Here is a 230,686-nt window from a genome sequence, read left to right as displayed (position 1 = left end):
GATCCGGTTCCTGCTTGGCGTACTGGGCTTACTGGGAATACTGAAAACTTTGCCAAATGATCGACTTCTACAGTGATGTGATTGCCGTCGATCTTGCCGCCGACGACTTCCACCCACTCCTGCTTCCCTTCGTCATAATAGAACACGGCTGCCGTTTGATTGCTCTTCAGGCTTGCCGGGTCGAAGGCCATGGAGAGTGTCACCGGTTTGCTGAAATTTTCCGGGAAATTCTTCGCAACCTCATATACCTGGCTTGCCGGAACGTCCGTCTTCGTTAGCAGCTTCTGCGTATCCGCTATTTTAGCTATCGTTATCCTTAGTTCTTTATCCGTTGCATCGGCCGGAATCGCAATCATGATGGCGTCTCCCAAACTAACCTTGCCCGCTTGACCCGGAGGAAGCGTTAATGCGCCATTGATGGCAGGAACGTTGTTATCGCTTGGAGGAATGAAACCACCGCCATTGTTGTTACTGCCCGCTCCGGCGCGGGTCACTGTAATCATGTAGGTCGTAGTCGTCGAGTCGTCCTCTGCCTTCACAACCACCGTGATCGTATTCGGCCCAACGCTAAGCGGTATCGCAGCGCTCGGCTTACCGTCGGTGATCGACGTGCCTGCTCCTCCATCCACTGCAACGGCCACGCTTGCCGTGTCGTCGGACGCCGTTGGCGTGACCGTGGTGCTCGTCACGCTATTCGCTGCAGAAGCCGTATACGATATGGTTCCGCTGTTAAAGGCTGGATCCAGCGTCACGTCACTTACCGTCAGCGAGCTCAGCGTCGCATTGCTGCTTGGCGCACGCGTGACGGTGATCGTGTACGTCTGCTGCTGCGTCCCGTCTTCCGCAGTCACGAGTACCGTAATCGTGTTCGCGTCCACGCTCAAATTCACAGCTCCGCTGGCCGAGCCGCTCGTTACGTCTGTACCGTTCACCTTCACCGTTGCGGTAGTGTCCGCCACCGTCGGCGTAACCGTCACATTCTCCACCGCGTACCCAACACTCGCCGTATAGCTGGTTACCTCGCTCGCGAACACCGGATCCAACGTCCCGCTCGACAACGTCAAATTGCTCAGGTCGGCATTACTGCTAAGGTCGATATTGCCGCTTGGCGCACGCGTGACGGTGATCGTGTACGTCTTCTTCGTCGCACCGTCTTCCGCAGTCACGAGTACCGTGATCACGTTCGCGCCCACGCTCAAGTTCACAGCTCCGCCGGGCAAGCCGCTCGCCACGTCTATGCCGTTCACCTTCACCGTTGCGGTAGTGTCCGCTACCGTCGGCGTAACCGTCACATTCTCCACCGCGTACCCAACACTCGCCGTATAGCTGGTTACCTCGCTCGCGAACACCGGATCCAACGTGCCGCTCGATAACGTCAAATTGCTCAGGTCGGCATTACTGCTAAGGTCGATATTGCTGCTTGGCTCACGCGTGACGGTGATCGTGTACGTCTTCTTCGTCGCACCGTCTTCCGCAGTCACGAGTACCGTAACCGTGTTCGCACCAACGTTCAAGTTCACAGTTCCGCTGGGTGAACTGCCCGTCATGTCTATGCCGTTCACCTTCACCGTCGCGGTAGTGTCCGCCACCGTCGGCGTAACCGTCACATTCTCCACCGCGTACCCAACACTCGCCGTATAGCTGGTTACCTCGCTCGCGAACACCGGATCCAACGTCCCGCTCGACAACGTCAAATTGCTTAAATCCGCATTCGTGCTCATCCACTTCGCATACAGCGTTACATCAGACGTCATCTGCGTCGTGAACAAGAACGCTTGCGTCAGCTCGCGGTCGCTGTACCAGCCCTCGAACTTGTAACCGTTCTTCGTCGGTATAGAGGGCGCAGCGGCCGTGCCATTATACTTGACCGTCTGGCTCGCGACCGCCGAGCCTCCGTTACTGTCGAAGCTCGCCGCCACGGAAATCATGGCTTGCAAATCCGGATATCCGTTGTTAAGCGATGGATCGATCACCCATACATTATTGAAATCCCACTGATGGTCAATATCTTCTTCGTATGTGCTTCTATCCTTCATCGCTGCAGTTAATTTGCCAGTACCGAAGGCCGATGCGGATTGTCCTGTCGATTCCATGTCGTAAAAGCTGTTGTCGTTCGATCCTCTCGTCCATCGGCCGCTCAAGCCGCCTACATACGAATTTCCGCCTACGCTTCCTGAAGCGTAGCTGTTGCCGATCGATCCTCCGTCTTGAATGCCAATCAGGCCGCCTACTTGAGAATTACCGCTCACGCTTCCTGAAGCATAGCTGTTGTTGATCGATCCGGAATATTGTTGTCCGGCCAAGCCGCCCGTAGCAATCGCACCTCCGCTCACACGCCCTGAGGCATAGCTGCCGTTAATCGTTCCCGAATTCACTCCCACCAAGCCGCCTGTATGATAATGGCTGCCGGTCACATTCACCGAAGCAGCGCTGTCGTTGATCGTGCCATCCAACCAGCCAGTCAAGCCGCCTATATCGTCCACTCCGGTCACATTCCCGGTAACGATGCAGTTGTTGACCGTTACGCTCGACAATTCGCCAGCCAGGCCGCCTACGTAATCGTTTCCGGTCACGTTGACATGATCCAGCCTGACATTCGTCATCGAACTGGGACTGTACGTAGAACCGCCGATAGTGCTGAATAGCCCCGCATGATCGCCACCGCTAATCGTAAGTCCCGTTATTCGGAATCCATTACCATCCAAATGCCCTTCAAATCTTCCCATCGGTATGTTTGTCGATCCGATCGGAGTCCAGTTTCCATGGCTGCTCAAATCAATATCGGCGATCTGCTTGAAATAATATCGCCTGTCTACATACCTGCTGCTGCCCAGCCTTGCTAGCTGATCCGCATTTCCCACGAGGTAAGGACTGTCGATCGTGCCGTTCCCTCCCGAGAAATCACTTTCCGCTGCAGCTGCTCTGCCACTCCCGATAACGTCTCCAGCTACGCCGAACATCGTCATGATGGATGAGACCAGCATCAGAAGCATGACTTTACGGCCTGATTTACGCATTCTTCCTTCTCCTTTCGATTGCTGAGCGTCAAGAACGGCATGACGGATACAAACAACAAGTCACGTATTATTCTAATGGACGATTCCGGCTCCTTCCGTCTCATTTTCATCTCGATTTTGTCTCATGCGACTTCTCCAATGGGTACGGGAGTAGAGGAGTTCAACAGCGGATTGTTGAATAGGTAGGAAGCATCATGACGTTCTGGGCGTAGGAATCGATATCGGAATCGAGGGATAACGTGATGGGAACACTCGGCGAGGCCCTTTCTGTTGAGCGAGCTCGTCTGTTCGTGGGAAGGGATGCAGAGCTCGGCTTGATGCACGAATGGTTAACATTGAAGGATCCCCCCACCGAGATCTATTTCCTTTCGGGCATGGGCGGCATCGGGAAATCCGCTCTGATGCTCCAATTTCTGAACATGGCGCAACAGGAGAAGGTGCGCTCGATTTGGCTGGACGGCCGGGTATGCACGGATACGCCTGGTGGATTTTTGGAATCGCTGCACGCCTTTCTCATCCATCATCCGCTTGTACAAGCCTCGCCGAACGAATCTATTTCGGCGATCATGGCCGAAATGACCCGGCAGAAAATGCTGCTGTGCATCGATAACTATGAATACATGCACCCAATAGAAGGCTGGTTCAGGGAAGTGTTCCTGCCCGAGTTGTCCGCGAACGGGCTGCTTGTCGTTCTGGCATCCAGACAAGACCTGTCCTTCAATTGGATGAAGGACATGGCATGGCAGAACAGAATCCGGCATATTCGGCTTGAACCGCTCGCGCGAAGAGAGGCAGAGCGCTATTTTACGCTAAGGGGATTGAGACAAGGAAGCGTGGTGGAGCGGCTTCTCGGCGATTCGCAAGGGCTGCCGCTGGCCATGGCGCTATTCGTTGAACGGCTGAATTTCCCGATACGGGATTCGGCAGCCCCTGCTTTGCCAGTCTCCATGCGGGTTAGCGCGGAGATGCTGCGTGAAGTCGCCACGTCCGAATTGAAAGAAGCCCTGGAACTGCTCTGTATTCTGCCGCATGCGGATTCGAAGTGGCTGGGGCGGCTTCTTGAAGCCCCCTTGACCGTGGTGGAGCTTGAACGGCTCACTCAATTCTCCTTTATTCGTCCCACGGCGGGAGGTCTTGCCCTTCATGACGTGGCGCGCAGCTTCCTGATCGAGGACTTTCTGCAGCGTGAACCTGAACGTTATCAGATCCGGAGAAGAAGCATGATGGAAGGATTGGCGAAAGAACTCAAGCAGGCGGCGGGGCAAGAACAAAAGCGGATTGCTTCGGTCATGCTGTCGGCGTGTCGGGATCTCTTCCTGCTGGATTCCGTCTCCATCTTCGCTGCCAATGTGGATTTCTTGCAGATGCAGCCTTATCGCGGCAGCGATCTGCCTCACTTGCATCGCATTATTGCGGAGGATATCGCACACTCCATCTCTGCCGAGCTGGATCATGCGCTGCTTGACGCGCTTGCGGAGCAGTTTCCGGAGAGCGTTCGCGTCTTTCGCTCCGCGGAAGGGATTCCGTTGTCATTTACTGCGGGGATCCTGCTATGTAAGGAGACCATTCTCTTCTTGGAGCGCTTCCTGCCAGGCGTGCTGGACGATGTTTTCCCCCAAGAGATCAAGCATCTGCGGCAATTGCCTCTCGAGCAATCCGATACCTATTACCAGCTGCTCACGGGCGTCTCTACCCGAGCAAGCGATCATTCCTTTCACGAATTGGTGGGAACGATCGTTTCGGACATGATCATTCATTGCACTGCAGCGCTTCGTTTCGTCATCGTAACTGCCTATGAGCAGACCAATGAGCTGCTTCGGAATCTCGGTTTTCGATCAAGACCGCTATCTAGCAGGACGGAGGAACAGCCCCTCTTCGACGCGCTCGTTCATGAGCGAGATTTGCGCGGGTCGGATGTCGGCGATTTGCTGCTCGGCCTGATTGCCAATCCTATTGACGGCGGCAAAGCGGATCCGTCCATTGCGCTTACGGAAAAAGAGATCTTGACCGCACTGACGCTGTCCGGCCATCCGGCTGCCTTGGAACAAACCGTTCTGGCACGCAAGCTATCATGCGGCGGACTCGATCTGCAGCAGAAGCTTCAACGTATTCTCTCCGCTCATCCCCCTTATCCGTTTACCGAGAGAGATCAAGCCATAGTGAAGGTTCTCGCTGAAGCTCCGCCCCTAACCGCGGAGATCGCAGCCGAGCAGCTGCACGTAAGCCGAGCCACGTATTATCGTTCTCGGAGAGAGGCGATTCAGAAGCTTAGGGAGTTTCTGGCGGGCGTGGTTTTATAGGCTGTATAGGCTGGGGGGGGGGCCTCCCCCCCACCCTGCTATTTAGCGGCTTTGCGTATTTTTCGGAAGTTTCGAATTTGCTTCAGGTTATATTTCAGAAAAATGCCGGGCACAAATTTGTACAGGAATGTGAGCGCACCGACATAGCCCGGGAAGGCGACAACCTTCTTTTTACGAGCCACCCCCTGCAAAATCTTGTCTGCCGCAGCCTTGACATCGACCATCTTGACGGGGATAAGCGAAGCCACATCCGCAGGGTCCGCGTTCGCCGTCTGCATCTCGGTGAGCATTCCGGTCTTGATATAGCCGGGGCAAATAACCGTTACATCGATGCCCAGATCCTTCGCTTCCGCGCGAAGCGTCTCCGACATGCCGACGATCCCGAACTTCGAAGTCACATAAGGCGCGTTGTTCGGTCCCGGGGCAAGTCCGAAGCCGGACGCCATGTTCACAATATGTCCGAAGCCCTGCTTGATCATGATCGGATACACATAATGAATCCCGTGAAGCTCCCCCAATAAATTGACGTCAATGACCCGCTTCCATTGTTCCAGGGACAAATCGCGGATTTCGCCGACAATGGCCAACCCCGCATTATTGAAAAGAACATCAATTCTCCCGTATTTCCCCACTGTATATTCCATAAGCTGCCGCACGGAAGAAGCATCGGTAACATCCACCCTGACGGGCTCCATATTGGCCCCTATCCCGGGATTCCCGGCTTTGGCCGCTTCCGCGCCGCCGATATCGATATCGGCAAGCACCACCTTCGCGCCAAGCTCTGCCAGCCGGCTGCACAAAGCATAGCCTACGCCCGCCGCGCCGCCGGTCACAACGCATATTTTTCCGTTGAAATTCTGCACGTCTCAACCTCCCGCATTCTCGATACAAAAAGAGCCTTCTCTTCCCTATACGCGGATGAAGATGAAGGCCTCAATATGGTATGTTGTATTCATCCAGAAACTTGTCCGCAAAGTCCAACTGGATCCGATCTGGCGATTTTATACATTTATTATAGAGAAACTTGCGCTCATTGTCATTAGTCTATTCAATATGTTGACCCTACACATTCAGCATGTACCGTAAACGAAAGCTCAGAAAAATAGCAAGCTCTCTTTGTTTAAGACTGCTTGTCCCTACGCTCAAAATGATAATGAAGCCGGTACTCCGCAATTTGCCTCGTCCATTCATGTACGAGGGCCTGATGCTCATTCTCTACGCGCAACTGGACCTCGAATTGCTCACCGTCAAACGCAATACGCCCCTTTGAGCTGCCGCTCCATTTCGTCATTGGCATTTTGGCGATGAGCTTGCTCACTTTCTCCGCATTGTAATTCCACAGTCCGCGAGTCTCCCCATCCGAGAAATCGATTCGTTTCCGATATTCCTTGCTGGTTAGATAGTCGTGGAAGAAGGCTGCCGTTTCCGAAGGACGAATGGGAGTTAACCATTCTTCAATGCCCCGATCCAGCATAGCCAAGAGCACTACCATCTTGTAGCTCTTCCGCATATCCGTACGCTCGGCTTCTTGGAGCCACCACTCGCAGCTTGTAAAAGCTTCCACCTCGAACTCATTCAGCTCTTCGGCCCAATGCAAAAAGCCGACGTAAGACAAGAATTCTTGCCGATAAGCTTTACTCTCTTCCCTGCCGTTCAAATGCAGCTCAAGATAGCTGGGCCTTCTGCCCAATTCCCGCTTCAAATCAAAATAGGCGCTTCGGAGCTTCTCACGGCGTGGCTGCCTCTTCCTCGCAAGCTCCTCGAGCAGATAAATAACGCCTACTTCCAATTCCAACAGGCATGTATCGGGTACGATTGGAAGAATCGGTTGTCTGCTACCCTTCTCCTCTTCATTGCGATCTTGAAAAAGACTCAGCTTCACGTCCGCATTACGATAGTTGCCGATCAGATCGATCACATGACAAGTCGATTTTGTATCATGCAGACGAAGCCCGCGGCCGACTTGCTGCGTAAACACCGTAAGCGATTCAGTTGGCCGAACGAACAGAAGCGTATCGACTGCAGGAATATCAACACCCTCGTTGAACAAATCCACCGTAAAAATAACTTGTAACGAGCCGTCCGCCAGACGCTGAATAGCTTCGTCTCTTGTCAGCTCTTTGGTCCGAGAATGCAAGCTAACAGCTGCAATACGTTGTCGTTTAAAGTAGTCCGCCAGAAAGTCAGCCTGCGTGATGGAAGAACAAAACGCGATCGTTCGTGTCTGACGATGCTTGTCCCAGGCGGCGTAGATCTTAGCCGCAGTAGACTCCTGCAACTGGACGGCCAGCAATTCTTCTTCATCATACCTATTCCCCAACCATGTAATTTGACCATAGTCAGTATCATCGTAGATGCCGTAGTACTGGAACGGACTTAACCATCCTCGTTTGATTGCCTCCAGAAAATTCACTTGGTAAGCAACGTTGCCATCGCAGATCGCATAGACATCCTTACCATCCATCCGATCTGGCGTTGCCGTAATGCCCAGCAGGAATCGTGGACGAAAACAGTTTAATATCGCCTGATAGGATTGTGCTGCAGCATGATGGAATTCGTCGATAACGATTAAGTCGAAGGCATCCGCCGCGAATCTTTCGCGATGCTTTTTCATGCCGAGCGTATAAATAGACGCGAAGATAGAGGAGGGGTCAGTTTCCTTCTCGGTCCCGTTATATAGACCCACGGAGCGTTCGGGCATAACATGTTGAAAGGTACGGGCAGCCTGCGTCAAAATTTCCTCACGATGGGCGACAAACAACACGCGATTGAACTGACGCGCGAAGAAGCCGGCCAGATAGGTCTTGCCAAGTCCGGTGGCCATCACGACCATTGCCCGATCGTAGCCCTCTTCTCGTGTCTGCACTAAAGCTTCTAATGCCTGCTCCTGTGCCTTTCGCGGCTGTAAATCGTTTGCAGCGTCAGGCTTGTCTAGCGCCTTCTCCCTCGCTGGTTTACTCGGCAGCATAAGCTCGGTTTCTTCCATCTCTGTAATCGAACGGACGAGCTCGGGATACTTGCGACGATTCTCACGATACTCGTCCTCATATATCGCGAGGGTAACGTCGTTAAGCGATTCCGTGTTTTCATGATTAAACTGATGCATAAACTTGTCCAGTGCCATTTGAAAGGTATAGGGCTCGAGCTGTGCGTTGACCGCCAGATTCCATTCAATTCCCATGCGGAATGCCGATTGCGACAGGTTGGATGAACCGACGATAAATAAGCCCTGCCCATTCTCATAATCAAACAGATAGGCTTTCGGATGAAACGATGTCCCTCGGCTGCGCCAAAGCCGAACCTCAATGGCGGGGTGAATACGGATTAGCGCCCGAAGCGCCTCCGGCTGAGTGACGAACAGATAATCGCCTGCTAATAACTTTACTTCGGCTCCTCTTAACGCCGCCTCTTTCAAATGCGGCGCCAGCAGCCTGACACCGGACTCCATTACAAATGAAGTCAGGATATAGATACCCGAGGCCCGTTGTATCCCCGGAATAAGTTCTTCTACTAAATTCTCGGTAATCAGCTTAATGTCAGGCATCGTGAACCTCAATCAGATAGATGCGTTCCTTGAAGCCGCCCCGCTTCTCAGCCTTATGCTTACGGACCTCTTCCAGCTTAGCCGGTGTAATGCCGTGTGATTCTGAGAGTGCGTGGAGTAACTCCAGAACATCCGCCAGCTCTTCAATGGCCTCGTCATCCGTGCGCGCGCTTAAGTACTCGTTTGTTTCTTCTTTCAACTTGGCTCGAAGCTCTGCCCGATACTCCTCTTCTTCAAGAGTACGTACAGACATTGTTTGCCCGTTATTGCTGATAATCTCCGGAATACGATCACGGACAAGTTTATTGTAGATTGGCATGGTCTCAGCTCCTAGTCGATTTCGCTAATTAATTTAACATGAAAGCATTTCAACAAACTTCACATCGGCTGGAGCGAACTCATACTCAACGAGTTGGGCACGGCCGACCCAAGTATAATCATCATGATCAATCAGTTTTATCTCGCCGCTCAGAAACTTAGCCTTATACGCGACAAGCCGAATATGTACGTCGCCATAGAAATGATCATTTTCGCCGCAAAATGCGTAGGGTTCGATCGCAATATTCATCTCTTCCAGCAGTTCTCTACGGAGACAATCCTCCGCCGTCTCATCGACCTCAATCTTGCCTCCAGGGAATTCCCACAGCCCTCCCTGCGACTTGCCTTCCTTCCGCCTTGCGATCAGAATCATTCCCTGCTCGTTCTCGATGATCGCTGCCGCTACTGGTATCATCATTCATCACATCCTATACAATTACCTTATTTGCTGCAGGGACAAGCGCCGGTGGCATATCTTCCTTCAAGCGCCATACGAAACTCATTGGCTTACTACCTTCATGCTTGACATATTCTGCTTCACCTAGAAACACGAAAGGAGACGTATAGTTGTTGTCGTCTTTATATTCGCGCACAAACAAAGCAATTCTGCTGTTTCTTTGCCGGTGATGGATATAACGTTGAGCCGTGTTTGTCTCCTCGCTAATTCGGCTTTGCGTCTGCCAATGGAACAGACGCTCATTAATTGCGAAATCCTCATATAGCGTAGAGGGCGAGAAGTCTTTGTCCGACTTGTTCAAAGTAATGAAGAAGATATCGGTCTTCTTGTCATCGAAATACTTCACGCCTTCACGAAATGCCGGTGCTTTCTCTGCATTCCAGTAACCAAATGCCGCCAGAATCTGATCCATCGAGTACTTGCAATGAACGTCCAACGGACAAGCATAGGGGAAAGAATTCCGCTTGTCTACAAAATCAATATGAGCATCATTATACTTCATAATCTGGAGCACTTCGTCCCGGAATTCCGGACAAGAAACAGCCGACTGTATACCTGCCTCGATTCCCTCAAAACCTTGTTTCATCGGTTCTGCACGATAAAACGTGTAATAGAACAGATGAAGCATAAGCAGTTCTTCTTCTGAGCTCGGCTTTTGCCCATGCTCAAGATAGGAAATAAGGAATCTTAAGAGCCGGCGCGAGTTCAGTCCAAGCAAAGCTGGAATTCGTTTCGTCAAGTATTCACCGTTTTCAAACGCGAACGGAGCGACCAACTCCGCCTCAACCATCAACCCATAGAAAGTGCGGTTCCCAGTCCGACCACCGTAGAATTCCTGCAGACTTAGACCATGATGCTGGACAAAATTCTCCAACGTCAACGTGAGTCCCGTGTCCCCTTCAAAATATTTCATTTTGCCAATTAAACTTCTGCGATTTACTGTCGCTTGCTTCAGACTCCTTAAAATATACGCCTTCGACTGCTTCTCAAGCTGGATGAAGCTGCCGCGAGGCAAGCTAGAGAAACCATTCTCCACATAGTGTTGAATCGAGTGCTTGGTCTTTCCGATCAACGCCCGAAATTTATCGGAGAAATTGTACGCTTGATGGGCTTGGCCAATAAAATCAAGAACAGTCAAGCATTCCTTGCCTTCTGCCAAACGCAAGCCCCTGCCTAATTGCTGCAGAAAGACAGTTAAGCTTTCGGTTGGCCGAAGGAAAAGGATCGTATTGACCTCAGGTATGTCTACCCCTTCATTATAGAGATCAACGACGAAGATCATCCGGATTTCCCCGGCAATCAATCTTTGCTTAGCCTGGTCGCGTGCTTGATCATTCGAATTGCCATGCAGTGCTATTGACGAAATTCCCGCTTCATTAAACACCTTGGCCATATAATCCGCATGATCGACGCCAACGCAGAAACCGAGTCCTTTGACCGCTTCCATATCGGTAGCATACTTTCGCATGCTGTTCAGAATTTGCGTTACACGAATCTTGTTGCTCGAATAGAGGTTCTCGAGCTCTCTCAAATCATAGCCACGACGAGACCACTTCACTTGAGACAAGTCGACGCTATCCGTCACGCCAAAATAATGAAAGGGACAAAGCAGCTTTCGGTCAATGGCGTCCGTTAATCGAATCTCGGCAGCAATCGTATGGTCGAAATAGCTCAGAATATCCTTGCCATCCATCCGCTCCGGCGTAGCCGTTAATCCAAGCAAGATCCGAGGTCTATAATGCGAAAGCAGCTCCTGATACGAAGGTGCTGCGGCATGATGGAACTCGTCGACGATGATGAAATCGTAGAATTCTTGCGTCGTGATTTGAGCTAACTTCAACGAGTTGAAGCTTTGAATGCTAATAAAGAGACGGTCGATGGAACCCGCTCGATCCCCACCGACATGAAGCTCGCCAAAGTTCAAATCCTTCATAATAAAACGAAACGTGTCCCGGCTTTGCTTCAGTATCTCTTCACGATGAGCGACGAATAAGAGTCTTGCATTCGGATTCTTTTGAGCGTAGCGTTTATAGTCAAAAGCCGAAATAACCGTCTTGCCCACGCCAGTTGCGGCAACTACGAGATTGCGGTGTTTGCCATACAACGTTCTTTGGGCTTCTAGCTTCTCCAGAACCTCTTTCTGATAGTCATAGGGCTGGATATCGAAATTGAAGTGCAGGTCCGATTGTTCCTGATGCTTTTTTCGACCAAGCGCTTCCTTCAATTGCAATTGATGCTCTTCGTTCTCTACTGTAAAGATTTTAAATTCCCGATCATTCCAATAACTCTCGAAGGTCGCCTCGATCTTCTTCAGGACATCGTAAGCGTCTTTCTCCGTAACCTTGATATTCCACTCCAAGCCACTTGTTAAGGCAGGGTTAGATAAATTCGAAGATCCCACATAGGCCGTTGTGAATCCTGTGTCACGCTTAAACATATAGGCCTTGGCGTGCAAACGAGTACGGTCGGTATCATAAGATATCCGGATCTCCGTATTCCTCAGCCGGCTCAGCTCCGCGGCTGCCTTGTAATCGGTCGCTTCCATATAGGTGGTCGTAATAACGCGAAGCTGCCCACCGTTCTCAGTGAAGTGCTCCAGCTGCTCCATAAGAATACGAAGCCCGCTCCACTTAATGAAGGAGACAAGCAGATCAATGCGATTGGAGGTTGCAATCTCATGCTGCAGCTCGCTCATCATATTCGGCTCGGAATGCGCGCCCGTGAATAAGGAGCTTTGAGACAATGGCGTAGCCGGCCTTACTACCTTGTCATTCTTAATTCCTCTGATATGGTTGATTTTCGAATAGACGAAGGTGAGAACTTCGCCTTGCTCGTCGAGCTTCCAATTATCTAGCTCGTCGTCATCCAGGTTATTTCTTAAGGTCGCTATAATTTCATTACACGCTCGTACTTGAGCCAGAACGGCCTCATCATCGTCTGCCAGCTCTCGTACCATTTTCAAAGCTCTTCGGGTTACTGTAGATATATAGGTCGAAAGGAGCTTCCTTGCCTCTTCCGGATCCAATGCCTCTTTGCCAATCTGAAACAAGGAAGGGTCTACAGCAGCAAGCTGATCCTTCGTTAGTTTGTTAATCAATTGTTCGTATAAGCCGAGCTTCACGGTACACCTCATTTACGTTCAGGCTCTTCAATTGGTTAGCTTTAAGTATAGCCGAGGCCTGATATTCCGGGAAGATATATAGAATGTATAGGTCACTAAATTCGGCTTAAGCAGGCGGTATAGACCAAAACGAAATAAGGATGGTGCAGATATCGACCCTGCACCATCCTCATTATTAGTTTCGTTGATTCCTCGCTGTCTCTACAAGTAAAACTAATCCGTTGATCAATTTGGAGACAGCCCTTCGTTCTGGTGCTGCTGTGACATCATCTGTCTTAGATTAACTCCGATACCTGCAGCAGCCTCCGCACGATTACTGCCGTTTCTGCTCTCGAAATGTACGCCTGCGGGGCCAGAATCGCATCGCTGCGACCGTTGACGATACCCGATTGCAAACACTCTCCAGCCGCGTCTGCCGCCCACTTGGAGAGACTGTCAGCATCCGTATAGGTCTGCAGAGCTGATGTTCCTTGCTGCAGCTTCGCTTGCAAGCCGGTAACCTTCATCGCCTGCGCGATAATAACCATCGCCTGCTCGCGAGTGATCTTGTCCGTCGGACGGAAGGTTCCATCTTCGAAGCCGTTGATGAGCTTGTACGCATATGCGGTTTGAACAGCCCCGCTAAACCAGTCTGTCGATGCTACATCGGAGAATGGCGTTTCATGGTCTTCCAGCTTCAACCCAAGCGCCCGAACGACGATGGCCGCGAATTCAGCCCGGGTAATGTCCTGGTCCGGATTGAACAAGCCGTTGCCGTCGCCGCTAATGACCATCCGCGAGCCCATATCATTGACGGCATCCTTCGCCCAATGCCGTTCGACATCGGCGAACGTAATCGGGTGCCATACGACTGAATAGGTGCTGTTCGTTAAGCTGCTGATTTTGGCAAAGTACTTCCCATTCACAGCAATGATCTGAGTCGGCACGTGGCGTACGGTCCCGTCCGGATCGACGACGATGGCCGTTGTGATTTTGCTAGGATCGACTCCGTCAGGGATCGCGATTGTCCGTTCCACATACGCATTGAATTTCGTTACTTCAACAGTCTGATCGCCGTAAACGCCTTTGACTGTGAAATCAAGCGGCGGTACGACGATCTGGAACTCACCCTTGGCTGCCGAGTTCTCGACGACCTTCACGGTATCGGCCGCCGGTTCGGCAATTTCAACCTGAATCTCGATATCTTGCAGTGCTACTGAAGCGCCTAATTGCTTCGAGATCGAATCGATATTGATTTGACCTGCGGGAAGCGTATAAGAGGCGTTATTCGTCTTGATCTCGATGATCGCCTGCTTCTGCTCCATGTTCTTGACCATCTGGCCGTTCAGCGTTCCGACGACAATGTTCGATTGCGTATTGACCGGAATCGTCAGGACAGTCCCCTGCCCTTCAGCCGCAAGCTTGTCTTCCAGCTTCTTCGGATCGACCTTGACGGTCGTGACGGTCTTCTCGTTCACCTTCGTCGTCGTTGCGGTGCCTGCGCGTTCTGTTTTGCCGTTCACAAGTACATCCACGCCATCCGTTTCAGTTACTGGCTGCGAAGGCGGTGTTGGCGTGCTGTTGTTGCTTGGCACAGCGCGCGGCGTAACCGGCGATGTGGCAGCGGAAGGCTCGCTTGCGCCAATGCTGTTCAGCGCTTTTACCGTGAAGGTATAGCTGATCCCATTAGTCAAGCCGCTAATTATGATCGGGCTCGATGTCGCTGTCACGATCCGATTCCCTGGCGATACAGTGACTTCGTAACCCGTGATCTCGCTTCCTCCGTCATTCGCCGGAGCGTTGAATGTGACGGTTACTTGTCCATCGCCTACCATTGCGTCAACATTTGTCGGCGCTGCCGGTGCGGTGGTAGGCGCTGTCACGGTCACGCTTGCTGTTGCGACATAATTGCCGTCTACCGTCGTTGCCGTGATCGTTGCTGTGCCCACTACTACCGGCGTGACTACGCCGTTCGCTACCGTTGCAACGTTCGCGTCGCTTGTGCTCCACGTCACGTTTGCGTTCGTTGCGTTCTGCGGCGCGACTGTCGCGATTAATGTTGCTCCGGCTCCACCTGCCACGAGCTGCAACGTTGTCTTATTTAACGTCACCCCGGTTACGGGGACGACAGAATTCGTTACGGTCACGCTTGCTGTTGCAGTGAAACTGCCGTCTACCGTCGTTGCAGTAATCGTCGCCGTACCCACTCCTACCGGCGTCACTACGCCGTTCGCTACCGTTGCAACGTTCGCATCGCTTGTACTCCACGTCACGTTTGCGTTCGTTGCGTTCAGCGGCGCGACTGTCGCGTTTAATGTCGCTCCGGCTCCGCCTGCCACGAGCTGCAACGTTGTCTTATTTAACGTTACGCCGGTTACAGGTACGACGGAATTCGTCACGGTCACGCTTGCTGTTGCAGAATAATTGCCGTCTACCGTCGTGGCCGTGATCGTCGCCGTGCCCGCGCCGACAGGCGTAACTACACCGTTCGCTACTGTTGCAACGTTTGCGTCGCTTGTGCTCCACGTTACGCTAGTGTTCGTTGCGTTCAGCGGCGCGACTGTCGCGCTTAATGTCGCTCCTGCTCCGCCTGTAATGAGCTGCAAAGTGGTCTTATTCAACGTTACTCCGGTTACGGAGACAACGGCATTCGTTACGGTCACGCTTGCTGTAGCAGCATAATTGCCGTCTACCGTCGTTGCAGTAATCGTCGCCGTACCCACTCCTACCGGCGTCACTACGCCGTTCGCTACCGTTGCAACGTTCGCGTCGCTTGTGCTCCACGTCACGTTTGTGTTCGTTGCGTTCACTGGGCCGACTATCGCGTTTAATGTCGCTCCGGCTCCGCCTGCTACGAGCTGCAGCGTTGTCTTATTTAACGTCACCCCGGTTACGGGGACGACAGAATTCGTTACGGTCACGCTTGCTGTTGCAGTGAAACTGCCGTCTACCGTCGTGGCCGTGATCGTCGCCGTGCCCGCGCCGACAGGCGTAACTACACCGTTCGCTACCGTTGCAACGTTTGCGTCGCTTGTGCTCCACGTCACGTTAGTGTTCGTTGCGTTCAGTGGCGCGACTGTCGCGTTTAATGTCGCTCCGGCTCCGCCTGCCACGAGCTGCAACGTTGTCTTATTTAACGTTACGCCGGTTACAGGTACGACGGAATTCGTCACGGTCACGCTTGCTGTAGCAGCATAATTGCCGTCTACCGTCGTGGCCGTGATCGTCGCCGTGCCCGCGCCGACAGGCGTAACTACACCGTTCGCTACTGTTGCAACGTTTGCGTCGCTTGTGCTCCACGTTACGCTAGTGTTCGTTGCGTTCAGCGGCGCGACTGTCGCGCTTAATGTCGCTCCGGCTCCGCCTGTAATGAGCTGCAAAGTGGTCTTATCCAACGTTACTCCGGTTACGGAGACAACGGCATTCGTTACGGTCACGCTTGCTGTAGCAGCATAATTGCCGTCTACCGTCGTTGCCGTGATCGTCGCCGTGCCCGCTCCTACCGGCGTGACTACGCCGTTCGCTACCGTTGCAACGTTCGCGTCGCTTGTGCTCCACGTCACGTTAGTGTTCGTTGCGTTCAGCGGTGCGACTATCGCGTTTAATGTCGCTCCGGCTCCGCCTGCAATGAGTTGCAGAGTCGTCTTATCTAGCGTTACGCCGGTTACAGGTACGACGGCATTCGTCACGGTTACGCTTGCTGTCGCCGTATAATTGCCGTCTACCGTCGTGGCCGTGATCGTCGCCGTGCTTGCGCCAATCGGCGTGACTACGCCGTTCGCTACCGTTGCAACGTTCGCGTCGCTTGTGCTCCACGTCACGTTTGTGTTCGTTGCGTTCAGCGGCGCGACTGTCGCGTTTAATGTCGCTCCGGCTCCGCCTGCTACGAGCTGCAGCGTTGTCTGATCTAACGTCACGCCGGTTACGGGTACAACGGCATTCGTTACGGTCACACTTGCTGTCGCCGTATAATTGCCGTCTACCGTCGTGGCCGTGATCGTCGCCGTGCCTACTCCGACAGGCGTGACTACGCCGTTCGCTACCATTGCAACGTTCGCATCGCTTGTGCTCCACGTTACGGTTGCATTCGTTGCGTTCAACGGCGCGACTGTCGCGTTTAATGTCGCTCCCGGTCCACCTGCCGTGAGCTGCAGAGTTGTCTGATCTAACGTCACGCCGGTTACGGGTACTACTACCGGAGCCGCTGCTTTCACAGTAATGGTGAATGTGCGTATCTCAGGATCCGCCGTCCCCCTGCGAATCGTCGCCGTCAGCGTAACCGTCTGATCTCCTTCCAGCGCGCTCGGCTGCGTAACCTTCCCATCAGCGTCAAGCCATTGAGGCGCATCAGACGACCAAGTAATACTACTTCCATTCTCGCCTGTAGCCGGGAGAATAATGTCATCCGTCACACCTTCACTGTACGGGTTCAGGTCCAGCGAATCTCGATCCAACAGCACTGCTCCCGAATAGATTCCGTCCATCGCGGTACGCATCAGTTGACTGACCTCACCGATATTCTCAAATCCGTCTGTCGGTATCTGGTCAAAAATCTGCTGGGCAACGATCATCTGCTCATCATCATTAAGATCATTCATGTACTCATCAAGAAGATCCGCCGGCATGGTAGACTCGTGGATATCGGATTCAATCCACAGACTCATCCACACCACAACCTCGTCTTCCGATCCATTCAAATTCATCAGCAGATTGTCATCCTGGGCGTAATCGACATACACATCGTGAATGCCGTTCAGGCTCGTATAAGGTTTATTGTCAAGCAGACGCTGCAGTATCTTATCCCGGTCGTTCTTGCGCAGAGAATTGTAGAAATCAAGCGCAGCCTGCCAATAATCCGGACTCCCCGACATTACCGCCGGATATCCGATCACGGCCGCATTCATCGCATCCAGCGTTACCGCTTGGTTGAATGCAGCGAATGGATCGACAACGCTTCCTCCAACTCCATACAGGCGAACCTCCGAATGCCCTGAACCTACTCCATTAATTGTATAGAAACCGCTATCATATCCGGACACTGCATATGGACCGGATTGAATTTGCTCAGGCCACTCACCTGTTACGCGCTTATCGGATACGATGCTATTACCATTATTATCGTATTTGGAGGCAAGCAGCGCCCAATCTCCATCCTCATCGTTATTTGTAACTAGATAACCGCCATCAGCGAGAGCGGTCAGTAATGGTAGATTCGTATTTCCAATTACCTTTACGATTTTCTCCGATAAGCGAGTGCCATCTGGCGTGAATACGGCTAACCGGAAATCTCGAGACGCAACATTCACAGGTTCGCCTTTATAGGCAACCAAATAATTACCGTTCGAGAGGCTAATAATACGGCAATCTGACGACCCGCCTTTATTCACATCGGAAATACTAAAATGGGCATTTCCTCCTACGTTAATCGGTGTACCGTCATTTTGATACAATGTTCCCATATAAGTAGTCCGGGTGTTGGTGGTATCAATAACCATGAAGGTTCCATTGGGACTGGCTGCAATATCCAAGGTATATACACCCATAGAATCGCTGATTACCTCTACTTGATTCATCCGGGCTGTTCCGGAAGACTGAAAAATCCGCATCGCATGAGAGGTTGGAGTGGATGACCAGACAAATGCCAGATCTCCATTCGATAGCTCTGCAACACGCGTGAATCGGTTTAAGGTTCCCAGGTCGTTATTAATTTTCGTTGCGGCTGTGACCAATTGCCCATCTTGTCCCACCACAATAAAGTAGGTATCCGTAAATCCTTTGCCTGCCGAGCTGGAATACCAGTAGATAAGGATATTCCCGTTGGACAGGGCTGTCCATTCAATCTTATCGGAACTATCAGTCGTTCTAGGAGCAATCATGGAAGCTATTGAGAACGTCCGTACAATCGCTCCGTCCAATCCATAAATCGTTATTTGACTGCCCCCTCTGACAGCCAGTTTGCCGCCGGGCAATCCGATCGCAGCTTCTACGTTATCCTTGCCTGGACTTACTGGAATGATATAGCTTGAGTCCGCCGCATCGAGTTCAGCTGCTCTAGCTGTACCACTCCAGGGAATACTTGAAATGAGCATCAACAATGCAAGAATGACTGCTACTGTACTCGTACTACCTCCGTTGCTCTTCCCAACCTTTGATCTCATGTTACTCCTCCTGATGTCAATCTAAACAAGACTTTATACGAATTAACAAAGTTTAACAAGATTAATTTATTTCTGAGTAAAATCTAGCAGGGGGAGTGATTAATCTCGCTACTCTCGCACCATCTAGCATATGTATCCATGCTGGGCGAATCCTGAATAATTTACGAAATTCTATATTGCGAGAAACTAAGCTTTTATGTCCTTTCGGCAGGGTGTGCAATGAGAAAAGAGGTTGATCTCCTATGGACCAACCTCTTTTTTTCATAATGAGGACAAGGGGATAAGCCCTCTTAACTTTTGACTGCTAGTCAAGCATTCTCGTAATTGTATGAAGTCTTCTACTAAATAACTGTTTCATCTTCTCTCCCACGAAATAGAGAACGGAACAATGCTATTTTTTCTTCGGAACTAGATTTTGAGTGTACATTGCTCTCAGATGTTCGCTCTTGTTCATTTGCAGTTTCAGGTACATATTGCGCCGGAGGTGCCGTTTCCTCAAGTTTTGTATAGTTTGGAAAGTTGGAGTTGGTTGTATCTCGATTCTATCATAGGGAAGTAGATGGATATGAAAAAACCGACTCTCCAACTTATAGTAGAAGGGACGGTTAAGCTTAATTTGCATCTATATTTAATCGTGGGATATCCAATTCTTGCTCGACGGATTTCATGTCAGAATCTCTAGAAACTAATGTAAGTTCATGAACTGACGCTGTCTCAATAATAAGCGCATCCGGAGTTTTTAACTTACGTCCCTTACGTTTAAAATTCCTACGTAGCGTTCCAGCCAATTTTGCAATTTCGGACGTAACATCTATGCATCTTTTTGATGTAAACAGCTTTTCTGCAAGCAGTTGTTCCTCGTGTTTTAAGCCTGCAAACACCTCAGAAACCGTAATTGCAGAAAAATAAATCGGCATTTTATCACGGGAGGCCTGTTGAATAAAATCGATAACATTACTCTCGTTAGTAAGAATCGCAATCGCAATATTCGTGTCCAGGAGATACCCTCTACTCATGTATTCCATTCCTCACGCGATTTGCCCACTTCTTCAAGAAGCTCTTTCCCTCGTTCGGGCGTTAAAGTACCGGCCGCTTCCAAAAGATCATCAACGGAATAGTCGTCTTCTTGAGCTTCCACGGTTTGCTTTTCAAGGTCAATTAATACACGTGGGTGATTTATGTTGAGTTTTTGAAGGATGGATTTTATCGTACTCGCGGCTTGATAATCCATTTTTTAGGAATCATCGTTATCCCTCCATTGTCACTTGACAGCTCATTATAACATAGGTCAGGATGTTTCAAAAATTACCAATTTGCTTCAATCGCAAAATGGCTTTCGCCAAAATCAAAACTTGCAACAGAAAGGAACTCAAGTATTGATCATCAAACAATCAACTTGAGTTCCTTACTTTAGGTAAATATCAAGGTAGTCCATGTCTGAGCATTCATTTATTCCAAGAAAACCTACGTATCTCAATTTTGGTGATTTGGATTACCAGACCGCTCTCCGACAACTGATGGCGTTTTTCGTGACGTTGGCGGGAGCAACGAACAAGGCTGGTAAACAAACGGTTTTGTGTCAACTCCAGCAGCGGATAGCCGATTTACCCTAAGCTACGAAAGTCGAGTTATTCATTCTTCAATATTACATGCTCGATCCTACTCTCAAATCACTCCCCAAACGAGCCCTTAACATCCCCGACCAGCTCCGCCACCCACAATTCCTGATGCAGCTTAACACCTTGCTCCAACATTGCTTCTGCCAGTGAAGCATCCCAATCATAGCTGGACTCCAGCAGTCGCGCCCGTTCAATTTCAGTCAACGGCATCCCCTTATGGGCATATCGAAGGTAAATTTCCCGATCCATGCGCCACGCACGAAATGCCTGCCGATATCGAGTCTGCAAACCTTGCGCAATACCTAAACCGGCTAGATCCAGGTCGCCGGAATAATGGAGCGTCACGTCTTCCTGCCGATTTAATAAGGCATCGACGAGCTTGATCACCGCCGTTGTCGGTCGGCCGTTCCCGCAGATAATCACTGCGCCTTCTTCGGCTTCCGCATGCTTGCGGCTTCGATGATCGGCATCGACGAGCTCGGCAAACACAGAAGGGTTCTCGACCATATAGATCCGTGAATCCTTCAACCGCCCAAGCTGTGCGACTGACAGCCGTTCCACTTGCCTGAGCGTCAGCACGCGTTCTTCACTTACGCCGAACAGCTGCGGAGCGTAAAGCAGCACTTGGGAAGAGAGATCGTCATCGGCGACGCCGCCCCGGCGATAGCCTTCGCGGATGAACCACGCTTGCGAAACGCCTTCATCAAGCGCATCCGCTTGCTCTTGTTCTCGTAATCGTGCTTGTTCCTTTTCTTGATCGAAGCCGAACTCTTCTTCCGTCAGCCCGGAAGCTAACTGGCCGCTATTGCCCGTCACGAACGTCAATCCCCACCAGAACAGACGTCCGAGCGGTTGCTTCCAATCGAGCGCATGCGCATCGCCGGTCGCTTGCGCCGCCAGTATCGGCAAACGGATCGGCCTCCCAGCCGCTCTGCTTGCGACGATCTTCAATGCTTGCAAGCAATAATCGAGACACTGACGCGCCTCCGATTGCGAACGGGCAAACACGGTTCTCAAGGTGCGGGATCCGGGAGCCGTCGCTTCGATAAGTCCCTGTGCCCAAGTCAGCATACCGCCGTTGTCGCTTGCGTTCGCGACTTCCGCTTCCTCCATGCTTGCCAGAATAAGCGTCTGCCACTCGTTGTTCATGCGTAACTCCCGCTCCCCGCGCGTCAGGACAGGCTCTCCGTGCATAAGCGCGAGCAGCTCACGCACGGTAAGCCCGATTCCCTCCTCCGCAAGCAGGACCTTAAACGTCTTTAGCGAGTACGACCTGTTCTCCCCTTGCACAACAGGAGGACTATAGACGCGGTAGAACGTATCCAGCGTGTCGCGCTCGAGCTCACTGATGTTGTCGAGCGTGATATATCCTCTCGCTCCATCCTTCGATGCCGCCTGTTTCTGCTCGAGCCGCCTCAGAAACCGCTCGAATCCCGGCTTGCCAAAATAGCTGCGAATCTCTTCTTCCTTCACGTCTCCGCTTCTCCTCCGTGCGCGGCAATCGACTCCAGACGCCGTCCATTCCATCGGTAGCGGAGCACCGTTACATAATTGGCATCCTTCGGCCTGTAAATCTCGCAGATGCCGAGCCTAGGCACGGTATCGTAGCAGCCCCACAGCACCTGCGAAGTCATCATGTAATCGAATTCCATCTCCGTCAGCAAGCCGAACAGATCGCGAATGTTCTCGTCATCGACGCCGGCGAACGCCTCGTCGAGCGAGATGATCTTCGGCGCTTCCGGGCTCGCATCCGCATAACGCGAGTAGGTCGCGGCAAAGAGCGGAATATACATCGACATCGCTTTCTCGCCGCCGCTCAGCACATTGAATCTGGCGTCCGTCAACTCGCGGTAATTCGTTTCATCGCCTTTCTTATACCGCAGGGAGAATTGGAACCAAGAGCGATAATCGAGCATGTCGTAGATATGCTTCCGCAGCGCTTCCCTCTCCTCGGCAGCGCCTTGCTTCGCCCATTGCACGCGCGAACGGAAATGCCCCACGAGGCGCTCCACCTCATCGTCCCGCAGCAGGTGCGCATCCCGCCGGAGCAGCTCGACCAGCTCGTCGCTGTTCAGCTCGGACTCCGACTGTGCCGCCTTGGGAAGCCACTGCAATTGCAGCTTCAGACCGCTCGACGTGTCCCGGTCGGACATCAGCTTGTTCATCGTCTTCAACCATAGCTCCGCGCGTTGAATCCGCCCGCGTATGGACTTGCCGACACTGCGCAAAATGATTTCTTCGAACAGCTCGCGGTCTTTTTCGTTAAGCAGATTTTCCTGCTCGGCCAGAATTTCGCCCATCTCTGCGAGCAATGCGCCTGGCTTCTGCGGTCTGGTCCGATCGCGCATGGATAGAAGCGTTATGCGCCCGGTATCACTGATGTCGGATTCCAGTACGTATTCGGACAATAAATGCTTAGTCGCATTGAATTGATCCTGGAGTACGCCGCTCAACCGCTCCTTGTTAGAACGGGACACGCTCGCCTCCAACTCGGCAACGACTGCCCGGCATGCGGCAAGCCAATCCGCTGCGGCTGCTCCTTCGAGCTCGCGTCCCTCCGTTTCGGGGACGAGGCGCAACCGCCACTCGCTGACAAAATGCTGCTTCCGCCGCTCCGCCTGCTCGTCGACCGCCTGTTCGCGCTGTGCCAAGCTAGATTGCCGTTCACGCAACACGCCGATGCGCGTCGAAATGTCAGCTTTCGCATCCGCCAGCCGTTCGCGCTCCTTCACCAGCTCTTGGCGCCGTTCCTTCAGGGCGCTGATTCTCTCGAACAGGTCACTGATCCCGAGCTCGTCCATCAGCTTGCGCAGCTGCTCCGTTCTCACCCGAAGCGCATATTGCTTGTCGAGCAACTCGTCGCGCAGTTCTTCTTCCATCTCGGCCTGTCCTGCCTGCTCGGCCGCCTCCGCTTCATGCCGGTTCGCTTCTTCGCTCCGCTGGCGGTATTCCCTCCAGTCGGAATACAGCTGCGAGATGCCTTCCATATAACTGCCGATGGCTTGTTTGGCTTCTCGCAGATCGCGCATCGTTTTGAGACGAGACCACTCCGCTGTCTTGGCGATGAAAGCTTGCTTCAGCTCCGCCCATAATTGTTGCTTGGAACGAAGCTGGTCGGCCAGCTTGTTCTCCTGCTCCAGCAACAGCCGGAAGCGCGTCGCGGACTCGAATTGCGCGGACCAGGCGTTGCGCAGCGCGGCATGCGATTCATCCTGAATCGGAAACCGCGACAGCTCCTGCTTAAGGTTAAGTAGGCCCGCCTCGTTCTCGGCAATGCTTTGACGAAGCAACAGGAGGCGTTCTTCGCACGCGGCGATTTCCTCACTCAGCCGCGCAATTTCCGCCAGCTTATACTGCTTTCTCGCTTCCTTGCCGATATACTGCGCCCGGTGAACGTCCTGATCGACCTTGCCGACAAGCGCGCCGAATCGGTAATAATCGTTGCCGACGACGAGCGTCGTCTGCTCTTGCGACAGCGAAGCAGGCTCGAATTCCTCGCCCCAGGCAAATGAACGAAGCGCCGCTTCGACTTGCTGCGCGGTCAGCCCGGATTCTTCCGAAGGCATCGGTTTCAGCACATCGGCGAGCGTATAGCCCCATTCGATCGGCTGCGGAACGATCCATACGTCCTCGTCATTTTCGCCCATGGTTCCGATTCGACCATCGGGTCGCAGCCATGCGTCCAACAGACCGCTGCCGAGAAGCGTCAGCTCGATGCCCGCGCGCTGCCCCTCGCCGATATGGGCATGGAAGTCGCACGCTTCATAGAGCGGCGCTCCTTCCCCCGCGCCATACCCGCCTCGCGTCCGAGCGCGCGATGCGCCACGCGCAGGCTCCGGCTCGCGATTACGCTCCCAGGCCTGCTTCTCCGCAGCCAGCGCATCCCGTTCCAACACCGCTTGCTTAACCTGCTGTTCCAGCTCCGCTTTGGTCCCTACGATCTCTTGCCTGTTGCGATCAGCTTCGCTTCGTACCGGTTCGAGCACGGCTTCCACGTTCTGCTGTTCATAAGACAACGCGCCGCTCGCGGCAAACATCTCTTGCACGGCGGGTTCGCTTAGTTGCAGCTGCACCAGTGACTGCTTCCACATCAATAAACGTTCTTTCCAGTTATAGAGCGCGGCTTCGGACGCCTCGACCGCACTGCGCATGCTTAGCTCGGCCCGGTCGCGTTCGGCGCGCATGGCACCGAGCTGCTTGTCGTACTCGGCAACCAGCTGTCCGGCTTCCCGTTCCTGTTCGGCGAGACGAATCGCTTCATCAACCGCGTCGCGGTGCGCTTCCACGTCTCTCCGCCATGCAGCGGTAAAAGACGCTTCATCGGGAGGCTCGGGACTCCAATACCGTGCGTATACGCCATGATGGACAAATTCCATATCGCCGGCCAATCCCTCAAGCTCGGCAAGCCCCTCCCGCTGCATGTCCAGCAGTTCAGCCTGCAGCTTGCGCGCCTTGTCCGCCTCGACTTCGGACTTCTCGCGACTCCGCAAAGCGGCAGTCAGCCGCTTCTGCGCCTGCTCGGCATAGAGACCTGTGTCCTTCAATTGCTGCTCGGCCTGTTCCAGCTCATGCTGCTTCTCCATCGCCTCGCTGCGGCTAAGCAGCTCTTGCTCCGTCTCCGCCGCAACCGTCTGCTCCTGATTGGCGGCCTGCGCCGCTTCGTTCGCCGATTTGTCCGTTAGCGCGCCTTGCAGCTCCCCTGACAGTCCAGCCATCTGTCGCTTGACTTCTTCCTGCTCCGCATGCGCGGCAAGCAGCTGATTTCCGCTCTGGTAGAGCAAATGACGGTTATATTGCTCATAGCTGCGGTTCAGCTTCTCCAGCTCCGAACGATGCAGCTTGAGTTCCTCCAATCGGTCAGCCAGCTGATCCATATCCTCCATGACCTCCGACAACGGACGCAGCTCTTCCTCGTGCAGCGGCGGCAGCGCCCGCACCAGCACATCGTAGATCGCCGTCGGCTTCACGTCCTTCGATAGCTTGGGACTGCGCAGTTGAATAAGCAGGTTGAGCAAATCGACATAGGCTTCCTTGTCGTGGAAGCCGAACAACGCGCGATTCACCAAATCGCGGTACCCGCGCTGCTCCTGAACCACCTGACCGCCCGAGCCGATTCGCTCCTCCAGTCCTTTCCGATCCAGCGGAAACTTGCCCTGCCCTTCCTGGAACAGTACGTGGTCATACAGCCAAAAATCATGGTCGACGCGTCGGCCGTCCTCCAGCACGAATCCCCAAAATCCGATCTGTGCCGCCCCGCGCCGCGCCCTCAATCCGATGCCGATCGTCTTGTAGATGTTTTTCGCCGGATGATAGAACTCGAGCCATAGATACCCGGTCCTGTCCGTGTGCTCCTCTTTATCGCCGAGCAAGTAATATTCGATTATGCGATCTCTGGAGCCGAACGGATCAAGCCGGTTCGGGTGTTTGTCGCCGTCCAGTACGAGCGGAATGAAGCTCTGCATCGTAACCGACTTGCCGGCACCGTTCGTGCCGCGCAGCACGAGCCGGCCATCCTCCAGTTCGAACTCCTCGTCCTCATAGAACCAAAAATTCAAAATGCCCGCCCGGCTCATTTGCCAACGGTCGCGCTTCCTATTCTTCTCGTGCGATTCCGTCACGTCATTCCATCCTCCCCGTCATCCCACGAATAATCCGCGCTCCAGCGCGAAACGACCGCCGATACGATGAACCGCGCGCCGCCATCGCTCGCTTCGGTCCAGCGGCCAAGGCTCCATTCGGCCATATGCGCCGTCATCACTGCGGCAAGCTCAGGCAGGCTCATTCCCCGATGCTCCTTGCTCCAATACTCGTTATATTTCAGTTTCAGCTGATACAACAGGCTCTCGACGTCCGTTTGCGTCAGCTCCACGGTCCCTTGCTCCGTTACATACCAGTCGCGGCTGCCCAGCCTTCTTCTAAGCTCCCCCGCAAACAACAATACCAAGTCCGATATCCCCGCCGCCGTAGGGAACAAGCCGCATTCGCCGCTCAGCTCCGGGTAGAAGAAGAAGAGTCCTTCCCGGTATCGGCTTCCTTCCAATCCGAACATAAACTGCATCTGATCCGCCAGCGTGCGCCGCTGCGTCTGCACGTAGTACAGCTCATCCGAGCTCCATGCCCGGTCCGCGACCGCGGGCTCCAGCAGCAGTCGCCGGTAGATGCGATGCCTCCGCCTGCGCAATTCACCGTCAATCGTCTCCGGGTAGACCACCTGCTCGTTGAATTCGTCCAGTCGATCGTAAGCCTTCAGCTCTTTCGGAAAATGCCGCAGTACATACCTCGCAGAAGGCGAGCACTCGTATAGCACGTTTTTCGAGCGATTGTCATGCGCCCAGTCCGTCTCCTCGCCGTCAATATGGCGCAGAACGCCGAGCTGCCGCAGCTTCTTCAGCGCGCGAACCATGGACAGCCGATGCTGGTAGTTTTCCCAATCCATGGCCAATCCCGACGTGACCAGCTGTTCGCTGACCTGCTCGACGATGTCCGTCAGGACGAACTGATCCAGCTCCGTCTTGGATTCCAGGAACCAGAGCGAATAGGCGAACAAAGCATAATCCCGCGGCTCGCGAAATTCCGGGAAGCCCATCCACGGCTCCGCAACGACGGGCGCCTTATCCAGCTTGGCCATCGTTCTCGTCAGAATAAGCGAGAAGCCGGTGAACTCCGCGAACCAATCCCGCAGCTCCGTATATTGATCCCGAATCGCGTAGAACAGATCGGGATCTTCTTCTTTGGCAATCCAGTGCCGGTTAAGCAACGCATGCGCGCAATTGCGCCGACGCTCGTTCCAGTGCTCGGCGTCCGCTTTGCGATTGGCGCGCATGCGGCGAAGCGCGTAGGATGTCGTGCCGCCTCTAGCCATGTGCCGCCTCGCCTCCCGCTACTTCAATCATATAATTCCGCATCAGCAGCTCGCCGTCGTCGCTGCGCAATACGGCATCTTCCTCGTCTTCGCCGGGAATGATCAGCGAGATCCGGTTGCCGTCCGCCGTGACGAAAGATCTCGAAGCCGCTGCCGTGCATCGGCCGATCCACTGAAGGAGCCGCATCCGTTCTTGCGTCCTGAGCAGCGGCAACGCGCCAATTTCCACCTTGCCCAATTGCTGCATTTTGTCGACAAACGCCCGCTCCTCTTCCAGTTGAATCAGCACTTGCTCACGGAACGCTTCTCGTTTTGCCGTATGGCTGCGCATCGGCTCCGAGCTCGAACGGCTGGAACGTTTGCGGCTGCGCGTCCGGATGAGGCGAACATTTGGCGGCTCCTCCCAGGTCGAGGTATCCGTCCGCTCCGTGCTGCGATCGTCGATGCCTTGCAGATGACGGCTCGGGAACAAGCCGAATACGTAAGCCGCGAGTTTATGCGCTTCTGCCATGTCGTCCAGTCCGGCAAACCGATGGCCAAGCGTCTCCAAATCATTGCGCCTGCTAATCCCGCCGCGCCGCCTCTCCTGCAGCCGAACCGCGCTGCGCACGACCTTGGCGATGGCTTCCTTGGTTGCTCGCTCCAGCAGCGTCAGCTCGCTTAACTCCAGCTCGTCGCCGACAAACCAACGTTTCAGGTTGTTCCAGCCCTGCCGAAGCTCCAGCCACAGCTCTTCCTTTGATTTGCCTTCTTCCAGCCGCGGCTTCGCCAGCTCATCCGCCAATACCTTCTCCAGATAGGCATCCCTCAGTCCGTCGCCGACGCGCTGCAGCTGGCCTTCAATGCGATACGCACTTCGCTGCAAGCCTTTGACGAAGTGTTGCAAATAGTTCACCAGATTATCTTTCAACGCGAGAAAACCTTCGGTCGCCATCATTTCCTCGGCTTGAATGGAATGAATGCTGGCAATGAAATCGGCTGCGTTCTCGTGCATCGTCTTGAACGCTTCATAGAGCTTCTCCCAATTGCGCAGCGCTTCCCCCGGTTCAAACTCCATGACTTTGTTGCGAATCTCCTGGATACATTCCGTGATGCTGTCAAAGTATGTCGTTTCCAGAGAGCCGCCATAGCCCTTCACCTTCTCCAGCGACTCCAGCATCCGTTCGATCTCGATCGCATACGGCGTCAGCAAATACTGGCTTTTCTTCCGCATATACTCTTCCACAGAAAGCGCTCGTCCCCCGTCGTGGCGGGAAGCCAGATTCCCCCATCCCTTCAAGCTCTCCAGATCGGACAGGCATTGTTCCAACGAATAATTCCCCAGAATGCCCCAAGCCATTACGCCTTCGTATACTTCCTCCGGCCGGAGCCAATATTTCAAACGTTGGTATTCCGTATAGACGAATTTCATAATCGCGCGATACCGCGCAACATTGATGGCCGTCAAATAACTGAGCTCAGGCACAGCGCGCAGTCCGGCCGGAGTGATAATCGGATCCAATTTTTGTTCCTCCTTTGACCCTATTATTTTATCAGTTTCGTCCGTTTACGCATATGACCTGAAAATTACCTTCTTCGGCCAATTGCTTGCTCGACTAGCCTTCTTGCCGTCTGAAGCACACGATCCTTTGGTGCCAGAAAAGCGTCCGGGAAAGATAATTCCTTGGTCGTCCCCTTCATCAGATCCCAGTATGTCACGACATCGATCTCCGGCAAGGCGTTCTCCAGTACGAAATTCTCCACCATCGTCTTAAAGATTGGCAGCCACTTCTCGGCCTCTTCTACTTTCCCATATTCGATAAAAATAAGCCGTTTCTCTTGCGGAGCGAAGCAAAACGAAAATGGAACATAGACTTCTCTTTTCCCTACTGCCGCTTTGGGCAAAACCACGCGGTTCTTCATCCACTGCAGCTCGTCAAATAACTTCGCACCGTAGTGCTGTTCGGCAAGCTCATAGAATCTGCGAAGAAAGCCCATCGTTAGTGGGTTAGCGTACTTCTCGTTGGAATAACGTAAATAGCCATTGAAAACCTGCGTCTGAAATATGAGTTCCAATTGCTGATAACGGAGTCCATCGAGCTTCTTCAACTAAATCATCTAGCAATCCGGAGCGAACGTTTCATTAAAGGCGTCTTCTGTCCGCATTGCATGCAGTCCTCGGGTAAAACCGTTTGTAATTACGTACGATATGGCCTTGTTAACGGTACGGGCTGGCAGCGTTATCAGTGTAAGCACTGCAAACATATTTTCAGCGATTTAACGCGCACCTTCTTCCACCGAAGCCGCAACGTTTAAAAATGGCCAAAGTTCATTCAATACCTCTTGCTCGACATGCTTCCGTTCAAACAAATCGCAATCGAGCTTAAGCTTCATGTAAACACCATCTATGCGTGGAACAAGAAGCTTTCTGCGTTCTTTGAGCTATACTTGCCGAATAAGCAATTTCAACCTTCCGATCAAGGCTCGTACGACTATGCAACCATTCCGGTTAACTGCTCGGACCAAAGCAACTCCTCTAAAAGCGCCGATTCATCGCCACAAGCTCAATGTGCGTCCAGTATCCCTGAAGTTCCCGTGACGATTGCCGTTAATCGTGAAAACCCAAGGCATATTCTCTTCTCGATAGCCAAAGAACAACGGGATGCTGCCTCCCCTCTCGAAAAGAAACCATCAGCTGAACCGTCCAAGGTCATTCATGAATTCCAACGTTTCTGCACCAAGAAACGCGGCTTCCCCTCACGAAATCTGTTCATGCATCTGACCTTTTTCCGTATGCTGAAGCTACTGGAAGCCATAAATCCTGCCATTTTAGTTTCTAAACTACTCAAAATCCGCCTTGATAAGGATCGTTTATCACGATCGAACAGACTATTCATAAGATTGATCTGATAATATTAAATCAATCATTACTTGTGATTGTTTTACGCAAAAAACACCAATCATAGCCATGCTAACGATTTGTTGCTGGCCGGTTCTCGCCCTGCCGATTGGGTAGGGACTTTCTTTGTGCGGACGAGGCACTGGCGGGGCACAACGAAGGGCTACTACCAATGGCCGCTCCTAAATAAATGAAATTATGGTCAAAAAAGAAGCGGGACGTCTCCCGCTCCGTTTCTATACACGCCTTTAGTACAACTTTATTTGAGTTTGAATAATGTCTTGATAAAAAAATTGAGAAAAGCTTACGGGATAAGGGTTTCCCCTTTCTCCTCATGGCCTTTCCCCCTGTTTATCATGAGTTTATTTATCATTGGCAGACTTTATTTAAAATGGAAAGGGTTTGTTTATTGTTTACACATCCCTCACCAACAAAGCCTCCGATTCCACATGCACCGTATGCGGGAAGCTACCCTATTATGTTCCCTTCTCGTATAATCGCTTTATACCGCATATATTCTAGGGTTTTTGTTTTTCTATATTAGGCATTCTCTTGATTCATCATGGTTTATTACGAATTTTTGCGGCAGATTTACGGCAATTGAGCTAAGCGAATCTTTGAGCTTAACTTGCCTATATTTATGGCGGATTAAGATGAACCGTATTACGCCTTGTTTGTTCTGACCTCTACACTGCCAGTGTTCTTCGATTCGTTATTGATGGGAATCAGAAATTCTCGGAAACCGCGTCCTATTTGGGTTTATGGTAATTACCGTCACTGCTAATCATCGATAGATCCGGCTCATTTTCGGCAGTTTGTTACCGGAGTGTTACCGGATCTGTTACCGAATCCTCTTCGTTTTCTTTAATGAAAATCATCTGTCTTTCTTCTGAGTTGAAACCAAATCAATTGCAAGTTGTTTACTCATTGGTATATCTAACAACGAGCAAATTTTTTGCTTTTCTATTCTGTCTGTATCAAACATATACAAGTGGTTGATTACCAATACCTTCAACAAACTCGTAGCTAATACGTTATCACTTGTATATTCCTTTAAAGCTTTAATATCGTTGTACGGTAAAGAACGAGATTGATCTAGCTTTATTGAAATTTCGATAAGTCTTACTGCCACAGAATTATGTTGCTCTGTAATCTTCTGATAAGTAGAATACAAGTCTTTTGAACCGATCGATTCTGAAACTTTTATAATCGTGTGATATGAAATTGCACAGCATAGATTAAAGAGAAGTTTTCCCGCCTTTTTCTGTATCTCAGCTTTATTATGATCCCCTTCTTGTTGCTCGATAAATTTTTGAATTTTATTAGCAATATTATTAACATTATCACTAATCACTGACAAAAAGGAATTTAAAGTTCGCAATCCAACCATATAGGATTCTTCAGCTAAAAAATATTTCTCTGTTGCTTCGATCGATCCATAATAATTCCTTAATATTTGTCCTAAAATTTCGATAGTCTTAAAGGCGACATTTAATTTGGCAGCAACATCCATAGCTGAATTTCTTGAGGCATCTTGTTCTCTTTTTGTTACTGCTACTTGTTGATGCCCTCTTTCCATCTCATCTTTCGCAATAAGTTGTTCTTCACGGTGTTTTTTAACTTCAATATTATGATAAACGATTTTCGGTAGTTCAATAGCTAAGTTATTTAGAGCTACAATATCGTTTTCAAGTGTAGTGGGGCTACATTCATCAAAAATTTTCTGTGCTTGTTTATGAATTTCGTAAAGAATAAAAGGATCTTTAGAGAGATGAGTTAAAAACATTAGAATATTAGCATACTCTTCAATATGTACATTACTACACATCTCTGCAATTTTATCTCTAATTTTTTCTTCAGTAATTTTCACAGAAAAATATTTAGCTACAAAGTAGTAATATATATAACTGTACTTAAAACTATAGGAATTGTTGCGTGATTCTATAATTGATGAATTGATTAATCTTTTTAGTGTTCGCTCAAAATCATTTGTTAAATCATATTTTTGGCATATCCCCCCATTAAATTGTTCAAACTCGAAATAAGAAAATTCATATATATCTTTATCAAAAAAATAATATGCTAACTCAGAAATATAAGTGTAATACGCGTCAATTTCCTTGTGTTGCATATTAATATTAATGAAGGACTGTGTTATAAGAAGTTCATAATAATATCCATATGCAGAATCCTTATTATTATGTGGCATTCCACTTTCTGCTGTTTGCAGTAATATCAACAGAAAAAATGGAAACGAAGGAACAAAGTTGTTACCAATTACAATATTTATATCAGCTATCATTTTATCATGCTTTTCCATTAATTCTGCTTCTGATATATTAATTACCTGACCAAGAGAATTCCACTTGTTAACTAATTGCGATCTTTTCAAGTGTCCAAATTGCAAAATTTCAAACTTTTCAAACTTGTCTAGGAAATCTTCCTCATCTTTTTCATCCTCAATCAGATCAGAATATTTCATCATTTCATTTCCAGTTAAAATTAAGTTGGGATACATGACCATAATGTTACTTATTAATTCCGAAACGGACTTACTATTTAGTTTACTTTTTTCTAAATCGTCAATGATAATTATTTTTTTAAAATGCTCAAGTTGCTTGTATCTTTCTAATGTACTATCCGAGTATTGATAGATATAATTCTTATAAACGACTTTGTTAAAATCTGATAACGTATTACTTTTGATTTCCAGGGCATTTATATATACTGGTACGAGTCCATTATTATGATAATGGCGATATATTGTCTTACAGAATGCAGTCTTACCAGATCGTTCAGAACCAAAGATGAACAATTTAATATCTTCGGAAGATGAGGTTACTTTTTGAAGATTAACAATTTGATCAACCTTACCGGCTTTTTCATTGATCTCCACCAATCTTGCATCAGGATATAAATAAATATCCTCTAGTGATACAATTGGTTTACGTGGATGCCTTATTGTAATACCAGGATCATTCAGGTAAGAATTAAATTCATTTGAAAGTACAAATACAGATTTGTTTAGAGAAACAAAGCGTTGATATGCTACCCAATCTGTTTCAAATACATTTGAATAGTAAGACTCATTCCAAGAATATCGAACGAATTTTTGATGTTTTGAAGCCAAATTAAAAATTAATAAATTAAATTGGCTTACGACTGGAGTGTTTGATTCTTGTAATACCCCACCTTCAATATATTGTGTAATGTTACCGGAAAAATCCTCCACTTTACTAGCAGTTGAAACATGTTCATGACCTGTAAGTATAAAATCAGAGCATGCTTCTAAAGTTTCCCCGATAACTCTTGAATTTTCAGGAAAATACCAATTCAGGGGATGATGAATTGTTGAAATCACCAAATCACCTTTTGATAAAGATAGATATTCTTTAAATTTTTCAATAGGAAAATACAAACTGCCCGGCTTCTCTTTTAACATGGAGATCCATGATGAGTTAAAGCAGTTGAAAATGATATTAAATGAGCCTAAATTAAACAAATAGCTTTTGAAAAGTTTATTGTCATAAATTTTATTTTCAGTAGGCTCAAAATACTGTAAATAATTGATATATTGTTCCTGCGGTGCAAGTAATTCATCAATAATATATTCATCAAAACTGCTTACTTTCCCATTTTGAATATTGTTTATAACCATGTCCCGAATTGGTGGCTTTCCGGCTTTAAAATCACAATCGTGATTCCCCGGGATGATTATAAACGATATGCCAATTTTTTTAACTCTACTTATATTGGATGAAATTCCTTCTAGCATTTCGATTGTTTTGATATATTCTTCATACTGCCCTGAGTAAGCACTATCACCTGTTACCATCAGAAAGAGATGATCTATTTCAAAAATATATTCTTGAATTGCAGAATGGATTTTTTCATGTTTGGTTAGCACACTGTTCTCTTCGATCGCCATGTGAATATCACTTAACTGAAGTATTCCAATTTTCATTTGTGAGTTTCCCCTTCGTAGAAAAGATAATAGTGTCATATAGCTGCAAATTATTATTTGAAAATAAAAAAATTAAGTTACTCCTGATTAAGTTCCGAATAATCCGCTCGGAAATAGACTTTATAATCTGATGCCTTAAACCCGTATGCTTTCAGCATTTTTAGCAATAGATTACGAATACCATTTCCGCTCATATTCGTTTCCAAATATAGGTCTTCTATCAATAGTCTCGGTTTTCTCATTCCCGCTAGGTTGGATGATATATATTTGCTCTTCTTACCATTCATCTGTGGATTATGCTCGAATTGTCTAAATTTATCAGCGTCCAAATGTACCAGTATTTCACTAGTTTCCAGAAAAACATCGATCCATGTTTTTACTAATATCTTCTCATTATTTAAGAGCTTAAACGAATCAGGACGTATATGCGTAAAGTCCTCATAGAGCGTATGCTCAACATTATTATCAACGGTGTAGGCAGCGTAATCTGGAATTGCTTTTTTCTCATCTTCTTCACCCAACTCAGTAACGTCTACTTCGTACATTTCAGCCTCTTCGAGAGTCAACATAGATATAAACTCATCTAGCCTATTCTCATATGAATGGATGGACACAGCTACAGACTCGTATTCTCTACGAGTCGTGAAGTCTCTCCGTCGAAATGCATCACTCATCTTCTGATCAATAACATTCATTGTATCGCTAATGGTCTCTTTAAGCAGTTCTAAGCTTTCCGATATTTCGATGGACTGTTTTGGAAAATCCGTCTTTATTAATTGGATAATTTGCTCTAGTTCCACGGTCATCTCTCCTAAATTAGTATAAAAAAGCTGAAGGTATCTGCCCTTCAGCTCAAGTCCATCTACGATGTCATATCTATTTGATAATTCGTAAGTACCGCTGTCATTCATTATACCTCATAGATACCTTTTCCATCAGCGGCAATTTGATAATAGCTACGATCTGCTGGAGCATTATAGTAGCTATGCTTCATCTGCAACTCCGCCTGTTTAATCACGAGATCGATTGCACCAGGGATCTCTTCCGGTGGATACTTAAACTCCTTCAACAGCCGCTTTATTAGGGAGCGCATATTGGCTTTCGCGTCATTCCGCTTGTACCAGTCAGGCGTTTTATTATCGACAATGAGTTGAAGAAGCTTTTTCGCCATCTCACGAAGTACATCGGACTGATAGTGTTCCTTAACCAACCCCGGCTTCGCAAGCGCATCGTAAAATGCTTGTTCCTCAGGCGTTAGCTGCAAGTCGACGCCTTCATTGATTGCAGCTTCAATTTCTTTGGCGATATCAATCATCTGCGTAATCATTACGTTAATGTCTTCAACCTGATTATAACGCTCTACGATGTTCTTCAGCTTTTCTGAGAAAAATCCAGATCGAACGATGTTTGTCTTCTCAAACCATTTGATTTTATCATCAATCAGTTTTTTCAGGATCGTAGCCGCAATGTTCTTGCGTTTCATCGCCATAATCTTCTGCAAATTTTCGACGGACAGAAGACTTTTTTCTTTCTTGGCAGAAATCGAAACGACTTCGTCCCCGTCTTTAATTATCGCCTGCTCGATCATCGCGGTTATTTTTTTCTTAAAAGCTTCCACATCCGGCATTCCATCTCGCTCAACCTTAACGATAAACGACTTCACCGCCATAAAGAAGCTCACTTGTACACGCACCGAAAAATCAAGTGCCGTTGCACAGATGTTATATGCGCTCTGTAGCCGAGCAACGTGTTTTAAAAACACTTCCTTCGCCCGTTCTTTCAGAACATGCTCTACGCCATCTTGAATGAGTTCAAAGCGTTCTTTCGGAGTCGCGTTCATATACTTGCTGAATTCGAATCCGTGGAACATTCCTTCCAATATTTCAACTTCCGTCATCAGGATTTCCTTGGCTTTATCGATCTCTGGAATACTGTTTTTATCACGGCTTGTATAAGTATTGAGCGCTTCCTTCAAATACTTGCTGAGCCCGATATAATCAACGATCAATCCAGCCTGCTTATTTTTGTACACACGATTAACCCTGGCAACGGCTTGCATCAGATTATGCTCTTTCATGATCTTATCGATGTACATCGTATCAAGACAAGGCACATCGAAGCCGGTAAGCCACATATCAACGACGATCGCAATTTTAAGCTGGCTGTTCTCATCCTTGAATTGATTAGCGAGCGTCACTCGGTGCTGTTTGTTGCCGACAACGTCACGCATCTCTTGTTCGTCTTTATTGCTGTCCGTCATGACAAGCCCGATCTGATTCGCCATTTCCGGTGACTTCTCTTTAATCAACTGATAAATGCGGTATGCAATTTTACGGGAATAGGCAACAATCATTGCTTTGCCTTTGAGCATGTGCTTGCGGATTTCATAATGGGCTAAAATATCATCTACGACGAGATTCAGCCGATCTTCGTCACCAATGACCGCCTCCATCGTGACCAGGTCTTTCTTCAGCTTTTCAATCTTCTCTGGCGTTAGCCCTTGCGCCTCTATGCTTGCAACCTCTTTGTCGATTTGATCCAGAATGCCCTCATCCAAATGCACTTTGGCAAGACGATTCTCGTAATGCAAATCAACCGTTGCGCCATCCAACTTCGCCTGGGTCATATCATATACGTCAATAAGTTCACCAAACACGCCAATAGTCGATTTGTCATGCGAATCGATCGGCGTACCAGTAAATCCGATAAAAGTCGCATTCGGCAAAGCGTCACGTAAATACTTGGCATAGCCATATACAAGCTCGGCTTCCAGCGTCTTTTTATCGATCCGAATGTCGGGATCGATTCCATACTGTGAGCGATGAGCTTCATCGGCGATAACGATAATATCATGACGATTTGAGAGCAATCCTGTTTCTTCAGTAAACTTCTGAATCGTCGTGAAGATAATACCCCCAACCGAACGATGCTCCAGCAGCTCGATTAGGTTCTCTCTCGATTCTGCACGAACAGGCGCTTGGCGCAAGAAATCCGCCGCGCTGCTGAATGTTCCATGAATTTGCTCATCGAGATCGTTCCGGTCTGTTACGACGACGATAGTCGGGTTGTTTAACCTGGCAACAAGTCCCGCAGAAAGGAATACCATTGAATACGACTTGCCGGATCCCTGCGTATGCCACACGACACCGCCCCGTTTATCGCCATCCACAGCCTGAACGACGCTATCAATCGCTTTGTTCATTCCGAAATACTGATGGTAGCCGGATATGATTTTCGCTTTTCCACCAGCAAAAAAACTGAAATTCCGAATAATATCAAGCAGTTGTTCCTTGTTCAGCAGCCCTTTAAGAAGAGTACCGATTTGAGCAATATGCGGTTCATCAACAATAGGTGAGTGCCGATCTACCTGCTTCCATTGCATGTAACGGTCGTAATCCGCTGTAATAGATCCGAAACGTGCGTTGACGCCGTCACTAATAATGCTGAATGCATTGTAATGGAACAGCGGTTTGATGACATCTTGATATGTCTTGATTTGCAAATAACCATCATGGATCGTAGCATCTTCACGCACCGCAGATTTCAGTTCAATGACAACAAGCGGCAACCCGTTCACAAATACAACAACATCCGGACGTTTCTCAGCTTTATAAATTACCGTAAATTGATTGATTGCCTTAAAGCAATTGTTGCTCGGTCGCTCGAAATCGATAACGCGAACGATACGGGAAGGAACGTCCTCCCCGTACACCTCAATCTTCACGCCTTCAATGAGATAGCGGTGAAACAATTGATTCGCTCCGATTAGACTAGCGTCATCGATATATTGAAGCTTGCGAAGCGCTGCTTCGATTACTTCTTCCGATAGCGTTGGGTTGAGCGTGTACAACGTTTCACGCAAATCATCCTCCAACAATACTGTATGGAAATCACGATTTAGTTCATAGCCATTCTGAACTTTATAATTTAGATCATTTTGCAACAATTCAAGAACGACCGATTCAAGGCTATCTTCCGTAAACATTTTTTCACCGCCAATCTGTTATAAGTCGATCTCCGAAACGTCGATTTCTCCAGACATTAATTTGGGCAGAAGTGTGTCACGGAGACCAGACATCCTTTGGTTTAAATCATAATTTTGTTTAATTTTCAAAATCAGATCCCCTATTATATGGTCGAACTTATTTAAAATCACATTTTGAGGTATAAGGATAGGGGCTCTTCTAAAATCTTTTAATACAACCCTAGGAAGAGCTGACCCACTTACAAACCCATCCTTAATCATTTTTAATGTTGATGGAAGTTTTAATAATATTCCTAAATAAATTGAAGAATATTGAGTTTTAGCTCGTAAAATAGCAATCGAAGACAATAAAACATATTCTTCATCTCTTAGCACATTTAATACCCTTCCGATAGTCCCATCCTTCGAGAAAAGAACATCTCCTTTAATGGGTCTGCATCCATTATGAACTAACAGATTATAATCCTCTATTGAAATTCTTTTGCATTCATTAATTTCAATTCCATACTCGCTCATATTCTTTACAGTCGCGATTGGAAAACCATCATCAACTTCTTTAGGTGAATAATGAGCACCATCAGTTATTACTTCGCAATAATCTTCAAGATTTGAAGCTCTCCAGCCTTCAGGAATCTCTTTTCCTAATTCCTCATTCCATTCCATCTCGCCGCCACTCGATCTATAAGGTTCACCATTTTCATTTTGAAACTCAAAATCAACGAACCATTGCTTAAAGATAACCTGAGCCATTTGTTCGAGGACTTTGTTCATCTGATTGTTGAGTTCTATTTTTTCGTCGAGGACTGATAATATTGAAGATATCTTTTTTTGTATGTCAATTTGAGGAAGTGATATCTCAAAATTCTCTATCATTGCTTTTGTTAGGGCATTCCTTGTTCCTCCATGTGAAGCCAACGATAAGAGACTCTTTTTTGCCAAAGGGTTTAATAGTGCATACATAACGAATTTTGAGTGTGCAAGATCCGGATCTGTTCTAATTATTGCTACATGTTGATTTACTCGTGCAGGAATTACGCTCTTATCAGGCATACAACACCGTGCCACAGAGTCGCCGGTAATGTTTAACAGTACATCATCTGCCTCAACAGTAACATTTCTTAAATCATGAGCTTGGGTTTCATCGATAAACGCTAAGCCATCATAACTGAATTTAAAATCAAGTACATTTTGACTTCTTATGAGTGAAATTCCTGTACTATAATATGCTTCTTTTCCTCCTCTTGGAGTAGCACCACTTCCGATCTTAGTCGTTACTTCACTTAGCTTCATTAATTCAGAATTCATACCCAATAGCCCCCAGACTCTTCTTTATCTTTTCGTCCAGGACAGAAGACTCTGCCATTAGATCAGCCAGTTCGGATACAAGCTTCTCCATCTTTTCTTCGAATGGTTCGTTATCTTCAATCTCTTTTACACCAACATAGCGACCTGGTGTCAGTACATTGTCATGTTTTTGGATTTCCTCAAGACTTGCCGACTTGCAGAATCCAACTTCATCTTCATACCCGTCATTTTTCAACCACTTATGGTAGGTATCTGCAATCAGAAAAATATCCGTCTCTTCCAGCTCGCGCAGCTTACGGCTGATCATTGTACCTTTATCACGCGCATCGATAAACAATACCTCGCCTTTGCGCTTCTTGCCGCGGCGAAGGAACCACAAACAAACCGGGATACCTGTCGTAAAGAACAGTTTATCTGGCAACGCTACAATGCAATCCACCAAATCTTCTTCAATAAATTGTGCACGAATATTTCCCTCCCCGGTCGTTTGAGAAGACAAAGAGCCGTTCGCCAATACGATTCCGGCAACGCCTTTAGTCGGCTTCAGCTTCATGATCATATGAGATAACCATGCGTAGTTCGCATTTCCTTTTGCCGGAACACCCCATTTCCAACGGTTGTCTACAAGCAAACTCTCTTGTCCCCAGTCGCTAATATTAAACGGCGGGTTAGCAAGAATGTAATCAAATTTTTCGTCTTTAAACTGATCGCTATGGAAAGTATCATCATGCGTGCTGCCGAGATTGGCTTCGATCCCACGAATGGCAAGGTTCATCGTCGCAAGTCGCCGCGTTTCCGCGTTCAGCTCTTGACCATATACGGATAAGTTGAAGGCGTTGCCGCCGTGCGCTTTTACGAACTTCTGCGCTTGTACAAACATGCCACCCGAGCCGCAGCAGGGATCATAAATCGTCCCCTCGAACGGTTCGATCATCTCGACAAGCAGTTTTACGACGCTGCTTGGCGTATAGAACTCTCCCCCACCTTGCCCGAGCATAAAGGCAAATTTGCCGAGAAAATATTCGTAAACGCGACCCAGCGCATCTTCTTCAATAAGAAGCGTATCCGAGTTTTCGAATACCATTAAGACTTCGCCGACTCTGCGCTGATCAATATCGGCACCTGAGTAAATCTTAGGTAACACGCCTGCAAGATTTTTATTTTCTTTCTCAATTGCAATAAAAGCTTCGTCTATTATCTGACCAATATTCGGTTTGGTTGCATGTTCAATAATGTACTTCCAGCGCGCTTTCTCAGGCACGTAAAATACATTGAAACGTTCGTATTCGTCACGATCATCTTCAAATCCATCACCTTCAGCAACGAGCTCGTTATAACGCTGATCGAATCGATCCGAAATGTATTTAAGAAAAATGATGCCTAGTACGACATCTTTATATTTAGAAGAAGCAATACTGCCTCTCAGCTTATCGGCTGCTGCCCATAATTTATCTTCCATACTGGTAACCAGGTTTTCTTTTGCCATTGGTACGTTTGCCTCCATCGTCTGTTTCGTATATTCTAATAAAGCCTAAGTGACAACTACGTGTCAGGGAACAATCGTTCTGGAATGGTCTGAGTAACCCACATCTTCACTTATTTCGACACCTATCATTCCTACTCCTGCATACATGGTTAAAAAGCCCTATATCTAAAGGGCTTTTACTCATTTAATGCAAGTTCAAATGTATGAATCTATTATACGAGAAGGTAGACTTCATAGATACAAATAAGAAATGGCAGAATCATCAATTCACAAAATAAACCGGATAATCAGTCAGTTTTTCAATTGCTACTTTACCTTGTAATTCAAATGCCCGTTTTGCCTTCTCAATAATATTCTGCTGCTTCTCACGCAGCGTCTCTGCGCTATTGTATACTCTGCTCAACTGAACACGATCGTAAACCTGTCCAATATTAGGGTATAGCTTTTCTTGCAACGGATCGACAAAGTAACCTGGCTTGAACAAAAACTCGATATGCTTAAATAGCTTCTCAACTGTCTTACCGTTCAAGGCATCATGTTTTTTGTTAAAATGATCATTTATCTCCTGTCGATGTAGATAACTTCTGCATCGCTCAATACACTGCTCTAATGATTCCACCATTCGGACGGTCATTTGATATGCGTCTTCAACCAATTCGCTGAATATGCGAAGCAGCAGCATGTAAGCCTTCACATTCTCCAACTGACAATCAAGATAATAGATGTAATCCATATAATCCAAATGGCAAGGTTGGTCGTCCAAATTGAATCTTTTTCTGCATTGCACTCGATTGATCCAGAAATCCTTATAAAAATCATAAAACAGCCAGATCAAATCAGTTACAGCTTCGCTTTCTTTGAGCGTCGTTATCTCACTTAACCGCTGTTGCCACTTCTCTTCGTTGTTCTCCTGCTTATAGCGCCTCTCAGCTCTGTCGTAAAAAAATCGATAGCCTCGTACTCTTGCATCAGCTGTCGGCTTCGTATATCTCGTATCCTGCGGATTCACTTCCTGCCTTCCATACTCCTGAATAATTTCACAGGCATCACCGTAGTTAATTACTCGATAGCTACAAAATTTTGCACCGTAACCGAGCGGCAGGATGCGATCATCCTTATAAACCGGAAATATTGCATAGCCTTGCTCTAGCAACTCCCTTGCAAAGTCAGGACGAACGTCTGTCTCATCTAGCTTTAGCTTCCTTTGAATTGCACTGTCAGCAGCCAAATCACGTTCTTTAATAAGCAGCGGAGGGCACTTTATTTTTTCCAAATCCTTTATAAATTGATACAAATTTATCACCTTCTTTTCTGTGCCTAAATGATAAAACCAAACAGTCAGTTGTCAATCTTTTTTGTTGACAATCCTCTGTTTGGTTTTATAATGCTGGCGAAATACCGCTTAAATTATCTTGATCGTTAACGACAAGATAAGCTTTGACTGTTTCGTAGCAGCAGAGTGCAGCGCAGATTTCGTAATCTGCAAGCTTACTAAGATAATAAATATAACAATGGAGGCTGCATAATAAATGCAACTTACTCAAGAAACAAATCCAACGCAACGAATGAAACGGCTAAGTATCGTCAGTTTGAAAATGGTCAAGGAAGCCACATTACCATACCCTTCAAACGTCATACGGAAGCCACAGGATGCTTATGATATCGCTAGAATGTTTATAGGCGATGAGGATCGTGAGCATTGTATTCTCCTATGCCTGGATACCAAAAACAAGGTGAATGCGATTCAGACGATTGGGATTGGCACCCTTAACTCCGCTTTAGTGCATCCGCGTGAGGTGTTCAAGGTCGCCATACTCGCCAATTCTGCTGGTATCGTATTCGCACATAACCATCCGTCATCAGATTGCAATCCATCGCCTGAGGACCTAAAGATCACAGAGCGCATCAAGCAGGCTGGCGAAATCATTGGCATCGAACTGATCGACTCCGTCATCGTCTCAAATTGCAATTATTATAGTATGAAGGAGCATGGCTTCCTGTAAGAAATGAAATATGAAGGAACGCATTCGTTCCTTCTCCTTATGAATGAACCCTGGTCACCACGCCACGATAGCTTTGCAGCTGCAAGGCTTGTAACAATGGGAGGCATCGCCTCTTGCTTTAGATAATCATTCATAGGGTTTAAGAGCAGCGTGTAGCCTAATGGCTAGATGCTTTTTGTCGTTGCGTCGAAGCAGAATAGTACAGATCATTCGTTTTGTCGTGCAGCGACAAAACCGCATTTCACGCCCCCTTTATCTGACGTTGATGAAGTATCGCGTGAGCGATATTTCATCATTAGGCAGGTAGAGGGGGTATGTTTACTGTACTCCTGCATGGTAGCTTGCGATATGCTTGTTAAATTAGTCGGAGATTTTTACTTCATTGCAAACGGCGACGTCACGACCGAACCTACGATTTTATATGGAGAGACGGGCATGATAGGCTGATCAGCATCGCGAAGTTAGTATGTTTCGCGGCTTTCGCGAGAAATCATGCCCGTAGAGGCTCCATGTCAAATTGCTTGCCGCAGCATAGTAGGCTAATTAACACAAGCCTTTATTTTCTGTTATAATGTCCGCGAAAAGAGGTGATTGAAATGAATCAAGACATTCTAATGCGGGCGTTATCCAATCAGCCCAAATACGACGGGAAATATTTTACCGGGCGTAAAAAACAATCCAAGCCAAAAAGACAGAGCCAAATATCAGATAAACAGCGTCGGATCGATCATCTTTCGAGCAATCGCCGTCATGCGCTGCTTCGGTTACATACCGATCTGGATAAGCTCTTTATCGCAAATTCGAAAGTTACGCGCCACTCAAGCAGTAAACAGACCAAGCATCATGCCAGAAAAGGAAGCAACGGAAATCTCGGAGTTGAAGGCATCTGGTCATCCGTTACATATGATCGATATAAAAGATCATGCAGGACATTTTTAAAATACTGCTTCGAAAATTTCGAAAACGTAAAACAAGTACGAGATATCAAACCGCGCATGGTCGGTCAATATATAAACGCATTAATCGAAAAAGACAGATCAGCTAAAACCATCTCTGCTTACGTTAGTGCTATTCAAAAGATGGCTGAATCGGCTGTCAAAGTCGGTATCAAGGGACATTCTCGTTTAGTGAATGAAAAACATCGGCAGATGATACCAATCGCTCGAAAGGCAGAGCGACGACGCGGCAGCGTCGGAGGCGTAGGTTATTCGCTTCGTGAAGCCCAAGTAATCGTCAAGCAATGCGGTAAGCATTACAGTATTTACGAGCAAGCATTGCTGGAGCTTTTGTTATATTCATGCCCTCGAATCAGTGAAGTGCTAAAGATATCATTTGATCAGATTGACTTCGAGAATAATTGCGTTGTCATGAACAAGAAAAATCAAAACAAAAACAACCGCCCTCGCCTAATCCCCGTTCCGGAAGCCACCCTTCACAAGCTCAAAATGTTAGAGCCTTACTTAGCCAGCTCGCAAACCAATATTTGGGGACATCGAATGACGGAAAAGCACGTTCGCCATCTCGTTAAGAGCTGCGCCAGCTATGGAGGGGTCAAATATAGCGGAGTCCATGATTTTCGTAAGGCTGGACTTCAATGGTATACAAAGCGGTTGCGAAAATGGAGCAAAGAGCGGCTAGTCAATGAAATCATGCGATTTGTCGGTGTCGATCCAAAGCTAAATCCAGTCATCAAAAAGAATGGCTTACTCGTCCAGAAATACGATCCGCAGTCGTTGCTGAAACGTCAAAAGCGATGGCTGATAAATCAGTATTGCTCACAGCTACTAGGGCATTCGCGTAATGACGCTACTAGCCCTTACCGAAGATGATATCCTACTCCGATAAGCCATCCCTTTTGGATGGTTTTTTTTACTTCCATAGCATTCACGAAAAAAAATCAGCTCTCTAAAAAGGACTATTTAATTTCCGGCTCAACTATAAGGTCAGATGGTCAGAAATGACCATCAAAACAAGGAGGTATAAAAATGTCAGTAAAAAGACAGCAACAGCCACAAATCAAATTTTATGCAAACAACGAAGAAACCAGAAAAGCATTCAAGGTATACTGTGCCCGTAAGGGGCTCTCCATCCAGCAAGTGCTAGAAGCTTACATGATGCAGCTTTTGGACAAGGAGGATGCCGAATAATGAATTCCATTACTAATAAGCTGCTTCTCGACGAGCATCCGTTGCTCATCCTGCCAGCGCTAGCCGTTTTGATCGGATTGAATGAGAGCATTGTGCTTCAACAAATGCACTACTGGCTTCAGAAAAGCATGCATAAACGCGACAATCGAATGTGGGTATATAACACGTATGAAGAATGGCAAAAGCAATTCAGCTTCTGGTCCATCAGTACAATTAGACGGATTATCGGCAATCTTGAGAAGGCTGGTATCGTTATAACCGGAAATTATAATCAGCTCAAAATCGACAACACCAAATGGTACAGCATCGATTACGACCAGCTAAATCGAAGACTGATCAGATCATCTGTTCAAAATGAACAGTCGGAGCATTCACTTTGGACAGACGAGCGGCTCAGCATGGGCATGCCATTACCAGAGACTTCTTCAGATAATACAACAGATATAAAAAACAAGAATACCTTGTATTCTTCGCCTAGCAGCAAAGACAACCAGAGGCTTCGTCAACCACAAAAAAAACAAGCACCAGCAGGAGTTACTTCCCCTACCAGTGCCCTAACAGCATATATCTCGTCAATCGGGTCTAAACGCGAATACGCATTGACGCAAAGAGCTATTCAGCTTTTGGAAACCAATCCAACGACTAAAACAGTTTTCGATGCTTTGATTTCCACAAAAGGTTGGAAGCATTATGCAACCAAAACGCAACGTGACAGTATGCTAAAGATCCTCTCCACTTATATGAATGTGTTTGGTACCTTCCCAACGGATGATGAGCTAATCTGGCTTGACGATATGCGCTCTAGCGACACTATTTATAAACCAAAGACAATATGCAGTGCCATATATCTAGCGGAATCGGATGATCATGAGATACTTAATCCTGATTTCCACAGCTATGTAATTGAGGCTCATAAGCGATTGATGAGCTATATCCCTGCTGACAAGATCAGCAAGAGCAAGAAGACAGCATTGCAGGATCATTCAAGCCCTAGCGATTTTGCGACAACTACCGGCTTATTTGAATAGGAGGACACCATGAATACGAAATGTATAATTGCTAATCCGGCTTGTGATGGCTTAGGTCAGATCATCATTGACGGAGACGTTTACGATTTCTGTTCCTGCGCTGATATTCACAAGGCATATGAGCTTTACAAGCAATCCGGAGCAGAGCTAAGCCATATGCTTTTTCCATCCCAGCTATCACACAATCCGATTATGCAAACACAGGCGGCGAAGTCGATACGACTCCTTGAGCTATTGGAAATCCATACCCGTGAGTTGAAACACATGATCGACCACCGCTGGCATCTAATTTTCATATCTGATACAGGCTTCGGAAAAACACAGTACGTTTCCACTTTGCTGCTAATGGCTGCGTATCGAAAGTATAAGAGTGTATTTATCGATTTACGCAAAATTCGTGATTGGCTGAAGGACAAAAACGTAAAGCCACTGATTGAAGCACAGATCGCTGAATCAGACATTATCGTTCTTGACGATTTAGGCGTGGAAAATTATGAAGACTTCGAATATATGAGCGTCATGAATAAGCTGGACTCCATTATTCGCACGCATAAAGGTTTACTGATGGTAACAAGCAACTACAAAATTGCGGATATGAAGAAGGCATATCCTAATGCACGGATTACAAACGCCTTACTGAAAGGTGATTCGAAAATATACGCCTTTATGGAGGGTAATTTACGACAGAGCAAATCAGATCCCAGGATAGATCTGATTCCATAAATCATACGGGGGGATACATTATGACAAGAGAGAAGACTGAAATTGGAATTTTAAAGGGTTTGTGTGCGAATTTGGGGCTGTGGAAGACGCTTCAACAACATAACATTACCGAGCAGGATTTTACCAATCCAGTTCGCCAGCTAGTATATCGAATGTGTAGCTCGATGAAAGCAAATAGCAGGCTAACTGCTGAAATGGTTCAGCGGTTAGCTAACAATGATGCTGAAGCCAACGCTATCGTCACGACTTATATCGCGATTCAAGATGCTGATCATGAAGCCAACTTCAAGCTCTTTGTAACTGACTTAGCCACAATCAAACGACAACAACAGCTCGAAGCGCTTCAACAAGAATATATGGAGCAACGAAACAAAGCAACTGACAAAGAAAGCGCCGATCTGGATTATGCCCGGAAGCTATTAGCTGTTAAGGATACCAGAATCCAGTTTGAAAACACTTCAGCCGAGGAGATTATTGCTGAGCATTACAAGCAAGAAAAAAGAAAACAAGCTATACCAACGTTTCTTAAAGAGCTGGACCAGTATTGCAAATTCTATCGTGGAGAACCAAACGTGATCGCAGCTGGTTCAGGCGTCGGCAAAACGACGACAATGGTCAATTGTGCCGCGAAAGCAGCAGAGGCTGGCTATAAGGTGCTTATTTTAACGCAAGAGATGGATGCCATGAACCTTGTCTTCAAGGCACTAGCTATCATTTCTGGAATAGAAGAAGCACATTGGCGACTCGAAAACCGATTAGACGACACCCCTGAGAGCTTTGCTTCAACTAAAGAAAAGGCTATCCGGCTGCTAACACAATTTCTCGACGGAAGACTTGTCTTGGAAAATCAAATACTATCAGCAGAAAAGTTGTGTCAGCGGCTGGAGTATGCCGAGGAGCAAGGCTTTGATCTCGTGTTCTACGATTACTTCCAATTATGCAAAGCTGATAAGCCTAAAGCCAACGGCGATTACGAACGATATGCCGAAGTATCCGATTTAATTCGTCAATGCGTCAAAGGTAAAGGATTTGCTTTCGTTTGGCTTTCGCAGATTACAGCTGATTTACACGATCCTGGCAATAGCAAATTGAAGAACACATCCAAGCTTAAGGACGATGCCGCATCTGTGCTCATCATGTTTAAAAAGAAATCCGATCCGCTTCTGCCAGGTATTCATCCTAATCTGTATTGCTACATCAACAAAAATAGATATGGGCTCAAGGATGTGGAATTGCCCTTCCCTTTCGATTACAAGCGGCAACGGATCGGCAACTATAGCTTCTCCGATATAAACGAGCGCGCTCGAAGCCGAATTCTAGCTCCGGCTGCCTTGGATTTATTTGATAAGCGCATAAAAATCGAATTTCCGATATTTGATGAACACATGAATGCCATTCCGCCTATCCAGTCAGTTGGCAATAACCAATATCCAGCTTTATCAATTCCCCCAGCGATTGGTGAGTCAATCGAGGTAAATGTACCGTGAAATACAAGCTGGCATTCAAAGAGTTCATGCGAAACGGCGAAGTGTGGGCTATGTCTTGTCAAAGCCGAAGTCGAATCCGATCCCCACCTTTTGCTGACGAAGCAATTAAATCGTCATTTTCCTGATTTGCAATATTCGTTTTTATTTTCGTAGCAAAGAAGCAGCCTCGGCATCACGCCTCGGCTGCTTCTTTGCTTAATATTCCTTCTCATTATTAATTATTATCGTTTTTGTTTTTTCATTAGGAATTTGATAATACTGGATATCCAGCTTCGATTTCGAATTGTCTTTCCAATCCACGATTTGTTCTGTTTCTACAATTGGTTCATCTGCGCGTTTAACCGCTCGCTTGACCACATATTTATCAAAAAGAAATTCAATAAACTCATTTATCGTTCTCATTGGTGTTTTAGCATTTAGATCAATCGATGACTTCTCAATCTTACTTATTTTTATAAATGTATCCTGATATTTATAAAAAAGCTTTATAGCTTCCAACTGTTCGAAGTCCATGCTGTTCATTTCTCTTACTAAATACTCTAATAGCTCGTTCCGTTTAGCCCCATCGTCATCAATAATATTTTCGATTTTTATGGTATCGCCATCGTTAATAAATCCATACTGTTTAAGCAATTCCTCCGGATCTTCCACTTCGAAATAAGCCATAATTTTCTTCAATACATCAATGCCCGGCTTTTGGATATTTCCTCGCTCGACTTGACTCATATAAGACTGTGATACTCCACAAGCCGCAGCCAATTGTCTTGTCGATAATCCGTGTTTATTCCTATTATTTCTTAGCCAAACACCAAAGTCCATATATCCATCTCCTAATATCGAAACATATTTGAATAAGCACTTTACAATCTCGCTATTGCTATATTATCACAACACCGCTATAATGAAAACTGTAAATGGTTAATAAGCACTTTACGATATCATATTATATTCAATAAGCACTCATTACATAACTCATAGGAGGCAATCTCAATGGCAAAAAACAATACGAAATACATGAACGTGGACGGACTTCCAGAGGTAATGACCGTCGATGACCTGAAACATTTCCTCGGTATCGGAAGAGCGCAGGCATACGAGCTGATCGAACGCAAGGAGTTCCATTACGTCAAGATAGGTCGCAGCATCCGTTTCAGTAAAAAGAACTTCATTAGTTGGTTCGAAGGACAGGTAGCTTCCTAAACAATTTCAGGGAGTGGTAACCAATCCCACTCCCCACTTTTGCTCTTTATATAATCAGCAACTAAAAGATCGGAGGAACTAATTATGTACTTTGTAAATGAGCTTCATGAAGCAAATTTCCGTAAATTACTTCATTGGAATTATTCCTTTACCGAGGCTCTTGCTTGGGTACTCCCAATGCCAAGATTTCAATCCAGTCTTTATATCGCTGCACACCCTGTGATTTACGATAGTTGTGACAGGAATTGGCTAAGATTGAGGGAGTTAAGAGATTGTCCATTACTACGGATCTACCAAACAGGGAGAGAGTGTGATCTCTCTGGGAGCTATCTTCAATTAGCTCGTGCGGGAATAAGGCTGTATAGAGATCATAAGAAGACCATGCCTTCAGCAAGCTGGAGCGAAGAAATTACACTTACATTCGAACAAGCTTGTAAGATCCGCGACGGCGACGATGACACATTAATTGAAGTTTCATCGTTTTATACGCTTCAATAAAAAATGCGTTGTAACCTTCGCGCACTAATACCAGCAGAATAAATGATTGACACTTTTCTGCTTTTCATTATTATTACCAAAATCTTTATTTGTTCGCTGTTCGTGCGGCGAAACAAGCTCAGATCGCTTCTTGTGGTCTGAATCCTGTTGGTTCTTCAATACCAACATCATCATCATCTACGAGGAGGCAACGATATGTACTTTATCAACGACAAGCACCAGCAGAATTTTCATTGGCTATTAATGCAATATCCGATAGCTAATTCCAATGCCGAGTATCAAACTGGCTTCTATGTTGTCGCGCATCCTGAAGTTTTTGAATACTGCTCTCGCAATCCCGTTTCCGACAATCATGGTCCATTCGACTGGTTTTTTGAAACAGACGATCACTCAAGATTACCAGTCGGTCTTGCTCACTTGGTACATGCGGGACTGAATCTCTACAACAACCACTCAGCATTTGCTCTCAATGTAGCCCTTTCAACCTGGTCGCAGGAGCAATATCATGTGTTTCTTCAAGCCTGCGAGCTCCGCAGGTCTGTAGCTAATTGTCTCGTCGATATACCGTAAATATTTCTAAGATTGCTTAGCTATGTGCCAAGTTCCTTACACATCACTCCCTATATACTTTATGCCCAACACAGTAAGCGATATACAAAATCATAATTGATTTCTTAGCGCGGTATCGCTATACTTAAAGCGGGGCACGTTAGTAAGCGCTTTACACGCTCATTAATCATTCATCAAATAAAAACATCGGAGGTTATCATAATGGCAAAAATTCAAATGGATAAAGTCACTTTAACGGTAAAGGAAGCATCAGAAATGATTGGTTTATCGACTGCGACGATCTATAACATGTGCGCGTCTGGACAACTGCCTCATACAAGAGCAAGAAGTAGGATTATTTTCTATCGTCCAACGCTCGAAAAATGGTTGGCTGGTGAATTGCTCTAAACGACGCGAGCATTGGGTAGTGGACCATGCGTTGAAAACAAAATGGGGTATCGTCGAACCTGTTTCTCATTTTTACATAGAAAGTAATTGCTTTCAAAAATCATTTAAAAGGAGCGTCAACACCATGGCAAACTATCGTAAACGAGGTAATAATTCATTTGAACTCACTATCAGCCTTGGACGCGGTGTAAAAGGCAAATACACCCGACGCACAAAAACGGTTACGGTAGAAGATGAACGCATTTTACGAGCTCCCAAGCGCTTAGAAATATTTTTGGATCAAGAGTGGCTTAAATTCAAAGAAGAAGTCGAGGCGGGAAACTACATCGCCCCAGCAAAGCTAACGTTTAGCCAATTTGTCGGGTTGTGGAAAGACAAATATGCGGACAAGCACCTCGAGCGGAAAACTCTCCACTCGTACATGGTGAACCTAAACACACGCATCTTATCAGCGTTCGGCAATTTGCAACTCGATCAAATAAGACCTTTGCACATTGTTGATTTTCTCGAATCATTGGGGAAAGAGGGGAGCCGGAAAGACGATAAGGCAGGCACGCTATCGTCTGGATCAATCCAAATGAATCATCGGATATTGAAAAACATATTCTCGCGCGCGGTTGAATGGAAAGTCATCAAAGATAATCCAGCGGCAGAAGTGAAGAAGCCAAAAGTGGTTTATAAGGAAGTTGTCCCGTACGATGAAGAAGAAATAAGAACAATGTTACAGGCACTTCAGCGGGAGCCATTACATTGGCAGATGATGATCACACTGGCTCTGACCACAGGGATGAGGCGTGGCGAACTACTTGGGCTGGAATGGAAGCACATTGATTGGGACACCGGTGTTGTCGATGTACAGCAAAGCATCTCTATTTCTTTGAAAGGAGAAGTCATCGTAAAGGAACCGAAAACGAAAAATTCCAAACGCAAAGTGTCGCTCCCCGTCTCTGTACAAGAGGAATTACGCAAATATTACACGTACCGAATTACGGAGCGGAATTCGCTCGGTGACGCATGGCTAGGTGGAGAACGCTTTTTTGTATTCGCCCATGCGGACGGCAGAGCCTTTCACCATGAACGCCCTTACTTATGGTTCCGGCAATTCATTAAAAAGAACGGTTTCCGTTATATCCGCTTTCACGATCTACGACATACATCGGCAACATTGCTCATTAATCAAGGCGTTCACGCAAAAGTAATCGCCGATCGACTTGGACATGGAAGCATCACAACCACTATGAACATTTATGGACATGCCCTCCGTTCCGCCGATCAAGCCGCTGCCGATAAGTTCGAAAACTTGTTCACTACGAAGAGCAAACAATCAGACGAAAAGACGTTGGAGTAATGTTCCCCCCAACGTCTTTTCGTTTTTTATGCTCTTTTGTTTTGCTTTTACATGCAGATTTACGGCAACTTTACGGCAACTCTCTTAGAAACCGTCTGTTGCACTAACTACAGAAACGCCGTTCAATTTATAAACCCTTATATATCAAGGGTTCTAAGCATCTGTAACACTCTTCACAAGCAACGCGACGTTTTCAACGTGTGTTGTATGCGGGAGCATGTGAGAGTTGTTTGGATTCTGTGTTATATGGATAATACCCTTGATTTATAAGGGGTTTATCCAACGTGTATTGTTAGTTTTGTTTGAGTTTAGCGGCTTGTTGACGATATTCGTCAACAAGCCGTCAACAAAATAACAATTTGTTGCATAGTAGTTACACCCAGTAAAGTCAGCTACACCAGCCATATTTGTAAGGCTGTTCATCGGTTTTGAACTTCGAAAGCTCACCCTATACGCCACTTATATATTCCGCTGTTCTCTCTTTATACATCGTCCAGCCTTTGTCATTACAAAATTTATTATAGTAGTCCTTGTATTTTTCGGAAAGCCTCTTTACCTCGGGGGTATTTTTCCATCGGGAAATTTGGTTTTTATTAAATTCCACAAAAATACCTTCGCCATTTATCTCCACAGCCGGAAGCCAAGACTCTTGGCCTCCTTTTTTGTTAAGTTTGCAGATATGGTTTGGTTCGTCAACTTCAGGTTCTGGTGCTTCCATTCTCATGAACCCAAGTAAAACCATAACTTCTCGCAGTCTATGAATCTTAATGATGCGTGAGAAATATTTATCAAGTCCATTATTAATGCGTACTTCTTCTGCCTTGAAGTATTTAACATCCCGCTGATAAGCTAAATCGGTGTGATTTATTATTGCAGCATATTCCATTTCCTTAATTTCTGTGTATTCCTGAATTTTATTTTTAATCCTTGTATATGCCTCATCAAATTCTTGCCTTGTGTATTTGCTTGCAAAGAATTTTTCGTATGCCTTTTGCAATCCAACCTCACCGAAATCCTCCTCATATGACTCGATTACCCTGCGATTGGCATTAATAATGTCATTAATAGGGTTAGTCCAAGGTGGAATAGATATTGCACTACGGATTACAGGAAAATAAATATTTGATGCACCTCTTTGTGAAGGTATAGCTATTTTTTCACACTTTTTGTTCTTATCCAATGGTCGGTGCGGGTGATGCCCAGAGCAAACCAACCCATCAAGATTTTCACGCTGCATAGCACCGGCCATACTTCTTTTAGCTCCGCATGAACCTTAGCAAAGGAATTCCACAGGGGACAGCGATTAGTGAGGTACTTGCTAATGTATATGCCATTGAATTTGATGAAGTTATAAATACTTACGTTACTGGCTTGGGTGGGATTTACAGAAGATATAGTGATGATATTATTGTCGTCATACCCATTAAGGCTGGCGAATCAGATAATATATCTGATCACATTTCATTTATTAAAGAAGCAGTAATGCAAAACAAGATCGAAATGGGAGCGGGAAAAACTAGTACCTTATTCTATTTCAAAAAGGGGATCCATAAGCCAGATTTATTACTGCCTGCGAGGACGGGTACATGGATGATTTTCCTTGGTCACGATGGGTTCACAAAGGAGAGTCAACTTGTACAGGAAGATTGAAACTCTATTCTACAGGCAGAACATCATCTTTGGGTGAGATGTTTGTTGAATTGCCTCAAGTATTAATCGTGAGTACCACATCGGAGGATTGTGTCTAGTTAACCTGCAAAATGGGTCAATCCATAACTTTACATAGTCTTTATTGGTACGAGATAACTGTTCAATGTCCAAATTAATATGCCGTAATTTCCATTGTTCAATCTGCTTAATTCTGCGCTTCCAACCACGGATTTTCTTTTTGTTAGAGAATGGATTTGCCATATTATTGTCCTTCACTAAATATGTTTGAACTAGAACTAAAAGGAGAATACCTCTTAATGGCCCATTCATGAAATACTAGATAAGCCGAACTGGAGTCAAAAACAGAAAAATGAATGTGCCTTGGACTTCTCTACGGCTTAATCTTGAATCAACAAGAAATTTGTCATCCTCTTCCAAAATATCATCTAATGTTACATGCAATTACTTTTAGCTACGCGTTTGGCTAAGAGTATAGCCCATTAACGTTTTTTCAATAATATCCGTTTCGAATAACTTTTCAATTCCACTAATGATCTCCTCTTCAGAAAACCTATTTGCCTTATCTTCTGACCAGCGGATAAACTCATCGACAATTTTGTCTTGAGATAATTCATCCTTCTCTTTTAATAGATAGGTAATTGTCGATAAGCATTCTAATTCGTGATTAGAACGTAAAGTGTTCACGTATTCCGCTGCTTTTTTGATAAATGGCTCTAGGGTCCTCAATTTAAATTCTACCTGACCACTCACAATTTTATTGTAGAGAATCCCATATGCCTCATCGGTATTCATCACGCCATGATACTTCTGAAATTCTTTGATATTTCTGCTAATGATGGCAATAGAATTATCGTATGGGCCGTACTTATGTCTAGCGAAATTGAAATAATTTCCCCCAGAAAAAACATCCATATAGAAAGCCGTTTTTTGAAGTCTTAACGTATCAAAATTATTAAGATGATGTTTAATACTCATTAATACAAGCGCTGACAAGCTTAGATTAGGTTCTGCCTTCGGTTGGGATACGTAATTTTGAGAAGGTTCATAAATGTAAATTTCAATCTTCTCATCTACTGCTGCCAATTTTTTTTCAATCAGTGTTTTCACTTCGCTCCAAACAAGTCCGCCATTACCACTACCTAAAGGCGGTATAGCTATGGATCGAATACCTAATTTTTCGATTAATGGAGCGAGTTCATCTAGTCCCTTTTCTACATATTCCATTTTGGACTTTGTTCTCCATTTATCTTTAGTTGGGAAATTAACTATGATTTTACCGTCTTCTTTATAGTGGTGAAGCTTTCCAATCTGTAGCTCACCTGTCTTACAAGCTTTGACATAGTCTTTATTGTTCTCCGGAAATTTTAACTTAAATTGATAAGCAATCCCTTTTCCCATATAACCTTCGCAGTTTACAGTATTGACCAGAGCTTCAGCTGAAGATTTTAGCAAATCACCGGTTGTATAAATAATCACGTTCTCACCTCGCTCTCTTTATAAGAGTTATTCTTAAAGCCAGCGTCCTATATTTACATATGGTGGATTTATTGTTATCCCTTTAGCTTTTAGCTTTTTTTCAACTATTTTTTGTGTTTCTTCATTTTTTACGTAGATACTTTGAAATACATTGGGTGGAATGATAAGATCCGTAAGGCACTCCGCCATTTTTACACTCTTTGTATAGCGATCTTCCGTACCCAGTGTGTGCATCGTATCCCAATCAATGGTTTCAAAGCCTTCTTCATACTCATATAATTGGTATGTCTCTTCATTATTTAGGGGATGGCGTGGTAATATTTTAAAATTATTAAGTTTAGCATTTTCCCTTGAAATACAAACATAAATGAATTCTTCATCAACATATGTGGCTTTTACCGCAACATCAAATGAAGAATAGGGATGAAAATGAAACGGTATATACTCATCAAGCCCTAGTTCAGTCCGTTTTGTAATTATTTCTTGATCTGCAACGTCAGAAAAGCGAATATCATTATCCTTCACTAATTTTCTAGATACTAAACCATGCTCCAATATAGAATCTAAATTTGACAATCTAGTCAAATGATATAAGAGCTTGCCCGCTTTTATATTTCCAATCGCCATGTTTGAATTCCACCTCAATATGATACTCCGTAATATAACAAATCCGCAATCATTATACCATATTGTGGAATGTCCAACTTGAGAAATATTATCGTAAACAATAGCAGCATCCCTGTACCGGCTGGGTCGGTTCTTGACAAAGAAGTTTATATTGCTTCCATAAGGTGAGACACTGTAGCGTAAATACCAGAAAGAAAATAAACGTCAAAATTAAACTTACTGACCTTGCTCTATAAAAGTGGACAGTTAGAAAGTTAAATACCTGTCATAATCTATACTACTTGGCCTAGCTTACATGGCGGAACATAGTTATTTAGCAGAATGGGTTCTCCGCCGATTGTAGAACAGCTCGATATATTCAAAAATTGCTTTCTTGGCCTCAGCAAGAAATAGTGTTTGTACCGTCCGGTGGAGTTCGAGGTGTAGAGGGTATTGCAAGCTTACTCTCAGGCAAATCAGATGATCTGCCCCATGTATTATTAGATTCCGATAAACCAGGAAGAGACTTAAACAATAAGCTGGAACAACGTCTTTACAAGGATACTCCCAGTAAGATCATAGAAGTGTTTGATATTACTGAGATTGAAAATAGCGAGGTAGAAGACCTAATTCCTTTTGACATGATTAGACTCGGAATAGTAAAACTTTTCCGTGATGTGAATCTGAGGGAGTTTGAAGACGTCTATAGCACTGGCACTCATAATGGACAGAGCTCTTGTTGTGGTTTGATAAGGGTTCTGAAAATCGAGGGGAGTCGAACCTCTGTCCGCTAATCTATTAATTTCGTCAACAATCAGTCAACTCTACTATTTTTAAGCCTCTGTTTAACTTTTTCATTTCATCTGTACTACTCCCAAAACCCGCTTCACCACTGCAATCTCAGCTCTCTGTACCATTCCTCACCAATAAAGCCACCGATTCTACGTGCACGGTATGCGGAAACATATCCACCGGCTGCACCTCCACCGTCCGGTACCCGCCATCCTCCAGCACGCGCAGGTCTCTCGCCAGCGTCGACGGATTACACGACACATACACCACCCGCTCCGGCTTCATCGCCAGAATCGTGCCCAGCAGCGCCTCGTCGCAGCCTTTGCGCGGCGGGTCGACGACGATGACGTCGGGGACGATGCCTTCTTGGCGCCAGCGCGGGATGACGACCTCGGCTGGGCCGGCTTCGAAGGCAGCGTTGGCGATGCCGTTGAGCGCCGCGTTCCGCTTGGCATCCTCGATCGCCTCTGGCACGATTTCGACGCCGTGGACATGCCCGGCCTTCCGGGCCAGGAACAGCGAGATCGTCCCGATGCCGCAGTAGGCATCGATGACCTGCTCGCTGCCGGTCAATGCGGCGTATTCGACCGCCTTGCGGTACAGCTCCACCGTCTGAACCGGGTTCACTTGATAGAACGACCGCGCCGAGATCGCGAATCGAATGCCGTCGAGCTCGTCGTAGATGACTTCGCTGCCCCACAGGACGCGGGTCTCGTCTCCGAAAATCACATTCGTGTCGCGTTTGTTGATATTGTGCACGATGCTCATCACGCCGGGAATATCCTCCCGGATACGTGCAACCCATTGATCCACATTCGGGATTCGCGAGCCGTTCGTGATCAGCACGATCATGGCTTCGCCGGTCACGAAGCCGACGCGGGCCATGACGTGGCGCAGCAGGCCTTGTCCGGTCTCCTCGTTATAGGCCGTGATGCCGAGCTCGCGGCCTATCTTTTTCACACGGGCGACGATGTCGTCGTTGCTGTTATGCTGGATCAGACACTCGTCCATGTCGATGATCCGATGGCTGCCGCGCGCGTAGAAGCCGCCGATAAGGTGCTCACCGTTCAAGTCGGGGACGGGCAAGCCGTCCTTGCCGCTGATCGAACCGCTGACGGCCATGCCCATCGGCACGGACGCCTTGTTCCGGTAGCGCCATGGCTCGTCCATGCCGATCGTCGGATGCACGATCACGGCATGCCCCGGCACGCCCCCCGCTTCAACGTCACTACCGCCATCACTACCCGCACAAACGGTCCCAGTGTCTGCCGCCCCGACAGCACCGGCAACCCGCAGTTTCCCGATCCGCTCCAGGCTGTCCACCACATGCTGCCGTTTCCACTTCAGCTGCGCCGCATAATCCATATGCTGCAGCTGGCATCCGCCGCACTGCTTGTAGATCGCGCAAGGCGCCTCGACCCGGTCCGGGCTTGGCGCGACGATCTCCATCAGTCTCGCGTACCCGTACGTCTTCTTCACTTTCATGACGCGCGCGCGCACGGTCTCGCCCGGAAGCGCGCCTTGAACAAAAAGGGTAAAGCCGTCTGCACGGCCTACCCCTTCGCCTTCATGCGTCAAGCCGATGATCTCGACGGTGACGTCATCGTTTTTGTTAACCGGCGCCGTCGTCGTCACCGCTTGCTGGCTGCCACTACGATTCGCACCGGACTTGCCTCCGCCCTGCGCCGCCTTTGTGTTGCCATTGCCGTTCTTGCCTCTGAACTTGCTCATATCCTGCTACCCGCTCCATCGCCCGCGCCGCGCCGCGCGCAGCTTGCTTATTATTTATAAGTAGAAATACCCGATTCGTCCACGATAATGTTCAAATGCGACGGCAGCACCTTGAATGTGCACGGCAGCGTGCCGCCATACTCGCCGTCGAGGTTCAGCTGGACATAGTCCGGCGTCGTGACGGTGATCTCCCGCGTCTGAAAGCTGACCACATGCGGATCGTTCAGATGCTCCCCGCGCAGCGCCAACGTCGCCAGGCGAATGAATTCGCCCAGGTTGCACTTCTTCAGCACGACGACGTCGAACATGCCGTCGCTCAGGCTCGCGTCCGGCGCGAGCTTCTCGAAGCCGCCGACGGAGTTGCTGTTGCAGATGAGGAACAACATGATCTCCTCATGGATTTCGCCGATTTCCTGCGCCTGGATACGCAGCTCCGTCGGGCGCAGGCGGGTCATTTTCTCAAGCCCCTTCATATAATAGGCCAATTGACCGATCATCGTCTTCAGCTTGCTCGGCACTTCGTACGTCAGCTCGGTCAGCGAGCCGCCGCCGGCAATGTTGATGAAGAACCGATTGTTCGCGCGGCCGAGGTCGATCGGTTTGGCGTACTGTTGAATGATCAGGTCGCACGCATACTCCCAATGCTTCGGAATGCCGAGCGCGCGGGCAAAATCGTTCGTCGTGCCCAAGGGCAAAATCCCGAGCGGCGGACGCACGTCCTTCTCCGCCAAGCCGTTGATGACCTCATAGAGCGTGCCGTCGCCGCCGGCCGCGATGATCATGTCGAAGCCGCGGTCCGCCGCATCGGCCGCAGCCACCGTCGCATCGCCTTCGCTCACCGTCGCGTGGCAGCTGGTCTCGATGCCGCCGCGCTCCAGGCGCTGCAGAATATCCGGCAGCCGCCTCTTAATCTCTTCCCGACCCGAGGTCGGATTATAAATAAGTCTTGCTCGTTTAATCGTCACGTTACTACCCCCGCACGTACATTCGGGCCGCCGCCGCTTCTGGGCGGCGAATGCCGTTGTCGCCGACACCCGCCTTGCCTGCCGCGGCCCATATCCTATCCCATCGCTAGTTCTAACTATACACCAAATGCGGCTAACTTCCCAAACGTCAACCTCCGGCCGGATTCATGGCGGTAAGCCAGTTACGGATCTGCCGTTCCATCCATTCCGCGACAAGCGGACTTGGCAGCAGCGCCCTGCCGTTGTACCTGTATGCCAGCCCGGCAAGCCGCTTCGGAATGACCGTACGGGTAAAATAACCCTCGCTCAGAAACAACGGCACGACGATGATCGCATCGTCCGGATACCGCTGCCGCAGCTCGGTCAGTTTACCCGCCGCCTGATCGGGCAGCAGCATCGCGATGTCCGCCCCGGCGAAGCCGCCGAGCGCGCGAAGCCGTTCGGCGAACCGGGTCATCCCGACGCGCCAGCGCTCGTGAAACACCGGCTCGCCCGAGCCATGCGCGATCAGCAGCAGCCGCTCGCGCGCAGGCATGCTTGACAGCGAAGCGATATTGCTCAGCAGCAAGCTGGCAATTCCCCCGGAGCCGGAATCGTCGGCATCGGCATCGCGATCAGCGCCGGCACGGCCATATACCACGCCATCGCACTCAACGCCCGCTGCCGTGCTACGGCCATGCACCATGCTGTCGCCCACACCGGCTTCAACCGTGTCTCGTCCATGCACTACACCATCGCACTCACCGCCGGCTTCCGCCCTACGCCCGATCGCTGGGCAATCGCCTGCCTTCGCCGCATCGCTAACCCCCGCTACTTCGCCGACATCGTCGATCGGCTGCCCCATATGCACGCGCACCCCAGCGGGCACGCGGAACGGCGCCAGCTCGCCGGGCCGGCCGGGCGACGCCGGCGCCAGGCCGAACGCCTGCGCGATGTCGTCCGCATGCGTGCTTCCGGACGACACAAAAAGCGGAAGGACGTATAGCTCCTCCACGCCTCCCGCTGTTAACGTATCGATGCCGTCCTGGATGAGACGGCCTTCCACAAGTTCAAGAAACGCCGATACGACCGGCACCGCGCTGCCGCTCGGTCCCCGGTCTGCGCATGTCAGCGACGCGGCGACCGCCGCGACCGTGTCATCGACGAGACGCACCCACTCCGTCTCGCGCGAGCCGTGGCTGATAACGAGAATCCCGGGCTTCATCGTTATCGTCCGGAGCGCTCCAGCGCCATTTTGTACCCGTCGTTGCCGTAATTGAGGCACCGCTTCACGCGCGAGATCGTCGCCGTGCTTGCGCCGGTTTCCGCTTCGATTTGATTATACGTGGCACCCTTGCCCAACATGCGCGCGACTTCAAGCCGCTGGGACAGGGATTGGATTTCGTTCACCGTGCACAGGTCATCGAAGAAAATATAGCATTCCTCGACCGTTTTCAGCGTCAGCACCGCTTCGAACAATTGGTCGACCGTTTTATCGTTCAACTTCTTCAGTTGCATCGTCCGCTCACTCCTACCTCCGACTATTAAGATTAAGTGTACTGCTTTCATCGACAATATTCAAGCATCACCGCTTCACCGATCAGCAGAACTGCAGTACGTGCGGACATTTCTCCCCCTCTATTCACCCAAAAATTTTCGCCGAAGCGGGCATCCGTCCAATCCGCATAGTCACTTATCCCATAGACTGATAGCAAAACGTTGAAAAAGGTTGTGATCTGCGTGAAATATCGCTACGATCCGTCCGTCAGAAGCTTCCAGCAGCCCCTCGGCGGCCAAGGTCAAGGCCCGCAAAACATAGGAAACAGCCCTTTTCCTGGCATCTCCGATCCGTTCCTGGGCATGAACAAGAGCGTCGGCATGAAGACGCCCGTTCCTTTCGATACGTCTGAATTCTCGTCCGGCGTGCCGGCCATTACGATCCAGCCCGCGTCCACGAACCCGATTATCCCGCTCCCGGAATCCAACTCCTCCGCGCTGTCGACAATAACGGCTCCCGCGGAGGCGGAAGCCAAGACGGAGAAATCGGAGAAGGGCGGCTTCAATCTGGCCAACAGCCTGAACGACATCAAGGGCGTCGTCGACCGCCTTGGCGGACTTGACGGCATCGTCACGACGATGGGCAAGGTGCAGAAGGTCGTCGGCAGCATTACCCAGATGGCGCCGCTGATCAAAGTGCTGGCCGGCTCGTTCGGTAAGAAAGGCGACTCCGCCTCCATTGCGGACGATGGCGACGGCCTCGCCAGGCCGCGCCCGCGCAAGCGGAAACGCCGCAAGACGGCCTCGGGCAAAAGCGTGCCGCTGAACGGAACGAAGCGCAAGCAGCGCCCGCGCAGGTAAGCGGCAGCCACTGCCGCGACGAGGATATGATAAGCGCGCCAACAAGCCCCTGCACGCAGCAGCCAACGACTCCAGGTCGTTGGCTGCTTTCGCGTCGTCCGGACGTCCGCGTGACCTAGAATCTTGCGACCTTCATCCACCCCATCGTGTGCCCATTCCTCCCGGCCGCAAGCACCGCGCTTCATCCGCCCGACCGTACCCACTCTCCCGGCCATATAAGCCGCTCTTCGCCCATCCCGCCCTGCACCAGTCCTTCCACGGTCCCAAGCCCCGCCGCCCCAACCCGCGCTTCGCATGACCGGCCAAATACCCGTCATAACCGAACATCCCGGCGCATAGAGTTCGGATAAGATGGACAACGGGTATTGTTCTTCATTGACTGTACATTGCTGTACATTGCTGTACATTGCTGTACATTGCTGCACATTGCGGCACTTTTCGGTACAATGCGGCACACTCCCGGCCATTGACCATCGCAAGCGCAGCGAAGCAATGAATCTGAACAGCCAAAGGTGGGTTGAATGCATTCATGGTTACTCGTTCGGAATTACGGGCAAGGGCACGGCATAGCCTGTCGGGCCAATGGGGACGAACGGCGTTGTTCATGCTGCTGGTCTTCGCGATCTGCGCCGCCGTCAATGCGGTTCCCGTCTTCGGAGAGATCGTCTCCTTCATCTGCAGCGGCGCGCTGTCGCTCGGCTTATTCGGCTTCTTCCTGAGCATCGCGAGAGGACGGCGTCCAGAACTGGCGGAAATGTTCAGCGGCTTCGGCAATTTCCTGCGCGCCTTCCTGCTCTGCCTGCTGACGGCGATCTTCACGATGCTGTGGACGCTGCTGCTCGTCATCCCCAGCATCATCGCCGCTTTGCGGTACTCGCAGGCCTATTTCATCATGAAAGATCATCCCGACATCGGCGCATCGGAAGCCATCCGCCGCAGCAAAGCGATGATGATCGGGCAGAAATGGCGGCTGTTCGTGCTGTATCTATCCTTTATCGGCTGGTTTATCCTCTGCCTCTTCACGCTGGGCATCGGACTGCTCTGGCTCTACCCGTACTTCTACGCCACGATGGCGCATTTCTACGAAGACCTTCGCCAGCGCGGCGAACCGGTCCAGACCGCGTTCGCGCCGACGCCAACGCCGCCGCCTCCATACTCCTTCTAGACGCGGCGCGGCAGGCGCACAAACATACAACCGAGAAGAAGCCTTGACCATGCGCAGCTCGCGCAGGCCAAGGCTTCTGTCATCCTTACTTTTGTTCCGTTCTAATTCTATATGCTATATGAACAAAGCGATCACGCGATAGATCAAGGCCGCCACGATCGCCGCGATCGGAATCGTGATGATCCACGAGATGACGATCCGTCCCGCGAGATCCCACTTGACCGCGGAGAAGCGCTTCGCGCTGCCTACGCCGAGAATGGCCGAGGTGATGACGTGCGTCGTGCTGACGGGAAGCTTCGTCAACGTAGCGGTGAAGATGACCGATGCGGACGTAACGTCAGCCGCGAAGCCGTTGATCGGCTCGATTTTGAAAATCTTCGTGCCCATCGTCTTGATGATCTTCCAGCCGCCGATCGACGTGCCGAGCGCCATGGCCGTAGCCGCGGAGATTTTGACCCATAGCGGAATATGATCCGTATTGTCCTGCACGTTCGCCGTGACGAGCGCGAACGTGATAATGCCCATCGCCTTCTGCGCATCGTTCGTGCCATGCGTGAACGACTGGAAGGCGGCGGTCAGAATCTGGCCGGAGCGGAACACTTTGTTCACCTGATGCGGACTGGATTTCGCGAAGATCTGCTTCAAGATCCACATGACGATGAAGCCGATGGCAAATGCGATAAGCGGGGAGAAGATAAGCCCTTTAAGTATATCGACGAACCCTGAACTATTGATGGCGTGGAAGCCTTCCGAGCTGATGACCGCGCCCGTCAACGAGCCGATCAGCGCATGCGAGGACGAAGACGGAATGCCGGCCCACCACGTGAGCAAGTTCCAGATGATCGCTCCGAGCAGCGTCGCGACGACGACCTGCACCCCGTGCTCGAGAATGCGCGGATCGGCGATTTTGCCCCCGATCGTCTTCGCGACGCCGGTGAACATCACCGCGCCGATGAAGTTCATCATCGAAGCCAGAATAATGGCCATCCGCGGCGACAGCGCTCGTGTGGATACCGAGGTCGCGATCGCGTTAGCCGTATCGTGAAAACCGTTTATGAAGTCAAAAGCGAGTGCAAGAAAGATAACGACGCCGACCCAAATATACGTGTCCATGCTCATAACTGCTCGTCCCCGTCTCCTTAGCTGTTGCGCATGATAATGGTTTCGAGTGTGTTGGCGACATCCTCGCAGTAGTCGGTCGTTTGCTCGAGGCGCTCGTATATCTCTTTGCGCTTGATCAGCTCGATCGGATCCGTCACGTTCGTGAACAGGCTCTTGATGCAGACGCGAAGCAGATCGTCGGCCTGGTTCTCCAGCTCGTTAATCTGGATGGAAGGCTCGCGCATGGCCAGCAGCTTCTTCTCCGACAGCAGGTAGACCGCCTTCTTGATCTGTTGGGCGCAGCGCAGCAAATTCTCGGCGAACAGGGTTACGTACTCGTCCGGCTCCGTAATATTGTACATTTCGAAACGCGATGCGCAAGCCTCGATGCCGTCGAGCACATCGTCAAGCGAGCCCGTCAGCTTCATGATGTCATCGCGTTCGATCGGCGTGATGAAGGTTTTATTGAGCTCCGTCAAAATCGTATGTACATGACGATCGCATTTGCTTTCGTATTCTTTCATGTCGCGCGCGAATACGGAGGCATCCGTGATTTTGGATACGTTTTGCTGGAAATACAAGACGGCCTCCAGAATCGTGTCCGCCATCGCCTCGAACGTGCTAAAGAATACATCGTTTTTCTTCTTGAACATAACTATCCCCTTCGCCATCTTCCTCGATTGGTTGCCGGTCATTTTCTGCCAAAATACAGGTTGAACCGACAATATCTTAACATAGTTTATAATGCAATTGTTAAGAAATTGTAAATGTTTTATGACTTTCACAAAAAACTTTTCCGAATCCGTCGGGTGCCGACTGCCGTGCCGATTGTCATTTCTAGTGTTTTCCGGTCAAGAGCTTTTTAACCGACCCCGGCGGAAAATAAAAAACCGGAAGCGCATGGCTTCCGGCCCTTCTCCGATATGGCTGCGCGAGCGGCGGCGTTCACGCCCCGGTTCCCAGCTTCACGTGACTGTCGAACGTCGGCGTCATCGGCACGATATGGTAGAACGTCCGGCCCGGCACGAACGGCAGCTCCTGCCCGTCCTTCATCAGCCGGATGACGCCGTCGCCGGCCCGAACCCACTCGCAGTCGATCAGCTTGCCGAGCTGGAACAGCTTGGCGGGACCGCCGGATTCCAGATTAATCTCGAGCCGGCCGTAATCGTCGTACGTCTTATGCTTCGCGCCGAGCACGACGAGGTTCGCCGCGGTCAGCTGCGCCTTCGTCTCCAGATCCGTGTGCGGCTTGCCGTTGACGAAGCGATTGTACAGCTTCGCTGCCGGATCGTAGGTGTACGAGACGACGTAGTCCTTCAGCAGAAAATGAAGCTCTACCTCCGACGCGCTTGTCCCCGCATCCGCCGCCCCCGTCTCGGACCAAGGATAAGTCGGAATATCGACCGTCTCCTTGTAGTTCTTCTTCGCGGCGCCGGCGCGCAGCTTCTCCAGGTTGGAGTACAGGTTGTGCGGCGCCTTGCGGAACGATTCCCGGTAGAAATAAGCGCCGGCGTTCGTAATCTCGTCGAGATAATCCTTGTTGTGATGCTGCAGCAGGTCGTAGCCGTCCGTGCTTGCTCCGGCATGCGCCAGCACGGCATGATACGCTTCGCCGATCCGGATCAAATACGGCCGGTTGCTGCGGATCGGGCCGATCGGAGACGTCGATTCCGTGCTTTGGAAGACGGCGACAAGCCGCGTAATGCCGCCCTCCGCGAGCACCTCCCACACCATATCGGCATTCGGCAGCCCCGACTGGGGCCGGGCCGCGGCGAAATTGTTGACCATGACCGCGATCGGCCGAAGCTTCGCTTCATGGTCCTGCGGCAGGCCCGTCAGCGGAGCGATGAATTGCGGCGGATCGACGGCCGGCGGATCGACCGGTTCCGGATCCGTCGCCGCGGGCTCCGCCGTGTTATTGACCGCCGGCTCGGTATTCGCGTCTAATTTCTTGTCGCCGTCGCTGCAGCCGGTCAGCACGAGCAGGGCGGCGATGGCCAATACGATGCCGAGACGCAGCGCGGTTATGTTGTTCATCCATCGATTACGCATATAAGAGTCCCACCTTCGTGTCGAATGCAATCGGATTTGAGCTATCCTCATTAAACCACATTCGGCATGGGATTGTCTTCCACGCTCGGCTGCGCTGACAGCAAAGACCCGGACGAATTCGTCCGGGTCTTCAGCGTATCGAGAAAATCCAGCGGGCTTTTCGGCACTTTATTACGATTTAGCGGCGCTTCTCATCTCGTTAATTATAGAACGATTTAAACCGATCCGAGAACGACTTCTCGAATAAAATAGCGGCGATTTATAGCGCTCTAATAAAACAGGGGGACTTTGCAGCCTGCGGTCAGCCTAGGGGGCAGACCCTTTGGTTGTCGCGGGATCCATGGGGGGATTACACCGAATGGCTGGGGCGGCTTGAACCTCCATTCCGGGACCGTTCTTGTGGACTTCCCGTTCCTGCAGGGATGCAGTCTGACAGCCATCGGCCGGATTTCCTTGTCTTTCCGTGTGCTTGCGGACAGGAGATGCGCTATTTCACCCTAAAAGCAGACATTCGGTGCTTTCCTGAGGCAATAACGCATCTGTGTCCAATCCCCTGCCCGAAACACCGATTTCAATACAAATAACGCATCCTGTGTCCGCTGCCTATGAGTGGTGGGGTTATCTCGCTCAGGCGATGCGACTTGAGGATTCGTCTATTTTCTCGACAGCCTGAAGACCCGGACCGAATAGGTCCGGGTCCGGGCCCTGCCCCTTGTCTTCCTCTCTACCGCAACCACAAGCTGCGCTTCTTGCTCCGTATCGACCGAAATCGCAGGCTACGATTCTTGCTCCGTATCGACCGCAGCCGCACCCGCCGTCTTCGCCGCGTAATAGTTCCGGACGATCGCTTCCGCCTGCTTGCCGAACATGCAGTAGTCGCGGTTCGCCGCCGCTTCTTCCGGCGCGTACAGCTTGGCCGGCCAGTCCCACAGCATGAAGCCCTCGACCCACTCCCGCTTATCGCAGCTGCCGAACATCGCTTCGTAATAGCGCGCCTGCACGTCTTCGCTCGCCTCGCCCGGAAGACCCCAATCGTTAGGCAAACGCTCTGAACCTTCTCGGCTCGGGCAGCCCGCTTCCATGAACAGGAACGGCTTGCCGTGCTTCTTCACGACGCGCTCGATCCGGTCCAGCTGCTCCTCCCACTGATCGATCGGGTAGTAACCGCTTCCGGAGATCACGTCGACCGCATCCCACCAGCCGACCTGGTCCTCCTGGTACTTGTCGCAGTTGTAGGTGACCACGCCGGAATACGCCTTCCTGACCTCGGCGACCAGCGCCCGCCATTCCGCCGCGCGGCGGTCCGTCTGCACCATCTCGCAGCCGACGCAGAACATTTCGCAGCCCGTTTCCTCCGCGATCTTCGCATAGTGCACGATGAAATTCGTATACGAAGCGAACCACTCCGACCATTTCGGCTCGCAAGGCACGTCGATGTCGAAGAAATTGATATGCGCGCGCCATGTGCCGTTGCGGCAGTTGACGACCGGCTTCAGGCAGACGTTCAGCCCCAGCGACTTCGCTTTCCGAATCGCCCAGCGCACTTCCTCGTCGGTCACGGTCGGCTCTTCCCAATACTTGATTTCCGTCGACTGCGGATGATCTTGAAGCGCGCCGAACGCGATCGCGGTCCAGTTCGCGGCGAGCTTGCTTGCCATGAGCTCCATCGACTGCTCGGCCTGCCCGGTCATCCAGGTGCCCCGTACGCCCGTCCAGCCCCAGGTCATTCCGCCGTAATACGTCTTCGCTTGCTGCATTGTTATTGTCCTCCCCTGGCATTGTGCTCGTAATCCACGCGCTGCCTTCGCTCCGGCCAACCGGGGCGAGGCTTGTTTGCATGCTGCATGCCCTCAGTTAAACAAACAATGGCAAGCGCAGTCAATAGGACTGTATTTACCTGCCTGCACCGGCGCCGATTCCGCCCGCCGATGCATACGTTCATCCATCTCCGGCATACTATGGCTATCACCCTGCCGAGGGAGGCGCATCTATGCAAGCCCTGCTCCATTGGATCGGCGACCACTGGCTGTCCGTCAGCGTCGTATGCCTTGCCCTGATTGCCGTCGGTTTCGTCACCAACAAGCGCAAAACGCTGTTCTACAAAGAGTAGCTCCGATCGCTTCGCGCATGCCGAGGCGTAACGCATACGAGTCCGTAATTAAAACAAAACCCGACCGCCGCGCGGCTTCGTTGCCGAAGCCGCCGGCGATCGGGTTTATTTGCGTTGCCGGGTGAACGGGTGCCGCTACGCGCGTTCCTGCTGCTCGCCCTGCTGCTGCGCATCCGTGAGCAGCGGCAGCGAGATCATGACCGTCGTGCCCGCGTCGACGGCGCTATCGAGCCGGAAGACGCCGCCGTGCAGCTCGACGATTTCCTTGCAGATCGCCAGGCCCAGACCGCTGCCCGAACGCTGGCTGGAGCCTTTGTAGAACTTCTCCGTCACATGCGGCAGGTCCTCGGGGGGAATGCCGCAGCCCGTATCCCGGATCGTCATGCGGGCGTATCCGTCCTCTTGCCGCGCCTGCACGTAGATGGCCCCGCCCTTCGGCGTGAACTTGAGCGCATTGTCGAGCACGTTGATGAATACCTGCTTCATCCGGTCGGCGTCGACCTTCGCCAGAAGCGGCTCGTCGCCGGTCTCGCCGTGGATCGCCACGGACTCCCGCTGGCCGCGCGCCTCGAACTGCCACAGCGTCTCGCCGAGCGGCTTGCGGATATCGAGCATTTCGGGATGGAGCACGATGCTCTTGGCATACAGCTTGGAGAAATCGAGCAAGTCCTCGACGAGCCCGGACAGCCGCTCCGTCTCCCGGTCGATGATCGCCAGGCCCAAGTTCAGCTCCTCCACGTCCGCCGGGTCGCCCGAGGCGAGCGTCTCGCTCCAGCCCTTGATCGACGTGAGCGGCGTCCGCAGCTCATGGGAGATGGAGGAGATGAAGTCCTCCTTCAGCTTCTCCCGGCGCGTCAGCTCCGAAGCCATCGTGTTCAGCGTATCCGCCAGCCGGCCGATCTCGTCGCGGTCATTAAGCGCGGCTCTGCGGCTCCAGTCGCCCTCGGCCATCTTCTCCGCGACCTTCGTCAAATTCCGGATCGGCCTTGCGATCCGGTTCGCGATCAGCAGGCTCATCGCGAAGAACAGCAGCACGACGAACGAGCCCACCAGCACCGTCAGCCACAATATATTCCGGATGATCGTATCCAGCGTGACCAGCGACGCCGTATAGCGGAACATGGCCGTAACGCGGTCGCCTTCCTTGACGGGAAGCGTGACCGCGATGATCCGCTCGTTCGTGACGGGATCGCGCCCGCGCCAAATGCCTTTGTCATGCGCCATCGCCTGGCGGACATCCGGCGTATCCAGCGTCACGCCCCCGCCGCCGAACCCTTCGCTGTCGACGACAAGCTCGCCGGAGCCGGTCAGGAGCTGCAGATGCGCCGTGCCGTCGGCCATGTTCTGCAGCATATAGCGCGCCTTCTCCTTGATCGGCTCGTCCGCGATCATCCGGTCATGGAGCACCGCTTCCGTCTGCGCGCGCTGCAGCACGGAGCTGACGGCGCTGGAGTAGTAATAATTCCAGACCAGCGTCCCGAACAGGGAGCCGAGCATGACGACGACGAGCACGATCAGCACGCCGTAGCTCCAGACGATCCGGGTGCGAAGGCTGGTGAGCCTCATTGGTCCCCGCTCCGGTTCCAGCGGTAGCCGTAGCCCCAGAGCGTCTCGATATGCTTCGGATCGGACGGTTTGATTTCGATCTTCTGCCGGATGCGCCGGATGTTGACATCGACGATCTTCAAGTCGCCCACGTAATGCCGGCCCCAGACCGCGTTCAGAATATCGTCCCTGCTCAGCCCTTCGCCTTCCCGCTCCATGAGCAGCTTGACGAGCGTCCATTCGGTCGGGGTGAGCACGATTTCGACATTGTCCTTCCACAGCCGCCGCTCCATCGCGGACAGCAGGAACGGTCCCGAAGCGATGTCGCCGGCACGCAGCGGCCGCCGGTAGGCGCCTGCGCCTGCTCCGGCACGCTCGAACGCGGGCTGCGCCGGTTCGGCCGCCGGCCCGGGCTCGCCGGCTTGCGGCGGAATGGGCGGCGCCATGCCGGCGGCGCCGGAGCTTGCCGCGGCGCTGTCGGAGCGGACCGCCGCTGCGGCGGCTTGGCCGTCATCCGCAGGCGCGCCAGACGAAGGCGGAAAGCCCGGTGCGGCGGCGTGTGCGCCTGCGCTCGGCGGCGCAGCGATACCGCCGCCGGCTGCGTCAGGAGCAACAGACGCAGCGCCTCCCGCAGCGTCCCGGGCTGCTCCGGCATGCCCATCCGCCGCTTCCGAAGCAGCAGGCGCGGATCCGGTTTCGCCAGCGGAAGCGCCGGCGAGAGCGCCGGCGGCTTCACTGCCTTCGGCTGCCCCGGCCGATGCCGAAGCGGCCGCGCCCGCTGCGCCGTCGGCGCCCTGCTCTTCGCCGTACGGCAGCATGCGCCGCTTCAGCGCGTTCAGCCTCGCGATCAGCTCGCCCGGGCTGAACGGCTTCTGCACGTAATCGTCGGCGCCGAGCTCCAGCCCGCGGATTTTATCCTCTTCCTGGGACTTCGCCGTCAGCATAATAATGCCCATGCGCGGAAATAGCTGCCGCAGCTGCTCGCATACGTCAAAACCGCTGATCGTGGGCAGCATGACGTCGAGCAGGGCGATGTCAAAAGGAGGCACCGCCGATTTCGCGAGCGCGAGCGCGGTCTCCCCGTCCTCGGCCTCCGTAACCTCCATGCCGTTGCGTTTTAGATTAATGCGGACAAAACCGCGAATCGCCTCTTCGTCCTCCAAAAATAACACCCGCATGCGGCGTTCCCCCTTTTGCCTTCATCGTCCTGTCTTTGTCTTACGGCAGCAGCTTGAACAAGCGCTTCATCTCCGCTTCATCCGGCGGGAAGTCCCCTTGCTTCGCTGCTTCCGTCTCTATGTTCGGCCCGTCGTCCGGCTGCCGGTCGTGCCATACAGCGAAATACACCAGTCCGTTCCCCCGGCCGAGCTCCAGATACCGGCTGTCCGCGTTCTGCAACTTCCCTTCCTGGCTGCCCCAGTCGGCAAGCGGCACCGTCCTTACGGTCAGGATCTCCTCGCGTTCGCCCGTCCTGACGTCATAGGCATCCAACGCGATGTCGCCGCTCCCGCCGCCGGCCGGCCGCCGGAACGTATAGCCGCTCCACGAGAGCGGAATGCCGATCTCGTACATGCCGTTCGAATCGTAGTAGCGGCTGCCGGCCAGATAAAACCCGTTCTTGCCGTCCCACTGCCGGTACTCCTCGATCCACAGCAGACCGCTGTACGGCACGCCTTCCGACTGGCCCGGCGCTTCGCGCAGCACATGCACGTCGATGATGCCGTCGCCGTTGGCGTCCCCGCTCAGCACCGCGTTGGCGTTCGTCTGCACATTGTCTTCGCTCGACGTTTGCGGCGGATAAATGCGGACGAGCTTGCCGGCGCTCCACACCATCATCGTGGAAATCGAAGAGTTGGCGCCGATCGCCGCGTCCGTCGTTACGCCGTACTTGCCCGGCGCGAGCTGGCCCAGCGTCACCTGCATGTACCCGTTGACCGATCCGTCGAGCAGGGCGGAAGCCACCTTGCTCACCTTGTCCTCGCGGAACTGATACAAGCCGATCGAAGCGGTCATTTTGAGCCGGTGCAGGGTAACCAAGCCGATCTCCGGGTTGCCGTCGCCGTTGCCGTCGCCGATCCCCATCGTGTCGTAGGGCAGCTCCGCGATCGGCTTCGGCGCGGTCGGATAGTCCTCGCTCGGAGGCATGTGGTACAGCGTCAACATATGCTGCGGCTCGCCGAACTGGTTCCAGCCGATCATAAGCTCCGGCCGGCCGTCGCGGTCGAGATCCGCCACGCGAAGCACGTCGACCCCGTAGGCGGACGACTCCGCGAACACAAACCGCCGCTTCCAGCTCGTCCCGGACTGCTCGAGCACCATCACGCGGGTGGTGCCGCTCTCGTCCGCGAACACGACGAAGGCCTCCATGCGGCCGTCGCCGTCTCCGTCCAGTTGCAAGATCGACGCGTTGGAGCTCTCATGCGTGACGACCGCCAGCTTGGCCGTAACGGGGAGAAGGCCGTGCAGCGCCTCGGTCAACGCGGCATTGCCCGGCGTCGACCGCGGGGTCAGCAGCAGATCGGCCGGCGTTGTCGTATACCGGCAGCCTGCGGCCGCCATCAACCCGGCCAGCCCCGCGAGAAGGAGCGCCGTTCGAGACGCCGCTCGTAATATACGCTGTACTCGCAATCCATGCAGCTCCTTCCCGTGTTATTTCTTCTTCGCGGCCGCCTGTTCGCTGCGGGCTTTCGCGTCCAATAGCTCGCTCACCGTTACGAAGGCGTAGCCCTTGAGCCTTAAATCTTTAATGATGAGCGGAAGCAGCTCCACCGTGTTGCCGACGCGCTTGCTTCCGAAGGAATGCATCAGAATAATGCCGCCGGGATGCGTGTTCTTGTTCACGTTGGCGCGCATGGCCGGCACCGTGCTGCCGTCCCAGTCCCGCGTGTCCACCGTCCAATTAATCAGCCGCCGCCCGTTATCCGCCACGATCTGCTTCAGCAGCGGCGAAGCCGCTCCGTAAGGTGCTCGCACCAGTCTCGGCACGAAGCCGGCCTCCCGGTCGATCAAGGTGTCCGTCCATTTAATTTGATTGAGAACATGCGCGCAGTCAAGCTTGGACAGGTCCGGATGCGAGTAGCTGTGATTGCCGATCTCGTGCCCTTCCTTCACGATCCGCTTCATGACCGCCGGGTAGCGTTTTACTTGAACGCCGACGGTGAAGAAGGTGCCGTGTACATGCTGTGCTTTCAATATATCCAGTATTGCCGGCGTATACCGGTTGTCCGGTCCGTCGTCGAAGGTCAGCGCGACCAGCTTGGCGCCGTTCTTGCCCGTGTAGGCCATCGCGGGCGCCGTCGGCCTGTCCAGCTTGACCGGCGGCGCGGGCGGATGGGACGGCGGCGCCGAAGGGCCGTTATTCCCCGTTTGCCCCGCGCCGCCGTCGTGGTTCGCGGACGTCGATCCCGCACCCGCAGTCACGGCTCCGCCGGAGCCGTTCGCGGCAGCTTGGTCTCCTCCGGCCGTCGCGCCGTCCGCTCCTCGCTTGCCGCTGCCGGCATCGGCGGACGTGTCGTATTTCGTCTGAACGCCGCAGCCTGCCGCGAGCGCCAAGCTGCCTATCATCATCGTTGCCAATATCAGAAGGGCTAAACGCCCGATGAGTCCTCGTTGCTCTGCGAGCCGCATGTCGTTATCCCCCGAAATCTACGCTACTCTATTAACTATACTCTAATCGTAATAGATTCGGGGATACGAGTCGTTACAAAGCAGTAACATCCGGCTGGATTCCTCTTCCAGCTCCAAACAAAAAGCCGTCCCGCCGCCATGATTCATGACGCGCGGGACAGCTTATGTAAGCAATAGAGCATTAGTCAAAAACTAACGCAGCGCTTTGGCCGCGATATCCGTCCGGCAGTGCATGCCGTCGAAATGAATCGCCGACACCGCTTCGTACGCGCGGGCGCGCGCTTCCGCGATGTCGCGGCCGCGGCCGACGATGCCGAGCACGCGGCCGCCGTTCGTGACGATGCTGCCGTCTTTCAGCGACGTGCCGGCGTGGAAGATCAGCGCGCCTTGCCCTTTGGCCGCTTCAAGGCCGGTAATCGGCAGCCCTTTCGGGTACGGACCCGGATAGCCCTCCGATGCGGCAATGACGCACACCGCCGCTTCCTCGCTCCATTCGATGTCCAGCTGCTCCAGGCGGCCGTTCAGCGAAGCGAGGATGATGTCGAGCAGATCGGTTTTGAGACGCGGCAGCACGACCTGCGTTTCCGGATCGCCCATGCGCGCGTTGAACTCGATCGTCTTGACGCCGTCCTTCGTGATCATCAGGCCCGCGAAGAGGACGCCGCGGAACGGGCGGCCTTCGCTGACCATCGCTTGGGCCGTCGGCTTGATGATGTTCTCGATCGCGTCTTCCACAAGCGCGGGATCGATATGCGGCAGCGGGGAGTAGGTGCCCATGCCACCCGTATTCGGACCCTTATCGTTATCGTACACCGGCTTATGGTCCTGCGCGGGCACCATCGCGCGAACAGTCGCGCCGTCCACGAAAGCGAGAATGGACATCTCCTGGCCTTCCAGGAATTCTTCGATCACGACGCTACCGCCGGATTCGCCGAACACCTTGCCGACCATCATGCCGTGCAGCGCTTCTTCCGCTTCCTGCAGCGAGTACGCGACCGTTACGCCTTTGCCTGCGGCCAGGCCGTCCGCCTTCACGACGATCGGCGCCTGCTGCTGCTGCAAATACGCGAGCGCAGACTCATAATCGGTGAACGTTTCGTATTTTGCCGTTGGGATGTTGTACTTCTTCAGCAGGTTTTTCATGAAAATCTTGCTGCCTTCGATTTCGGCCGCGTTCTTGCGCGGGCCGTAAACCGGGATGTCGCGCTCTTCGAATGCGTCCACGATGCCTTCCGCAAGCGGATCGTCGGGACCGACCACGACGAGGTCCACTTCGTTGTCGCCGGCGAACTGAATCAGATCGCTGAACCGGTTAACCGGAATCGGCACGCATTCGGCCAGCTCCGCGATGCCCGCGTTGCCCGGCGCGCAGAAGATTTTGCCGACCTTCTCGCTCTTCTGGAGCGCCCAGACGATGGCATGCTCGCGGCCGCCGCTGCCGATGACCATAATACGCATCGCTTACGCGCCCCCTTCGGCTGGACGGTTCACGACCGTCAGCGTCGTCTCGCCGTCCGCGATGCGGATCGTTTTGACGAGCAAGGAGATTTTGTTGTCCGCGTTCAGCAGGTTCCAATAGAAATCGGCCGTCTCCTGCGCATCGTCGAACAGCGGCGCCACTTGCGGCTCGCCGGCGAACGAAGGCAGCGGATTGCCGTCGCCCACGTACGTGGAGATGAAGTGGCCGTAGCCCGCGATCGCGTTCTCGTAATGGAAATAATGCCGTTTCGTCTGCGACTCGTCGTTCTCGTTCGATTTCAGAATCGACAGCTTGTACGCGTTCTGCGCATCGTTCAGATCGACGATGCCCGAGATGCGCGGCGTGAAATTCGGCGGGTCCGGCTCGTACGTCCGCTTGGCGAGCGCCTGCTCGAACGTGCCCCCGGACTTGATCGCTTCCCAGATCGTATCGGTCTGGTCGCCGTTCGTGACGATATGCGCGCCGCCCTCATGGCGAAGCGGGTAGTAAATGATGAGCGACGGATCGGTCAGCTTCGCCGGGTCGCGCGCTTCCGTCCGCAGGAAGCCGTTCGCTTCGGGGATGAAGACGCGGTTGCGGCTGTTCTCGCTCCGTCCCATGATCCAATAAACCTGCACGTAGCGCGTCGCGTCCGGCGTCAAGCCGATGACGATACCGCGTCCCGGATAACTGTTATCTTGCAAACGCTGCACGGTCGCATCCGCCAGCGTCTTCCACTTCGTCGTTGTGTTCGTGGACATCCTCGCCACCTCCTAAGTTTTGCGTGAAGCCTGGAGCCGATTTACCGGCAAAGTATACAAAACTGCTTCGAACGCATCGTCTCAGTGATGGAACAGGCGTACGCCCGAGTATACCATGACCATATTGTAGTCGTTCGCCGCTTGCACGACCTCTTCGTCGCGCATCGAGCTGCCGGCTTGAATGACGTATTTCACGCCGCTGCGGCTTGCCCGGTCGAGATTGTCGCGGAACGGCAGGAAGGCGTCGGAGCCGTACGAGACGCCCTGCAGGCCGTTCAGCCATTCACGCTTCTGTTCGCGCGTCAAGCGCGCGGGCACTTCTTCGAAGCAAAGCTCCCATGCCGCTTGTTCGACCGGCGTTACTTCGTCCTCGAGCCACAGGTCGATCGCGTTGTTCTGCTCCGCGCGCGACACGCCTTCGCGGAACTTCATGTTCAGCGCGGCAGGGTGCTGGCGAAGATACCAGCGGTCCGCCTTGTCGCCGGCAAGACGCGTGCAGTGAATGCGCGACTGCTGGCCTGCGCCGATGCCGATCGTCTGGCCGTCAAGCGTATAGCAGATCGAGTTGGATTGCGTGTATTTCAGCGTAACAAGGGCTACGAGCATGTCGCGCTTCGCGTTGTCCGTCAGCTCTTTGTTCGCCGTAACGACCTTATCGAACACCGAAGCATCCGGCACCGCGCCGTTGCGCTCTTGCTGCATTTTCATGCCGAAGAGCGTGCGCGTCTCGACCGGCTCCGGCGCGTAGTTCGGATCGATTTGCAGAATCAGGTACTTGCCGCCCTTCTTCTGCTTCAGAATGTCGAGCGCTTCCGGCGTGTAGCCCGGCGCCACGACGAGGTCGGATACTTCGCGCTTCAGCAGCTGCGCCGTCGAAGCGTCGACGATATCGCTGAGCGCGGCTGCGTCGCCGAACGAAGACATGCGGTCCGCGCCGCGTGCGCGCGCGTAGGCCGTCGCCAGCTCGGACAGCTCCATGCCGTCGACGAAGTAGGCTTTCGCGAGTTCAGGCGGAATCGGCGCGTACACGGCCGCGCCGGCCGGGCTCACGTGCTTGAACGAAGCCGCGGCCGGAAGGCCCGTCGCCTGGCGCAGCTCGCGCACGAGCTGGTACGCGTTCAGCGCGTCGAGCAGATTGATGAAGCCCGGGTCGCCGTTCACGACGGTCAGCGGAAGCGCCTGGCCGTCCGCGGAGTAAATCTTCGCATCCTTCTGATGAGGGTTCATGCCGTATCTGAGGGCAATTTCTTTTTCGCTCATAATATCGTTCTTCGTCCTTTCTCATATCCCTATTGGTGGAGGTGAAATGCTTCATCGAAGCCCCGCTCCGGATGCAAACCAATCTTGCCGCCGAGGCACAACCCCTTCGGGCCTACGTCCCGCCCTGTCGTGAGCTGTTAGCTGCGCAAGCATGCGTCCAGCTGCACGGGTACGTCCTACTCGCCGCTTCGCACCGTAACTTGGCGTCCGTCCAGCGTCACGCGTCCTTCGGCGATGCGGCGGACCGCCAGCGGCAGCAGCTCGTGCTCGACCGCATGGATCCGCTCGGCCAGCGTCTCTTCCGTATCGTCGTCCCGGATCTCGACCGCCCGCTGCAGGATGATCGGCCCCGTGTCCATGCCGCCGTCCACGAAATGAACCGTGACGCCCGTCAGCTTGACGCCGTATTCCAGCGCCTGACGAATGCCGCGCACGCCCGGAAAAGCGGGCAGCAGCGCCGGGTGCACATTGATGATACGGCCGTAATACGGCTTCACGAGCACGTCGGTAATGAGCCGCATATAACCGGCGAGCACGATCAGCTCGATGCCTTCCCGTTCCAGAAGGCCGACAATCTCTTCTTCGCACGCTTCGCGCGAAGCGTACGACTTCGGGTCGAAAAGAAAGGTCGGAACGCCCAGCGCCTCGGCGCGCTGTACGACTTTCGCCGCCGGCTTGTCGCAGACGAGCAGCGCGATTTCGGCCGGAAAGGCCCCATCGCGAGCCGCTTCGGCAAGCGCTTGAAAATTACTGCCGCTGCCGGAGGCGAACACGGCGACGCGCAGCGGCGCGTTCCCGGCCGGCATTACAGCTCGGCGCCTCCGAACGTGACGATCTTGCTGCCCGAAGTCACTTTGCCGAGGATGTACGCGTCTTCGCCAAGCGCCTTCGCCGCGCGAAGCGCTTCTTCCGCTTGGTCGGCGCCTACGACGACGACCATGCCGATGCCCATGTTGAACGTCGTGAACATGTCGCGGTCGGAGATGCCGCCTTTCGCCTGCATCAGCTTGAATACCGGATGAATCGGCCACGAGCCGAGCTCGATGTCCACGTTCACGCCGTCCGGCAGCACGCGCGGAATGTTCTCGATGAAGCCGCCGCCCGTAATATGCGCCATGCCCTTCACCGTTACGCGGTTGATCAGCTCCAGCACCGATTTCACGTAAATGCGCGTCGGCTCGATGATCACTTCGCCGAGCGTGCGCTCGCCGCCAAGCTCAGGCAGCTTGTCGTCCAGGCTGTAGCCGGAGTCGTCCACCAGCAGGCGGCGAACGAGCGAATAGCCGTTGCTGTGGATGCCGCTCGATGCGAGGCCAAGCACCACGTCGCCCGGCTGAATGTTCTTGCCGTCGATGATTTTCTTCTTGTCGACGATGCCGACCGTGAAGCCGGCGATATCGTACTCGTCGCCCTGGTACATGCCGGGCATTTCAGCCGTTTCGCCGCCGATGAGGGCGCAGCCGGACTGTACGCAGCCGTCGGCGATGCCTTTGACGATCGCTTCGATCTTCGCGGGCTCGACTTTGCCGCAAGCGAGGTAGTCCAGGAAGAACAGCGGCTCCGCGCCTTGCACGATAATATCGTTGACGCACATGGCGACCGCGTCGATGCCGATCGTGTCATGCTTGTCCATCGCGAAAGCGACCTTCAGTTTCGTGCCCACGCCGTCCGTGCCCGACACGAGCACCGGCTCCTCGTACTTGTCTTTGTTCAGTCCGAACAAGCCGCCGAAACCGCCAAGATCCGTCAGCACTTCCGGACGGAACGTTGTCTTCACGTGCTTCTTCATCCGTTCGACCGCTTCGTTGCCCGCCGCGATGTCGACGCCGGCTTGTTTATACGCTTCTGCCACTCCTGGTCAGCTCCTTAAAGGTTTTTGCGGGACGTTCCCGCTCCGGGTTAGCCGGGGTATACATTATGGTAGTGCGAGGGAGTCTCGCATTGTTAAGTCCTACATAAGCGGCAGCTAACCGAAGGCAGCGCAAGCTTAATTGAAAATAAAGCCGGTGATGAGAAGGCCGGAGGCCGATGTGAAGTCGTAGAAACGATAGTGGTCGCCTTTGTAATTGGATTTCAACCGCTAAGGTTGATCAATCAAGAAATCCAATTACAACAGCGATCGGAGACTCACATCAGCCGCAGGCCCCCGCAATCGCCGAAGCGCCCCTAGCAGCTGCAGCTCTTCTCCGACGTCGGGTCCACCGGTGTCGGATAATCGTTATCGAAGCAAGCGAGGCACATGCCCCGGTTGAACTCGCCGTCATTGCCGCCGACCGCTTCGATGAAGCCGTCATGGCTCAAGAAATAGAGCGAATCCGCATTGATCGCCTGACGGATTTCCTCCACGCTCTTCTGCGACGCGATCAGCTCCTTGCGGTCCGGCGTATCGATGCCGTAGTAGCAAGGATTCTTGAACGGCGGAGACGTGATACATACATGCACTTCCGTCGCCCCCGCTTCGCGAAGCAGGTTGACGATGCGCAGCGACGTCGTGCCGCGGACGATCGAGTCGTCGATCATGACGACGCGCTTGCCCTCCACCACTTTGCGGACGGCGGACAGCTTCATCTTGACGCCCTTCTCGCGCAGCTCCTGGGAAGGCTGAATGAACGTCCGGCCCGTGTACTTATTCTTGATCAGGCCCAGCTCGTACGGAATCCCCGTCTGCTCGGCATAGCCGATCGCCGCGGAAATGCTGGAATCCGGCACGCCGGTCACGATATCCGCGTCGATGAACGCTTCCAGCGCCAGCTTCTGCCCCATCCGTTTGCGCGCGGAATGGAGGTTGATGCCGTTGATGTCGCTGTCGGGACGGGCAAAATAAATGTACTCCATCGCGCAGGTCGCGCGGCGCTCCAAACGCTCGAACCGGTCGACGCGCAGGCCGTCCTTATCGAGAATGAGCAGCTCGCCCGGCTGAACGTCGCGCTCATAGACGGCGCCGACGGTTTCCAGCGCGCAAGTCTCCGAAGCGAACACGTAGCCGTCGCCCATGCGGCCCATCACGAGCGGGCGCAAACCGTGCGGATCGGATGCGACCAGCAGCTTGTCGTTCGTCATGAGGAGGAACGCGAAGCCGCCGATAATGCGCTGCAGCGCGTCTTTCGCCGCGCTGACGAAATCCTTGCTGGACCGAGCGATGAGATGCGCGATGACTTCCGTGTCGCTCGACGTCTGGAAGATGGAGCCTTGATGTTCCAGTTCCTTGCGGATGGACGGCGCATTCACGATGTTGCCGTTCGTCGCTACGCCGAGATCGCCGTCGCGGTATTTGAAAATCAGCGGCTGCGCGTTCGCCAGCTTGCTCTCGCCAGCCGTCGAATACCGGACATGCCCGATGACGCGGTCGCCGGGCAAGCCTTCGAGCGCGGCTTCGTCGAATACTTCTTTAACAAGCCCCATGTTCCGATGGTACGAGAACTTGCCGGTCGCGGACTCCACCGTCGCCATCCCGGCGCTCTCTTCGCCCCGGTGCTGCAGCGCATGAAGGCCGTAATAGCCGAGCGAGCAGGCATTCGGCACGTTAAACGCGCCGAACACCCCGCACTCCTCGCGCAATTTATCGAATATATCGTCGCGGCCGATGCCTTCGTTATAATGATCGCCAGTCCACAGCTTCGGAAGCTGTCTTATTTCATCAGACATGGAATCGCATCCTTCCAGACCTTCTCCAGTTGTTCGACCGGCGCGTTGACGCCCGGTTTGCCGTTGATGTTGATTGTCAGTCCGTTGCTGCGCACGACGCCGATCTTCGCGGTCGGAACGCCTTGTTCTGTCAGGTATTGCACCAGGTTGTCCGCTTGATCGGCCTTCGCCGAAAGCAGGATGCGGGATTGCGATTCGCTGAACAGCGCTGCATCGGCGCGCAGATCCGTGACAACGTTCACTTCCGCGCCGAGCTTGCCGCTGATCGCGGATTCCGCAACGGCAACCGCCAGGCCGCCTTCGGAAAGGTCATGCGCCGAGGCGACAAGGCCTTGCTTGATCGCGCCGAGCACGCCTTGCTGCAGCCGCTTCTCGACCGCGAGGTCGATCGCCGGCGGACGGCCTTCGCTCTTGCCGTGAAGGACGTACTGCAGTTCGCTGCCGCCAAGCTCATGCTTCGTTTCGCCGGCAAGAATGATGATGTCGCCTTCGGACTTGAAGCCTTGCGTCGTGATATGATCCACGTCCTGCACGAGACCGACCATGCCGATAACCGGCGTCGGGTAGATCGCGCCCTTCGCGTTCTCGTTGTACAGGCTGACGTTGCCGCCGATAACCGGCGTATCCAGCACGCGGCAAGCTTCCGAGATGCCGTCCGCGGCTTTCTCGATCTGCCAGAACACTTCCGGCTTCTCCGGGCTGCCGAAGTTCAGGTTGTCCGTGATCGCCAGCGGCTCCGCGCCGGAGCAGACGATGTTGCGCGCCGCTTCCGCGACCGCGATTTGCCCGCCGACTTCAGGATCGAGGTAGACATAGCGGCCGTTGCAGTCCGTCGTCATCGCGAGCGCCTTGCGCGTGCCGCGAATCGTCACGACCGCCGCGTCGGAACCCGGTTGAACGGCCGTGCTCGTACGTACCATGTAGTCGTATTGGTTATATACCCATTCCTTGCTTGCGACAGTCGGCGATGCCAGCACTTTCTGCAGGGCACCCGTCAGATCCGTTACTTCCGGATAAGCTGCCGTATCGATCGCCGCGTTCGCTGCATAATATGCAGGTTCCGCGGAAGGTTTATCGTACATCGGGCACTCGTCGACGAGCGCCGTGACCGGCATATTCGCCACTTCTTCGCCTTGGTGGAACAGACGGAGACGGCCGTCATCGGTTACTTTGCCGACCTTCACGCAGATGATGCCCCAACGGTCGAAAATCTCCTGCGCCTGCGCTTCGTGCTGCGGCTCGACGACGAAGAGCATCCGCTCCTGCGACTCCGACAGCATCATTTCGTACGGCGTCATGCCCTCTTCGCGCTGCGGCACCTCGTCGAGGTACAGCTCCAGGCCGTTGCCGGCTTTGGACGCCATCTCCGCGCTGGAACAGGTCAGACCCGCCGCGCCCATATCTTGAATGCCGACGACGATGCCGGAATCGATCAGTTCCAAGGTTGCTTCCATGACCAGCTTCTCCATGAACGGATCGCCGACCTGGACCGCGGTACGCTTCTCTTCCGACTCTTCGGAGAGCTCGACGGAAGCGAACGTCGCGCCGTGAATGCCGTCGCGGCCCGTTGCCGGACCGACGTAGAAGACGGGGTTGCCTACGCCTTTGGCGACGCCGCGCTGGATTTTATCATGGTCGATGAGGCCGACGCACATCGCGTTGACGAGCGGATTGCCTTCGTAGCTCTCGTCGAACATGACTTCGCCCGCTACGGTCGGAATGCCGATGCAGTTGCCGTATCCGGCGATGCCGCCGACGACGTGCTCGAACAAATATTTCACGCGCGCGTTCTCCAAGTTGCCGAAACGCAGGCTGTTGAGCAGCGCAACCGGACGCGCGCCCATCGAGAAAATGTCGCGGATAATGCCGCCGACGCCCGTTGCCGCGCCTTGGTAAGGCTCGACCGCGGACGGATGGTTATGCGATTCGATTTTGAAGACGACCGCCTGGTTGTCCCCGATATCCACGATGCCTGCGCCTTCGCCCGGTCCCATGAGAACCTTCGGGCCGTCGATCGGGAACTTCTTCAGAATTTTCTTGGAATTCTTGTAGGAGCAGTGCTCCGACCACATTACGCTGAATACGCCGATTTCGGTATAGTTCGGCTTGCGGCCGAGAAATCCGCAAATCAGTTCATACTCATAATCCGTTACGCCAAACTGCGTGTAAATGCGCTGGTCCGCGATTTGCTCCGCTGTCGGCTCCTTAGCCGTTAACTGCTGCGCCATGCTGTTCCCTCCATGCGTTCAAAATCGATGTAAATATCCGTTTGCCGTCTTCCGAGCCGAGCAGCTGATCGACCGCGCGCTCCGGATGCGGCATCATGCCCACCACGTTGCCGCGCTCGTTGCTGATGCCGGCGATATTTTCGACCGATCCGTTCGGGTTCGTGTCGCCCGCGTAACGGAATACGATTTGGTTGTTCGCTTTGAGCTGCGCGAGCGTCTCGTCGTCGCAGTAGTAGTTGCCTTCGCCGTGCGCGATCGGAATGTCGATGATCTCGCCCGCGTTGTATTGACTGGTGAACGCCGTGTTGTTGTTCACGACTTCCAGCGGGGTCTGCTGGCAGATGAACTTCATGCCGCCGTTGCGGCGCAGCGCGCCCGGCAGCAGGCCGGCTTCCGTCAGGATTTGGAACCCGTTGCAGATGCCGAGGATGAACTTGCCTTGCTCGGCCGCTTTCACGACTTCATTCATGACCGGGGCGAAACGGGCGATCGCGCCGCAGCGCAGGTAGTCGCCGTAGGAGAAGCCGCCCGGCACGAGAATCGCGTCATACGCGGACAGATCCGTCGCCGTGTGCCATACGTAGTCGACCTCTTGGCCGATCGTGTCCTCGACTGCTTTGAAGCAGTCGATATCGCAGTTGGAGCCTGGGAATACGAGTACCGCGAACTTCATCGTGTTACCCCTCCAATTCAAAGCGGAAATCTTCAACGACCGTGTTCGCGAGCAGCTTCTCGCACATTGCTGTCAAACGCGCTTCCGCTTCCGCGCGATCGGACGTATTCAGGTTCAGCTCCAAATATTTGCCGATGCGGACTTTGCCGACTTCCTCGAAGCCCATCGTGTGCAGGGCGCCTTGCACGGCGCTGCCTTGCGGGTCGAGCACGTTTTCTTTGATCGTTACGTAGACTTTAGCCTTCATTAGGGGGTCGCCTCCTGAAAATGGTTTTGGTGCTGGGATGGGAGTGTTCCGCAAAACGCGGATTTATCGGTCTACGTCGCTGTTGAACTGCCGGAAACTTGAACAATGACCTACGGTTGTTTCCGGCGTTCAAAGGCGACCGCTGTCGCTCTCCGGCTCGATAAACCGCTTTTTTGCTTCACCCATCCGGGTGAAACATTTTGCAGGATGCTCTTGGGGAGCATCCTGCGCGCTGCGCTTGCCGTCGCCGCTTGCGGCGGTTTTTCGTGTGGCGGCTGGTTGCTTGCCGCACGAATGTATGTGATGCGGGACATCTGTGCTTGTCCCGCGCGTTGGTTAGGATGCGCTTGCCGCGCCACGCACTGCTTGGTTTTGGCGACCGATGCAGCGCACTGCGTGCATCTCATTCGGCTTATGAGCCGATTTTCGAGATCATGTAGTGCACTGCGTGCACCTCATTCGTCCCGCTCGCCGCTAGCCGATAGCAATCCGGCTTACAGCGGTTTGCCCGTCAGCGCTTCGTAGATGGCCAGGTAGCGGTTCGTCGTTTCTTCGACGACCGACGTCGGCAGCGGGGCCGGTTTGCTGTTCTGGTCCCAGTCGGAGCCGAGCAGGTACGTGCGGACAGGTTCTTTGTCCATGCTGTCGATTTCGATGTCGTACGCGTAGTTCGCTTTCGCCCAGAAACGCGAGGAGTCCGGCGTGAAGATTTCGTCGATCAGGATGACTTTGCCGTCAATAAGGCCGAATTCGAACTTGCAGTCCGCCAGGATGATGCCGCGCTCTTCGCAGAAGCCGCGGGCGAATTCGTACAGGCGAATGCTCTTGTCGCGCAGCTCTTCGGCGAGCTCGGCGCCGACCAGCTCTTGCATGCGCGCGAACGGAATGTCCTCGTCGTGACCGACGTCGTTTTTCGCCGCCGGCGTGAAGAGCGGCTCCGCGAAGCGTTCGTTCTTGCGGAGACCGGCGGGAAGCTCGATGGCGTTAATAGCCGATGTTTTCACATATTGTCTCCAACCGCCGCCCGTGATATAGCCGCGCACGACGCATTCGATGTCGATCCGCTCGGCTTTCTTCGTCACCATGATCCGGTTCTTCAGCAGCTCCGGCTCCGTCACGAGATCGCCCAGCTTGTACACGTCCGTATGCACGACATGATTCGCCATCATGTCCGCCGTTTGCTCGAACCAGAACGCCGACAGCCGGTTCAGCACGTTCCCCTTCTCGGGAACGGCCGGATCCAGCACATAGTCGAACGCGCTGATGCGGTCCGTCACGACGATCAAGAAATGCTCGCCGAGATCGTACAGCTCGCGCACCTTGCCTTTGTAAATCAGCGGAGCCTTAATATAATCCGCAGCCGTGGACAATGCTTGTGTCATTTCTTCCTCTCCTTCTCCCCACTTCAAGGGCTTGTTTTTTTAAAAAAGGTTTGGTACGGAGCAGGAGAAAACAGTCTGGAGAAGCGAAGGTGAATGCTGCATTCCCAGGCATCCGCCTGGAAACGCAAACCAATCACCTGAAGCGTTCGCCTTTGTACCCGGGAATTCACCTTTTAGATGTGATAAAAATTCCTGGGTACAACAGCGATCGGAAGACGTTTTCTCATGCGGAGTATGCTTTTAAATTAATTCAAGCCGCTTGAAAATCGTATCCACATGCTTCAAATGCCAAGCCGGATTGAAGCAATCGGCAATCTCTTCGGCGGACAGCTTGCCCGTGATTTCCGGCGTCGACTCGATGATGTCGCGGAATTGGCGCTGCTCTTCCCATGCCTGCATCGCGCGCGGCTGCACCGTGTCGTACGCTTGCTCGCGGCTGAGGCCTTTGTCGATCAGCTTCGTCATGACGCGGCCGGAGAACGGCACGCCGAACGTGCGCTGCATGTTGCGCTTCATGTTCTCGGGGAACACTTGCAGGTTCTTGATGATATTGCCCAGACGGTTCAGCATGTAGTTCAGCAGCATCGTCGCATCCGGCAGGATGACGCGTTCCGCCGACGAATGGCTGATGTCGCGTTCATGCCACAGCGTTACGTTCTCGTAAGCCGTCAGCATGTGGCCGCGGATCACGCGGGACAGGCCGGAGATGTTCTCGCAGCCGATCGGGTTGCGCTTGTGCGGCATCGCCGACGAGCCCTTCTGGCCTTTCGCGAACGGCTCCTCCACCTCGCGGAATTCGCTCTTCTGCAGGGCGCGAATCTCGGTCGCGAACTTGTCGAGCGACGTTGCGACCAGCGCCAGCGTTGCCATGTATTCGGCGTGACGATCGCGCTGCAGCGTCTGCGTCGAGATCGGAGCCGGCGTGATGCCGAGCTTGCGGCAGGTGAACTCTTCCACGAACGGGTCGATGTTCGCGTACGTGCCGACCGCGCCGGAGATTTTGCCGAATTGCACGCCGTTCGCCGCATGGCGGAAGCGCTCCAGGTTCCGTTTCATTTCTTCGTACCACAGGGCGAGCTTGAGGCCGAACGTCGTCGGCTCGGCATGCACGCCGTGCGTGCGGCCCATCATGGCCGTATCCTTGTAGGCAACCGCTTGGCCGCGGAGGATTTCAATGAAGTTCTCGATGTCTCTGTCGAGAATTTCGTTCGCTTGGCGAAGCAGGTAGCCCATCGCCGTGTCGACGACGTCCGTGGACGTCAGGCCGTAGTGCACCCATTTGCGCTCCGGACCGACCGTTTCGGATACGGCGCGCGTGAACGCGATAACGTCGTGGCGGGTTTCCAGCTCGATTTCGTTAATGCGGTCGATGTCGAACGTCGCTTTCTCGCGCAGCGCCGCGACGTCCTCGCGAGGAATAACGCCCAGTTCAACCCAAGCCTCGCATGCGCAAAGCTCGACTTCGAGCCATGCTTTGAATTTGTTCTCTTCGGTCCAAATCGCTCTCATTTCCGGTCTGCTGTAACGTTGTAGCATCGGTTAAACCCTCCAAATGTTTGTTTCGGAAATCCATTCCAGCGCTTGCTCCACGCTGTCCGCGAGCACGTTGACATGCCCCATTTTCCGTTTATGCTTGGCTTCATGTTTCCCATATAAATGAAGTTTAGGCGCGGCGCCCAGACGTTCTGCCGCTTCATCCGGCTTTGCGATCCGCGCAAGCACCGGCTCGACATGCTCGCCGAGCACGTTCACCATGACGACCGGCGTCAGCAGCGCCGTGTCGCCGAGCGGCAGCCCGCAGATCGCGCGCACATGCTGCTCGAACTGCGACGTCCGGCACGCTTCCATCGTGTAGTGGCCGCTGTTGTGCGGACGCGGCGCAAGCTCGTTGACGAATAGTTCGCCGCCCTCCGTCAGGAACAGCTCCACCGCGATCAGCCCAACCGCGCCCAATCCTTCGGCGATGCGCGCCGCCAGCCGCTCGGCTTCGCGTTGAAGCGCCTCGTCTATACGCGCCGGCACGATGGACAGATGCAGAATGTTGTCGACGTGGATGTTCTCCGCCGCCGGGAATGTCCGAATCTCGCCCGTCGTGCTGCGAGCCGCGATGACGGACAATTCCTTGCTGAACCGGATGAATTGTTCCACCACAAGCTCCGTGCCCGCCCGGTTCAACGTCTCGAACGCCTCGCCGATCTCGCTTTCGCTGCGAATGACCCATTGCCCTTTGCCGTCGTAGCCGCCAGTCGCCGTCTTCAGCACGCACGGCAGGCCGAACCGGCCAACCGCCTCGCGAAGCTCGTCCGCGCTGCGCACTTCCGCGTACGGCGCGACCCTCACGCCCGCCGCTTCGATCGCCCGCTTCTCGCGCAGCCGATGCTGCGTCGTATATAACAGCTCGCTGCCCTGCGGCACGTACGACTGCTCCATCAGCATCGCCGCCACGCCCGCGTCGACGTTCTCGAATTCGTACGTGATGACGTCCGCGCGCCGCGCCAGCTCCTTGGCCGCTTCGCGGTCGTCGTACGCGGCGACGATCTGCCGCGCGACTTGCCCGCACGGCGCGTCCGGCGTCGGGTCAAGCGCCACGAACCGGTAGCCCATCGCGCTGCCCGCGTTCGCCATCATGCGTCCCAGCTGTCCGCCGCCCAGAATGCCGACCGTCGCGCCCGGCAAGATCGTCTTCGCTTCGCTGCCGACCGTTTTACTCATAGCGTCTCACTGCTTTCCAGCACTTCCTGCTTGATCCGCTCGCGCCGCGCCTGCACCCGCGCTTGCACCGCCGGGTCGAAAGCGCCGATGATCTGGCCGGCAAGCAAGCCCGCGTTCGTGCCGCCCGCATTGCCGATCGCCACCGTCGCCACCGGAATGCCGCCCGGCATCTGCACGATGGAGAGCAGCGAGTCGAGGCCGTTCAAATTCGAGGATTTGACGGGCACGCCAATGACCGGCAGGATCGTTTTGGCTGCGACCATGCCGGGCAGATGCGCGGCGCCGCCCGCGCCCGCGATAATGACCTTCAGACCTCGCTCGGCTGCGGTTTCCGCATATTCGAACATCAGATCCGGCGTGCGGTGCGCGGATACGACTTTCTTCTCGTACGGAATTTGCAGCTCGTCCAGCACGTCACAGGCCAGCTTCATCGTGTCCCAATCCGACTTGCTGCCCATAATAACGCCTACTTGTACCGACATTTGCGAATGACCACCTTTTCGTTATGGGTTGACTCCCGTTCAAGCGCTTGTCATAAAAAAATCCCTCAGCACATCCTCCATTGCCGGAATGCTTCGGGACTTGTTAAGACTTGCGGCGAAGCGGTCTTCCGCCTTATTACCCCCGATGTTACGGAAGGTATACAAGAACGGCAAAGACAACATCAGGCTGCCCCTTCTTGGCGGCAACCTGGCTCTTCGCGGCATCGTCTCGTAGTCCGAAAATTAAGGTTCTCGGGTAGATACTCTCGGGCCTCATCCCCAAGGATATACGAGATGCGTTTCGACAAAATCTTAGCTTATTAACTGTCTCTAGTGTATCAATCCTCACTTGGAATGTCAACGCAAAAACACGAACATTCTATTTACTAAAACTGTAATAGTTCGTATTTTGACATGATTTCATCGCATTTGCTTTTCATTGCCGCCGAAGCTGCGGTTGTTTTGTCAGAAAACTCAACCAACTTCCCGTTGACTAAAGAGTCAGTATGCTCTATAACTGAATTGACTGGATAGTCAATCCGCAGCTTCTCAGCATTCCAAAGGAGGTTATCGCCTTGAAGCCGATCGTGGATATCGCAGGGCTGACCAAGGTATACGGCAAGAGCCGCGGCATCACGGACATTACGTTCTCCATCGAAGAAGGCGAAGTATTCGGTTTCATCGGGCCGAACGGCGCGGGCAAGAGCACGACGATCCGAACGCTGCTGAACATTATTTTCCCCACCTCGGGCAGCGCCTCCATCATGGGCAAGGACATCGTCGCGCATTCCAAGGAGATCCGGCGGCACATCGGCTACTTGCCGTCGGAGGTGTTCTATTACGACGACATGAAGGTCATCGACCTGATCCGCTTCTCGGCTGCCTTCCGCCAATCCCGCAGCGAGCGGCGGATCGCCGAGCTAGCCGCCCGGCTCGATCTCGACCTGAACCGCAAAATCGAAGATCTCTCCTTCGGCAACCGGAAGAAGGTCGGCATCGTCCAGGCGCTGCTCCACGAACCGAAGCTGCTCATCCTCGACGAACCGACGGGCGGACTCGACCCGCTCATGCAGAATACGTTCTTCGAGCTGCTGAAGGAGGAACGCGCCAAAGGAACGACGATCTTCTTCTCTTCGCACATCTTGAGCGAGGTGCAGCGGATGTGCGACCGCGTCGCTATTATCAAGGAGGGATCGCTGATCAAGGTCGAAACGATCGAGAATTTGCTGCGCAATAATTTAAGGCACATTACCCTTACGTCGCGGCAGCCCGAATCGCTTGACCTATCCGGCATCCGCGGCATCGTGAAGCAGGAAATCGCCGGCACCCGTCTGAAGCTGCTGTACGACGGAGATATGCGCACCTTCGTGCAGGACGTGTCGCGATGCGCCTTCCTGGATATTTTGATCGAAGAACCGTCGCTTGATGAAATTTTCTTGCATTACTACGCCAAATAACCGGAGGTGACCCGCATGCTGTTCAAAAGGGAATTCAAACGGAACCTGCGAAGCCTGATCATCTGGAGCATCATTATCGCCGGCATTATTCTGCTCTACTTAAGCATCTTCCCGTCGATGGCGAAAGAGCAGGCGAACATGGATAATCTCATGAACGCGGTGCCTTCGGGCATGCAGAAAGCGTTCGGCATGGACCGGCTCAGCCTCGGCACCCTGCTCGGGTTCTACGGGATCGAGATTCACCTCATGACGACGCTGCTCGGAAGCATCTTCGCGGCGCTGCTCGCGTCGGGCATCGTGGCGAAGGAGCAGAACGAGAAAACCGCCGAGTTCCTGCTGGCGCTGCCGATCTCGCGGCAAACGATTATCGCGCAGAAAGGCGCGGCCGTCGCGGCGAACGTTGCGCTGTTCAATCTGGTCATCGTCGCGGCCTCGCTCATCGGGTTTCAGTTCTCCTCCGCGCAGACGCTGTCCTACAAGGCGTTCTTCCTGCTGGAGCTGGCGGTGTTCATGATGCACCTGACGTTCGCCGCGGTCGCGTTCTTGTTCTCCGCCGTCGCCCGCCGGACGCGGTCGATCGTCTCCATGTCGCTCGGACTCGTATTCATTATGTACTTCCTGAGCGTCGTCGCGGGTATCTCCGATAAGCTCTCCTGGTTGAAGTACGTCAGCCCGTTCAAATACGCCGATGCCGCGCAAATTCTGACGGAACAGAGCTTCCGCCCGCTCTATGCCGTCGTCATGGCGGTCGTCATTATCGGTTGCTTCTTCGCCGCGTACGGGTATTATAGAAACAAAGACATCGTCGTTTAGGAGCATGTCCGATGATCGGCGCGGCAGACACAACGCCGAGCGCGGTTCCGCCCGGCATACTCGCAGCGCACGGCACGCAACCGAGGTGAGTTGATGATTACCGCATTCGCTAACGTTCCCCGGGAGAAGCAAGCGCCCATCATGGCCATCAGCGTCGAGGAGTTCGCCAAGAACGGCTACGATAACGCCTCGACCGATACCATCACCGCCCGCGCGGGCATCTCCAAGGGAATTCTGTTCCACTACTTCAAGAGCAAGAAGAACCTGTACCTGGCCGTCGTGAGCCATTGCACGAAGCTGCTGATCGACCGGACGATGGAGGAAGTGAACCGCATCCAGACGACGGATTTCTTCGACCGGCTCAAGGCGATCATTGTCTCCAAGCAGCAGGTCGCGCTGCGCCACGCCCAGGAGACCGAGCTCGTGCAGCGGGCGATGACTCATCCGCCCAAGGCCCTGAAAGCGGAGCTGGATGCGTTCTTCGCGGAACATATGACGTTCTATACCAGTCCTGACACGCTGCATACGATCTTCCAGACCGACCTGCTGGCCGCCGGACCGCTTCGCGACGGCGTCACGCCCGAGAAGGTGTTCAACATGGTGATGATGGTGCTGAACCAGTACTCCGCCAAATACTTGCACTTGTATCGCACCGGCGAATATACGCGCGATGCGCTGCAGGCGATGCTGGTCGAGGAAAGCGACGACTTCATCGACATGGTGCAATACGGGGTGTACCGGCGGTAGGCGCCGCCGCAGCTTCCACCTCGTTATAGACGTCCAGGGATGTCATTCGGCACGCTGCCGAATCGCATTTGCTCCGGAGGGGGAATCGAGCTGAAGAAGCCATCCTTATCGTTAGCCGTCCCGCTGCTCGGGCTTGCTCTCGTCTTATCGGCCTGCAGCACCGTCAAATCGTTCGAGGACACGATCGATACCGTCAACGACCACGAATTCCTGGTCAACTGCTCGGACGAAGTCAACCGTGGCAAGCACGGAGACGCCGACGATATCGGCTACTTATGCCGGATTGAAATTACCGGCAACACAAAGCTGAACGACGCTGACGGAAATCCGCTGAAATTCGAGGATTTCGTTCATGGCGATACCATTCGCATCTCGTTCCCGAAGGGCGTGAATATCAGCAGCAGCCATCGGAAATTCGACGCTGCCGAAATCGTCCGGCTCGCGCAGGCGGAATGAACGGCGCAGCATACGCATATACGCATAGAAGAAAAAAAGCACAGCGCCGGTCCGCGCTGTGCTTTGTCGTCTCTATTATCCCTGGCTGCCGATCCAGGCGTAGCGCAGCACGATCAGCACCGCGAGCACCCACATGAGCCAGTGGACTTTATATTTACTCTTGCCGGAAAGGTTGCCGACGGTTGCCAGCACCACGTACGAAACGATACCGGCGGATACGCCGTTGGCGATGTTGTACGTGAACGGCATCAGGGCGATCGTCAAGAACGACGGGATTGCGTACACCATGTCCTGGAAGTCGATTTCCTTAATGGACTGTACCATCAGCACGCCGACGATGATGAGCGCCGCAGCCGTCGCGGAATCCGGGATCAGCTTGATGATCGGCCAGATGAACAGCGAAGCCAGGAAGGCAATGCCTGTCGTAACCGCCGTAAGACCGGTGCGTCCGCCCTGCGCGATACCCGCGGAGCTCTCAACGAACGTCGTGACCGTGCTCGTGCCGAGCATCGCGCCGCCGCTGACGCCGACCGCGTCGACGAACATCGCTTTGCCGACGACCTTGCGGCCTTTTGCCGGGTCTTTCATAACGCCAGCGCGGTTGGCCGTACCGACCAGCGTGCCGAACGTATCGAACAATTCAACGAACGTGAACGTCGCGATAATGGAGATCAAACCGGTGTGCCATACGCCCTTGAAATCGAAGTCCCACCAGCTCATCTGGCCGAAATCCGGAGACCAGCTCTGGCCTTTCAACGTTTCGCTGACATTGACGTCGCCCGTGCAGATCGCGATGATCGTCACGCCGACGATGCCCCACAGAATCGCGCCAGGCACGCGCAGCACCATCAGCACCGCGATGAGCAGGACGCCGAGCAGCGTCAGGTAAACGCCGGAGTTCTCCAGACTGCCCAAGTGGAAGACGGATTCGAAGCCGAGAATATCGGTGAATTGCCCTTTCGGAATGTCCGTCACCGTGTTCTCCACGCCGACCGCGAGGACGCCGCTGTTCTTCAGCCCGATGATCGTGATGAACAAGCCGATGCCGACCGTGATCGCGTGCTTCAAGCTGTCCGGAACCGCGACGATCAGCATTTGACGGACTTGGGTGACCGTCAGGATCATGAAGATGATCCCGGAAATGAAGACGGCCGTCAGCGCCATCTCCGGCGAAATCGGCGTGTCCGTCGCTTTCGAAGCCAGGACGGTCGAGGCGAAGTAGGCGTTCAGGCCCATGCCCGGCGCGAGCGCCGCCGGGAAATTAACGAACAAGCCCATCGCGATCGTGAAAATGCCGGCCGCAAGCGCCGTCGCCAGAAACACGGAGTATACGTTCAGTCCGGCGCCTCCGAGTACGCTTGGGTTGACGGCCAGGATGTATGCCATCGTCATGAATGTCGTCAAGCCCGCCATAATTTCCGTTCTTACATTTGTTCCGTGTTCCTTCAGACGAAAGAAACCACCCATTTTTCTAAAACCCTCCCAGAAAATGTTGTCAGAACAAACAAAGAACCTAGAAAATAATGCCGATCGCTTCGGCATTATTCTCCAGGTTCTACGCAAAACAAGCATGACGGCGCGAATGGACCGTTCGCGCGCGTGCAACTTGCTTTTCGTAGACAGGCCATTTACGGTGACCTCGTAGAGACTCTCAAGCCGATTCTTGAGATTATACGAAAAGACATGCAATTTTGTTTGTATTGAGTCTGTGAACATTTTAGCGACAATATTCGAAGCCTGTCAATGGAAATCGATTGAAATCCAAGAGATTTCGACATGCCGATCGTCCTAGACCCGTTCCCCCTATTTTTCCGGGAGCGTATTCGTGATTTTGGCCTTGGCCTTTAATTCGGCCAGCCATGCAGCGGAGAGGTCGGAAACCTTCGTTCTAATGAGCTGTTCCCGGATATCGGCTTTCTTCTCTTCCAGCGTCGCTTTCTTCGCTGCCTTATGGTCCGTTACTTTGATGATATGATAGCCGTACTCGGATTTGACCGGTCCGCCCAGCTCGCCGACCTTCAGCGAGAACGCCGCTTTCTCGAACTCGGGAACCATGACCCCTTTGCCGAAGTAGCCAAGGTCGCCGCCGGCATTCTTGCTGCCCGTGTCCGCCGACCGTTCCTTCGCCAGCTTCGCGAAATCCGCGCCCGCCTTCAGCTGCTTCATGATCTCGTCGGCTTCCGCCTTCGTCGGGACCAGGATATGCGATGCTCTCACCTGTTCCGGCTGATCGAACGCCGCTTGATTAGCTTCGAAATACTGTTTCACCTCGTCGTCCGTCACCTTCACGCGCGGCTCTAAAATCCTGCGAATGCGCAGCTGCATCGGGGTTTGGTTCTTCAGCTCCTCAAGCGTCAAGGAATTTTGCTGCAGCGCGGCTTGGAAGTCCGCTTCGGACGGGAACTGCTTCTTGATTCTCGCGATTTCCGCTTCCACGTCTTGGTCGCTGATGACGATTCCCTGCTTCTTCGCTTCTTGGCCGATGAGCTCTTCTTGAATCAGGTTGTCCAGCGTCTGCGCGCCGCCAAGCGCAAGCATCGCGCCGTACAGCTCATTCCTCGTGATGGCCACGCCGTTGACGGAAGCGACCGCTTCCTTGCCGCCATCTCCCAGCGGGGACTGCACGATCTTGCCGGCAATCGAGACCGCGTTCGAAGCGGCATCGTAGTCGACGCTGACGCCGAGCATTTCGGCGGCTGCGCGCAGAGGAACGTAGGTCACGTTCTTGATCGATACGGGCTCCACGGACGATTGCTTGCCATCGACGATCAACGTCATTTTCGTCGCGGCGTACGCGCCCGCGCCTGCCGCGAGCGTCATGCCCGCCACGACCAGCGCGGTGATCCCCGCTCTGCGATACAGCTTGCTGCTTTTGTTTATTTTCACCCTATTGCCCTCCTATCCGAGTAACTCCACTTGGTGCCTCATGAAGTTCATAATCGAATTCTATATGATTATATTGGATATATAAACCATTTTTATTGGAGGTTTAGGTGCGTCGAGGTATAGAAAAACTCGCTTCCATCTGCCGGATTGCGCAAATCGAAGCGAGTTTAGTTTACCTCTGTATCTTATATGTGCTTCCTATTCCCACTCGATCGTCGCCGGAGGCTTGGACGTGACGTCGTAGACGATCCGGTTGACGTTGTCCACTTCGTTAACGATACGAACGGAAATTTTCTCTAGCACGTCCCATGGGATGCGCGCCCAGTCCGCCGTCATGCCGTCGATGGACGTTACGGCGCGGATGCCGACCGTGTACGAATACGTACGGGCGTCGCCCATGACGCCGACGCTCTTCATGTTCGGCAGCGCCGTGAAGTACTGCCAGATCTCGCGGTCGAGACCGGCTTTGATGATTTCGTCGCGCAGGATCGCGTCGGAATCGCGCACGATCTTCAGCTTCTCTTCCGTTACTTCGCCCAGCACGCGAATCGCGAGACCCGGACCCGGGAACGGCTGACGCCATACGATCGCGTCAGGCAAGCCGCACTCCGAACCGACCTTGCGCACTTCGTCCTTGAACAAGGCTTTCAACGGCTCGACAAGCTTGAATTTGATATCTTCCGGCAGGCCGCCGACGTTGTGGTGCGACTTGATCGTCTGCGCCGTCGCCGTGCCGCTCTCGACGATATCGGTGTACAGCGTGCCCTGCGCGAGGAATTCAAAATCGTCGAATTTCGCCGATTCCTCCTGGAACACATAGATGAACTCGTTGCCGATGATTTTGCGTTTCTGCTCCGGATCGTCGACTCCCTTCAGCTTGCCGAGGAAGCGCTCGCTGGCGTCGATTTTGACCACTTTCATATCGAATTTGCCGACGAACGTCTCCATGACGCCTTCGGCTTCGCCTTTGCGCAGCAGGCCGTGGTCGATGAACATGCACGTCAGCTGGTCGCCGATCGCCTTATGCAGCAGAATCGCCACGACGGACGAATCCACGCCGCCGGACAGGGCGCACAGCACTTTGCCGCTGCCGACTTGCGCGCGAATGTCGCGGATCGTATCGTCGATGAACGTGCTCATGCTCCAGTTGCCCTCGCAGCCGCACACGTTGTAGAGGAAGTTGCGGATCATTTCGTTGCCCTGCACGGAGTGGCGCACTTCCGGGTGGAATTGCACCGCGTACAGCTTGCGCTCCGCGTGGCTCATCGCCGCGATCGGCGCATGGTCCGTGCTCGCGTCGACGCGGAAGCCCTTCGGCAGCTCGACGACGTGATCGCCGTGGCTCATCCATACCGTCTGGCGGGCTTCCAGATCCTTCACGAGCTCGCTGCCCGCGACGAAGTCCACTTCCGCTTTGCCGTACTCGCGCTTGCCGGCGCGTTCGACCTTGCCTTCGAGCTGATGCGCGATCAGCTGCATCCCGTAGCAAATGCCGAAGATCGGCAGGCCCAGCTCATAAATCGCGGGATCCACGAGCGGCGACTTCTCCTCATATACGCTAGCCGGTCCTCCCGAGAACACGATGCCCTTCGGCTGCAGTTCCCGGATCCGTTCTACCGAGGTATTGTAAGGCAGCAGTTCGCTGTACACGCCCAGATCCCGGATGCGTCTGGCAATCAATTGGTTGTATTGTCCGCCGAAGTCGAGGACAACGATCATTTCATTTGGCTTGTTCACTTTTTGTATAAGCCTCCCTCAAATCATTGTGTCAATTATATATAGGCCGTATGGGACAGTCAAGGAAACGAGAGGCGCCTGATACGGGGCGAAAAAAGAAACCGCTGCCATGGATTTTCGGCGGGAAATCGCGGCCGGGGGCAGCGGAGCGCCGGGGGCAGCGGAGCGCCGGGGGCGGCGGAGCGCCGGGGGCAGCGGAGCGCCGGGGGCGGCGGAGCGCCGGGGGCGGCGGAGCGCCGGGGGCGGCGGAGCGCCGGGGCCACGAAGCGCCGGGGGCGGCGGAGCGCCGGGGGCGGCGGAGCGCCGGGGGCGGCGGAGCGCCGGGGCCACGAAGCGCCGGGGGCGGAGCGCCGGGGCCACGAAGCGCCGGGGGCGGAGCGCCGAGGCCACGAAGCGCCGGGGGCGGCGGAGCGGCGATGGTGTGGGAGCGACGGCGCTAGCAGCTGGCCGTCGCTAGTATTGGGAGGCGGTGAAGGTGGCTGAGCGGCGCGATGGTGCTTGAGCGATGGCGACGGGCCTACCTGTGCGACTACGTAGATAGCCGATGCTACTCGCCAATGTAGTGCACCTAGTGCACCTCTTTCCGCTAATCCATCGGTTTCTCGCCAATGTATTGTACCTCGTACAACTCTTCCCGCTATACAACCGGTCCCCTATAGTGGTAGTTTCGGGTTTCCAGGCGCTTTCTGCACCAACCAGGCATGGCACAGGACGTCAGCTGCCTAATAATCGGACCGGCTGCTTAACAAACTGCCGACTCGACCCGCTTCTGCTCCCTGCCTCGCCTGCCGCACATGAGCGCAGCCAAAACAAAAGCCGAACGAGCGTTAGCAACGCCCGTTCGGCCTATACGTTCGACTTATAGATGATGCAGCCAATTGCCTGCCCGATGCATGTGACTTGCGCGGACGCGCTCGGTCGCTTAGCCCTGCTCGGCTGCCGCAGCTGCGGCAAGCGCCTGCTGCTGTTTGTTTTTGGCCAGCTTCAAGTAGCCGTATACGTTCTGGAACTCGCTGTCTTCCACGAAACGGAGACGGATGGAGCCCGCCGCGTCGTTCAGGTACGACCGCAGCGCCGCTGCGCCGCCGCCGAGCACGTAGAAGCATTGGATGTCCGGGTTCTTCTTCCACCGTTTCACGATGAGATCCAGCACCTTGTTCGCCGCGCGGCCGAAGTAATTGTCCACGATCGGACGGATGTCCGCTTGGCCTTCGCCGATGCGGTGGATCACATAGTCGCCGCTCTTGATGCGCTGAATCAATTTCGTCCGGCTCGGGAACCGGTGGCCGAACTGGTCTTCGACGTCCCGGATGATCTGGTCCAGATAGCCGGCCAAGCCGAACTGCTCGCCCGTGCTGAATTGGTTGTCGATGCTCATCCGTTTCACGACCGGGAAGTCCGTCGTCAGCGCGCCCATTTCGCAAATGCCGATGCAGCCGTAGTACAGCTCCTCGTTACGGACGGAGAGGTTATCGTGCGTAGCCATATGGAACAGCGCCGCGGCGCCTTCGATCGATACGACCGCGCGCTTGATGATGACTTTGATCGAGCGTCCGCTCAGCTTCGGCGTCGAGAGGAAGGTCACTTCGTGCTCGCCGACGAGCCGCTCCTCGAACTGCTTATGGAAGCCTGCGTACGTACGAACGGGAAGCCCGGTGCCGACGATGTACTCCACGACTTGGCCCGACTGCGCCTCGGAGGGCTGGTACGCGCCGCTCGTCAATCCGGCGTAAGCCAGCGCGGTCAGCGCCACGATCAGCGCCTGGTCGCTCGTCGCCTTGTTGTCGGTCTCCTCCAGCTCGGAGTTGTCCTGGTCCTCCATGGCGAGCGTTCCCACGAAATACCGCTGATTGTTCCGTTTCAGCTTCGGGCTGTAAATCCGCACGTCCAGCGCCTTCAGCGGCGAATCCTCTTCTTGAAAAATATGCCGTTCGTAGCCGGGCGCGAGAATGCTTGGAATCACGACAGGTTCCGCCGAGCCGTCGACCATGAGTTTGATGCTGTCATTGCCTACGTCAATGCCTGCGAGCTTAATCAATTTCAGTTCCTCCGTTCCTATCGAGACATGCCCGGCCGCGAAGCTGCAGAAGCTTCCGCGGCGCGCGCATTGCCCGTATTGGGACTTGATTTCGCCACGATCCGACAAAATCCTTTTTTTGCATGTCGAGAATGTCGGCGCGGATCAAATTTACGCGAAAGCTAAGTTTTTTTGGATTACATGCCGAAATTATTCGGTATATGTAGGTTTTCGGCAAGATCATCCAAAAACGTTAAGGAGACAGGCATGAAGAAGAAACGACTCTTCTCCGGCAGCCGGTATACGTTTCTTGTTCTTCCGGACGACGGCGGGCCATCCATGCGGTTTCGGGCTTCCACCGTCCTTCTGGCGGCCATACCGATTCTCATCCTCGCTCTGGCCGCCACAGCGTCCACGCTGTACTTGCTCCAGGAACGCAGCGCATGGAAAATGGATCGGCTTCATCAGCAGTTCGATCTCAGCTCCGGCGCGTACAAAAGCGAAATCGCGTACAAGGACGCCTCGATCCGGCAGCTCCAGAAACAAGTCGTCGAGTTCGCCCAGCAGGCCGAGAATGTACAGACGCGCCTTGATCAATTGGACAAGCTCGCGTCGGCGATGAAGTCTTTCGTCGGCATCCCGGAGCCTGCCGGTTCGACAGTCCAGTCCGACAAGCCGGACACGGAGAACGGCGTCGGCGGCGAGCTCTTCGCGGCGACCGACAGCGATTATCGCCAGCTGATGGACGGCATGGGCGAGAAATACGCTTCGCTCGATGCGCAAATCGGCGAGCTGAAAGAAGCGTTGACCCGCACGCATACGGAAGCGCAGAAAAAGAAACAGCAGCTGCGCGTCATGCCGACGTTCTGGCCGACGTATTCGCAGCGCATCACGTCGCAGTTCGGCGTTCGGATCGACCCGTTCACCGACAATCCGGCCAAGCATACCGGGATCGACATCGCCGGCAGCCTCGGAGACCCCGTCTTCGCCGCAGCGGACGGCACGGTGACGGAAACCGGCTACAACAGCGCCCGCGGCAACTACGTCATTATCCGTCACAAACAAGGCATTTCGACCAAATACATGCATTTGTTCAGCATTTCCGTATCGAAGGGCGATGTCCTCAAGCAGGGCGACACCATCGGCAAAATCGGCTCTACGGGACGCAGCACGGGCCCGCATCTGCATTTCGAAGTGCTGGAGCATGACGCGCCCGTCGATCCAAAACCGTATTTAAACATGGCCATGAAGGGGATGCCGATTGATGTTCAAGTTTTGGAAAAAAGACAAGATTAGCACCTCGCTGACCGATACCTTCATCGGCGAAGGCACCATCGTCGAAGGGGCGATCCGCTCGGCGGGAAGCGTTCGGGTGGAAGGCCAGCTGCGCGGGGATATTTTCTGCGAGGGAGACGTCGTGCTGGGCGAGAGCGCGTTCGCGATTTCCAACATCACGGCGCGCAACGCGTTTCTGGCCGGCCAAGTGACGGGCAACGTGCGCATCAGCGGCAAGCTGACGATCACGTCGACCGGCAAATTATACGGCGACATGGATGCGGCGACGCTTGAGATCGAGGAAGGCGGCGTCTTCCAGGGCAACAGCGCCATGGATAAGGGCGAGCCTGTCGTCAGCCCCATCGAGCGCCGAAGCGGACGCGACCGGCGCGCGGCGAACGATCCGAACTGGAACGGCGAGGAGCGCCGAAGCGGCTACGACCGCCGGGACAAGAACGAGCCTGCCGGTTCCGGCCCGTTGATCAAGAAGATTAGCTACCGCGCGCCCGAGAAGAAGGATGAGGCCGAGACAGGGCCCGAAGCCGCGGAGCATCAAGCTGCCGACGACACGCAAGCCTTCGCCAACCCGCTGCGCGAGAACGGTCGGGCGTTCATGCAGAACATGAACGCAGGCCGGAAGCAAGACAAGCTCGGCGAAGGAGTGAGCGATGAAGAACGCGCGGCGCTGGGCGTTCCCGGGCAAGCGGCCGGACCAGCGGCTAAGCAACATGCGGCGGCGCTTGCGGAAACCGCGGCAGCGAGCGAGGCTGCGGTTGATGAGCTTTGGGAAGATGCTGCTTCGGCTGTGGTTGGTGCAACTATAGTGGCTGAAGCTAAGGTTGTTGCGGAAGAAGCGCTTACAGCGGTCGACGAAACGCCTGCTTCTGTCGCGGCTGATGCCGAGGTTGGAAGTCTGGGCGGCGAACTTGGTGATACTAGCGGCTCGGCGATTGCGGCGGTTGCGGCTGCGGCCGAAGAGCTGCCCGCGACTGGTTTAGCCGAGATCGCGGTTTCGAGCTATAGTGAGCGTTCGGTTGGCACATTCGAAACGGATGCTGCTGCTGTATCGGTTGGCGTTGAGATGGCCGGAGCCAAGGCTTCGAGCGGGTTTGCTGTTGGCAGGTTCGAGGATGAAACCGTTGCGGTTGATTACACAGCGGATGATTGGGCTGAGAACAAGGCTTCGAACGTAAATGAGCGTTCGGTTGATGGGCTCGAACAGGATGCTTCTGCAGTTTCTGCGGCTGCTGTGGCTGCTCCGGTAACGGCCATGCCTCTTGGGAGCTTAGAAGGTGCCGAATTGGCAGGAATGGCTGCTGCCGAGCTGGATGCCAAAGGCAGCGAGGAAGGATCCGAGGCTGTTGCGGCTATTGAAGCAGGTATCGCATCTGATGCCGCATCTGGGTCGGACACGGATGCGCCAATTGCACTGGCCGGCGAAGGAAAAGGCGGCTGGACGATTTTCGAGCCGTTGCGGGACGGACAGGGCGAGCGGCCCTCGGAGCAAACGGCGGTTGCCGGCGATTCCGATACTAGCGTCTGGAACTCCGCCTCCGGATTCGGAATCAATGTCGGCAAGCCGCATGCCGGTGTGGCGGCGACAGCGGCCCCGTTGACAAACGCTGCTTCCGGCGAGCCCGTCCGAGCCTCGGGCAGCGCGTATGCGTTCGGGTTCGAGCAGCGGGCGCATGCCGGCGGCGGAGAGCATGCCGGACAGGGCGATCAATCGCAGCGCAGCCAGCCGGCGAACAACCGCAATGCCGAGGAAGCGGCTGCGCTGCTTCGGAATTGGTAGCATGCGCGCGCGATCGAGCAGGCGGCTTGTCTGCAGCACTTGCTGGGGCTGGACATAACCGCCCCGCCCCGTTCAATGCGTCGAAGCGCAAGCGGAGGATCCGTAACCGGAGTAAAGCCGGAACGACAGATAGATTCGCAGGAAAAGCCAGTACGTTCAATAGAACCGCCAGAATGCCGGTACGTTCGATAGATCTGCGGACGCAGTTGGCTTTTCTGCGGACTCGCTGCCATCGTGAACAAAGGGATAGCCTATCGGTGTTGGCATGTCATTGTCATAGGAACATCCCATTGAGTACGCGAAAGGATCTCGACATTCACTGCAAAGTGGATGTCGAGATCCTTTTTACGAAGATATTCGAATCCGTGTACTGGGATAGGGGCTCCGCAGGCAGTGCCGTCAAAGCTCCCGCAGGCAGGAATTTGTAGCTCCGCGCCGTGAAAAGCATATGATTCGCCCGGTTCCGGCGCGACATCCTGCCGCTGCGGCAACTTTTGCGGCTCATTCACCCGGGTCTGGCGCGAAATCCTGCCTCTGCGGCAACTTTTGCGGCTCATTCACCCGGGTCTGGCGCGGAATCCTGTCACTGCGGCAACTTTTGCGGCTCATTCACCCGGGTCTGGCGCGGAATCCTGCCTCTGCGGCAACTTTTGCGGCTCATTCACCCGGGTCTGGCGCGGAATCCTGCCTCTGCGGCAACTTTTGCGGCTCATTCACCCGGGTCTGGCGCGAAATCCTGCCTCTGCGGCAACTTTTGCGGCTCATTCACCCGGGTCTGGCGCGGAATCCTGCCTCTGCGGCAACTTTTGCGGCTAATTCACCCGGGTCTGGCGCGAAATCCTGCCACTGCGGCAACTTTTGCGGCTCATTCACCCGGGTCTGGCGCGGAATCCTGTCACTGCGGCAACTTTTGCGGCTCATTCACCCGGGTCTGGCGCGGAATCCTGCCTCTGCGGCAACTTTTGCGGCTCATTCACCCGGGTCTGGCGCGGAATCCTGCCTCTGCGGCAACTTTTGCGGCTGATTCACCCGGGTCTGGCGCGAAATCCTGCCTCTGCGGCAACTTTTGCGGCTCATTCACCCGGGTCTGGCGCGGAATCCTGCCTCTGCGGCAACTTTTGCGGCTCATTCACCCGGGTCTGGCGCGAAATCCTGCCACTGCGGCAACTTTTGCGGCTCATTCACCCGGGTCTGGCGCGGAATCCTGCCACTGCGGCAACTTTTGCGGGCATTTTGCTCGGTACTGGCGCAAAATCCAGCCGCGGCGGCAACTTTCGAGAGCATTTCGAATAATGGTTCTTTGCAAAGCTGCTTATGAAAACATCGAAATCCTTCCTGTCGGAAGGAATTTCGATGTTCCTCGCCCAAAAAGCCGCGAATCCCTGCCCTCCGGCAGGAATCCGCGGCTCTTGGCACGTTGGCTCTATGGCGTTCCTTGCGGCTCGCGCGGCTTCACGACGGCGAGGCCGGCGATGAGCTCCGCCACTTGCTGCTGCGTCGGCAGGCGCGGCGCGAACGCGTCGAACCGCGCCTCTTCATCCCAGCGCACGAATTCCGCGACCAGCGGCGCAGCCGTCGGCGGCAAGCGCAGCGCCGCCGTATATTCGCGCGCCGTGCGGTGCGGGGGCTTCGCGCCGCACTGCTTGTACAGCTCGCGCCACAAGGCGTCCGCGAGCTGGAGGAATTGGCTGCGGGCCGCGGTATGCCGGCCCGCTTTCAGGGCGCTGCCGTACCGGCGCAGCGCCCAGCCGAACGCGAAGCGTTCGCGCTGGCGGCGCGCCGCCAGCGCGAGCCCGGCCGCGCCGGTAACGACCGCGGCGCATGCCGCCTTGGCCCACGGCGGCGAAGCCAGCGCGCCGCGGCCAGCGTCCGCGAGCGCATCGGCGCCGCGCGCCGCGGCCGCGCGCAGCTGCGCGGCCAAGTGCCCGGCGAAGCCCCGGGCATCGGCGCCGCGAGCCGCCGGCGCGTCGCCCGCGGCGGCGGCATCCGGCTGCGCCCCCTCGCCCGCCGGCGCGGACGAGGCGGCTTCGCCGGCGGCACCGCTGTCCGGTGCCGCAAACCCCGGCGTCGGCTCGAAGGACAGCCAGCCGACGCCCGGAAACCACACCTCCACCCATGCATGCGCGTCGCTCGCGCGCACGGTGTACAGGGAGGCTCCGCCTCCCTCCGCCGGCTCGCCAAGCTCGCCCGGCGCAAAACCTTTCACGTACCGCGCGGGAATACCCTGCGTACGCAGCATCACGGCCAGCGCGGAGGCAAAATGCACGCAGTACCCTTGCTTTTGCCGGAACAGAAAATCGTCGACGAGATCCGCTCCCCCTTCGGGCGCTTGCGTATTCGTCAGCGTGTACGGATAGTTCGCCTTCAAATAATCGACGATCGCTTCCGCCTGCGCGTAACGGTCCGTCGGCTGGCCGGCATCCTTGATGATCTGCGCCGCAAGCTCGCCGATCCGCGCCGGCAGACCCGCCGGCAGCTGCGTATACGCGCGTTCCTGCCGTTCCGTCAGCGGCGGCGAGCCTTCAGCGCCGCCCTCGGCGCCGCGCGCTCCCGCTCCGTTCGGCACCGTCGTCTCGACCGTGTATTGCACGACCTGGTCTTCATCGCCGGACGTGTACAAGGCGCCGGTGGACGCGTCCTGCCAATACCTGCCGCTGTCGTTCTTGGGCGAACGCCGCAGCTTTAGCGCCGTGATGCGCGAATCCGCGCCTCCGGCGAACAACGGATACCCGACGGTCGGCCGGACAGGCGTCACCGTCTGGACGAATACGCCTGCGTCCTGCTTGCCGGAGGGGTTCGTCACGGTTCTTTTCTGCCAATCGTGGTCATCCTGCTCCCAGCCCTGCCCGCTGTAGTAGGCTTCGCTGTCGCCGCGCAAATACCCGGCTTCCGCCGACGCAACCGTGAACAGAACGGTCGCGTCCGGGGTCAGCGGACCGCCGAGACGACGGTCGTCGAAACCGTAGCCCGTCTTCCCCGATCCGTCCAAGCCGGACTCCGCCATCGCCTCCTGCGCCGTCGTCGTTGCGGGAGCCGCGCTGCCGTCGGCCATTTCCATGCGGTTCTCGCCCCATTTGATCGCCTCCGCCGCCCAAGGCGCCTGCTCCGTCGCCGTTCCGCCGGACCAGCCCCACGCCGCGCCGACGCTCGCGAGCACGATGAGCGCCGCCAGCCATGACGCGCCGCCCCACCAGCCTCGCGGCCAGCCGCCAAACCCGCTCTTGGCGAACAAATCCGGCATGCCCGCAAGCCGTTCGATGCGCGGCGCGGTCACGAGCGCGCTGAGCAGCAAGCCTTCCGCGCATGCCCGCAGCAGGCCGGGGAACACGTCCATCCCCGTAAATCCGTACAATAGCAGCAAATAGACGGCCGTCAGCGCGGTCAAGCCAAGACCCCACTGCCGAAGCCACATCAAGGACTGGACGGCGATCGCCATCATCCCGAGGCCGCTGATCAGCAGCAAGGTCCGCATTTCTCCGGTAAGCATGAACCGGCCATGCGCAATGCCGAGCGCATCATGACGTGCGGCATGAATGAGCCCCTGCATCGACTGGGACAACGAGCCGTAATGGGGCTGGAACAAAACGAGCACCGCGCCGAGGGCGACGCAGCCGTTCAGAAGCAGCGCGGCCCATGTCGGCGGCACGAACAGCCCTACGGCGAGGAACAGCCCGACGGCCGCGAGCAGCGGGCTGATCTGGTACAACTCCGTGTACGCCTTCAATTGTTCCAGCGGCAGCAGCCACTCGATGATCAAGCCGTACAGCAGCAAGCTCGTCATCAATCGTCTGAGGCCGAGCCGGAAGAAATGCAGCCCTTCCCGCTCCTCCGCGCGCTTGGACGCTCGCGCTGAACCGCCCTGAGCGGGCGGCTGAGCCGATGGCCCGGCATTGACCGCAGCTCCATCTCCCGCCGCCGCCGTTTCAGCCGCGGCTTGCTTCACGCATGCCTCCTCTGCCTGTCCGCTCTCCGCTGTTACTGCACCTGACGCTTCCCTACTTATTGCTGTCCCTACCCTTGTGCCTCCAGCTGAACCGGCCTGCGCGGGCGGCAGCGCCGATGGCCCGGCATTGACCGCAGCTCCATCTCCCGCCGCTGCCGCTTCAGCCACGGTTTGCTTCACGCATGCCTCCTCTGCCTGTCCGCTCTCCGCTGTTACTACACCTGACGCTTTCCTACTTATTGCTGTCCCTACCCTTGTGCCTCCAGCTGAACCGGCCTGCGCGGGCGGCAGCGCCGATGGCCCGGCATTGACCGACGCACCTTCGCCCGCCGCCGCCGCTTCAGCCGCGGCTTGCTTCACGCATGCCTCCTCTGCCTGTCCGCTCCCCGCCGTTAATGCATCTGACGCTCCCCTTCCCGCTACCATCCCGCATCTTGTTCCTCCTGCAGATCCGGTTCCACCTCCAGATCTGGCTCCAGCGGCTGTCGCCGGTATGCCGGCGTTCCCGGGCTCGGCGAATCTTGGACCAAGCTTATCCTCCCGCTGCTTCGACATGCGTCCCGCTCCTCTCTCTTCCGGAGCTGACGGAAGCATGCTCCACGGCCGGCTTGACGCTTCCGAACCGTTCGGACATCGGCAGCGCCTTGACGAGGCAGCCCGTGCCTTGAAGCCGCTCCTGCCAGCTTCTCGCGGCATCGCCGCCTCCGGCCGGGACGGACAGCAGCAGCTGCAGCCGAATGCCTCTTACGCCCGCCAGCTTGGCGCCGTACGTAATATTGCCGGGATCGCTCGAAGGCCTGGCGATCGCGTCGGCGCTTCCCGTTGTTCCTGCCGTCAAGCAGATCACCGCGGCCCCTCCGGGAGCCCCCGCGACGATATCGGACAACCGCTGCGACATCGGCTTGACCGCCGCGTCCGGCCGAAGCCGCGCGAGGCGGATTACGGCCTCTCCGGGCTCCGACCCGGAATCGCCGTCATAGATGACGCTTGCCGTCTCCGAATTGGTCAGCAGCTTCACCCGTTTCCCCTCCCGCAGCGCCTGCTTCATCATGGCGGCGGCGCGGCCCGCGTTGGCGTCGAACAGCCTTCTGTCCTTCCCGTACGCAGCCGATGAGGTCTCCAGCAGCAAAATGACGGTTCCGGCTTCGGCCGCCTCGTTCATCCGCGTCTGCATGCCGAGTCCCCGTGCCATCGCGCGCCAATCGATCCGCCGCAGCGAATCGCCCGGGATGTATCCGCGCAGCTCCGGACCAGCGCCGTCCCGGCGCAGCCGGGATGCCGCGGCCATCATCTGGCCGCCGAAGACGGAGACAGGCTGCATGCCCCTCCTGGCCTGCGCCGCCTCGAAGCCCGGCAGCTCGCCGAGCTCCTCGCCTGCCGGCGCGGCAGGCTTCACGATCGCTTGCCCGGGACAGGCGACGACAACCGTCCGCATCGTCAAGCCAGTCAAATCGCCCGCCGTGACGGTCAAGCGGCTGAAGGTCAGCTCTCCCCGCAGCAGCCCGACGACGGTATAATCCAACGTCAATCGCCGGCTGAAGCCGGGAAGCAGCGCGCGCGCGACCTGAACGCGAACGCCTTGCGCCGCGCACGCGTCGACGAGTTCTTCCTGCACGCACACCCACATGAACGGCAGCATGCGGCGGCTTAACTGCAGCTGCAGCGTGACGCGCATCTCGCCGCCGTCCGCCAGGCTGCCGGCGTCATGCACGATTCGTTCCGCCCTTATGCGGCCAAGCGCTGCATAAGGGAGCAGCAAACCGGCCCCCGCGGACAGCAGCACGACGGCCGCGAACAACCATTCGACCGCGCCGCCGCGCTCGACAAGCGCGAAAATCCCGATGCCGAGCAGGATCGCGGCCCATATTCGGGTCATGATCCGGCTTCGCAGCCTGGCAGCGCCCGATACCGGCGGAAGCGCGCCGTCCTGCTTCTCGGCCTCTCCGCCTGGCGCAGCGACAGCATGCTTATTCCCGGTCCCTGCCGGCCCCGTTATGTTCTTCGCCGTGCCCGCTCCGGCTGCGCCGGCCCGCTTCAATCGATTCGTTCTCTTCGACTTACCCGCCGTGCTCACGATCCCACCGCCTTCCCAGTCGCGAGAAGCCATCCGTCCCAGCCGAATTCCCGCGAACAGCTTTCTTCGTTCTAATCCCTGTTTCAGCTTCCATTAGTTTCGACGATTGCTCTGCCCCGACCTTACCCTGTTTCGACTTCCCCCTGCCCGACTTTCCCTCTGCTTCAACCTTGCCCAAGTTCCGGCTTTCCCTCTGTTATCCTGTTTCCCTCAGGCCCGATCCCTCTGCCTCGTCTCTCCGACTAGCTACGATTGCCGCACCGCTTCATTGGCGATCCATCTATTATCTTCCCGCTCTTATCTTTCCGTCCTCCTCTTCCCACGCATCCTCCCAATCTCATCGTCCCAACCTCATCTCCGCCGCCCGCCTTCGGAGGCCGGCATCGGCACGGGAGCCGCGGCGAGGATATCCTCCAGCACCTTGGCGGGAGTTCTTCCCTGCACCCAGGCCTCGTCCCGCATCAGCAGCCGATGTGCCAGCACGGGCTCGGCCGTCTGCTTCAAGTCGTCCGGCACCACGTACCTTCTCCCCGCCACGTACGCCGCCGCCTGCGACGCGCGAATCCAGTCCAGCGTTGCGCGCGGACTCGCGCCGAGCTGCAGCTCCTGCGACGCGCGGGTCGCCCCGACAATGTGCACCGCATAAGCCAGGAGCGCCGGATGGACGTGCACGGACTGCGCATCCTTCTGCATGCGCATCCATTCCTCGGGCACGATGACCGGGCGCAGCAGCTCCGGCAACAACCGCTGACGGCCCGATGCCAGCATGCCGATCTCGTCCTCCGGCGCAGGATAGCCGATCGTCAGCCGCATCATGAACCGGTCAAGCTGCGCTTCGGGCAGCGGGTACGTACCGTCGTCGCGCAGCGGATTCTGGGTCGCGAGCAGCATGAACGGCACCGGCAGCGGCCTTGTCTCGCCATCGGCCGACACGCTGCGCTCTTCCATCGCCTCCAGCAGCGCGGATTGCGTGCGCGGCGGGGTACGGTTGATTTCGTCGGCAAGCACGACGTTCGCCATCAAAGGCCCTTGCCGGAAGACGAGCTCTCCCCGCTTCCCGTCCCACACCATCCCGCCGACGACATCCGCCGGCTGCATGTCCGACGTGAACTGAATGCGGCGGAATTCGCCGCCTATTACCCGGGCAATAGCGCGCACGAGCAGCGTCTTGCCGACCCCTGGCACATCCTCGAGCAGCACATGCCCGCCGGCCAGCAGCGCGCTGAACACCCGCGACACGACCTGCTCTTTGCCCAGCAGCACGCCGTTCACCCGCGCCAGCATCAGCTGCAGCGATTGCTGCGCGGCTTCGGGCCACATATCCGGATTCGGCGCGCGCAAGGGCTCGCCGGATCCCGTTTCCTTTTGCTGCGGATTAGGTATCATTACGGATCATCTCCTACTCTTCCATCCTATTGAAACGTTCTATCTGCTAGTTTCGCCAGCAATCCTCCCCTTTACACCTGATGCGGCACCGAAAATCGGCGGCGTCTTTCACCGAAGGTCGTTTCCAAGCAGCACACTCCGGTATTTTTTGGCTATAGCAGTCTATGCGCTACGCTGAAAATGATATAATTCTGCTAATCGCTTACATGGGAGATGAGTGCCTTGCAGCATGAATTGCGCGAAGCCGAGCAAGCTCTGCTGCACTATTCGTTCGACAACCCGATCATCGATTTCATCCGGCATAACGAGAACATGACGTTCAAGATCACCACCCCCGCCGACAACCGCCGTTACGTGCTGCGCATTCACAAATCGGTCGCCGACGGCCTGTCCGGGCAGCAGCACACCTGGGACGGATTGCATGCCGAGATGCTGTTCCTGCAGACCATCGGACAAGCGAACGTGCTGAACGTCCAGAAGCCCGTCGCCAATCTGGCCGGCGGCATGATCACCGAATATATCTCCGACCGGCATGGCCCCACGTACGCCACGCTGTTGGAATGGATCGACGGCTCGACGCTTACGCTGCAGGAAGAGGACGCGGAACGGATCGTCTACCGTCTGGGGCAAAACGTGGCCAAGCTTCATCGGTTCTTGCAATCATCGCCGCCACTGGAGCTGCGGCGGCCGGCTTATGACGCTGATCGCATCGACGAGGCGCTGGTTGAACTGCGAATCGGGGCGAGCGGAGGCGTCATTGCGCCTGAAGATTTAACCGTCATTGAAGAGGTGCTGGCCACAGTCAAGCTTCAGCTGGCCGAACTGGATGCAAGAGAAGGCTCCAAAGGCTACGTGCATGCCGATTTTCAACTCGGCAACATCATTGTCTCGGAAGAAGAGGGCAGCCCCTCGCTGATCGATTTCGGCCTGTTCGGCCATGGCTATTACTTGTTCGATTTGGGCAGCGCTTGTTCCATGCTGAAGCCCGAGCTGCGCAAGACATTCCTGGACGGCTACGCGTCGCAAACCGCCTTCGCGTCCGATGATATCCGCTATATCGAAGGCCAAATCTTTATGGATATTTTCATCAGCTACGTGTTCGTCATTCATCATCCCGGGAAGAACCAGTGGATCAAAGCCGACGCCGCCAACGTCTGCAGCACACTCGCCCCCGATTTCCTGGCCGGCAGAGAAGTGCTGTACGCGTTCTAGCACGCTCCCAGCAACCATGGCGGCTTATCCCCCTCGTCATATTCATGGAGAATCGAGGTGAAACCTTTTGATAGATAAACTGCTGCAAGAGATCTTCGACGCCCAGGCGCTGCCGCAGGCAGTAGATCGATGGAGCGAGCTGCAAGGCGGTACCAATAGCACGGTCAGGGTCATCGGCAATTCGGACAATCCGCGCCTGTATGTCGTCAAAGCCAATGAACCCGAAGTCATCGCCGCCGAAACGCGGTTCTACCGCCATTATCCGGACATTGAACTGTTTCCGTCCATCCGCTGCATCGATCCGGATTACCGATACTATATTTATGAGTTCCTCCCCGGCGATACGAGCTACGACCGCAAGTCGAAGCCGGAACTGATGGCGGCGCTGACCGATCGGATCATCAGCCGCTACGTGCAGCCGGACAAGGCCGATCCGTTCGCATGGGTGGAAGATCCGGCGAGCATCGCCGGCGATATCGCCTACGCTCGGTCCGTTATCGGAGAACGCCTGAGCGAAGCGGATCATGAACTTGTCCCGGCGATTCAATCGCGCAGAAGCGACCGGCTGTCGCGGCAGCCAAGGTACGTGCTGCACGGGGATTTCGGCGTTCACAACTTCCTGTTCCAGGGCGGACGGCTTCAAGGCGTCATCGATCCGCTGCCCCAGATCGGCCGGCCCTTGTACGATCTGCTGTACGCCTTCTGCTCGTCGCCGGATGATCTGCATCTCCCGGTTCTCGTTGAGGCGGTTCGGCGCGCAGGACTGGCCCCGGCCCATCAGCACGAGCTGATCGAAGACATGCTGATGGCGCTGTACTTCCGGATTTCGACCTGCCTGACGCATCATGGCGGGGATTTCGACCGTTATCGGGAAGCGTGGACCGCGTGGACGAAGCTGGTCCCGGACGGCAGGAGCTCATGAACGGCGATGGCTATGAACGACGATGGGCCATAAAAAACGAGGAACCTCATCGGCAGAACGGCGTTAGCCCGTTCCCGGAGGTTCCTCGTTTGGTTACTGCGGACGTGCGCGAATGCGGTATGGCGCTGCCTGGTGCATGAACGAACAGAATCGGACGAACGCTTCCTGCACGCCGCGCGACGCCGTACGAAGCCTGCTCGCCTGTTCGCCTATGCTACTTCGCCTGCACCGCATCCAGCACATCCTGCACATGGCCCTTCACGCGCAGGTTGCGCCATTCGCGCACCAGCTTGCCTTTCTCGTCGATCAGGAAAGTCGAGCGCACGAGCCCCATATATTCGCGGCCGTACAGCTTCTTCAGCTGCCAGACGCCGTACAGCTCGCAGACTTTATGCTCCGTGTCCGCCAGCAGCTCGAAGGGCAGCTCGTACTTGGCGGCGAATTTCTCGTGCCGCTCCGCCGGGTCGTTGCTGATGCCGATCACGACCGTATTATGCTTGCCGAACTCCGCGTACGCGTCGCGGAAATCGCAGGACTGCTGCGTGCAGGCCGGCGTCAGATCCTTCGGATAGAAGAAGATGACGACCTTGCGGCCGGAATAATCGCTGAGGCGCACTTCGCGCCCGCCCATGGCCGGAAGCGTGAAATCCGGCGCCTTTTTCCCCACGACCGCTTTCGGTTTGATTGCTGCCATCGTTTCATTTCCCCTTCGAAATAAATGTTACGAACCGGCGCCCCGGTACCGTTTAACCCCGTGATTCCAAATGAACAGCCCGATGCCCAGGACGACGACGCCCATGAGCGGCGTGTACGGCGCCAAATTCGACAAGCCCGTCTCGTTCCGCCCCAGGAAATACGAAGCCGGAATGACGCCGACGAACGCGAACGGCAGCATCCACGTCAGGAAGAACCGGATGATGCGATTATAAATGTTGACCGGATACCGGCCGTAGTTCGAAATGTTGTACATTAACGGCAGAATGCCCGTCGGCGCGTCGGAGTAGAACGAAATCGCCGTCAGCGACGTGAAGATGCCCGCGTAGATCATCACCGATCCGACCGTGAACGCCGCCAGCATCAGGACGTCCGTCAGATGGAAAACCAGTCCGAGATCGCCCCAGCTCAGAATCATGATGACAAGGCCGATGACCGAGCCGAAGAGCGAAGGCGGGTCGAGATTCTCGAGCAGCACCTGGTACAGGTTATACGCCGGCCGCGTCAGCACCCGGTCCATCTCGCCCTTGACGATATACCGTTCGCTGAAGTTCCAAATGTTGAAGAGCGCGCCGAAAATGCCCGACGGCACCATGAAGTAGCCGTACACGAACACCACTTCCGCCTCGGTCCAGCCGCCGAGCGTCGGCGTATGCCGGAACACGATGAGGATGAAGATCAGATTGACGGCCTGGAACAGCAGGTCCGACAGCACTTCCACCCAGAAATCCGCGCGGTAAGTCAGCTTGGTTTTGACGTAGTTTTTCATATACTCCGCGGCTAGCGACATATAGAACATGGCTTCCTCAACCCCCTTGTACGAACAGCCGCGTCCGCGCCTGCCGCCACACCAAGGCGATCGGTATAATCAGCAGAACGAACCAGACGGCTTGAATGCCCAGCACGCGCGCAATCGCAGATCCCCCGATGCGGCCGGTGAAGACGGAGCTCGGCAAATACGTAATCGCTTGAAAAGGCAGCCATTTCATCGTCACGGCGAGCCAGCCCGGGAAGAAGGAAATCGGCACGATGACGCCCGAGAACAAGTCGACGAGCACCCGCTTCATGCGCAGCATGCCCTCGTTATTCTCCACGAAGAACGCAAATAAGCCTACAAGCATGTTGATTTGCGTATTAATAAGAAAACTGAATAGCAGCATAATGAGGTAGATCGCCCAGATCCCCGGATCCGCCGGCAGCTTCACCGGAAAAATCAAACAGACGAGGGCAAGGCCCGGCCCCATGAACAGCAGGAGGCGGAACAGCCCTTCGCCGAACCCCTGCATCAGCTTGACGAACAAGTAGTTGTACGGGCGGATGAACTGCACGGCGACGCTGCCGTCGCGGATGTCGTTCGCGATCTCGCGGTCGAGGTTATTGAAGTAGAACGCCCTCGCCATCCAGGAGACCGCGACGTACGTCGTCATCTGCGCCAGCGTGAAGCCGGCCAGCAGCTTCTGCTCGCCGTAGATCGCTTCCCATAGAAAATAGTACGCGCCGATGTTGATCGTGTAAATAACGATCCCGCTGTAATAGTTGACGCGGTACGCCAGCATCATCAGGAAGCGGATGCGGATCAAGTCCAGATACGCGCTGTTCATCATGACTTCGGCTCCTTCTCGGAGGACGCGCCGGCGCCGACGGGAATTCTCTCCTGCTGCTGCGCAGGCCGGCCGGAAGATGCGGCGGGGGAATCGGCGGGAAGGCCGGCAGACGGTTCAGCTGATGGTTCGGATGAAGGTCCGGACGGTCCGACTAACGGTTCGACTGATGGTCCGGCAGACGGCTCGACTGACGGTTCGGCTGACGGTCCGACTAACGGCTCGACTGCATCCGGCGACCCGCCGTCCGCATCCGGCTTCAGCATCGCGGCCGCTTCGGTCGACGCCGAGCCGGACGAATAAATTTCGCGGACGATCTCATCCGTGTTCGTCTCCATGATCTTGATGTCGCGGATATCCGAACTGCCGCCGACGACGCGGGCCAGCGCCTCCGAGACGTTGACGGCATGCGGCAGCCACATCGTGGCCGTCAGCTCGTTGTCGATGCTCCACTCGACGCCGCCGAGGCCTTCCGTCAGCCTTCGCAGCGCGTCCAGCGACGGCTGGTCGCCGAACTGGAATTGCAGCTCCCGCCCTTTGCTCCAGCGGGCTTTCAGCTCGTCCAGACCGCCGTCGTAAATGACCCGGCCGTCGTCAAGCATGATGACGCGCGAGCAGAGCGCCTCGATATCTTGCAAATCATGGGTCGTCAGCAAAATCGTGGTGCCCTGCTCTCGATTAATTTTTTTTAAGAATTCGCGGATTTCCGTCTTCACGACAATGTCAAGGCCGATCGTCGGCTCGTCCAGGAACAGGATCGACGGGTTGTGCAGCAGCGACGCGACCAGCTCGCAGCGCATCCGCTGACCGAGGCTCAGCTTCCTTACGGGGCGGTTAAGCAGTTCCCCCAATTGTAGACGTTCCACCAATTCATCTAGCCGCTCGCGAAATTCCGGCTCCGGCACCCGGTACACTTTGCGGAGCAGCCGGAACGATTCGATAACGCCGATATCCCACCATAATTGGCTGCGCTGACCGAACACGACGCCGATCCCGCGCACGAACTTTTCCCTGTCTTTATAAGGCACGAAGCCGTTTACCATCAGGTGTCCCGAGGTCGGCACGAGGATCCCCGTCAGCATTTTGATCGTCGTCGACTTGCCCGCTCCGTTCTCGCCGATGTAGCCGCAAATCTCGCCCTGCGGAATCCGGAAGCTGATATCTTTCACCGCGGTGATCTGGTTGTATTCGCGTTTGAACAGATCCTTCAGCGCGCCTCCGAGACCTTCGCGGTTCTTCTGCACCTGGAATTGCTTTCTTAAATCTTGTACGTCGATCGCCAGCATTTTGCTTCCCGGCTCCTCCCTTTCGACATTTCCTAGGAAATATCCGGTCTATTCGTTTCTATCAGATAAAACTTGATTCTCTACGACAATCCATTTTATAATTTTATGATATGTAATGCCATACCGTTTCTTAACGTTAGTCACTCTGCAGCATGCGACAGCAATCTATCAACCAAGCCTATTCTTATGTTCCGCTAACGGATCTTCTCCTCGGCCGTTCGGATCGATTACAAGGAGGAACTACAACGCATATGGCGCGCGCAAAGCAACCGAAACAACCGAAACGAAAAAGACCCTGGAGATGGGTGCTGCTAGGCGTATCCGTCGTGATTTTGGCGGTCGCCGGGTTTCTGGTCTACGAGGTATACGGCACTTATAACGGACTCGATAAATTAAGCCAGCCGACAACCGATCCTAAATTCACCGGTTACGAAGTGACGACGGCCGAGAAGCCTCCCGAGTGGGAAGGCAAGGAACGCGTGAACATTCTGATCATGGGCGGCGATAACCGGGGCTTGCAGGAGAACGAGAAAGCGCGCTCCGATTCCATGATGGTCGTCTCGCTCGACCCGCTCAAGAAGGACATCCATCTGTTCTCCGTCCTTCGCGATACGTACGTGAACATCCCGGGGCATGGCAACGACCGCATTAACACGGCGTTCGCGGCGGGCGGACCCGATCTCGCCATGCAGACGATCGGCGGCATCCTCGGGCTCGATATCCAATATTATGTGTACACCGACTTCGAAGGATTCAAGTCCGTCATCGATGCGATCGGCGGCATTCAGAACTTCGACGTCGAGAAAGACATGAACTATGTCGACAACGCGGACGGCAACCGGTACGACATCCATCTCAAGAAAGGCGTTCAGGATCTGGACGGCACGAAGGCGCTGCAGTACGTTCGTTTCCGCCATGACGCCCTGAGCGACTTTACGCGCACGGAGCGCCAGCGCAAGCTGCTCGGCGCCGTCGCCGACAAGATGAAGAACGGCTGGAACCTGCTCAAAATGAAAAAAATCGTCGACAGCGTCGACGGCTACGTGAAGACGAACATCGGCGTAACCGACATGCTCAAGCTGGGCCAGCTCGGCGTGAGCAGCCACATCGCGGGCCAGGCGCAGGTGCCTCCGATGGAGCTGATCAGCGGCGAGAAAGTCGGCGGCGCCTCCGTGCTGGCGATTTCCGACGAAGACGAAGTACTGAAGTTCGTGCAGGATGAGCTGGCGAAGGATACGACGACCGCCGCTTCCACCGATGCGACCGTGCAGGACGACGGAGCGCCTGCTGGCGCGAATAGCGGCAATACCGCGAACGACAGCAAATAAGCTTACAGCCAGAAGGGAGCAGCCGGTGCGATCGGCCGCTCCCTCTTTGGTTGTATTGTCCGGCGCGGCAGAGGTACAATAGGAATTGCGATTTTCCTTCTTGTGCCGATTCGGCGGCTGACAGGACTTAACCGCTCGAGCGGTCTAACGTAGAGCGGGACAAGGATAGCTATAATGAAGACTTCATGACTCAGAGGAGGCACTGCCCATGTCCACCACGCATCGCCCGCGCTCGGAGGCACTCTACGCCGAAGCGCTTCAACATATCGTCGGAGGCGTCAACAGCCCTTCGCGTTCGTTCAAAGCCGTAGGCGGCGGAGCGCCCGTCTTCATGAAACGCGCCCAAGGCGCGCATTTCTGGGACGTCGACGACAATCGCTACATCGATTATTTGTGCGCGTACGGACCTATCATTACGGGCCATGCGCACCCGCATATTACGGCGGCCATCTCGTCGGCCGCCGCGAACGGCACGCTCTACGGCACGCCGACGGAGCTGGAAATCACCCTCGCCCGCATGCTGAAAGAAGCGATTCCGTCGCTCGATAAGGTCCGCTTCGTCAACTCCGGCACGGAAGCCGTCATGACGACGATCCGCGTCGCGCGCGCCTACACGAAGCGCAGCAAAATCATCAAATTCGCCGGCTGCTACCACGGCCATTCCGATCTCGTGCTCGTCGCGGCCGGCTCCGGCCCGTCGACGCTCGGCATTCCCGACAGCGCCGGCGTGCCGGCCAGCATCGCCAGCGAGGTCATTACCGTGCCGTTCAACGACCTGGACGGCCTGCGCACGGCGCTGGACACGTTCGGCGGCGACGTCGCGGCCGTCATGGTGGAGCCGATCGTCGGCAACTTCGGCATGGTCATGCCGGAGCCCGGCTTCCTCGAAGGGCTTTGCCGCATGACCCGCGAGGCCGGCGCGCTCGTCATCTACGACGAAGTCATCAGTGCCTTCCGGTTCCACTACGGCGGGGCGCAGACGTACGCCGCGTTCCCGGACCATGCCGCCATCGAGCCCGATCTGACGGCGCTCGGCAAGATCATCGGCGGCGGGCTGCCGATCGGCGCCTACGGCGGCCGCAAAGCCGTGATGGAGCAGGTCGCGCCGCTCGGCCCGGCCTATCAGGCGGGCACGATGGCCGGCAACCCGGCTTCCATCTCGGCAGGCATCGCCTGCCTGGACGTGCTGCGGCAGCCCGGCGCGTACGACCGCATGGATGCGCAGGCGGCCGCGCTGGCGGCCGCGCTGCAGGCATCGGCGGACCGCCACGGCATCCCGCTGACGATCAACCGCATCCGCGGCTCGTTCTCCGCGCATTTCTGCAGCCACCCCGTCACGAACTACGACGAGGCGCAGGATACGGACGGCGAGCGCTTCGCGCAGTTCTTCCGCTTGATGCTGGATCAGGGCATCTGCCTGGCGCCTTCCAAGTACGAAGCATGGTTCTTGACGACCGCGCATACCGACGACGATATCGCCGCCACGATCGCGGCTGCCGAGCATGCCTTCTCGGTCATGAAGGGCTAGCTGCTTAATCCGCGTCCAGCCGCCTCAACAACGCCAACAACGTCAATAACGCCTATCCCCCGAAGCGCGGCTACGCAGCTCGCACCGTAACATGCGGTGAAAGCGCGTAGCCGCCGCAGGACGGCCGCTCATCGCAGCTGGCCGTCTGCCGGGGAATAGGCGTTTTTATTTTGGGATCTCCGTCGTTCGTGCCTGCATGATCGCCTTCCTTGCCCTGCGGTCTACGCCGTCATGTCATGAGCGCGACAAGCGTCACGATGGCGAACGGGATCAGAATGAGCGTGCCGACGACGACCCACCCCACCGGGCGGCCGAAGTTGACCGTCCATCCGATGCCGTATTTCTTCGGGACGAAGACGGCGGGATCGCGCGGGTTATAATACAGCCCGCCTCCCGCCAGCCAGTGTGCGCCCCCGGCCGCTCCTTCGCCGTCTCCGCTGCCTTGCTCCTGCAAGCCGAGCCGTCGTACCGTCACGGTCAGGCCGACGATGCCGCCGATCACGAGCAGCATCACCAGCACGGTCACGACAGCCAAGACCCGGCTCGGCCATCCGTAGAGCATCGTCGCTTGTATGTAGCTGAAGAACGCGGTCAGCAGCAGCGACAAGCCGTAGAGGAACACGCTGTTCACGAACCGGAATTCGCGCCGCTTCGCCTCGTTCTCCCCTTTATCCGACGCTTGGACGCTCGTCGTCCGCGCGATAACGGCGTTCGTGCCCAGCATCGTCAGGAGCAGGCACAGCTGCACGATATTGAGCAGGAAGACGGTTCCCCAGCTTTTGGCTCCGAAACCGTCCGGCTCGAACCGGAAATTGTAGTGCGTCGTCACCGTCGTCGGAATGTCCCGCCACAGCAGCGCCGCCGTCAGCGCGGAACCTGCGATCAGCAGCGCCTGCAGCCAATACCAGCGCGGCGAAAGCGTGCCTCTCCGGTCATTCGATACGTCCGTCATTCCAGTGAATCTCCCATCCTCGATAAATCGCTGCGGTAGATGGCCACGCAGGCTCTGCTGAACTCGGCCTCGGTCATCCCTCTCGCCCTGCCTTCCGCCGCCAGCGCGCGCAGCCGGTCATGCATGCGATCCATGAACCGCTCCGTCAGCCGGGGCATCTCTTCCTTCGGCGGCACGAGCATGCCGAGCCTGCCGTCGTAACGCTCCACCAGGAATCCGTCCGCCAACAAGCTGCGGTAAGCCTTATGCACGGTTTGCGATTTGATGCGCAAATCCGACGCCAGCCGCTTGGCCGACGGAAGCGTCTTGCCCGGCTTTAATACCCCCGCTGCGATCCCCGCGATAATCTGCTGCGCGATCTGCTCGTGAAGCGGCACATCGCCCTGCACGTCAAGCTCGATGAACATCCCGCCAGCCTCCCTCATCCGACAGCGCTCTTAGGCTAGCTTATGCAAAAGAACGCCTCTTCTCCCGTCATATGCGGACGGAATGAGAGACGTTCCTCGGTCAGCTGCCGGCTTCCGCCTGCTGAAGGGCGTTCAGGAGTTCATCATGCATGCGGCCGTTGGATGCCGCGACATGGCGAACGCCGAGATGGTAATCGCCGCCTTGCAGATCCGTCACGGTGCCGCCCGATTCCTTCACGAGCAGCGAGCCTGCTGCGAGATCCCAGGAGTTCAACCCGATCTCCCAGAAGCCGCTCATCCGGCCTGCGGCCACGTAGGCCATGTGCAGCGCCGCCGAACCGGCCGAGCGGACGTTGCGCACCTGCGGCGCGATCGCCTGCAGCTGCTTCATGTTAAGCGGCTGGGCGTAGTTCGGATCGGCCGGGAAGCCTGTCGCAAGCAGGCTCTCCCGCAGCGTCGCCTCGTCGGAGACGGCCATGCGGCGGCCGCGCACGTAAGCGCCCTTGCCCTTCTCCGCCACGAACAGCTCGTCTCGCATCGGGTCGTACACCACGCCGACGATCACCTCGCCGCGGTACGCAAGCGCGATGGAAACCGAGAAGAACGGAAACCCATGGACGAAATTCGTCGTGCCGTCGACCGGATCGACGACCCATAGGTATTCGGCGTCCCGCACGCTTTGCAGCGCTTTCGTAGACGCTTCCGGTCCAGGCTCGACGCCTTCCTCTCCCAGAAACGAGTGCTGGGGAAAATGCGTCGCGATCAAATTGCGGATCATCGCTTCCGCGCCTTTATCCACTTCCGTCACAAGATCCTGCGCGGAGTACTTTATCGATAGGCTTGTATGGTTGCCAAGCTTCGTCTTGATCCATTCACCGGCCTTGGCCGCGCAATTGATGGCGACGGCGGTGAAGCTCTTGCCCCCGATCACAGGGATGTCATTCCCAGCGTTCACGGCATATCACGCTACTTTCCTATGAAATTCATCATTGCCTTAACTACTATACGGAGCATGGCGCTCAAAGTTTCGTCGGACCGGGACGCTTGGCCGCAAAATCGGTTCATATGCCCCGCCGTCCCTCGCTTTGCCATGCCTTCAAGTTTAACATTTTCCAGATGACCGCACAAATGGCGCCCCAAACAAAGACCGGCCGGGGCGTCGATCGCGACGCTTCCGGCCAGCCGGGAATCGAATGCATATGCAGCTTGTACCCCGCCGCTTCTAGACGCCGACGATATGATACCCGTTATCGCAATAGATCACTTCGCCCGTAATGCCGCGCGACAGCGGGCTCAGCAGGAACATCGCCGTGTCGCCGACCTCGGAGGCGTCCGTCGTTCGGCGCAGCGGGGATTTCTCCTCGACCTGCCGCAAAATCGCGTTGAAGTCCTTGATGCCTTTGGCCGCCAGCGTCCGGATCGGGCCGGCGGAAACCGCGTTGACGCGGATGCCGTGCGGGCCGAGATCAGCGGCGAGGTAGCGGACGGACGCTTCCAGCGCGGCTTTGGCGACGCCCATGACATTATAGTTGCGGAGCGCGCGTTCCGCGCCGAGATACGTCATCGTCATGATGCTGCCGCCTTCGGTCATGAGCGGATATAACCGCTGGGCGACCGCCGTCAGCGAGTAGGCGCTGATATCGTGCGCAAGCGCGAAGCCGGCGCGCGACGTGTCGACGAACATGCCCTCCAGTTCTTCCGTCTTCGCGAACGCGATGCTGTGCACGAGGCCGTGAAGGACGCCGAAGCTCTCCCGGATCTGCGCCGCGAGCCCTTCGATCTCTTCGTCCGCCGTGACGTTGCACGGCAGCAGAATCGAGCCCGGAATCGTGTCCGCGAGCTTGCGCACCCGCTCCTCGACCCGCTCGCTCTCGTACGTGAACGCGAGGCGCGCGCCTTGCGCCGCCAGCGACTGCGCGATCGCCCAGGCGATGCTGCGGTCGTTCGCTACGCCCATCACGAGCATATTCTTCCCTGCCAATAAACCGTTCATTGAATCACAATCCTCTCCGCTTGAATGGTGGTGCCGATTCGGAAGTAGGACCAGGGTGCAAAAATGCCGAAATGACAGCGCTTCCTTTACCAAAAATAACGTAAGCGGCGCAAAAGATCAAGCCTTCGTTGAAGGCCGATCCTGCGCCGCCTGGCACTTCGTTATGAGCCGCTGCCGGCCGCTATATAATCTCGATGCTGCCGCCGTCGATGACGCGGACCGCCTCGCCTTCCGCCTCCAGCCGGCGCATGTCGTCCATCAGCCGCAGCAGCGCGGCGTCCTTCATCTTCGCTTCGATCATGACGTCGAGCCGCGGAACCGAGCCATTGATTCCCTGCAGGAAGCGAAGCAGCGGGCCGGCCTCGACGTTGTCCGCATGGCCGCGCGGGTCGCGTTCGCTCTTCGGGCTCGAGACATGCAGCTTCGGCGCGAGTGGCAGCGGCCGTCCATCGGGCCCGTTCCACGTGCGCAGGATGCGCGGCCACAGCTCGCCGTGCAGCGCCGCCTCGCCGTCGCCGCCGTCGTTGACCGCATGGTGGTGAATGTCGAGCACCATCGGCGCGCCGACGGCCTCGGCGGCCGCCAGCGTCTCGCGCGCGGTGAAGGTCTTGTCGTCGTTCTCCAGCGTCACGCGTTCGCGCAGCCTGTCCTCCAGCGCGCCGAACTGGCGGATGAACCGTTCCAGCGAGGCGGGCTTGTCCCCGTAAGCGCCCCCGACATGGATGTTGCACTTCGTGGACGGGTCAAGCCCCATATGCTCCAGCATCGCGACATGGTAATTCAAATCTTCGGCCGACTTGGCCAGCACTTCGGGCCGCGGCGTGCTGAACACGCAGAAGTGATCGGGATGGAACGACAGCCGCATGCCTTTCGCCTTGGCGTATCGCCCGATATCCGCGAACGCCTCTTCGAGCGCGGGATACGGGTTCCAGTCCTTGAACGCGTCATGCGTGACCAGCGGAATGAGCTTGGACGTCATACGGTACACGTAGATCTCATGGCCGACGCAATGCTTCATGATCCGCAGCGTCGTCCGCAGATTCTCTTCCGCGATCCGCTCAAGGCGCCGCAAGCCCGCCTCCCGGTCGTCCAGCTTGGCGAAATTGGCATACGTCATCGTCCTCGACGGGGATGTTTTCTCCAGCAGCACGCTCATCGCCACGAACCCGAAGCGGACGATCATCCCTGCTGATCCCCGAAGAACATTTCGTACGCGAGCGCCGTCTGCACGCGCGCTTCTTCCTCCGTCAGCTTGCGCACGAGTTCCATCTCGACCTCGGTCACTTCCTCGCCCTGAAAATTGATTTCGGCGATGGACACGAGAATGCGCACGATAGCGATCGCTTCGTTCTCCGGGGTGTAGGCGATCACCTTCTGGCCGGTCGGGAAGACGCGGAAGCCGCTCTTGACCATCTTGCCGCGGCCGTATTCCAACAGCTCGTACAATTCCTGGTTGGACTTGAACTTGCAGACCGAATTAAACTCCGTTTGGAATCCCATGGAAACCCTCCTTAAGTGTTGCGTGCGAAGCCCGCAGCCGGAAATCCGGCAAGACGGCAACAGCCTGCATCGGATGCATATGCTCGTACGACGCCGCTGCTGCTGGGTTCATCCGGCAGCCCGTGAAACCAACCCGTGGATGATTCCCCGATTCCCGATACTGCCCCTGATCCCAAGAGACCTTGCAAGCAGGCCGCTGCTTAGCATATGACGGTGCTGCAGCTTACGAACCCAGTTAACGCTAATCCCTCATATCGGCTGTCTTCTGCAATGCAACGAATCCCAGCGTCGCTATTCGGCCAATCAGCCCTGCATCCGAGACGTTGTCGCCGGAATAAGGCGTTTCAGATTCCTTGCCTTGTTCCTGACGGTCATTTCGTCCGTATAAGGCGCGTACGGTTCGTAAAACTCTCGCAGAGCCGCAAATTGCAGTGCAGCCCGTTCACGCGCCAGAAGCAGAAAATCCGGCTTGATCTTAAGCCGGATCTCCTCCGCCATAATCGATGCGCTGCTTCTCGGCATGGCGTTCGATCGCCAGCTGAATCAGCGTATCCAGGAGCTGCGCATACGGCACGCCGCTTTCCTTCCACATGAGCGGGTACATGCTGTAAGGCGTAAAGCCCGGCATCGTATTCACTTCGTTGATGAACAGCTGGCCGTCTTCCTTGCGCAGGAAGAAATCGACGCGCGACAGTCCCGAGCCGTCGATCGCCTGGAACGCGCGGACCGCCATCTCGCGCACCGCCTCCGACACTTCCGCGGGAACGTTCGCCGGGATATGCATCATCGACTTGCCGTCGATGTACTTCGCTTTATAATCGTAGAACTCGCTGGACGACGTGATCTCGCCGACGACGGAAGCCCGCGGCTCGTCGTTGCCGAGCACGCTCACCTCGATCTCGCGCGCGTCCACGAACTCCTCGACGATGACCTTGCGGTCGTAGCGCAAGGCGAATTCGACGGCCGCGACCAGCTCCTCGCGGTTGCGCGCCTTGGAGATGCCGACGCTGGAGCCGAGGTTCGCCGGCTTGACGAAGCAGGGATAGCCGAGCGCCGTCTCGATTTCCATGATGAAGAACGACTGCTCCTTCTCCCACTGCGTCCGGTTGAAATACCGGAAAATGCACTGCGGCAAGCCTTCCTGGGCGAATACCTTCTTCATCGTGATCTTATCCATGCCGACCGCGGAAGCGAGCACGCCGGCGCCGACGTACGGAATGTTCGCCATCTCGAAGAGCCCTTGAATCGTGCCGTCTTCGCCGAACGTGCCGTGCAGCAGCGGGAACACGACGTCAAGGCCTGCCCCGTCGCCGGCGGCTTCCGCGACATTGTTCGCCGCCGACGTGGCGGAGGCGATCCGCACTTCGGCCGGCACGGCCGATACCGACGCCGCTGCCGGCGCGCCGGCGCGGGGCGCTTCTTCGTCGTCCGCACCGCCGCCGAACACCGGCATAAGCGCATCCATGCCGACGACCGCGTCTTCGTCCGCAAGCCGCAGCACGGCCAAATCGGACGGCGGCGCTAGGAGGGTATCCCCCGAGCGCCATTCGCCCGATTTTGAAATATAGAAAGGTTGGATTTCGTATTTGTCGTAATCAAAAGCCTTCATGACCGCCAAGGCCGTCTGCAGCGAAACTTCATGCTCGCCGGAGCGTCCTCCGTAAACCAGTCCTACGCGCACTTTCTCCCCCATGATTCAATCCTCCGGTTACGTATAAATTTCCCACACAGGCGGGTTGTCATTCCACTGGGCTTGAAGCGCATCCGGGTGAACCGGCTGTCGCCTTCCTTCCGGCGGCTCAGCGCGTTTCGTTCCGAAGAAATACAAGACGATGGCAAGACGGATCGTAAGTCACGCCTGTAAATCAAAACTCATCCGCGATATGGAAGAACCGGTACTTGGTGTTCTCCGTCCATGCGTAGGAATCCTGATAATCCCAGTAGCGGTGTCGGCTGGGCACCGTATTCGCGTTGACCAGCGGCATGCCCGCCGCATCGAACGCGGTCACGATCGTGCTGTGCTGAAACCGGTTGTCGCCGCTCCAGTCGTAGATAATGACATCGCCGAGGGCGAGTTGATCCGCCGAATCGACGACCGTAGCGCGCAGCGCCGACGAATGCGGCGCCGACAAATATTGCTGCAGCGCATTGGCCACGGCCCAGCTGTAGCTCCAATTTTCCCGGCCGCCGCTAAACCCGCGGTACCACCAGCCGGAAGCCCTTTTACCAGTATAGTTCATCGGCCCATTGCCTGCAAAGAGACACTGGGAGATGAAGTTCGTGCAATTGACCTCGAAGTTCTCGTAGGCGGGATTCGGCTCGTTCCACCAGCGGTCGGCATAGGCGGCGGCCAAATCGCGGCGGTAGCGAATTCCCGCGCGGCCATGTTTGAAAAACGGCAAAACATCATAATTTATATAAGGTATGGACTGCGGCTTGCTCTCCGCGGCCAGCGCCTGCTCGTCGGCGAACCCGCCGCCGTGGCCGGAATAGGACGAGCTGAACCGCGGCCGGCGCTCGGAGACGATCGGCTCGACGCGGGCGATGACGTAGTCGGCGCCCTCGGCTGCCAGCCACAGCCGCTCGCGGTCGAAGCGTTCCTCCAGGTACGTGCGCCCATGATGCTCGATCGTCCGTTTGACCCGCAGCTCGATCAGCACGGAAACCTCGGAGAGCGTGCCGGACTCGCTGACGCGCAGCAGCTCGGCGCTCGTCTCGCTCCGGGAGGGGAGAATGCCGCGCAGCAGCTCTTGCTCGCGCAAGCGGGCGAGCCGCCGGCCGAACCGGGACATGTGGTCGCCGTCGGCGATGACAGCCTCGAACGGAGCGGAATAGCGGTCGATCTCGGCTTGATTGTACAGCTTCACGTAACGGTGAATGGCGGCCTTCCAGCCTTCCGATCTGGCGGCGTTCGGCGGTTCCCCGCCCTCCCGCGCAAGCATGGCGCTGCCCGGCCTGCCCGCCCCGTGCAGCCGCACGGACGGCGCCGGCGCGCGGCCCGGCTTGCCGGCCGAGCTTCTACTATTCGTTACCGATTTGCCTGTTCCGGGTCGTGTTCGCGATCGCGGCACCTGGATCCCTCCCGCACGTCCGTTTAATGGAATCATGTTAATGGTCATGTTAACGGAATCATGGATTATCCTCCCGGCTCGCGGGCGGAACCTTGCTGGTTCATTCTATGAGCAAAGCTGCCTTTTCATGTGAATTAACGCTCACTGCTCGTTCGGGCGCGAAGCCTCCGGCATCAGGCGGGTCTGTGCCGCGGACGACGGCGGGCAGCTGCCAGCGGCACGGAAACAGGCGGAATATCCGCGCTTCAGGCGATATTTGGTCTTTCCTATTTGCGCGAAAAACGCTATACTTGGAGTATGATTTGTTTTTGAAATCGTGTTTCACAGAATGAAACTCAACACGCAATCAAGGAGGCGCGAAACGCAATGGCAAAGCAAAACGAGTACTCCGTCCGCGAATCGCTGTCGGTCGGCGGCAAGCAGTTCGCTTACTACCGTCTGGACGGACTGGAAGAGCAAGGCCTGGGCAAGATCTCGAAGCTCCCATTCTCCATCAAGGTGCTTCTCGAAGCAGCCGTTCGTCAATTCGACGGACGCGGCATCACGAAAGAACACGTCAAGCAGCTGGCAACTTGGGCTGACGGACGCGAAGACAAAGAAATTCCTTTCATTCCTGCGCGTATCGTCCTGCAGGACTTCACGGGCGTGCCGGTCGTCGTCGACCTGGCGGCCATGCGCGACACCGTGAAGAAATCGGGCGGCGACCCGAAACAAATCAACCCGCTCGTGCCGGTTGACCTCGTTATCGACCACTCCGTCATGGTCGACGCGTTCGGCACGCCGGACGCGCTGGAGTACAACACGAACATCGAATTCAAACGCAACGAAGAGCGCTACCGCTTCCTTCGCTGGGCGCAAACGGCATTCGAGAACTTCCGCGCCGTGCCGCCGGGCACGGGTATCGTTCACCAAGTTAACCTGGAGTATCTGGCATCCGTTGCCGCTACGAAGACCATCGACGGCGAAACGGTCGTATATCCGGACTCCCTCGTAGGCACGGACTCCCACACGACGATGATCAACGGTCTCGGCGTCGTCGGCTGGGGCGTCGGCGGCATCGAGGCGGAAGCCGGCATGCTCGGCCAGCCGCTGTACTTCGTCACGCCGGAAGTTATCGGCTTCCGTCTGACGGGCAGCCTGGCAGAAGGCGCAACGGCAACCGACCTCGCGTTGACGGTTACCCAAATCCTGCGTAAGAAGGGCGTTGTCGGCAAGTTCGTCGAATTCTTCGGCCCTGGTCTGTCCAACATCAGCCTGGCTGACCGCGCGACGGTAGCCAACATGGCTCCAGAGTACGGCGCAACCGTCGGCTTCTTCCCCGTCGACAGCGAAACGCTGAACTTCTTGCGTTCCACCGGCCGCGAAGAAGAACAGATCGCGCTCGTTGAAGCTTACTATAAGGCACAAGGCATGTTCCGCACGGACGACACGCCTGAACCGGTCTTCTCCGACATCGTCGAACTCGACCTGTCCACGATCGTTCCGTCCCTTGCGGGTCCGAAGCGTCCGCAGGACCGCGTCGAGCTGACGGCGATGAAAGACGCGTTCAACGGCATCATCCGCACGCCGATCGACAAAGGCGGCTACGGTCTGTCCGACAACCAAATCGATCAAGTCGTCGAAGTGAAGCACAACAACGGCCAAGTGAGCAAAATGGGCACGGGCGCCGTCGTTATCGCGGCCATCACCAGCTGCACGAACACCTCCAACCCGAGCGTTATGCTGGGCGCGGGTCTCGTGGCGAAGAAAGCCGTCGAGCGCGGCCTGAAGAAACCGGCTTACGTGAAGAGCTCCTTGACGCCGGGCTCCCTGGTCGTTACGGACTACTTGACGAAGTCCGGCCTTCTCGATCCGCTCGAGCAGCTCGGCTTCTACGTGGCCGGCTACGGCTGCGCAACCTGTATCGGCAACTCCGGTCCGCTGCCGGACGAAGTCAGCAAAGCGATCGCCGATAACGACATGACGGTCGCGGCCGTCCTGTCCGGCAACCGGAACTTCGAAGGCCGCGTGCACGCGCAGGTCAAAGCCAACTACCTGGCATCGCCGCCGCTTGTCGTCGCTTACGCCCTTGCCGGAACGGTCAACATCGACCTGTCTTCCGATCCGATCGGCTATGACGGCAACAACGAGCCGGTGTACCTCAAAGACATCTGGCCGACGTCCAAAGAGATCGCCGACGCCATCGCGACGGCCATGAGCCCGCAGATGTTCCGCGACAAGTACGAGAACGTGTTTACGCAGAACGAGCGTTGGAACGCGATCGACGTACCGACTGGCGAAAGCTACGAGTGGGACGCGAAATCGACGTATATCCAGAACCCGCCGTTCTTCGAGAACCTCGGCTCCGATATCGGCGACATCGAAGACATCAAGAGCGCAAGCGTACTGGCGCTGCTCGGCGACTCCGTCACGACGGACCATATCTCTCCAGCGGGCAATATCAAGACCGACAGCCCTGCCGGCGAATACCTGATCAAGCACGGCGTCGACAAAGCGGACTTCAACTCCTACGGTTCGCGCCGCGGCAACCACGAAGTCATGATGCGCGGCACGTTCGCGAACATCCGGATCCGCAACCAGGTTGCTCCCGGCACGGAAGGCGGCGTAACGACTTACCTGCCGACGGACGAAGTGATGTCCATCTACGACGCATCGATGCAGTATCAGAAGAACGGCAAGAACCTCGTCGTTATCGCCGGCAAAGAATACGGTACGGGAAGCTCCCGCGACTGGGCGGCGAAAGGCACGTTCCTGCTCGGCGTGAAAGCCGTTATCGCCGAAAGCTTCGAGCGTATTCACCGTTCCAACCTCGTGGGCATGGGCGTACTGCCGCTGCAGTTCACGGAAGGCCACAGCTGGAAAACGCTGAACATCACGGGACGCGAAACGTTCGACATCGTCGGCCTGAGCAACGACGTACAGCCGGGTCAAACGGTTACCGTCGTCGCCACGCGCGAAGACGGCACGACGTTCGAATTCCCTGCCAGCGTACGTCTGGACTCCCTGGTCGATGTCGACTACTACCGGAACAGCGGTATTCTCCAAACCGTGCTCCGTCAAATGATCGCGGCTAACGCGAAGTAAGATTCGCTCGCCAAGCCCCGCTGGAACGCTAGCTCGCCAGCGTAAAAAAGACCCGCTCTTCATCGCGAAGAGCGGGTCTTTCTGCATGCGATTTTGCTTACGGTTTCGGTCCATCGTGCGTATGACTTCGTGCGATTGCCGGAGCTCTGTATTAGAGCTGCCCGGTCCTGGAGCTGACATCCTTCAGTTTCCGAAGCATGCCGAAGAAGTTTCGCGCGTATTTGGCGCAGGAGAAATTCGCTTTGATATGCGCTTCCGCCTTATCGATGATCGATTTGCGCAAAGGGAGGTCGCTCATCAGCGACTCCGCCTCCGCGCAGGCCTGGCTGATGTTGGCTCTGGCATACAGCTTGCCGGTCGCGTTATGCTCCAGGAACCTGCGGATGCCGTCGGAATCGGTCGTCAGCACCGGGCAGCGGCACAGCATCGCTTCCGCGACGGCATAGCCGAACCCCTCGAGGATGGACGTCGACAGCAGCAGCCCGCCGGAATCCCCGATGATCGAGAAATAATCCGCCATCTGCTCATGCGGCACGTTCGCGTGCATGATCAGCTTGCGCCGCAGCTGCAGGCCGTCCACCCATTTGTCGAACATCGCCTTCTCCTTCGGTTCGCCGAGGCTCGGATCGCCGAACATCCAGAGAAAGCCCTCCGGATGCCGGTTCAATACACGCGCGCCGATCAGCAGGAAGTCCCGCCAGTTTTTGTTTTCCTCGATCCGCCCGACCCATCCGAAGATCGGGAAGGGCTTCGGGGGATAGGCGGCGTAGCCGAAGTCCACCGTATCCAGCGGATCGTCGAAGCAGAAGTGGGGAATGCCCGGCAAATACCCCGGCAGCAGCCGCTTCAGATGGCCCGTCTGCGGATAGAGCACCGCGTCGGCCGATTGCAATACGAGGGCAGCGATATGCTGCAGCGCCGAGGTGGCCATCTCCAACGTCCCCAGCCCTTGAATTTCGAAGACGAGCAGTCCGCGATAGCCGATCCTGCGCATTAGCGTGAGCAGCATCACGTCGGTGCAGACCACGATCGCATCGTACCGTTCGCGCTCGATCAGCCGCCGGATGGCCGCTTCGTCATTCATGATGAAGGTCGGGATATCTTTAATGTTCTTGCGTCCTTCGCCGTCGATGGAATACAGCAGGTGGCACTCCGCCTTCCATGCGCTTAACGCTTTGCAGCGAATGCGGTTAAGCGTCTCCATCCCGCCGCTCGGATTGAAGAACGTAAACAGCAGTTTCATAGCGGATCACCCATCGTCGTATAATGCGATTTGATATAGTCGATGAGACTTTGCCTGCGGAACAGCTCATCGCTAATGCCGGGCTTCGGATTCGCTTCCGGAGTGGCATGGCGATAGCCAAGCTGCGTATGATCGGGGATATAGTAGTCGGACACCACCAGGGGCGGCGCTTTCCGCAGCTCGTCGTACATCAGCGTTAGATCCATCGCGTCCTTGAACAGGTCCGGGCCGAGCACGAGGCAGTAGGACGTCTGCACCATCTGAACGGCGTGCAGCAACGCCGTCGGCCCGCTCATATTCGGGAACCATTTGAAATCCGTCATCGGATGCGAGATCGCCGACAGCTCGGCCGTAACCCGCATATCCGGCGACAGATCCAGAACATAGCATATATAGTTATTGAAGGCTTGCTCATACAGATTCTCGATCCGTGCGATCGTCTCCGCATTCGACGTCTTCAGAGGGTATAAGATCGTTATGTCCGGCACGCTCCCTCTACGCATCCGCGCCTTAAGTCTGGCCAGGTGATACGTATACCGCCATTTGCGGTGCTGGGCAATCGTATGCAGCGATGCCGGTACGCCGAACGCGGAATTCACGCGGTAATCGACGAGCTCCACGGGAATATATTTCATTGCGCAATGCTCGGTAAGACGAAGCCAATAATCGTAATCCTCGACCGGCGACAGCTCGTAACCGTCGATCAACCGGGCATACTTGGATTTGTACATGAACGACACGCCGACCAGCGAGGAATCGAGCAGCTTCTCCGCCGGCTGGGCTTGGTATTGCCGCTGAACGGCCAGCATTTGCTCGTCATTGAGCGGCCGGCCTACATCGTCGATGCTTTGAAACGAGCTGAATACGAGTCCCAGCTCATCCGGCCCTTTCGCCAGCGCGCGGCGTAGCGTCTCGAGGAATCTCGGATCGTAGACGTTGTCGCTGGAAACCCATGTCAAATAGTCGATGCCGGGACTGTCCAGCAGCTGCCGGAAGCCGGTATTGAGCGCAGCCGCAACGCCTAGATTCACGGCATGCGAGACGACTGTCGCCCGCCGGTCGCCGTTCAAATAGCCGCGAACGAGCGTTTCCATCTCCGGAGCGCCGTCAATGACGATGATCAGCTTGAAATCGCGGAACGTTTGCTTCAGCACAGAATCGAGCGCCGCCCCGAGGAAGGCGGGCTTTTGCTTATATACAGGCATTACTATCCCTAAATCGGCCATGTTGCCGCTCCTTCCGCCGTAACCATCCTGTACTAATGTATGGGAATGACAGGCGTTTGCTTGTGCGGCTATCCTGTGAGGCGTTCGATTCCGCGATTGGCCGCCGCCTATCCGCAGCGCATACCAAAAAAGCCTGACGAATCCCACTCTATTTCGATTACGGGCGCGCCTCCCGGCGGCTATATCGGGGTATGGATGAGCACGCAGCCTGTCGGTACTCAGAACATCTTCGCAGGGTACTCCGACCATATCATCACGCCTTGACGGCTAATCCACCATCCGCGCGGCAAACAGAAAGAGCGTGTTCTTGGGCATCGTTAGCCCGGAACACGCTCTTTGTTACGCCATGTTATGGTAGTTACGCGCTATGCAGCTTCGCAAGCCGGTAAGAGATTCGAATGTGATTCGGAATGATACGCTTTACGGACATGGTACTGGGTACGCTGTACAGGCAAGGAAACGGACATGTTGCCTGGACGAGGTGCGCTGTACGGATACGCACAAGATCACAGGTAAGGTCAAGCACAATGTCGTGGGCAAAATCTCGGGCGGGGTCACGTAAGATCACGCGTAACGCCACGGGCATGGGCAAGAATTACTTCAGCATGGAGCCGAGCCGCCGAGCCGCTTCCATGACGGCAGGCGCGTGCTCGCGCATCTTCTCCGGCGTCAGCCGGTTCGACGGGCCGGACACGGAGAGCGCGGCAACCAGCTTGCCCGTACGCGAGAAGACCGGCGCAGCCACCGCGGCGGCTCCCTGCTCGCGCTCCTCTACGCTGGTCGCGTAGCCGAGGGCGCGCCATTCCGCGAGCTGCTCGCGGTATTGCTGCCGGTCGAAGAACGCCGGCCAGGACTCATCCTGCAGCAGCTCCTCGCACTTGGCCGGTTCCTCGAAGGCGATCAGCACTTTGCTGGACGCTCCTACATAGAGCGGCAGCCTCATGCCGATCGGCGCGACCCGGCGGATCGCCTGGATGCTCTGCACGGCCTGGATGCGAATCCGCTCATTGCCGTCGCGCAGATAGAGGCTGACCGTCTCGCCGAGCATGTCGCGCAGCCGCTCCATCTCCGGCAGTCCGATGACCGCAGGATCGTCCGCGCCCGACATATTGGCCGACAGCTCCCAGATGCGCAGGCCGAGCCGGTAGCGGTCCGATGCCGGATCACGCGCCACGAATCCCCGCTGTTCGAGCGTAGCCAGCATGCGATGGACGGTGCTCTTGTGCAGGCCGACCTGTTCGGCCAGCTCCGTCATTGCCCATTCTTTCCGTGCGGTAAAACAAAGCAATAAATCAAGCGCGCGTTCAACGGCGCGAACCGTTGATTTGCCATCCTCCGCCACAGCTCTCTCCCCCAATCAGGTTTCATGCAGTGAAACTTAATTACACCCAGTATAACGTAAACCGGTCTATCCGGTAAAGCGCCCGTCCTTATTTTACAGCCGCGTTACAGAAGCGTAACAAGTTGTCGACATACGTTGACAGGCCGGCCAATCCGCCATAACATAGGAATACAGAACTAATAGGAAGCGCTTACAATTTAATTTTTTAAAGTCGTTCGACTTTTTTCTAGTATTGCCGTTTCGACCCTCCGTCGCCGGTCCGCTTGCAGGCGCGACGGACGGCATTCGCCAACGATGCACTTCACCGAGGGGGTTACTATCATGAGCACGACGATCACACCGATGCATCCGGCCGGAGGCCTTACTCCCGGCCTTCTTCCTCCTTATACCCCCGCGCCCGCTCCCGTAGAGCAAGCCGCGGCCGGGAATCGCCGCAGGCATGCCGCGCTCGCGGTGCTGTCCGCCTTCGTCGCGCTGCTGCTCTTCGTGACGCTGGCCTTTCACGGCTATGTCGCCTGGGTCATCGCGCATCCATACGTGCCTGCGCTGACCACGAACCCGCTCGATGCCAAAGGGCTCGCCTACAGCGATGTCGCCTTCCCGAGCCAAAGCGGCCGCACGATCGTTCACGGCTGGTACATTCCGGCGGCATCCGGCGCCGCGGCCGGCAGTTCGGCAGCCGGCGATGTCCATGCCGCAAGCGCCTCCGGCAAGGTCGCGTCCGCCGATAGCGGGAACGTCTCCGCCGGTCATGCCGGTCAGGCCGCTTCCGGCTCAGGCAAGCCTGCGGCAGCGGCGCAAGACCTCGCTGCTCCGGCTCAGGCGCAGTCGAACCGCACCGTCGTCTTCAGCCACGGCTACGGCGCGAACCGCGAGGAAACGTGGGTGCCTATGTATGATTTGGCCGAGCTGCTGCACGGCCTCCATTATAACGTCTTCATGTTCGATTACGGCTATGCATCCTCCGGCAAACGTACGCCCGCCACGGGCGGGCAAGAGGAGTCCCAGCAGCTGTTAGCCGCCGTCCAATACGCGCGCTCGCAGGGCGCCGGCGAAGTCGTCGTCTGGGGGTTCTCGATGGGCGCCGGAACGGCGCTGCAGGCCGCGCTGCAGACGAACGGCACCGACCGCATCGATGCCATGCTGCTCGACAGCCTGTTCCTGCCCAGCTCCGACTCCATGTATAACAATGTCCGCCAATACTTGAAGGACATTCCGCGTTACCCGTCGATGCCGCTCATTACGTGGATGCTGCCGTTCTTTACCGGCGTCCAGCTGGATCATCTGCCGGTGAAGCAAGTGATGCAGACGGATTACAAGATGCCGCTCTTCATCATGCACGGTACGGACGACGCCATGGCTTCCGTGTCCACCGCGGAGGCGATCGCTTCCGACCAGCGCAACGCGCTATCGCGCAGCTGGGTCGTGCAGGGCGGCAAGCATGAGCTGCTGTTCCGAATGCATCCGAAGGAGTACATCCAGCGCGCCGCCTTGTTCCTCAGCCAGGTCGATGCCGCGTATCAAGCCCAGAGCGCATGAATAAACGTAAAGGCCCGCGATGCGGCCGCCGAATCCGGCGGTCCGCATCGCGGGCCTTTGTATTGCAGGGCGCCGCTTTATTGCTTAAGCAGCGACAGAAACTCCGAACGAAGCGCCGGACTCGTGCGGAAGTCGCCGCGAACGGCCGACGTTACCGTCTTGCTGCCCGGCTTCTTCACGCCTCTAGCGCACATGCACAGATGCTCGCCTTCCACGACGACCATGACGCCATGCGGCTGCAGCACCTCTTCCATTATGTCCGCGATTTGCGACGTAATCCGCTCCTGCACCTGCAGGCGGCGCGTGATGGCCTCGACCAGCCGCGCCAGCTTGCTCAGCCCGGCGATTTTGCCGCTCGGAATGTAGCCGATATGCGCCTTCCCGAAGAACGGCGCCATATGATGCTCGCATTGGCTGTAGTACACGATATCGCGTACGATGACCAGCTCTTCGTGCCGTTCGTCGAAGGTCACGCCAAGCACGTCGCGAGGATCGACGGCGTAACCCGCGAAGATCTCCTCGTACATGCGCGTTACGCGCGCCGGCGTTTCCAGCAAGCCTTCACGATCGACGTCTTCCCCGATCAACCCGAGAATTTGCTGAATGTGATACTCGATTTTCTCCCGATTATCCGAAACGTGTGTGTTGACGTAGTCTTTCATTCCCGCCATCTGCGCACCGTCTCCTTTCCCTAAACCGTTAGGCTGCGGAAACGGTTATCTCCGTTTGCCCGGGCGCTGCTGTTGGTTCTTCATCATGCTTTGCGCCTTTTGCAGCTGTTGGTTGTTCATGTTATAGCCCATTTGCTTTGCCATCTTCTTCAGCATTTCCGGATCGTTCTGCATCTTCTCCAACTGCTTGCGGAGATAGTAAACGCCTACGAAAAAGCCCGCGACGGCGCCGACGATGAGCGTAATGATCGAAATAATGACCGTCCACATACCCGTTCACCTTGCCTTGTCTCATATAGTCATATTGGTCTCTATAATAGCATGCGGAAGCATATGTTCGCAATCAATCAAGTAGACGCGGTCAGACCGTCCAGCGCCGCGTCGATCGCCTCGAGCACCGCCGCGTCCCGCTCGCGCTCCCTCGCTCCCGAGAGCACGGCGAAGGACGCTTCGCCGCCGATACGCCCGAGCGACCAGGCCGCGGTCGCCCGCAGCTCGAAGCGCGGGTCGTCCCGCAGCACGCCTTCGAGCGCGGGAATAGACGCTTCGTCCTTGAAATTGCCGAGCGCGATGACGGCATTGCGCTGGATCGGCTTGCGGCCGCGCCAGGCGGACGCATTGGAGCCGTAGCGCTCCTTGAACTCGCGATTGCCCATCGTCAGCAGCGGCACGAGCAGCGGCTTCACAAGCTCGTTGTCCGGGGCAAGCTCCGGATGATGCGACGCGTGCTTCCCTTTGTTCTCCGGGCAGACGATCTGGCATGTATCGCAGCCGTACAGGCGGTTGCCGATTTTGCGCATCAGCTCGTCCGAGACGAGTCCTTTCGTCTGCGTTACGTACGAAATGCACCGCTGCGCGTTAAGCTGCCCGGGCGCGACGAGCGCATCCGTCGGACAAGCGTCGATGCAGACCGTGCAGTCGCCGCAGCTTTCGGTCACCGGCTTGTCCGGCGGCAGGGGCAAATTCGTGATCATCTCCCCGAGATAGACCCAGGAGCCCCATTCCGGCGTAATGATGGCGCAATTGCTGCCGGACCAGCCGATGCCGGCACGCAGCGCCACGGCGCGGTCCGACAAGGCGCCGGTATCCACCATGCTGAGGAAGCGTCCTTCCGGCACGCGCTCCCGCAGCCAGCTTTCAAGTCGCCGCAGCCGCTCCCGCAGCACCGTATGATAATCCTCGCCCCAGGCGGACCTGGCCAGTATGCCCCTTCTTGCCCCGGGCTCGGATTTGGGCGGATCTTGCAGCTTGGACGGATAGGCGATTGCAATCGCGATAATGGACCTCGGGTCGTCGAACAGCAGCGCCGGCTCCGTCCGCTTATTCAGATCGGGCTCCTCGAATCCCGACTCGTAGCCCAGCTCCCGGTGCCGTTCCAGCCACGCCTTCAGTTCCGTGAACGGCTCGGCGGAAGCGACGCCGATCTTGTCGATGCCGAGTTCTTTCGCCGCAGCCTTCATGTCGTCTTTCACCTGCTGCCAATCCTGTACGCTGCCGCCGATCAAATTCGGCACCTCCCTTCCTAACCCGTCACAAATGCGCCCAGCGCGTGATCGGCCATAGAATCAAGTCCGCCCGCCCGAGAATCGCGCTGCGCGGCACGGCTTGGAACGCGCGGCTGTCCCGGCTTGCTCTCGCGTGCCGGTTGTCGCCCATGATGAAATAATGCTCCGCCGCCACGGTGACCGGCCCGAAGTCGGGATCCTCGACCAATACGTCCGTATACGGCTCCACGACAAGTTCGCCGTTGCGATACAGCTCGCCCTGCCGAATCTCGATCCGGTCGCCGGGACCGCCGACGATCCGCTTGACGAGGTACTCTTTGCGAACCGCGCCTTCATCCGGGTCTTTCACGATAACGACGTCGCCGGTTCGCGGCGAACCGAGCCGGTAGCTGATTTTATTGACCATCAGCCACTCTTTATCGTCGAGCGTAGGCTGCATCGACTGGCCCTTCACCGTCGAGAGACTGAATACAAAATAATGCATGCACAGCACGACAACGACGGCGACGATCAGCGTGCGCACCCAGTCCCGGACCTCTGCCAGCCATGGCGGCAGCCTCCGGCCCTCTGCCGGCTTCGAGGACGGGGAACGTTCCTGCTTCGCTCTTACGGGTGCCGTCCTGCTCCTGCGCGGTCCCAAAGCCGCTTGTTCGATTTCCTGCGGTGTTTCGCTTCCCCGACCCGGACCCGTATTCATTTGTCAGCTACACCTCGCCCGTTTGTTTATCCCACGCGTCGTAATACGACATAATAAGATGGTCGTCGAACGGAGCTTGTCCGTTCTGCGCGCGGTGGAGCAGCGCCTTGAGCCCCTCCATTACTTTTCGGTTGACTTCCTCCGAATAATGATAGGCGATCTTGTGCAGCTCGTACTCCTCCTGATCCACGACCTGCGCCTTGCCGCCGCGGGGAACGATGACGTCGAGATCATAATCGATATACGTGAGCACATCGTTCTGGAAGAAGAGCGGCGAAGCCACGTTGCAGTAATACCGGACGCCTTGCTCCTCCAGCAGGCCGACTACGTTGAACCACTCGCCTGGAATGAAGAAGGATACCGCCGGGACTCGGCTGATCCACTGTTTGCCGTCCGCTTCCTGGATCGGGGTCTGACGGTTGATGAAGACGAGCATCGATTCCGCGGCGTGTTCCGGGGCCAGCTGCTCCGAAGGCACCAGCCAGTTTTCCAGCCACATCCGGTGCAAATGCCCATTGTTCTTGAAGCTCTTAATGACACAGGGCCGATAGGTTGTCATAAGCAATACTCCTACGCAGACATCATTTCTAGAACGCATGTCGTGCCTTGATGAATGATTATTTATTATTCCAATATTGACGGGTATTCTTTCCTATAAGTTAAGAAAAGCATATCTGTGCGCCAAAAGCAATGACGGCAGATATGCTTGTCTGGAGTGAAACCGATCGTGAAGATGGAAGCCGGGGATTATTACCCCGCGACAATGCTCAGCTTCTGGAAGGAACGGAAAAAATCCGCCGCGACATAGCCGAGCGATTCATAAAGCGATAGGATGGGTTCGTTATGCTCGTCCGCCGTAATCATAATCTTGGTCACGTTCCGCTGCACGAAACGCTGCCGAAGCGAGGCAATCAGCTTCTTCCCGATGCCTTGGCGTTGATAATTCGGATGCACGGCAATGCGGTAATAGTACCCACGGCCATTATCAATCGTGCCGATCATAATGCCTGCGATTTCGCCGCCGACGGAAGCGACCAGCACCAGTTCGCTGTCCCAGGACAACTGGCGGGCGAATGCTTCCATCGTCTGCTCATAACATTCTTCCGACAAAACGGTTTGCAGCAGCTCGGTTACAGGTCGATAATCGGCTAATTGAAAAGATCGAACGTCCATATCTTTAAGCTCCTCTTCAAACGCAGTATGAATTGATAAACTTACGATTTACTAATGATGGACTAACGAATTTTTTAGGTAAAATTAATAATACGACAAAATCATCTGAAATCCTTCTTAAACCTTTAAAAAAGCTTAAAAAATTTCGAAAATCTCCATTATACTATTGAAAGCGCTTTATTGCAATCGTTTACATATAGTACTTTCTACATAGCCGATGGCTACACGGCAAAAGCGGCTTGCATGGTTTGTAGCCCAAGCCTATGCAAGCCGCTCTTTATTTTTAACCTTTGCGCTTCTCCGTTTCCATCAGTGCGATGATCTTCAACGAATCGAGCTCATCCTTGGTGAACCGATCCGTCAATTGCTGCTTCATCGACTCTTTCTCCGTTTCCGACATGCCGCCGTTAACCTTCGATGCCATGTCCTTCAGCTCCCTGACCGAGAACTTGTTCATCACCAGCTTGATCGCTTCGTTTTTGTTTTTGACCACCATCTTCTTGGCTGGCGCGGACGCTCCTTGCGACTCCTGGGCGCCGCTTCCTTGTTCCCCTGCGTCTCCTTGCTTCGCCCCGAGCAGCTGCTTCACGTCATTCGCGTTCAGACTGCTCTCGATCATACGCTTCACGTCGGGATCGGCCAGCATCTGGTCGACTTCCTTCGTATTCATCACCTCGTCCGCCAACTGATCCATGATTTTATTGCCGATCAAATGATAGGCATACTTATAGCCGGCAAATCCGATGCCTGCGACTAATATCAGAATTGCGATCCACTTCTTCATCACGTAAACCTCCCGGTCCAAACTGTATTTCAAACCGATACTACTGTAGTTTCGTGCCGACAATTTCTTGCCTATTTCAGCTTTATTCGACACGCATTGGTATGAAAATAACCTCGAACTGCATGTTCGAGGCCTTATGTCTTTGCCTATTTCATAATACCGGTTGCCGATTCCCGTTCGGGGCTTGCCGACCGCAGCTTCGCCCAAATCCCCCGGTGCATGCTGAACCGTACGCAAAGCCCGGGCGGAAGCTTCCGGTATCGTTTCCCGAGCTGGAACCCGATAAACTTTGCGGCCGCGTCAGCCGCCAGCCTCGGGATCCACAGCCAGCGCCGGCTGCGGATGACGGCCCTCAACTGCTGACGGACCAGATTCGATCCCGCCTTCCCGACAGCTGCATACGGATACACCCATTCGTTGTCCCGCATGGATACCCCATTGTCGAAATACCGTCTGAACTGCTGCATGATCGTGTAATGATGCGAATGGATGACCCGCGCCTCGGCCGCATAGCGAACGGCATAGCCGTTCAATACGCAGCGCGCCGCGAAGAAGAGGTCTTCATTGAACAGCACCGGCGCATCGAATTGACCGAGCTCGTAGAATACGGATTTCCTGTACGCCGCGCATACGTTCGAACAGAAGAACGTTTTGATGCCGAGCTCGGGAAGATCCTTTCGTTCCTTACGCCTCGAGACCGGCGGGTAGTTGCTCTCCCTGGCCATGCGTTCGAGCATGTCAGCGTCTGCCCTCGCCAATTGCCGCGCATATGCGCAAGCCGTGTTCTCGTCGGCATACAACGCTTCTAGCAGGTTCTCTATCAGGTACGCATCCTCCGGACATGCATCCTGTGTCATGAAGAGCAGCGTATCGCCTGCAGCCTGCTGCGCCGCGGCGTTGCGCGTCCCGCCGTGATCGAAGTTCGCCTTCGCAATCGGAATGACGCGCGCGCCAGCAAGACGGGCCGTCTCCGCCGTTCCGTCCGTCGAACTGGAATCGATAACGATGATTTCCTGCGGCGGCCGAGATTGGTTGTGAAGCCTGCCAAGCAGCTGTTTGAAATCGGGACCTGCATTATACGTCGGAATAATAACAGAAACGCGATGATCCGGATTAATAGGCATTTTTATTCAGCAAACCTTTCGTTACCGTCCGTACGATTATCCGCAAATCGAAGAAGAAGGTCCAGTTCTCGATATAGAAGAGATCATGCACGATCCGATCTTCAATGGACGTATCGCCGCGAAGGCCGTTCGTCTGCGCCCAGCCGGTGATGCCCGGACGAATATGATGCTTCACCATGTATTTCGGAATGTCTTCTTTGAATTGCTCCACGAAGAAAGGCCGTTCCGGCCGCGGTCCGACAACGCTCATATGACCGGCGAGCACATTGAAGAATTGCGGCAGCTCGTCGATGCTCGTCTTCCTCAGAAACGTACCGAACCTGGTCCGCCGCGGGTCGTTCTCCACCGTCCACTGCGTGTCGGCGGTCTTCTGATCGAAGACATGCATGGAACGGAACTTGTACATCGGAAACGTCCGGCGATCCAATCCGACCCGCTCTTGTTTGAAAATGACCGGTCCCGGCGACGTCAGCTTGATTCCCACGTATGCCACGATCATCAGCGGCGATGTCGCAATAATGGCCAACAAGGAGAAAGCAATGTCGAATATCCGTTTCAGAAGCTGATTGCTGAGCTCGTCCAGCGGTACATCCCTGACGTTAATGAGCGGGATTCCGGCGAAATTATCAAAAAACGGACGCGCCGGCAAAATGTCGAAGAAATCCGGGATAATGAGCGTCTTGACGCCCGCGCGTTCGCACTTGTCGATAATGAAGGCGTATTTCTTGTATGCCTTGAGCGGCAGGGCGATAATGACTTCGTCTATGGTATGGCGCGTCAGAACGACATCCAGATCGTCGATCTTGCCGAGAATCGGCTTGTGCGCGCGGTGCTCGTCTTCATGCTTGTCCATGTAATCGTCCAGGTAGCCGATGACGCTGTAACCTAGACCAGGGTTCTGCTCTATGCTGTCATGGAAGCTGCGGCCGACCGAGCCGGCCCCGAGAATGAGTATGTAACGTTTATTGTAGCCTCTTCTCCTGATGCGGGACAGTACCTCTTTCACGGTGAAACGGTAGATACACAAACATAGAATATTTACGAATAAATAGAGTGCCAGAAACTCTCGGGAAATGTGTACTTCCTTTAGGATATAGAGCATGCTCAGCAAGCCTAAGAAGCTTAACAATTGAACCTGAATGATCTTCATCGCTTCATAAGACAAGCTTTTCCTCCGCCTCGGCGCATAGAAACGGACATAAAAGCCGATCAGAATCGCGGTCAGGGAATATACGGTTGCCCACATGATATATGTTCTAAATGGAAGAGTAGGCTGATATGGCATTATTTCGCTTTTAAACTTTAACCAATACGCGGCTAAGAAGGTTAAGAGCGTGCACAGTAGATCCGCAAATACGTAAATCTGAGTCAAGAAACGCTGGTTTTGTCGGATCATAGCATCACTCCTAATCTTGAAATGTCATATCAATTCTTATTGTATCAAATAATGACGGGTCATCCAACAATGCAATAAACAACTATAGATTCCATATACAAGAAACTTATTGCTGAAGCCGTGACCCTACTGTACTTTTTTCGTCTCAAGCAAATGTTTCAGCGCCTCCTGCCAAGGTCTGAATTCAGCAAAACCATACCTTCTGATAGCTGCATGGTCCATGACGGAAAAAGCCGGTCTTGTTGCAGGGCGAGGAAATTCAGCTGTCGAACAAGGCTCAAGCCGTACCTGGTTCAGACCGCATTCCTGCAAGATGGCTTGAGCAAACTCGTACCATGAGCAAGCACCGCTATTAGAGGCATGGTAGATGCCATAATGTTCGGTTTGTATGAGTTGTAATAGAAAATTCGCGAGATCGAGCGTATACGTCGGCGAACCGAATTGATCGTTCACCACTTGTAACCTATCTTTTTCTTTGGCAAGCTTGCGTATCGTTTTCACGAAATTTTTCCCGTATTTCCCGAACACCCATGAAGTACGCACGATAAAATGTTCCATGATTATCGACCGAACTTCTGATTCTCCTGCCAGCTTGGAATCGCCGTATACGGTTAGCGGATTGACCGGGTCCTGTTCTTGATAGGGCGTTGATGCACAGCCATCGAACACATAATCCGTACTCACATAACAGAGCTTGGCCCCGATCGCTTTCGAAGCTAGCGCCACGTTGCGCGTCCCCTCCGCATTAATACGAAAGGCTTCTTCCGGCTCGGATTCCGCTTTGTCGACAGCCGTATAAGCAGCACAATGAATAACCGCATCGGGCATATAGTCGGCTATCACCGCTTGACACTGCGCCAAATTCGTAATATCCAGCCTCTCACGCCCAAACCCGCTTATTTCAACCATCAAACGATCACCCAATTGTACGATCTCCTGACCAAGCTGACCGTTCGCCCCCGTTATGAGAATCTTAAGCTTGTTATTCTTTCTCATATCCGACCGCTCCGATATGTACCTGCATGCACAGACGCCATCCAATCCTCGTGATCCAAGTACCATTGAATCGTTGACTTCATTCCGGATTCATAATCGTACTTCGGCGTCCAACCTAGCTCCGAACGGATCTTGGAGGCATCGATGGCATATCTTCGATCATGGCCTAGGCGGTCTTGAACGAAAGAGATGAGCGATTCCGGCTTGCCGAGCGCTGCCAAGATCGATTTCACGACTTGCAAATTATTGCGTTCATTATTGCCACCGATGTTGTATACCTCTCCCGCTCTTCCCTGGCGAAGGACAAGATCGATAGCACTGCAATGATCTTCGACATACAGCCAGTCGCGAACATTCAATCCATCGCCATAAACGGGCAACGGCTTGTCTTGCAGCGCTTGCTGGATCATAAGCGGGATCAACTTCTCCGGAAATTGATATGGCCCGTAGTTGTTTGAACAACGCGTAATATTGACGTTCATGCCATAAGTTTCGTAATATGCGCGCACAAGCAGATCGGCCCCCGCCTTACTGGCGGAATATGGACTGTTCGGCGCAAGCGGGGTATTCTCGGTAAAGAGCCCCGTACTGCCGAGCGAACCGTACACTTCGTCCGTCGATACCTGTACAAACTTAGCGACTCCGTATTGTCTGGCCAAATCAAGAAGGGTTTGAGTCCCTACAACATTGCTTTGCACAAAAATACCGGGGTCAGCAATGCTGCGATCAACATGTGACTCGGCTGCAAAATTGACTACCGCATCGAACCCTTGCTTCAATATCGACTCCATAGCAAGCCGGTCGGAAATATCAGCTCTACTAAAACAATACTGCGGGTCCTGTTCCAATGCCGCCAAATTCATCGGATTCCCTGCATAAGTCAAGGAATCAACATTATGGATCCGGAAATCCGGGAATTCACGCCGCATATAGTGAATAAAATTACTTCCTATAAAGCCGGAGCCTCCCGTAACGAGAATCCTCAATTGTCCCCCTCCTCGTACAAGAAATTCACATCTACGGACCGGAAAAGAGGATGGGTTCGATCTTTGTCAGATAAAATTGGAGCCTCGTACGGCCAATGGATAGCCAGCGTCGGATCGTTCCATATAATTCCCCTATCGTGCTCAGGCGAATAATACTCATCTACTTTATATTGCACTTCCGTATGAGGCTCTAATGTGCAGAACCCGTGTGCAAAACCTTTGGGGACAAATAACTGCCGTTTGTTCGTTGACGAAAGTGTAAAACCTTCCCATTGTCCGAAAGTAGGCGAACCTTGTCGCACATCCACGACTACGTCGAAAATAGAACCCGTCGTTACACGAACTAATTTGGCTTGCGCCTTTGGGCCGATCTGGAAATGAAGCCCCCGTATGGTTCCCTCTTTTACGGATAGCGAGTGGTTATCTTGAACAAAGTCGACTTGTATACCATGATGGCGGCAGACATCCCGATTATAGCTCTCCATAAAAAAGCCTCGATCGTCCTCAAAAATCATCGGTTCGACTAATTTCACACCCGGCAACGATGTTTCTCGAACCATCATGTTGCTATACCTCCTCAAAATGGCTTCCATTCATCCCTCGAATTCTTCACCAAGTATAATATCCTTGGCCAACTCATTGGCTACCCCCAACGATTGAATCGTTCCTGCGTCGGTCCACCAACCTGGAAGAATATCGAATTTCAAAGCTTGATTCTCAATATAATGGTTGTTCACATCGGTAATTTCCAATTCGCCGCGGCGAGATGGCTTTAACGTCCGAATAATGTCAAATACGCTGGAATCAAACATGTAAATCCCCGTTACTGCATAGTCACTAATAAATTGAGTAGGCTTCTCAACAATCTCGGCAATGACATCGCCTTTAAGCAGCGCAACTCCATATCTGTTTGGATCGGGCACCCTCTGAAGGAGAATCTTGGCAGACTGTCTCTCAACACGGAAACTATTAACGTACCCCGATATATCATGCGAGAATACGTTATCGCCCAAGATTACAACCATTTGGTCTGCCCCTACGAAACGCTCTGCTAATCCAAGCGCTTGCGCGATTCCACCTGCCTCATCTTGCACCTTATAAGTGAATGACACAGCGAATTTGCTTCCGCTCCCAAGAAGACCAACAACATCCCCCATGTGGTCCTTACCGGTGACAATTAAAATATCGGTAATACCGACCGATTTCAACTTGGCAATGGCATGATAGATCATAGGATACCGACCTACAGGCAAGAGATGCTTATTCGTAACTTTAGTAAGAGGAAGTAATCTGGAACCGGTCCCTCCAGCTAGTATGATTCCTTTCATGGTTATGTACCCCCTTGTTGAAAATCAACTAGACTTCACTCGCAACTGATCAAAAACGTCTTGTAAGTAAGCTACCAACTCCTGCCTAATATCCGGCCTCTGGAGCGCAATGTCGATAGTTGTCTTAATAAAACCTATTTTCTCTCCCACATCGTAACGCGTTCCTTTGAATTGATAGGCTAGAACATCCTCATATTGTACTAAACGTTGAATGGCATCGGTTAATTGAATTTCGCCGCCCGAGCCGACACCCTGATCCCCTAATAAATCAAAAATCATTGGAGTCAGGATATACCGTCCCATAATTGCGTTGTTGGAGGGCGCCACTTCCTTGACCGGCTTTTCTACAAGTGAATGAACTTGAAATAAATCGTCTCTAATTGAAGTACCCGAAACAATCCCATAGCGTGATACTTCATTGTCTGGAACGGGTTTAATACCTACAATCGAGCTTTGATAATGTTCAAATAATGCGATCATCTGCTTTAAGCATGGTTCTTCTGCCTCTACGATGTCATCCCCCAGTAAAACAGCGAAGGGCTCATTGCCAATAAATTTGCGGGCGCACCAGATAGCATGTCCCAGCCCTTGAGGCTCTTTCTGACGAATGTAATGGATATCCGCCATATAGGAAGATTTTTGAACTTCATCAAGCAGTTTATACTTGCCTGATGCCCTCAAAACCTCTTCTAGTTTGAAATTGCTGTCGAAATGATCTTCGATTGCTCGCTTCCCTTTACCTGTTACGATTATAATATCTTCAATTCCAGACGCCACTGCTTCTTCAACAATATATTGAATGGTTGGTTTATCCACGATCGGCAGCATTTCTTTCGGCATCGCCTTCGTAGCTGGCAGAAACCTGGTTCCAAGACCCGCGGCAGGAATGATTGCCTTTTTTATCTTCATTGGCGCCTTATCCTCCTCATAATCCCTCTTGGTGCTATTTAAGAAGCTCAAGTTCTCTAATTATCGTTTGTTGAACTCCACTTTGTACCCTCACTCGTTGTGAAGCATTCCAAGATAAACGTTCGAATAAGTCAGGATTTTGATAAAGTTCTATAATGCAGTCAGCAAGCCCATGGAAATCTTCAGCATCAACGAGCATTCCACAGCTGCTATCAACAAACTCCGGAATGGCCGCGACATTTGTTGTGATTGGCACAAGTCCTGACGACATCGCTTCGTCTCTCGAAACGCCCTGAGAGTCCATGCGAGTTGGCACCAAAAAGACGCCGTAGTGTTGGTGAAGTTCGGCAATCTCCTCTTGTCTCAGAAACCTTTCTTCTATAATAACATTTTTAAACTTCCTAATCGGCTTGACCGTCTCTTTGAACAACTCGCCTTTACCGATAATTCTGAACTCTAGTTCTCGGAATATAGGAAGACTAGAAAGTAAAAGAATCGTTTTAACGGTCAGATCATTGCCGTAATTATGATTGGCAAAGGGTCTTATAGATAATATTTTCGTTCGAAGTGATCGATCCTTTGTTCGATACTTAAATACCTCGCCATTAATGTAATTGTGTATAATGCTGAACTTCTCTAGCGGCAAGTCCATATTCAAATCCTCAAATGCTGTCGCTACTAAATACTGCGATACAAACACAAAATGAAGATCATAACCCGTCTCTTGCTTTGCAAGATGAAACAATTCTCTCCAGAAAGCTAGACGCTGTTCCGACTCATGTTGTAAAGCATCCTTGTCATGACGCGCCTGAAAATTATGCTTTCTTCTCCACCATGGTTGAATTTCAGCACCATGCACCCAAACTACGATTCTTTTTCCCTTAACGCTGCTTTTAATTCCGTCCCATAAAGCTTTTGTCAGGAAGTGGAGCAATACTGTGTTATGTTTTGCGTAAAACAACAAATGATTGATTTCCTCATAATAGCCGCTTGCAATGTCTATCCCATTAAACTCGGAAAAACCCGCCCGATGCCGTTCACTGAACCGAAATACATCCACGGAATGTCCGCGGTCATGGTACTCTACTACGCGGCTGTGAATAAAGCCGTTTCTATATAAATCCGAATAACTCGGATAATCGTCAACGATTAGGAGCGATTTTGACTTCGAAAGGTAACATTCGGATTCGTTTAGCGGGCGAATGGAACCCGTTACCATCGCATTTCCTGCATGAATGCTTTCAACTACATGATCAAGGCTGCTCAAAACAATACCGGTGTCTTGAATCCGTAAATCATCCGCTTCTTTACAAACTGCCGCTGCGACGTTCATGGCATAATTATATTCATCGATCGAAAGACTCCGGCTTCCGATCTCAGCATCATTCACATTCTCGATGTAACGTTCGATATCCGCATTCGTAATCCGATCCAAAGTCAAAAGGGATCTTCTTACGCATGCAGACTCTACATATTTGTACGAATTGTCGCTGTTTTGCTTAACGACCCTGTCATTGACTTGCGCAAAATAAGTCGCTTTCGTTATCGCTGTCTCATCACCATATTCAAGCGCCAGTACTAAATCCTGAAGATAATTCGAACCATAATAATCATCAATTGAAAGTATGGCGATATATTGGCTTTCTTCCCGAAGTCGTACAATGGCTTCTTCACTCCGAGCGAATAATTCAACTTCGTCGTCAGACACATATTCATACGCTGCACATATATAAAGTCGTTTATTTGTATAGGTTTGTTTGTTGAATTGCTCTCGAATCCGATTGATATCCTCTTTCGACCCGGCTTTGGCCACCACGGCGACTCGTTTTGAAAAATCATTTTGCTTGCCGAAAACTTTTTCTATTATATAAGCGAAACGAATACGATAGGTATGTTCAGAAAGGACCTTTCTTAATCCTACTAAACGAAATTTATTGTAATACTCTGCATCATCAAACTTGCGGATTTCATCGCGAATTCGCCTGCCATCGTCCGTGCAGATGACCAAATCGCCCAGCAGGTTGCGAATCGCCCTTGAATAGTTGCTAAACGTGACGGTATTGGAAGCAAGCAGTTCAAACACACGCCGAGCGCACATGCTTTGTGATTGCTTTACAGAATTCATATTCACATTGAAACGATATCCTTTATAAGCCTTGCCGATATCATTTGCTTTAAGATACCCTTTAATCAACGTTCTGTATTTCCTTGGAAACCTATATTCGGTATTTTTATCAAAATAATTCCGATCGTAAATGTCCAATTGCTTTTCACTGGTAATCGCGTCAACGAATGTTTCTAGATCCCTTGTTCGGTCTTTGTATCTTTTATAATAAGCGCCTGCGAAACAGAACTTGTTTTCTCGCTCGAAACGCTCAATGGGGTTGTGGTATTTCGTCTGTGCAGCGAAAGGCAGCAAGAACACCCGATCGTGATTGACGATCGTTTTATAAGATTTCACGCAATCGATATCCGTTGTAAACACATAATCCGCGTACCGGGCCGCTTGCTGGAAAGTATCATGGAATACCGGATCTTCCTTATTCCAAAATATCACGGGAATGTTGTTCACCTTGCAGTAACTTAGTAACTCAATTAACTCATCGCTAAAATAATCGATTTTCGCCTTCCATAACCCATTAAGCCCTCTCCAAGCCGACTCAAGGAAAAACATATCCGGTTGAAATACCTCTAATTCGTTCTTCCAGTCCGATGGTGTTACCTGCTGAAGATTGCATTCCGGAGCGAAGCAATTAAAGGTAAATTCATCCATAATACAAGCGATCTTAATATCCTGCATGCGGATAAAAGATTTATTGCCATGCATCAGGGAGGGAGACGGGGCCTCTCCCTCGCCATTTGAGTGCATCTCGTTTAGAAGTTGAGCTCTCAAACGATTGATCTCTTCTATTTTTTGATTCACATAGTTTAGATCCATCATCATTCACCTCAACTTAAAAGTCTTCAGGTATGCGCTTCTTATATTTCCAATAACGAATCGTCAATTTCCCAAGCTTTGCTCGGCTTAATAGCTCATATTTCTTCGTGATATTCGAGTATTTAGCCTCTAACCTGACTTGCTCATGCATGAGTTCCTTGCAGTTTATAAGCAATTCTTCTTCGGAATGAAGCCTGTTCAGAAGCTCATTGTTTTTTGAATCAATGACATTTTTAAGTTCGGCGTTTTTGCCTCGACTGTGTTCAAGCTCTTCTGCTAACCTTGCATTTTGCGAGGCAAGTATGACATTCGCGAGCTTCAGGTTCGCAAGCTGTAATTGAATGTTGGCGGAGCTCCACTCTGCAGCTTCCTTAAACGCTGCATAGTGCTGATCAATAATTGCCTTCAGCTGGGGTGACGCTTCCTTGCCAAGCAATGGTCTGATGCCGTCTCTTTGTTTTGTCGCTGCTAGTCCAATCCCTAGAATTGACATTTCGATTCGTCTTATGGAACAGCTTCGCTCGATTTGCTCAAAAATCTTAGCCAAGTTTTCAATCGAATGCTTCTCCGTAGGATACGGAATAATAACGGCTAGCGAACTCTCGTCACGTATTTGATCTAAAGACGCTCGGTATCCATCGTTTATGAAATGAATAGGCCAGATGCTAGCAACACTATCATAATGAGACGCTTTCAAATCCTCGAAGCTTGTCAATGTCAATGCTTTTTTATGGATTTCAGTAAATAAATGGCTTAATGCATCACTGAGCTGCAATTCACGAGCACAATCGACGATTGCAACGACTTCTCCCTCCACAATCGACTGCAACCAAATTAACATATCCCTTTTACCTTGCGTTTCATGAGCGCTATTTAAATGCATCGGAATACTCCAATCTTCTACCTATAAGAGAGAGGCAATCCACCGCCACTAGCGATACTCAAAGATAGCCTAACTGCAAGGCAAGTTTCTCTGCTTGTTTCCTTGACAATATGTCTTCATTCGGGGGCAGTAATGCTTGCTCGTCTTGTAGCCCGTAATTGTTGTTTTCCAAAAACCTCATCTTGCTTATTATTAATTCATCGATGGCCGGATGTTTTTGTTTGTAGATACTCTGCAAACTACTCTGGACGAGGAGTAAGTCAAGTAAGGTAACATAAACATAATCGGTATCGCCATAATGCAGCTCATTGTCTTTGTAATACACCTTATAGAATAGATTGCGATTCTCCATAATCCAACGTTTGCTTGTCAATTGGATCGCTTTTAACATTGCATTGGCCACACGCTCATATTCCTGCGTACCCGTTAACTGAAACTTCTTCAATAAATAATTCAATATACCAAGTTGATGGTTTAGGCTTGAATGTGTAGGCTTTGCTTGTTCCTCTAACGAGAAATAGTCTGGGAAAAAATAGGCCCCCTCTTGAACGCTCAATAACTTCCCCTTTTTTGAATACGCCACCAAGAACTTCGCATAATTTAAATGAAAGCTCTCTAGCTCTGCGAATGAAAACAAATGTTTACAATCTTCGATTGCAAGCGTAACTGTTTCATTTAATCTTGTATCGATATAGGGAGATTGAATTAGAAAATCCTTTTTCAACCACGTCGACGTGTAATCAGTAATAAACAATCCATCAATTACAGGTCGATAGCCGAACAATTGAACGATTGCATTATACATTAAATTATAAAAGAATCGGTCATTGGTCCTTTGGTAGTATCTTAACAATTCTTTTTTGGACATATGATGAAGATTTATGCCATATGCATCCGGACTAAAAGGCTCAATGGAATACGGCAGTTTCGTATAGGAGCCATGAGGTGTAATCCACATATTAAACCGGACATCATTGTTTGCTATCGAAGTCTTATAGTCATTAAAGAACTCAATCCTACTTTGATCAGATGAGAACAATGCTTCTTCGCTGATTAAGAGAAACAAATCCGATTTCAAACCAGCTGGCAGGTTGACCATCGTTTCAATATGAACGGCATTTGATTTACGCAAGACCTTAATATTATCAAGTTCTTCAATAAGTTTCCTAGTGATACTTCTCTTTTGATCCGGATAATTTAATATGTTATCCGAGTATACAACATACTTTGAAACTAATATTGAGCCACTAGATGTGTGAATGTATTTACTTGGAGTCGTTAATTTGTTCTCCCCGTAACGTTGACTGAAGGAAGGCTTTATATACTGTTCATTTAGATCAAAAACACTGGATTCCCCTTCATTATCTAAATCTAAGACAAGCGAAAACTTTAAAGTCTGGCTCTTCTCCGTTAAGTTCATCATACTTAGGAAAAAAAACTCATCGCCATTTTCAATGGTTCGTTGAGTTATTTCGAGTTTCAGCCGATCGCTTGCGTCAGTAAAGTTTAGAATTCGATCCGTGTGCTGATTCAAGATTACTTTTTCAGTTCCCCCACCTGAAAGGGTTTCAGATACTTCCATGAAGAACCTTAATTTAGCAGTTAAGTTATCTGTATATACTTGATACTTATTTATCAATGGAGGAAGCATCATTGTTCTCATGTATTTTTTCCTTTATATTTTAGTATATACCATTTAATTTCTGCGCAAAAAATCTTTGCGAATAAGTAGATCGAACTGTTCAGCAATAGTTGAGATGCTATAAGCAGTTTGAATAAACTCTTTTCCTCTACTGCTTAAGTGATGGAACAATTCAAGATCTTTATTGAGTTGAACAATCTTATTCGCCATCTCATCAATATTGTCTGCTGTAAAATCTGCTGGATAAATGTATTCAACACCTGGCCATTTAAGGAGCAGTCCAACTGCCCCAGAAGCCATCCCTTCCGCGGGAGCAAGATGGAAGCTCTCTGGTTTGTCCGAATCGCTAACCGATATGACAAAGCCAATCCGTCTCAAATACTCTGCGCTGTCTTGCCAGCCTGCAAATATAACTGCATCTTTAAGCTTGGGATCACTATTTATCTTCGTGTAGACGTGTTCATAATAGGTTCTCTCGGTTTCGTTTTTCCAAAGCCATGTAACATCTTCAGGCTTAGATCCGATAATATGTAATTGAAATCGATTATCTTGGACAATGAGCCTTTCAACTAACTCTACTGCGAGATCCAGTCGCTTTCTTGCAGGTAATGCACCAAGCACGGCAATATTAAAGTGAAAGTCCCGATCTTTTTCTTTATTAAAGCGGTCATAGTCAACATGATTAGGAATCAACCTTACTTTTTCACGAGGAAGATTAAACATATTGATGAACTCTTCATAATAATGCATACCTACTGCGATAAATGCATCCACATTTTCGATATTCAGACGATTGCCGTATTGTTGAAACAGCTCAAATCTATGCATCCGAATGTAAAGAAATTGATGTGCCTTTTTATGTTCGGCATACCATTCTGCATTTCCTAACATCCACTCGCAAAATATCACATCCGCCCATTCAAGTAGAGAACGGCTTCGTTCCTCATCATGAGCCTCATGACCTTTCCATTCATCAATTTCCACCTCATACTTCTGTTGGAAGTATGGAATTAACGGTTTAATAAACTTTAGATCATATCCATTAATAACAATTCTCTTCCTTGTGTTGCGCGTAAAGGATTCATAATCTCCATCTAATAGATTATTTACTATAACGCTTAATCTTGGTTTTAGTTGCATAGCTGGAATAATAAATTGATACTTATGCAGAAACTTGCCCAGTTTTTTAAAGTCTTCCTCTGGAATAAGCCCATTGGAGAAATTGAGCATACTTTCAAGAGCCGCTCTAAACCCGACATGCAGCCTCAATCTCGAATAATCCAGTCCAATTCCTTTGAGAGTGTCTTCCGTTTCACTCCATACTGTCAAATGATCGTTGACCTCTCTCGTCCCATAGCTCTGCGTTGAAGAAATATTAGCAATTTCATCCCTTTTGACATATTCGTATATACATTCATCAATATATTGAATGCGGTCCGTATTTGCATAACACTTACTTAGAAATAATGTGTCTTCGCCCATTCGAATGGACTCGCTGAACGTAAGATTATTGTCTAGCAGGAAGCTTCGCTTGTAGATTCCGACGACCGTCGTACTTTGTTTCGCAATCAGGTTTGCAATCAGTGCCTTCGAAGAGCCTGTATAATCTTCTTTAGAGAGGCGATTCGAATAATGAGACTCATCGTTCCCCTTTATCACTTTTAAATAGCCACGCACAATATCATAATCGTTGCGTATACTTTCCGAATAGAGCTGATGGCAAGCATTCTCTAGGAGTATGTCATCGGCATCCAGAAAGATAATATAATCCGAGCTTGCCGCGCGCACGCCAACATTTCGTGGCCTGGAGGGGCTACCGGAATTCCGTTCCAATGGAATTAATTTTATATTTGGATAGTAATTGCAATAACTTTGTATGATCTCTACCGAATTATCTTTAGAACAATCATCAACAAGTATTATTTCAATGTTCTGGATGTCCATTGTTTGATTAAGAATGGAACTTATTGCTTTCCTTATCTTTTTCTGTGCATTATAGACTGGGATTATAATGCTGACTTTTAACATTCAAGTACACCCATTTCTATATCGTAATCTTAACTTTATTGTTCTCTGTTATTTCTTGCGGTAAAAGTACATTGTATGGGTCGCAATTGAAAATCCGATAGCCAATCTTAAATAGTTCTCCTACTAACACATCTTTAGTCGCTTCAATTTGTCCCACTTCAATCCGTTTCAATGCTTCTTTCGGCAAAATCGATGCAAATAAATGTCCACTATTCGTGTATCGATAAGAAGGGGATGAAACTTGTTTAACAACAATTGTATCAGTATCCAGATATTTATAGCTCAACAGCATGTCTAATAGATAGTTGCATCCGTAATACATATCTAAACTCAAAAAAGCCACAAACTGGGCGCTAATAAAATCGTTTATTTGCTTGCCGTACTTATTTATCATATGCATATCTGTAATGCACACCGCGTTGCCGCCATATTTTGAAAGCCATTCCGCTGTTTCTATGTGATTATCGCTTCGATTTATGAGAAGCAGTTGCTTATTGATGTAATTTTGGCTTTCGAATACATCAATCGCTTCAATAAGCTCCGCTTCATTATTGATAAAAATAATTGCACACACATTCGTTATGTTCGGCTCAACGGCTATCCCCGCGATATTTAATACATAATTCATCCGTTCTTCATAAGTGTGATTCGTTAATACATGCCGCAATGCTTTTAACCGCTGACGTTCGCTGTCAATTGAAATGGCATGTTCAAGAACCTTCCGATCATCCTCACTGTTCTCAGTACGAAGAAGATACATCAAGTCCCCGAAATGTTTATCGAGCCCTGCAGAATAATTACTAACGACCAACGTGTTTGAAGCCATTAATTCAAAGACTCTGCGCGCAAACATCGTTGTCGAATTAGTCTCGGTATTAATATTTATTGCAAACTTGGATCCTTTATAAGCCTTGTCCAATTGCGTATATGGAAGCCTTTGACGAATATGGGGTTGGAATTCATCGGGAAACTGATGATTAGGATCGTCGTTATTCGATTGCCTATCATAAATGACTAGTTTATCCGCATCCAAATCGACGATATTCTTAAAGATGGCATCCATTATTCCACATCTTTGAGGATGTTGTTTATAGTAGCTCCCCGCGAAAATAAAATCATTCGACCTCTCGAACGTTTCTATTGGATTAAACTGTTTGGGCTGAACTGCAAACATAAGCGGATAGACCTGCCGATGATGATATTCATTTTTATAACGATCTACACATTCTTCGGCAGTTGTAAAAATAATATCGAATTTCTTAGCTGTATCCACAAAATTATGCACGGAATCCTCATAGTGTGAAGGATCTTCCTTGTTCCAAAATACAGTTTTAATCCCATTTTCATTGCAATATTGAATGATTTGAAGCAATTCTTTTCTGTTTTCATGTTTGAAATTAATGCTGCTATAAATTTTGCCTCGCCATTCGCGTTTATCAGGGTCCTTGCCGCTCCAAGCCGATTCGCAGAAGAAAATATCGGGTCTCTCTAATTGCATGGTCTCCAGCCAATTATCGGGACTCAAATAAACCGCATCGCACTCATGTCTAAAACTCTCGTAGGTAAATTCATCGACGATCATAGCAACTTTTACTTTTTTCGCCAATTTCTTTTCTTGCTTCGATATGTTCAATGGGTAGGCGATTGGCCTCGAGGCTACTGGACTCACTTTATGAATGGGCTCTATCGTAAGTGAAGTTAATTTGAACGAGCCATTGCCCTGAATGCGCAAGGCAAGTCTCATTCCGTCTTCGCAATCGATTGGAATTTCAGTATTCGAATTAAGCGAGATAGAGTACGTACTCTTTTTTTCCTTTTCCAGATACGTTATAGCGACTAATCTGACCTCGCATTCGCCGCTTATTTCACCCGCAAAATGAATATTGACTTGCTTATAGATAAGCAGATTTTTAAAAATAGGTTTCTTGGGCGGGAACGCAAAACTATTATTGGTTTCCAAAAAAGAAACATAGCAGTGGTCCGAGTTGTCTTCTGTCAACAGACGATCCTCCAACAGTTGAACCCTGCTTGATGTAAACCACTCATTCTTATTGTATTTTATCTTTTTATGCTCCAGCTCGCTCCGAATCAGCTGCTCTTTCTTTTTCAGTTCCAGCAGCCTCGCATCTATTTGCGTTTTATTCATGTGAAGTCCCTCTTTCTTCTTAACCTCTTCACAAACTTAAGAAGTTTAACCGCGACTTTTCCAGGCAGCGTATTTCTCACGCGCATATACCTCGCCTCGAGCAATTGATAATGCTGCTGCAAGGCCAGCATTTCTAGCAATGCCTTTCGCTCCGCTTCAATATGCTGCAAAATATGTTCATGAAGTTCTTTCTTCTGAATCTCGTATTCATTACAAGTGTTAATTAATTTTCTGCGTGTTTCTTCAAGACTGTTAGTAAGATTCGCTGTTTTTTCCAATAAGGACGATATTTCCGTTTCATGCTCGCTAACAAGTCGCTTGGATTCCACTTGCGAATCATGCATCCTATTGTTTAGAGACTCCACTTCTTGCTGAAGGGTCGAAATTTCCCTTTCAGATCGGCTTCCTAAATTCCCCAATTCGAATTGTGCGTTCGTTAATGCCAGTTCCGAGTTTTTCAAATCCAATTCCAGGTTGCTCGATTGTTGCAACAACTTTACGTTTTTGTCTTTCTCCTCGGCAAGCCACCTGTTTAAATTCCATTTGTCCAATACCAATTGGTTGTAGTTCGGGATAATGCTTCTTTTAAATAGTTGCAGCGTCTCTAATTGATTGGATCGGGAACCATGTTTTACATAGATATAATTAAAGTGATGTTTATCAATCAATTCATACTGAAACTGGCCTAATAAGTCGTCAACTTCATTGAAGTTATCATTAATTTCAATCCACAACACCGGGCTTGAAGAAGCGAGAATATCGGTCATTCCACGCAAAACTTCCAACTCCGCGCCTTCAACATCGATTTTCACAAAATCAGGTTCCTCCAATTTCAACGAATTAATGGATACCACTTCTATTGCGCCATTTGGATTATCGACTAATTTGCATTCACCCATATTTCTGATATTTTTGACCAAGTCCGCTCTGCCTGGAGTGCTGCCGACAGCTGTCTGATAGACCACCGTATTTGCAAGTCCGTTTTCTATAATATTCTTTTTGAGCAATGATGCATTGTCCGATGCCGGCTCAAAAGCATAAATCCTTCGCGGGTTACAATGCTTATGAAAGAACACCGTGTGATTGCCGATATTCGAACCAATGTCGAAAATAACGGCGTTCTCCGGAATATACGGAGAGAACTTCTGTAAATCAATAATCTCGTAATATTGTTTCGTTCTTTGAATGACGGATGTAATATATTCATCTTCATGACCGTATAATTTCACACCATCCGTCAATTCAATTGGCGAAGTCATTTTAACGCTCAATGTTAGTTCACCTCTTGTAGCTTGGCAGCAGTTTGGCCCGTTTTATAACGCGATGCATTGCCAAAATTAATAATTTCAAGCCTTGAGCCCGGTTGAGGCATAACAATATTTTTGGTATCCAACAACAAAGGCGTTCTCATTTTCGAGGCAAGTCGACTGTGGTCAAGCGATTTGAATTCGGAATGATCCGTCAATACCAAAATAAGGTCCGCACCTAAAACCGCTTCATCCATTTCAACGAAATCCTCGTGAGTGACATGAGGGTCATGGATGGCAAGCCGGTATCCTTCTTCTTTCAGTTTTTCGATAATTTCGAGAGAAGGCGATTCTCTCATATCATCAACATCGCCCTTATAGGTAACCCCGAATATAGCAATTGTCAGCTCGCTCATATTCGCGAACGCACTTCGAATCACATCCACTACAAACTCCGGCATGCTGTTATTCGTATCCCGTGCCATCTTAATGATATTAGCGTATTCAGGAGCCTTCTCATAAATAAAATAAGGATCGACAGCAAGACAATGTCCGCCTACACCAGGCCCAGGGCTATGAATATTTACCCTAGGATGCTTATTCGCCATCTGAATAACGTCTAACACGTTAATGTCTAGTTTGTAACAAATCTTCGCCAGCTCATTAGCTAGTGCGATATTAACGTCCCTGAACGTATTCTCCATGCATTTGGACATTTCGGCCGTCTTGGCCTCGGTCTTAATGATTTCTCCCTTTACAAACATGGAATAAACTTTAGCTGCCGCTTCCGTGCATTTAGTCGTAATGCCGCCGATAATCCGATTGTTATGTATCAATTCCTTGAGTATTTGACCTGGAAGCACACGTTCTGGGCAGTGGGCCAGATAGATATCTTCTCCGATCTCAAAGCCTGCCGTTTCAAACAAAGGCTTGATATAATCGTCCATGGATCGCGGCCCAATCGTCGATTCGACAATAACAGTGGATCCTTTTTTCAAAAATGGAGTAATCGATTGACAAGCGTCCAGGACATATGTGAGATCACAGCTCATATAAGAATCATTTTTATTCGGAGTGGGTACCGCAATAATGTAGACATCCGCTTCGACAGGGCTTAACGATGCTTTAAAGCGTTTGTTCGCGACCGCCGCAGTAATCATTTCCGACAATCCCGGTTCCTCGATATGAATATCCCCGCGATTTAACACGTCAACTACCTCAGGTTTGACATCCACGCCGATAACTTCGCAGTCGTAACTCGAGAACATTGCCGCAGTCGGCAATCCGATATACCCAAGACCAATGACACAGATTTTCATATTAGCCCATCCTCGCTCTAGTTAGTTTTTTTCGCTTTCAAATCGCTATATAACAATTTAGCATATCGCTCAACTCTGACTTCCCAATTGTTTAACTCTACAAACTCCGAATCCAACTCGGACGCAAATCCGGCTTGTTCTATCTCGAACACGCGGTTCTCAAAATCTTGATAATTACAATAAAATTTGATTTTAGCGTCTTCAAACTTCCCTAATTCTGCCCAATACGAACTAATAACTGGTTTTTTCAAAGAAAGATATTCGTATATTTTAACAGGATCTACAGCTTCTGTTAATTCATTTATTAAAAAAGGCAACAACATTATATTACCTGAATAGATATAATCAATAATTTCGTCATGCTTTTTCACACCTAGCCAGACCATATTCGGCAATAAATCCAAAGGAATTTCAGCCGGTCCGATTAAATAAATCGTGTACCGAAGATGGATCGAAGCAAATTTTCTTATCGTTTCCATATCCATCCAATCGCTAATGGTTCCAATATATATGAGATTGGGCTCTTGCAATATAAGCCGCTTCGGTTCTCGACGGAAGGTCGGTCGATCAAGGGCATTAGGAATCGTTTCTATGTGCATCTGTTTATCCGGTGACCGGTCATGTAATGCTATTCTCAGATGATTTGAACTTGTAATAACAGTATCTACGCAATTCAATGTCTTCCTCTCTTCCGCCAAAATCCTCTCCCTCAGCGGTCCTTCATAGAAATAAGGCATGTTATCCATGCATTCATAGATAAGCAGACAATTGACGAGCAACCTAGCTGGAATATACTTCAGGTGAAATGGATGAGTAACAATAATGATATGGTAATTTTCAAAAGATAATTTAGCTCGCAGGCCGAATGCATTCAATGCTTCGACGAACCGGTATTTCAACGCAAACGGAATGACGTACGTATCACGAACTCTCAATCGCCCTTGAGTAAATTTTCGAATTTTGGTCTTACCGATCGGATTCAATGAAAAGTAATCTACCTCATAGCCTTTTAACGACAAGTAATGCGCGATAAAGTGAGGTCTTTGCTTAATCCATTTCCAGTTAACCGTTGAGAAATATAATATCCTCAAGCCGCTCCCTCCTTTCGCATCAAGTGGCTGCCACATCGATATCCTTTAGCTGTTTTTGAATTTCGATATGATTTCTTTTGAAGGACCGATTTCCTTTACGCATCCTTGTTCCAGCCAAAGAACCCTATCGCAGATGCTTTCAACCTGCCCTAAAGAGTGAGAGACAAACAGCACGGTCGTCCCGTTTGCCGTCATCGCGTTTATTTTCTGTTCGGATTTCTCTTTAAATTTAAAATCGCCAACCGATAGCACTTCATCAACAATTAGTATTTCCGGTTTGACGACCGTGGCAATCGAGAAGCCAAGTCTCGCCTTCATGCCGGAAGAATAATTTTTCAAAGGGGTATGGATAAACTTCCCAAGTTCTGCGAATTCGACGATTTCATCTAGTTTTTCTTTAATAAATTTCTTAGAGTACCCGAGCAGCAAACCGTTGAGCATAATATTTTCCATTCCGGTTAGCTCGCCATTAAATCCTGCTCCCAGTTCGATTAGCGGAGCGATCATCCCTTTCCGCTCGACGGTGCCTTGCGTAGGTTTCTGTACCCCCGCAATAATTTTCAGCATCGTGCTTTTCCCTGCGCCGTTCATTCCGACAATGCCGAACATTTCTCCCTTGTTCACGGAGAAGCTCACGTTCTTCAACGCGTAGAAATCCTCGTATTTCATTTCTTTCTTGAACTTCTTTATGATGAAATGTTTAAGCGAGTCAACCTTCTCCGATGCCAGCCTATATTTCATCGTAATATTCGAAACCTGTATCGCGATATCGTTCATGGTAAAAACCTCAACTTTTAAATATGATAAATGAATTTGTCTTGTGCCTTATAGAAGACGAACAAACCGATAACGCCAAAGAAGACAACGTATCCGATCGAGATTAAATGAGCTTCCAGCGTAGGCATATTCCCATAGATGACAATGTCCCTGAACATCTTGAGAACGATGTATAGTGGATTCATTTGAAATAGCAAATGATACTTATCCGGAATGATCGACTCCGGATAAAAAATCGGCGTCACGTACATCAAAACGAGCAGGATCACTGAGTAAAAGTGCTTCATATCTCTGAAAAAAACAGTAATGGACGATAACAGCAAGCCAATACCGGACACGATCCCCACCAGGTAGAACATTGGAAGAACGAATAACAAATTCATCCATCGAAACGGAACGCCAGTTACAGCCATTAATATCGCAATAATCACCAAAGAAATAACGGTCGTTATAAACGAGGAGCTGACACGCGATAGCGGGAAGAAGTACTTGGGAACATAAACTTTGCGAACCAATTGACCATTAGCATGTATAGAGTCCATTGCGAAGCTAGTCGATTCGGAAAAAAACTGGTACAAAATCCTGCCGCTCAATACATAGACAGGATAATAGGGAATGTTGCTTTTGAATAATTCCATAAAAACGACCGTCATGACGATCATCATCAACAATGGATTCAACATGCTCCACAAAATGCCCAACGTGGAGTTCCTATACTTTATTTTGATATCCTGCTGCACTAACTGAAAAAACAAATCCTTATACTTTACAAGATTACGAAAATACGTCTTCATGACCGGCTCCTTATCTTACTAACCTACTCCTGTTGAAATTCGACAGATCAGTTGGTTTGTGATACACATATAATATTCTTTCAAACTCTTCGCGGCAAACGAGGTGCGTCTTGAAAAAATTCGAAATTCTTCTGTCAACCTATAACGGCGAGCGATATATTTCTGAACAACTTAACAGCCTAATGAATCAAACGCATCGAAATTTCAACATAATCATTCGAGACGACGGCTCAACCGACCAAACTTCCGCCATTGTATCGCAATGGGCTTCAAACTATCCTGACTGGATCCGTTTCGTTCCCGGCGAGAATATCGGCGTTATTAAAAGCTTCCTTTGGCTGCTGCAGCATTCCAGCAGCGACTCAGATTATTTCTGTTTCTGTGACCAAGACGATGTCTGGATGCCCCATAAACTAACAAGTGCCGCGACTCATCTAGAGTCACTCGGCACGAGTAATCCCGCTATGGTGTTCACGTCGACCCAGATGACAACTTCTGATTTGACGCCCATTAAAGTATGGCCTAGCGCAATTTCCAAGGTTCCTTCTTTCTATAATGCGTTAATACAGAATATAGCCGTAGGCGCAACCATTGCATTTAACCGAGAAGCCAGGAGTCTGCTTTGTTCCAAACAACCTTCAGCGGAGAATGTTCTCATGCATGATTGGTGGGTATATTTGTGCGTGTCCGCCTTTGGAAAGGTTCGCTTTGAACCCGAGCCATCCATTCTTTACCGGCAACACGCGAATAATGTTGTTGGCGGCGAAGGATCAACCTGGGACAAGATAAAGAAAAAATGGCAGAGCTACCGTAAACATAAAGGCCGACGGCTCCTTCACAAGCAAGCGCTGGAGTTTTATACGTTATATGGTGATCAAGTAGACTCCGACAAGAGAGAACAACTCACATTATTCCTGGCGCCTCGCCCAAAAACAAGAGATCGAATGACATATTTATATCGTTCGAAACTATATCGGCAGTCAACGGTCGAACAGGTCTTGTTTAAGTTCTTAATATTGATTCATTACGTCTAGTAACGATCTGAAAATTCCCAAAAGGATTGAAAAATGAAGTCAACGTTTGTTAAACTAAGTTCTTGTCCGTCTCCTTTCTCAAAATTAACAATAACTATATCAAAACTGACAGCAGTTTTTCCAGTTCTTATAATTGAATATTTTCGACAAAAAAACCAAAAATCCTTGTTTCCAATATATTTTCGTTTTTCCTTATTCTCTTAACGAAAAAATAGACTTTTTTCTATATGAATCGATTTAGTGATTTATTTTCCGTATAAAAATGATGTGAGCAAGTATTTATCGATTATTCACTTAAAATATCTTAAATCAAAATAGAATCTGTAAATATTTGTTTCGACCGCAACTTTCCGCATCCTTTCTGCGTTATACATTACAGTATCCCTTTTTTCTGACATAATCATAGCCTTTAACCCAGGAGAACATAAATGAATACATCGCATGCATCAAAGTTTTCGAAATCCGAAAAAGACCTCTCACTGATCAAATGGTCCGGCCTGGCTGTCATTACCTTGTTGTTGTTCATTGCACCTTACAACAGCAGTAAATTATTCGTCGGATATTTGTTTACGTACGAACCTTCACTAGTCGGAGCAGAAGTAGCCTTTTTTATTCTCTTGCTTGCTGGAACCATCTATATGTACAAGACAGCAAGATTGGATAGTTGGAAAGCCATATTGTCCGCTAGCGCGTGGCTGATGCCCCTCTCCTATTTGATCTCAAATATCGGAGCCGCATCCGTTCACCAGTCTCACATCATGATCTTTGTCGTGTCCTTTCTATCTGCTATCTTCATGCTAGGCTTATACTACGGCGACTCGAACAAAGCCAGGCAATTGCTTCTATATGGCATACAGTTCGCCGGATACGGGGTCGTTTTCTACGGACTCGCGAATATGATGGGCCAAATTTATTTTCCTGACGCATTATGGTACCAACAAGAAGTGTACCGGGTCACATCGGTTTTCCAGTATCCGAACGCTTATGCCGCGTATTTGTCAGCCTTGTTCTTAGCGGGATTATTTCTTGTCGTGCAGGTTCGCAGCGCCTACTGGCGATTGCTTCATGCCTTTATGCTCGTACCGATCTGGGTATCGTTCATGCTTACGTTGTCTCGCGGCGCACTGGTTATCGTGCCGGTACTCATCTTGCTCACGCTGCCGTTCCTGAGGTTTAAACAGCAATTGCTGTTCATGCTTTATGCATGCATTTCAATCGTCGTATCATTTGGGATACTAGGCAAAATGACGTCCACGATGAACGCGATCGCTAAACTCGTACTGCCTGAAGCGAAAGGCGGACAAGCCGATTTGATGTCGATTTGGTCCAAGCTGCCTCTTACAGGCTGGTCCGTCATCATTGCCGCCGGCCTCTTGGCAGGTGTCGTCGTGACGCTATTACATCTATTACTTAACGATCGGCTGGAAAGTAGATTTGCAGCCTTCGCTGAGAAGAAACGGTCTTATGTCATTGTTCCCGCTGTTTTAATTATCGTAACGGTCCTTGCTGCCGCAGTTGTTTTACTAAGCAGCAGCGTGCGGCAATTGCTGCCGGGCGAAATCGCCGATCGCCTGGAGAATATCAATTTCAACCAGCACAGCGTGCTCGAGCGCGGCACCTTTTATAAAGACGCGATGAAGATTTCCGCGGATTATCCGATTTTCGGAGCCGGCGGCGGAGCCTGGAACGCGCTTTACGAGAAATACCAGCATAATCCATACAGCAGCAAACAGGTTCATAGCTATTTTTTGCAGACGCTCGTAGAGACCGGCTGGGTAGGCCTACTTCTTCTGATCGGCTTTCTGGCATGTATCTTCTTTATCTATCTCCGCTGCTATATCAAGGATAAAAGCGCGGGCAAAACACACTTTGTCTTTTATATTTTCGCTGTTTCGATTCTCATTCATAGTGCAATCGATTTCGATATGAGTTATATTTATCTTTCGGCGATCGTATTTCTTTCTTTGGGACTGATGGGGGCCGTTTATAGCAGTCAGCTGGTACTGCCTGCTAAGATTCGAGAAGATGAAAGCGCGGGTAAAATATGGCGGTTCGGTTTCCCGACAGGCGTTGCGCTGTTAGCTGTTGTCATGCTGGTCGGAGCCGGCCGCGCTTACATGGCTAACGGGTATTACAGCAATGCTATCGCGCTTGTTAAGGACAACAAGCACGAATTGAAGGATTTGCTTACGCCGCTTGATTCGGCACTCGCTTACTCGCCGAGCAATCCAGAGTTTATCCTCCGGAAAATCGACTGGTTGAACCAAGCGTACAATCAAACGAAAAACAAGCAGTACGAAGAGACGATTAATGCCCTGATCGGGCAGCTTCGGCAATCGGATCCCTACAACCGCAGTCTCACGCTCGTAGAGTATACCTTCGCCAAAAACGAGGGAGATACGAACAAAGCCTTGACAGTGCTTGAAGAAGGCATTCAAAACCGACCTTGGAACATTGAATTCTATGAACGCGCAATCTATGAGTATTCGCAAGCGGGCAAACTCGATCAACAATCCAATAATGCCGCTGAAGGTACGAAATGGACGCGTGCGCGCGAACTCTATGCAGAGGTGCTTCATAGAATCGATCTTTTGAAAGATCTGCCAAAAGAACAGCTCCAGGGAAGGGATTTTAGCGTGACGCCGCTTATGAGGCTCGCAATCGGCCAAATCGATGTCGAACAGAAGCAATATAGCGATGCCGTCAGTGTGCTCAAACCGCTAACGAAATCTAAGCTTGAGGAGCAATATGTGCCAAATGCGCTGCGAATCTATCTCAATGCGCTTGAAGCCCAGGGTAAGGATGACAAGAAGACAAGAGAGAAATTGAGTGCCTATGAGGCTGCTTCGAGAAAACAATCGTAGTCTATACAATCTACGACACGAACTGTCATAAAGATTTTACAAATTTCATGGAATATGTATTCTTTTTTACATTTATTGACCTAGCCAGTCAAAATAAGCTATTATATACTAACGTTAATACTTCCTTTACAGCTCGTTCATATATTTCATGAAAGGAGGTGAAAACAAAAAATGACAAAGCTTCTTAAGAACAAAACAGCGGCAGTTCTCGTTTTTGCAATGATCGTTTCCGTATTCATGCCGATCATCGCTTTTGCAGCGACTATCAATGCTAAATTCGATAGCTCTACAAATACGATTACAGGCTCGGTGTATTTGACGGATGAAGAGTATGGCGCCTTGAACGGTAACACGATTACGATCGGTGTTTATCACGAAGACGGCACTTACTCGACTGTAACGGCTACTTACTCCGGTAAAGACGGTATTTTCAACTTTGATCCGATCACGATCACAGAGAATACATACCTCGGTTACCCGGATGACAGCAGCGTAGTTACGGATCTTTACACTTACACTGCTCCGGTATACGGCGGCGGCGGGTACTTCCCACCGGCTAACGTAATCAATGCTGACGGAACTGTTAACCGCGATGCTCTTATCAACTTGTTCAATGCAAATGCAGACGCTACGATTCATTCCACATCTGACGTCGTTCTGCTGCCTGCTGATGCCCTGATCAAAGGGAAGTCCCTGACCATCGTTTTGGAAGATGGAACTTCCATCACCCTGCCAATCGCTGCGTTGAAACTGGAAGAACTCGCTAAATCCCTCGGGGTTGAGCTGAAGGACCTGGTGATCCGCGTCGAGTTGAAAAAAGTAACTGGCGATGCTGCTGACAAAATCGGCGCTGCCGCTACTGCAGTTGGTGGTAAACAGGTTGCTCCTGCCGTCGACTTCAAAGTCGTAGCAGTTGCAGGTGACAAAGAACAAGCCATTACGACATTCGGACAGTACGTATCCCGTACGATCCCTCTGAATGAAGTTGCTGCTGATACGTCTGGTCTTGTAGGCGTTTTGTACAACCCAGTAACAGGTGAGTTTAGCTTCGTGCCAACTACCTTCGCTACTGAGAACGACAAAACGATGGCAACCCTGAAACGTAACGGCAACAGCATCTACACTGTAATCCAAGCAAAAGCCGTATCCTTCGCGGATCTGGCTGGCAACTGGGCACAGAAAGATGTTGAAGCTCTCGCGAGCAAGTTGATCGTTAAAGGTACGTCCGCTACTAAGTTCGAACCTAAACGTAACATCACTCGCGCCGAGTTTGCAGCTTTGGTCGTTCGCGCACTTGGACTTGAAGTATCCGGTACGACTTCGAAATTCAAAGACGTCGCTTCCGACAAGTGGTACGCTGCTACGATCGCTACGGCGGTTAACGCAGGTCTGATCACGGGTTATGAAGACGGTACTTTCAAACCAAACGCGAACATCACTCGTAAAGAGCTGGCAGCTATCGTCACTCGCGCTATCACATTCGCGGGTAAAGATGTCACGCTGACGGATGAGCAAATCTCCGCAGCACTGGCAAACTTTAAAGACGCTGGCAGCCTCGGCTGGGCGAAAGGCGAAGTTGCAGTTGCAGTAAGCGAAGGTATCGTTAATGGCCAAACGGCTACTACGGTAGCAGGTAACGCTAACGCGAACCGCGCTGAAGCAGCTACAATGATCGCTCGTTTCCTCGGCAACGTTGGTTTCGTTAAATAATCTCGGATTATGAAACGTTCCAAAGCTCGAAAAAGCCTCCACTTCGGTGGAGGCTTTTTTATATTCCAGCCTTTAAGCGCTTACCCAGCAATCTCTACTCCCCCTCGATCTATCGCATCACGCGCTTACTTCCACGCCGCTGCTACTGCTTCTCGCCGCCGATATCCACGGCATAAGCGGCAAGCGCCGCACGCCAATGGCGTAATTCCTTCAATCCTCTGCGCCGGATTTCGCCGTGATCGAGTACGGAGTAAGCCGGCCGCTGAGCCAGCCGCGGAAAATCCGCCGTCGTGCAGGGCACAAGCTTCACGTCTGTCAACCCGCTCTCGAATAGAATCGCTTGCGCGAACTGATGCCAGGAGCATGCTCCGCTGCCGGTAGCATGATAAATCCCATATCCGTCCGTCTGCACCAGCTGGATGAGAAACTCCGCCAAGTCTCGCGTATACGTCGGCGAGCCGATCTGATCCGCGACGACTTGAAATTCCTTACGCTCGCGCGCCAGATCTCGGATGGTATGGACGAAATTGCGTCCGTATTTGCCGTACACCCATGATGTCCGAACGATGAACACCTTGCCTCCCACCGCAAGCGCCTCCTGCTCGCCGACCAGCTTGGATTTGCCGTATACGGTGCGCGGCTTCGTCTCGTCGCTCTCCTTGTACGGCTCGAAAGCCGTTCCTTCGAATACGTAATCGGTGCTGATGTACACCAGCTTCGCTCCGAACTCGCGTGCCGCCAGCGCGATATTGCGCGTGCCCTCGGCGTTAATGCGGAAGGCCGCGTCGGCATCCGACTCCGCCTTGTCGACATTGGTATAGGCCGCGCAATGGATGACGGCATCCGCCTGATAACGTTTGACGGCCTCGCGGCAGCTCTGCAGGCTCGTGACGTCCAGACCGCTGCGGCCAAAGCCGAGCATCTGGACGCCCATTTTCCACAGTCCTGGGAGCATAACCAGCTCTCGGCCGAGCTGGCCGTCTGCTCCCGTTACAATGATACGCATCGGTCTCGTTGTCATGATTCATCGCGCTCCTTGTCGCCGGCTGCAGCGGCGTCATTCATGCTGCGATATGCACCGGTCTCGATTCGTTTCATCCATTCCGCGTTGGCCACATACCATTCAATTGTGGCGCGAATGCCGCGCTCGTAGGGAAACTCGGGCTTCCAGCCCAATTCCGTGCGGATCTTGTCTGCATCGATCGCATATCTGCGGTCATGCCCCGGACGGTCGCGCACATGCGCTATCAACGATGCCGGTTTGCCGAGCGCCTCCAGAATCGTCGTCACGACCTGCGTATTCGTCCGTTCGTTGCGACCGCCGATATTGTAGACCTCGCCTGCTTTGCCGTGATGAAGCACCAGATCGATTGCGCTGCAGTGATCTGCGACGTAAAGCCAGTCGCGCACGTTCAAGCCGTCGCCATACAGCGGAAGCGGCTTATCCTGCAGCGCATGGGAGATCATGAGCGGAATCAGCTTCTCCGGGAACTGATACGGTCCGTAATTATTGGAACAGCGCGTAATATTGACGTCCATGCCGTAAGTCTCGTGATAAGCCCGTGCCAGCAAGTCTGCCGACGCCTTGCTGGCGGAATACGGACTGTTCGGCGCGAGCGGCGACGACTCGGTGAAGAGCCCGGCTGGGCCAAGCGTGCCGTACACTTCATCGGTCGAGATCTGCACGAACTTCCCGACGCCGTACGTCTTCGCCAGCTCCAGCAACGTATGCGCGCCGACAACGTTCGTCGTTACGAAGATGTCCGGCTGGCTAATGCTGCGATCGACATGGGATTCCGCGGCGAAATTGATCACGGCATCCAGCCCCGCTTGAAACAACGGTTCCATGGCGGCCCTGTCCCGGATATCGCCGCGCACGAATCGGTAATTCCCGTTCCCCTGCTCTGTAAGCCCGTCGAGGTTCGTTATATTCCCTGCATAGGTTAACGCGTCGACGTTCAAGATGTCATAGGACGGATGTTTGCCGCGCATGTAATGCACGAAATTGCTGCCGATGAAGCCTGCTCCGCCTGTAATCAGAATTTTCATGCTGTCATCACCCCGACTAAGTAAAATTCATCTCCGCATTGCGAAGCAGCGGATGCTTGGCATCCTTCGCCGACAGCACCGACGGCGCAAGCGGCCACACGATGCCGATGTCCGGATCGTTCCAGGCTATCCCGCGATCGTGAGGCTGCGAGTAATACGCATCGACTTTATAGAGCACTTCCGTATTGGCCGCAAGCGTGATGAAGCCATGCGCGAAGCCTTGCGGTACGAGCAGCTGCTTCTTGTTGCCTGCAGACAGCTCGAATCCCTCCCAACGGCCGAACGTCGGCGAACCGCGACGAATGTCGACGACAACGTCGAAGATCGATCCCGCCACGACCCGAACCAGCTTCGCCTGCGCATGCGGCTCCAGTTGATAGTGCATGCCGCGAAGCGTACCGGGCATAACGGACAGCGAGTGGTTATCCTGAACGAAGAGATGCGGGATTCCGTTCCGCAGCCATCGCTCGCGGTTGTAGCTCTCCATAAAAAAGCCGCGTTCATCCTCGTAACAGCTTGGTTCAATCACTTTAATACCGGGCAGTCCCGTATCCCTTGCAATCACATGGCGTCCCCCCTCTACCCTTCATAGTTATCTATATTCCGAGAGGCGCCACTTTGCTTCGTCCACCGCCCAGATTGTTCTGTATGGGAACATCCATAATTGATCATGCTAGTGGATGTTGCTTTTTCAGAGGGCAAGCCTGCGCTCAAATGAAGAAGGAAGATCCATGATACCTGTTCCCAATTGGAAGTCGGATCGCGTAAGAGGAGCGATTGTCGTCGTTCCTATTCCGGAGCAGCGCGTTTCGTTCCGGGAAATTACGGGTATGAATAGGGCGAAGCTAATCCTTGCCGGATTCGGGAAGGATCGCCGACTTTACAAACATTTATGTTGATTTATTGGACAGGAACAGGGATAATGGAAGTGAAGAACGATACATAAATTTAGGAGGTTTTTGACCAATGGCACATCAACTGCCCGCTTTGCCTTACGCAAACAATGCTCTTGAACCGCATATCGACGAAACGACGATGATGATTCACCACGACCGTCATCATAACACTTACGTAACGAACCTGAACGCCGCTCTGGAATCCGCTCCCGAGCTGCAAAACAAATCGGTTGAAGACCTGATCGCCGATCTGAACAGCGTTCCGGAAGCAATCCGCACGGCTGTCCGCAACAACGGCGGCGGCCACGCGAACCATTCCCTCTTCTGGGAAACGATCGGTCCTAACGCCGGCGGCCAGCCTACTGGCGCACTGGCTGACGCAATCGCGAACGAGCTGGGCGGCTTCGAGCAATTCAAAGCCGATTTCGCGAAAGCGGCAACGACGCGTTTCGGCAGCGGCTGGGCATTCCTGGCGCTGACGAAAGACGGCAAATTGAAAGTATACAGCCTGCCGAACCAAGACAGCCCGATCATGGAAGGCGAAACGCCTTTGCTCGGCCTGGACGTTTGGGAGCACGCGTACTACCTGAAATACCAAAACAAACGCCCTGACTACATCGCAGCGTTCTGGAACGTTGTGAACTGGGCTGAAGTTGGCAAGCGTTACGATGCTGCCAAATAAGCAAGCCAAGAGGACCTTCGCACTTCGGTGCGGAGGTCTTTTTTAGTTAGCAGCCTACGGGATAGGTGCGGATGGCAAAATGGGCTCATGTGCTCTAACGGCGATTCCCCGCCTATGTGTGTCTATATACCTAACATAAATTTCTATCTGTTGATTGTAAAAAACAAATTCCTCCATTTTTCGCGAATTTCATGTTATAATACCTTACATATAATGGTTATCGCGAATTGGGGGATGTCATATGTTTGATTGGCTCGGTTTTCGGAAGGGTCTGCCGCTCTGGTGGTCGTACAAGCTTAACGCCGAGACGGAATCGGATGTCGCGGAAATCTTCGAAAGCATTGCGGATACGCGAATGGAACTGCTTCAGGCGTGGACGGCGGAATACTGGAGCCATCTCGAGCGGCTGCAGGCGCAGCTAGCCGAACGCAACGCTCGCGATCAGCGCGACGAGCCCTTCCTGGAGCAAATGTTTGCGGAGACGCGTGCACGCGCCGTGGATTTCTCCGAAATCTTCCTGCTGGACGGTGAGGGCAAGGTCGTATGCTCGACGGACAATCGGAGCCGCGGCGAACATTACGGATCGGCGGACAGCCCGATCGCTCCCGGACTAACCTACGCCAGGGGCGTCGCGGAAGGACGCAAATGCCTGTTCGGGCCGTACGCCGATCCGTGGACGCTCAAGCTCGGACCGAGCACCTCTGCGTTCCACGACAAAATGACGCTTCTCTTCATCTCCCCCATTGTCCAGGACGGCGAATGGCAGGGGGCGCTCTGCGGCCGCGTGCCGAACGACGTGATCGGCGACTTAATTCAGCGAGAGTCCGGCCATGTCTATCCCGACTCCGGCGATAACTATCTCTTCATGGCGAAGCCGGGGCTGCTCGCGGACATCGCGCCGGGTACCGCCCTGTCGCGCAGCCGGTTCGAGGACCGCACGTTCACCCATGGCGAGAATTTGAAGGACGGCGTCTCTACGGACTGGGGCAGCGTTACGGTCAAGGAGCATACGGAGCTGGAACTGATCTTCACCGATCCGGCAACGGGCCTGCTGCATCCCGGCGTCGCGAACACGATCCGGAACGGCAGCAACCTGTTCGTCGGGTTCCCCGGCTACTCGGATTATCGCCATATTCCCGTCATCGGCAAAGGCGTCACCTTCCAGCTTCCGCATTGCCCCGACGTATGGGGAATGATGTGCGAAGGCGATCTGGAAGAGGTGTATCGCATCCGCAGCATCCGTGTTGCGCAGTTCAAACGCTCGCTTGGCTGGCTGGCCGCTCTCGGTATCATCGGCGGTATCCTGGCTTGGCTATTGATCGCGAATGCGCTCCCCGCGATCGGTGCCGCAGCGATCGTCGGCTGCGCCAATCTGCTGCTCGGGCTAACCATGGTCTGGTCGCTCGACCGCCGGGGCAGCCGGGAAACCGCCCGTCAGATGCGGCGGCTCAATCAATTTATCCGAATCAATGCGGAAGGCAAGGGCGACCTGACGCAGCGGCTCGATACGGCGTCGTTCGCGAACGACGAAACGCGGGAGCTGGCCAAATGGATCAACAATATGATCGATTCCCTGGAAGGCGTCATGCTTCAAGTGAAGCTGGCCTCGGCGGACGTGCTGACCAACCAAAGGGTGCTGCTCGAAACGACAGGCGCCACTGCAGGCACGACCGAAAGGGTGAGCGGCAAAATCAACGCGATGATCCGCAGCACCCGCAGCCAGCTGAAGGACATCGACGCCGCGAAGGACGCTGCGGGCGAGATGCGGGAAACGCTGCTGCTGCTGGAAGGCAGGGCCTCGGCGAATATCGGCGTCGCGCGGGGCGAGCTGGTACGCATCGAGGAGAAAATGGCTCAAATCGCGGATCGCGTGGCGGAGACGAATCGTTCCATCGAAGCGTTCATGGCCACGACGAACGATATCCGGGGCGTGCTGGGCGTCATCGAGGAAATATCGGCTCAGACGCATTTGCTCGCGCTGAATGCTTCCATCGAAGCGGCCCGCGTCGGCGAGCAGGGCCGCGGGTTCGCCGTCGTCGCCGCGGAAATCAAGAAGCTCGCGGATTCCACGCGTCAATCGACGGGTGAGGTGCACGGCATCGTCGGGCAGATCTATGCGAACGGACAGCGGGCTACCGCGATGATGGCCGAAGGCACGCGGGTCGTTACGGAAGGCACGGCGCTCGTAGCCACGGCTGCGGAGATACTGCGTAATGCGCACGAGGACGAGTCGTTAAAGTCGCAAGTCGTCGAAGAGGTCGTGGCCGTCATGGAGAAAATCGCGCTCGTAAGCAAGCAGAACCGCGGCATCTCCACGGAGGTGGAAGGCAACATGCAGGAGCTGCTTGGCGACTTCATGCATGTCCGCCGCAGCTCCAGCCAGGTAGAGGCGATATCGGCGTTCCTGCAGCAGCTCGTCGGGCAGTTCACGTTGAGCGAAGCGCGCCGAAGGTAACGGCCGGCAGCGCGTGGCGGCGGGTCGCATAGCCGAACGCAAAGCAAGAACTCGCCAGAAGCGCCTTGATAGCACGCTCCAGGATGGAAGAACCGATAGAACCGTTATGCAGGAAGCGCGCATAACGGTTTTTTTGGCATGACGCAGGGCTGTCCGGAGTGCCAGAGCGGGCGAAAAGCATACACCGGATAGGCTCTTGCCGCATAGACTGACACCGAGATATTCACCCATCCTTGCTGTGCGAAAAGGAGACCGTTTCATGAAATACAAATATTATTACGTGCAAGGCGCGCCCGAGGGATACTTCAATCGGTTAAAAGATTGCAATTGCGGCGGCCCGCGCGGCATGCTCCCAGGGCTGCCCGGCGGGCCGGGCGGCCCCGGAGGTCCTGGAGGCTCCGGCTTCCCTGGCGGCCCTGGAGGTCCAGGCTTCCCTGGCGGCCCTGGAGGTCCCGGCTTCCCTGGCGGCCCCGGAGGCCCCGGCTTCCCTGGCGGCCCTGGAGGTCCAGGCTTCCCTGGCGGCCCTGGAGGTCCAGGCTTCCCTGGCGGCCCCGGAGGCCCCGGCATGTTCCCGCCTCCGCCTCCACCCGGACCGTTCCCGCCATTTCCGGGTCCCGGACCGTTCCCGCTTCCAATTCCGCTGCCGATTCCGATTCCCGGGCCGTTCCCGCCTAACTTCGGATTCGTCACGGTTGTCATCAACGGCGGCAACTTCTATCCGTGGATAACGAATTCTTACTCGGTCCGGCACTTCCCGGGCATGAATATCGGCCAGGCGCTGGCATCGACGGGCGTTGTCCGGTTCAACGTCAACGGACGCATTATTTCGGTGAACGGCATCGTCATCGCAGGCAACGTGGAAGTCATCCTCCGTCTCAACGGACGGCCGATCCCGCAAACGCTGTTGAATCTGCCGATCCAGAGCCGCGATGTCGTCGGCCTGGAAGTCTTCGTTCGCGTGCTGCGCGGCAACGAATGGGGTTCCGACCAGCTGTCCGGAATCCTAGAGAACAATTTCGAAGAGCTGCAGCGTCTGGAAGAGGAAGATCAGCAATAACAGCGCGCAGATCGCGACCGAAGCATTCGGCGGCAACGAACGCGCCAAGAGCCCGCCAACCGGCGGGCTCTTCGCTTGCATGGCTATCGCGAGCCGGCTTCTTCCTTGATCGCCTTCAGCCGCTTCATGACGTCATTCGCTCCCCGGCCGAAATAATCATGCAGCAGCATGTACTCGGCGTACAGCTTATCATAGACTGCGACGTTCGCCGGGATCGGCCGGAACGTCTCCTCGCGGACGCGCGCCATGGCGGCCGCGGCGTCCACGATGCCGTCGTAGCCGCCCTTCGCCGCGCCGGCCGCTACGGCGCCGAACATCGCGGCGCCAAGCGCAGTCGTCTGCTTCGAGGCCGCGACCTTGATCTCGCGGTTCGTCACGTCCGCATAGATCTGCATCAGCAGACGGTTCTTCTGCGGCAGGCCGCCGCAGGCGTACAGCTCGTCCACTGCCAAGCCGCCGCGAAGGAAGGCTTCGATAATTTTGCGCGTGCCGAAAGCCGTCGCCTCGAGCAGCGCGCGGTATACCTCCTGCGGCTTCGTCAGCAGCGTCAAGCCGAGGATCGTCCCGGTCAAATTCGCATCGGCAAGCACGGAGCGGTTGCCGTTCCACCAATCCAGCGCCAGCAGCCCGGACTCGCCGGCTTTCAGCCCGGAAGCGCGCTTCTCCAGCCACTCATGCACGTTCAAGCCTTCGTCCCGCGCCGCTTCCGCGACATAGGCCGGTACCGCTTCGTCGACGTACCAGGCAAAAATATCGCCCACGGCGGCCTGGCCCGCCTCATACCCGTAATACCCCGGAACGATGCCGTCCTCCACGACGCCGCATAGGCCTTCGATCGGCTTCTCCTCGGCGCCGAGAAGCATATGACAAACCGAGGTGCCCATCGTCATGACCAGCCTGCCCGGCGTCACGACGCCGACGGCCGGCACCGCCGCATGCGCGTCCACGTTGCCGACGGCGATCGCCGTGCCGGCCGCAAGGCCCATCCGCGCCGCCATGTCCGGCGTCAGCTCGCCGGCTTTGGTGCCGAGCGGCAGCACGTCGCCGCGCAGCTTCGTTGCCGCCATATCCGCCAGCCGCGGATCGAGCGCTCCCAGAAACTCGCGGCTCGGGTAGCCTTCCTGCCTGTGCCAGGCGGCTTTGTACCCCGCCGAGCAGCTATTGCGCACGATAACGCCCGTCATCTGGGCGACGGTCCAATCCGCCGCCTCGACGAATTGATCGGCCGCGTCGTAGATGTCCGGCGCCTCGTTCAGAATCTGCCACGCTTTCGCGAGCATCCATTCGGAGGAGAGCTTGCCGCCGTAACGGGCGAGGAACCGTTCGCCGCGCGCCGCCGCGATCTCGTTGATCCGATCCGCTTCCGCCTGCGCCGCGTGGTGTTTCCACAGCTTCACCCAGCTGTGCGGGTTCGCTTGGAACGCAGGGTCGAAGCAGAGCGGCCGTCCCGCCTTGTCCACCGGCAGCATCGTGCAGGCCGTAAAATCGATGCCGAGGCCGATAACCTCGGCCGGATCGATGCCCGACGCCCGGACGACGGCCGGCACGGACCGCTCCAGCACCTCGATATAGTCGCGCGGATGCTGCAAGGCCCAGTCGTGCTCCAGTTTCAACCCCGTTTCGGGCAAACGCTCGTCGATGACATGATGGCGGTAAGGCGTAACATGCTCCGCAGCTTCGGTACCGTCGGACAAGCGGACAAGCACCGCGCGCCCCGATTCCGTACCGAAATCCACGCCGATTGCATACTTCTGCGTCATATGCTGGCTCCTTCCAATCATGAACTGACTCCGATTATGCGAAACTTCGCGATCCATGCGTCGAATTCCTCTTTCGACAGCCGGCCGCAGCCGCAAACCAGGCTTCGAAACCGCAGAAGCAAATAAAAGATGCCACGCGAAAAAGCCGTTCATCGGAGCGGAACCCCCGTGAACGGCTGGCCTTACATCTATAGACATCTGAGAAGATTTGTAATGGATCGCGGACAGCCGCCCCTTCATATGATTAAAGGCAAGCTAACCGACCTTGACGACGAAAGCTGCCGTGACGACGCGGCCGCTCCGCTGGAATTGCCCCCATATCTTGTACAAGCCCGAATCCGGAAACGCCGTATGGAACATCGCCGTCGGACCGCCCGACCCGCCCATGGCATGCACGTGCAGATAGTGCTTCGCATCGGCATCCAGGATGACGACATGCCCCGCGGCGCCCAAGTACGGCTGCAGGTCGCTTATCGGTTTGCCCGTTGCTTGATCGGCGAAAGCAAACGTCAGCTCGGCCGGTTTGCCGGCCTTCGGAGGCTGATTGAACGTCAAGCCGACCGTCATCCCTTCCACCGTATGCGTCAGCTCCTTGTCCGGCGCCAATGCCGGTTCCGCTTGGCGCATTCCGGCGGTTTCGCCGCCTGCCTCCACCCAGGTGCTCCGCCATTGCTGGCTGCCGTCGCGCGCCACGTAATCGGCGATCAGCTCATATCGCCCGGCCGACGGGAACGATACCGGTACCTCGAAGACGCCCGGCTCCGCGGTCTCCTCGGGGTGCGCATGCATGAACGTCGACAGCCCCTGACTGACGATGATCAGATGCAGCTTCTTCTCGTGATTGACCTGCAGCTTCGCATCCGGCTTGCCGTCCGGATCCGTAATCGTGATGCGCAGCGTTCCGGTGTCTCCGGCTGCCGGGATACCGCCCGGCCATGCCCATTCCGCGCCCGAGGCCTCTTCGGTCTCAGCCGACATGCTCTCGCCCATGTTCACCGAGCCGCCGCGTTCACCCCCGGGCTCGCCGGCCTCTTCCGCCATATCCATGCGCTCATCCGCCGCTTCGGCTAGTCTGCCGTCCTGCGTCGTCTCCGACGCAACGCCATGCTTGTGCGGCTTGTCCGTCTCCGCGACCGACGCCGGCAATCCGCGCTCAGCGTAGCCGCTCATCCAATACCCGAGCGCCACGCCCAGCGCCACAAGCACGACCGCCATATAGAGCGCCCGCTTGATCTTCCGTAGTTGTCTTCTCCTATGCAACGCAAGCATCCTCGCCTTCTTCCGGCGAGGATGCGGTGAATGCCGTGCTGCCTCGCCGGCTTATTCCTGTTTCAAACGTTCGATCATGTACCGGCGCACGTCGTCGGACAAGTCCGCGCGGCGCAGCGCCAAATCGATCGTGGCCTGCACGAAGCCGAATTTATCCCCCACGTCGTAACGCTGTCCCTCGAAGCGGAAAGCGCTGATCGGGCGCGTCAAATTAAGCTGCTGCAGGCTGTCCGTGAGCTGGATTTCCCCGCCTTTGCCGGGCTTGGCGTTCTCCAGCAGCTCGAAAATCGCCGGCTCCAGCACATACCTGCCGACGATCGCCAGATTGGAAGGCGCCTCGCCAAGCGCAGGCTTCTCCACGAGCCCGCGCAAGCGCCCGTCCCCAGTGTCCCCCAGATCGACGATCCCGTACTTGTCCGTCTGGTCCCACGGCACTTCCATCACGCCGACGACGGACGACTGGCGCTCCTCGTAGAGCTCGATCATCTGCGCCAGCGCAGCCCGTTTGCCCTGCAAAATATCGTCGCCGAGCAGTACGGCGAACGGCTCGTCCCCGACGAAGCGGCGCGCGCACAAGACGGCATGGCCGAGTCCGAGCGGGGCTCCCTGCCGAAGGTAGACGATTTCCGCCATATGCGAGATGCTCCGGACCAGCTCCAGCATTTCCGCCTTGCCGCTCGCTTCAAGCTCCGCCTCCAATTCGTAGGACTTGTCGAAATGATCCTCGATCGCCCGCTTGTTGCGTCCCGTTACGATCATGATGCTCTCGATGCCGGAAGCGACCGCTTCCTCGACGATATACTGAATAGCCGGCTTGTCGATGATCGGCAGCATTTCTTTCGGCTGTGCTTTCGTCGCCGGAAGGAAACGCGTGCCGAGCCCTCCTGCCGGTATGATGGCCTTGCGAACCCGTTTCTGTGTCATAGCTGCAGTTATCCTCTTTTCTTTTTTTGCCAAAATGGCAGGTTTTATACGGCGTATGCGACAAAAGCGAATAACGCGCCTCAATAACTCAGTCCGATCGACTGGCGATTGTACAGCGGATCCGTTAACGACTTCAGCAGAAAATGCGCCGTGTCCGCCCGCGAGATTCGTCCTTTGCCCGCTGGAACGCCATGCCTCGCTTCCAGGTACATCCCTTTCAATTTCCGGCCCGCAAGCTGCATCGGTCTGGCAATCGTCCACTCCAAGCCGCTGGCCTTCAGCGCCTCGGCGGCACGGCGGTGATCCGCAAGCACATGCCGCAGCAGCTTCTGGGCGAGGAAGCCGGAGAAGCCGGGAATTTCTTGCTCGATGCCCGCGGAAGCCAGATAGACAATCCGGGGGACGCCATGACGCTTCATGCCTGCGATGATGCGTTCCGCCGTCTCCGAGAGCAGCGTCGTACGCCCCAATCCTTTCGTGCCGATACAGGAAATGACCGCATCCTGGCCGGCAATGGCCGCAGCCGCCGCTTCGCCGTTGCGAGCGTCGCCTTGCGCGATACGGAGGGCAGCCTGAACGGTATCCAGGCGATGCGGCGACCGCACGAACGCCGTTACGTCATGTCCCTGCTCTAATGCCTGCTGGACGACCTGACGTCCCGTTCTGCCGCCGGCGCCGAACACCACGATCTTCATTCCAGCCGCCCCCGTTTCGATATGAATCTAACGTAACATGAACGATGCCGAGTGACAATAACAGCAGGAATAACGAATTCAATACCGCTTGACATTTTTCCTTATTTATAATAATTTTAATTTAGAATTCATTATTAATAGATACTTGTTTCATGTCCCAATAGGAAGGTTAAGGAGAGGAAGGGAAGGCATCATGGAAAATATGATCATTGTAGGTACAGGCCCTGCCGGCTTGACGGCAGCCATTTATCTTGCTCGCGCAGGCTACGGCCCGCTTGTGCTTGAAGGTCCGCAGCCTGGCGGCCAATTGACGACGACGACGGAAGTGGAGAACTTCCCCGGCTTTCCGGAAGGCGTGCTCGGCTCCGAGCTGATGGCGAACATGCGCACGCAAGCCGAGCGCTTCGGCGCCCGTTTCCAGACGGGCTGGGTGCAGGCCGCCGACCTGTCCGAGCGTCCGTTCAAGCTGACGCTTGAGAACGGCAGCGTACTTACGGCAGGCGCCGTGATTATTTCGACGGGCGCTTCGGCAAAATATATGGGTATCCCTGGCGAGCGCGATAACGTCGGTCGCGGCGTAAGCACCTGCGCGACCTGCGACGGCTTCTTCTTCCGCGGGAAGAAAATTATCGTCGTTGGCGGCGGCGACTCGGCCATGGAAGAAGCCGGGTTCCTGACCCGCTTCGCTTCCGAGGTGCGTCTCGTTCATCGCCGCGAAGAAATGCGCGCTTCCAAAATCATGCAGGACCGGGCCCGCGCGAACGAGAAGATCGCATGGAGCCTGAACGTGACGCCGATTGAAGTGGCAGCGGACGAGCAAGGCGTACAAGGTCTGCGGGTTCGCGACAACGCGACCGGCGAAGAGCTGCTGCTGGAAGCCGACGGCATATTCGTCGCCATCGGCCACACGCCGAACACGTCGTTCCTCGGCGGCCAGGTGACGACGGACGAGCTCGGCTACGTCGTCGTACAGCCGGGCACTTCCAGAACGAACATCCCGGGCGTCTACGCTTGCGGCGATGTGCAGGATCGTCAATACCGCCAGGCGATCACGGCCGCTGGCAGCGGCTGCATGGCGGCACTCGATTGCGAGCATGATTTCGAAGCCTGGCAGGCGCAGCGATCGCAAGCCGTAGAAGCGTGAGCCCTGCGGAGGCGATCGTCTGCCGGAAGAAGCATAAGCGGCTGAAGAGCAAGTAATCTATCTTATTACGAGGGAGATGCCATTCATGACGACAAAGAATCTGCAAGCGATTTTGAACAAGCAAATTTCGACCTGGAGCGTCCTTTATGTCAAGCTGCACAACTACCACTGGTACGTCAAAGGCAATCAATTCTTCACGCTGCACGTGAAATTCCAAGAGCTCTACGAAGAAGCGACGCTGCATGTCGACGACATCGCCGAGCGCCTGCTCGCCATCGGCGGATCCCCTTACGCCACGATGTCCGAATACTTGGAGCACTCCGTCGTGAAGGAAGCGACGCGCACGGAAACCGCCACCGAGATGGTCGACACCTTGATCTCGGACTTCTCGAACGTTGCCGGCGAGCTGAAGGACGGCATGTCGGCCGCGGCCGAAACCGGCGACGAAACGACGGGCGACCTGCTGCTGGCCATTCACAAATCGCTCGAGAAGCATCTCTGGATGCTTAAAGCGTTCAACGGCCGCTAATTCGTCGTTCGCGCAGCAAGCGTGGAGCGAGATACGACTTCACGGCTTTAACTACACAACAGGCGTGGGGCGGCTTGGTGGCGCAAAAGCGCTCCGTCCCTGCCTGTTCAGCAAGAAGACCGCCTCGCAGCGAATGCTGCAAGGCGGTCTTCTTGCGTCTGGCTCGTTTGCTGCTGGCTCGTTTGCTGCAGGTTCGTTTGCTATTGATTCGTTTGCTTCTGGCTCGTTTTCTATTTGTTCGTTTGCTTCTGGCTCGTTTTCTATTTGTTCGTTTGCTACAAGCCCGCTTGCGGCTGACGCAACTGCCCGCACGCAACTAACCGTAATAGAACCGCTGCCGGAACTGGCGCGGCGAGATGCCTTCCGTCCGCGTGAAGCAGGAGGTGAAGTAAGCAGCCTGATTAAAACCCACTTCCTCCGCGATCCGGGCGACGGCGAGATCGGTCTGAAGAAGCAGCAGCTTCGCCTGCTCGATGCGGTGATGCATCAAATATTCCATCGGCGCGCAGCCGTAGCTCCGCTGCATGCAGCGGGCGATATAGACCGGGTGGAAGTTGAGCCGTTCCCCCAGCTCCTGCGCGGTAATCGGTTCCCGGTAATGCTTGCGCAAGTATTCCGCCGCCAACGCCGCGCAAACCGCGGCCGGCGTCGATTCCTCCTTCGCCATGGAAGCGGACAGCTCCCGCAGCACGTCTTGGAATACCACCTGCTGGCTCCATTTGGCGCTGCCGGAATAGAAGTGCTGGTTGAGCTGGATGAGCTGCTCGAACAGCTCGTCCATTTTGGACGGATGCAGGAGCTTCACGAACTGCGGCACCTGTATTTGAAACGTATGCGTCGAATACGACCACATGGCCTGCGTGCGCTTCTCGTCGTACGGCTCCAGTCCGTGACGCGGAAGCTCATCGTCCGTCACGGTCCAGCTTCCCGTCGTCTGAAAATGCAGCCAGTAGTACGAGGTGCGTTCCTTGCAGCCCTGCGTCCCGTAATGAGAGGTATCCGGACGGAGAATCAACGCGCAGCCCGGCTCCACGTTGAACGTCTGCTCCTCCTCCCCCATGTACAGGCAGCCTTCGCGCACGACCAGCAGATCGAACACGCCGATGTTCCTTCGGCTTACATGTCTTCGGCCGGGCTCGTACGTCACCGGCCCGCAAAGCATGTAATGCGGCATCGGAGGCACCGTGAATTGCAGCCTGCTCATGCCAATCCCTCCTTTTCGCTCCGGCGCTCCCCTGCCGCTCGGAGACGGTCAAATCCCGTCGGTTCGGAGCGGCACCCTGAGCCAGGTACGAAGTTGCATATTTGAAAGTTTCGGTTGTTACCATCATACACCCGGGCTTGTATTCCCATTATAATTTGAAATTGTACTGAGCGCACTACCGCGCTCCGCGCCGGCGTCATAGGCCGCCGCGACGAGATGACTACTTTGGGAGGCAGCACTGCAGATGGGCGCAACCGCAACAGGAAGAACCGGACTCCGTTCGTATTCCTTATGGTCATTGTCTTGGCCGATATTCATTGAACTGTTTCTCGCCACGCTGCTCGGCACCGTGGATACGTTAATGGTAAGCAAAGTTTCCGATGACGCGGTCGCGGTCGTCGGCCTGTCCAATCAGCTCTTCAACGGATTGAACACCTTGTTCATGACGATCACCGGCGGCGCGGGCATTCTCGTCGCGCAGAAGCTGGGATCGAAGAAGCCCGAGGAAGCCCGCACGATCGGCATCCTCGCGGCGAAAGTGACCGGCTGCATCGGCCTTGGGATCAGCGCGCTGCTCTTCCTGCTGCCGGACCCGATCTCGCGGCTCATTCAGATGCCGGAGGAGCTGCTCCCGCTGGGACGGATCTATATTTCCACTGCGGGCCTCGGGCTCGCTCCCTTCGCGCTGGCTGTCGCGTTCAGCACCGTCATTCGCAACACGGGCAATACGCGCGGCCCGATGCTGACGGCGGTCGGCATCAATTTCCTGCATGTGGTGCTCAACTACGGATTTATTTACGGGGCGTACGGATTTCCCAAGATGGGGCTGCACGGCGTCGCGATCTCGACGCTTTCCTGCCGTATCGCGATGATGCTCATTCTCGCTTACATGTTCGTCAACGCCTTCGAGCGCAAGGTTGGAATCGCAGATATTCGGCTGCGCGATCGCAAGCTCTTCAAAGAGATGCTCCGCATCGGCTGGCCGCTCGGCGTCAATTCGTCCTGCTGGATGTTATCGCAAATGGTTATTTTCATGTTCCTGGCCACCCTCGGCGCCAAGGAGCTGGCGACACGAACCTATATGAACACGCTGGAATCGTTCTGCTTCATGCTGGGCTTCGCCATCGCCATGGCGGTACAGATTCAGATTGCCCACCATTTCGGCGCTAAGAACTGGACGGAAGCCTATAAAGGAGCTTACAAAGCGCTGTTCATCGGCCTTGCCGTCGTCATCTTCAACGCGGGACTGCTCGTTCTCACGGGCAAATGGTTTCTCGGCTTCTTCACGGACGATGCCGACATCATGCGGATGGGCATCTCCCTGCTGGCGCTGAACATGCTGCTGCAGCCAGGCAAAATGATGAACATGGGCTTCAACTCCGGACTGAACGCGATCGGCGACACCCGGTTTCCGATGGTGACGTCCCTGTTCTCCATGTGGATCGTGGCGGTCGGCCTGTCCTATTATTTCGGCCTTCACCTGGGCGGAGGGCTTGTGGCGATCTACTGCTGCATGATCGCCGACGAATACGTGCGCGGCTTCCTCGCTTTCTTTCGCTGGCGGCAGCGGAAAGCGCTGAAGCGCGCGGAACAGGCAGCGCTGAAGCAGGCTACGCCTGCCATCGCCCATGCGCACGGCGAATCGCAGACGGGAACAGCAGCCGCTTCGGCGACGGCAGCTGCAGCGACGGCGGCGAAGCCTGCCCGGCCCGTGAACGCATAGGCTCGAGTTCGCCAATAACAGCGATACTCTGCCCGCTGTATGCCACGTACATGCCACTGCATGTCGCTGTACGCCACGAGCATGCCACTGGACGTCACTCATACCACTGCATGTCACTCATGCCGCTGGACGTCGCTCATACCACTGCACGTCACAGCATGCCGCAGTAAACCCGATGCGGCGGCATTGCCGGCCTCCATCGCCGCTGCGCATGCACCCTTGTTCACCCGTCGGCACGCATCACCCGCCCGCCGCAGCTCAAAAAGCCGTCGTGCTGCATCAGCATCGACGGCTCTTCTCCATCATTTCATATCCCTACCGTTATTGCTTCTTGTTCGCCGCGATCTGCTCCGCAAGCTCGTTCAAGTACGTCCAGCGGTCCATCAGCTCTTCCAGCTTCGTCTCCAGCTGCGCCTGCTCCGCAAGCAGCTCCTGCAGCGTAACGGAGTCGCTGCCGGCCGCCTCCATCCGCTCCTGCACCTTCTGCAGCGCCGTCTCGGCCTTCTCGATGTCGGCATCGATCGTATCGAATTCCTTCTGTTCCTTATACGACATCTTCGTCGGCTTGGCCGGTTCGGCGGCCGCTTCCGGCTTGGCCGGCGCCGCTGCCGAAGCGGATCTGCGCTCGGCCGCCTCGCCCGATGACGAGCGAACGCCGTGCGCCGCCGCATAGGCTTGGTAATCCGTGAAATTGCCGACATGCTGCTCGATCGCGCCGTCGCCCTCGAACGCGAAGATGCGCTCCGCGATCCGGTCCAGGAAGTACCGGTCATGGGACACCGTGAAGACGACGCCGGGAAAATCGTCCAAATAGTCTTCCAGCACGGTCAGCGTCATAATGTCCAGATCGTTCGTCGGCTCATCCAGCAGCAGCACGTTCGGCGCTTCCATCAAGACGCGCAGCAGCTGCAAGCGCCGCTTCTCGCCGCCCGAGAGCTTCGCGATCAGCGTCCATTGCTGCGCTGGCGGGAACAAGAACCGCTCCAGCATCTGGCCCGCGGTAATCGTCGAGCCGTCCGCCGTCGTCACCTGCTCCGCGCTCTCGCGGATGTAATCGATGACGCGCAGCGTCTCGTCCATCTCCTCGCGCTCCTGCGAGAACACGCCGAGCTTGACCGTCGGCCCGAGCGTGACGGTACCGGCATCCGGCTCCAGCTTGCCGGCGATCAGCTTCAACAGCGTCGACTTGCCGAGGCCGTTGCGGCCGACGATGCCGACACGGTCTTCCGGCACCGCGATGTAGCTGAACCCGTCGATGACGACGCGCCCTTCGAACGACTTGCGCACGTTGTCGAGCTCGAGAATTTTCTTCCCGAGCCGAGACGAAGCGACGGACATCTCCAGCTTGCCCGCGGCCCGCTCCGGCGCTTGCCCGCTCAGCGCTTCGAACCGCTGGATGCGCGCCTGCTGCTTGGTCGATCGCGCCTGCGCCCCGCGCCGCATCCAGGCAAGCTCATTGCGCAGCAGGTTTTGGCGCTTCGCTTCCGAAGCCGCTTCCCGCTCCTCGCGATCCAGCTTCAGCTCCAGGAAGCGGCTGTAGTTCGCGGTGTAGAAGTACGCCCGGCCTCTGTCGAGCTCCAGCGTTCGATTGCTGACGCGGTCGAGGAAGTACCGGTCATGCGTAATCATGAGCAGCGCGCCTTTGCGCTTCTGCAGCATCCCCTCCAGCCAAGCGACGGATTCGTTGTCGATATGGTTGGTCGGCTCGTCCAGCAGCAGCACGTCGGCCGGCTGGATAAGCGCCGCCGCCATCGCGACGCGCTTGCGCTGCCCGCCGGAGAGAATGCCGAGCTTGGCGTCGAAATTCACGATGCCGAGCTTCGTGAGCGCGATCTTGGCATCGCTCTCGATGCCCCAGGCGTCCAATTCGTCCATCCGCTGATTGGCGCGGACGAGACGCTCCTGCAGCCCCGCGTCGCCGGGCTTCAGCTCCAGATCTCGCAGCGCGCCCGCGTAAGCGCGCACCGCCTGCATCTGGGCGGAATCGCCGCCGAGCACATGCTCGAGCACCGTCTCCTCGGGGTCGAACTGCGGATCCTGCGACAGCATGCGCACCGTCGTGCCGCCGGCGACGAGGATCGAGCCCGAATCCGGGGGCTCCAAACCCGCGACGACGCGCAGAAACGTCGACTTGCCGGTACCGTTGACACCGATAATGCCGATTTTGTCGCCCGTCTCCACGCCGAACATGACGTCCTGAAAAAGCACTTTCTCGCCGTAATTCTTCGAAATATGGTCAATCGTCAATACGTGCATAATTGCTCCCGCCTAACTGAAATAGTCGCCTGACGCCCCGCCCTCTAAGTGCCGCGGAGGCGTTCCGTCTTCATCAGACGCGATCTTCATCGTCCGACCATGCCTGATAAATTCGCCGGAATAAAACAACAGCCGCCGCCACGGGGGCGGCGACAGCCGGTTCACCTCGAAATCCAAGCGATGCCGATGAACCTTGCGCCTGGATTTCTTCGGAATGAAACGCGCTGCCCGCCTATTGGATCAAGCCTGCCGTTTCACCCTGACTATTTAACTTTAAACGAAGCCTACGCGCGGATCAAATCTTTCTTTGCAAACTCGTTCATCGCTTGCTCCGCGCGGATCGCGATCGACGCCATCGTGCGGACCGCTTCCAGCGGATATTTCCCTGCAGCCGTCTCGCCGGACAGCATGACCGCGTCCGTGCCGTCCCATACCGCATTGGCGACGTCGCACGCTTCGGCGCGGGTCGGACGCGGATTGCTTTGCATCGATTCCAGCATTTGCGTCGCCGTGACGACGAATTTGCCGGCGCGGTTGCATGATTGAATCATTTGCTTCTGCGCGACCGGCACGTCCTCGATCGGAATTTCGACGCCGAGATCGCCGCGCGCCACCATGATGCCGTCGGACGCTTCCACGATCGCTTCCAGCTCGTCGAGGCCTTCCTGGTTCTCGATTTTGGACATGACTTGAATGTGGCCCGCGCCATTCGCGGCCAGCATCGCTTTCACTTCATGCACGTCTTCCGCGCGGCGCACGAACGACATCGCGATGATTTCCACGTTGTGCTGTATGCCGAAGGCGATGTGCAGCTTGTCGCGCTCCGTAACGCCCGGCAGGCTCGTACGGATGCCCGGCAGGTTGACGCCTTTGCGGGATTTAATGACGCCGCCGTTCTGGATGAGGCAGACGACGTCGGTTCCTTCGATACGAACGACTTCAAGCTCGATCAAGCCGTCGTCGATCATGATGCGCGAACCGACTTTCACGTCGGCGGCCAAGTTGTACGAAACCGAGATGCGTTTCTCTGTGCCCGGGATTTGCTCCGTCGTCAGCGTCAGGAACTCGCCGGCAACCAACAGATAGGAAGGCTCTTGCAGCACGCCCGTGCGAATTTCCGGTCCTTTGATATCAAGCATGATGGATACGGGCAAATTCAATTTCTTCGCGGCCGCGCGCACCAGCTCGAGGCGCTGCTTGTGGTCGTCAAGCTCTCCGTGCGCCAAATTCAGCCTTGCTATATTCATGCCGGCAAGCAGCATCTGTTCCAGCATTTCCGGTGACATGCACGCAGGTCCCATCGTACAAACGATCGATGTCTTTTTCATTACGCTCACTCCTTGGTTGCTAGTTTTCAGCTCTCTTTTCATTGTAAACCGAACAATTGCAGGAGCGCGATGAACTATAGTACAGTAGTTGTAAAATAGTACGACGATGAGAAACGGAGGCATGCGCGATGTTCGACATTTTCGAAATCCGCCAGGAGCGCGGCGTCCTCGGGAGCGAGCAGAAAGCCTTGGGCAGCGACAGCCTCGCGCTGATCTGGGTCCGCTTCGGCCAGACGAGCTACCGCGTCGCCGGCCAGACGATGCAGCTGCGCAAGAACGATCTGCTGCTCATCCCGTCGGGCCTCCAGGCCGCCGAGCTGCAAGGCGCCGGCAGCATCCGCGAAAGCGTCGTCGTCCGCTTCAGCCCGGCCGACTCCGCGACGGTGCGTCTGCTGCCCATTCTCGCGCGGCGCGCGCCGCTGCGCTGGGTGACGCATATGCCGGAGCTGCTGCTCGAGAAGCTGCTCTACATTGTCGATCAGTGGTCGGCCCGAGACCGCTACTTCTCGATCATGTGCGCCGCGCTGCTCACCGAGCTGATGGTGACCATCAGCCGGGAGTACGACGAGGGCGAGAAGGCGCCGTCCTCCATCCACCACATCGAGGTCATGAAGCGCTACATCGACAACCACTACCGCGGCAAAATCACCAAGCTCGAGCTCGGCGCCTGCATCGGCGTCAGCCCCAACTACGCCGCTTCCCTGTTCCGCAAAGTGACGGGCATGACGATCAGCGATTACGTGCACCGCCGGCGAATGAAAACCGCGCTCTATATGCTCCGCCACTCGCAGCTGACCGTGCAGGACATTTCGGAGCATCTCGGGTACAGCGATCCGTCGTATTTCAACCGAATTTTCAAACGGATCACAGGGAAGCTGCCTTCGGACGCGATCGCAGAACGCTCGGACCGGGAGTGAGGATCAAGGGAAGTGACAGGCGAAGGTGGTTGTTCCGCGGACTCGTTCATGATCGCGCGAAAGCGCCTTACACAGGGATAAGCTTCGCGAGAACCCATGACGCCTATTGCCTATTAGCGCCAGCGGTCGAGACTAGAACATTTGTAAAAAGAATCGGCAGCCATGCAGCGACTGGACTACGAAAGTGAGCCATCATCCAACGCAAGAGGGGGCTGGGCGTGGCTGGGCGCACCTCTTGCGCTGGATTCGCCGAAATTGCGGCGATGTAGTGCACCGGGTGCACCGAATTCCAGCCCTCGGGAAGGATTTCCCGGGGTTTCTCCGCCCTGAGCGCCCTGAGCGCCCTGAGCGCCCTGAGCGCCCTGAGCGCCGAAATCCTGCCCTCGGGAAGGATTTCCCGAGATATCTCCGGGCTGGGCGCCGAATTCCCAGCAGACTTGCAAAGTTTCTCACACACTGCATTTCCAAGAGGGGGAGCTATCCTTTCGTCGGCGTTCGTACAACCAACCTTAGGAGAACTCTCTTTGGTTATAAAGTTTTCTATCCCTTATGGCGGGCTCTTTGTAAAGCTACTAGTAACGAGGAGGAAAAAGTTGCCCGTACAGCAACATTACCGGCATTTGGTCGGGCCGAGGCGGGAAAAGTTGCTCGAACCGCAACATTACCGGCATTTTTTCCGGTCCGTGGCGGGAAAAGTTGCTCGAACCGCAACTTTTCCCGCATTTTTGTCGGTCTGACGCGAATAAAGTTGCTCATGCAGCAACTTTTCGCCATTCTCCGGCAGGTGTGTAAGGTTCTTCGCAAGGCTACTGACTGGATGCACCTCTTGCACCGGATCCGCAGAGTTTGCGGCGATGTGATGCACTGGGTGCACCGCTTGCGCAGATTCGCCGCTCGCGCTTTACTGCGCACACTCGCCCTACCGCCGTAACGCGCCCAAAAAGCCCATGAACGGCCGAAGGCCTTTCCATGGGCTTGTCGTACAAACGCCAGCCTGCGAGCGAGCCTACACCCACTCCGTGCGCGGCGCTTCGAATTCCATGTCCGCTTCGCCGGTCGGCGAGACCGGAATGGCGATCATGCGCACGGACTCCATCATCCGCAGCATGTTCGTCAGCTGGAACGGCGTGCGGGAGCCCCGCGTCAGCCAGGCGGATACGTCCTCCGGCTCCAGGATCGCCGGCATCTGAGGCTGGTACGGGGCGATCAGCCCGTTCGCCTTCGTCATGAGCATCGTGCAGGTGCGCATCTCTTCGCCGGAAGCCGGACGGAAGACGTCGTAGAGACCCGCGATCGCGAACATCCCGCTGCGCATCGCGATTTTGACCCGGTGGACGACCTTGCCTTCGGTTCGCGACACATAGAAGCCGTTGCACGGAATAATGCAGCGCTGCTTGTTGGCGATCCGCTCATAAATCGGCTTTTCGAACAGCTTCAAGCTGTCCATCCGCACGGAATCCTTCGCCCAGTAGGGGACCATGCCCCAGCGGAATTCGTCCAGCACCCGTTCGTCCTTGTGGTGGATGATCGCGGAGATCGACTCCGTCGGTTGAATTTCGCTGCGGCTCGAAGTATGGAATAGGACGTTGTCGAGTTCGAAACGCTCGGTCAGTTCGGATGAAGCGGCCGTTATGGCTATAGCTTGGCACATGGTAAAAACCTCCTCCAGTTTTGGTTATTATGACCGCTTCCGCCAAAATCATGTGCGCTCCCTCCGGATTCGCTATAATCAATCTAGATCCCGCCGTCCGAACGCGTCATCATCCGAGAAAAGGAGTGCGCTGCATGAGAGAAAACGAGCCTGCGCCGAAAGCCGTTCGCGTCCCCGCGCCGTTCGCCAGGGGCGAGCGGCTGCTGCCCTATGCGTCCCTCGCCGACAATCCGCTGCCCGTCTACGTCAACCGCGTACGGGAAACGTTCGATCTGCGCATGCATGCGCATGACTTTATCGAAATTTGCCTGGTCGCCGAAGGCGCCGGCTTTCATTATCTGGAGACGGAGCAGATCGCCGTCGCCCGCGGCGACCTGTTCTTCATTCCGATCGGTCTCTCGCATGTGTTCCGGCCCGCCGCCAAAGGACAGCCGCTCGTCCTGTACAACTGCGTCGTCACCGCCGACCGGCTAAACATGCTGCTGCAGGCCGTTCAGGCCGAGCCCGAGCTCGCCGCCTTCTATGCGGCGCGCAGCGCGGGCAAAGGTTGGTTCCAGCTGCGCGACCGCGGCGAAGAAGCGCAGCGCCTCTTCCACCGGCTGCACCGCGAATTCACCGAACGCAGGCCCGGCTGCTCCGCCGCGCTCAGCGCCCTGACGGCCGAGCTGCTCGTCCTGCTGTACCGGCACGGCGGCGAGGGCGAGCCGCGCCAACCCGTTCCGGCCGCATCGACGGAGGACGTTGCATCGATGGGCGAGCTGCTCGCTTATATCCGCGGCAATTGCGCCGAGGACCTGCACGCGGCCGCGATGGCGGCGAAGCTCGGCATCGGCGAGCGGCAGTTCCAGCGCAGCTTCAAGAAAGCCGTCGGCGTGACATTCCTCGACTACGTGCAAAGCGCCCGCATCGATCTCGGCTGCCGGCTGCTCCTCGAGACGGCGGACAAAATCAGCGCCGTCGCCGCTCGATCCGGCTACCAGGACACGAAGTTCTTCAACCGGCTGTTCAAGAAGAAAACAGGCGTCACGCCGCGGCAGTACCGCGCAGCCGGAAAATCATCCGAGGAGCGTTAGGTTCAAGTCAAAGGCCGTTCAAGCCAAAGAGGCCATTTGAATCAAGTTAACTGGATTCAAGCAGTTCGAATGCAGGCCGAATGATTGCATCCGGAATGATTGCAATCCCAAAAAAGGCAGAGAATCCGCGGCGAGGCCGGTTCACGTCGTGAACGGTCGCTCCAGGGACTCCCTGCCTTTTCCTTGCAGCCTTCTTTGTTTGCAGCTTTCTATACATGCATTCATTCCGTCAAAATAACGGGTCCCCCGCTCGTGACCGCCACCGTATGCTCGAACTGCGCTCCCCAGGAGCCGTCGAACGTGCGGGCTGTCCAGCCGTCCGCATCGATCGTGATATGCGGCTGGCCCGTCACGAAGATCGGCTCGATCGTGATGACCATTCCCTCTCGCAGCTTCTTGCCGCTTCCGGCCTTCCCCGTGTGATGGACCTGCGGGTCCTCATGCATCCGGCGGCCGATGCCATGGCCGATGAACGCCTCCACGATCGCGTACCTCTCGCGCTCCGCCACGGCTTGCACGGCGGCGCCGATGTCGCCGAGCCGCTTGCCGGCCGCCGCCTGGGCGATGCCCTGATAGAGCGCGTATTTCGTCGCCTTCAGCAGCCGCTCCAGGTCGGGGGCGATCCGGCCGACCGCGTACGTCCAGGCGGAATCCGCCATCCAGCCGTCCAGGTCGGCGACCATGTCGATGGTGACGATTTCCCCTTCCCGCAGCGGCACGTCGCGCGGGAAGCCGTGGCAGACGACATCGCCTACGGAAGCGCAGGTGGCGTAAGGATAGCTCTTATATCCTTTCTGGGCCGGTTTCGCGCCGCATGCGCGCATGTACGCTTCTGCGAAACGGTCGAGCTCAAGCGTCGTCACGCCCGGCTGCAGGCGCCGGGCGATTTCGCGGTGGCAGCCCGCGACGACGCGCCCCGCTTTGCGGATTTGCTCGATCTCGTCGTTCGTCTTGTATTGAATCATCCGTTCATCCCTCCGTGAACAAGGCAGCAGGGCGAAGCCGCGGATGCTGTCCGAACCGACTGCCGTCCTCCGGGCAGCGTATGCGCCGGCCGCAGGATCGGCAACAAAAAAGCCTTGTCCCTATCTTACCGGGCAAGGCTGTGCCATTCATTCGATTAACTTACCGAGGAGCGAAGTCTCCCCATTTCGTGCTCCACCAGCAGTGTCAGTTCCTCCTCATAGCCGCCCATAATCCTATACTTGCGGATATAGTCCCTGACGAACTTGCGCGAGTCTTTCGGTTGGAAAATGCGCGTCAGCTCCACGAGGCTTTCTTTGACTTCATTATGGCTACGTTTTGCCATGAAATCCCCTCCCTAGCATCGGTTGGTGGTTCTAACAAATACGATTCGAGCGTGTTGAACGATCCACTTAAATGAAGGCGAGCCAAAAAGCATCATGGAGCAGGCTAAATTAAATTTTCTAATTTATCAATCAATTATAACATTTTAAATCGGGATATAAAAGCGAACAGTCATTTATTTATTTATGAAGCTTCAGTTGTTGTCGGTGTCTGTCGAATCCGCGCCTGTGTTATCCCATTCCTGCGAGCGAGTCGTTGCAGCCGACCAGGCGCTGCTTTTGTACATGCGCAAGTAAGCAACGACGCCTACGATTGCGACGATGATGCCGAACAAGATGACCGCAGTCGTTATCCATGGGCTGACCACGCTAGCGCCCTCCTTCGCTCAATGAATTTCCATATATAGGCTAATTATAGAGGAAAGGAATAACGCTTTCAATGCGGCGGACAGCCACGGCATCAAATGTAACATGTTACAATTAAGTTACTCTGCGAAACGTCCCGCTTCCCCATACAAGGAGCTCCCCTTTATTATCGGTAATCCGCCCCTCTAATGTAAGAGTCCGCCGCGAACGAAAAACGAGCGCCGCTTCGCAGGTCAGCAGCCCCTCCGAGGATGACGCCAAATAATGCACGTTCAAGCCGGACGTAACCGTCTTGTCTCCCGGGCAGGCGAGGATCGCGACGAGCCCCATCGCATTGTCGAGCAGGGACGCGAGCACGCCGCCGTGCACGATGCCGGCCAAATTCAGATGCTCCGGCCTGACCTGCAGCGCGATGGCCGCCCTGCCCTCCTCCGCCGCCACCAGCTCGCAGCCGAGGAAGCCCCAGAAGGTCGGCCGGGCCGCCGCTTCCAGCGCCGCGAGCTCCTGCTTGGCATCCCGCGGGCGGTCTTTTCTCTCATCCGTCATGTCGCTTCGCCGCCCCCATCGTTCCCGGACGCAGCCCGTTCTTCTTCTTCCTGCAGCTTGCGCCGGAGCACTTTGCCGATCATCGTCATCGGAAGCTCGTCGCGAAATTCGTACAGATGCGGAACCTTGAACACCGCAAGCCGTTCCCTGCACCAGCGGTCGAGCTGCATGGAGGAGACGTTCACGTCCTTGCGCAGCACGATGAACGCCTTGACCGTCTCGCCGCGGTACGGGTCCTTCACGCCGATAACGGCCGCATCCCTGACGCCGGGATGCTCATACAGCACCTCCTCCACCTCGCGCGGATAAATGTTGAAGCCGCCGGCGATGATGATATCCTTGATCCGGTCCACGATCGTGAAAAAGCCGTCCCGGTCGATCTGCGCCAGGTCACCGGTGCGCAGCCAGCCGTCCTGCAGCGCCGCCGCCGTCGCTTCGGGCTTGTTCCAGTAGCCCTGCATCACCTGCGGCCCTTTGATCAGCAGCTCGCCGATGCTGCCCGGCGGCAGCTCCTCGCCGGTTACCATGTCGACGACCTTGGCTTGCGTGCCGGGCAGGGGCAGGCCGATCGTGCCGATTTTGCGCTTCGTCCAGAGCGGGTTCGCATGCGTCACGGGCGCCGCCTCCGTCAGGCCGTATCCCTCGATCAGCCGTCCCCCGGACAGCCGCTCGAACTGCGTCTGCACCTCCAGCGGCAGCGGCGCGGAGCCGCTGATGCACACTTGGATCGACGACAGATCGTATTTCTTCACGTCGGGATGGTTCAGCAGCGCGACGTACATCGTCGGCGCTCCGGGGAAGATGGACGGCTTCTCGTCCCGGATCGTTTGAAGCACGGTCGCGATCTCGAACCGCGGCAGCAGCACGATTGAACCTGCTTTGAACACAGACAAATTCATTATCACCGTCAAACCGAATACATGAAACAGCGGCAGCGCCGCAAGGAAGCGTTCCTTGCCTTCTTGCATGCGGTAGAACCATGCCGCGCACTGGGCCGCGTTCGCCAGCATGCTGCGGTGCGTCAGCATGACGCCCTTGGCGACGCCGGTCGTGCCTCCCGTGTATTGCAGCAGCGCCACTTCCGCCGGATCGATTCGGACTTCGGACGGCAGCTTGGGAGCTTTCGTCAGGAACGAAGCGTACCGCGTCACGCCATCCATGCCGTACGGCACGTTCGGCTGCTGGCCGGAGCGGTACTGCTTGAAGGGATAAAGCAGATTTTTCGGAAAAGGCAGCCCGTCTTGGATCGAGGTGACGATCACTTTGCGCAGCTGCGGGACGGGCCCCTCTTCCGGCACATCGCCGCGCACCCGCGCGAGTCGGGGGTAAAGCATGTCGAGCGTCACGATGGCGACTGCGCCGCTGTCCTTCAGCTGATGCTCCAGCTCCCGCTCCACGTAAAGCGGATTCGTCATGACGACGACCGCCCCGGCGAGCAGGACGCCGAAATACGAGACGACCGTCTGCGGACAGTTCGGGAGCATGATGGCGACGCGGTCCCCCTTGCCGACCCCGGCCGCCTGCAGCCCTGCCGCCATCCGCTGGGCCGCGGCGAGCAGCTCCTTATACGTCGTTCGCTTGCCGAAGAAGCGCAGCGCCTCGTTCGCGGGGTATTTGGCGGCGGCCTGCAGCAGCAGATCGCCGATGGCGAGGTCCGGGATTTCCGCTTCCGGGGCAACCTCGCCGGGATAATTCCGAAGCCAGGGCGAAGCTTGAGGTTGATCCATTTCCCCGCCTCCTGAGCGTTGGTATTCACGTTGCCAAGTTATCGCCGATCTTGCGGCGACGCTTGCCGCGTATCATTCGGATAAATTCGAGCGCCACGAGCAGACGCGATGAGCAGCTGGGTGAAACCTATTCATTTCGTGCGAAAACTCGCTTCGGATGCGGAGCGAGTTTTGGCGGAGCTTTGAATGAACGCGGCGCGAAAAGTTGCTCGTTAGGCAACTTTTTCGGCGTATTCGCCGGTCTGCGGCGCGAAAAGTTGCCCGTTAGGCAACTTTTTCGGCGTGGTCGCCGGTTTGCGGCGCGAAAAGTTGCTCGTTAGGCAACTTTTTCGGCGTTGTCGCCGGTCTGCGGTGCGAAAAGCTGCCCGAAAGGCAACTTTTTCGGCGTGGTCGCCGGTCTGCGGTGGAAAGCTGCCCGATTGGCAGCTTTTTCGGCGTGATCGCCGGTTTGCGGTGCGGAAAGCTGCTGGACTGGCAACTTTTTCGGCGTATTCGCCGGTCTGCGGCGCGAAAAGCTGCCCGAAAGGCAACTTTTTCGGCGTGGTCGCCGGTTTGCGGCGCGAAAAGCTGCCCGAAAGGCAACTTTTTCGGCGTTGTCGCCGGTCTGCGGTGCGAAAAGCTGCCCGATTGGCAGCTTTTTCGGCGTGATCGCCGGTTTGCGATGCGAAAAGTTGCCCGATTGGCAACTTTTTCGGCGTGATCGCGGAGGCCGCTCCACAAAAAATAATGGCCGCACAGAACATGCCATAGCGGAAACCGCAGGCAGACTGCCTTGAAAACAGAAATCGGCTGCGAGCGCATGCCGCGTGCCGATCTTGAGCGAGCAGCAGCCATTAGCGCCGGCCTCTCGTCGACCACTGCCAAAAACGTACAGCTGATCAAAAGCATACAGCCGCGCACATACGGCACTGCGCAAGCGCTGTTTCGCAAGGCAACCGGTTGCCTGCATCGCTATAACGTGTACTGTTGACTCCGGATGACGCGTGCGGCGATGCCGCGCTTGAGCGAGATGACGTCGTCCAGCGGCGCGCGCAACAGCTTCTTCAGCACGGCCAGCTGCGTCTGCAGCGAATCGCCCGTCTCCAGGGCGGACAGCGCCGTCTTCGCATAGCGCTCGACCCGTTCCATCGCTTCCTGCACGAAGACCACGGTCATGTCGGTGGCGTTGCGAATGCGCGCGGACGCGGCAGCGTCGGCGGAGGCGCCTGCTGCGCGGAACAGCATTTTGCGGGTACGGAGCGCGGCGCTCTCCATCGCGAACGTCTGGATCATCATATCCGCCAGCAGGCAGAGCACTTCCTGCTGCTGCTCCAGCGCGAGCCCGTATTTCTGCACCGCGAGACCGCCGACGGCCAGAAACGTCCGTTTGGCCTGCCCGATGCGGTACGTTTCCTTCGCGAGCGGCTCGTCGAACGCCGGAAGCGGCATCGGCTGCAGCAGCTCCGCCTGCAGGGCGCGCGCTTTGCGCAGCAGCGGCAGATCGCCTTTAAGCGCCTTTTTCATCAACGTACCGGGGATGAGCATGCGGTTGATTTCGTTCGTGCCCTCGAAAATCCGGTTGATGCGGGAGTCGCGATAAATCCGCTCGACCTTGTATTCTTTGATGTAGCCGTAGCCGCCGTGAATTTGCACCGCTTCGTCCGCCACGTAATCCAGCGCTTCCGTCGCGAACACTTTGTTGATGGAGCATTCCAGCGCGTATTCGGAGATCGCCTTGGCCGCGCGGGCGCCGGCCTGGCTCGCGTCTCCGCCCTGGGCTTCCGTCGACTGCAGCATCTCGTCGATCCAGCCGGCCGTGCGGTAAACCATGCTCTCCGTCACGTATGCCGCGATATTCATGTCCGCCAGCTTCGCCCCGATCAGCGGGAACGAGGCGATCGGCCGTCCGAACTGCTTGCGGCCGTTCGCGTATTTGGCGGCGAGCCCGATCGTCTCCTTCGCCCCGCCGACGCAAGCCGCGGCCAGCTTGAAGCGCCCGATGTTCAGGATGTTGAACGCGATCAGATGGCCTTTGCCGACTTCGCCGAGCACGTTTTCCACCGGCACGGGCGTGTCGTCGAAGAAAATCGGGCAGGTCGAGGAGCCTTTGATGCCCATCTTGTGCTCCTCCGGCCCGATGCTGAAGCCCGGCAAGCCGCGTTCCACGATGAAGGCGGTAAAATGGTCCCCGTTCACCTTGGCGTACACGATGAACACGTCGGCAAAACCGGAATTGGTAATGTACAGCTTGGAGCCGTTCAGCTTGTAATGCGTGCCTTCGGCATTAAGCCTTGCCGTCGTCTTGGCGCCGAGCGCGTCGGAACCGGACGACGGCTCCGTGAGGCAGTATGCCGCGATGCGCTTGCCGGTCGACAGATCGGGCAAGTACTTCGACTTCTGCCCCGGCGTGCCGAAGAACACGATCGGCAGCGTGCCGATGCCGACATGCGCGCCGACGGACAGGGCGAACGACGACGCTTCGGCCAGCGTCTCGGCAAGCAGCGTCGAGCTGACCTTGTCGAGTCCGAGGCCACCGTACGCTTCCGGGACATCGGCGCCGAGCAGTCCGAGTTCTCCGGCCTTGCGCATCAGCTCGACCGTCAGCTTGTAATCCAATGCCTCGATTTCAGCGTCGCGGGGACGGATTTCGCCTTCGAGAAACGCGCGCGCCGCCTCTCCGATCATCACCTGTTCCTCGGTGAAATCCTCCGGCGTGACGACCTCCTCGGGCGCCATGTCCTCAATCACGAAACGGCCGCCCCAACCTTTGTTTTGGGCCATATCGCTGCCTCCTTTCTGGGTAAGCGGGCGTTGCTTGGCGGCGGCGGATCCGCCGCCGGTTTATTGGTGAGCGTTGCGGTAGTAGCCGCTGCGCTATGGTGGAATGGCCGCTGCGGGGAATTTGCGAACGTTGCGCGCGTGCTCCGCATTGCGGGCGTGAGCGTTCGCGGTTGCAAACCTATCATTGATTTGCCGATGCCTTTTGCCGCAGAATGGCCGCCGTTCTGGACTTCTTGCTTCACTGCGGAGAGAGTGGCCGCTGAACGGAATGTTGTTGCTGCTCTTCAGAAGCAGTGGCCGCTGCGCAAAATGTCGGTGCTGCACTTCGGAAGCAGTGGCCGCTGCGCGAAATGTCGGTGCTGCGCTGCAGAAGCAGTGGCCGCTGCGCGAAATTCGCGAGAGCCGCATGCTTGTTTATTGGACGAATACCTTTGTCGCAGCTACGCTTCCACCGAGAACACACCGGCCGCGCCCATGCCGCCGCCGACGCACATGGAGACGATGCCCGTGCCGCCGCCTCTGCGCCGCAGCTCGTGAATCAACGAGACGGACAGCTTCGTCCCCGTGCAGCCGAGCGGATGTCCGAGCGCGATCGCGCCGCCATTGACGTTCACGATCTCCGGATCGATGCCCAGCTCCCGAATAATCGGGAGACACTGTGCAGCGAAAGCCTCGTTCAGCTCGAAAAGGCGTACTTGGTCAAGCGTCAGTTTGGCGCGGGCGAGCGCTTTCGGGATCGCCTCGATCGGGCCGATGCCCATCACTTCCGGCGCGACGCCGGCCACGCAATACGCCCGGAACTGCGCCAATGGCCGGATCCCCAGCCGCTCGGCCCGCTCCCGGCTCATGACGACGACCGCCGCGGCCCCGTCGCTCATCTGCGACGCATTGCCCGCAGTCACGGTACCTTCGCGGGCGAACGACGGCTTCAACTTCGCCAGCACCTCCGGCGTCGTATCCGCCCGCACGCCTTCGTCCTGTTCGAACGTGTACGGCTTCTTCCACGGCCTGCCGTTGTCGTCGATGCCTTCCCGCTGAATATGCAGCGGGACGATTTCGTCGCGAAAACGGCCTTCGGCGATAGCCTGCGCCGCTTTGCGATGACTCTCGGCGGCGAAAGCGTCCTGCGCCTCGCGGCTGATACCGTAGCGCCGGGCCACTTCCTCCGCCGTGTGGCCCATGCCCATGTACGCCTCCGGCATGCTGTCCGCGATGCCGGGATGGGGCGAAAGCTTGAAGCCGGTCATCGGGACATGGCTCATGCTTTCGACGCCGCCGGCGAGGACGACGTCCGCCTCGCCGAGACGGACGCGCTCCGCGGCATAGGCGATCGCCTGCAGCCCCGACGCGCAAAACCGGTTGACGGTGACGGCCGGGGTCGTCACCGGAAAGCCCGCATACAGCGTCATGATGCGGGCGAAGTTCAAGCCCTGCTCGCCTTCGGGCATCGCGCAGCCGATGATGACGTCCTCGACATCGGCGTCGTTCAGCCCGGGCACGCGGTCAACGGCCGCGCGCAGAACCGCGCGGCCCAAGTCTTCGGCGCGCGTATCCGCGAGACTGCCCTTCCTCGCTTTGCCGACGGCGGTACGCACGGCGGATACGATGACGGCATCCCGCGGATGTTTGGTCGCAGTCATGGCGGGGTCCCTCCTTTATGTTTGAGATGTTTGGCTGTTAGGCGATGATGCGGTGCATCGGCGTGCTTTTTGCGGCGGTTTCGCTGAAATGGCGGCGATGTGTTGTACTAGGTACAACTCTTTCGCCATTTCCACCCAATTGGCGGCCATGTATTGTACCGGGTACAACTCTTTCGCCATTTCCCCGCCGGCGGCATCGGCGCAACAACAGCTAGTTCCGCAGCGGCTTCCCGGTCGTCAGCATATGCCGCATGCGCGCCTGCGTCAGCGGCTCGCCGCAGAGACTGAGAAACGCCTCGCGTTCCAGATCGAGCAAATACTGCTCGCTCACTTCCGCGCCCGGCGGCGCGTCGCCGCCGGCGAGCACATGCGCCAGCTTGCGGCCGATGCGCACGTCGTGCGGGCTCGCCTGGCCCGCGAGACGCATGTTCTCGACCGCCAGCTGCAGCACGGCTCGGCCTTCGCGGCCGGCGACGCGGACGCGCTTCTCCGCCGGCGAGGCGTAGCCTTCGCGGTCCATCGCCAGCACCGTCCGCTTCGCCTCGGCCGCGCGCGTCTCGCCGCGCATGATGACGCGGTCATGCGGCCGCATGAAACCGATGCGGCCGACATCGTAGCCGCTCGTCGACGTCCTGCCCATCGCGATCGTCTCGAACAGCGCGTTCAGCTGCGACTGCACGTCGCCGCCGGCCCCGGTCCGGGCATCCGCGAGCGCCGCCGCTTCCTTGCAGCCGCCCCCGGCCGGGATGAGGCCGACGCCGGTTTCGACGAGGCCGAAATACGTTTCCGCCGAGAAGACGATCCGGTCCGCGGGCAAGCAGGCTTCCACGCCGCCGCCTAGCGTCATCCGGTGCGGTGCCGCCACGACGGGGCGGTCGAGCCGCTTGAGCGTCAGCATGCTGTTCTGGAACAGGGAAATGATGTCGTCGATCTCGTCGAAATCGCCGTTTTGCGCTTCCAGCAGGAGCATCATCAGGTTCGCCCCGACGCAGAAATGCCGCCCCTCGTTGGCAATGACGAGCCCGCGCCAGTTGCGGCTTACCTCCGCCGCGCTCTGCCGGATCGCGGTCAAAATATCCCCGCCGATCGCGTTGTTCGGCGAGTGGAACACCAGCCCCGCCACCTCGTCGCCCAAGTCGAGCAGCGAAGCGCCGGCATTGCCGAGCACGACCCGGCCCGAGCGCCGAATCGCTTCCAGCGAGATGACGTCCGGATCCTCCTCCTGTAACGCGTACTCGCCGCCTCTGACATAAAACCACCGCAGCCCCTCCTGTTTGTAGAAGCTCCGATTCCCGGCGGCAAGCCAGCGCTCCACCCAGTGCGGAATGTCGTCGCCCTCCGCCCGCATCCGCTGCACGGAACGCTCCAGCCCGATCGCATCCCACAGCTCGAACGGCCCCAGCTCCCAGTTGAAGCCCCACACGAGCGCCCGGTCGATGTCCGTGACCGAATCCGCGACGACGCCGAGCTGGCGGGCTGAATACAGCAGTACGGTCTTGATCGCCTGCCAAGCAAATAGCGCATGCCGGTCGCTCGTGTCCGTAAACAACAGCGCCTTCACCTTGGCCGCAGCGCCTTTGGCCGTCTTGGCCGCCTCGATGACCGGCGAATTCACGCTGCGCCTGGGCGCGTACGTCATCGTGTCCAGCTGGAGCGTCTCGATGTCGCTGCCGCCGCCGGGACGTTTGATTTTGCGATAAAAGCCGCCGCCTGCCTTCTCGCCGAGCCATCCCTTCGCGACCAGCGCCTCCAGCTCCGGCGGCCTTGCGAACGCGGCGCGCTCCGCCTCGTCGTCACTTCGTTCCCGCACGTTGTCCACGACATGCAGCAGCGTATCGAGACCGACGAGGTCGAGCATGCGGAACGTAGCGGTTTTCGGCCTGCCCATGGCCGGCCCGGTCAACGCGTCGACCTCGTCGACGCCCAGCCCGAAGCTGCGCATCGCTTCAATCGTCGTCAGCATGCCGTACGTGCCGATCCGGTTGGCGATGAAATTCGGCGTGTCCTTGGCAAGTACGACGCCTTTGCCCAGCTGTCCCTCGCATGCCGCACGGAGCCGGGTCAGCGTATCAGGCGCGGTATCCGGACCGGGCACGAGCTCGACCAGCTTCATATGGCGGGGCGGATTGAAGAAATGCGTCACGGCAAACTGTTGGCGAAACGTCTCCCCTCGCCCTTCCGCCATCGCGGCGACGGACAGCCCCGAGGTGTTGGATGACACGAGCGTGCCGGGCTTCAGCACCGTTTCTACACGGGCAAAAACGCTCCGCTTTACATCCAGCCGCTCGACGACGGCTTCGACGATCCATTCCGCCTTGCCGAGCTTGCCGAGGTCATCCTCCAGGTTTCCGGGCGTAATGCGTCCGATGAACGAAGCGTCGTACAGGGCGGGCGGTTCGCTTTTGGCCAGTCTGGCGATGCTGGCCGCGGCCAGCCGGTTGCGGACGGCACGGTCCTGCAACGTCGCTCCGGCCCTGGCTTCCTGCTCCGTCAGCTCGGATGGCGGCACATCCAGCAGCAGCACCTGCATGCCCGCATTGGCCAAATGGGCGGCAATGCCAGCCCCCATGACTCCGGAACCAATGACTGCCGCACGACGAATCGCCGGCGCCGATCGTATTCCCACACCGCTCCCTCCTTTGCAGTAGTGATCGTTGGCCGCTTGAGGCGGCGAATCTGCGGTTCGATGACATGGCTCTAGTCCGGCAATCAACGCGGCAAAAGCAGCCGAATGCGTTGGGAAGCGACAATCCGCCAGCGCCGACGATCGGGCGGCGCGGATGCAGTCCCGGAAGCGGCGACGCGTCCTTGTGCCGCCGCTTGGCACGCGAAGCCGGCTGGCCGACTTTCTCGCTTGCGGCTCGCTGCCCTGGCTGCGCAAGTCGCGCACTGGCGGCGACGCGCTCAGCTACCCGTCTCCGAATACGCTTTCGGCGAGCAGCTCGGCGACGTCGCGCGCCCGGACGCCGGACTCGGCATCGTGCAGCTTGATGCCGTCCTCCATCATCGTCAGGCAGTACGGGCAGGCAGAGCCGATGACCGTCGGCGACGTCTCCAGCGCCTGCGCCGTGCGCGCTTCGTTCACGCGGACGCCGCCTCGTTCCTCCATCCACATGAGTCCTCCGCCGGCGCCGCAGCACAGCCCGTTCGCGCGGTTGCGCTCCATCTCCAGCAGCCGGACACCGGGGATCGCGCGCAACAGCGCACGGGGTGCGTCGTAGACGCCGTTGTACCTGCCCAAATAGCAGGAATCGTGATAAACGACCCGCTCGCGCAGCGGCACAACCGGCACGAGCGAACCGTCTTCCACCAGCCGGGCAAGCAGCATCGTATGATGCTCCACTTTCACCGTTCGCTCGAGTCCGAAATCGGCGTACTCGTTCTTGAGCGCGTTGAACGTATGCGGACAGATCGTAACGATGCGGCGGATACCGTACCGCTGCAGCGTGGCGACATTCTCAGCGCATAACGTTTGAAAAAGCAGCTCATTTCCAAGGCGCCGCGCCGTGTCGCCGGAGTTCTTCTCCTCGCCGCCAAGGACGGCGAACGGTACTCCTGCCTGCTGAAGCAGGCGCACGACCGCGAAAAGCACCTTCCGGCTGCGCTGATCGTACGCGCCCATCGTGCCTGCCCACAGCAGCAGCTCCGGCTGCTCGCCGCGCCCGGCCGCCTCCCGCATCGTGCGTACGGGCGGCGCATCCGGCACGGCCGCCTCGTAGGCCGCGATCCACGCCGCGCGCTCGGTACGGGGCAGCCCCCACGGATTGCCCTGCCGCTCGATATTTTGCATGGCGCGCTGGGCTTCGGCCGGGACGCGGCCCTCCGTTAATACGAGATAGCGGCGCAGGTCGATGATTTTATCCACATGCTCGTTGCCGACGGGACATTGATCCTCGCAGTTGCGGCAGGTGGTGCACGCCCATAGCTCCGACTCCGTCATGACGTCGCCGATCAGCGCCAAATCCGTCACGGCCGTATCCGCCTGCACGTGCCACGCCTGCTTTTGCGCCGTCATGGTCGGTTCGATGGTCGTCGTCGCGGATGAGCCGCCGGTCCAGATCGGCACGGCGCCGACGGACATCGCATGCGCCCCCGCAGGAGCGCCGCGGTTCAGGTCCGGCACCCACGGCGATTTCGACGTAATGGCCGCGCCTTTCTCGGTCAAATGATCGCGCAGCTTGACGATCAGATGCATCGGCGACAGCAGCTTCCCCGTGGATGCGGTCGGGCAAACGTTCGTGCACCGGCCGCATTCGACGCATGCATAGAGATCGAGCAGCTGCTTCTGCGTGAACTGCTCTACCGCGCCGACCCCGAACGATTCCGCCTCCTCGTCCTCCAAATCCAGCGGAGCCAGCCTGCCCGGCGGCGTCCGGCGGCGCAGCCACAAATTCACGGGCGCCGTGAAGATATGAAAATGCTTCGATTGCGGCACGTACACGAGGAACCCGAGCAGTACCGCCAAATGCAGCCACCAGAAAATCTCGTACAGCACCCTCCCTGCATCGGGCGAGAATCCAATGGCTCGGAAGCCGTCGGCCAGCGACGAAGACACCGGAGCATAGCTCGCATAGAGCGAGCCTGCCGCGCCCTCGCTTGCTGCCGCTGATTCTTTCAGCCGGTCAAAAGCCTGCGTCAACAGCACCGTGGCCATGAGCCCGCCGATAAACCAGAGCACAATCGACGGTTTCCAGCCCCTTTTTAGCCGCTTCAGCCGCTCGACGTACCTGCGGAACGTCCCGTACACAATCGCCAACAACACGAGCGTCACCGTAATCTCCTGCGTCAGCACGAACCCGTGATAAGCCGGATAAGGCAGCGCGGAATCCGTGAGTCCCTTCCAAATGATGTCCGCCGCGCCGAACTGCAGCACGATGAAGCCGTAGAACAGAACGAGATGCATGAGGCCGCTCCGAAGATCCTTCAGCAGCTTGCGATGGCCGAACACCTGAACCGCCCACTCAGCCGGCCGTTCGAACCACGAAGCCGCTTGCGATGCGAGCTCAGCGTTCGTCGTAAACGAGGAGATGCCGAGCATATCGTCGCTTTGGTCGTTCTCGGGATCGGCCGGGTCGAGCGGGGGCGGCGGTTTGCGCTGCGCTCTCCTTCCCAGCAGCATATAACCCGCCCGTCTGCGGACCACCGCGTAGAAGCAGCCCAGCGCCGTCGACGTCATCAGCACGAAGAACACCCATCTGATCAGCAGCGTCAGCGCATGCTCGCTCATTCCTCCCACATGACCGCCTCCTTCCCCTGGAATCGCGGAGTGATTCAGTATATGTCCGCGCGGCCGGCAACATGTCGTGCAAGCCTCGGCCCAGCCTCCGTCAGGGTCTATTTCGAGGGCCAAGTTCATAAGGTAACAGGAGCGGCGGCGGCTTTTGAGGACGGCTTAGTGTATCGTATTCGGTGGCCGTGGGACGGTATGACTGCCGCCGGCAATTCCAGAACGACCGGGAGGTGCTCGGAACCGATGCAGCTGGTGGTGTTGATCAAGCAAACGTTCGATACGGAGGAGAAAATCGAGCTGGTTGGCGGCGCCGTCGCCGAGGACGGCGTGAAATTCATCATGAATCCGTACGACGAGTACGCGCTGGAAGAAGCGCTTCGGCTGCGCGAAGCGCACGGCGGCAGCGTGACGGTCGTCTCCTGCGGCGGCGGGCGGGCGGCGGAGACGCTGCGAACCGCGCTGGCAATGGGCGCCGACGAAGCGGTGCTGATCGCGCAGGACGGCTTGCCGGACGACGGCAGCGCCGTCGCTGCGGCGCTCTCCGCGGCGGTGCGGGACCTGCAGCCGGACCTGGTGCTTGCAGGGCTTTTTGCCGTGGACCGGGGCGCGGGCAGCGTCGCGCTGCAGGTCGCGGAACGGCTCGGGCTGCCGAGCGCGTCGGCGGTGCTGAAGCTGACGGTGGAGGATGGCGGCGCGGGGGCCGGTGATGCGAGTAACGGGCGCAACAGCGGGGAGAGCGGCGGTCCGTCTTCGCCAAGCGGAGCCGCATGGGGCGGCGGAAGCGGAAAATTCGCCGTCGCCGAGCGCGATACGGAATGGGGCGTGGAGACGGTGCAGGTGCCGCTGCCTGCGCTCGTCACGGCGCAGCAAGGGCTGAACGAGCCGCGCTATCCATCGCTGCCCGGCATCATGAAGGCGAAGCGCAAGCCGCTGCGCCAGCTGGACGCGGCGGCGCTCGGCCTCGGCGCGGCGGATTTTGCGCCGCGCACGGAGCGCGTCGCGCTCCTGCCGCCGCCGGTTCGCGCGGCCGGCCGCAAGCTGAGCGGCACGCCGGCGGAGCAAGCCGATCAGCTCGCGGCGCTGCTGCAGAGCGAAGCGAAGCTGTTTTAGCGGAGCGGGCAGGTACGAGGAACGGTGAGTTGGGCTGGTGCGTTAGAGCAAGGTGGCCGGACAGCTACATGGTGCAGGGCGGGTCGACGATGCGTTGGAGTCAGTTGGACCAGACAAGGTACGTTGGCGCGGGTTGAGTTGAACGGGTGCGTTGAAGTCAGGCGGACCACCCAGGGACATGGTACGGAGCGAGTCGATCGTTGCGTCGGGGTTAGGTGGACCAGGCAGGTACATCGGTGCGGGTTGAGTTGAACGGGTGCGTTGAAGGGCGAGCCAGCGCGCGGGAACTAGTGACCTGCTCAGGTACAACATGGTATGAGGTGAGTCGATCGATGCGTCGGAGTTTAGGTGGTCCGTGAAGGTACATGGTGCAGGGCGGGGCAAGCCATGCGGGAGGACTAGATAGGCAGGAAGACAGCCTGATGACTGGCCGTTTCGTCGGAATTCCTGCCTACGGGCAGCTTTTCTCGCCGATAATCGGAGCTTCGTCGAAATTCCTGCCTGCGGGCAGCTTTTCTCGCGGATGACCGACCTTTTCGTCGATATTCCTGCTTGTGGGCAGCTTTTCTCGCCGATGACTGGCCGTTTCGTCGATATTCCTGCCTACGGGCAGCTTTTCTCGCCGATGACTGGCCGTTTCGTCGATATTCCTGCCTACGGGCAGCTTTTCTCGCCGATGACTGGCCGTTTCGTCGATATTCCTGCCTACGGGCAGCTTTTCTCGCCGATGACTGTTTTTCTCTGCGCAGGGCTGCGAATTCCTGCCTCTGGGAAGGATTTCGCGGTTTTCATGACCGTCTGCGGCGGATAAAGCTGCCCGAATGGCAACATTATCTGCATTTTTGTCAGTCTGCAGCGGATAAAGCTGCCCGAATGACAACATTATCTGCATTTTTGCCAGTCTGCAGCGGATAAAGCTGCCCGAATGGCAACATTATCTGCATTTTTGTCAGTCTGCAGCGGATAAAGCTGCCCGAATGGCAACATTATCTGCATTTTTGTCAGTCTGCAGCGGATAAAGCTGCCCGAATGACAACATTATCTGCATTTTTGCCAGTCTGCAGCGGATAAAGCTGCCCGAATGGCAACATTATCTGCATTTTTGTCAGTCTGCAGCGGATAAAGCTGCTCGAATGACAACTTTATCGACACTTTTGCCGGTCTGCGGCAGGTAAAGCTGTCCGAATGGCAGCTTTCCAAATTTAGCCACGACTTTTTTGCTATTCTGCAGCAGGTGTGTGAGGTTCTTTGCAAGTCTACTGCCGATGACCGGCCGCTTCGTCGATATTCCTGCCTACGGGCAGCTTTTCTCGCCGATACCCGGTCGATTCGCCGTTATTCCTGCCCTGCGGGCAGCCTTTCCTCGACTCGGCCATGCAAGCAAGACGCCGCGCATCTCCGTCGCGGCAGCAAGCTTCATCTTGTGAGAGGAGGTCATGAACCGATGACCGATACAACGCATGCAACGGCACTCGTCTATGCCGAGTGCCTGGATGGCAAGCTGCGCCGCGTGGCGCTGGAGGCGCTCGGCGCCGCGCGGCAGCTCGCCGGGGACGGCAGCGTGCACGCCGTCCTCGCCGGCGGCGGGCCCGGGGCGGCGCTGCGGGAAGCCGCCGCCGAGCTCGCCGCCCGGGGGGCGGGGGTCGTCCATGTCGTCGACGACCCCGCCCTGGCCGGCTATGCGCCGGAGGCATACGCCGCCGCCATCGGCGCCGCCATTGCCGCGGCGCGGCCGAGCTTGATCGTGCTCGGCCACACCGCGGCGGGGCGCGAGCTCGCGCCCCGCGTGGCCGCCAGCATCTGCGGCGGCCACGTCGCGGACGTAACCGCCATCGACCTGCCGGACGAAGGCGGCGCGGCCGCGCTCTTCACCCGCCCGCTCTACGCCGGCAAGGCGTTCGAGCAGCGGCGGTTTCTTCCCGGCGCGCCGCAGGTCGTAACGGTGCGCCCCAACAACCTGCCCATCGCGGAGCCGGTGGCACCCGGCAGCGAGGGCGTCATCGCGCCGCTGCCGTACAAGGCGCCGCCGCTCTGGACGGTCGTCCGCGGCATCGCGCGCAAAACCGGCGGCACGATCGATCTCGCCGAGGCGGACATCATCGTCGCCGGCGGCAGAGGCGTACGGAGCGCGGAAGGCTTCGCGCCGCTTCAAGCGCTTGCCGACGTACTGGGCGGCGCGGTCGGCGCCTCGCGCGGCGCTTGCGACGCCGGCTACTGCGACTACGCGCTGCAGATCGGCCAGACCGGCAAAACCGTCACGCCGAAGCTCTACATCGCCTGCGGCATCAGCGGAGCGATCCAGCATCTCGCCGGCATGAGCCAATCCCGCGTCATCGTCGCCATCAACAAAGATCCCGACGCGCCCATCTTCGGCGTCGCCGATTACGGCATCGTCGGCGATTTGTTCGAAGTTGTGCCGCTGTTAACCGCGCGGTTCGATACGCTGCTGAACCAGACCGGCTGAGTCCCCGCGCGCCGTCCGTCAGCCGGGAGCCAAACGGCTCGCATCAGGCAGGCGCGCAGCTCCCCTCACTTGAAGAAGCCTACCCGCAAACAAAGACGCCCCCGAAAACGGGAGCGTCTTTGCCTTTCCATGCCTTCCATGCTTTTCGTGTTTTCATGCCTTCAAGCTTTCCATGCCTTCAATTCTTTTCGTGTCTTTCATGCTTTCACGCCTTGCATGTTTCCATGTTTTCCATGTTTTGATTGCTTTCCATGCTTTGAATGCTTTCCATGACTGCGCGCTTTCGCGCTTTCATGGTCTCCATAATTTCGTTGATTTCATATTTTCATTGCTTCCACGCTTTCACGCTTCCGCGTTTCCTTAATTACACAAGTCCCCATGCTTCCCACTACCGTTGACTTGCCAATTCCGTGCTCTCTATTACCTCTTCCTTTACCTCTTTCTTTACCTCTTCCTTGCCCCTATCCACGACCCGCTGCCGCTTGCCTTCGAACGCTTACTTCGTCATCAGCTGGAACAGCACGGCAATCATCTTGGCCGTCTCTTCGCGCGTCGCGAATTGTTTCGGCGCGAACAGCGTTTGGCTGCCGCTCGTTATGCCGTTTATAACGCCCGCTTGCTGTACGGCTGCCGCCGCTTGCTTCGCATATGCCGAGATGCTGGACGCATCCGCGAACGCAACAGGCTTCGCCGTTGCCGGCAGCTTATAGCCCATAGCGGCGGCGTAACGCGCGATCATCGCGACCATCTGCTCCCTCGTGATGGTTGCGTTCGGATTGAATCGGCCTTCGGACACGCCGCTTGCGATGCCCTTCGCCGCCGCCCACGCCACGGATTGCGCGTAGTAGGCATCGGCGCCGACGTCGCCGAACGCGCTGCCTTGATAAGCTGACAGATCGGCTCCGGCCGCACGGGCCAGAATGAGCGTGAAATCGGCTCGCGTCACGTTCGCTTTCGGCGAGTACATTCCCTCGTCCGTGCCTTTGATGATCGTTCTCGCAGCCAGGTACACGATCTGATCCTTCGCGAAGCTCGCTGCGATATCGCCGAACTTCACTTCGTTATAACCGACGGCGTAATTCGAGAAGTGCTTCACCGAGAACGTCAGCATGCCCGTCGCCGGATCGTAATTCGTTTGCGGCACCATCACGATATCGCCGTTATCCGCAAGGTAATACATGACGATGGCGCTGCCGTTCTCTCCGGCAGCCGGCGTATAGGGAACGCTGATGTTGACCGTGCCGCCTTTGAAATCCGTCACCTTGCTCCCGTTCGACGACACCGTGAACGAATACACGGGGCGGGAACCGATCGTTTTCAAGACTTCCTCTTTGGCGGAGGCCGGCAAGTTCGCTGTCAGCTCCGACAGCTCGACCTTGGCTGCGGAGATATCGACGTTGCCCGACGGAGCGGCACCGGAGATCGTCCCGAGCGCCTTCCGGTCGAACGCAACCTGTGCCAGGCCCGAATCGATCTTAAGCGAATCCGCCTTGCTGCCCGCAAGCTGGTTGATCGCCGTTGACGGCAGCGTAACCGTGTTTTTCTTCGCATTCGCGCCGGCAACCGCCTTGATTTCGACCTGCTTCGCGCCGCCTGCATTCAAACTGGACAACGCTTGCGCGATTTGCTCGCTGGAGACGGTCGCCGTCGCTTGGCCCGAGCTGTCCGTAACCGTTGCGACTTCCGTCGTTACAGTGCCGCCCGCCGCCGGCAAAGTGCCGTTCCCGCCGGTTTGTCCCGGGTCTGTCGTTACAGGGTCCGTTGGTCCCGAACCCGTCGGGCCTGAAGGATTCGAAGGCGTGCTCGGCCTGGCGGTAACCGTAACCGTCGCCTGCGCCGTCGCGTAACCGTCCGCGCTCGTCGCCGTAATGACGGCCGTGCCCGCGCCTACCGCTGTCACGTTGCCGTCTGCATCCACCGTCGCAACGGACGGTTTCGAGCTCGTCCACGTTACCGTTGCCGCGCTGCCTCCCGCTGCCGTTACCGACGCGGCAAGCTTCTTGGCGCTGTCGCCGACTTGCAGCGACAATGCGCTTTGATCCAGCGTCACTTTCGTCACGTTCATCTGCAGCACGGTAACCGTACCGCCAACCTCGTTCGCGACGAGAATAAGCGGCAATCCCGTCGGACTGTCGGCCGCCGGAATAAAGTCGATGCCTTCCGGACCGCTGTCCGTTTGCGGCGGCACTTTGCCGGCTCCCGCTGCATTGAAATCGCGGGTGTTGATGTAGTTCGCGAATACCGGATGCGCCGGATCGGTCACGTCGTATGTCATGATGCCGCTGATGCGCTCAAGACCGATGAACGCGAACGCTTTGCTGCCGACCTTCCCGACCTTCACGTACTCCGGTTCCGGGCCTTTCTTCGGACTGCGCTTGTCGAACGAAACGTCCTTATGATCCGAATTGAAATACGCCGGCAGCCGCTGCGCCGTGATTTTCTCGAAATCGTTATGGCTGTCGTACACCTGCTCCATCGTCGCCGGGTTCCAGATGGAGAACGAACGCGCCCCGAAGAGGTAGATGCCGTCCGGTCCCATATCGCTCGGAATCTCGACGCCGTCGTACCTGGCCGTGGTCGCCAGGAATTGCGCCGCGGCGGAAGCCGGATCCAGCTTGCCCTTCATCTCCCCGATGGTCGAGACGTTCGTTCTTACGCCCGCCCAGTCCGTGCTGTCGCCTTCATTGGCCGTGAACAGGTACGTGTCTCCGTTCTCCGTCGTATACGTATCGATACCGTCCGGCATGTACATGCCCTTGAACGGCACGTTCTCGAAATCGATCGCGTTGTCCTTCACCAAATCCAGCGCGTTCGCCGGATCGTTCAAATCCTTATAACCCAGTCCTTTCACGGACGTTACCGTTCCCTGCGCAATGTCGATCGTCCCGATCGCATTGCCTTCCTGCAGCGATACGTAGGCAGTCGACTCGTCCGCCGACAGCGCGATGTATTCCGGTTCCAGGTCATATACAGCTGCCGCTTTCGATGCTGCCGGCCCCGCGATGACATGGCTGCTGTCCGGCGTGCCGCGCAAATGCACATTGTCGGCGATAACGCTCGGGTCGTCGAACTTCACATGCTTGACCGTGCCGGCCACCGTATCGGCAATCGTGACGCTGCCTTCCGGATCGACATCGCCCCGGCCTTCGGCTTCGTCGGCCGTCAGCACGTACCTGCCGTCCTTCGTCACTTTGATCATGTCCGGCTGTACGCCCGCTTCGTACGACTTCACGAAATGGCCGTCGTAATCGAAAACGAGGATGGCGCCGTTCTTCGCGTAATCATGTTCCTGGATGGCCGCATACACCAGATCATGCCCGGTATCGATGTCCACGCTCGTGAAATCCCCGTAGACGAAGCCCGGCAGATGCTCCGCGACCGCCGTCTCGATGTTGATTCGATTCGCGTCCTGGATCGGCGCGCCGTTGCTGTCAAGGCTCACGATGTCCAGCGTCGCCGGCGCGCTCGAGCCGTTGACCGAGTAGAACTTATGGTTGTCCGGGTTGTACTTGACGATTTCGGCGACGCCGCCGTCGCCGTTCGGCACGCCGGCAATGAAAGATCCGAGCTTCGTGATCGCAACGGTATCCTGGATCTTAGCACTCACGTTAAACGGGAACGATTGCGTCGACGTGTTGGCCGGCGTCGCGCTGTCGGTTACGGTCACCACGACCGTATTGGACGGCGGCGCGTCCGCCGCAAGCGTGCCGGTAATGACGCCCGTGGACGTATTGATGCTCAGGCCTTCGGGCAGTCCTGTCGCGCTGTACGTATACGGTGCCGTTCCCCCGGTTACGGCAACGGTCGCCGCATAGGATGCCCCTTGCGTCGCTCCCGGCAGTGAAGCCGTCGTGATCGCAAGCGGGGTCTGCACCGGCGGCGCCGGCTCGTTCCATGAGCCCTCTCCGCTGTTATGCGGACCGTATGTCGCGGGCGCGCCTGCATTGCTTTTGTAATCGATCAGCTCGAAATCGTTCTTGTTATCGTCCGTATCCACGCTGTTGGCGCGGCGCAGCGCGATATTCTTGGAAGGGCCTCCGTCCTCTCTCGGATAATCGGCGCCCTCGTATCCGTCGATCGTGCTTCCGGCATCGTTGCCCGCCGCGCCGAGCATGTCCACGAAACCTTCCGGTTTGGTGACGGACGGATTGATATCCGCAGGATCGAGCAAATCCTGGCTGCTCATCAGCACGACTTTCATGCCTTTGTTTTGGAACGTATTCGCCGGCGTGCGCAGGAAATCAATGTCCCCCGCCTTCACGTTCAGTTTAATTTTAGGCTTAAGCGATGCGGAGGCCCGGATCAGATACGAGCCGTATGCCGGAATGGAACCGCTCAGATTCAGCTTCTCCCATGGGCCCGTCGGACCGGTCAACGGCAGGATCGCATCCGCCGTCTCCGTCTCAGGCACGTATTGATCCATGCGATCGGAATACTGAATCGACCATTTGCCGAGATCGATCGCTTCAGCCGTCGGATTGTACAGCTCGATAAAACCGTAATCGACGGCGCCGCCATCGGAAACGCCGGATCCATAATACTGATTGATGACGACGTGCGGAATTTCGACATGATAGCCGGTGGCGTCGTAAGGCGTGCCTGCCGTTATCGCGGACGCATCGGCCGCAGCCGGGATGACCGCCCCGAAGGAACCCGCCGCAATGACGCCGGACATGACCATGGATAATAAACGCTGCTTACTGGTTCGCAACTCTACTTCATCTCCTATTCTTCGTTCATCTCCCTGTAGCGTAATAGAGAAATGTATCGACCTTGTTAAGGAGATTTGGATTTCTTGTAAAAGTATAGCAAAAGGTTGTAACTAATTTGCATTTTCGCGTCATTAATCGACATGATGGGTACGACCATGAGTAGCGCCGGCTCGCCCCCCCTTGCCGCGATCGCATCGGGGGACGTTAAGTGATCGCAATACGCATGCCCCTACGATTCCCGCCAAGCGCAGCGGCGCAGCGCTTAGACCAAAAAGACGTTTCCAGTGCCGCGCGATCGCGGAACCGGAAACGTCTTCCGTTATAACAATCCTATCGTTCCTAACTAGGTGAAGCGCCCGGCAGAGACGAAGGCTTCGAAAACGCCGGACTTGACGTCCGGCCACTCCGGCTTGATTATGCTGAAGTAGACGTCGTCCCGAGGCTCGCCCGATGCGTTCTCGTAATTGCTTCTGAAGATGCCTTCCTGCTTCGCGCCGAGCTTCAGCACGGCCTTCTGCGATCGGACATTCTCGAGATCGACGCTGAATTGAACGCGATTGAAGCCGAGCGTCTCGAAGGCGTACCGCAGCAGTTCGAATTTGACCGCCTTGTTGATACCGGTTCCCCGATACGCCTTCCCGTACCAGGTCCAGCCGATTTCGAGCCGCTTGCTCGGAAAGACCAGATTGCCGAAGCGCGTCGCGCCGGCCACCTGACCGGACGCCTTGTCGATCACGATGAACGGATAGCCGCTTCCGTTCGCGCGGCATGCTTCCGTACTCGCGATATACCGCTTCAAATCCTCATCGCTTAGAATATGCTCCTGGGTGAACCGCGTGATCTCCTTGTCGAAGATGATTCTCCTCAAGCCGTCCTCGTAAGACGCATCGAATGGCACGACCCGTACGATCGGGTTCTCCAGCACGATATCCTGTTCAAAAAAAGCATTCCGCATGCGCAGCACACCTTCCTTCGCCGTTGTCGTCCTAGTCAGTATACCGCGTGGACAAGTCCGGCTTAATGAAGGATATGGCGGATCATTTGCACTTTTGCGTATATGTGCCCCTAAGTTCGTCTAGTCCGCAAGCTTGCGGAACGCCGCATCGATCAGCACATGCGCGAGCGCGAAGCTCGTGACGATAATGGCCGCGATGACGGCAAGCACCAGGACGATGGCAAGCGGCGACGCTTTCTTCCGCGCCCGCAGGCCCGCCGTCGACGGGCGTTCGCCCCGTTCCTCTTCCGCATGCATCGCATCCATCGCATCCGTACGCATAGCACCGCTCCTCTCATCGGAACGAGCCGTTCCGGCTATTCCTCATAGAAGAGCATATGCGGCTTCTCCGCCTTATAGTAGGACAACCGGTCCTGCAGCGACCCGGTATGCCATTCGAACTTATGGCCGTCGGGATCCGCGAAATAGACCGAACGCTTGTCCCGCTCATCCCGCTCGCGGCCCGGCAAAATCTCCGCTCCCGCTTCCCGCAGCCGCCGGACGGCGTCGTCGAATTCTTCGTCCTCCACCGTAAACGCGATATGCGTATACGACTGCCTGATTTCATGCCGGGGAACATCCGGCTCCGCGTTCAGCGCCAGCCATAGCCCGTTCAGGTCAAAATACGCGAGGCTCCGCCCTTGGACCAGCAGCTTCGCGCCGAAGACGTCCCGGTAGAACGCGATCGACCGTTCCAGGTCCGACACGGAGAAGAGCAAGTGATTGATGCTGCCCGGTTTCATCGTATCGCCTGCTTACGCGCCGTAGGCCTTGAAATCGATTTCCAGAAACCGCGACACTTCCGGTACCCAGCGGTTGTCCACGAAATCCACGTGCACGGGATGCGCGTTGTACGCTTCATAATCGGCCTGGCTGTTGAAAATCATCGAGAAACCGTAGTCGTAATCGTTCTTCGGGCTCACCTGCTTGAACACGCTGAACCGGTTGACGACCGGAATGGAGCTCAGCAGGCGCTCGCCGTCCCGCAGGAATTGCTCCGCCGCCTCCGAACCCGCTTCATGCTTCAAATTGAAAATAACCATATGCTGTATGCTTGTTTGTTCCATCGTTAATTCCTCCTCGTATTCGTCGATCCGCGAACCGCAGCCTGCGCGACGCGCGGTTCTATTCGTTCCATTCTCGTTCCACTGCGATAAGTTTGTCCCCGTCGAACGTCATCCGGTACGCGTCAGGCATCGTCAGCCGTTCCCAGAACGCATAATCGAACCGCTCCTCGTATGCCCGCAAGATCATCGTCATCAAGCTGCCATGCGTACCGGCGACGATCGTCTTGCCTCGATACCGGCGCACGATGTCCTGCACGGCCAGAACGCCCCGCGACTGCGCCGCGCGGAACGACTCTCCGCCGGGAAGCGCGGCATCCGGGTCCGCGAACGAATTCGCAACCGCTTCCAGAAATGCAGCCCGCGGCAAAATTGCGTCTCCGCCGTGCAGCTCCCGTTCCCGCAACTCCTCGATCAATCGCACCGGCAGACCTCGCCCGTCCGCGATACCCTGCACCGTCAGAACCGCCCTCAGATACGGGCTGGACACGACGGCGTCGATATTCGTCCCGCCGAACGCGGCCGTCAGCCGAAGCACGTCCTCGCGGCCCCGGTCCGTCAATCCCCGCGTGCGGTCGGCGCCGAGATGCACGGACGATTCCGCATGGCGGACAAGCAGTACGCTCGTCTTCATTTTAAGTCCCCCTTCCCGCCCGGGCAAGGCTATAATTGGGTATAATCCACATATTAGCATATCACCGTCAGCAGGTGACAAGCCGGCCATTCATGCCCTCTGCGACGGCAAAGGAGGAACAGCCATGCTGGACAATTATCGATTAAACGACAAAAGCCGCATATCCCTTGCGGATTTCGACCCCGAGGACACGGCAGGCATCGCGAGCAAGGACGAGATCGAGGCCGAATTCGAAGCGCTGAAGGAGAAGCTGACCGAGCATCAGGAGAAGCTGTTCGCGGGCAAGACGAACGGCCTGCTTATCCTGTTTCAGGGGATGGACTGCAGCGGCAAGGACGGCGTCATCAAGAAGGTGCTTGCCGGCCTCAATCCGCAAGGCTTCCGCGCCGAGAGCTTCAAGAAGCCGACGGCTGACGAAGCGGCGCATGATTTTCTGTGGCGCGCGCACAAGGTCGCGCCGGCCCTGGGCGAAATTGCGGCCTTCAACCGCTCTTATTACGAAGAGGTGCTCATCACGCGGGTGCACGAGCGTATCGACGGCAAGGAAGCGGGCCGGAGGCTGAAGCATATCGGGCATTTCGAGAAAATGCTGAGCGACGGCGGCATTACGCTCATCAAGATTTTCCTGCACATCTCGCCGGAGTTCCAGCTTCGCAAAATCAAAGAGCGGATGGAGAAGCCCGAGAAGCTGTGGAAGTTCGATCCCAGCGATCTGGAGGAGCGAAAATATTGGAAGGCGTACGCCAAAGCGTACGAGCAGGCGTTCAAAGCGACCGCGACGAAACGCAACCCGTGGTACATCGTCCCCGCGAACAACCGCTGGTTCCGGGACTACCTCGTGCTGCGGATCGTGGAATCCGCGCTCGGCTCGATGGACCTGGCCTATCCCGAGGTGGACATGTCGCAGTTCCGGGCGGCGGCGGACATTGACGAGACCGCGGGCTTGTAAGCAAGCATTTTGCAAAAGCGCGGGTACAAGTATGAATTGCAAGCCGTCAAACATTTCAGCGGCTGCGATTTTCGAGTTGACATCCGCTCTTCGGGAGAGTATAACAAATATAAATCACGACATGACGATAATTCGTAGATGGGAACACGCGCTTTACGCACTTGGCAATCCCCAGAGAGTCGGCGCCCGCTGCAAGCCGACGTTTGCCCGCGAATGACGCATCCTCCCTGAGAAGCCGCGCCGAACCGTTCGGGTCCCGTACCTGGACGATGCAGTAAGCCCGGACGGAATCCGCCGTTATACGGAGCGCGTATGATGGTACGCGGCAGAAGAGCCGTTTCGCTCGCAGGCATGCAGCGCGAGGCGGAAGTAGGGTGGTAACGCGAGAGCTATCTCGTCCCTTAGGGGACGGGATTTTTTTATTTTATTCGGATATCGGGATGCAAAAGGAGAGGTTACTGATGGGGAATGAACGAAACTATGAGGCGCTGACGGTAGGATTGACGGAAATCGCGCAAGCCCAATTGCATGTCAAGGAAGTATCCGCGCGGACGCCCTTGCAGCAGAACCGCGTATTGTCCAAGCGGTACGGCTGCAACGTCCTGCTCAAGCGCGAGGATTTGCAGGTCGTCCGCTCTTTCAAGCTGCGCGGCGCCTATCATCTGATCAAATCGCTGCCGGAGGAACGGCTGATGCGCGGCGTCGTCTGCGCAAGCGCGGGCAACCACGCGCAGGGAGTCGCCTATTCCTGCCATACGCTCGGCATTCCAGGCAAAATCTTCATGCCAAGCACGACCCCCCGGCAGAAGGTCAACCAGGTCGCGTTCTTCGGCGGCCCTAACGTCGAGGTCATCCTGACCGGCGATACGTTCGACGACGCCTTCCGGGAAGCGATCGAAGCGAGCCGCAAGGAAGAGCTTGCGTTCATCCACCCGTTCGACGATCCCAAGATCATCGCGGGCAACGGTACGATCGGCAAGGAAATCATGGAGGCGATCGAAACCGTGCCGGACTACGTGTTCGTGACGATCGGCGGCGGCGGGCTTGCGGCAGGCGTCGCGGCTTACATCAAAGCCGTCTCCCCGTCCACGAAGCTGATCGGCGTCGAACCGGAGGGCGCGCCGTCGATGCGGGTCTCGCTCGATGCCGGCGAAGTGATTCCGCTGGACACGATCGACAAGTTCGTCGACGGCGCCGCGGTCAAACGCGTCGGGGATCTGACGTTCCGCATGTGCCGCGAGCTGCTCGACGACATCGTGATCGTGCCGGAAGGCAAAGCGTGCACGACGATGCTCGACCTGTACAACGAGAACGCCATCGTCGCGGAACCGGCCGGCGCGCTGCCGATCGCGGCGCTCGATCTGTACCGCGAGCAGATCAAGGGCAAGACCGTCGTCTGCATCGTCAGCGGTGGCAACAACGACGTCGACCGGATGCAGGAGATCAAGGAGCGCTCGCTCGTATTCGAAGGACTGAAGCATTACTTCATGGTCAGCTTCCCGCAGCGCGCCGGCGCCCTGCGCGAATTTCTCGACGAGGTGCTGGGGCCGGACGACGACATTACGCGATTCGAATACACGAAGAAGCACAACAAGGACAACGGCCCGGCTCTCGTCGGCATCGAATTGAAGTACCGCACGGATTACGAGCCGCTCCTCGCGCGAATGAACCGCAAAGGGCTCAGCTACGTGGAGCTGAACAAGGACCCTGTCCTGTTCAACCTGCTGATCTGAGGCTGGCTGGGCAGCAGCGGCGGCAACAATTCGGCCGCTTCGCCTCGTTCGCGGCCGAATTGTTGCCATGGCGGCAGCTTTTGACGGCGCTTCGCCTCGCGCGCGGCCGAATTGTTGCCATGGCGGCAGCTTTTTCCGGAGCTACGTCTCGCGCGCGGCCCAATTGTTGCCATGGCAGCAGCTTTTGACGGCGCTTCGCCTCGCGCGCAGCCCAAAAGTTGCCATGGCAGAAGCTTTTGCCGGTGCTTCGCCTCGCGAGCGGCCGAATTGTTGCCGCGGCGGCAACTTTTGCCGGCGCTTCGCCTCGCGCGCGGCCGAATTGTTGCCACGGCAGCAGCTTTTGCCGGTGCTTCGCCTCGCGCGCGGCCCAATTGTTGCCACGGCAGCAGCTTTTGACGGCGCTTCGCCTCGTTCGCGGCCCAAAAGTTGCCATGGCAGCAGCTTTTGCCGGTGCTTCGCCTCGCGAGCGGCCGAATTGTTGCCACGGCAGCAGCTTTTGCCGGCGCTTCGCCTCGCGAGCGGCCCAATTGTTGCCATGGCGGCAGCTTTTTCCGGTGCTTCGCCTCGCGAGCGGCCGAATTGTTGCCACGGCGGCAACTTTTGCCGGAGCTTCACCTCGCGAGCGGCCCAATTGTTGCCACGGCAGCAGCTTTTGCCGGAGCTTCGCCTCGCGAGCGTCCCAAAAGTTGCCCCAGCGGCAGCTTCTCCCGGCGTTTCATCCACCCGCGGCCCAATTGTTGCCCCAGCGGCAGCTTTTCCCCGCGCTTCACCCACCTATCGAACAAGCCTTGAAACACCGCTTCCCCCGGTGTCTCAAGGCTTGTTTGGCAATTCCTTACAAACCCTTCACAATCCGCTGACCACCCTGTGACATTCGCGCGCTATGCTTTCGGCAGGAGGTGTTTTTCCCCGATGAAAATCATGATCCTGTACGCCTCGTTCGGAGACGGGCATTGGCAAGCCGCGCGCGCCATCGGCGAATCGATCCGGGAACGCGGGCTCGGCGAGCCGATGCTTGTCGACTTGCTGGCCGAATCCCATCCGTGGATTAACGCGATGACCAAGCGGGTATATTTAAAGAGCTACTCGCTCATCCCCGGTCTGTACGGCTGGATATACGACCGGACCAAGCCGATGAAGCACGACTCCGTCTTCGCTCTCTGGCTGCATTCGTTCGGCCGCGACCGGCTGCGCCGGATTCTGCTGAAGGAGCGGCCGGACGCCGTCATCCACACCTTCCCCCTGCTTGCGATGCCGGCCCTCAAGAAACGGATCGGCCTCGACATTCCCGCCTGCACCGTCGTGACGGACTACGACCTGCACCGACGCTGGATTCATCCCGACATCGACCGCTATTACGTACCGACCGAAGATATGAAGCGGGAGCTGCTGGCGCTCGGCATTGCCGAGCGACGGATTTGCGTCAGCGGCATTCCGATCAAACGCGGCTTCCGCGCCGCCGTTCCCGACCCGGATATCCGGGCGCGCTACGGCCTCGACGCCGGCCGTCCCGTCGTGCTTGTCATGGCCGCCCCCCACGCCTCGCTCTCGGCGATGGCAGCTATGATTTCGCCGCTATTGGGGAATCCTGATCTTACCGTTGCCGTCGTCTGCGGCCGCAACGAAGCGCTGGCGGCCATGCTGCCGGCCCCGTTCGAAGCGGCGTGCGCCGAAGGCCGGCTGCGCGTCTTCGGCTACGTCGAGGCGATGCACGAGCTGATGGCGCTCTCGACCTGCATCGTCACGAAGCCGGGCGGCGTCACGCTAGCGGAATCGCTGGCGCTCGGCCTGCCTATCTTCGCCTATCGGCCGGTCCCGGGCCAGGAACGGAACAATGCGCGCTATTTGGCCGACAAAGCCGTCGCCTGCATCGTTCGCACGCCGAAGCAGCTCGCCCAAGAAATCGTTCAACTCATCCACGATCCCGTCCTGCTGGTGCAGCATAAGCTCCGCGCGCGCAAGCTCCGGTACCAGGATGCGGCCGATACCGTCGCCTTGGATTTCTGCTCCGGCTTGCATATAATGGAGAGGACATCCGTCCGCCTGTAAATGCCGCAAATTTCCGGGATCCCTGGATATGAAGGGGATGTGACCGTCATAAAACGTCTATTCGACCGCGAAATCGCACTTTTCTCCGTCATTCTGCTGTTCGTCGAATTCATCCGCGGCGCCGCGCTCATCAGCTTCCTTCCGATCTACGGCGAGAAGACGCTCGGCTTGTCGCTCGATATTATCGGCATCGCCATTACGGCGCACTATCTGACGGATACCGTACTCAAAATGTTCATCGGCTACCTGCTCGACCGGTTCTCCATCCGCTTCGTCGTTCACGTCGGCCTGCTGGCGTCCATCGCCGGCATTCTGCTCCTTCCGATAGCGGATCGGCCCTGGCTGTTCATCGCGGCATCGGCGCTGTACGGCGTCGGCATCTCGCCGATCTGGATCGTCTGCTTGACCAAAGTATCCAGCGACCGCCGGGCGATGCAGATGGGCTTCTACTATACGATCTGGTTCATCGGCATCGGCGGCGGTCCCATCGTCTGCAACGTGATCATGGACCGCAGCCGCTTGACCGCCTATTACCTGCTCCTCGCCCTTGCGGTGCTCAGCTGGGTGCTGTCGCTGTTCATCAGCAATCGGCGGGCTTCCGGCTCGGCCCCTTCGCTGCCCGTGGGGGAGCAGTTCGCGATTCTGAAAGACCGGCTGCGCCATATGCGGCTGCTGCTGCCCGGCATGGTGCTCCAAACGATGGGCGCCGGCATGCTCGTTCCCGTGCTGCCCAGCTTCGCGGAAGATAAGCTGGGCATGAACGGCGCGCAATATTCGTTGCTGCTGCTCTCCGGCGGCATCTGCACCGTGCTGAGCCTCATTCCCCTCGGGCGCTTGTCGGACATGCTCGGCGGCAAGAAATGGTTCCTCGTGCTGGGCTTCGTCCTGATCGGCGCGGCGCTGTACCTGATCTCGCTCGCGCCTCCGATGTGGATCTGCATCGCCCTCACCGGCATCCTCGGGCTCTCCTACGCGACGCTGCTGCCGGCGTGGAACGCGCTGCTCGCCAACTATGTGCCCCCGAAGCAGCAGGGGCTCGGATGGGGCATCTTCTCGACCGTCGAAGGCGTCGGCGGCATGATCGGCCCCGTCATCGGCGGCACGCTGGCAACCTTGGAAGGCCAGTCCGCGGTGCTCTTCTACTGCGGCATCATGTATGCAGCGATCGGATTGTTTTATATTTGGTTTCCGTTCCGTGCGTTCCATGACAAGGGACACGCGTAACGGCTTTGAAACCGGGGGGACGTGCAAGACATGCTATTGATCGAGAAATGGTTCATTCAGCTGAAGGGCATGGACCTGGAGCATCTCCAGAAGACGTTGGAGAGCTACTCCGCCTACGGACCGCTGCCCGGCATCTGCCTGCCGCTTGCGGAGTCCTTCATCCCGGTACTGCCGCTGATCGTCTTCGTCGCGGCCAACGCCAATATCTACGGATTGTTCCTCGGATCGCTTTATTCCTGGATCGGCGTCTGCACCGGCTCCTTGCTGCTGTTCTGGCTGTCCCGCAAGCTCGGCGGCCATTTCAGCGGATGGCTGCGCCGCAAGTTCCCGAGGGCCGGCAAGCTGCTGGCCTTCATCGAACGCCGAGGCTTCACGCCGATCTTCCTGCTCGCCTGCTTCCCGTTCTCCCCTTCCGCGCTCATCAACGTCATATCCGGTTTAAGCGGCATTCCGTTCCGCTCGTTCGTGCTCGCCATCCTGCTCGGCAAGGCGGTGATGATCTTCACCGTCTCGGTGCTCAGCTTCAATATCGGCGACCTGACGGAGCAGCCGTGGCGGATTCTGCTCGCGCTCGTCCTGCTCGCCGTCATGTGGTTCGGCGGCAAGAAGATGGAAAGCCGGTTCCAGCTCAAATAGTCCGTCCTGCAGAGAGGAGAACGCCCGTTACATGATGAATGCGATCGCAACCGCCATCGTGCTCGCCATTGCCGGCGTGCTCGTCGCCGCCATGATATACATCGTCAAGCTGTCCGCCGCCGATTCGGGCAAGACGTCGGAGCTGCGGCGGTTCGCGGAAGCGCTCTTCGGCGGCAATGCCGCCGGCCAGGAGGCCGCCGCCGAAGCGGAGGAACCCGCGGACGCGCGCGAACGGCTCGCGGCAAGCCGCGAGTCGTTCAGCGAGCCTTGCCCCGCCTGCGGCGAGACCGTCACGCAGCGGGATGCCGATTGTCCCGGCTGCGGGCTGCGTCTGGTTTAAGGATCTGAAGGCGCACATAGTTCGCTCGCTGCGGTGGCAAACTGAAGGTGGATTCTCATGACTTATCCCAATCAGGAGGATGATCATCATGTCGGGCGAACACCCTTCCCGCCAGCAGATTCAAGCAAGCCGGGCACAGTCCAAGGCGGACCGCTCCGGACAAGGCAAGGCCGCGGCCAGCCAGGCGCAATCCGGCGCCGACCGCGCCGCCGTGCCGAAGCACGGATTGTAAACCGGCAGCGCGTCGACACCACAGGCCGGTCGTACTCCCAGGCATCGTTACCGGTGCCTGTCGGAGTACGGCTCGCCTATGCATCCAAGGAGGCGAACGTTATGAGCGAACAGCAAGGTCATTTCGAAATGGAGCCGGTGTCCGGCGAACCCGTAGAAGTGGACGGCGTATATAAGAACGAATGGGGCCGCGAAGAGAAGCTGAACCGGGGCGACGTATTCCCCGCCGACCCGCAGCTCGGCACATCGGAATGGGAGCTCGTGCAGCTTGATTTCGATAACCATCACGATGGCATGACCGACCCGCGCCTCGTGCCGAAGAAGAAGACGACCGCGCTCGAGGCGCATCTGCAGCATCCGCGCCGCCATCCGGACGATACGAAGGAAAATTCGTAACCGGTTGTCCTGCCACGCAAGACCCGCGCCAGGCCGACGCTTCGCTCGAAGCGCACGGCCGGGCCGGGTCTTTTTCGTGAACGGCGGACACAATGAATTGACACCTTCCTCCCCGGAATATATACTGGTTAAAATTTTATCGCTCTTCGATTCGGCCAGCGTTCGCGCGCAACAAGTACATATGGGGGGAATAAGAATGAGCACCAACTTTCATAAGCATATCGGCGGCCTTGTCGCGACGATTGCCGGCAGCTACCGGGAGGAGCCGTACACCATCGCTCTGGATACGCAGGCGCTGCCTAACCGGGATACGGTCGTCGAAATCATCCACCAGCTGAGAGAGCTGCTTTTTCCGGGCTATATCGGCAAGCAGAACCTCGCCAACGCGACGATCGAGTACCATATCGGGGATTTGCTCATCGGCATCCAAGAGAAGCTGTACGAGCAGATCACTTGCGCGCTGAAGCATCAAGCATGCGGCAATCCGGACGGCCCGGGCGACGTGGAAGAACGGACGGACGCCATCATTCATCAATTTCTGAGCCGGATCCCGGCGCTGCGGAGCGTGCTCGCAACCGACGTGAAGGCCGCCTTCACGGGCGATCCTTCGGCCGAGAATACGAGCGAGGTGATTTTCTCGTTCCCCGGCGTATTCGCCGTGAGCGTCTACCGCTTGGCGCATGAGCTGTTCAAGCTGTCCGTTCCGCTTATCCCGCGCATCATGACCGAGTACGCGCACAGCATAACGGGCATCGACATTCATGCAGGGGCGCAGATCGGCAACCATTTCTTTATCGACCATGGCACGGGCGTCGTGATCGGCGAGACGACCGTCATCGGCAACCATGTGAAAATCTATCAAGGCGTGACGCTCGGGGCGCTGTCCACGCGCGGCGGGCAGACGCTGCGCGGAGTGAAGCGTCATCCAACGCTGGAGGACGAGGTGACGGTCTATTCCGGCGCTTCCATTCTCGGCGGGGACACGGTTATCGGCAAAGAAGCCGTCATCGGCAGCAACGCGTTCATTACGAAATCGGTGCCGGAAGGCACCAAAGTCAGCGTCAGAAGTCCGGAGCTCGTATTCAAGGGCCGGACGCCGCAGGAATTCAAACAGGAATTCATCGAAGATTGGGTGATTTAACCCGCGATGCCGCGACAGGCAGAGACAATGCGATAGGCAATGCAACACAGGAAACCACGCAATAAACAGGAACAACAAGAACGCCAGCCGCTTGTCCGCAGGGACAGGCAGTCTGGCGTTCTTTAATTAACGGATATTCAAACGACGGGCTCCGCCACCGTCTCCTGCCGCTGCTGCACCTGATCCGTCACCCGATCCAGGCGGCGCAGATGGTAGGCGTATTCCAGCATGGCGGACGCGACGAAGACGAGCCGCTTGTACTCGTCGGGATTCTGCTGCAAATAATCGCTGAGCTGCTTGATAAGCCGTCCTTCGCGCTCTTCCTCGGGCTCGATCGCGGCGGAGGCTTTCATTTTGCCCTCTAGCTTCAGCAGAATCTGCTCGTGGTACTTCACCAGCTCCTCGATCTGCCGGTCGAACCGCTGCGCCCACGTTTCGGAGCCGGTTACGGCGAAATAATGTTCCTCCACCGCTTCCAGCAGGTCCATCCCCTTGTGCAGCGCCTTGATGAGATGCCGGGACAGAATGAGCTGGCGGGCCCCCTCCTGATTGCGTCTGCGCAGGAACGGCCGCTCCTCCTCGAACAGGCGATGCGCCTCGTCCAGCTTGCGCAGCGTGCTCTGCAGCTTCTCCTTCTCGTCGCGGTGAACGTCCTCCTTCATCTCGTTGGAGATGGCCATGCGCAGCAGCACGGACAGCTTGGCATCCGCCTCGTACACCTGTGCCATGAACAGCTTGCGCGGACGCGGCGGGAAGATCAGAATGTTGACGGCGAACGCCGCGGCCATCCCCGTCAGCACCATGAGCAGCCGGTCGAGCGCGAACAGCCAGCCCTGCTGGTTGGTCGCTTCCATGACGGCGACGACCGTCACGAGCGTCAGGCCGACCGCGCTTTCCATCCGCAGCCGGATGCAGACGAGAATGACGATAATGCACACCATGCCGAGCGAGATCGCCGTGTGGCCGAAGAGGCGGATCGCGATCAATGCCAGCGCCGCGCCGAGCACGTTCGTCTGCACTTGCTCCACCGCGTGCTTCCAGGAACGGGAGATCGAAGGCTGAATGGTGAAAATCGAAGCTACCGCCGCGATGATCGGCGACGGAAAACCGAACAGATTGCTTATATATACGGCCAGCGCTACCGCCAGCCCCGTCTTGATGACGCGCGCGCCAATCGTCATGCGTAATTGCTCCTTCCCGGGAACAGGCGTTTCGCCGCCCGCAAGCACGCGGCAGGCCGTCCGTACAACCGATCGGCTGCGCTTCCGCACATCTCCTTATCGTCATCGTAGATTCTTAGCAATGGTTCAAGCATGTTCTTGTCTCTCCTCCTCCCGTTATTATAGACCATCCCCTGGCAGAAAAAGAAGTTTTCACGCTCTACTTACCCTTATCGCGGGGAACAAACCAATCTGACAAGAGGGGTTCGCAGCCGCTCCGCTTGTTTCCGTTTCCGATGAGGGCAGGCGCAAGCCGCCGCTGCATAGCAAGCGGCCGGCCACCGCATCGAAGTGCTGCGGTAACCGGCCGGCCTGAGGCATTGCTATAGTTAGCTGAACCGGCCCTGAAGGCGGCGGTTATGAACGCATTCGTGAACGCGGCGTTCATGACAAAGGTGTTCATGACAACGGCGTTCATGACAACGGCGTTCACGACAGCGACAGCCGCGCGAACGACGGTCAAGAAGCGCTCTCGCTGCCCTCGCGGTAGCGGTGAATCGATACGACCTTGTTCCGTTCCGGTTCTTCCGCTGCTTTCGGCTCCGTATACGGCAGCACGATGTCGAACGTCGTGCCCTCTCCCACGCGGCTGCTGACCTCGATGCCGCCCTGATGGTTGTCGACGATTTTGTACGACACCATAAGCCCGAGTCCGGTCCCCTTCTCTTTGGTCGTATAGAAAGGCTGCCCGATCTTGACTAGCTGCTCCTGCGCGATGCCCGGTCCCTGGTCCGCGATGCGTACGATAATGCGTCCGCCGGCGTCGCGCAGGCAGCATACTTCGATGACGCCTCCGTCCATCATGATCTCGATCGCATTCTTGATCACGTTGATGAAGACCTGCTTCAGCTGGTTCTCGACGCCCTGCACCCAGAGCGGTTCGTCGCCAAGGCTCGTTTCGATGACGATGTCGTGCAGAATCGCCTGCGCATCCAGCAGCGTGACCGTATCCGACATGACCGCGCGGATGTCCATATAGGTCAGCTCGTAGATCTGCGGCTTGGAGAGCATGAGCAGCTCGCTCACGATCGATTCGATGCGATTCAGCTCGGATTTCATGATATCGTAATAATTTTTGCCGCTCTTGCCTGACGTGATGAGCTGCAGGAAGCCCTTGAGCGACGTCAGCGGATTGCGGATCTCGTGCGCGATGCCCGCGGCGAGCTGCCCGGCGACGTACAGCTTCTCGGAATTGATGAGCAGCTCCTCGTTCTTCTTCCGCTCTGATATATCGCGGATGATGACTTGAATGACCGGCTTGCCCGACAGCCTCGTGGCCGACACGATCACTTCGGTATTTACCGTCTTGCCCTTCACGGTCACCCAATCCATCTCGACCGGCGTCCAGCTTTCCTTCTGCCGCGACGTCTGCAGCAGCAGCCTCATGCCGGCATGGAAGCGCGGCTGCAGATGCAGGAAAATGCTTTTGCCGATCAGGTCGCGCTCGTTCTCCGCTTCGAATATCCGCAAGCCGGAATGGTTGATGTATTCCCACCGGTCGTTCGAAATGACCGCGATCATGTCGATCGAGTTCTCGACGAGCAGCCGGTACCGTTCGTTCATGGCCATATACCGGCGATCCACGTAGCGGGCCACGATGCTGAACGCGAATATCACCAGCGTCGCAAGGCCGAGGACGACGGACAGCAGCTGCATGTACTCATTCAGCCGGTCGGCGGTCAATACGACGGCGCTGCGGTTCCCTACCGAGCTGAGCCCGAACAGCTCCATGATCATGCCGGAGCAGCCGAGGAGCAGACCGGGCAGAAGCGCATGGCCCGGTTTACGGTCAGACAGATAGAACGAGGCGGCCGTTCCGATCAGGCTGAACAGAAACGTGAAGCAGGCGAACGCCGGATCGATGCTGAGCGATTCCGCCTGCCGGCCCGGCAGCGAGGCGAACATGACCAGATTGGCGCCGAACGCCATCAGCACGCTGCCGCCGAACAGGCGGACGGCCTGCCCCCGGCGCGACCCCAACAGTCTGAACGAGCCGTAGGTGCAGGCTAGAATGCCGAACAGCTTGACGCCGGCCGTCCAATCTATCACGATGGCGGCATTGGTCGACAGCATGATGATGATATGGCTGATCCATACGCCCAAGGCATAGACGAGCGCTCCGCTGAAGAGCCAATAGCGCTGCATGGCGCGCACCCGGTTGAGCGGCCCGATCATGCTATAGACGGTAATCGATGCGAATAGCTGGATAACCATTGCAAGCGCTGCCATTTTCCAGCTGTCGCTGAGTATAGGTTCGATCATCGGACATCTCCATTTTCCGCATAGATAAGGATGCATTCGTCATGCTTTCGTCACCATCCACTTCGACATATTTCCAGAAAATCCTTTTTTCCGCGACAAAACCTTCCCGCGAAGTTTGGCGATATGCAAAATCAGTTGAACTGTGCATGCGGTCCGCTATAATTAAAGTACCGGGAGGAGTGGAATCATGGTTAAAATCTTAAAGGAATTCAAAGAATTCGCGGTCCGCGGCAACGTGCTCGATCTCGCGGTCGGGGTCATCATCGGCGGCGCGTTCGGCAAAATCGTCACCTCGCTCGTGAACGACATCATCATGCCGCCGATCAGCCGGCTGCTCGGCAACGTCAATTTAGTGGACAAGTTTATTCAAATATCGAAGCTGGATACGGAACATCCGCATACGCTGGACGCGGCGCAGAAGGCTTCCGTCACGGTCATCGCCTACGGGAACTTTCTCAACGTCATCCTGGACTTCGCGATCGTCGCGTTCTGTATCTTCATGATCGTCAAGGGAGCGAACGCGCTGCGCCGGCTGGGCACGGTGGAACCGGTCGAGCCCGCGGAGCCGACCGAGCGGGACTGCCCGTACTGCCTGTCCAAAATCCCGATCAAAGCGACGCGTTGCTCGCACTGCACGTCCCATCTCGAACCCGTGGAGACGGAGCTTGAGCTTGAGGGAGGCTTGTCCTAGCCCATGGGCGGACAGACGCCGCTAGGCGGCGAAGAGCATTTCGATTATTGCGACGAGCACGGCGTCCGGCTCGGGACGGCGCCGCGCAGCGAAGTGCATGCCCGCGGGCTGTGGCACCGCTCCATCCACTGCTGGCTGGGACGGCGCGACGGCGGCCGCAGGCTTGTCCTGTTCCAGCAGCGCTCTCCTTGGAAAGACACGTTCCCGGAGCGCTTCGACATCACCGCCGCCGGCCATCTCGCCGCGGGCGAGACGATGCGGGAGGCGGCCCGGGAGATCGAGGAAGAGCTGGGCGTCGCCGCCCCGTTCGAATCGCTGCTCCCGTTCGGCGAAGCCCGCATGGAGAAATCCGGCACCGCGAAGGGGGCGGCGTTCCTCGACCGCGAAATCAGCGGCGTGTACGGCTTCGTCTATTCCGGATCGCTCGCCTCGCTGACGCTGCAGCAGGAAGAAGTGTCCGGCGTGTACGAGGCCGAGCTTGACGCGATGATCGCCCTGTTCGACGGCCGCTTGCAGCATGTCCGCGCGACGGGCATTCGCCTCGGCGAGGACGGCCGGACCGTCCCCGCCGAGGCGGTCGTTACGGCTTCCGGCTTCGTGCCGCGCCCGGCTTCTTACTATACGGACGTATTCCGCGCCCTGCTGCTTCACTTATGAACGGCTGCGCCGGCGTACGAGAAGGACCGCTGCGAAGCGGTCCTTCTTGCGCTGCGCCCGCAGCGCCCGCCTTGCCAGCTAACCTCGCTAATCCCGCTGATCGCGTTGGCTCCTTTGATCCCGGTGATCGCGATACGCCGCCGACGGCACTCCGCTTGGCGCGCGTTCCCGCGGCCAGCCGGCTGCCGCTTCTTCCCCGCGCCGAACCGGCCGATGCATTGCTCCCGGCTCCCCGCGCATTGCCCGTCGCCCGCTCCCAATTCCGGTACCATTGATCGATCATCCCGTGAATGTTATAGAACAACGTGCTCTGCGGCGCGAGATCGAAGTCGTTGAGATACGGTTCCCCGTAAATTCTCGCGGCCTCCTGATGGATGCAGCCGTGTAAATTCGACTGCTCCAGGAACAGCCCCAGCTGGTCCGCCGAGCCGAACGACTGCGGATTGTACAGCACGCGCGCCTCGGCCTGCCGATTGTAGCAAGGCGTATTGCGGATCGCCTCCGGCACGCCCTGCCAAGCGGCTATGAGCCGCGGATCCAATCCTTGCGCGTTGTACCACTGGTACACCTTATTGATGAATTGCCGGTGAAACTGCAGAAAGTTCAATCCGTACCCCGGCGGCAGCTGTGAAGGATCGTCATAGTGATTGGCATGATGCCAGTGCATATGCTCTTGCAGCAGCGACTGCGGAAAATCCGGAATGATCGGCATACCCGTCCCCTCGCTTTCCAAGCATTATGGTCAGCTTATGCGGCATGCCCGCCATCCGTTCGGAAATCCGGGCTGCCGCCCGGTACAGGAACCGACCGGCAGTCCGGCGGTTAAACGACAAATGCCGGGAAAATGTCCAAGACGTCGGACATTCCCCGGCATTTCCCCGTTAACGGCGTTAGCTGGCTGGCATTAGAAACGATCGCGGCAGAATTGGTTGGATACGCAAATGTCGAAGCTGATGCGGACGTCGCAGCATTGGCCGAACGTGCACTCGATGCGGACGCAGGAATAACGGCCTTGTTGGAAGAAACAGACAACATGACAGTTGGCGCCGATCAATTCTTCGAGCAGTTTGCGGTTGCGGCAGCGGATAGCGCGAACGACTTTGGCGGCGACGACAGGGTTCTTGAACTGGTGAAACAGATCGCTCAGATCAGCCCCGGCTTCTTGAATGCCTTCCACGGCCGGATCCCGGCGGTTGCAGCATTGGTTGCCCATGCTGACCCCCCCGAGCATTTCGTTCGATACGCGCGCCGACTTGCGGCCGGAACGGGATTTGGACTTGCTGGACGTACGAACGGCTTTGACATTCTTGATTTTTACTGACACCTGAATTCCTCCCTTATTGAAGAGCTACCATACTCTATGAGAGGAAAGATATCTTTGTATAAGACAAGAATCCAACATCATGCGCCCAAGCTGTCCGCCAGCGTTATCGCGCGGGCAAGCGCCTCGCCTGTCAGGCGCCCGGCCGCGGGAGCGGGCCGCCGGCTATGCTTCCGTCAGCTCCGCCCACTCCGCGACCATGCGCTCCAGCGCTTCCTGCGCCGCCTCGCGCTCCGCCCACCGGCGGCTCAGTTCGTCGGCGGCCTCCGCGCGAGCGAGCGCTTCATCCAGATCGCCGATCCGCGCTTCCGCCTCGGCGATCCGTTCCTCCAGCTTCTCGCGCGCGTACGCGGCCCTGCCGCGGGATTTCGCGGGCGCAGCCGGCTCCTGGCGCGCTTCCGCCTTGGCCGCCGCTCCGCCAGGCGGCGGCACCGCCGCATTGGCACCGGCGTCCGTCCCCCGCAGCTCCGCGCGTTTGGCTTTGTAGTCGTCGAAGCCGCCTTGGTAGACGGTAATGCGCCCTTGATCCAGCTCCCATATTTTCCGGGACAGCCGGTTGATGAAATAGCGGTCGTGCGTCACCGCGAGCAGCGTGCCCGCGAACTCCTCGAGCGCTTCCTCCAGCGCCTCCCGCGAGGCGATGTCCATATGGTTGGTCGGCTCATCCAGAATGAGCAGGTTCGGCTTGCGCTGCACGAGCAGCGCCAGCCGCAGCCGCGTCCACTCCCCGCCCGAGAGCGAGCTGACCGGCTTGAACACGTCGGCGCCGTAGAACAGATACGCCGCCAGACGGTTTCTGGCTTCCCCTTCCTCAAGCTGCGCTTCCTCGCGGAAATACGCCAGCACCGTCTTCTTCCGGTCCTCGGGGTAATCCTGCTGCGCCAGGTAACCGATATCTACCCGCGCGCCGATCTCGAGCTTCCCTTGCTCGGGCGTCACTTCGCCCAGCATCATTTTCAACAGCGTCGATTTGCCCGATCCGTTATGCCCCAGCAGCATCACTTTCTCCCCATACTCCAGCAATCCGCTGGCCCCCTCCAGCAGCACCTTGCCGCCGTAGCGCTTATGCACGTCTTCGAACGCGATAACGCGCTTGCCGGAGCGGTCATCCGCGCACAGCGCGAATTCCGCCGACTTCGGATCGAGGACGGGGCGCTTCAGCTTCTCCATCCGATCCAGCGCCTTCTGCATGGAGGCCGCCCGGCGGAAGAACTTCTCGTTCCCTCCGACGCGCCCCCACTCCGTCAGCTGCTTGATCGTCTCTCTCATCTTCTTGATCTTCTTCTGCTGCTCCTGGTAGTCGGCGAACTGCTGCAGCAGCCGCGCCTCCTTCTCTTTCATATAGCCCGTGTACGAGGTCTGATAGGTCGCGGACTCCCCGTCTTCCAGTTCAACGATCTTGGTGACGACCCGGTCCAGGAAGTAACGGTCATGGGACACGATGAAGCAGGCGCCGCCATAGTGGAGCAAATACTCCTCGAGCCATTCCACGCTGGCCAGATCGAGATGGTTCGTCGGCTCGTCGAGCAGCAGCAGCTCCGGCTTGACGATCAGCTGCGACGCGAGCGCGACCTTGGTCTTCTCTCCGCCGGACAGCGAAGCGAAGCTCCGCCGGTACGTCTCCCGGGCAAAGCCGAGCCCGGTTGCCACCTGGTCGATCCTGGCGTCGAGCTCGTAGCCGCC

The 230,686-nt window shown here is 55.2% G+C and carries 180 protein-coding genes, 3 pseudogenes and 2 riboswitches (1 of these 185 running past the window's edge); of the genes and pseudogenes, 54 read left to right on the top strand and 129 right to left on the bottom strand.

What is annotated here, in order from left to right:
* Positions 1 to 545: 545 nt before the first annotated feature.
* Positions 546 to 2,603, bottom strand: a pseudogene (locus GXP70_RS29710) (cadherin-like beta sandwich domain-containing protein); the annotation flags it as partial.
* Positions 2,604 to 3,259: 656 nt separating this feature from the next.
* Between GXP70_RS29710 and GXP70_RS04875 the strand changes: the two are divergent.
* Positions 3,260 to 5,317, top strand: a complete 2,058-nt coding sequence (locus GXP70_RS04875; protein ID WP_162355432.1) for an ATP-binding protein — start codon at positions 3,260 to 3,262, stop codon at positions 5,315 to 5,317.
* A gap of 38 nt (positions 5,318 to 5,355) precedes the next feature.
* Here GXP70_RS04875 and GXP70_RS04870 read toward each other — a convergent pair whose 3' ends face one another.
* The 13 genes from GXP70_RS04870 to GXP70_RS04810 form a co-directional block, all read right to left on the bottom strand.
* Positions 5,356 to 6,180, bottom strand: a complete 825-nt coding sequence (locus GXP70_RS04870) for an SDR family NAD(P)-dependent oxidoreductase (RefSeq protein WP_162355431.1) — start codon at positions 6,178 to 6,180, stop codon at positions 5,356 to 5,358.
* A 257-nt stretch (positions 6,181 to 6,437) separates the two neighbouring features.
* Positions 6,438 to 8,861, bottom strand: a complete 2,424-nt coding sequence (locus GXP70_RS04865) for a DEAD/DEAH box helicase family protein (protein ID WP_162355430.1) — start codon at positions 8,859 to 8,861, stop codon at positions 6,438 to 6,440.
* Positions 8,854 to 9,180 carry a nucleoside triphosphate pyrophosphohydrolase gene (locus GXP70_RS04860; RefSeq protein WP_162355429.1) on the bottom strand — a complete coding sequence of 109 codons (327 nt, stop codon included), beginning with the start codon at positions 9,178 to 9,180 and terminating at the stop codon, positions 8,854 to 8,856. Before GXP70_RS04860 ends, GXP70_RS04865 begins: the two co-directional genes overlap by 8 nt.
* A gap of 33 nt (positions 9,181 to 9,213) precedes the next feature.
* Positions 9,214 to 9,597 (bottom strand): (deoxy)nucleoside triphosphate pyrophosphohydrolase, encoded by a 384-nt coding sequence (locus tag GXP70_RS04855; protein ID WP_318652408.1) that lies wholly within the window; start codon positions 9,595 to 9,597, stop codon positions 9,214 to 9,216.
* Between the two features lie 10 nt (positions 9,598 to 9,607).
* Entirely contained in the window at positions 9,608 to 12,757 is a 3,150-nt protein-coding gene (locus GXP70_RS04850; protein ID WP_162355428.1) for a DEAD/DEAH box helicase, read from the bottom strand.
* Between the two features lie 275 nt (positions 12,758 to 13,032).
* Positions 13,033 to 18,894 (bottom strand): Ig-like domain-containing protein, encoded by a 5,862-nt coding sequence (locus GXP70_RS04845; RefSeq protein WP_162355427.1) that lies wholly within the window; start codon positions 18,892 to 18,894, stop codon positions 13,033 to 13,035.
* Between the two features lie 611 nt (positions 18,895 to 19,505).
* Positions 19,506 to 19,910, bottom strand: a complete 405-nt coding sequence (locus GXP70_RS04840; RefSeq protein ID WP_162355426.1) for a PIN domain-containing protein — start codon at positions 19,908 to 19,910, stop codon at positions 19,506 to 19,508.
* On the bottom strand, positions 19,907 to 20,125 hold the full coding sequence (locus GXP70_RS04835) for a hypothetical protein (protein ID WP_162355425.1): 219 nt from the start codon (positions 20,123 to 20,125) through the stop codon (positions 19,907 to 19,909). The genes GXP70_RS04840 and GXP70_RS04835 overlap by 4 nt, the downstream gene beginning before the upstream one ends.
* Positions 20,126 to 20,564: 439 nt before the next feature.
* The gene (locus tag GXP70_RS04830; RefSeq protein WP_162355424.1) at positions 20,565 to 21,986 is read right to left on the bottom strand and encodes a DUF2399 domain-containing protein; all 1,422 of its coding nucleotides are present in this window, start codon (positions 21,984 to 21,986) and stop codon (positions 20,565 to 20,567) included.
* A complete protein-coding gene (locus GXP70_RS04825) occupies positions 21,983 to 26,131 on the bottom strand; it encodes a TIGR02680 family protein (protein WP_225442666.1) in 4,149 nt (1,382 codons plus the stop codon). Before GXP70_RS04825 ends, GXP70_RS04830 begins: the two co-directional genes overlap by 4 nt.
* Entirely contained in the window at positions 26,128 to 27,375 is a 1,248-nt protein-coding gene (locus tag GXP70_RS04820; protein ID WP_162355423.1) for a TIGR02678 family protein, read from the bottom strand. Before GXP70_RS04820 ends, GXP70_RS04825 begins: the two co-directional genes overlap by 4 nt.
* Positions 27,368 to 28,876 (bottom strand): TIGR02677 family protein, encoded by a 1,509-nt coding sequence (locus GXP70_RS04815; protein ID WP_162355422.1) that lies wholly within the window; start codon positions 28,874 to 28,876, stop codon positions 27,368 to 27,370. Before GXP70_RS04815 ends, GXP70_RS04820 begins: the two co-directional genes overlap by 8 nt.
* A 65-nt stretch (positions 28,877 to 28,941) precedes the next feature.
* Positions 28,942 to 29,463 (bottom strand): hypothetical protein, encoded by a 522-nt coding sequence (locus GXP70_RS04810; protein ID WP_162355421.1) that lies wholly within the window; start codon positions 29,461 to 29,463, stop codon positions 28,942 to 28,944.
* A gap of 234 nt (positions 29,464 to 29,697) precedes the next feature.
* On the opposite strand from GXP70_RS04810, the gene GXP70_RS04805 reads away from it, so the two are divergent.
* Positions 29,698 to 30,264, top strand: a complete 567-nt coding sequence (locus tag GXP70_RS04805; protein ID WP_162355420.1) for a hypothetical protein — start codon at positions 29,698 to 29,700, stop codon at positions 30,262 to 30,264.
* 863 nt (positions 30,265 to 31,127) lie between these two features.
* Here GXP70_RS04805 and GXP70_RS04800 read toward each other — a convergent pair.
* The 6 genes from GXP70_RS04800 to GXP70_RS04775 form a co-directional block, all read right to left on the bottom strand.
* The gene (locus tag GXP70_RS04800) at positions 31,128 to 34,217 is read right to left on the bottom strand and encodes an anti-phage protein (protein ID WP_162355419.1); all 3,090 of its coding nucleotides are present in this window, start codon (positions 34,215 to 34,217) and stop codon (positions 31,128 to 31,130) included.
* Positions 34,218 to 34,294: 77 nt separating this feature from the next.
* Positions 34,295 to 35,017 carry a hypothetical protein gene (locus GXP70_RS04795; RefSeq protein ID WP_162355418.1) on the bottom strand — a complete coding sequence of 241 codons (723 nt, stop codon included), beginning with the start codon at positions 35,015 to 35,017 and terminating at the stop codon, positions 34,295 to 34,297.
* 110 nt (positions 35,018 to 35,127) lie between these two features.
* The gene (locus GXP70_RS04790) at positions 35,128 to 38,202 is read right to left on the bottom strand and encodes a type I restriction endonuclease subunit R (protein ID WP_162355417.1); all 3,075 of its coding nucleotides are present in this window, start codon (positions 38,200 to 38,202) and stop codon (positions 35,128 to 35,130) included.
* A gap of 18 nt (positions 38,203 to 38,220) precedes the next feature.
* On the bottom strand, positions 38,221 to 39,507 hold the full coding sequence (locus GXP70_RS04785) for a restriction endonuclease subunit S (RefSeq protein WP_162355416.1): 1,287 nt from the start codon (positions 39,505 to 39,507) through the stop codon (positions 38,221 to 38,223).
* Positions 39,497 to 40,993: a type I restriction-modification system subunit M gene (locus tag GXP70_RS04780; RefSeq protein ID WP_162355415.1), complete on the bottom strand. Its 1,497-nt coding sequence runs from the start codon at positions 40,991 to 40,993 to the stop codon at positions 39,497 to 39,499. Before GXP70_RS04780 ends, GXP70_RS04785 begins: the two co-directional genes overlap by 11 nt.
* Before the next feature lie 262 nt (positions 40,994 to 41,255).
* Complete coding sequence (locus GXP70_RS04775) at positions 41,256 to 42,287, bottom strand: hypothetical protein (protein ID WP_162355414.1); 1,032 nt, start codon at positions 42,285 to 42,287, stop codon at positions 41,256 to 41,258.
* 235 nt (positions 42,288 to 42,522) lie between these two features.
* Between GXP70_RS04775 and GXP70_RS04770 the strand changes: the two genes are divergently transcribed.
* The 6 genes from GXP70_RS04770 (at position 42,523) to GXP70_RS04745 (ending at position 48,381) form a co-directional block, all read left to right on the top strand.
* Positions 42,523 to 42,996, top strand: coding sequence for a JAB domain-containing protein (locus GXP70_RS04770; protein WP_225442665.1), 474 nt, complete (start codon positions 42,523 to 42,525; stop codon positions 42,994 to 42,996).
* 596 nt (positions 42,997 to 43,592) lie between these two features.
* Positions 43,593 to 44,825 (top strand): tyrosine-type recombinase/integrase, encoded by a 1,233-nt coding sequence (locus tag GXP70_RS04765; protein WP_162355413.1) that lies wholly within the window; start codon positions 43,593 to 43,595, stop codon positions 44,823 to 44,825.
* Between the two features lie 156 nt (positions 44,826 to 44,981).
* Complete coding sequence (locus GXP70_RS04760) at positions 44,982 to 45,143, top strand: hypothetical protein (protein ID WP_162355412.1); 162 nt, start codon at positions 44,982 to 44,984, stop codon at positions 45,141 to 45,143.
* A complete protein-coding gene (locus GXP70_RS04755) occupies positions 45,143 to 46,171 on the top strand; it encodes a hypothetical protein (RefSeq protein WP_162355411.1) in 1,029 nt (342 codons plus the stop codon). The genes GXP70_RS04760 and GXP70_RS04755 overlap by 1 nt, the downstream gene beginning before the upstream one ends.
* A gap of 9 nt (positions 46,172 to 46,180) precedes the next feature.
* Positions 46,181 to 46,894 carry an ATP-binding protein gene (locus tag GXP70_RS04750; RefSeq protein WP_162355410.1) on the top strand — a complete coding sequence of 238 codons (714 nt, stop codon included), beginning with the start codon at positions 46,181 to 46,183 and terminating at the stop codon, positions 46,892 to 46,894.
* Between the two features lie 20 nt (positions 46,895 to 46,914).
* A complete protein-coding gene (locus GXP70_RS04745) occupies positions 46,915 to 48,381 on the top strand; it encodes a DnaB-like helicase C-terminal domain-containing protein (RefSeq protein WP_162355409.1) in 1,467 nt (488 codons plus the stop codon).
* 195 nt (positions 48,382 to 48,576) lie between these two features.
* On the opposite strand, the gene GXP70_RS04740 is transcribed toward GXP70_RS04745, so the two are convergent.
* On the bottom strand, positions 48,577 to 49,200 hold the full coding sequence (locus GXP70_RS04740; protein ID WP_162355408.1) for a helix-turn-helix domain-containing protein: 624 nt from the start codon (positions 49,198 to 49,200) through the stop codon (positions 48,577 to 48,579).
* Between the two features lie 171 nt (positions 49,201 to 49,371).
* Between GXP70_RS04740 and GXP70_RS04735 the strand changes: the two genes are divergently transcribed.
* From GXP70_RS04735 to GXP70_RS04715, 5 genes are all read left to right on the top strand, one after another.
* Positions 49,372 to 49,581 (top strand): helix-turn-helix domain-containing protein, encoded by a 210-nt coding sequence (locus GXP70_RS04735; protein ID WP_225442664.1) that lies wholly within the window; start codon positions 49,372 to 49,374, stop codon positions 49,579 to 49,581.
* An 84-nt stretch (positions 49,582 to 49,665) separates the two neighbouring features.
* Positions 49,666 to 50,079 carry a hypothetical protein gene (locus tag GXP70_RS04730; protein ID WP_162355407.1) on the top strand — a complete coding sequence of 138 codons (414 nt, stop codon included), beginning with the start codon at positions 49,666 to 49,668 and terminating at the stop codon, positions 50,077 to 50,079.
* Positions 50,080 to 50,226: 147 nt separating this feature from the next.
* Positions 50,227 to 50,649, top strand: coding sequence for a DUF2538 family protein (locus GXP70_RS04725; protein ID WP_225442663.1), 423 nt, complete (start codon positions 50,227 to 50,229; stop codon positions 50,647 to 50,649).
* 201 nt (positions 50,650 to 50,850) lie between these two features.
* Entirely contained in the window at positions 50,851 to 51,036 is a 186-nt protein-coding gene (locus GXP70_RS04720; protein ID WP_225442662.1) for a helix-turn-helix domain-containing protein, read from the top strand.
* 124 nt (positions 51,037 to 51,160) lie between these two features.
* Positions 51,161 to 52,384 (top strand): tyrosine-type recombinase/integrase, encoded by a 1,224-nt coding sequence (locus GXP70_RS04715; protein WP_162355405.1) that lies wholly within the window; start codon positions 51,161 to 51,163, stop codon positions 52,382 to 52,384.
* Between the two features lie 448 nt (positions 52,385 to 52,832).
* Here GXP70_RS04715 and GXP70_RS04710 read toward each other — a convergent pair whose 3' ends face one another.
* On the bottom strand, positions 52,833 to 53,633 hold the full coding sequence (locus GXP70_RS04710; RefSeq protein WP_162355404.1) for a hypothetical protein: 801 nt from the start codon (positions 53,631 to 53,633) through the stop codon (positions 52,833 to 52,835).
* Positions 53,634 to 53,650: 17 nt separating this feature from the next.
* Here GXP70_RS04710 and GXP70_RS04705 point away from each other — a divergent pair, with 17 nt between their 5' ends.
* The gene (locus GXP70_RS04705) at positions 53,651 to 54,034 is read left to right on the top strand and encodes an RNA-dependent RNA polymerase family protein (RefSeq protein ID WP_162355403.1); all 384 of its coding nucleotides are present in this window, start codon (positions 53,651 to 53,653) and stop codon (positions 54,032 to 54,034) included.
* 468 nt (positions 54,035 to 54,502) lie between these two features.
* Here GXP70_RS04705 and darG read toward each other — a convergent pair whose 3' ends face one another.
* The 6 genes from darG to GXP70_RS04675 all read right to left on the bottom strand — a co-directional run bounded on the left by darG (position 54,503) and on the right by GXP70_RS04675 (position 61,122).
* Positions 54,503 to 55,531 carry a type II toxin-antitoxin system antitoxin DNA ADP-ribosyl glycohydrolase DarG gene (gene darG, locus GXP70_RS04700; protein WP_162355402.1) on the bottom strand — a complete coding sequence of 343 codons (1,029 nt, stop codon included), beginning with the start codon at positions 55,529 to 55,531 and terminating at the stop codon, positions 54,503 to 54,505.
* A 33-nt stretch (positions 55,532 to 55,564) separates the two neighbouring features.
* Entirely contained in the window at positions 55,565 to 56,158 is a 594-nt protein-coding gene (locus GXP70_RS04695) for a DarT ssDNA thymidine ADP-ribosyltransferase family protein (protein WP_162355401.1), read from the bottom strand.
* 879 nt (positions 56,159 to 57,037) lie between these two features.
* Positions 57,038 to 58,660: a 23S rRNA (uracil(1939)-C(5))-methyltransferase RlmD gene (rlmD, locus tag GXP70_RS04690; protein ID WP_162355400.1), complete on the bottom strand. Its 1,623-nt coding sequence runs from the start codon at positions 58,658 to 58,660 to the stop codon at positions 57,038 to 57,040.
* Between the two features lie 50 nt (positions 58,661 to 58,710).
* The gene (locus GXP70_RS04685) at positions 58,711 to 59,625 is read right to left on the bottom strand and encodes a diacylglycerol kinase (protein WP_162355399.1); all 915 of its coding nucleotides are present in this window, start codon (positions 59,623 to 59,625) and stop codon (positions 58,711 to 58,713) included.
* 148 nt (positions 59,626 to 59,773) lie between these two features.
* Positions 59,774 to 60,829, bottom strand: coding sequence for a sirohydrochlorin chelatase (locus GXP70_RS30155; protein WP_318652405.1), 1,056 nt, complete (start codon positions 60,827 to 60,829; stop codon positions 59,774 to 59,776).
* Between the two features lie 2 nt (positions 60,830 to 60,831).
* Entirely contained in the window at positions 60,832 to 61,122 is a 291-nt protein-coding gene (locus GXP70_RS04675) for a YerC/YecD family TrpR-related protein (RefSeq protein WP_162355398.1), read from the bottom strand.
* Positions 61,123 to 61,344: 222 nt separating this feature from the next.
* On the opposite strand from GXP70_RS04675, the gene GXP70_RS04670 reads away from it, so the two are divergent.
* Entirely contained in the window at positions 61,345 to 61,962 is a 618-nt protein-coding gene (locus GXP70_RS04670; protein WP_162355397.1) for a hypothetical protein, read from the top strand.
* Between the two features lie 529 nt (positions 61,963 to 62,491).
* Positions 62,492 to 63,127 carry a DUF975 family protein gene (locus GXP70_RS04665; protein WP_225442661.1) on the top strand — a complete coding sequence of 212 codons (636 nt, stop codon included), beginning with the start codon at positions 62,492 to 62,494 and terminating at the stop codon, positions 63,125 to 63,127.
* Positions 63,128 to 63,241: 114 nt separating this feature from the next.
* Here the strand turns inward: GXP70_RS04665 and GXP70_RS04660 are convergent, their stop codons facing one another.
* The 22 genes and pseudogenes from GXP70_RS04660 to purE all read right to left on the bottom strand — a co-directional run bounded on the left by GXP70_RS04660 (position 63,242) and on the right by purE (position 88,411).
* Positions 63,242 to 64,240 carry an inorganic phosphate transporter gene (locus tag GXP70_RS04660; RefSeq protein ID WP_162355395.1) on the bottom strand — a complete coding sequence of 333 codons (999 nt, stop codon included), beginning with the start codon at positions 64,238 to 64,240 and terminating at the stop codon, positions 63,242 to 63,244.
* A gap of 26 nt (positions 64,241 to 64,266) precedes the next feature.
* Positions 64,267 to 64,881: a DUF47 domain-containing protein gene (locus tag GXP70_RS04655; protein ID WP_162355394.1), complete on the bottom strand. Its 615-nt coding sequence runs from the start codon at positions 64,879 to 64,881 to the stop codon at positions 64,267 to 64,269.
* 292 nt (positions 64,882 to 65,173) lie between these two features.
* A complete protein-coding gene (locus tag GXP70_RS04650) occupies positions 65,174 to 66,280 on the bottom strand; it encodes a DUF3048 domain-containing protein (protein ID WP_225442660.1) in 1,107 nt (368 codons plus the stop codon).
* A 776-nt stretch (positions 66,281 to 67,056) separates the two neighbouring features.
* On the bottom strand, positions 67,057 to 68,037 hold the full coding sequence (locus GXP70_RS04645; RefSeq protein WP_162355393.1) for a glycoside hydrolase family 113: 981 nt from the start codon (positions 68,035 to 68,037) through the stop codon (positions 67,057 to 67,059).
* Positions 68,038 to 68,525: 488 nt separating this feature from the next.
* Complete coding sequence (locus GXP70_RS04640; protein WP_162355392.1) at positions 68,526 to 69,956, bottom strand: sensor histidine kinase; 1,431 nt, start codon at positions 69,954 to 69,956, stop codon at positions 68,526 to 68,528.
* A complete protein-coding gene (locus tag GXP70_RS29695) occupies positions 69,953 to 70,153 on the bottom strand; it encodes a winged helix-turn-helix domain-containing protein (protein WP_263864123.1) in 201 nt (66 codons plus the stop codon). The genes GXP70_RS04640 and GXP70_RS29695 overlap by 4 nt, the downstream gene beginning before the upstream one ends.
* Positions 70,154 to 70,744: 591 nt before the next feature.
* Positions 70,745 to 71,113, bottom strand: a pseudogene (locus GXP70_RS04630) (response regulator transcription factor); the annotation flags it as partial.
* A 40-nt stretch (positions 71,114 to 71,153) separates the two neighbouring features.
* Entirely contained in the window at positions 71,154 to 72,563 is a 1,410-nt protein-coding gene (locus GXP70_RS04625; protein WP_162355391.1) for an FG-GAP repeat domain-containing protein, read from the bottom strand.
* A 21-nt stretch (positions 72,564 to 72,584) separates the two neighbouring features.
* On the bottom strand, positions 72,585 to 73,502 hold the full coding sequence (locus GXP70_RS04620; RefSeq protein ID WP_162355390.1) for a polysaccharide deacetylase family protein: 918 nt from the start codon (positions 73,500 to 73,502) through the stop codon (positions 72,585 to 72,587).
* Between the two features lie 252 nt (positions 73,503 to 73,754).
* Positions 73,755 to 75,020 (bottom strand): phosphoribosylamine--glycine ligase, encoded by a 1,266-nt coding sequence (gene purD / locus GXP70_RS04615; RefSeq protein WP_162355389.1) that lies wholly within the window; start codon positions 75,018 to 75,020, stop codon positions 73,755 to 73,757.
* Between the two features lie 3 nt (positions 75,021 to 75,023).
* Positions 75,024 to 75,782 (bottom strand): IMP cyclohydrolase, encoded by a 759-nt coding sequence (locus GXP70_RS04610; protein WP_162355388.1) that lies wholly within the window; start codon positions 75,780 to 75,782, stop codon positions 75,024 to 75,026.
* Between the two features lie 81 nt (positions 75,783 to 75,863).
* Positions 75,864 to 77,042 carry a phosphoribosylaminoimidazolecarboxamide formyltransferase gene (locus GXP70_RS04605; protein ID WP_162355387.1) on the bottom strand — a complete coding sequence of 393 codons (1,179 nt, stop codon included), beginning with the start codon at positions 77,040 to 77,042 and terminating at the stop codon, positions 75,864 to 75,866.
* Positions 77,043 to 77,218: 176 nt separating this feature from the next.
* On the bottom strand, positions 77,219 to 77,848 hold the full coding sequence (gene purN / locus GXP70_RS04600; protein WP_162355386.1) for a phosphoribosylglycinamide formyltransferase: 630 nt from the start codon (positions 77,846 to 77,848) through the stop codon (positions 77,219 to 77,221).
* Entirely contained in the window at positions 77,848 to 78,894 is a 1,047-nt protein-coding gene (gene purM, locus GXP70_RS04595) for a phosphoribosylformylglycinamidine cyclo-ligase (protein ID WP_162355385.1), read from the bottom strand. The genes purN and purM overlap by 1 nt, the downstream gene beginning before the upstream one ends.
* Positions 78,895 to 79,208: 314 nt before the next feature.
* Complete coding sequence (gene purF, locus GXP70_RS04590) at positions 79,209 to 80,687, bottom strand: amidophosphoribosyltransferase (RefSeq protein ID WP_162355384.1); 1,479 nt, start codon at positions 80,685 to 80,687, stop codon at positions 79,209 to 79,211.
* On the bottom strand, positions 80,672 to 82,915 hold the full coding sequence (gene purL / locus GXP70_RS04585) for a phosphoribosylformylglycinamidine synthase subunit PurL (protein ID WP_162355383.1): 2,244 nt from the start codon (positions 82,913 to 82,915) through the stop codon (positions 80,672 to 80,674). Before purL ends, purF begins: the two co-directional genes overlap by 16 nt.
* Positions 82,893 to 83,588, bottom strand: coding sequence for a phosphoribosylformylglycinamidine synthase subunit PurQ (gene purQ / locus GXP70_RS04580; protein WP_162355382.1), 696 nt, complete (start codon positions 83,586 to 83,588; stop codon positions 82,893 to 82,895). Before purQ ends, purL begins: the two co-directional genes overlap by 23 nt.
* Positions 83,589 to 83,592: 4 nt before the next feature.
* Positions 83,593 to 83,835 (bottom strand): phosphoribosylformylglycinamidine synthase subunit PurS, encoded by a 243-nt coding sequence (purS, locus tag GXP70_RS04575; RefSeq protein WP_161744390.1) that lies wholly within the window; start codon positions 83,833 to 83,835, stop codon positions 83,593 to 83,595.
* 494 nt (positions 83,836 to 84,329) lie between these two features.
* Positions 84,330 to 85,217 (bottom strand): phosphoribosylaminoimidazolesuccinocarboxamide synthase, encoded by an 888-nt coding sequence (locus GXP70_RS04570; RefSeq protein WP_162355381.1) that lies wholly within the window; start codon positions 85,215 to 85,217, stop codon positions 84,330 to 84,332.
* Between the two features lie 240 nt (positions 85,218 to 85,457).
* Positions 85,458 to 86,753, bottom strand: coding sequence for an adenylosuccinate lyase (gene purB, locus GXP70_RS04565; protein WP_162355380.1), 1,296 nt, complete (start codon positions 86,751 to 86,753; stop codon positions 85,458 to 85,460).
* A gap of 3 nt (positions 86,754 to 86,756) precedes the next feature.
* Positions 86,757 to 87,929, bottom strand: coding sequence for a 5-(carboxyamino)imidazole ribonucleotide synthase (gene purK, locus GXP70_RS04560; RefSeq protein ID WP_162355379.1), 1,173 nt, complete (start codon positions 87,927 to 87,929; stop codon positions 86,757 to 86,759).
* Positions 87,926 to 88,411 carry a 5-(carboxyamino)imidazole ribonucleotide mutase gene (gene purE / locus GXP70_RS04555; protein WP_162355378.1) on the bottom strand — a complete coding sequence of 162 codons (486 nt, stop codon included), beginning with the start codon at positions 88,409 to 88,411 and terminating at the stop codon, positions 87,926 to 87,928. Before purE ends, purK begins: the two co-directional genes overlap by 4 nt.
* Positions 88,412 to 88,623: 212 nt before the next feature.
* Positions 88,624 to 88,724, bottom strand: a riboswitch (purine riboswitch).
* A gap of 262 nt (positions 88,725 to 88,986) precedes the next feature.
* Between purE and GXP70_RS04550 the strand changes: the two genes are divergently transcribed.
* The 4 genes from GXP70_RS04550 (at position 88,987) to GXP70_RS04535 (ending at position 91,884) form a co-directional block, all read left to right on the top strand.
* Positions 88,987 to 89,868 (top strand): ABC transporter ATP-binding protein, encoded by an 882-nt coding sequence (locus tag GXP70_RS04550; RefSeq protein WP_162355377.1) that lies wholly within the window; start codon positions 88,987 to 88,989, stop codon positions 89,866 to 89,868.
* Positions 89,869 to 89,883: 15 nt separating this feature from the next.
* On the top strand, positions 89,884 to 90,681 hold the full coding sequence (locus GXP70_RS04545) for an ABC transporter permease subunit (RefSeq protein ID WP_162355376.1): 798 nt from the start codon (positions 89,884 to 89,886) through the stop codon (positions 90,679 to 90,681).
* Between the two features lie 93 nt (positions 90,682 to 90,774).
* Positions 90,775 to 91,428 carry a TetR/AcrR family transcriptional regulator gene (locus GXP70_RS04540; RefSeq protein WP_162355375.1) on the top strand — a complete coding sequence of 218 codons (654 nt, stop codon included), beginning with the start codon at positions 90,775 to 90,777 and terminating at the stop codon, positions 91,426 to 91,428.
* Between the two features lie 39 nt (positions 91,429 to 91,467).
* A complete protein-coding gene (locus GXP70_RS04535; protein WP_162355374.1) occupies positions 91,468 to 91,884 on the top strand; it encodes a hypothetical protein in 417 nt (138 codons plus the stop codon).
* Positions 91,885 to 91,959: 75 nt separating this feature from the next.
* On the opposite strand, the gene GXP70_RS04530 is transcribed toward GXP70_RS04535, so the two are convergent.
* The 4 genes from GXP70_RS04530 to GXP70_RS04515 all read right to left on the bottom strand — a co-directional run bounded on the left by GXP70_RS04530 (position 91,960) and on the right by GXP70_RS04515 (position 98,545).
* Positions 91,960 to 93,351, bottom strand: a complete 1,392-nt coding sequence (locus tag GXP70_RS04530) for an NCS2 family permease (protein WP_162355373.1) — start codon at positions 93,349 to 93,351, stop codon at positions 91,960 to 91,962.
* Positions 93,352 to 93,480: 129 nt separating this feature from the next.
* Positions 93,481 to 93,581: riboswitch (purine riboswitch) on the bottom strand.
* Between the two features lie 106 nt (positions 93,582 to 93,687).
* Entirely contained in the window at positions 93,688 to 94,770 is a 1,083-nt protein-coding gene (locus tag GXP70_RS04525) for a peptidylprolyl isomerase (protein ID WP_162355372.1), read from the bottom strand.
* A gap of 198 nt (positions 94,771 to 94,968) precedes the next feature.
* Positions 94,969 to 96,507 (bottom strand): glutamine-hydrolyzing GMP synthase, encoded by a 1,539-nt coding sequence (gene guaA / locus GXP70_RS04520; RefSeq protein ID WP_162355371.1) that lies wholly within the window; start codon positions 96,505 to 96,507, stop codon positions 94,969 to 94,971.
* Positions 96,508 to 97,429: 922 nt separating this feature from the next.
* Positions 97,430 to 98,545: a ParM/StbA family protein gene (locus GXP70_RS04515; RefSeq protein ID WP_162355370.1), complete on the bottom strand. Its 1,116-nt coding sequence runs from the start codon at positions 98,543 to 98,545 to the stop codon at positions 97,430 to 97,432.
* Positions 98,546 to 98,791: 246 nt separating this feature from the next.
* On the opposite strand from GXP70_RS04515, the gene GXP70_RS04510 reads away from it, so the two are divergent.
* Together GXP70_RS04510 and GXP70_RS04505 are read left to right on the top strand one after the other, a co-directional pair.
* Positions 98,792 to 99,820, top strand: a complete 1,029-nt coding sequence (locus tag GXP70_RS04510; protein WP_162355369.1) for a M23 family metallopeptidase — start codon at positions 98,792 to 98,794, stop codon at positions 99,818 to 99,820.
* Entirely contained in the window at positions 99,789 to 101,594 is a 1,806-nt protein-coding gene (locus GXP70_RS04505) for a bactofilin family protein (protein ID WP_162355368.1), read from the top strand. The genes GXP70_RS04510 and GXP70_RS04505 overlap by 32 nt, the downstream gene beginning before the upstream one ends.
* 1,423 nt (positions 101,595 to 103,017) lie before the next feature.
* Here the strand turns inward: GXP70_RS04505 and GXP70_RS04500 are convergent.
* From GXP70_RS04500 to GXP70_RS04490, 3 genes are all read right to left on the bottom strand, one after another.
* Positions 103,018 to 105,537 carry a transglutaminase-like domain-containing protein gene (locus GXP70_RS04500; RefSeq protein ID WP_162355367.1) on the bottom strand — a complete coding sequence of 840 codons (2,520 nt, stop codon included), beginning with the start codon at positions 105,535 to 105,537 and terminating at the stop codon, positions 103,018 to 103,020.
* 532 nt (positions 105,538 to 106,069) lie between these two features.
* Positions 106,070 to 107,611 (bottom strand): DUF58 domain-containing protein, encoded by a 1,542-nt coding sequence (locus GXP70_RS04495; RefSeq protein ID WP_162355366.1) that lies wholly within the window; start codon positions 107,609 to 107,611, stop codon positions 106,070 to 106,072.
* 351 nt (positions 107,612 to 107,962) lie between these two features.
* Positions 107,963 to 108,997 (bottom strand): AAA family ATPase, encoded by a 1,035-nt coding sequence (locus tag GXP70_RS04490; protein WP_318652403.1) that lies wholly within the window; start codon positions 108,995 to 108,997, stop codon positions 107,963 to 107,965.
* 222 nt (positions 108,998 to 109,219) lie between these two features.
* Here GXP70_RS04490 and GXP70_RS04485 point away from each other — a divergent pair, with 222 nt between their 5' ends.
* A complete protein-coding gene (locus tag GXP70_RS04485) occupies positions 109,220 to 110,209 on the top strand; it encodes a phosphotransferase enzyme family protein (RefSeq protein ID WP_162355365.1) in 990 nt (329 codons plus the stop codon).
* A 67-nt stretch (positions 110,210 to 110,276) separates the two neighbouring features.
* Positions 110,277 to 111,131 carry a phosphotransferase gene (locus tag GXP70_RS04480; protein WP_162355364.1) on the top strand — a complete coding sequence of 285 codons (855 nt, stop codon included), beginning with the start codon at positions 110,277 to 110,279 and terminating at the stop codon, positions 111,129 to 111,131.
* A 214-nt stretch (positions 111,132 to 111,345) separates the two neighbouring features.
* Here GXP70_RS04480 and bcp read toward each other — a convergent pair whose 3' ends face one another.
* The 4 genes and pseudogenes from bcp to GXP70_RS04460 all read right to left on the bottom strand — a co-directional run.
* A complete protein-coding gene (gene bcp / locus GXP70_RS04475) occupies positions 111,346 to 111,825 on the bottom strand; it encodes a thioredoxin-dependent thiol peroxidase (protein WP_162355363.1) in 480 nt (159 codons plus the stop codon).
* 27 nt (positions 111,826 to 111,852) lie between these two features.
* A complete protein-coding gene (locus GXP70_RS04470; protein ID WP_162355362.1) occupies positions 111,853 to 112,644 on the bottom strand; it encodes an ABC transporter permease in 792 nt (263 codons plus the stop codon).
* Positions 112,645 to 112,651: 7 nt separating this feature from the next.
* Positions 112,652 to 113,446, bottom strand: a complete 795-nt coding sequence (locus GXP70_RS04465; RefSeq protein WP_162360288.1) for an ABC transporter permease — start codon at positions 113,444 to 113,446, stop codon at positions 112,652 to 112,654.
* Positions 113,447 to 113,721: 275 nt separating this feature from the next.
* Positions 113,722 to 114,732 (bottom strand): annotated as a pseudogene (locus GXP70_RS04460) (ABC transporter ATP-binding protein); the annotation flags it as partial.
* 251 nt (positions 114,733 to 114,983) lie between these two features.
* Between GXP70_RS04460 and GXP70_RS04455 the strand changes: the two are divergent.
* Positions 114,984 to 116,060: an LCP family protein gene (locus GXP70_RS04455; protein ID WP_162355361.1), complete on the top strand. Its 1,077-nt coding sequence runs from the start codon at positions 114,984 to 114,986 to the stop codon at positions 116,058 to 116,060.
* A 208-nt stretch (positions 116,061 to 116,268) separates the two neighbouring features.
* Positions 116,269 to 117,588, top strand: a complete 1,320-nt coding sequence (locus GXP70_RS04450) for a glutamate-1-semialdehyde 2,1-aminomutase (protein ID WP_162355360.1) — start codon at positions 116,269 to 116,271, stop codon at positions 117,586 to 117,588.
* Between the two features lie 229 nt (positions 117,589 to 117,817).
* On the opposite strand, the gene GXP70_RS04445 is transcribed toward GXP70_RS04450, so the two are convergent.
* The 9 genes from GXP70_RS04445 to GXP70_RS04405 all read right to left on the bottom strand — a co-directional run bounded on the left by GXP70_RS04445 (position 117,818) and on the right by GXP70_RS04405 (position 125,511).
* Positions 117,818 to 118,540 carry a DUF5808 domain-containing protein gene (locus GXP70_RS04445; RefSeq protein WP_162355359.1) on the bottom strand — a complete coding sequence of 241 codons (723 nt, stop codon included), beginning with the start codon at positions 118,538 to 118,540 and terminating at the stop codon, positions 117,818 to 117,820.
* On the bottom strand, positions 118,537 to 118,947 hold the full coding sequence (locus GXP70_RS04440; protein ID WP_162355358.1) for a GntR family transcriptional regulator: 411 nt from the start codon (positions 118,945 to 118,947) through the stop codon (positions 118,537 to 118,539). The genes GXP70_RS04445 and GXP70_RS04440 overlap by 4 nt, the downstream gene beginning before the upstream one ends.
* A gap of 100 nt (positions 118,948 to 119,047) precedes the next feature.
* A complete protein-coding gene (locus GXP70_RS04435) occupies positions 119,048 to 119,902 on the bottom strand; it encodes an inositol monophosphatase family protein (RefSeq protein ID WP_162355357.1) in 855 nt (284 codons plus the stop codon).
* Between the two features lie 267 nt (positions 119,903 to 120,169).
* Positions 120,170 to 120,940 (bottom strand): enoyl-ACP reductase FabI, encoded by a 771-nt coding sequence (gene fabI / locus GXP70_RS04430; RefSeq protein WP_162355356.1) that lies wholly within the window; start codon positions 120,938 to 120,940, stop codon positions 120,170 to 120,172.
* A gap of 181 nt (positions 120,941 to 121,121) precedes the next feature.
* Entirely contained in the window at positions 121,122 to 122,123 is a 1,002-nt protein-coding gene (uvsE, locus tag GXP70_RS04425; protein ID WP_162355355.1) for a UV DNA damage repair endonuclease UvsE, read from the bottom strand.
* Positions 122,120 to 122,440, bottom strand: a complete 321-nt coding sequence (locus GXP70_RS04420) for a hypothetical protein (RefSeq protein WP_162355354.1) — start codon at positions 122,438 to 122,440, stop codon at positions 122,120 to 122,122. The genes uvsE and GXP70_RS04420 overlap by 4 nt, the downstream gene beginning before the upstream one ends.
* 303 nt (positions 122,441 to 122,743) lie before the next feature.
* Entirely contained in the window at positions 122,744 to 122,938 is a 195-nt protein-coding gene (locus GXP70_RS04415; protein WP_162355353.1) for a hypothetical protein, read from the bottom strand.
* A complete protein-coding gene (locus GXP70_RS04410; protein WP_162355352.1) occupies positions 122,916 to 124,133 on the bottom strand; it encodes a D-alanine--D-alanine ligase family protein in 1,218 nt (405 codons plus the stop codon). The genes GXP70_RS04415 and GXP70_RS04410 overlap by 23 nt, the downstream gene beginning before the upstream one ends.
* A 172-nt stretch (positions 124,134 to 124,305) precedes the next feature.
* Positions 124,306 to 125,511, bottom strand: a complete 1,206-nt coding sequence (locus GXP70_RS04405) for an amidase domain-containing protein (RefSeq protein ID WP_225442659.1) — start codon at positions 125,509 to 125,511, stop codon at positions 124,306 to 124,308.
* 366 nt (positions 125,512 to 125,877) lie between these two features.
* On the opposite strand from GXP70_RS04405, the gene acnA reads away from it, so the two are divergent.
* The gene (gene acnA, locus GXP70_RS04400) at positions 125,878 to 128,595 is read left to right on the top strand and encodes an aconitate hydratase AcnA (protein ID WP_162355351.1); all 2,718 of its coding nucleotides are present in this window, start codon (positions 125,878 to 125,880) and stop codon (positions 128,593 to 128,595) included.
* Between the two features lie 151 nt (positions 128,596 to 128,746).
* Here acnA and GXP70_RS04395 read toward each other — a convergent pair whose 3' ends face one another.
* The 3 genes from GXP70_RS04395 to GXP70_RS04385 all read right to left on the bottom strand — a co-directional run bounded on the left by GXP70_RS04395 (position 128,747) and on the right by GXP70_RS04385 (position 132,406).
* Positions 128,747 to 129,838: a glycosyltransferase family 4 protein gene (locus tag GXP70_RS04395; RefSeq protein WP_162355350.1), complete on the bottom strand. Its 1,092-nt coding sequence runs from the start codon at positions 129,836 to 129,838 to the stop codon at positions 128,747 to 128,749.
* Entirely contained in the window at positions 129,835 to 130,992 is a 1,158-nt protein-coding gene (locus GXP70_RS04390; protein WP_263864096.1) for a glycosyltransferase family 2 protein, read from the bottom strand. The genes GXP70_RS04395 and GXP70_RS04390 overlap by 4 nt, the downstream gene beginning before the upstream one ends.
* A gap of 667 nt (positions 130,993 to 131,659) precedes the next feature.
* A complete protein-coding gene (locus GXP70_RS04385; RefSeq protein ID WP_162355348.1) occupies positions 131,660 to 132,406 on the bottom strand; it encodes an IclR family transcriptional regulator in 747 nt (248 codons plus the stop codon).
* A gap of 321 nt (positions 132,407 to 132,727) precedes the next feature.
* Between GXP70_RS04385 and GXP70_RS04380 the strand changes: the two genes are divergently transcribed.
* Positions 132,728 to 133,945 (top strand): alpha/beta hydrolase, encoded by a 1,218-nt coding sequence (locus GXP70_RS04380; protein WP_225442658.1) that lies wholly within the window; start codon positions 132,728 to 132,730, stop codon positions 133,943 to 133,945.
* Positions 133,946 to 134,022: 77 nt separating this feature from the next.
* Here the strand turns inward: GXP70_RS04380 and folE are convergent, their stop codons facing one another.
* From folE to GXP70_RS04260, 24 genes are all read right to left on the bottom strand, one after another.
* A complete protein-coding gene (folE, locus tag GXP70_RS04375; RefSeq protein ID WP_162355347.1) occupies positions 134,023 to 134,616 on the bottom strand; it encodes a GTP cyclohydrolase I FolE in 594 nt (197 codons plus the stop codon).
* Positions 134,617 to 134,661: 45 nt separating this feature from the next.
* A complete protein-coding gene (locus GXP70_RS04370; protein WP_162355346.1) occupies positions 134,662 to 134,886 on the bottom strand; it encodes a YneF family protein in 225 nt (74 codons plus the stop codon).
* A 77-nt stretch (positions 134,887 to 134,963) separates the two neighbouring features.
* Positions 134,964 to 136,076: a tRNA epoxyqueuosine(34) reductase QueG gene (gene queG / locus GXP70_RS04365; protein WP_162360285.1), complete on the bottom strand. Its 1,113-nt coding sequence runs from the start codon at positions 136,074 to 136,076 to the stop codon at positions 134,964 to 134,966.
* Positions 136,077 to 136,146: 70 nt separating this feature from the next.
* Entirely contained in the window at positions 136,147 to 136,818 is a 672-nt protein-coding gene (gene lepB, locus GXP70_RS04360; RefSeq protein ID WP_162355345.1) for a signal peptidase I, read from the bottom strand.
* Between the two features lie 7 nt (positions 136,819 to 136,825).
* Complete coding sequence (locus GXP70_RS04355; RefSeq protein WP_162355344.1) at positions 136,826 to 137,377, bottom strand: DUF402 domain-containing protein; 552 nt, start codon at positions 137,375 to 137,377, stop codon at positions 136,826 to 136,828.
* Positions 137,378 to 137,568: 191 nt separating this feature from the next.
* Entirely contained in the window at positions 137,569 to 137,991 is a 423-nt protein-coding gene (locus GXP70_RS04350) for a GNAT family N-acetyltransferase (protein WP_162355343.1), read from the bottom strand.
* Positions 137,992 to 138,274: 283 nt separating this feature from the next.
* Positions 138,275 to 138,775, bottom strand: a complete 501-nt coding sequence (locus tag GXP70_RS04345; protein WP_162355342.1) for a hypothetical protein — start codon at positions 138,773 to 138,775, stop codon at positions 138,275 to 138,277.
* 146 nt (positions 138,776 to 138,921) lie between these two features.
* A complete protein-coding gene (locus GXP70_RS04340) occupies positions 138,922 to 139,899 on the bottom strand; it encodes a glycosyltransferase family 2 protein (RefSeq protein WP_162355341.1) in 978 nt (325 codons plus the stop codon).
* Entirely contained in the window at positions 139,889 to 141,295 is a 1,407-nt protein-coding gene (locus tag GXP70_RS04335) for an undecaprenyl-phosphate glucose phosphotransferase (protein ID WP_162355340.1), read from the bottom strand. The genes GXP70_RS04340 and GXP70_RS04335 overlap by 11 nt, the downstream gene beginning before the upstream one ends.
* Positions 141,296 to 141,421: 126 nt before the next feature.
* Positions 141,422 to 142,291: a dTDP-4-dehydrorhamnose reductase gene (gene rfbD, locus GXP70_RS04330; protein WP_162355339.1), complete on the bottom strand. Its 870-nt coding sequence runs from the start codon at positions 142,289 to 142,291 to the stop codon at positions 141,422 to 141,424.
* On the bottom strand, positions 142,288 to 143,277 hold the full coding sequence (rfbB, locus tag GXP70_RS04325; protein WP_162355338.1) for a dTDP-glucose 4,6-dehydratase: 990 nt from the start codon (positions 143,275 to 143,277) through the stop codon (positions 142,288 to 142,290). The genes rfbD (GXP70_RS04330) and rfbB (GXP70_RS04325) overlap by 4 nt, the downstream gene beginning before the upstream one ends.
* The gene (gene rfbC, locus GXP70_RS04320; protein ID WP_162355337.1) at positions 143,274 to 143,840 is read right to left on the bottom strand and encodes a dTDP-4-dehydrorhamnose 3,5-epimerase; all 567 of its coding nucleotides are present in this window, start codon (positions 143,838 to 143,840) and stop codon (positions 143,274 to 143,276) included. Before rfbC (GXP70_RS04320) ends, rfbB (GXP70_RS04325) begins: the two co-directional genes overlap by 4 nt.
* Positions 143,841 to 143,870: 30 nt before the next feature.
* Complete coding sequence (locus GXP70_RS04315; protein WP_162355336.1) at positions 143,871 to 144,605, bottom strand: sugar phosphate nucleotidyltransferase; 735 nt, start codon at positions 144,603 to 144,605, stop codon at positions 143,871 to 143,873.
* A 24-nt stretch (positions 144,606 to 144,629) separates the two neighbouring features.
* Positions 144,630 to 145,514: a UTP--glucose-1-phosphate uridylyltransferase GalU gene (gene galU / locus GXP70_RS04310; protein ID WP_162355335.1), complete on the bottom strand. Its 885-nt coding sequence runs from the start codon at positions 145,512 to 145,514 to the stop codon at positions 144,630 to 144,632.
* A gap of 34 nt (positions 145,515 to 145,548) precedes the next feature.
* The gene (locus GXP70_RS04305) at positions 145,549 to 148,437 is read right to left on the bottom strand and encodes a glycosyltransferase (protein WP_162355334.1); all 2,889 of its coding nucleotides are present in this window, start codon (positions 148,435 to 148,437) and stop codon (positions 145,549 to 145,551) included.
* A 31-nt stretch (positions 148,438 to 148,468) separates the two neighbouring features.
* Complete coding sequence (locus GXP70_RS04300) at positions 148,469 to 149,335, bottom strand: hypothetical protein (protein ID WP_162355333.1); 867 nt, start codon at positions 149,333 to 149,335, stop codon at positions 148,469 to 148,471.
* 58 nt (positions 149,336 to 149,393) lie between these two features.
* Complete coding sequence (locus tag GXP70_RS04295) at positions 149,394 to 150,998, bottom strand: hypothetical protein (protein WP_162355332.1); 1,605 nt, start codon at positions 150,996 to 150,998, stop codon at positions 149,394 to 149,396.
* Between the two features lie 33 nt (positions 150,999 to 151,031).
* A complete protein-coding gene (locus GXP70_RS04290; protein ID WP_162355331.1) occupies positions 151,032 to 153,005 on the bottom strand; it encodes a glycosyltransferase in 1,974 nt (657 codons plus the stop codon).
* 16 nt (positions 153,006 to 153,021) lie between these two features.
* Positions 153,022 to 155,151: a CgeB family protein gene (locus tag GXP70_RS04285; protein WP_162355330.1), complete on the bottom strand. Its 2,130-nt coding sequence runs from the start codon at positions 155,149 to 155,151 to the stop codon at positions 153,022 to 153,024.
* Positions 155,148 to 156,422, bottom strand: coding sequence for an FkbM family methyltransferase (locus GXP70_RS04280; protein ID WP_162355329.1), 1,275 nt, complete (start codon positions 156,420 to 156,422; stop codon positions 155,148 to 155,150). The genes GXP70_RS04285 and GXP70_RS04280 overlap by 4 nt, the downstream gene beginning before the upstream one ends.
* 2 nt (positions 156,423 to 156,424) lie before the next feature.
* Positions 156,425 to 157,717, bottom strand: a complete 1,293-nt coding sequence (locus GXP70_RS04275; RefSeq protein ID WP_162355328.1) for a nucleotide sugar dehydrogenase — start codon at positions 157,715 to 157,717, stop codon at positions 156,425 to 156,427.
* A gap of 17 nt (positions 157,718 to 157,734) precedes the next feature.
* Positions 157,735 to 158,808 carry a glycosyltransferase gene (locus GXP70_RS04270; protein WP_162355327.1) on the bottom strand — a complete coding sequence of 358 codons (1,074 nt, stop codon included), beginning with the start codon at positions 158,806 to 158,808 and terminating at the stop codon, positions 157,735 to 157,737.
* Positions 158,809 to 158,853: 45 nt separating this feature from the next.
* Positions 158,854 to 159,585 (bottom strand): ABC transporter ATP-binding protein, encoded by a 732-nt coding sequence (locus GXP70_RS04265; RefSeq protein ID WP_162355326.1) that lies wholly within the window; start codon positions 159,583 to 159,585, stop codon positions 158,854 to 158,856.
* A 17-nt stretch (positions 159,586 to 159,602) separates the two neighbouring features.
* Positions 159,603 to 160,379 (bottom strand): ABC transporter permease, encoded by a 777-nt coding sequence (locus GXP70_RS04260; RefSeq protein WP_162355325.1) that lies wholly within the window; start codon positions 160,377 to 160,379, stop codon positions 159,603 to 159,605.
* A gap of 110 nt (positions 160,380 to 160,489) precedes the next feature.
* Between GXP70_RS04260 and GXP70_RS04255 the strand changes: the two genes are divergently transcribed.
* From GXP70_RS04255 to GXP70_RS04245, 3 genes are all read left to right on the top strand, one after another.
* The gene (locus GXP70_RS04255; protein WP_162355324.1) at positions 160,490 to 161,413 is read left to right on the top strand and encodes a glycosyltransferase family 2 protein; all 924 of its coding nucleotides are present in this window, start codon (positions 160,490 to 160,492) and stop codon (positions 161,411 to 161,413) included.
* 428 nt (positions 161,414 to 161,841) lie between these two features.
* On the top strand, positions 161,842 to 164,277 hold the full coding sequence (locus tag GXP70_RS04250) for an O-antigen ligase family protein (RefSeq protein WP_162355323.1): 2,436 nt from the start codon (positions 161,842 to 161,844) through the stop codon (positions 164,275 to 164,277).
* Positions 164,278 to 164,448: 171 nt separating this feature from the next.
* Positions 164,449 to 165,987, top strand: coding sequence for an S-layer homology domain-containing protein (locus tag GXP70_RS04245; RefSeq protein ID WP_162355322.1), 1,539 nt, complete (start codon positions 164,449 to 164,451; stop codon positions 165,985 to 165,987).
* Between the two features lie 142 nt (positions 165,988 to 166,129).
* Here GXP70_RS04245 and rfbD (GXP70_RS04240) read toward each other — a convergent pair whose 3' ends face one another.
* The 3 genes from rfbD (GXP70_RS04240) to rfbC (GXP70_RS04230) are packed head-to-tail and all read right to left on the bottom strand — an operon-like array spanning position 166,130 to position 168,601.
* Positions 166,130 to 167,008: a dTDP-4-dehydrorhamnose reductase gene (rfbD, locus tag GXP70_RS04240; protein WP_318652402.1), complete on the bottom strand. Its 879-nt coding sequence runs from the start codon at positions 167,006 to 167,008 to the stop codon at positions 166,130 to 166,132.
* Positions 167,005 to 168,036, bottom strand: coding sequence for a dTDP-glucose 4,6-dehydratase (rfbB, locus tag GXP70_RS04235; RefSeq protein WP_162355321.1), 1,032 nt, complete (start codon positions 168,034 to 168,036; stop codon positions 167,005 to 167,007). Before rfbB (GXP70_RS04235) ends, rfbD (GXP70_RS04240) begins: the two co-directional genes overlap by 4 nt.
* Positions 168,037 to 168,052: 16 nt before the next feature.
* Positions 168,053 to 168,601 carry a dTDP-4-dehydrorhamnose 3,5-epimerase gene (gene rfbC, locus GXP70_RS04230; protein ID WP_162355320.1) on the bottom strand — a complete coding sequence of 183 codons (549 nt, stop codon included), beginning with the start codon at positions 168,599 to 168,601 and terminating at the stop codon, positions 168,053 to 168,055.
* A gap of 401 nt (positions 168,602 to 169,002) precedes the next feature.
* Here rfbC (GXP70_RS04230) and GXP70_RS04225 point away from each other — a divergent pair, with 401 nt between their 5' ends.
* The 3 genes from GXP70_RS04225 (at position 169,003) to GXP70_RS29495 (ending at position 173,126) form a co-directional block, all read left to right on the top strand.
* Positions 169,003 to 169,614, top strand: a complete 612-nt coding sequence (locus GXP70_RS04225) for a superoxide dismutase (protein ID WP_162355319.1) — start codon at positions 169,003 to 169,005, stop codon at positions 169,612 to 169,614.
* Between the two features lie 241 nt (positions 169,615 to 169,855).
* Positions 169,856 to 172,069: a methyl-accepting chemotaxis protein gene (locus GXP70_RS04220; protein ID WP_162355318.1), complete on the top strand. Its 2,214-nt coding sequence runs from the start codon at positions 169,856 to 169,858 to the stop codon at positions 172,067 to 172,069.
* Positions 172,070 to 172,634: 565 nt separating this feature from the next.
* A complete protein-coding gene (locus tag GXP70_RS29495) occupies positions 172,635 to 173,126 on the top strand; it encodes a hypothetical protein (protein ID WP_192043414.1) in 492 nt (163 codons plus the stop codon).
* Between the two features lie 83 nt (positions 173,127 to 173,209).
* Here GXP70_RS29495 and GXP70_RS04205 read toward each other — a convergent pair whose 3' ends face one another.
* The 4 genes from GXP70_RS04205 to GXP70_RS04190 all read right to left on the bottom strand — a co-directional run bounded on the left by GXP70_RS04205 (position 173,210) and on the right by GXP70_RS04190 (position 177,774).
* Complete coding sequence (locus GXP70_RS04205) at positions 173,210 to 174,886, bottom strand: ribulokinase (RefSeq protein WP_162355316.1); 1,677 nt, start codon at positions 174,884 to 174,886, stop codon at positions 173,210 to 173,212.
* Positions 174,887 to 175,141: 255 nt separating this feature from the next.
* Entirely contained in the window at positions 175,142 to 176,146 is a 1,005-nt protein-coding gene (locus GXP70_RS04200; protein ID WP_162355315.1) for a hypothetical protein, read from the bottom strand.
* 60 nt (positions 176,147 to 176,206) lie between these two features.
* The gene (gene galU, locus GXP70_RS04195; RefSeq protein ID WP_162355314.1) at positions 176,207 to 177,079 is read right to left on the bottom strand and encodes a UTP--glucose-1-phosphate uridylyltransferase GalU; all 873 of its coding nucleotides are present in this window, start codon (positions 177,077 to 177,079) and stop codon (positions 176,207 to 176,209) included.
* 80 nt (positions 177,080 to 177,159) lie between these two features.
* A complete protein-coding gene (locus tag GXP70_RS04190) occupies positions 177,160 to 177,774 on the bottom strand; it encodes an NAD(P)-dependent oxidoreductase (RefSeq protein WP_162355313.1) in 615 nt (204 codons plus the stop codon).
* A gap of 193 nt (positions 177,775 to 177,967) precedes the next feature.
* Here GXP70_RS04190 and trxB point away from each other — a divergent pair, with 193 nt between their 5' ends.
* The 3 genes from trxB to GXP70_RS04175 all read left to right on the top strand — a co-directional run bounded on the left by trxB (position 177,968) and on the right by GXP70_RS04175 (position 179,767).
* Entirely contained in the window at positions 177,968 to 178,918 is a 951-nt protein-coding gene (trxB, locus tag GXP70_RS04185) for a thioredoxin-disulfide reductase (protein ID WP_162355312.1), read from the top strand.
* A 76-nt stretch (positions 178,919 to 178,994) separates the two neighbouring features.
* Entirely contained in the window at positions 178,995 to 179,447 is a 453-nt protein-coding gene (locus GXP70_RS04180) for a Dps family protein (RefSeq protein WP_162355311.1), read from the top strand.
* Positions 179,448 to 179,521: 74 nt separating this feature from the next.
* Entirely contained in the window at positions 179,522 to 179,767 is a 246-nt protein-coding gene (locus GXP70_RS04175) for a hypothetical protein (RefSeq protein ID WP_162355310.1), read from the top strand.
* Here the strand turns inward: GXP70_RS04175 and GXP70_RS04170 are convergent.
* Entirely contained in the window at positions 179,764 to 180,651 is an 888-nt protein-coding gene (locus GXP70_RS04170) for an AraC family transcriptional regulator (protein ID WP_162355309.1), read from the bottom strand. The two genes, GXP70_RS04175 and GXP70_RS04170, sit on opposite strands and share 4 nt — an antisense overlap.
* A 244-nt stretch (positions 180,652 to 180,895) precedes the next feature.
* On the opposite strand from GXP70_RS04170, the gene GXP70_RS04165 reads away from it, so the two are divergent.
* The gene (locus tag GXP70_RS04165; RefSeq protein WP_162355308.1) at positions 180,896 to 182,374 is read left to right on the top strand and encodes an MATE family efflux transporter; all 1,479 of its coding nucleotides are present in this window, start codon (positions 180,896 to 180,898) and stop codon (positions 182,372 to 182,374) included.
* 321 nt (positions 182,375 to 182,695) lie between these two features.
* Here the strand turns inward: GXP70_RS04165 and GXP70_RS04160 are convergent, their stop codons facing one another.
* Complete coding sequence (locus GXP70_RS04160; protein ID WP_162355307.1) at positions 182,696 to 184,630, bottom strand: ABC-F family ATP-binding cassette domain-containing protein; 1,935 nt, start codon at positions 184,628 to 184,630, stop codon at positions 182,696 to 182,698.
* Between the two features lie 284 nt (positions 184,631 to 184,914).
* Complete coding sequence (gene pyk, locus GXP70_RS04155) at positions 184,915 to 185,958, bottom strand: pyruvate kinase (protein ID WP_162355306.1); 1,044 nt, start codon at positions 185,956 to 185,958, stop codon at positions 184,915 to 184,917.
* Between the two features lie 128 nt (positions 185,959 to 186,086).
* Between pyk and GXP70_RS04150 the strand changes: the two genes are divergently transcribed.
* Entirely contained in the window at positions 186,087 to 186,875 is a 789-nt protein-coding gene (locus GXP70_RS04150; protein WP_162355305.1) for a helix-turn-helix transcriptional regulator, read from the top strand.
* Positions 186,876 to 187,881: 1,006 nt separating this feature from the next.
* Here the strand turns inward: GXP70_RS04150 and GXP70_RS04145 are convergent.
* Positions 187,882 to 188,526 carry an SOS response-associated peptidase gene (locus GXP70_RS04145; RefSeq protein ID WP_162355304.1) on the bottom strand — a complete coding sequence of 215 codons (645 nt, stop codon included), beginning with the start codon at positions 188,524 to 188,526 and terminating at the stop codon, positions 187,882 to 187,884.
* Positions 188,527 to 188,660: 134 nt separating this feature from the next.
* On the opposite strand from GXP70_RS04145, the gene GXP70_RS04140 reads away from it, so the two are divergent.
* Entirely contained in the window at positions 188,661 to 189,599 is a 939-nt protein-coding gene (locus GXP70_RS04140; protein ID WP_162355303.1) for a helix-turn-helix domain-containing protein, read from the top strand.
* A gap of 221 nt (positions 189,600 to 189,820) precedes the next feature.
* On the opposite strand, the gene map is transcribed toward GXP70_RS04140, so the two are convergent.
* The 10 genes from map to GXP70_RS04090 form a co-directional block, all read right to left on the bottom strand.
* Complete coding sequence (gene map, locus GXP70_RS04135) at positions 189,821 to 190,564, bottom strand: type I methionyl aminopeptidase (protein ID WP_162355302.1); 744 nt, start codon at positions 190,562 to 190,564, stop codon at positions 189,821 to 189,823.
* A gap of 155 nt (positions 190,565 to 190,719) precedes the next feature.
* Positions 190,720 to 190,908 (bottom strand): hypothetical protein, encoded by a 189-nt coding sequence (locus GXP70_RS04130; RefSeq protein WP_161703939.1) that lies wholly within the window; start codon positions 190,906 to 190,908, stop codon positions 190,720 to 190,722.
* Between the two features lie 192 nt (positions 190,909 to 191,100).
* The gene (locus GXP70_RS04125) at positions 191,101 to 191,274 is read right to left on the bottom strand and encodes a hypothetical protein (protein ID WP_162355301.1); all 174 of its coding nucleotides are present in this window, start codon (positions 191,272 to 191,274) and stop codon (positions 191,101 to 191,103) included.
* Positions 191,275 to 191,386: 112 nt separating this feature from the next.
* Complete coding sequence (locus tag GXP70_RS04120; protein ID WP_162355300.1) at positions 191,387 to 191,818, bottom strand: PaaI family thioesterase; 432 nt, start codon at positions 191,816 to 191,818, stop codon at positions 191,387 to 191,389.
* Positions 191,815 to 193,545, bottom strand: a complete 1,731-nt coding sequence (locus tag GXP70_RS04115; RefSeq protein ID WP_162355299.1) for a long-chain-fatty-acid--CoA ligase — start codon at positions 193,543 to 193,545, stop codon at positions 191,815 to 191,817. Before GXP70_RS04115 ends, GXP70_RS04120 begins: the two co-directional genes overlap by 4 nt.
* Positions 193,546 to 193,861: 316 nt before the next feature.
* Positions 193,862 to 194,494 carry a hypothetical protein gene (locus GXP70_RS04110; RefSeq protein WP_162355298.1) on the bottom strand — a complete coding sequence of 211 codons (633 nt, stop codon included), beginning with the start codon at positions 194,492 to 194,494 and terminating at the stop codon, positions 193,862 to 193,864.
* A 2-nt stretch (positions 194,495 to 194,496) separates the two neighbouring features.
* On the bottom strand, positions 194,497 to 196,305 hold the full coding sequence (locus GXP70_RS04105) for an acyl-CoA dehydrogenase family protein (protein ID WP_162355297.1): 1,809 nt from the start codon (positions 196,303 to 196,305) through the stop codon (positions 194,497 to 194,499).
* A gap of 440 nt (positions 196,306 to 196,745) precedes the next feature.
* The gene (locus GXP70_RS04100) at positions 196,746 to 197,945 is read right to left on the bottom strand and encodes an acetyl-CoA C-acyltransferase (protein WP_162355296.1); all 1,200 of its coding nucleotides are present in this window, start codon (positions 197,943 to 197,945) and stop codon (positions 196,746 to 196,748) included.
* A gap of 211 nt (positions 197,946 to 198,156) precedes the next feature.
* Positions 198,157 to 200,514, bottom strand: coding sequence for a 3-hydroxyacyl-CoA dehydrogenase/enoyl-CoA hydratase family protein (locus GXP70_RS04095; RefSeq protein ID WP_162360282.1), 2,358 nt, complete (start codon positions 200,512 to 200,514; stop codon positions 198,157 to 198,159).
* A gap of 339 nt (positions 200,515 to 200,853) precedes the next feature.
* Positions 200,854 to 203,172: a (Fe-S)-binding protein gene (locus GXP70_RS04090; RefSeq protein WP_225442825.1), complete on the bottom strand. Its 2,319-nt coding sequence runs from the start codon at positions 203,170 to 203,172 to the stop codon at positions 200,854 to 200,856.
* Between the two features lie 246 nt (positions 203,173 to 203,418).
* Here GXP70_RS04090 and GXP70_RS04085 point away from each other — a divergent pair, with 246 nt between their 5' ends.
* From GXP70_RS04085 to GXP70_RS04075, 3 genes are all read left to right on the top strand, one after another.
* The gene (locus tag GXP70_RS04085; protein WP_162355295.1) at positions 203,419 to 204,285 is read left to right on the top strand and encodes an electron transfer flavoprotein subunit beta/FixA family protein; all 867 of its coding nucleotides are present in this window, start codon (positions 203,419 to 203,421) and stop codon (positions 204,283 to 204,285) included.
* Positions 204,286 to 204,808: 523 nt separating this feature from the next.
* Positions 204,809 to 205,096, top strand: a complete 288-nt coding sequence (locus tag GXP70_RS04080; RefSeq protein WP_162355294.1) for a hypothetical protein — start codon at positions 204,809 to 204,811, stop codon at positions 205,094 to 205,096.
* Between the two features lie 633 nt (positions 205,097 to 205,729).
* The gene (locus GXP70_RS04075; protein ID WP_162360280.1) at positions 205,730 to 206,749 is read left to right on the top strand and encodes an electron transfer flavoprotein subunit alpha/FixB family protein; all 1,020 of its coding nucleotides are present in this window, start codon (positions 205,730 to 205,732) and stop codon (positions 206,747 to 206,749) included.
* Between the two features lie 496 nt (positions 206,750 to 207,245).
* On the opposite strand, the gene GXP70_RS04070 is transcribed toward GXP70_RS04075, so the two are convergent.
* The 6 genes from GXP70_RS04070 to GXP70_RS04045 form a co-directional block, all read right to left on the bottom strand.
* A complete protein-coding gene (locus GXP70_RS04070; protein ID WP_162355293.1) occupies positions 207,246 to 211,460 on the bottom strand; it encodes a choice-of-anchor I family protein in 4,215 nt (1,404 codons plus the stop codon).
* 344 nt (positions 211,461 to 211,804) lie between these two features.
* Positions 211,805 to 212,416, bottom strand: coding sequence for a GNAT family N-acetyltransferase (locus GXP70_RS04065; RefSeq protein ID WP_162355292.1), 612 nt, complete (start codon positions 212,414 to 212,416; stop codon positions 211,805 to 211,807).
* Positions 212,417 to 212,536: 120 nt separating this feature from the next.
* Positions 212,537 to 212,737 carry a hypothetical protein gene (locus GXP70_RS04060; RefSeq protein ID WP_162355291.1) on the bottom strand — a complete coding sequence of 67 codons (201 nt, stop codon included), beginning with the start codon at positions 212,735 to 212,737 and terminating at the stop codon, positions 212,537 to 212,539.
* A gap of 35 nt (positions 212,738 to 212,772) precedes the next feature.
* A complete protein-coding gene (gene fosB / locus GXP70_RS04055; protein ID WP_162355290.1) occupies positions 212,773 to 213,198 on the bottom strand; it encodes a metallothiol transferase FosB in 426 nt (141 codons plus the stop codon).
* Between the two features lie 12 nt (positions 213,199 to 213,210).
* On the bottom strand, positions 213,211 to 213,522 hold the full coding sequence (locus tag GXP70_RS04050) for a Dabb family protein (RefSeq protein WP_162355289.1): 312 nt from the start codon (positions 213,520 to 213,522) through the stop codon (positions 213,211 to 213,213).
* Between the two features lie 58 nt (positions 213,523 to 213,580).
* The gene (locus GXP70_RS04045) at positions 213,581 to 214,153 is read right to left on the bottom strand and encodes a histidine phosphatase family protein (protein ID WP_162355288.1); all 573 of its coding nucleotides are present in this window, start codon (positions 214,151 to 214,153) and stop codon (positions 213,581 to 213,583) included.
* A gap of 124 nt (positions 214,154 to 214,277) precedes the next feature.
* Between GXP70_RS04045 and GXP70_RS04040 the strand changes: the two genes are divergently transcribed.
* The 9 genes from GXP70_RS04040 (at position 214,278) to epsC (ending at position 222,852) form a co-directional block, all read left to right on the top strand.
* On the top strand, positions 214,278 to 215,102 hold the full coding sequence (locus tag GXP70_RS04040) for a PPK2 family polyphosphate kinase (protein WP_162355287.1): 825 nt from the start codon (positions 214,278 to 214,280) through the stop codon (positions 215,100 to 215,102).
* Positions 215,103 to 215,563: 461 nt separating this feature from the next.
* Positions 215,564 to 216,835, top strand: a complete 1,272-nt coding sequence (gene ilvA / locus GXP70_RS04035; protein WP_162355286.1) for a threonine ammonia-lyase IlvA — start codon at positions 215,564 to 215,566, stop codon at positions 216,833 to 216,835.
* 912 nt (positions 216,836 to 217,747) lie between these two features.
* Complete coding sequence (locus GXP70_RS04030) at positions 217,748 to 218,884, top strand: MGDG synthase family glycosyltransferase (protein WP_162355285.1); 1,137 nt, start codon at positions 217,748 to 217,750, stop codon at positions 218,882 to 218,884.
* 48 nt (positions 218,885 to 218,932) lie between these two features.
* The gene (locus GXP70_RS04025; protein WP_404822347.1) at positions 218,933 to 220,108 is read left to right on the top strand and encodes an MFS transporter; all 1,176 of its coding nucleotides are present in this window, start codon (positions 218,933 to 218,935) and stop codon (positions 220,106 to 220,108) included.
* A gap of 30 nt (positions 220,109 to 220,138) precedes the next feature.
* Entirely contained in the window at positions 220,139 to 220,744 is a 606-nt protein-coding gene (locus GXP70_RS04020) for a TVP38/TMEM64 family protein (protein WP_162355283.1), read from the top strand.
* 31 nt (positions 220,745 to 220,775) lie between these two features.
* A complete protein-coding gene (locus GXP70_RS04015; protein ID WP_162355282.1) occupies positions 220,776 to 221,084 on the top strand; it encodes a hypothetical protein in 309 nt (102 codons plus the stop codon).
* An 88-nt stretch (positions 221,085 to 221,172) separates the two neighbouring features.
* Positions 221,173 to 221,316 carry a hypothetical protein gene (locus GXP70_RS29490; RefSeq protein WP_192043413.1) on the top strand — a complete coding sequence of 48 codons (144 nt, stop codon included), beginning with the start codon at positions 221,173 to 221,175 and terminating at the stop codon, positions 221,314 to 221,316.
* 101 nt (positions 221,317 to 221,417) lie between these two features.
* On the top strand, positions 221,418 to 221,711 hold the full coding sequence (locus tag GXP70_RS04010) for a transposase (RefSeq protein WP_162355281.1): 294 nt from the start codon (positions 221,418 to 221,420) through the stop codon (positions 221,709 to 221,711).
* 196 nt (positions 221,712 to 221,907) lie between these two features.
* Positions 221,908 to 222,852: a serine O-acetyltransferase EpsC gene (epsC, locus tag GXP70_RS04005; RefSeq protein ID WP_162355280.1), complete on the top strand. Its 945-nt coding sequence runs from the start codon at positions 221,908 to 221,910 to the stop codon at positions 222,850 to 222,852.
* 137 nt (positions 222,853 to 222,989) lie between these two features.
* On the opposite strand, the gene GXP70_RS04000 is transcribed toward epsC, so the two are convergent.
* Positions 222,990 to 224,033 (bottom strand): FUSC family protein, encoded by a 1,044-nt coding sequence (locus GXP70_RS04000; RefSeq protein WP_162355279.1) that lies wholly within the window; start codon positions 224,031 to 224,033, stop codon positions 222,990 to 222,992.
* A gap of 498 nt (positions 224,034 to 224,531) precedes the next feature.
* Positions 224,532 to 226,334: an ATP-binding protein gene (locus tag GXP70_RS03995; protein ID WP_162355278.1), complete on the bottom strand. Its 1,803-nt coding sequence runs from the start codon at positions 226,332 to 226,334 to the stop codon at positions 224,532 to 224,534.
* 187 nt (positions 226,335 to 226,521) lie between these two features.
* Between GXP70_RS03995 and mscL the strand changes: the two genes are divergently transcribed.
* Positions 226,522 to 227,025, top strand: coding sequence for a large conductance mechanosensitive channel protein MscL (mscL, locus tag GXP70_RS03990; protein WP_162355277.1), 504 nt, complete (start codon positions 226,522 to 226,524; stop codon positions 227,023 to 227,025).
* Positions 227,026 to 227,028: 3 nt separating this feature from the next.
* On the top strand, positions 227,029 to 227,682 hold the full coding sequence (locus GXP70_RS03985; RefSeq protein ID WP_162355276.1) for an NUDIX hydrolase: 654 nt from the start codon (positions 227,029 to 227,031) through the stop codon (positions 227,680 to 227,682).
* On the opposite strand, the gene GXP70_RS29485 is transcribed toward GXP70_RS03985, so the two are convergent.
* The 3 genes from GXP70_RS29485 to abc-f all read right to left on the bottom strand — a co-directional run.
* Positions 227,606 to 228,394, bottom strand: coding sequence for a hypothetical protein (locus tag GXP70_RS29485; RefSeq protein ID WP_192043412.1), 789 nt, complete (start codon positions 228,392 to 228,394; stop codon positions 227,606 to 227,608). The two genes, GXP70_RS03985 and GXP70_RS29485, sit on opposite strands and share 77 nt — an antisense overlap.
* A gap of 192 nt (positions 228,395 to 228,586) precedes the next feature.
* Complete coding sequence (locus GXP70_RS03975; protein WP_162355275.1) at positions 228,587 to 229,006, bottom strand: hypothetical protein; 420 nt, start codon at positions 229,004 to 229,006, stop codon at positions 228,587 to 228,589.
* A gap of 162 nt (positions 229,007 to 229,168) precedes the next feature.
* Positions 229,169 to 230,686 carry the 3' portion of a ribosomal protection-like ABC-F family protein gene (gene abc-f, locus GXP70_RS03970; RefSeq protein ID WP_162355274.1) on the bottom strand. 402 nt of this gene lie beyond the right edge of the window, so 1,518 of the gene's 1,920 nt are visible here — the last part of the coding sequence; its start codon lies beyond the right edge, outside the window; the stop codon is at positions 229,169 to 229,171.

Origin of the sequence: Paenibacillus lycopersici, from assembly GCF_010119935.1 — a bacterium.
GTDB lineage: Bacteria > Bacillota > Bacilli > Paenibacillales > Paenibacillaceae > Paenibacillus_Z > Paenibacillus_Z lycopersici.
Note: the sequence above shows the minus strand (reverse complement) of the source record. Positions and strands in the feature narration are given on the sequence as shown.

Excerpts from the sequence above, each read along its gene's own strand:
- GXP70_RS04875 (WP_162355432.1), top strand. The coding sequence starts at position 3,260 with ATGGGAACACTCGGCGAGGCCCTTTCTGTTGAGCGAGCTCGTCTGTTC.
- GXP70_RS04865 (WP_162355430.1), bottom strand. The coding sequence starts at position 8,861 with ATGCCTGACATTAAGCTGATTACCGAGAATTTAGTAGAAGAACTTATT.
- GXP70_RS04860 (WP_162355429.1), bottom strand. The coding sequence starts at position 9,180 with ATGCCAATCTACAATAAACTTGTCCGTGATCGTATTCCGGAGATTATC.
- GXP70_RS04855 (WP_318652408.1), bottom strand. The coding sequence starts at position 9,597 with ATGATGATACCAGTAGCGGCAGCGATCATCGAGAACGAGCAGGGAATG.
- GXP70_RS04845 (WP_162355427.1), bottom strand. The coding sequence starts at position 18,894 with ATGAGATCAAAGGTTGGGAAGAGCAACGGAGGTAGTACGAGTACAGTA.
- GXP70_RS04840 (WP_162355426.1), bottom strand. The coding sequence starts at position 19,910 with ATGAGTAGAGGGTATCTCCTGGACACGAATATTGCGATTGCGATTCTT.
- GXP70_RS04835 (WP_162355425.1), bottom strand. The coding sequence starts at position 20,125 with ATGGATTATCAAGCCGCGAGTACGATAAAATCCATCCTTCAAAAACTC.
- GXP70_RS04820 (WP_162355423.1), bottom strand. The coding sequence starts at position 27,375 with ATGGCTAGAGGCGGCACGACATCCTACGCGCTTCGCCGCATGCGCGCC.
- GXP70_RS04800 (WP_162355419.1), bottom strand. The coding sequence starts at position 34,217 with ATGAAAATTGGAATACTTCAGTTAAGTGATATTCACATGGCGATCGAA.
- GXP70_RS04790 (WP_162355417.1), bottom strand. The coding sequence starts at position 38,202 with ATGTTTACGGAAGATAGCCTTGAATCGGTCGTTCTTGAATTGTTGCAA.
- GXP70_RS04785 (WP_162355416.1), bottom strand. The coding sequence starts at position 39,507 with ATGAATTCTGAATTAATGAAGCTAAGTGAAGTAACGACTAAGATCGGA.
- GXP70_RS04780 (WP_162355415.1), bottom strand. The coding sequence starts at position 40,993 with ATGGCAAAAGAAAACCTGGTTACCAGTATGGAAGATAAATTATGGGCA.
- GXP70_RS04770 (WP_225442665.1), top strand. The coding sequence starts at position 42,523 with ATGCAACTTACTCAAGAAACAAATCCAACGCAACGAATGAAACGGCTA.
- GXP70_RS04765 (WP_162355413.1), top strand. The coding sequence starts at position 43,593 with ATGAATCAAGACATTCTAATGCGGGCGTTATCCAATCAGCCCAAATAC.
- GXP70_RS04760 (WP_162355412.1), top strand. The coding sequence starts at position 44,982 with ATGTCAGTAAAAAGACAGCAACAGCCACAAATCAAATTTTATGCAAAC.
- GXP70_RS04755 (WP_162355411.1), top strand. The coding sequence starts at position 45,143 with ATGAATTCCATTACTAATAAGCTGCTTCTCGACGAGCATCCGTTGCTC.
- GXP70_RS04750 (WP_162355410.1), top strand. The coding sequence starts at position 46,181 with ATGAATACGAAATGTATAATTGCTAATCCGGCTTGTGATGGCTTAGGT.
- GXP70_RS04745 (WP_162355409.1), top strand. The coding sequence starts at position 46,915 with ATGACAAGAGAGAAGACTGAAATTGGAATTTTAAAGGGTTTGTGTGCG.
- GXP70_RS04740 (WP_162355408.1), bottom strand. The coding sequence starts at position 49,200 with ATGGACTTTGGTGTTTGGCTAAGAAATAATAGGAATAAACACGGATTA.
- GXP70_RS04735 (WP_225442664.1), top strand. The coding sequence starts at position 49,372 with ATGGCAAAAAACAATACGAAATACATGAACGTGGACGGACTTCCAGAG.
- GXP70_RS04730 (WP_162355407.1), top strand. The coding sequence starts at position 49,666 with ATGTACTTTGTAAATGAGCTTCATGAAGCAAATTTCCGTAAATTACTT.
- GXP70_RS04720 (WP_225442662.1), top strand. The coding sequence starts at position 50,851 with ATGGCAAAAATTCAAATGGATAAAGTCACTTTAACGGTAAAGGAAGCA.
- GXP70_RS04715 (WP_162355405.1), top strand. The coding sequence starts at position 51,161 with ATGGCAAACTATCGTAAACGAGGTAATAATTCATTTGAACTCACTATC.
- GXP70_RS04710 (WP_162355404.1), bottom strand. The coding sequence starts at position 53,633 with ATGGCCGGTGCTATGCAGCGTGAAAATCTTGATGGGTTGGTTTGCTCT.
- GXP70_RS04705 (WP_162355403.1), top strand. The coding sequence starts at position 53,651 with ATGAACCTTAGCAAAGGAATTCCACAGGGGACAGCGATTAGTGAGGTA.
- GXP70_RS04695 (WP_162355401.1), bottom strand. The coding sequence starts at position 56,158 with ATGGCGATTGGAAATATAAAAGCGGGCAAGCTCTTATATCATTTGACT.
- rlmD (WP_162355400.1), bottom strand. The coding sequence starts at position 58,660 with ATGAGCAAGTTCAGAGGCAAGAACGGCAATGGCAACACAAAGGCGGCG.
- GXP70_RS30155 (WP_318652405.1), bottom strand. The coding sequence starts at position 60,829 with ATGAAGCCCGGGATTCTCGTTATCAGCCACGGCTCGCGCGAGACGGAG.
- GXP70_RS04675 (WP_162355398.1), bottom strand. The coding sequence starts at position 61,122 with ATGCAACTGAAGAAGTTGAACGATAAAACGGTCGACCAATTGTTCGAA.
- GXP70_RS04665 (WP_225442661.1), top strand. The coding sequence starts at position 62,492 with ATGGTTACTCGTTCGGAATTACGGGCAAGGGCACGGCATAGCCTGTCG.
- GXP70_RS04660 (WP_162355395.1), bottom strand. The coding sequence starts at position 64,240 with ATGGACACGTATATTTGGGTCGGCGTCGTTATCTTTCTTGCACTCGCT.
- GXP70_RS04655 (WP_162355394.1), bottom strand. The coding sequence starts at position 64,881 with ATGTTCAAGAAGAAAAACGATGTATTCTTTAGCACGTTCGAGGCGATG.
- GXP70_RS04650 (WP_225442660.1), bottom strand. The coding sequence starts at position 66,280 with ATGCGTAATCGATGGATGAACAACATAACCGCGCTGCGTCTCGGCATC.
- GXP70_RS04645 (WP_162355393.1), bottom strand. The coding sequence starts at position 68,037 with ATGCAGCAAGCGAAGACGTATTACGGCGGAATGACCTGGGGCTGGACG.
- GXP70_RS04640 (WP_162355392.1), bottom strand. The coding sequence starts at position 69,956 with ATGAGGCTCACCAGCCTTCGCACCCGGATCGTCTGGAGCTACGGCGTG.
- GXP70_RS29695 (WP_263864123.1), bottom strand. The coding sequence starts at position 70,153 with ATGGAGCGGGAAGGCGAAGGGCTGAGCAGGGACGATATTCTGAACGCG.
- GXP70_RS04620 (WP_162355390.1), bottom strand. The coding sequence starts at position 73,502 with ATGATGATAGGCAGCTTGGCGCTCGCGGCAGGCTGCGGCGTTCAGACG.
- purD (WP_162355389.1), bottom strand. The coding sequence starts at position 75,020 with ATGCGTATTATGGTCATCGGCAGCGGCGGCCGCGAGCATGCCATCGTC.
- GXP70_RS04610 (WP_162355388.1), bottom strand. The coding sequence starts at position 75,782 with ATGTCCACGAACACAACGACGAAGTGGAAGACGCTGGCGGATGCGACC.
- GXP70_RS04605 (WP_162355387.1), bottom strand. The coding sequence starts at position 77,042 with ATGAGCGAAAAAGAAATTGCCCTCAGATACGGCATGAACCCTCATCAG.
- purN (WP_162355386.1), bottom strand. The coding sequence starts at position 77,848 with ATGCCGGCCGGGAACGCGCCGCTGCGCGTCGCCGTGTTCGCCTCCGGC.
- purF (WP_162355384.1), bottom strand. The coding sequence starts at position 80,687 with ATGTCTGATGAAATAAGACAGCTTCCGAAGCTGTGGACTGGCGATCAT.
- purL (WP_162355383.1), bottom strand. The coding sequence starts at position 82,915 with ATGGCGCAGCAGTTAACGGCTAAGGAGCCGACAGCGGAGCAAATCGCG.
- purQ (WP_162355382.1), bottom strand. The coding sequence starts at position 83,588 with ATGAAGTTCGCGGTACTCGTATTCCCAGGCTCCAACTGCGATATCGAC.
- purS (WP_161744390.1), bottom strand. The coding sequence starts at position 83,835 with ATGAAGGCTAAAGTCTACGTAACGATCAAAGAAAACGTGCTCGACCCG.
- GXP70_RS04570 (WP_162355381.1), bottom strand. The coding sequence starts at position 85,217 with ATGACACAAGCATTGTCCACGGCTGCGGATTATATTAAGGCTCCGCTG.
- purB (WP_162355380.1), bottom strand. The coding sequence starts at position 86,753 with ATGCTACAACGTTACAGCAGACCGGAAATGAGAGCGATTTGGACCGAA.
- purK (WP_162355379.1), bottom strand. The coding sequence starts at position 87,929 with ATGAGTAAAACGGTCGGCAGCGAAGCGAAGACGATCTTGCCGGGCGCG.
- purE (WP_162355378.1), bottom strand. The coding sequence starts at position 88,411 with ATGTCGGTACAAGTAGGCGTTATTATGGGCAGCAAGTCGGATTGGGAC.
- GXP70_RS04545 (WP_162355376.1), top strand. The coding sequence starts at position 89,884 with ATGCTGTTCAAAAGGGAATTCAAACGGAACCTGCGAAGCCTGATCATC.
- GXP70_RS04540 (WP_162355375.1), top strand. The coding sequence starts at position 90,775 with ATGATTACCGCATTCGCTAACGTTCCCCGGGAGAAGCAAGCGCCCATC.
- GXP70_RS04535 (WP_162355374.1), top strand. The coding sequence starts at position 91,468 with ATGTCATTCGGCACGCTGCCGAATCGCATTTGCTCCGGAGGGGGAATC.
- GXP70_RS04530 (WP_162355373.1), bottom strand. The coding sequence starts at position 93,351 with ATGGGTGGTTTCTTTCGTCTGAAGGAACACGGAACAAATGTAAGAACG.
- GXP70_RS04510 (WP_162355369.1), top strand. The coding sequence starts at position 98,792 with ATGAAGAAGAAACGACTCTTCTCCGGCAGCCGGTATACGTTTCTTGTT.
- GXP70_RS04505 (WP_162355368.1), top strand. The coding sequence starts at position 99,789 with ATGTTCAAGTTTTGGAAAAAAGACAAGATTAGCACCTCGCTGACCGAT.
- GXP70_RS04490 (WP_318652403.1), bottom strand. The coding sequence starts at position 108,997 with ATGATACCTAATCCGCAGCAAAAGGAAACGGGATCCGGCGAGCCCTTG.
- bcp (WP_162355363.1), bottom strand. The coding sequence starts at position 111,825 with ATGGCAGCAATCAAACCGAAAGCGGTCGTGGGGAAAAAGGCGCCGGAT.
- GXP70_RS04470 (WP_162355362.1), bottom strand. The coding sequence starts at position 112,644 with ATGTTCTATATGTCGCTAGCCGCGGAGTATATGAAAAACTACGTCAAA.
- GXP70_RS04465 (WP_162360288.1), bottom strand. The coding sequence starts at position 113,446 with ATGAACAGCGCGTATCTGGACTTGATCCGCATCCGCTTCCTGATGATG.
- GXP70_RS04455 (WP_162355361.1), top strand. The coding sequence starts at position 114,984 with ATGGCGCGCGCAAAGCAACCGAAACAACCGAAACGAAAAAGACCCTGG.
- GXP70_RS04450 (WP_162355360.1), top strand. The coding sequence starts at position 116,269 with ATGTCCACCACGCATCGCCCGCGCTCGGAGGCACTCTACGCCGAAGCG.
- GXP70_RS04445 (WP_162355359.1), bottom strand. The coding sequence starts at position 118,540 with ATGACGGACGTATCGAATGACCGGAGAGGCACGCTTTCGCCGCGCTGG.
- GXP70_RS04440 (WP_162355358.1), bottom strand. The coding sequence starts at position 118,947 with ATGTTCATCGAGCTTGACGTGCAGGGCGATGTGCCGCTTCACGAGCAG.
- fabI (WP_162355356.1), bottom strand. The coding sequence starts at position 120,940 with ATGAACGGTTTATTGGCAGGGAAGAATATGCTCGTGATGGGCGTAGCG.
- uvsE (WP_162355355.1), bottom strand. The coding sequence starts at position 122,123 with ATGATCGTCCGCTTCGGGTTCGTGGCGATGAGCGTGCTGCTGGAGAAA.
- GXP70_RS04420 (WP_162355354.1), bottom strand. The coding sequence starts at position 122,440 with ATGGGATTCCAAACGGAGTTTAATTCGGTCTGCAAGTTCAAGTCCAAC.
- GXP70_RS04415 (WP_162355353.1), bottom strand. The coding sequence starts at position 122,938 with ATGGCGGAGGAGATCCGGCTTAAGATCAAGCCGGATTTTCTGCTTCTG.
- GXP70_RS04410 (WP_162355352.1), bottom strand. The coding sequence starts at position 124,133 with ATGGGGGAGAAAGTGCGCGTAGGACTGGTTTACGGAGGACGCTCCGGC.
- acnA (WP_162355351.1), top strand. The coding sequence starts at position 125,878 with ATGGCAAAGCAAAACGAGTACTCCGTCCGCGAATCGCTGTCGGTCGGC.
- GXP70_RS04395 (WP_162355350.1), bottom strand. The coding sequence starts at position 129,838 with ATGAAACTGCTGTTTACGTTCTTCAATCCGAGCGGCGGGATGGAGACG.
- GXP70_RS04380 (WP_225442658.1), top strand. The coding sequence starts at position 132,728 with ATGAGCACGACGATCACACCGATGCATCCGGCCGGAGGCCTTACTCCC.
- folE (WP_162355347.1), bottom strand. The coding sequence starts at position 134,616 with ATGGCGGGAATGAAAGACTACGTCAACACACACGTTTCGGATAATCGG.
- GXP70_RS04370 (WP_162355346.1), bottom strand. The coding sequence starts at position 134,886 with ATGTGGACGGTCATTATTTCGATCATTACGCTCATCGTCGGCGCCGTC.
- queG (WP_162360285.1), bottom strand. The coding sequence starts at position 136,076 with ATGAAGGCTGCGGCGAAAGAACTCGGCATCGACAAGATCGGCGTCGCT.
- lepB (WP_162355345.1), bottom strand. The coding sequence starts at position 136,818 with ATGAATACGGGTCCGGGTCGGGGAAGCGAAACACCGCAGGAAATCGAA.
- GXP70_RS04355 (WP_162355344.1), bottom strand. The coding sequence starts at position 137,377 with ATGACAACCTATCGGCCCTGTGTCATTAAGAGCTTCAAGAACAATGGG.
- GXP70_RS04350 (WP_162355343.1), bottom strand. The coding sequence starts at position 137,991 with ATGGACGTTCGATCTTTTCAATTAGCCGATTATCGACCTGTAACCGAG.
- GXP70_RS04345 (WP_162355342.1), bottom strand. The coding sequence starts at position 138,775 with ATGAAGAAGTGGATCGCAATTCTGATATTAGTCGCAGGCATCGGATTT.
- GXP70_RS04340 (WP_162355341.1), bottom strand. The coding sequence starts at position 139,899 with ATGCCTATTAATCCGGATCATCGCGTTTCTGTTATTATTCCGACGTAT.
- GXP70_RS04335 (WP_162355340.1), bottom strand. The coding sequence starts at position 141,295 with ATGATCCGACAAAACCAGCGTTTCTTGACTCAGATTTACGTATTTGCG.
- rfbD (WP_162355339.1), bottom strand. The coding sequence starts at position 142,291 with ATGAGAAAGAATAACAAGCTTAAGATTCTCATAACGGGGGCGAACGGT.
- rfbC (WP_162355337.1), bottom strand. The coding sequence starts at position 143,840 with ATGATGGTTCGAGAAACATCGTTGCCGGGTGTGAAATTAGTCGAACCG.
- GXP70_RS04315 (WP_162355336.1), bottom strand. The coding sequence starts at position 144,605 with ATGAAAGGAATCATACTAGCTGGAGGGACCGGTTCCAGATTACTTCCT.
- galU (WP_162355335.1), bottom strand. The coding sequence starts at position 145,514 with ATGAAGATAAAAAAGGCAATCATTCCTGCCGCGGGTCTTGGAACCAGG.
- GXP70_RS04300 (WP_162355333.1), bottom strand. The coding sequence starts at position 149,335 with ATGCATTTAAATAGCGCTCATGAAACGCAAGGTAAAAGGGATATGTTA.
- GXP70_RS04295 (WP_162355332.1), bottom strand. The coding sequence starts at position 150,998 with ATGAGAACAATGATGCTTCCTCCATTGATAAATAAGTATCAAGTATAT.
- GXP70_RS04290 (WP_162355331.1), bottom strand. The coding sequence starts at position 153,005 with ATGTTAAAAGTCAGCATTATAATCCCAGTCTATAATGCACAGAAAAAG.
- GXP70_RS04285 (WP_162355330.1), bottom strand. The coding sequence starts at position 155,151 with ATGAATAAAACGCAAATAGATGCGAGGCTGCTGGAACTGAAAAAGAAA.
- GXP70_RS04275 (WP_162355328.1), bottom strand. The coding sequence starts at position 157,717 with ATGAAAATCTGTGTCATTGGTCTTGGGTATATCGGATTGCCGACTGCG.
- GXP70_RS04265 (WP_162355326.1), bottom strand. The coding sequence starts at position 159,585 with ATGAACGATATCGCGATACAGGTTTCGAATATTACGATGAAATATAGG.
- GXP70_RS04260 (WP_162355325.1), bottom strand. The coding sequence starts at position 160,379 with ATGAAGACGTATTTTCGTAATCTTGTAAAGTATAAGGATTTGTTTTTT.
- GXP70_RS04250 (WP_162355323.1), top strand. The coding sequence starts at position 161,842 with ATGAATACATCGCATGCATCAAAGTTTTCGAAATCCGAAAAAGACCTC.
- GXP70_RS04245 (WP_162355322.1), top strand. The coding sequence starts at position 164,449 with ATGACAAAGCTTCTTAAGAACAAAACAGCGGCAGTTCTCGTTTTTGCA.
- rfbD (WP_318652402.1), bottom strand. The coding sequence starts at position 167,008 with ATGACAACGAGACCGATGCGTATCATTGTAACGGGAGCAGACGGCCAG.
- rfbB (WP_162355321.1), bottom strand. The coding sequence starts at position 168,036 with ATGAAAATTCTGATTACAGGCGGAGCAGGCTTCATCGGCAGCAATTTC.
- GXP70_RS04225 (WP_162355319.1), top strand. The coding sequence starts at position 169,003 with ATGGCACATCAACTGCCCGCTTTGCCTTACGCAAACAATGCTCTTGAA.
- GXP70_RS04220 (WP_162355318.1), top strand. The coding sequence starts at position 169,856 with ATGTTTGATTGGCTCGGTTTTCGGAAGGGTCTGCCGCTCTGGTGGTCG.
- GXP70_RS29495 (WP_192043414.1), top strand. The coding sequence starts at position 172,635 with ATGTTCCCGCCTCCGCCTCCACCCGGACCGTTCCCGCCATTTCCGGGT.
- GXP70_RS04205 (WP_162355316.1), bottom strand. The coding sequence starts at position 174,886 with ATGACGCAGAAGTATGCAATCGGCGTGGATTTCGGTACGGAATCGGGG.
- galU (WP_162355314.1), bottom strand. The coding sequence starts at position 177,079 with ATGACACAGAAACGGGTTCGCAAGGCCATCATACCGGCAGGAGGGCTC.
- GXP70_RS04190 (WP_162355313.1), bottom strand. The coding sequence starts at position 177,774 with ATGAAGATCGTGGTGTTCGGCGCCGGCGGCAGAACGGGACGTCAGGTC.
- trxB (WP_162355312.1), top strand. The coding sequence starts at position 177,968 with ATGGAAAATATGATCATTGTAGGTACAGGCCCTGCCGGCTTGACGGCA.
- GXP70_RS04180 (WP_162355311.1), top strand. The coding sequence starts at position 178,995 with ATGCCATTCATGACGACAAAGAATCTGCAAGCGATTTTGAACAAGCAA.
- GXP70_RS04170 (WP_162355309.1), bottom strand. The coding sequence starts at position 180,651 with ATGAGCAGGCTGCAATTCACGGTGCCTCCGATGCCGCATTACATGCTT.
- GXP70_RS04165 (WP_162355308.1), top strand. The coding sequence starts at position 180,896 with ATGGGCGCAACCGCAACAGGAAGAACCGGACTCCGTTCGTATTCCTTA.
- GXP70_RS04160 (WP_162355307.1), bottom strand. The coding sequence starts at position 184,630 with ATGCACGTATTGACGATTGACCATATTTCGAAGAATTACGGCGAGAAA.
- pyk (WP_162355306.1), bottom strand. The coding sequence starts at position 185,958 with ATGAAAAAGACATCGATCGTTTGTACGATGGGACCTGCGTGCATGTCA.
- GXP70_RS04150 (WP_162355305.1), top strand. The coding sequence starts at position 186,087 with ATGTTCGACATTTTCGAAATCCGCCAGGAGCGCGGCGTCCTCGGGAGC.
- GXP70_RS04145 (WP_162355304.1), bottom strand. The coding sequence starts at position 188,526 with ATGTGCCAAGCTATAGCCATAACGGCCGCTTCATCCGAACTGACCGAG.
- GXP70_RS04140 (WP_162355303.1), top strand. The coding sequence starts at position 188,661 with ATGAGAGAAAACGAGCCTGCGCCGAAAGCCGTTCGCGTCCCCGCGCCG.
- map (WP_162355302.1), bottom strand. The coding sequence starts at position 190,564 with ATGATTCAATACAAGACGAACGACGAGATCGAGCAAATCCGCAAAGCG.
- GXP70_RS04130 (WP_161703939.1), bottom strand. The coding sequence starts at position 190,908 with ATGGCAAAACGTAGCCATAATGAAGTCAAAGAAAGCCTCGTGGAGCTG.
- GXP70_RS04120 (WP_162355300.1), bottom strand. The coding sequence starts at position 191,818 with ATGACGGATGAGAGAAAAGACCGCCCGCGGGATGCCAAGCAGGAGCTC.
- GXP70_RS04115 (WP_162355299.1), bottom strand. The coding sequence starts at position 193,545 with ATGGATCAACCTCAAGCTTCGCCCTGGCTTCGGAATTATCCCGGCGAG.
- GXP70_RS04110 (WP_162355298.1), bottom strand. The coding sequence starts at position 194,494 with ATGCAGGCAACCGGTTGCCTTGCGAAACAGCGCTTGCGCAGTGCCGTA.
- GXP70_RS04105 (WP_162355297.1), bottom strand. The coding sequence starts at position 196,305 with ATGGCCCAAAACAAAGGTTGGGGCGGCCGTTTCGTGATTGAGGACATG.
- GXP70_RS04100 (WP_162355296.1), bottom strand. The coding sequence starts at position 197,945 with ATGACTGCGACCAAACATCCGCGGGATGCCGTCATCGTATCCGCCGTG.
- GXP70_RS04095 (WP_162360282.1), bottom strand. The coding sequence starts at position 200,514 with ATGGGGGCTGGCATTGCCGCCCATTTGGCCAATGCGGGCATGCAGGTG.
- GXP70_RS04090 (WP_225442825.1), bottom strand. The coding sequence starts at position 203,172 with ATGAGCGAGCATGCGCTGACGCTGCTGATCAGATGGGTGTTCTTCGTG.
- GXP70_RS04085 (WP_162355295.1), top strand. The coding sequence starts at position 203,419 with ATGCAGCTGGTGGTGTTGATCAAGCAAACGTTCGATACGGAGGAGAAA.
- GXP70_RS04080 (WP_162355294.1), top strand. The coding sequence starts at position 204,809 with ATGACCGACCTTTTCGTCGATATTCCTGCTTGTGGGCAGCTTTTCTCG.
- GXP70_RS04075 (WP_162360280.1), top strand. The coding sequence starts at position 205,730 with ATGACCGATACAACGCATGCAACGGCACTCGTCTATGCCGAGTGCCTG.
- GXP70_RS04065 (WP_162355292.1), bottom strand. The coding sequence starts at position 212,416 with ATGCGGAATGCTTTTTTTGAACAGGATATCGTGCTGGAGAACCCGATC.
- GXP70_RS04060 (WP_162355291.1), bottom strand. The coding sequence starts at position 212,737 with ATGCGTACGGATGCGATGGATGCGATGCATGCGGAAGAGGAACGGGGC.
- fosB (WP_162355290.1), bottom strand. The coding sequence starts at position 213,198 with ATGAAACCGGGCAGCATCAATCACTTGCTCTTCTCCGTGTCGGACCTG.
- GXP70_RS04050 (WP_162355289.1), bottom strand. The coding sequence starts at position 213,522 with ATGGAACAAACAAGCATACAGCATATGGTTATTTTCAATTTGAAGCAT.
- GXP70_RS04045 (WP_162355288.1), bottom strand. The coding sequence starts at position 214,153 with ATGAAGACGAGCGTACTGCTTGTCCGCCATGCGGAATCGTCCGTGCAT.
- GXP70_RS04040 (WP_162355287.1), top strand. The coding sequence starts at position 214,278 with ATGCTGGACAATTATCGATTAAACGACAAAAGCCGCATATCCCTTGCG.
- ilvA (WP_162355286.1), top strand. The coding sequence starts at position 215,564 with ATGGGGAATGAACGAAACTATGAGGCGCTGACGGTAGGATTGACGGAA.
- GXP70_RS04030 (WP_162355285.1), top strand. The coding sequence starts at position 217,748 with ATGAAAATCATGATCCTGTACGCCTCGTTCGGAGACGGGCATTGGCAA.
- GXP70_RS04020 (WP_162355283.1), top strand. The coding sequence starts at position 220,139 with ATGCTATTGATCGAGAAATGGTTCATTCAGCTGAAGGGCATGGACCTG.
- GXP70_RS04015 (WP_162355282.1), top strand. The coding sequence starts at position 220,776 with ATGATGAATGCGATCGCAACCGCCATCGTGCTCGCCATTGCCGGCGTG.
- GXP70_RS29490 (WP_192043413.1), top strand. The coding sequence starts at position 221,173 with ATGTCGGGCGAACACCCTTCCCGCCAGCAGATTCAAGCAAGCCGGGCA.
- GXP70_RS04010 (WP_162355281.1), top strand. The coding sequence starts at position 221,418 with ATGAGCGAACAGCAAGGTCATTTCGAAATGGAGCCGGTGTCCGGCGAA.
- epsC (WP_162355280.1), top strand. The coding sequence starts at position 221,908 with ATGAGCACCAACTTTCATAAGCATATCGGCGGCCTTGTCGCGACGATT.
- GXP70_RS04000 (WP_162355279.1), bottom strand. The coding sequence starts at position 224,033 with ATGACGATTGGCGCGCGCGTCATCAAGACGGGGCTGGCGGTAGCGCTG.
- GXP70_RS03995 (WP_162355278.1), bottom strand. The coding sequence starts at position 226,334 with ATGATCGAACCTATACTCAGCGACAGCTGGAAAATGGCAGCGCTTGCA.
- mscL (WP_162355277.1), top strand. The coding sequence starts at position 226,522 with ATGGTTAAAATCTTAAAGGAATTCAAAGAATTCGCGGTCCGCGGCAAC.
- GXP70_RS03985 (WP_162355276.1), top strand. The coding sequence starts at position 227,029 with ATGGGCGGACAGACGCCGCTAGGCGGCGAAGAGCATTTCGATTATTGC.
- GXP70_RS29485 (WP_192043412.1), bottom strand. The coding sequence starts at position 228,394 with ATGCCGATCATTCCGGATTTTCCGCAGTCGCTGCTGCAAGAGCATATG.